This window comes from Bradyrhizobium sp. LLZ17, assembly GCF_041200145.1.
In the GTDB taxonomy this organism is placed as follows: Bacteria; Pseudomonadota; Alphaproteobacteria; order Rhizobiales; family Xanthobacteraceae; genus Bradyrhizobium.
The window spans coordinates 6,077,942-6,306,685 of record NZ_CP165734.1; the positions used below are offsets into that span (position 1 = coordinate 6,077,942).

184 protein-coding genes, 1 tRNA gene and 30 pseudogenes (1 of these 215 running past the window's edge) are annotated in these 228,744 nt (G+C 62.4%); 105 read left to right on the forward strand and 110 right to left on the reverse strand.

The window, feature by feature from the left end:
• From AB8Z38_RS29220 to AB8Z38_RS29230, 3 genes and pseudogenes are all read left to right on the forward strand, one after another.
• Positions 1–2,756, forward strand: the 3' portion of a protein-coding gene (locus tag AB8Z38_RS29220; protein ID WP_369721123.1) for a type I restriction endonuclease subunit R. Its footprint begins 460 nt before the window's first position; the window shows 2,756 of its 3,216 coding nt (coding positions 461–3,216); the start codon falls outside the window, past its left edge; its stop codon occupies positions 2,754–2,756.
• Complete coding sequence (locus AB8Z38_RS29225; RefSeq protein WP_369721124.1) at positions 2,756–3,472, forward strand: M48 family metallopeptidase; 717 nt, start codon at positions 2,756–2,758, stop codon at positions 3,470–3,472. Before AB8Z38_RS29220 ends, AB8Z38_RS29225 begins: the two co-directional genes overlap by 1 nt.
• 108 nt (positions 3,473–3,580) lie before the next feature.
• Positions 3,581–3,796 (forward strand): annotated as a pseudogene (locus AB8Z38_RS29230) (NYN domain-containing protein); the annotation flags it as partial.
• Positions 3,797–4,043: 247 nt separating this feature from the next.
• On the opposite strand, the gene AB8Z38_RS29235 reads toward AB8Z38_RS29230, so the two are convergent.
• Complete coding sequence (locus AB8Z38_RS29235) at positions 4,044–4,205, reverse strand: hypothetical protein (RefSeq protein ID WP_369721125.1); 162 nt, start codon at positions 4,203–4,205, stop codon at positions 4,044–4,046.
• 556 nt (positions 4,206–4,761) lie between these two features.
• On the opposite strand from AB8Z38_RS29235, the gene AB8Z38_RS29240 reads away from it, so the two are divergent.
• A complete protein-coding gene (locus AB8Z38_RS29240; RefSeq protein ID WP_369721126.1) occupies positions 4,762–5,010 on the forward strand; it encodes a hypothetical protein in 249 nt (82 codons plus the stop codon).
• Between the two features lie 195 nt (positions 5,011–5,205).
• On the opposite strand, the gene AB8Z38_RS29245 is transcribed toward AB8Z38_RS29240, so the two are convergent.
• Complete coding sequence (locus tag AB8Z38_RS29245; protein WP_369721127.1) at positions 5,206–5,535, reverse strand: hypothetical protein; 330 nt, start codon at positions 5,533–5,535, stop codon at positions 5,206–5,208.
• A 587-nt stretch (positions 5,536–6,122) separates the two neighbouring features.
• Between AB8Z38_RS29245 and AB8Z38_RS29250 the strand changes: the two genes are divergently transcribed.
• The 3 genes from AB8Z38_RS29250 (at position 6,123) to AB8Z38_RS29260 (ending at position 8,948) form a co-directional block, all read left to right on the forward strand.
• Complete coding sequence (locus tag AB8Z38_RS29250) at positions 6,123–6,284, forward strand: hypothetical protein (RefSeq protein WP_369721128.1); 162 nt, start codon at positions 6,123–6,125, stop codon at positions 6,282–6,284.
• Positions 6,285–6,862: 578 nt separating this feature from the next.
• The gene (locus AB8Z38_RS29255) at positions 6,863–7,822 is read left to right on the forward strand and encodes an ABC transporter substrate-binding protein (protein WP_369721130.1); all 960 of its coding nucleotides are present in this window, start codon (positions 6,863–6,865) and stop codon (positions 7,820–7,822) included.
• 148 nt (positions 7,823–7,970) lie between these two features.
• Positions 7,971–8,948, forward strand: a complete 978-nt coding sequence (locus AB8Z38_RS29260) for an ABC transporter substrate-binding protein (protein ID WP_369721131.1) — start codon at positions 7,971–7,973, stop codon at positions 8,946–8,948.
• 119 nt (positions 8,949–9,067) lie between these two features.
• On the opposite strand, the gene AB8Z38_RS29265 is transcribed toward AB8Z38_RS29260, so the two are convergent.
• On the reverse strand, positions 9,068–9,712 hold the full coding sequence (locus tag AB8Z38_RS29265; RefSeq protein WP_369721132.1) for a hypothetical protein: 645 nt from the start codon (positions 9,710–9,712) through the stop codon (positions 9,068–9,070).
• A 296-nt stretch (positions 9,713–10,008) separates the two neighbouring features.
• On the opposite strand from AB8Z38_RS29265, the gene AB8Z38_RS29270 reads away from it, so the two are divergent.
• Together AB8Z38_RS29270 and ltrA (AB8Z38_RS29275) are read left to right on the forward strand one after the other, a co-directional pair.
• On the forward strand, positions 10,009–11,766 hold the full coding sequence (locus AB8Z38_RS29270; RefSeq protein WP_369721133.1) for an adenylate/guanylate cyclase domain-containing protein: 1,758 nt from the start codon (positions 10,009–10,011) through the stop codon (positions 11,764–11,766).
• Between the two features lie 605 nt (positions 11,767–12,371).
• On the forward strand, positions 12,372–13,739 hold the full coding sequence (gene ltrA, locus AB8Z38_RS29275) for a group II intron reverse transcriptase/maturase (protein ID WP_369721134.1): 1,368 nt from the start codon (positions 12,372–12,374) through the stop codon (positions 13,737–13,739).
• Between the two features lie 146 nt (positions 13,740–13,885).
• Here ltrA (AB8Z38_RS29275) and AB8Z38_RS29280 read toward each other — a convergent pair whose 3' ends face one another.
• Positions 13,886–14,086 carry a DUF6494 family protein gene (locus AB8Z38_RS29280; protein WP_007595394.1) on the reverse strand — a complete coding sequence of 67 codons (201 nt, stop codon included), beginning with the start codon at positions 14,084–14,086 and terminating at the stop codon, positions 13,886–13,888.
• Positions 14,087–14,380: 294 nt separating this feature from the next.
• Between AB8Z38_RS29280 and AB8Z38_RS29285 the strand changes: the two genes are divergently transcribed.
• The 3 genes from AB8Z38_RS29285 (at position 14,381) to AB8Z38_RS29295 (ending at position 16,551) form a co-directional block, all read left to right on the forward strand.
• A complete protein-coding gene (locus AB8Z38_RS29285; protein WP_369721135.1) occupies positions 14,381–14,926 on the forward strand; it encodes an ABC transporter substrate binding protein in 546 nt (181 codons plus the stop codon).
• A gap of 1 nt (position 14,927) precedes the next feature.
• A complete protein-coding gene (locus tag AB8Z38_RS29290) occupies positions 14,928–15,362 on the forward strand; it encodes an ABC transporter substrate binding protein (RefSeq protein WP_369721136.1) in 435 nt (144 codons plus the stop codon).
• A gap of 208 nt (positions 15,363–15,570) precedes the next feature.
• Positions 15,571–16,551 carry an ABC transporter substrate-binding protein gene (locus AB8Z38_RS29295; RefSeq protein WP_369721137.1) on the forward strand — a complete coding sequence of 327 codons (981 nt, stop codon included), beginning with the start codon at positions 15,571–15,573 and terminating at the stop codon, positions 16,549–16,551.
• A 198-nt stretch (positions 16,552–16,749) separates the two neighbouring features.
• On the opposite strand, the gene AB8Z38_RS29300 is transcribed toward AB8Z38_RS29295, so the two are convergent.
• The 3 genes from AB8Z38_RS29300 to AB8Z38_RS29310 all read right to left on the reverse strand — a co-directional run bounded on the left by AB8Z38_RS29300 (position 16,750) and on the right by AB8Z38_RS29310 (position 18,711).
• On the reverse strand, positions 16,750–17,526 hold the full coding sequence (locus AB8Z38_RS29300; RefSeq protein ID WP_369721139.1) for a Crp/Fnr family transcriptional regulator: 777 nt from the start codon (positions 17,524–17,526) through the stop codon (positions 16,750–16,752).
• A 219-nt stretch (positions 17,527–17,745) separates the two neighbouring features.
• The gene (locus tag AB8Z38_RS29305) at positions 17,746–18,417 is read right to left on the reverse strand and encodes an adenylate/guanylate cyclase domain-containing protein (RefSeq protein ID WP_369721140.1); all 672 of its coding nucleotides are present in this window, start codon (positions 18,415–18,417) and stop codon (positions 17,746–17,748) included.
• Positions 18,418–18,501: 84 nt separating this feature from the next.
• Positions 18,502–18,711 (reverse strand): hypothetical protein, encoded by a 210-nt coding sequence (locus AB8Z38_RS29310; protein WP_369721141.1) that lies wholly within the window; start codon positions 18,709–18,711, stop codon positions 18,502–18,504.
• 272 nt (positions 18,712–18,983) lie between these two features.
• Here AB8Z38_RS29310 and AB8Z38_RS29315 point away from each other — a divergent pair, with 272 nt between their 5' ends.
• Entirely contained in the window at positions 18,984–19,427 is a 444-nt protein-coding gene (locus tag AB8Z38_RS29315) for a CBS domain-containing protein (RefSeq protein WP_369721142.1), read from the forward strand.
• Positions 19,428–19,652: 225 nt separating this feature from the next.
• On the opposite strand, the gene AB8Z38_RS29320 is transcribed toward AB8Z38_RS29315, so the two are convergent.
• Both AB8Z38_RS29320 and AB8Z38_RS29325 read right to left on the reverse strand, forming a co-directional pair.
• Positions 19,653–19,835, reverse strand: a complete 183-nt coding sequence (locus AB8Z38_RS29320; protein ID WP_369721143.1) for a hypothetical protein — start codon at positions 19,833–19,835, stop codon at positions 19,653–19,655.
• Positions 19,836–19,910: 75 nt separating this feature from the next.
• A complete protein-coding gene (locus AB8Z38_RS29325; RefSeq protein WP_369721144.1) occupies positions 19,911–20,150 on the reverse strand; it encodes a hypothetical protein in 240 nt (79 codons plus the stop codon).
• Between the two features lie 359 nt (positions 20,151–20,509).
• Here AB8Z38_RS29325 and AB8Z38_RS29330 point away from each other — a divergent pair, with 359 nt between their 5' ends.
• Positions 20,510–20,983, forward strand: a complete 474-nt coding sequence (locus tag AB8Z38_RS29330; protein WP_369726637.1) for a zinc-binding dehydrogenase — start codon at positions 20,510–20,512, stop codon at positions 20,981–20,983.
• A 4-nt stretch (positions 20,984–20,987) separates the two neighbouring features.
• Positions 20,988–21,206, forward strand: coding sequence for a hypothetical protein (locus AB8Z38_RS29335; RefSeq protein ID WP_369721145.1), 219 nt, complete (start codon positions 20,988–20,990; stop codon positions 21,204–21,206).
• A 260-nt stretch (positions 21,207–21,466) separates the two neighbouring features.
• On the opposite strand, the pseudogene AB8Z38_RS29340 reads toward AB8Z38_RS29335, so the two are convergent.
• Together AB8Z38_RS29340 and AB8Z38_RS29345 are read right to left on the reverse strand one after the other, a co-directional pair.
• Positions 21,467–22,753: pseudogene (locus AB8Z38_RS29340) on the reverse strand (FAD-dependent monooxygenase).
• A complete protein-coding gene (locus AB8Z38_RS29345; RefSeq protein WP_369721146.1) occupies positions 22,750–23,916 on the reverse strand; it encodes an ABC transporter substrate-binding protein in 1,167 nt (388 codons plus the stop codon). The pseudogene AB8Z38_RS29340 and the gene AB8Z38_RS29345 overlap by 4 nt, the downstream one beginning before the upstream one ends.
• Positions 23,917–24,057: 141 nt before the next feature.
• Here AB8Z38_RS29345 and AB8Z38_RS29350 point away from each other — a divergent pair, with 141 nt between their 5' ends.
• Positions 24,058–24,996 (forward strand): LysR family transcriptional regulator, encoded by a 939-nt coding sequence (locus tag AB8Z38_RS29350; protein ID WP_369721147.1) that lies wholly within the window; start codon positions 24,058–24,060, stop codon positions 24,994–24,996.
• Positions 24,997–26,041: 1,045 nt separating this feature from the next.
• Here AB8Z38_RS29350 and fetB read toward each other — a convergent pair.
• The 3 genes and pseudogenes from fetB to AB8Z38_RS29365 all read right to left on the reverse strand — a co-directional run bounded on the left by fetB (position 26,042) and on the right by AB8Z38_RS29365 (position 28,476).
• A pseudogene (gene fetB / locus AB8Z38_RS29355) lies at positions 26,042–26,846 on the reverse strand (iron export ABC transporter permease subunit FetB).
• Positions 26,843–27,438 (reverse strand): annotated as a pseudogene (locus tag AB8Z38_RS29360) (ATP-binding cassette domain-containing protein). Before AB8Z38_RS29360 ends, fetB begins: the two co-directional pseudogenes overlap by 4 nt.
• Positions 27,439–27,441: 3 nt before the next feature.
• A complete protein-coding gene (locus AB8Z38_RS29365; protein ID WP_369721148.1) occupies positions 27,442–28,476 on the reverse strand; it encodes a Cj0069 family protein in 1,035 nt (344 codons plus the stop codon).
• A gap of 480 nt (positions 28,477–28,956) precedes the next feature.
• Here AB8Z38_RS29365 and AB8Z38_RS29370 point away from each other — a divergent pair.
• The 3 genes and pseudogenes from AB8Z38_RS29370 to AB8Z38_RS29380 form a co-directional block, all read left to right on the forward strand.
• Positions 28,957–29,067: pseudogene (locus AB8Z38_RS29370) on the forward strand (sulfurtransferase); the annotation flags it as partial.
• 50 nt (positions 29,068–29,117) lie between these two features.
• Positions 29,118–29,351, forward strand: a complete 234-nt coding sequence (locus tag AB8Z38_RS29375; protein ID WP_369721149.1) for a PepSY domain-containing protein — start codon at positions 29,118–29,120, stop codon at positions 29,349–29,351.
• Positions 29,352–29,365: 14 nt separating this feature from the next.
• A complete protein-coding gene (locus AB8Z38_RS29380) occupies positions 29,366–30,268 on the forward strand; it encodes a DUF1259 domain-containing protein (protein WP_369721150.1) in 903 nt (300 codons plus the stop codon).
• A gap of 51 nt (positions 30,269–30,319) precedes the next feature.
• Here the strand turns inward: AB8Z38_RS29380 and AB8Z38_RS29385 are convergent, their stop codons facing one another.
• On the reverse strand, positions 30,320–30,616 hold the full coding sequence (locus AB8Z38_RS29385; protein WP_369721152.1) for a hypothetical protein: 297 nt from the start codon (positions 30,614–30,616) through the stop codon (positions 30,320–30,322).
• A 39-nt stretch (positions 30,617–30,655) separates the two neighbouring features.
• Here AB8Z38_RS29385 and AB8Z38_RS29390 point away from each other — a divergent pair, with 39 nt between their 5' ends.
• From AB8Z38_RS29390 to AB8Z38_RS29415, 6 genes are all read left to right on the forward strand, one after another.
• Positions 30,656–30,904 carry a hypothetical protein gene (locus AB8Z38_RS29390; protein WP_369721154.1) on the forward strand — a complete coding sequence of 83 codons (249 nt, stop codon included), beginning with the start codon at positions 30,656–30,658 and terminating at the stop codon, positions 30,902–30,904.
• Between the two features lie 15 nt (positions 30,905–30,919).
• Positions 30,920–32,098: a chromate efflux transporter gene (chrA, locus tag AB8Z38_RS29395; protein ID WP_369721155.1), complete on the forward strand. Its 1,179-nt coding sequence runs from the start codon at positions 30,920–30,922 to the stop codon at positions 32,096–32,098.
• A 51-nt stretch (positions 32,099–32,149) separates the two neighbouring features.
• Entirely contained in the window at positions 32,150–32,695 is a 546-nt protein-coding gene (locus AB8Z38_RS29400) for a hypothetical protein (RefSeq protein WP_369721156.1), read from the forward strand.
• A 49-nt stretch (positions 32,696–32,744) separates the two neighbouring features.
• Complete coding sequence (locus AB8Z38_RS29405) at positions 32,745–33,749, forward strand: YncE family protein (protein WP_369726638.1); 1,005 nt, start codon at positions 32,745–32,747, stop codon at positions 33,747–33,749.
• Between the two features lie 38 nt (positions 33,750–33,787).
• Positions 33,788–34,537: a hypothetical protein gene (locus AB8Z38_RS29410; protein ID WP_369721157.1), complete on the forward strand. Its 750-nt coding sequence runs from the start codon at positions 33,788–33,790 to the stop codon at positions 34,535–34,537.
• Positions 34,538–34,636: 99 nt separating this feature from the next.
• Positions 34,637–35,224, forward strand: coding sequence for a ubiquinol-cytochrome c reductase iron-sulfur subunit (locus tag AB8Z38_RS29415; RefSeq protein WP_369721159.1), 588 nt, complete (start codon positions 34,637–34,639; stop codon positions 35,222–35,224).
• 146 nt (positions 35,225–35,370) lie between these two features.
• On the opposite strand, the gene AB8Z38_RS29420 is transcribed toward AB8Z38_RS29415, so the two are convergent.
• The 9 genes from AB8Z38_RS29420 to AB8Z38_RS29460 form a co-directional block, all read right to left on the reverse strand.
• A complete protein-coding gene (locus tag AB8Z38_RS29420) occupies positions 35,371–36,408 on the reverse strand; it encodes a thermonuclease family protein (RefSeq protein WP_369721160.1) in 1,038 nt (345 codons plus the stop codon).
• An 81-nt stretch (positions 36,409–36,489) separates the two neighbouring features.
• Entirely contained in the window at positions 36,490–38,301 is a 1,812-nt protein-coding gene (locus tag AB8Z38_RS29425) for a GMC family oxidoreductase (RefSeq protein WP_369721161.1), read from the reverse strand.
• 141 nt (positions 38,302–38,442) lie between these two features.
• Positions 38,443–39,123 carry a hypothetical protein gene (locus AB8Z38_RS29430; RefSeq protein ID WP_369721162.1) on the reverse strand — a complete coding sequence of 227 codons (681 nt, stop codon included), beginning with the start codon at positions 39,121–39,123 and terminating at the stop codon, positions 38,443–38,445.
• A 1,677-nt stretch (positions 39,124–40,800) separates the two neighbouring features.
• On the reverse strand, positions 40,801–43,554 hold the full coding sequence (locus AB8Z38_RS29435) for a WD40 repeat domain-containing protein (protein ID WP_369721163.1): 2,754 nt from the start codon (positions 43,552–43,554) through the stop codon (positions 40,801–40,803).
• A gap of 357 nt (positions 43,555–43,911) precedes the next feature.
• Positions 43,912–44,361 carry a hypothetical protein gene (locus AB8Z38_RS29440; RefSeq protein ID WP_369721164.1) on the reverse strand — a complete coding sequence of 150 codons (450 nt, stop codon included), beginning with the start codon at positions 44,359–44,361 and terminating at the stop codon, positions 43,912–43,914.
• Positions 44,362–44,882: 521 nt separating this feature from the next.
• A complete protein-coding gene (locus AB8Z38_RS29445) occupies positions 44,883–45,086 on the reverse strand; it encodes a hypothetical protein (protein ID WP_369721165.1) in 204 nt (67 codons plus the stop codon).
• Between the two features lie 1,407 nt (positions 45,087–46,493).
• Positions 46,494–49,205, reverse strand: a complete 2,712-nt coding sequence (locus tag AB8Z38_RS29450; protein ID WP_369721166.1) for a PriCT-2 domain-containing protein — start codon at positions 49,203–49,205, stop codon at positions 46,494–46,496.
• Positions 49,206–49,423: 218 nt separating this feature from the next.
• Positions 49,424–49,642 carry a helix-turn-helix domain-containing protein gene (locus AB8Z38_RS29455; RefSeq protein ID WP_369721167.1) on the reverse strand — a complete coding sequence of 73 codons (219 nt, stop codon included), beginning with the start codon at positions 49,640–49,642 and terminating at the stop codon, positions 49,424–49,426.
• Between the two features lie 305 nt (positions 49,643–49,947).
• Complete coding sequence (locus AB8Z38_RS29460) at positions 49,948–51,300, reverse strand: tyrosine-type recombinase/integrase (RefSeq protein WP_369721168.1); 1,353 nt, start codon at positions 51,298–51,300, stop codon at positions 49,948–49,950.
• A gap of 122 nt (positions 51,301–51,422) precedes the next feature.
• On the opposite strand from AB8Z38_RS29460, the gene AB8Z38_RS29465 reads away from it, so the two are divergent.
• Positions 51,423–51,491: transfer RNA gene (locus tag AB8Z38_RS29465), tRNA-Glu, on the forward strand.
• 27 nt (positions 51,492–51,518) lie between these two features.
• On the opposite strand, the gene AB8Z38_RS29470 is transcribed toward AB8Z38_RS29465, so the two are convergent.
• Positions 51,519–52,106, reverse strand: a complete 588-nt coding sequence (locus AB8Z38_RS29470) for a YecA family protein (protein WP_369721169.1) — start codon at positions 52,104–52,106, stop codon at positions 51,519–51,521.
• 293 nt (positions 52,107–52,399) lie between these two features.
• Here AB8Z38_RS29470 and AB8Z38_RS29475 point away from each other — a divergent pair, with 293 nt between their 5' ends.
• On the forward strand, positions 52,400–53,890 hold the full coding sequence (locus AB8Z38_RS29475) for an amidohydrolase family protein (protein WP_369721170.1): 1,491 nt from the start codon (positions 52,400–52,402) through the stop codon (positions 53,888–53,890).
• Between the two features lie 3 nt (positions 53,891–53,893).
• Positions 53,894–54,823 (forward strand): GTP-binding protein, encoded by a 930-nt coding sequence (locus AB8Z38_RS29480; protein ID WP_369721171.1) that lies wholly within the window; start codon positions 53,894–53,896, stop codon positions 54,821–54,823.
• A gap of 48 nt (positions 54,824–54,871) precedes the next feature.
• Here AB8Z38_RS29480 and AB8Z38_RS29485 read toward each other — a convergent pair whose 3' ends face one another.
• Together AB8Z38_RS29485 and AB8Z38_RS29490 are read right to left on the reverse strand one after the other, a co-directional pair.
• Positions 54,872–55,267: a GFA family protein gene (locus AB8Z38_RS29485; RefSeq protein WP_369721172.1), complete on the reverse strand. Its 396-nt coding sequence runs from the start codon at positions 55,265–55,267 to the stop codon at positions 54,872–54,874.
• A 1-nt stretch (position 55,268) separates the two neighbouring features.
• On the reverse strand, positions 55,269–55,640 hold the full coding sequence (locus AB8Z38_RS29490; RefSeq protein WP_369721173.1) for a hypothetical protein: 372 nt from the start codon (positions 55,638–55,640) through the stop codon (positions 55,269–55,271).
• A 262-nt stretch (positions 55,641–55,902) separates the two neighbouring features.
• Here AB8Z38_RS29490 and AB8Z38_RS29495 point away from each other — a divergent pair, with 262 nt between their 5' ends.
• From AB8Z38_RS29495 to AB8Z38_RS29505, 3 genes and pseudogenes are all read left to right on the forward strand, one after another.
• A complete protein-coding gene (locus tag AB8Z38_RS29495; protein WP_369721174.1) occupies positions 55,903–57,585 on the forward strand; it encodes a methyl-accepting chemotaxis protein in 1,683 nt (560 codons plus the stop codon).
• A 192-nt stretch (positions 57,586–57,777) separates the two neighbouring features.
• Positions 57,778–61,084 (forward strand): annotated as a pseudogene (locus tag AB8Z38_RS29500) (carboxyl transferase domain-containing protein).
• A 204-nt stretch (positions 61,085–61,288) separates the two neighbouring features.
• Positions 61,289–63,142 (forward strand): sigma-54-dependent Fis family transcriptional regulator, encoded by a 1,854-nt coding sequence (locus AB8Z38_RS29505; RefSeq protein ID WP_369721175.1) that lies wholly within the window; start codon positions 61,289–61,291, stop codon positions 63,140–63,142.
• 207 nt (positions 63,143–63,349) lie between these two features.
• Here the strand turns inward: AB8Z38_RS29505 and AB8Z38_RS29510 are convergent, their stop codons facing one another.
• Both AB8Z38_RS29510 and AB8Z38_RS29515 read right to left on the reverse strand, forming a co-directional pair.
• Positions 63,350–63,904, reverse strand: a complete 555-nt coding sequence (locus AB8Z38_RS29510; RefSeq protein ID WP_369721176.1) for a flavin reductase family protein — start codon at positions 63,902–63,904, stop codon at positions 63,350–63,352.
• Between the two features lie 57 nt (positions 63,905–63,961).
• Entirely contained in the window at positions 63,962–65,059 is a 1,098-nt protein-coding gene (locus tag AB8Z38_RS29515; RefSeq protein WP_369721177.1) for an LLM class flavin-dependent oxidoreductase, read from the reverse strand.
• A gap of 215 nt (positions 65,060–65,274) precedes the next feature.
• Between AB8Z38_RS29515 and AB8Z38_RS29520 the strand changes: the two genes are divergently transcribed.
• Together AB8Z38_RS29520 and AB8Z38_RS29525 are read left to right on the forward strand one after the other, a co-directional pair.
• The gene (locus AB8Z38_RS29520; protein ID WP_369721179.1) at positions 65,275–66,189 is read left to right on the forward strand and encodes a 2-dehydro-3-deoxygalactonokinase; all 915 of its coding nucleotides are present in this window, start codon (positions 65,275–65,277) and stop codon (positions 66,187–66,189) included.
• A 13-nt stretch (positions 66,190–66,202) separates the two neighbouring features.
• A pseudogene (locus AB8Z38_RS29525) lies at positions 66,203–66,834 on the forward strand (2-dehydro-3-deoxy-6-phosphogalactonate aldolase).
• A gap of 146 nt (positions 66,835–66,980) precedes the next feature.
• On the opposite strand, the pseudogene AB8Z38_RS29530 reads toward AB8Z38_RS29525, so the two are convergent.
• Together AB8Z38_RS29530 and AB8Z38_RS29535 are read right to left on the reverse strand one after the other, a co-directional pair.
• A pseudogene (locus tag AB8Z38_RS29530) lies at positions 66,981–67,345 on the reverse strand (hypothetical protein).
• A 66-nt stretch (positions 67,346–67,411) separates the two neighbouring features.
• Entirely contained in the window at positions 67,412–68,323 is a 912-nt protein-coding gene (locus AB8Z38_RS29535; protein WP_369721180.1) for a PaaI family thioesterase, read from the reverse strand.
• Positions 68,324–68,468: 145 nt separating this feature from the next.
• Between AB8Z38_RS29535 and AB8Z38_RS29540 the strand changes: the two genes are divergently transcribed.
• Positions 68,469–68,786 carry a hypothetical protein gene (locus tag AB8Z38_RS29540; RefSeq protein WP_369721181.1) on the forward strand — a complete coding sequence of 106 codons (318 nt, stop codon included), beginning with the start codon at positions 68,469–68,471 and terminating at the stop codon, positions 68,784–68,786.
• A 39-nt stretch (positions 68,787–68,825) separates the two neighbouring features.
• Here the strand turns inward: AB8Z38_RS29540 and AB8Z38_RS29545 are convergent, their stop codons facing one another.
• Positions 68,826–70,301: an amidase gene (locus tag AB8Z38_RS29545; protein ID WP_369721182.1), complete on the reverse strand. Its 1,476-nt coding sequence runs from the start codon at positions 70,299–70,301 to the stop codon at positions 68,826–68,828.
• A 107-nt stretch (positions 70,302–70,408) separates the two neighbouring features.
• Complete coding sequence (locus tag AB8Z38_RS29550) at positions 70,409–71,521, reverse strand: ring-opening amidohydrolase (RefSeq protein WP_369721183.1); 1,113 nt, start codon at positions 71,519–71,521, stop codon at positions 70,409–70,411.
• 425 nt (positions 71,522–71,946) lie between these two features.
• Between AB8Z38_RS29550 and AB8Z38_RS29555 the strand changes: the two genes are divergently transcribed.
• The 4 genes from AB8Z38_RS29555 (at position 71,947) to AB8Z38_RS29570 (ending at position 76,926) form a co-directional block, all read left to right on the forward strand.
• On the forward strand, positions 71,947–74,283 hold the full coding sequence (locus AB8Z38_RS29555) for a Tex family protein (RefSeq protein ID WP_369721184.1): 2,337 nt from the start codon (positions 71,947–71,949) through the stop codon (positions 74,281–74,283).
• 325 nt (positions 74,284–74,608) lie between these two features.
• Positions 74,609–75,076 (forward strand): hypothetical protein, encoded by a 468-nt coding sequence (locus AB8Z38_RS29560; protein WP_369721185.1) that lies wholly within the window; start codon positions 74,609–74,611, stop codon positions 75,074–75,076.
• A gap of 97 nt (positions 75,077–75,173) precedes the next feature.
• Positions 75,174–75,866, forward strand: a complete 693-nt coding sequence (locus AB8Z38_RS29565) for a response regulator transcription factor (protein ID WP_369721186.1) — start codon at positions 75,174–75,176, stop codon at positions 75,864–75,866.
• Positions 75,853–76,926 carry a sensor histidine kinase gene (locus tag AB8Z38_RS29570; protein ID WP_369721187.1) on the forward strand — a complete coding sequence of 358 codons (1,074 nt, stop codon included), beginning with the start codon at positions 75,853–75,855 and terminating at the stop codon, positions 76,924–76,926. Before AB8Z38_RS29565 ends, AB8Z38_RS29570 begins: the two co-directional genes overlap by 14 nt.
• Here AB8Z38_RS29570 and AB8Z38_RS29575 read toward each other — a convergent pair.
• Together AB8Z38_RS29575 and AB8Z38_RS29580 are read right to left on the reverse strand one after the other, a co-directional pair.
• Positions 76,923–77,294 carry a response regulator transcription factor gene (locus tag AB8Z38_RS29575; protein ID WP_369721188.1) on the reverse strand — a complete coding sequence of 124 codons (372 nt, stop codon included), beginning with the start codon at positions 77,292–77,294 and terminating at the stop codon, positions 76,923–76,925. The genes AB8Z38_RS29570 and AB8Z38_RS29575 overlap by 4 nt on opposite strands.
• A complete protein-coding gene (locus AB8Z38_RS29580) occupies positions 77,291–78,157 on the reverse strand; it encodes a S1C family serine protease (protein WP_369721189.1) in 867 nt (288 codons plus the stop codon). Before AB8Z38_RS29580 ends, AB8Z38_RS29575 begins: the two co-directional genes overlap by 4 nt.
• Positions 78,158–78,345: 188 nt before the next feature.
• On the opposite strand from AB8Z38_RS29580, the gene AB8Z38_RS29585 reads away from it, so the two are divergent.
• Positions 78,346–79,311 (forward strand): VOC family protein, encoded by a 966-nt coding sequence (locus tag AB8Z38_RS29585; RefSeq protein ID WP_369721190.1) that lies wholly within the window; start codon positions 78,346–78,348, stop codon positions 79,309–79,311.
• A gap of 9 nt (positions 79,312–79,320) precedes the next feature.
• Here the strand turns inward: AB8Z38_RS29585 and AB8Z38_RS29590 are convergent, their stop codons facing one another.
• Together AB8Z38_RS29590 and AB8Z38_RS29595 are read right to left on the reverse strand one after the other, a co-directional pair.
• Positions 79,321–79,593, reverse strand: coding sequence for a hypothetical protein (locus tag AB8Z38_RS29590; protein ID WP_369721191.1), 273 nt, complete (start codon positions 79,591–79,593; stop codon positions 79,321–79,323).
• A 10-nt stretch (positions 79,594–79,603) separates the two neighbouring features.
• Entirely contained in the window at positions 79,604–79,930 is a 327-nt protein-coding gene (locus AB8Z38_RS29595; RefSeq protein WP_369721192.1) for a YbjQ family protein, read from the reverse strand.
• Positions 79,931–80,088: 158 nt separating this feature from the next.
• Here AB8Z38_RS29595 and AB8Z38_RS29600 point away from each other — a divergent pair, with 158 nt between their 5' ends.
• The 3 genes and pseudogenes from AB8Z38_RS29600 to AB8Z38_RS29610 all read left to right on the forward strand — a co-directional run bounded on the left by AB8Z38_RS29600 (position 80,089) and on the right by AB8Z38_RS29610 (position 83,505).
• Positions 80,089–80,967 (forward strand): dihydrodipicolinate synthase family protein, encoded by an 879-nt coding sequence (locus AB8Z38_RS29600; RefSeq protein WP_369721193.1) that lies wholly within the window; start codon positions 80,089–80,091, stop codon positions 80,965–80,967.
• A gap of 216 nt (positions 80,968–81,183) precedes the next feature.
• Positions 81,184–82,503, forward strand: a complete 1,320-nt coding sequence (locus tag AB8Z38_RS29605; protein ID WP_369721194.1) for a xanthine dehydrogenase family protein molybdopterin-binding subunit — start codon at positions 81,184–81,186, stop codon at positions 82,501–82,503.
• Positions 82,485–83,505 (forward strand): annotated as a pseudogene (locus AB8Z38_RS29610) (xanthine dehydrogenase family protein molybdopterin-binding subunit). The gene AB8Z38_RS29605 and the pseudogene AB8Z38_RS29610 overlap by 19 nt, the downstream one beginning before the upstream one ends.
• Positions 83,506–83,689: 184 nt before the next feature.
• On the opposite strand, the pseudogene AB8Z38_RS29615 reads toward AB8Z38_RS29610, so the two are convergent.
• The 3 genes and pseudogenes from AB8Z38_RS29615 to AB8Z38_RS29625 form a co-directional block, all read right to left on the reverse strand.
• Positions 83,690–84,885 (reverse strand): annotated as a pseudogene (locus tag AB8Z38_RS29615) (acyl-CoA dehydrogenase family protein).
• Between the two features lie 12 nt (positions 84,886–84,897).
• On the reverse strand, positions 84,898–86,046 hold the full coding sequence (locus AB8Z38_RS29620; RefSeq protein WP_369721195.1) for an acyl-CoA dehydrogenase family protein: 1,149 nt from the start codon (positions 86,044–86,046) through the stop codon (positions 84,898–84,900).
• Between the two features lie 5 nt (positions 86,047–86,051).
• A pseudogene (locus AB8Z38_RS29625) lies at positions 86,052–86,907 on the reverse strand (enoyl-CoA hydratase).
• 166 nt (positions 86,908–87,073) lie between these two features.
• Here AB8Z38_RS29625 and AB8Z38_RS29630 point away from each other — a divergent pair.
• The 3 genes and pseudogenes from AB8Z38_RS29630 (at position 87,074) to AB8Z38_RS29640 (ending at position 89,277) form a co-directional block, all read left to right on the forward strand.
• A complete protein-coding gene (locus AB8Z38_RS29630) occupies positions 87,074–87,682 on the forward strand; it encodes a LemA family protein (protein ID WP_369721196.1) in 609 nt (202 codons plus the stop codon).
• 204 nt (positions 87,683–87,886) lie between these two features.
• Positions 87,887–88,774: a YgcG family protein gene (locus AB8Z38_RS29635; RefSeq protein ID WP_369721197.1), complete on the forward strand. Its 888-nt coding sequence runs from the start codon at positions 87,887–87,889 to the stop codon at positions 88,772–88,774.
• Between the two features lie 3 nt (positions 88,775–88,777).
• Positions 88,778–89,277: pseudogene (locus tag AB8Z38_RS29640) on the forward strand (TPM domain-containing protein).
• A 76-nt stretch (positions 89,278–89,353) separates the two neighbouring features.
• Here AB8Z38_RS29640 and AB8Z38_RS29645 read toward each other — a convergent pair.
• Positions 89,354–90,166: an MBL fold metallo-hydrolase gene (locus tag AB8Z38_RS29645; protein ID WP_369721198.1), complete on the reverse strand. Its 813-nt coding sequence runs from the start codon at positions 90,164–90,166 to the stop codon at positions 89,354–89,356.
• Positions 90,163–90,534 carry a Crp/Fnr family transcriptional regulator gene (locus AB8Z38_RS29650; protein ID WP_369721199.1) on the reverse strand — a complete coding sequence of 124 codons (372 nt, stop codon included), beginning with the start codon at positions 90,532–90,534 and terminating at the stop codon, positions 90,163–90,165. Before AB8Z38_RS29650 ends, AB8Z38_RS29645 begins: the two co-directional genes overlap by 4 nt.
• A gap of 281 nt (positions 90,535–90,815) precedes the next feature.
• On the opposite strand from AB8Z38_RS29650, the gene AB8Z38_RS29655 reads away from it, so the two are divergent.
• The 3 genes from AB8Z38_RS29655 (at position 90,816) to AB8Z38_RS29665 (ending at position 93,583) form a co-directional block, all read left to right on the forward strand.
• A complete protein-coding gene (locus AB8Z38_RS29655; protein WP_369726639.1) occupies positions 90,816–91,751 on the forward strand; it encodes a hypothetical protein in 936 nt (311 codons plus the stop codon).
• A 94-nt stretch (positions 91,752–91,845) separates the two neighbouring features.
• Complete coding sequence (locus tag AB8Z38_RS29660; protein ID WP_369721201.1) at positions 91,846–93,390, forward strand: hypothetical protein; 1,545 nt, start codon at positions 91,846–91,848, stop codon at positions 93,388–93,390.
• Positions 93,391–93,418: 28 nt separating this feature from the next.
• Entirely contained in the window at positions 93,419–93,583 is a 165-nt protein-coding gene (locus AB8Z38_RS29665) for a hypothetical protein (RefSeq protein ID WP_369721202.1), read from the forward strand.
• Positions 93,584–93,591: 8 nt separating this feature from the next.
• On the opposite strand, the gene AB8Z38_RS29670 is transcribed toward AB8Z38_RS29665, so the two are convergent.
• From AB8Z38_RS29670 to putA, 3 genes are all read right to left on the reverse strand, one after another.
• Positions 93,592–94,239, reverse strand: coding sequence for a glutathione S-transferase family protein (locus tag AB8Z38_RS29670; protein ID WP_369721203.1), 648 nt, complete (start codon positions 94,237–94,239; stop codon positions 93,592–93,594).
• Between the two features lie 193 nt (positions 94,240–94,432).
• On the reverse strand, positions 94,433–95,638 hold the full coding sequence (locus tag AB8Z38_RS29675; protein ID WP_369721204.1) for a CaiB/BaiF CoA transferase family protein: 1,206 nt from the start codon (positions 95,636–95,638) through the stop codon (positions 94,433–94,435).
• Between the two features lie 149 nt (positions 95,639–95,787).
• Positions 95,788–98,787, reverse strand: a complete 3,000-nt coding sequence (putA, locus tag AB8Z38_RS29680; RefSeq protein WP_369721205.1) for a bifunctional proline dehydrogenase/L-glutamate gamma-semialdehyde dehydrogenase PutA — start codon at positions 98,785–98,787, stop codon at positions 95,788–95,790.
• Positions 98,788–98,901: 114 nt separating this feature from the next.
• Between putA and AB8Z38_RS29685 the strand changes: the two genes are divergently transcribed.
• Entirely contained in the window at positions 98,902–99,363 is a 462-nt protein-coding gene (locus AB8Z38_RS29685; RefSeq protein WP_369726640.1) for an Lrp/AsnC ligand binding domain-containing protein, read from the forward strand.
• A 168-nt stretch (positions 99,364–99,531) separates the two neighbouring features.
• On the opposite strand, the gene AB8Z38_RS29690 is transcribed toward AB8Z38_RS29685, so the two are convergent.
• From AB8Z38_RS29690 to AB8Z38_RS29710, 5 genes are all read right to left on the reverse strand, one after another.
• A complete protein-coding gene (locus AB8Z38_RS29690; RefSeq protein ID WP_008134691.1) occupies positions 99,532–99,732 on the reverse strand; it encodes a cold-shock protein in 201 nt (66 codons plus the stop codon).
• A 197-nt stretch (positions 99,733–99,929) separates the two neighbouring features.
• Positions 99,930–100,250 (reverse strand): cytochrome c, encoded by a 321-nt coding sequence (locus AB8Z38_RS29695; protein WP_369721206.1) that lies wholly within the window; start codon positions 100,248–100,250, stop codon positions 99,930–99,932.
• An 11-nt stretch (positions 100,251–100,261) separates the two neighbouring features.
• Entirely contained in the window at positions 100,262–101,461 is a 1,200-nt protein-coding gene (locus AB8Z38_RS29700; RefSeq protein ID WP_369721208.1) for a molybdopterin-dependent oxidoreductase, read from the reverse strand.
• 323 nt (positions 101,462–101,784) lie between these two features.
• Positions 101,785–103,521, reverse strand: a complete 1,737-nt coding sequence (locus AB8Z38_RS29705) for an adenylate/guanylate cyclase domain-containing protein (RefSeq protein WP_369721209.1) — start codon at positions 103,519–103,521, stop codon at positions 101,785–101,787.
• A gap of 95 nt (positions 103,522–103,616) precedes the next feature.
• Positions 103,617–103,817, reverse strand: coding sequence for a hypothetical protein (locus tag AB8Z38_RS29710; RefSeq protein WP_369726803.1), 201 nt, complete (start codon positions 103,815–103,817; stop codon positions 103,617–103,619).
• Between AB8Z38_RS29710 and AB8Z38_RS29715 the strand changes: the two are divergent.
• Positions 103,741–105,340: pseudogene (locus AB8Z38_RS29715) on the forward strand (glycosyltransferase family 39 protein). The gene AB8Z38_RS29710 and the pseudogene AB8Z38_RS29715 overlap by 77 nt on opposite strands.
• 136 nt (positions 105,341–105,476) lie before the next feature.
• On the opposite strand, the gene AB8Z38_RS29720 reads toward AB8Z38_RS29715, so the two are convergent.
• Both AB8Z38_RS29720 and AB8Z38_RS29725 read right to left on the reverse strand, forming a co-directional pair.
• Positions 105,477–106,505, reverse strand: a complete 1,029-nt coding sequence (locus AB8Z38_RS29720) for a YcjF family protein (RefSeq protein WP_369721210.1) — start codon at positions 106,503–106,505, stop codon at positions 105,477–105,479.
• Positions 106,502–107,967, reverse strand: a pseudogene (locus AB8Z38_RS29725) (YcjX family protein). Before AB8Z38_RS29725 ends, AB8Z38_RS29720 begins: the two are co-directional and overlap by 4 nt.
• A gap of 199 nt (positions 107,968–108,166) precedes the next feature.
• Here AB8Z38_RS29725 and AB8Z38_RS29730 point away from each other — a divergent pair.
• Together AB8Z38_RS29730 and AB8Z38_RS29735 are read left to right on the forward strand one after the other, a co-directional pair.
• Positions 108,167–108,862 carry a hemolysin III family protein gene (locus AB8Z38_RS29730; RefSeq protein ID WP_369721211.1) on the forward strand — a complete coding sequence of 232 codons (696 nt, stop codon included), beginning with the start codon at positions 108,167–108,169 and terminating at the stop codon, positions 108,860–108,862.
• Between the two features lie 60 nt (positions 108,863–108,922).
• Positions 108,923–109,717 (forward strand): SDR family oxidoreductase, encoded by a 795-nt coding sequence (locus AB8Z38_RS29735; protein WP_369721212.1) that lies wholly within the window; start codon positions 108,923–108,925, stop codon positions 109,715–109,717.
• A 169-nt stretch (positions 109,718–109,886) separates the two neighbouring features.
• On the opposite strand, the gene mdlC is transcribed toward AB8Z38_RS29735, so the two are convergent.
• From mdlC to AB8Z38_RS29755, 4 genes are all read right to left on the reverse strand, one after another.
• A complete protein-coding gene (gene mdlC, locus AB8Z38_RS29740; RefSeq protein ID WP_369721213.1) occupies positions 109,887–111,509 on the reverse strand; it encodes a benzoylformate decarboxylase in 1,623 nt (540 codons plus the stop codon).
• Positions 111,510–111,625: 116 nt separating this feature from the next.
• Complete coding sequence (locus tag AB8Z38_RS29745; RefSeq protein WP_369721214.1) at positions 111,626–112,477, reverse strand: MaoC family dehydratase N-terminal domain-containing protein; 852 nt, start codon at positions 112,475–112,477, stop codon at positions 111,626–111,628.
• A gap of 14 nt (positions 112,478–112,491) precedes the next feature.
• A complete protein-coding gene (locus AB8Z38_RS29750) occupies positions 112,492–113,595 on the reverse strand; it encodes a CaiB/BaiF CoA transferase family protein (protein ID WP_369721215.1) in 1,104 nt (367 codons plus the stop codon).
• Entirely contained in the window at positions 113,568–114,776 is a 1,209-nt protein-coding gene (locus AB8Z38_RS29755; RefSeq protein WP_369721216.1) for an acyl-CoA dehydrogenase family protein, read from the reverse strand. The genes AB8Z38_RS29750 and AB8Z38_RS29755 overlap by 28 nt, the downstream gene beginning before the upstream one ends.
• 125 nt (positions 114,777–114,901) lie before the next feature.
• Between AB8Z38_RS29755 and AB8Z38_RS29760 the strand changes: the two genes are divergently transcribed.
• Entirely contained in the window at positions 114,902–115,822 is a 921-nt protein-coding gene (locus AB8Z38_RS29760) for a LysR substrate-binding domain-containing protein (protein WP_369721217.1), read from the forward strand.
• A 257-nt stretch (positions 115,823–116,079) separates the two neighbouring features.
• Here AB8Z38_RS29760 and AB8Z38_RS29765 read toward each other — a convergent pair whose 3' ends face one another.
• On the reverse strand, positions 116,080–117,354 hold the full coding sequence (locus AB8Z38_RS29765) for a cytochrome P450 (RefSeq protein ID WP_369721218.1): 1,275 nt from the start codon (positions 117,352–117,354) through the stop codon (positions 116,080–116,082).
• Positions 117,355–117,533: 179 nt separating this feature from the next.
• Positions 117,534–118,799 carry a cytochrome P450 gene (locus AB8Z38_RS29770; RefSeq protein ID WP_369721219.1) on the reverse strand — a complete coding sequence of 422 codons (1,266 nt, stop codon included), beginning with the start codon at positions 118,797–118,799 and terminating at the stop codon, positions 117,534–117,536.
• A gap of 367 nt (positions 118,800–119,166) precedes the next feature.
• On the opposite strand from AB8Z38_RS29770, the gene AB8Z38_RS29775 reads away from it, so the two are divergent.
• The 3 genes from AB8Z38_RS29775 to AB8Z38_RS29785 all read left to right on the forward strand — a co-directional run bounded on the left by AB8Z38_RS29775 (position 119,167) and on the right by AB8Z38_RS29785 (position 122,039).
• Positions 119,167–120,312 carry a YjgN family protein gene (locus tag AB8Z38_RS29775; RefSeq protein WP_369721220.1) on the forward strand — a complete coding sequence of 382 codons (1,146 nt, stop codon included), beginning with the start codon at positions 119,167–119,169 and terminating at the stop codon, positions 120,310–120,312.
• Positions 120,313–120,315: 3 nt separating this feature from the next.
• A complete protein-coding gene (locus AB8Z38_RS29780) occupies positions 120,316–121,425 on the forward strand; it encodes a M48 family metallopeptidase (protein WP_369721221.1) in 1,110 nt (369 codons plus the stop codon).
• Between the two features lie 122 nt (positions 121,426–121,547).
• Positions 121,548–122,039, forward strand: a complete 492-nt coding sequence (locus AB8Z38_RS29785) for a DUF305 domain-containing protein (RefSeq protein WP_369721222.1) — start codon at positions 121,548–121,550, stop codon at positions 122,037–122,039.
• A 75-nt stretch (positions 122,040–122,114) separates the two neighbouring features.
• Here the strand turns inward: AB8Z38_RS29785 and upp are convergent, their stop codons facing one another.
• The 3 genes from upp to AB8Z38_RS29800 form a co-directional block, all read right to left on the reverse strand.
• Complete coding sequence (gene upp / locus AB8Z38_RS29790) at positions 122,115–122,744, reverse strand: uracil phosphoribosyltransferase (RefSeq protein ID WP_369721223.1); 630 nt, start codon at positions 122,742–122,744, stop codon at positions 122,115–122,117.
• Between the two features lie 163 nt (positions 122,745–122,907).
• Entirely contained in the window at positions 122,908–124,146 is a 1,239-nt protein-coding gene (locus tag AB8Z38_RS29795; protein ID WP_369721224.1) for a URC4/urg3 family protein, read from the reverse strand.
• A gap of 7 nt (positions 124,147–124,153) precedes the next feature.
• The gene (locus AB8Z38_RS29800) at positions 124,154–125,410 is read right to left on the reverse strand and encodes a GTP cyclohydrolase II (protein ID WP_369721225.1); all 1,257 of its coding nucleotides are present in this window, start codon (positions 125,408–125,410) and stop codon (positions 124,154–124,156) included.
• A gap of 338 nt (positions 125,411–125,748) precedes the next feature.
• Between AB8Z38_RS29800 and AB8Z38_RS29805 the strand changes: the two are divergent.
• Positions 125,749–126,877: pseudogene (locus tag AB8Z38_RS29805) on the forward strand (pyridoxal-phosphate dependent enzyme).
• 189 nt (positions 126,878–127,066) lie between these two features.
• On the opposite strand, the gene AB8Z38_RS29810 reads toward AB8Z38_RS29805, so the two are convergent.
• Positions 127,067–127,879, reverse strand: coding sequence for a DUF2927 domain-containing protein (locus AB8Z38_RS29810; RefSeq protein WP_369721226.1), 813 nt, complete (start codon positions 127,877–127,879; stop codon positions 127,067–127,069).
• Between the two features lie 145 nt (positions 127,880–128,024).
• Positions 128,025–128,600, reverse strand: coding sequence for a L,D-transpeptidase (locus tag AB8Z38_RS29815; RefSeq protein WP_369721227.1), 576 nt, complete (start codon positions 128,598–128,600; stop codon positions 128,025–128,027).
• Between the two features lie 257 nt (positions 128,601–128,857).
• Between AB8Z38_RS29815 and AB8Z38_RS29820 the strand changes: the two genes are divergently transcribed.
• Together AB8Z38_RS29820 and AB8Z38_RS29825 are read left to right on the forward strand one after the other, a co-directional pair.
• The gene (locus AB8Z38_RS29820; protein WP_369721228.1) at positions 128,858–130,405 is read left to right on the forward strand and encodes an acetolactate synthase large subunit; all 1,548 of its coding nucleotides are present in this window, start codon (positions 128,858–128,860) and stop codon (positions 130,403–130,405) included.
• A 127-nt stretch (positions 130,406–130,532) separates the two neighbouring features.
• The gene (locus AB8Z38_RS29825) at positions 130,533–131,051 is read left to right on the forward strand and encodes a hypothetical protein (RefSeq protein WP_369721229.1); all 519 of its coding nucleotides are present in this window, start codon (positions 130,533–130,535) and stop codon (positions 131,049–131,051) included.
• 68 nt (positions 131,052–131,119) lie between these two features.
• Here AB8Z38_RS29825 and AB8Z38_RS29830 read toward each other — a convergent pair whose 3' ends face one another.
• Positions 131,120–132,658, reverse strand: a complete 1,539-nt coding sequence (locus tag AB8Z38_RS29830) for a heme peroxidase family protein (RefSeq protein WP_369721230.1) — start codon at positions 132,656–132,658, stop codon at positions 131,120–131,122.
• 580 nt (positions 132,659–133,238) lie between these two features.
• Here AB8Z38_RS29830 and AB8Z38_RS29835 point away from each other — a divergent pair.
• The 3 genes from AB8Z38_RS29835 (at position 133,239) to greA (ending at position 134,815) form a co-directional block, all read left to right on the forward strand.
• Complete coding sequence (locus tag AB8Z38_RS29835; protein ID WP_369721231.1) at positions 133,239–133,601, forward strand: hypothetical protein; 363 nt, start codon at positions 133,239–133,241, stop codon at positions 133,599–133,601.
• 152 nt (positions 133,602–133,753) lie between these two features.
• Positions 133,754–134,269: a hypothetical protein gene (locus AB8Z38_RS29840; RefSeq protein ID WP_369721232.1), complete on the forward strand. Its 516-nt coding sequence runs from the start codon at positions 133,754–133,756 to the stop codon at positions 134,267–134,269.
• 63 nt (positions 134,270–134,332) lie between these two features.
• The gene (greA, locus tag AB8Z38_RS29845; RefSeq protein WP_369721233.1) at positions 134,333–134,815 is read left to right on the forward strand and encodes a transcription elongation factor GreA; all 483 of its coding nucleotides are present in this window, start codon (positions 134,333–134,335) and stop codon (positions 134,813–134,815) included.
• 8 nt (positions 134,816–134,823) lie between these two features.
• Here the strand turns inward: greA and AB8Z38_RS29850 are convergent, their stop codons facing one another.
• Positions 134,824–135,270 carry a hypothetical protein gene (locus AB8Z38_RS29850; RefSeq protein WP_369721234.1) on the reverse strand — a complete coding sequence of 149 codons (447 nt, stop codon included), beginning with the start codon at positions 135,268–135,270 and terminating at the stop codon, positions 134,824–134,826.
• 303 nt (positions 135,271–135,573) lie between these two features.
• On the opposite strand from AB8Z38_RS29850, the gene AB8Z38_RS29855 reads away from it, so the two are divergent.
• The 6 genes from AB8Z38_RS29855 (at position 135,574) to AB8Z38_RS29880 (ending at position 140,126) form a co-directional block, all read left to right on the forward strand.
• Positions 135,574–135,915, forward strand: a complete 342-nt coding sequence (locus AB8Z38_RS29855; RefSeq protein WP_369721235.1) for a hypothetical protein — start codon at positions 135,574–135,576, stop codon at positions 135,913–135,915.
• A complete protein-coding gene (locus tag AB8Z38_RS29860) occupies positions 135,896–136,648 on the forward strand; it encodes a C45 family autoproteolytic acyltransferase/hydolase (RefSeq protein WP_369721236.1) in 753 nt (250 codons plus the stop codon). Before AB8Z38_RS29855 ends, AB8Z38_RS29860 begins: the two co-directional genes overlap by 20 nt.
• Positions 136,649–137,209: 561 nt before the next feature.
• A complete protein-coding gene (locus AB8Z38_RS29865; RefSeq protein WP_369721237.1) occupies positions 137,210–138,163 on the forward strand; it encodes an alpha/beta fold hydrolase in 954 nt (317 codons plus the stop codon).
• Positions 138,118–138,429, forward strand: coding sequence for an adenylate/guanylate cyclase domain-containing protein (locus tag AB8Z38_RS29870; RefSeq protein ID WP_369721238.1), 312 nt, complete (start codon positions 138,118–138,120; stop codon positions 138,427–138,429). Before AB8Z38_RS29865 ends, AB8Z38_RS29870 begins: the two co-directional genes overlap by 46 nt.
• Positions 138,430–138,507: 78 nt before the next feature.
• Complete coding sequence (gene dapD, locus AB8Z38_RS29875) at positions 138,508–139,479, forward strand: 2,3,4,5-tetrahydropyridine-2,6-dicarboxylate N-succinyltransferase (protein ID WP_369721239.1); 972 nt, start codon at positions 138,508–138,510, stop codon at positions 139,477–139,479.
• Between the two features lie 284 nt (positions 139,480–139,763).
• Positions 139,764–140,126, forward strand: a complete 363-nt coding sequence (locus AB8Z38_RS29880) for an ester cyclase (RefSeq protein WP_369721240.1) — start codon at positions 139,764–139,766, stop codon at positions 140,124–140,126.
• Positions 140,127–140,717: 591 nt separating this feature from the next.
• Here the strand turns inward: AB8Z38_RS29880 and AB8Z38_RS29885 are convergent.
• Positions 140,718–141,929, reverse strand: a complete 1,212-nt coding sequence (locus AB8Z38_RS29885) for a hypothetical protein (RefSeq protein ID WP_369721242.1) — start codon at positions 141,927–141,929, stop codon at positions 140,718–140,720.
• A 270-nt stretch (positions 141,930–142,199) separates the two neighbouring features.
• Between AB8Z38_RS29885 and AB8Z38_RS29890 the strand changes: the two genes are divergently transcribed.
• Positions 142,200–143,114, forward strand: coding sequence for a hypothetical protein (locus tag AB8Z38_RS29890; protein WP_369721244.1), 915 nt, complete (start codon positions 142,200–142,202; stop codon positions 143,112–143,114).
• Here AB8Z38_RS29890 and AB8Z38_RS29895 read toward each other — a convergent pair.
• Both AB8Z38_RS29895 and AB8Z38_RS29900 read right to left on the reverse strand, forming a co-directional pair.
• Complete coding sequence (locus AB8Z38_RS29895) at positions 143,058–143,720, reverse strand: leucine-rich repeat domain-containing protein (protein ID WP_369721245.1); 663 nt, start codon at positions 143,718–143,720, stop codon at positions 143,058–143,060. The genes AB8Z38_RS29890 and AB8Z38_RS29895 overlap by 57 nt on opposite strands.
• Before the next feature lie 197 nt (positions 143,721–143,917).
• Positions 143,918–144,076: a DoxX family protein gene (locus AB8Z38_RS29900; protein ID WP_369721246.1), complete on the reverse strand. Its 159-nt coding sequence runs from the start codon at positions 144,074–144,076 to the stop codon at positions 143,918–143,920.
• Positions 144,077–144,772: 696 nt separating this feature from the next.
• On the opposite strand from AB8Z38_RS29900, the gene AB8Z38_RS29905 reads away from it, so the two are divergent.
• From AB8Z38_RS29905 to AB8Z38_RS29915, 3 genes and pseudogenes are all read left to right on the forward strand, one after another.
• On the forward strand, positions 144,773–146,104 hold the full coding sequence (locus AB8Z38_RS29905) for a tyrosine-type recombinase/integrase (protein ID WP_369721247.1): 1,332 nt from the start codon (positions 144,773–144,775) through the stop codon (positions 146,102–146,104).
• A 998-nt stretch (positions 146,105–147,102) separates the two neighbouring features.
• Positions 147,103–147,763 (forward strand): annotated as a pseudogene (locus AB8Z38_RS29910) (phytochelatin synthase family protein).
• 455 nt (positions 147,764–148,218) lie between these two features.
• The gene (locus AB8Z38_RS29915) at positions 148,219–148,743 is read left to right on the forward strand and encodes a hypothetical protein (RefSeq protein WP_156949101.1); all 525 of its coding nucleotides are present in this window, start codon (positions 148,219–148,221) and stop codon (positions 148,741–148,743) included.
• Positions 148,744–149,433: 690 nt separating this feature from the next.
• Here AB8Z38_RS29915 and AB8Z38_RS29920 read toward each other — a convergent pair.
• The gene (locus tag AB8Z38_RS29920) at positions 149,434–150,198 is read right to left on the reverse strand and encodes a response regulator (RefSeq protein ID WP_051448454.1); all 765 of its coding nucleotides are present in this window, start codon (positions 150,196–150,198) and stop codon (positions 149,434–149,436) included.
• Between the two features lie 65 nt (positions 150,199–150,263).
• On the opposite strand from AB8Z38_RS29920, the gene AB8Z38_RS29925 reads away from it, so the two are divergent.
• From AB8Z38_RS29925 to AB8Z38_RS29955, 7 genes are all read left to right on the forward strand, one after another.
• The gene (locus AB8Z38_RS29925) at positions 150,264–151,196 is read left to right on the forward strand and encodes a cytochrome-c peroxidase (RefSeq protein WP_245286328.1); all 933 of its coding nucleotides are present in this window, start codon (positions 150,264–150,266) and stop codon (positions 151,194–151,196) included.
• Positions 151,193–153,658 (forward strand): two-component system VirA-like sensor kinase, encoded by a 2,466-nt coding sequence (locus AB8Z38_RS29930; protein WP_369721248.1) that lies wholly within the window; start codon positions 151,193–151,195, stop codon positions 153,656–153,658. The genes AB8Z38_RS29925 and AB8Z38_RS29930 overlap by 4 nt, the downstream gene beginning before the upstream one ends.
• A 258-nt stretch (positions 153,659–153,916) precedes the next feature.
• Positions 153,917–156,817 carry a beta strand repeat-containing protein gene (locus tag AB8Z38_RS29935; RefSeq protein WP_369721249.1) on the forward strand — a complete coding sequence of 967 codons (2,901 nt, stop codon included), beginning with the start codon at positions 153,917–153,919 and terminating at the stop codon, positions 156,815–156,817.
• Positions 156,818–156,846: 29 nt separating this feature from the next.
• The gene (locus AB8Z38_RS29940; protein ID WP_027520186.1) at positions 156,847–158,988 is read left to right on the forward strand and encodes a type I secretion system permease/ATPase; all 2,142 of its coding nucleotides are present in this window, start codon (positions 156,847–156,849) and stop codon (positions 158,986–158,988) included.
• A complete protein-coding gene (locus tag AB8Z38_RS29945) occupies positions 158,975–160,426 on the forward strand; it encodes an HlyD family type I secretion periplasmic adaptor subunit (protein WP_369726641.1) in 1,452 nt (483 codons plus the stop codon). Before AB8Z38_RS29940 ends, AB8Z38_RS29945 begins: the two co-directional genes overlap by 14 nt.
• Before the next feature lie 65 nt (positions 160,427–160,491).
• Positions 160,492–161,019 carry a DUF3455 domain-containing protein gene (locus AB8Z38_RS29950; RefSeq protein WP_035969062.1) on the forward strand — a complete coding sequence of 176 codons (528 nt, stop codon included), beginning with the start codon at positions 160,492–160,494 and terminating at the stop codon, positions 161,017–161,019.
• Between the two features lie 645 nt (positions 161,020–161,664).
• The gene (locus tag AB8Z38_RS29955) at positions 161,665–161,838 is read left to right on the forward strand and encodes a hypothetical protein (RefSeq protein WP_198034903.1); all 174 of its coding nucleotides are present in this window, start codon (positions 161,665–161,667) and stop codon (positions 161,836–161,838) included.
• A gap of 562 nt (positions 161,839–162,400) precedes the next feature.
• Here AB8Z38_RS29955 and AB8Z38_RS29960 read toward each other — a convergent pair.
• The 5 genes and pseudogenes from AB8Z38_RS29960 to AB8Z38_RS29980 all read right to left on the reverse strand — a co-directional run.
• The gene (locus tag AB8Z38_RS29960; RefSeq protein ID WP_369721251.1) at positions 162,401–162,850 is read right to left on the reverse strand and encodes a GcrA family cell cycle regulator; all 450 of its coding nucleotides are present in this window, start codon (positions 162,848–162,850) and stop codon (positions 162,401–162,403) included.
• Complete coding sequence (locus AB8Z38_RS29965) at positions 162,768–162,938, reverse strand: hypothetical protein (RefSeq protein WP_198034902.1); 171 nt, start codon at positions 162,936–162,938, stop codon at positions 162,768–162,770. The genes AB8Z38_RS29960 and AB8Z38_RS29965 overlap by 83 nt, the downstream gene beginning before the upstream one ends.
• Before the next feature lie 87 nt (positions 162,939–163,025).
• A complete protein-coding gene (locus AB8Z38_RS29970; RefSeq protein ID WP_027520182.1) occupies positions 163,026–163,337 on the reverse strand; it encodes a hypothetical protein in 312 nt (103 codons plus the stop codon).
• Between the two features lie 31 nt (positions 163,338–163,368).
• Positions 163,369–163,758: a dodecin family protein gene (locus tag AB8Z38_RS29975; protein WP_369721252.1), complete on the reverse strand. Its 390-nt coding sequence runs from the start codon at positions 163,756–163,758 to the stop codon at positions 163,369–163,371.
• A gap of 624 nt (positions 163,759–164,382) precedes the next feature.
• Positions 164,383–164,835, reverse strand: a pseudogene (locus tag AB8Z38_RS29980) (IS110 family transposase); the annotation flags it as partial.
• 698 nt (positions 164,836–165,533) lie between these two features.
• On the opposite strand from AB8Z38_RS29980, the pseudogene AB8Z38_RS29985 reads away from it, so the two are divergent.
• Together AB8Z38_RS29985 and AB8Z38_RS29990 are read left to right on the forward strand one after the other, a co-directional pair.
• Positions 165,534–165,882, forward strand: a pseudogene (locus AB8Z38_RS29985) (transposase); the annotation flags it as partial.
• Positions 165,883–165,979: 97 nt separating this feature from the next.
• The gene (locus AB8Z38_RS29990; RefSeq protein ID WP_051448451.1) at positions 165,980–166,204 is read left to right on the forward strand and encodes a hypothetical protein; all 225 of its coding nucleotides are present in this window, start codon (positions 165,980–165,982) and stop codon (positions 166,202–166,204) included.
• 155 nt (positions 166,205–166,359) lie between these two features.
• On the opposite strand, the gene AB8Z38_RS29995 is transcribed toward AB8Z38_RS29990, so the two are convergent.
• The 3 genes from AB8Z38_RS29995 to AB8Z38_RS30005 all read right to left on the reverse strand — a co-directional run bounded on the left by AB8Z38_RS29995 (position 166,360) and on the right by AB8Z38_RS30005 (position 169,682).
• Entirely contained in the window at positions 166,360–167,508 is a 1,149-nt protein-coding gene (locus tag AB8Z38_RS29995) for a PAS domain-containing sensor histidine kinase (protein WP_027520180.1), read from the reverse strand.
• Positions 167,509–168,297 (reverse strand): alpha/beta fold hydrolase, encoded by a 789-nt coding sequence (locus tag AB8Z38_RS30000; protein ID WP_027520179.1) that lies wholly within the window; start codon positions 168,295–168,297, stop codon positions 167,509–167,511. It lies immediately after the preceding gene.
• 755 nt (positions 168,298–169,052) lie between these two features.
• Complete coding sequence (locus AB8Z38_RS30005; RefSeq protein ID WP_369721253.1) at positions 169,053–169,682, reverse strand: NYN domain-containing protein; 630 nt, start codon at positions 169,680–169,682, stop codon at positions 169,053–169,055.
• A gap of 231 nt (positions 169,683–169,913) precedes the next feature.
• On the opposite strand from AB8Z38_RS30005, the gene AB8Z38_RS30010 reads away from it, so the two are divergent.
• Positions 169,914–170,153: a hypothetical protein gene (locus AB8Z38_RS30010; protein WP_369721254.1), complete on the forward strand. Its 240-nt coding sequence runs from the start codon at positions 169,914–169,916 to the stop codon at positions 170,151–170,153.
• Between the two features lie 924 nt (positions 170,154–171,077).
• On the opposite strand, the pseudogene AB8Z38_RS30015 reads toward AB8Z38_RS30010, so the two are convergent.
• Positions 171,078–171,218: pseudogene (locus AB8Z38_RS30015) on the reverse strand (transposase domain-containing protein); the annotation flags it as partial.
• A gap of 31 nt (positions 171,219–171,249) precedes the next feature.
• Between AB8Z38_RS30015 and AB8Z38_RS30020 the strand changes: the two are divergent.
• Positions 171,250–171,519: a hypothetical protein gene (locus tag AB8Z38_RS30020; RefSeq protein ID WP_369721256.1), complete on the forward strand. Its 270-nt coding sequence runs from the start codon at positions 171,250–171,252 to the stop codon at positions 171,517–171,519.
• A gap of 155 nt (positions 171,520–171,674) precedes the next feature.
• Complete coding sequence (locus tag AB8Z38_RS30025) at positions 171,675–171,908, forward strand: hypothetical protein (protein WP_369721257.1); 234 nt, start codon at positions 171,675–171,677, stop codon at positions 171,906–171,908.
• Between the two features lie 2,224 nt (positions 171,909–174,132).
• Here AB8Z38_RS30025 and AB8Z38_RS30030 read toward each other — a convergent pair.
• The gene (locus tag AB8Z38_RS30030; protein WP_369721258.1) at positions 174,133–175,332 is read right to left on the reverse strand and encodes an IS256 family transposase; all 1,200 of its coding nucleotides are present in this window, start codon (positions 175,330–175,332) and stop codon (positions 174,133–174,135) included.
• A gap of 647 nt (positions 175,333–175,979) precedes the next feature.
• Between AB8Z38_RS30030 and ltrA (AB8Z38_RS30035) the strand changes: the two genes are divergently transcribed.
• The gene (gene ltrA / locus AB8Z38_RS30035; protein WP_369721259.1) at positions 175,980–177,131 is read left to right on the forward strand and encodes a group II intron reverse transcriptase/maturase; all 1,152 of its coding nucleotides are present in this window, start codon (positions 175,980–175,982) and stop codon (positions 177,129–177,131) included.
• A gap of 289 nt (positions 177,132–177,420) precedes the next feature.
• Complete coding sequence (locus AB8Z38_RS30040; RefSeq protein ID WP_369721260.1) at positions 177,421–178,422, forward strand: hypothetical protein; 1,002 nt, start codon at positions 177,421–177,423, stop codon at positions 178,420–178,422.
• Positions 178,423–178,831: 409 nt separating this feature from the next.
• On the opposite strand, the gene AB8Z38_RS30045 is transcribed toward AB8Z38_RS30040, so the two are convergent.
• The 4 genes and pseudogenes from AB8Z38_RS30045 to AB8Z38_RS30060 all read right to left on the reverse strand — a co-directional run bounded on the left by AB8Z38_RS30045 (position 178,832) and on the right by AB8Z38_RS30060 (position 181,027).
• Positions 178,832–179,605, reverse strand: coding sequence for an adenylate/guanylate cyclase domain-containing protein (locus tag AB8Z38_RS30045; protein WP_369721262.1), 774 nt, complete (start codon positions 179,603–179,605; stop codon positions 178,832–178,834).
• Entirely contained in the window at positions 179,602–179,754 is a 153-nt protein-coding gene (locus tag AB8Z38_RS30050) for a hypothetical protein (RefSeq protein ID WP_369721263.1), read from the reverse strand. Before AB8Z38_RS30050 ends, AB8Z38_RS30045 begins: the two co-directional genes overlap by 4 nt.
• A gap of 372 nt (positions 179,755–180,126) precedes the next feature.
• Positions 180,127–180,309, reverse strand: coding sequence for a hypothetical protein (locus tag AB8Z38_RS30055; protein WP_369721264.1), 183 nt, complete (start codon positions 180,307–180,309; stop codon positions 180,127–180,129).
• 127 nt (positions 180,310–180,436) lie between these two features.
• Positions 180,437–181,027 (reverse strand): annotated as a pseudogene (locus tag AB8Z38_RS30060) (DNA ligase).
• A 1,186-nt stretch (positions 181,028–182,213) separates the two neighbouring features.
• Here AB8Z38_RS30060 and AB8Z38_RS30065 point away from each other — a divergent pair.
• The gene (locus AB8Z38_RS30065; protein WP_369721265.1) at positions 182,214–182,387 is read left to right on the forward strand and encodes a hypothetical protein; all 174 of its coding nucleotides are present in this window, start codon (positions 182,214–182,216) and stop codon (positions 182,385–182,387) included.
• Positions 182,388–182,448: 61 nt separating this feature from the next.
• Here the strand turns inward: AB8Z38_RS30065 and AB8Z38_RS30070 are convergent.
• The 11 genes and pseudogenes from AB8Z38_RS30070 to AB8Z38_RS30120 all read right to left on the reverse strand — a co-directional run bounded on the left by AB8Z38_RS30070 (position 182,449) and on the right by AB8Z38_RS30120 (position 194,869).
• A pseudogene (locus AB8Z38_RS30070) lies at positions 182,449–182,810 on the reverse strand (hypothetical protein).
• A gap of 447 nt (positions 182,811–183,257) precedes the next feature.
• Entirely contained in the window at positions 183,258–183,428 is a 171-nt protein-coding gene (locus AB8Z38_RS30075; RefSeq protein ID WP_369721266.1) for a hypothetical protein, read from the reverse strand.
• Positions 183,429–184,492: 1,064 nt separating this feature from the next.
• Entirely contained in the window at positions 184,493–184,789 is a 297-nt protein-coding gene (locus AB8Z38_RS30080; RefSeq protein WP_369721267.1) for a hypothetical protein, read from the reverse strand.
• A 281-nt stretch (positions 184,790–185,070) separates the two neighbouring features.
• Positions 185,071–185,238, reverse strand: a pseudogene (locus AB8Z38_RS30085) (IS481 family transposase); the annotation flags it as partial.
• Between the two features lie 588 nt (positions 185,239–185,826).
• Complete coding sequence (locus AB8Z38_RS30090; protein ID WP_369721268.1) at positions 185,827–185,991, reverse strand: hypothetical protein; 165 nt, start codon at positions 185,989–185,991, stop codon at positions 185,827–185,829.
• Between the two features lie 59 nt (positions 185,992–186,050).
• On the reverse strand, positions 186,051–186,209 hold the full coding sequence (locus AB8Z38_RS30095; protein ID WP_369721269.1) for a hypothetical protein: 159 nt from the start codon (positions 186,207–186,209) through the stop codon (positions 186,051–186,053).
• A 106-nt stretch (positions 186,210–186,315) separates the two neighbouring features.
• Positions 186,316–186,504 (reverse strand): hypothetical protein, encoded by a 189-nt coding sequence (locus AB8Z38_RS30100; protein WP_369721270.1) that lies wholly within the window; start codon positions 186,502–186,504, stop codon positions 186,316–186,318.
• A 2,793-nt stretch (positions 186,505–189,297) separates the two neighbouring features.
• A pseudogene (locus tag AB8Z38_RS30105) lies at positions 189,298–190,205 on the reverse strand (IS3 family transposase); the annotation flags it as partial.
• A gap of 590 nt (positions 190,206–190,795) precedes the next feature.
• Positions 190,796–191,011 (reverse strand): hypothetical protein, encoded by a 216-nt coding sequence (locus AB8Z38_RS30110; protein WP_369721271.1) that lies wholly within the window; start codon positions 191,009–191,011, stop codon positions 190,796–190,798.
• Positions 191,012–191,318: 307 nt separating this feature from the next.
• The gene (locus AB8Z38_RS30115) at positions 191,319–192,041 is read right to left on the reverse strand and encodes a Crp/Fnr family transcriptional regulator (RefSeq protein WP_369721272.1); all 723 of its coding nucleotides are present in this window, start codon (positions 192,039–192,041) and stop codon (positions 191,319–191,321) included.
• Between the two features lie 446 nt (positions 192,042–192,487).
• A complete protein-coding gene (locus AB8Z38_RS30120) occupies positions 192,488–194,869 on the reverse strand; it encodes a VCBS domain-containing protein (RefSeq protein ID WP_369721273.1) in 2,382 nt (793 codons plus the stop codon).
• A 291-nt stretch (positions 194,870–195,160) separates the two neighbouring features.
• Here AB8Z38_RS30120 and AB8Z38_RS30125 point away from each other — a divergent pair, with 291 nt between their 5' ends.
• Both AB8Z38_RS30125 and AB8Z38_RS30130 read left to right on the forward strand, forming a co-directional pair.
• Entirely contained in the window at positions 195,161–195,781 is a 621-nt protein-coding gene (locus AB8Z38_RS30125; protein WP_369721274.1) for a FecR domain-containing protein, read from the forward strand.
• Positions 195,775–196,602, forward strand: a complete 828-nt coding sequence (locus AB8Z38_RS30130; RefSeq protein WP_369721275.1) for a tetratricopeptide repeat protein — start codon at positions 195,775–195,777, stop codon at positions 196,600–196,602. Before AB8Z38_RS30125 ends, AB8Z38_RS30130 begins: the two co-directional genes overlap by 7 nt.
• 127 nt (positions 196,603–196,729) lie before the next feature.
• On the opposite strand, the gene AB8Z38_RS30135 is transcribed toward AB8Z38_RS30130, so the two are convergent.
• Positions 196,730–197,029, reverse strand: a complete 300-nt coding sequence (locus tag AB8Z38_RS30135) for a PRC-barrel domain-containing protein (RefSeq protein WP_369726642.1) — start codon at positions 197,027–197,029, stop codon at positions 196,730–196,732.
• A 335-nt stretch (positions 197,030–197,364) separates the two neighbouring features.
• Here AB8Z38_RS30135 and AB8Z38_RS30140 point away from each other — a divergent pair, with 335 nt between their 5' ends.
• Together AB8Z38_RS30140 and AB8Z38_RS30145 are read left to right on the forward strand one after the other, a co-directional pair.
• Positions 197,365–197,844: a cupin domain-containing protein gene (locus AB8Z38_RS30140; RefSeq protein ID WP_369721276.1), complete on the forward strand. Its 480-nt coding sequence runs from the start codon at positions 197,365–197,367 to the stop codon at positions 197,842–197,844.
• Positions 197,845–198,159: 315 nt separating this feature from the next.
• A pseudogene (locus AB8Z38_RS30145) lies at positions 198,160–198,944 on the forward strand (outer membrane protein).
• A 1,300-nt stretch (positions 198,945–200,244) separates the two neighbouring features.
• On the opposite strand, the gene AB8Z38_RS30150 reads toward AB8Z38_RS30145, so the two are convergent.
• Positions 200,245–200,574, reverse strand: a complete 330-nt coding sequence (locus AB8Z38_RS30150; protein WP_369721278.1) for a hypothetical protein — start codon at positions 200,572–200,574, stop codon at positions 200,245–200,247.
• A gap of 136 nt (positions 200,575–200,710) precedes the next feature.
• Between AB8Z38_RS30150 and AB8Z38_RS30155 the strand changes: the two genes are divergently transcribed.
• Positions 200,711–201,706, forward strand: coding sequence for a reverse transcriptase domain-containing protein (locus AB8Z38_RS30155; RefSeq protein ID WP_369721279.1), 996 nt, complete (start codon positions 200,711–200,713; stop codon positions 201,704–201,706).
• 611 nt (positions 201,707–202,317) lie between these two features.
• Here AB8Z38_RS30155 and AB8Z38_RS30160 read toward each other — a convergent pair.
• From AB8Z38_RS30160 to ligD (AB8Z38_RS30170), 3 genes are read right to left on the reverse strand one after another with little or no spacing between them, the layout of a single operon-like run.
• Entirely contained in the window at positions 202,318–202,776 is a 459-nt protein-coding gene (locus AB8Z38_RS30160) for a type II toxin-antitoxin system VapC family toxin (protein WP_369721280.1), read from the reverse strand.
• 5 nt (positions 202,777–202,781) lie between these two features.
• Positions 202,782–203,279 carry a hypothetical protein gene (locus tag AB8Z38_RS30165; protein WP_369721281.1) on the reverse strand — a complete coding sequence of 166 codons (498 nt, stop codon included), beginning with the start codon at positions 203,277–203,279 and terminating at the stop codon, positions 202,782–202,784.
• Positions 203,280–203,284: 5 nt separating this feature from the next.
• Complete coding sequence (ligD, locus tag AB8Z38_RS30170; RefSeq protein WP_369721282.1) at positions 203,285–205,102, reverse strand: DNA ligase D; 1,818 nt, start codon at positions 205,100–205,102, stop codon at positions 203,285–203,287.
• Positions 205,103–205,341: 239 nt separating this feature from the next.
• On the opposite strand from ligD (AB8Z38_RS30170), the gene AB8Z38_RS30175 reads away from it, so the two are divergent.
• From AB8Z38_RS30175 to AB8Z38_RS30185, 3 genes are all read left to right on the forward strand, one after another.
• Positions 205,342–206,391: a glycosyltransferase family 4 protein gene (locus AB8Z38_RS30175; RefSeq protein ID WP_369721283.1), complete on the forward strand. Its 1,050-nt coding sequence runs from the start codon at positions 205,342–205,344 to the stop codon at positions 206,389–206,391.
• A gap of 116 nt (positions 206,392–206,507) precedes the next feature.
• Positions 206,508–206,693: a DUF3606 domain-containing protein gene (locus tag AB8Z38_RS30180; protein ID WP_369721284.1), complete on the forward strand. Its 186-nt coding sequence runs from the start codon at positions 206,508–206,510 to the stop codon at positions 206,691–206,693.
• A 33-nt stretch (positions 206,694–206,726) separates the two neighbouring features.
• Positions 206,727–207,125, forward strand: a complete 399-nt coding sequence (locus tag AB8Z38_RS30185) for a low affinity iron permease family protein (RefSeq protein ID WP_369721285.1) — start codon at positions 206,727–206,729, stop codon at positions 207,123–207,125.
• Positions 207,126–207,256: 131 nt separating this feature from the next.
• Here the strand turns inward: AB8Z38_RS30185 and AB8Z38_RS30190 are convergent, their stop codons facing one another.
• On the reverse strand, positions 207,257–208,882 hold the full coding sequence (locus AB8Z38_RS30190; protein WP_369721286.1) for an alpha-amylase family protein: 1,626 nt from the start codon (positions 208,880–208,882) through the stop codon (positions 207,257–207,259).
• Between the two features lie 583 nt (positions 208,883–209,465).
• Between AB8Z38_RS30190 and AB8Z38_RS30195 the strand changes: the two genes are divergently transcribed.
• From AB8Z38_RS30195 to AB8Z38_RS30215, 5 genes and pseudogenes are all read left to right on the forward strand, one after another.
• On the forward strand, positions 209,466–209,630 hold the full coding sequence (locus AB8Z38_RS30195) for a hypothetical protein (RefSeq protein ID WP_369721287.1): 165 nt from the start codon (positions 209,466–209,468) through the stop codon (positions 209,628–209,630).
• Between the two features lie 88 nt (positions 209,631–209,718).
• Positions 209,719–210,174, forward strand: coding sequence for a hypothetical protein (locus AB8Z38_RS30200; protein WP_369721288.1), 456 nt, complete (start codon positions 209,719–209,721; stop codon positions 210,172–210,174).
• A gap of 289 nt (positions 210,175–210,463) precedes the next feature.
• Entirely contained in the window at positions 210,464–211,975 is a 1,512-nt protein-coding gene (locus tag AB8Z38_RS30205; protein WP_369721289.1) for a glucan biosynthesis protein G, read from the forward strand.
• Positions 211,963–213,832: pseudogene (mdoH, locus tag AB8Z38_RS30210) on the forward strand (glucans biosynthesis glucosyltransferase MdoH); the annotation flags it as partial. The gene AB8Z38_RS30205 and the pseudogene mdoH, both read left to right, overlap by 13 nt.
• 110 nt (positions 213,833–213,942) lie before the next feature.
• Entirely contained in the window at positions 213,943–214,086 is a 144-nt protein-coding gene (locus AB8Z38_RS30215; protein ID WP_369721290.1) for a hypothetical protein, read from the forward strand.
• Between the two features lie 652 nt (positions 214,087–214,738).
• On the opposite strand, the gene AB8Z38_RS30220 is transcribed toward AB8Z38_RS30215, so the two are convergent.
• A complete protein-coding gene (locus tag AB8Z38_RS30220) occupies positions 214,739–215,842 on the reverse strand; it encodes a DNA topoisomerase IB (protein ID WP_369726643.1) in 1,104 nt (367 codons plus the stop codon).
• A gap of 262 nt (positions 215,843–216,104) precedes the next feature.
• Here AB8Z38_RS30220 and AB8Z38_RS30225 point away from each other — a divergent pair.
• Positions 216,105–216,925, forward strand: a pseudogene (locus AB8Z38_RS30225) (ribonuclease HII).
• Positions 216,926–216,956: 31 nt separating this feature from the next.
• On the opposite strand, the gene ligD (AB8Z38_RS30230) reads toward AB8Z38_RS30225, so the two are convergent.
• The 6 genes and pseudogenes from ligD (AB8Z38_RS30230) to AB8Z38_RS30255 form a co-directional block, all read right to left on the reverse strand.
• On the reverse strand, positions 216,957–217,904 hold the full coding sequence (gene ligD, locus AB8Z38_RS30230; protein WP_369721291.1) for a non-homologous end-joining DNA ligase: 948 nt from the start codon (positions 217,902–217,904) through the stop codon (positions 216,957–216,959).
• A 273-nt stretch (positions 217,905–218,177) separates the two neighbouring features.
• Positions 218,178–218,741, reverse strand: coding sequence for an MOSC domain-containing protein (locus AB8Z38_RS30235; RefSeq protein WP_369721293.1), 564 nt, complete (start codon positions 218,739–218,741; stop codon positions 218,178–218,180).
• Positions 218,741–220,429, reverse strand: a pseudogene (locus AB8Z38_RS30240) (helix-hairpin-helix domain-containing protein). The gene AB8Z38_RS30235 and the pseudogene AB8Z38_RS30240 overlap by 1 nt, the downstream one beginning before the upstream one ends.
• Before the next feature lie 361 nt (positions 220,430–220,790).
• Positions 220,791–221,718 (reverse strand): annotated as a pseudogene (ligD, locus tag AB8Z38_RS30245) (non-homologous end-joining DNA ligase).
• 195 nt (positions 221,719–221,913) lie between these two features.
• Positions 221,914–222,405 (reverse strand): annotated as a pseudogene (locus AB8Z38_RS30250) (3'-5' exonuclease); the annotation flags it as partial.
• Positions 222,406–222,416: 11 nt separating this feature from the next.
• Positions 222,417–222,971, reverse strand: coding sequence for a hypothetical protein (locus tag AB8Z38_RS30255; RefSeq protein WP_369721294.1), 555 nt, complete (start codon positions 222,969–222,971; stop codon positions 222,417–222,419).
• A gap of 40 nt (positions 222,972–223,011) precedes the next feature.
• On the opposite strand from AB8Z38_RS30255, the gene AB8Z38_RS30260 reads away from it, so the two are divergent.
• Positions 223,012–223,431, forward strand: coding sequence for a CopG family transcriptional regulator (locus AB8Z38_RS30260; protein WP_369721295.1), 420 nt, complete (start codon positions 223,012–223,014; stop codon positions 223,429–223,431).
• Between the two features lie 4 nt (positions 223,432–223,435).
• Positions 223,436–224,625 (forward strand): annotated as a pseudogene (locus AB8Z38_RS30265) (PHB depolymerase family esterase).
• Positions 224,626–224,692: 67 nt separating this feature from the next.
• On the opposite strand, the gene AB8Z38_RS30270 reads toward AB8Z38_RS30265, so the two are convergent.
• Complete coding sequence (locus AB8Z38_RS30270; protein ID WP_369721296.1) at positions 224,693–224,905, reverse strand: hypothetical protein; 213 nt, start codon at positions 224,903–224,905, stop codon at positions 224,693–224,695.
• Positions 224,906–225,475: 570 nt separating this feature from the next.
• On the opposite strand from AB8Z38_RS30270, the gene AB8Z38_RS30275 reads away from it, so the two are divergent.
• Positions 225,476–225,724, forward strand: coding sequence for a hypothetical protein (locus AB8Z38_RS30275; protein ID WP_369721297.1), 249 nt, complete (start codon positions 225,476–225,478; stop codon positions 225,722–225,724).
• 80 nt (positions 225,725–225,804) lie between these two features.
• Here AB8Z38_RS30275 and AB8Z38_RS30280 read toward each other — a convergent pair whose 3' ends face one another.
• Positions 225,805–226,434, reverse strand: coding sequence for an NYN domain-containing protein (locus AB8Z38_RS30280; protein WP_369721298.1), 630 nt, complete (start codon positions 226,432–226,434; stop codon positions 225,805–225,807).
• Positions 226,435–226,964: 530 nt separating this feature from the next.
• On the reverse strand, positions 226,965–227,324 hold the full coding sequence (locus AB8Z38_RS30285; protein ID WP_027520175.1) for a response regulator transcription factor: 360 nt from the start codon (positions 227,322–227,324) through the stop codon (positions 226,965–226,967).
• Between the two features lie 692 nt (positions 227,325–228,016).
• On the opposite strand from AB8Z38_RS30285, the gene AB8Z38_RS30290 reads away from it, so the two are divergent.
• Positions 228,017–228,322, forward strand: coding sequence for a hypothetical protein (locus AB8Z38_RS30290; RefSeq protein WP_027520174.1), 306 nt, complete (start codon positions 228,017–228,019; stop codon positions 228,320–228,322).
• Positions 228,323–228,744: the final 422 nt, after the last annotated feature.

A 228,744-nucleotide genomic window follows, 5' to 3' on the forward strand; every position in this document is an offset into this window, starting at 1 on the left:
AACTCAAACGCAGCTCGGTGGAGGTGGCAGACGGCGTGCGCCAACTCGTCACCAACCAGGAGGAGATTTTCAACAAGGGCTTCTTCAGTGCGGTGCAGCTGGTCTTTGCGGGAAGCGACTCCCAAGGCCTGCGCTATGGGACCACCGACACGCCGGAGCAGTTCTTCGTCCAATGGAAGGCGCAAGACGGCGGCGCGAGCCTTGAGCCTGCTATCGGCATCGGCGAGGCGCCGCAGACAGGTTTCGTGTACAATGCGGAGCGACTTTTGCAGGCGGTGTCGGGCGCGCAAGGGCATCGGCCGCTATCCGGGTCACTCGCAGGTCAAGTGCCGCAACCGGGTGCGTTGCTCGACCGGCCTCTTGCGGAGATGTGCGAGAAGACCCGGCTGCTCGACCTGATCCGCAACTTCATCATCTTTGACGCCGGCCGCAAGAAGGTGCCGCGCCCGCATCAGTTTGTCGGCGTGAAAGCGGCGCAGGAGCGGGTCGCTAAACACGAAGGGGGCGTCATCTGGCACACCCAGGGCAGTGGCAAGAGCATTTTGATGGTGCTGATTGCCAAATGGCTGCTGGAGCACGATCCCGAGGCTCGCATTCTGATCATTACCGATCGCGATGAGCTGGACAAGCAGATCGAGGGCGTGATGCGTAACGCCAATGTCATCGGCGCGGACTCACCATCGCCCCGCATCACGTCGCGAAGGGAATTTGCGGAAAAGCTTGCGGCGCCGACGCCCCGGTTGCTGTGCGCGCTGCTGCATAAATTCCAGCCGGACCTCAATGCGTCCCCGCCGCCGACCCACGGGCGATTTTACGTCTTCGTTGATGAGTGTCACCGTACCCAAGGCGGCGACATGAACAAGCAGATGAAGCGTTGGCTGGAAAATGCTGTTTTCATCGGCTTCACCGGAACGCCGCTGCTGCGCAAGGACAAGCAGACCACGCGCGACGTCTTCGGCACCTACATTCATACCTATAAATTCCAGGAGGCCGTCGCCGACAAGGTGGTGCTCGACCTCAAATATGAAGCCCGCGATGTGCCGCAGCGGCTCACCTCTCGAAAGGCAATCGACGATTGGTTCGAGCAAAAAACGAGAGCCCTGAATAATTTCCAGCGAGCTGTCCTGCGGAAACGCTGGGCGACCATGGAAGAGCTGATGAGCGCGGGCGAACGCAAGCAGCGCATCATCGCGAGCATTATCCACGATTTTGGCGTAAAGCCACGGCTCGACAACGACCGCGGCACCGCAATCCTGGTGGCGGCTTCGATCTATGACGCCTGCCATTACTACCGGCTGTTCCAGAATACATCGTTCGGCCAATATTGCGGCATCATCACGTCTTTTGAGCCGAACCACAACGCGATTTCCCGCGAGCCCAGGGATAGCGATGAGCGGTACAAGTTTGACACCTATACCAGGCACGTCCTCAATGGGGGCCAGGCTACCAGAGCATATGAGGACGAGACCAAGCGGCGCTTCATCGAGGAGCCCGCCAACTGCAAGCTGCTGATCGTGGTCAGCAAGCTTCTGACGGGATTCGATGCGCCGAGCTGCACCTACATCTACCTCGATAATGAGCTGCACGACCACAATCTGTTCCAGGCGATCTGCCGCACTAACCGGCTCGACGGCGACGACAAGGACTACGGCTACATCGTTGACTTCAAGGAGCTGTTCCAGGACGTTCAGAACTCCATCGCCGTCTATAGCTCGGATGAGCTCGACATCGACGCCGACGGCAAAGACGGCAATGTGATCGTCAAGGATTGGCTGGTAGAGGGCCGGGCGCAGCTCGATGCAGCGCGCGAAGCGCTGCGCTATCTGTGCGAACCGGTCGCGCGACCGCGCGAGGTCGAACAATATCTGCATTATTTCTGCGGTGACGCCAGCAATGCGAATGCGCTCGCCGAGACCGAGCCGCTTCGCATTTCCTTCTACAAGGCTGCCGCAGCCTTTCTTCGCGCCTATTCGGAGATCGCTCAAAATCTCGCGGAAGCCGGCTATTCGACCGCGGAGATCACCGCGCTGGAGCAGGAGACGGAGTTTTACAATGACATTCGTGCGGCCATAAAAAGACACTCCGGCGAGGAACTGGACATCAAGCCTTTCGAGGCGGACATGCGCCACCTCATCAATACCTACATTCAGGCTGATCCGTCGGCTGACCTAGGCAATCTGAACTCGCTGTCGCTCACCGAGTTGATCATCGAGACCGGCATTCATGATGCCATCGCGCGCAAGTTGAACGAGAAAGGTAAGCTGTCCAAGAACGCCATTGCGGAGGGCATCATCAACAATGTCCGTAAGACGATCATCCGCGATCAGCTCACCGATCCCAAATTTTACGCGGAGATGTCGAAACTGCTCTATGATCTCATCAGCCAGAGCCGGACCGATGCAGCGGCCTATGAAGCGTTCTTAAAAAAAGCCGAAGAGCTGGTGCGCCGTCTAGCGAGGAAGGGGCCGTCCGGGAGCGTTCCGGCTATCCTTCATGGCAAGCCCGAGGCGATAGTGCTCTTCAACAATCTGGCCAGCCTTTCGGCGACGACGTTCCAATGCCCGTCCGACGATGACGGCAGGGCGAAGCTGGCGCTGGAGATCGACCTCGCCATGCGCGAGCGTGCGCCGGCGGGGTGGAAAGGCGATGACATCAGGGAGAAGCAGGTGCTGAACGCGCTTTACCCGATCATGACGCGCGATCGCCTGGCGACGCAGAACATTTTCGAGATCATCAAGAACCAACCTGGCTACTGATGACGGAAACGATCGAACTCGGCGATATCTCCATCGCGGTGACACGGAAGGGCATCAAGAATGTCCATCTGTCGGTGCATCCGCCCCATGGCCGCGTGACGCTGGTCGCCCCGACAGCCACACGCCTGGAGGTGGCGCGCGCCTACGCGATCTCCAAGCTCGGCTGGATTCGCGAGCAGCGGCAGAAATTGACGAACCAGGCGCGAGAGACGCCGCGAAAGTATGTCAACCGGGAGAGCCACTTCCTATGGGGGCGGCGCCATCTCCTGACGATCGTGCAAGGGGACTGCAAACCGTTCGTCGCGCTCGACCACAGGCGGATGACCCTGACGGTGCGCCCCGGGAGCGACGCTGCCAAACGCGCCGAGGTCATTCACGAGTGGCACAAGGCAATGCTCCATGAGGAAGTGCCGCCGCTCATCGAGAAATGGGAGCGAAAGCTCAAAGTGGATGTTCGATGCTACTTCCTTCAGCGGATGAAGACCAAGTGGGGCAGCTGCAATCACCGCGCAGGTCACATTCGGCTTAACACCGAGCTGATTAAGAAGCCAAAAGATCTTCTGGAATATGTGATCGTCCATGAACTGGTTCATCTTATCGAGCCCGCTCACAGCGATCGTTTCATAGCTATCCTTGAGAAACACTATCCGACTTGGCGCGAAGCCCGAGCTGAACTCAACGAGCTGCCGCTAACCGCAGAGGTCTGGAATGAATGAGGTGTACAGCATTGCGCGATAGCCGACGGACAATTGGCAATATTCGATTGCGAATGCCCGGGCACCGGCGCCGCCTTGTACTTCGTTTCTTTTCCTAACAACGTCGGCCGCGGCGTGCGGGTCACGGTGATCTCCACGATCGCCAGCCAGCCGCCGATGATCGCCGACGAGTTGCGCCGCCAGGCCGACGTCTTCACCGATCTGGTCGAGCTGCAGTCCAAGCTTGGCCGCGATCCGTCCGAGCGCCCCGCCCCGCGCGACCGTGAAGCGCGTGGACACACACCGAAATTACTGCAAGAGCCAAAGGGAAACGACCCTCTCTAGTGACTAACCGGATCGTGGCCTTAAACGAGTGAGGTCGCGAGATGACAGGACCGACGTTGCAGACGCGCGCTGGCACGCCGCACCGCAGCTGACCTGGCCGCCGGCGACGGACCTAGGGAAGAACGTCGCGGCGCATTCCTCCAGGAGTGAAAGTGGTCAGATGCGGCAGTCGAGCCCGCTCCCTCCAACCCAAATGAAAGGCCAGATGGCAGCTGCGGTCGAGCAAGCCTCGATACCGAAGAGGATGCTATCCCCTACCGCGCCCGATACGCTCCTCTATCTCACTGGCCAGCTGGCGGTACTCCTCGGCTAGGCGCAACCACCGCTCCCGCTGGTCTTGGTCAGTGGCCGCCTGCGCCTTCTCGCGGCACTCGGCCGCCTGTCGGCGAATATGCTTGAGATCGCTCATGGCGATCTCATAGCGTGCGGGATGGGTAAGCGGACCCTGGGAAATTTCCCAGGGTGGGCGCCTAAGCAGCCTGGCGCACACGCGGCCCGGCCGCCGACCACGCCCGGGTCAGGACCCGGGATGATTAGCGAGCGCTTCGCTTCAGCAGGTCCGGCTGCCGGAGATGAGAATGATGGGAATCCACTTCGGGTGGTCCATCGTGGCTTCCCGCGGGCCTGCCTCGTTCCTACGGGTTATTGCCGGCGAGCCCTCCGCGAAACACGAGGGGACCAAACTGATCCGCATTCTTGACCCGGGACAGTCGGCGGGAGGCGGTCACCGTGGTCTTGGTTGATGCTCGCGTCCATCCGGGGCCCCAAATCGACGGTCCCGCTATAAGCTGCATTCCATTCCCCGTACATCTGGATGCGTCGCTCGCTTGCAGGCGCGATGAGGAACGGCGGCTTACTGCAGCGGCCTAAGCCGACGGCAGGATCTGTGCATACGTCCCGAATTTGGATGACACCCCGAGGCGAGCTACGTCATCAAGCATGGGCTTGAGGTTTTGATTCCCGCAATGAAACTCGTCACCGAACGTCCTTTTTCCGATCCGGAAGCCGCCGCCCGCCAGCTCGTTCAGCTGGCTTCGGGCATCGAGGCGGTCCAGGACGGCAGAATCCACATCGAAAAGATCAACTATCCCTTCCTCTACACGCTCGAGGCAAGCGGCGCAGAGTTCAGCGCGGGCATCAGGTGCGCCGTCGAGAAGGGCTGGTTCGAGCTGCATGAGAGCGGCACATACGTTCGTCGAGCGAGAATCTATTGACGCGCTAAGGAACCCGCCGCGCACATTCTGCTTGAATCCGCGCTGGCCTCGCCGACCGAGCTGGCGGAGCGGCCCCGGCCTACCCAAAGCCCCCTGAAGCCGGGGCCGTCTCTCAGCCACAACTTTCGCCCCAGGTGCAAGCTGGGTCAAACGGAGCTGAGAGCCATTGACCCAGGCGTAGCACCGCGACCAAAATCAAAAAAGGATACTGGCCATTGTCGTTTGATTTTCTGAGGTATTTCCATGGTGAAAACTAGTTGTTTGATTGTACGAGCCTACGGCAGAAAACTGGACCAGCTTCGTGGTGAAGCCTCCCGCATTGCAAAGGGGAGCAAGATTGATTGGTGGATTGAGCGAGCTGACAAGGGCACGCGCTTTTGCTTTGAGGATGCCGAAGCGAAAAAGAGCTTTGCCGCGATCTGCGAAAGTTTCGCCGTCCCGTGCCTCGACGCCTAGGAAATAATGGCCGCGCGAACGTAGCTGAACTACCGTGCCAACATTCTTGAGCGCGTCGTCACGAACCATTCCCAGGCGCGTGCGAACCAATGGAGGCTGAGCAGCTTGGGCTTTACGATCAGGAATAGCCGGTGAACGAAAGCCAAACTCAACGCATAGGCCAGCATGATCATCATCGTACCGGTCACCCAGTGCCCCTCTCCGACGAGAGCCACGGCCAGCAGTTTGGCAGGCTCCACCGTGCACACAGGCAGGGCTAAGACGGCGAGCGACTGGTAAGGTCCGAGCCTCTCGATCCTTCGCCTGATCCGGCTGCCCCTCACGCTCGTGACTCCGTCTCCCGGGGACAAAACCGCAATCCCGATGGAGGAACTCGCCTCAATCAACAAAGGTCCCGCCGATAACGGGTTTCTATGCGCTGGCGTTCACCAGCGAGCGGCCGGTTGCGGCAGTCCTGTGATGCTGGAAGTTCAAGGCCGAGACTAATCCCGATATCGGCAGAACTCGTCGCCGTTTTCATACTCGATGCGGGTCTTAACGCGAGGATAAGGCCGCATTTCTGCATGATACCGTCCTTCACCGCGGCCCGGCGAACCGTATCCAGAACCGCGGTCCATATCATCATCGTCGCGACGCCAGCTTCGGCCCGAGGTTCGATGGTCCTCATCTTGATCCATCATACGGCCCATCTGCCGATGCATCTGACGCATCCGATCCATATCCATGCGATCATCGCCGCGACCTTGCCGGGTGGTCCAATCACGATTGATGCGGGTGTCCTCAGCGCTCTGACGGTCGCGATCGCGTGCCTGTTCTGATTGTTGCGGTGTACGGTCTGGCTGAACAGGGGTCTTTTGCGCTTGGACTTGGTCCGGCTGTTGCGGCGCTACCTCAGGCCGAGCTTGGGGAGAAGCTTGGTTAGCATCAGGCACTGTTTGCTGAGCAGAGGCAGTAACGGGCATAAAACTAGAGACTACAAGCAGGATGGCAGCCATATCTGATCGACGCATGATCTCACCTCGCGAGTTTGCTGTCTAACCTCGTGAGGCGGTTTTCGTTCTTATGAAGCCGCGGCGTTCTGAAACGTCAGGGATGATGACGCTCACGTCACGGGTCCTCCTCAGCATTCGGGCCAGGCGCACCGTCCGGTGTCGCTGGTAAACCGATCCGAAAGTGTACTTGCTTCGACTGCCGCCTTCGCCCATCTCGGCCCTCCCGACGGGCGCGCTGATGTCCGCTTCCAGGCTCAACCGCAAGTAAGCAGCCGGAATTACGAAAGGGCGCTTGTGACCCAATTGCGGACCAAGCCCCCTTGCGGAATCCGACACAGTCAGCTCAAAATTGGTTTTCCCTCGTGCTGCGTGAATTCCGACCAATCGAATTTTGGAGCCCTTCAATGTTGCGGCGCAATTTCATCAGGGCCATCGGGTACACCACGGTCGCGTGGCCGTGGATCGTAATGGCGCAACCAGCGACGAAGGTCTGGCGCATTGGCTATTTGGCTTCCGGCCCGTTAGACGGAGGGCTGGTTACCTTCAAGCAACAAATGGCTGATCAGGGCTATGTTGAAGGCAAGAGCTTCGTAATTGACGCCCGAGAGGCTCTAGGTCGGTTCGATCTTTTGCCGGGTTTCGCGAAGGAGATAGTAAGCGGCAGTCCGGATGTAATAGTCGCAGAAGCCACGCCCGCTATTGCAGCGGTACAGCATGAGACTTCGTCAATTCCCATTGTTATGTCGCCTTCAACTGATCCCATTGGCTCGGGTTTCGTTAAGAGTTTTGCCCATCCGGGAGGAAACATAACGGGCGTCGCCAACATGTTCGGCGATCTGACTGCGAAATCGTTGGAGATACTTCACCTCGTCGTCCCGAATGCAAAAACAGTCGCCGTGTTGATGTCCTCAAACCCGACCCACGCGGCGTTATTTGAAGTGGCGCGCAAGGGAGCCGAGAGAATTGGCCTTACCGCACTGCCATACGTCGCGCCAACTCCGGCAGATTTAGAACGAGTGTTCCTTGAGATAAAGAAGTCAAATTGCGAGGCTCTCTACGTCTTGGCGGACCCATACAGGCCGATAATTGCTGAATTGGCTGCATCCGCACAGCTTCCTTCGATCTACCAATATAGCCTGTTCGTTGATCTTGGAGGGCTTATGAGTTACGGCCCGGACGTCTTTAACCTTTTCAGGCGGGCTGCCGTGTATGTCGATAAGATTGTCAAGGGAGCAAAGCCCGCCGATCTCCCAGTTGAGCAGCCCACTAAGTTCGATTTCGTTCTGAACATGAAAAGTGCGAAGGCGCTTGGACTGTCGATACCTGAATCAGTGGTTGTATTGGCCGACAAGGTCATCGAATAAGGAAAATGACTTCCGCAAGTGGCCCGTTGCTGACCTTCGCCCGCAGAGCCGCAATGTCTGGAGCTACACTAGACAGGAACATCTGTACAAATTGCCAAAATTGCAGAGAATGGCGACCTCCGCTTGAACCGCAAACCCATGCAATTCAATGTTACGACGCAACTTCATTTCGCTTGCCGCTAGTGCCACGATAGGGTGGCCGATATTTGCGAACGCGCAACAGCAGGCCAAGAAGGTGTGGCGTATCGCCTACCTTTATCCGGGTTCGCTCGCCAACCCGCCTGACAAGGCAGTGTTCGATGTGTTCCGCGCGGAGATGCGGACACTGGGCTACGTAGAAGGTAAGGACCTTACAATCGACGATAGAAGCGCCGAGGGTAAGCTGGACAGGCTACCAGCTTTGGCGAGCGAACTCGTTGCGCTTCGACCAGACGTCTTTGTTGCCATCCTGACCCCCGCCATTGTCGCTGCGCAGAAGGCAACATCGCTTATCCCCATCATAATGGCACCGAGCATCAACCCGATCGGCCTCGGCTTCGTCAAAAGCCTTGCGAAGCCCGGCGGCAATATCACGGGCATATCGAGCATGACCGATGATTTGATGGGAAAGACCGCCGAACTCTTCCGCGCGATTGTGCCGACCGCAAGCCGGATTGGCGTGCTCATGTCGAACAACCCATCGCATGCTTGGCAATTTGAACTGGCCGAACGCGCCTTGAGCAACCAGGCCCTGACAGCCGTTCGAACGATGGCGCCAGCGCCAGAGGATCTAGAGCCAGCGTTTGAGACCATGAAGAAGCAGGGCTGCGCCGCATTTCTCGTGCTCGGCGATGCTACTCGGCCCTCAATTGTGACTTTTGCGGCCCAATTCCGGCTACCGGCGATGTACCATTCCGCTGTCTATGGCCCCCTGGGCGGTCTGATGAGTTACACGGCCAAGCTCGACGCTATGTATCGCACCGCCGCGCAATATTGCGACAAGATCATGAGAGGTGCCGATCCGGCCGACCTTCCGGTTGAGCAACCGGTTATGTTTGAGCTGGTGCTCAACTTAAAAACGGCCGGGGCTTTGGGCTTGAGCCTTCCGGACAGTGTTTTGGTTCGCGCCGACAGAGTGATCGAATGAGGCGCACCCAAATCGGTGCTTTTCCCAAAATTCTTTGAGTCGGTTTCGGCGGTACATCCGTAGCTGACCTCATCTCCAGCCGCCGGTCTCGGCGCATGGGTAATCCACGTCGATACGGGCTATTCGAGCCCGAAAGAAAAGCTGTCAGCCAATGCCGCAGGGGGAACGGGCGGGCAATGCCCTTCTGACCTTATTGCATCGTCAAGTGAACGTTCGAAGATATTGGGGCCCCAAACGATGAAGCGGATGCCACCCGGACGCTTGGGGTACAACGGGCCGAGCTGTCGGTCGTAGCGCGGACCAGCGAGGCTCCCAATGATCCATGCGTTGCGCGGCCAAGGCATGAACATCCAGAGCCTGTTGACGTCCAGCGCATAATTAAACGAGACGGTCAAACTCGTGCTCGCGGCCTTGACGTAAGGATCGGATTTTCCACGATCAACATCGGTGCCGCCCGTATTTCGGTATTCCGCGCCAATGGCCCGAAGTGTGGCATGCATGATCGCAAGCCGCGAATAGATGTTTGCTTCGCCAGTGCTCAAGTCATCGAACAAACGATCAAGCCTTAGGGCAAGAGCCTTGTCGTCCAGCATCGGAAACGGCAGCAGGGATTTGGCCCGTCCCAGATACGCGCGATAGTCGGCGTTCGACACCGGGCCAAACGTGCAATTATCTTGCTCGGCATGCCGGTCTAACAGCGGCGCATAATTGGCAATAATGGCCGAGATGACCACGATTAGGGCGATTGTCTGCTTACGCTTCATCCCACGCCTTTCTCTCACGGAACTGAATACTAGCGCTTTACACGTAAAGATTGCATGTTTCCTAGCAGTCCAGATCCACGCTTGCGGGTGATCGAAGGGCCGCCCTTCTGCTGTCGGCCCATCGCTTCCGTTGGCGCGGTGCAACTTTCTGTCGCTTGATGGGAGTAAAGCGGAAGTTTGCCGCTCAGCGCCAGAGCGACGCTTTTGACCCGAACCGGTCGTTGGCGCCGCGATAGACACCTCGGCCGCTGAGCCATAAAGTCGTATCGGTCGGTGCTTTCCCGAGGGCGATCTGAATGGCCGAAGAGCGCCTCCAAAGGAGGCTCGCAGCAATCCTCTCAGCCGATGTGGTCGGCTACTCGCGCCTCATGGGCATTGATGAGGCGGGTACTCTCTCGCGTCTGAATGCCTTGAGGCGTGAACTGATCGACCCGGCGATCGCTGCCCATTCAGGCCGGATCGTCAAGCTCATGGGCGACGGCGCGCTGGTGGAATTCGCGAGCGCCGTGGATGCCGTCACCTGCGCCATCGAAATCCAAAGGCAGCTTCGGGAGCACGACGCCCGTGGCACCAAAGCCGCGCCGATCCAATTCCGCATCGGCATCAACGTCGGCGACATCATCATCGAAGGCGACGATATCCTTGGCGACAGCGTCAACATAGCGGCGCGGATCGAAGGCGTCGCCGAGCCTGGGGGAATCTCGCTGTCGGAGGATGCTTGGCGGCAGGTGCAGGGCAAAGTGGCGGCCCACTTTGTGGATGGCGGCGAGCACAATCTGAAAAACATTGCACGGCCCGTTCGCGTCTATCGCGCGAAACTTGATGAAGACCGCGCTGCTGAGCCCGCCGCCGCACCGTTGCCATCAACCGACCCGCCGTCGATCGCCGTCTTACCATTCCAAAATATGAGTGGAGACCTCGAGCAGGATCATTTCTGCGACGGCTTGGTCGAGGACATCATTACGACTTTGTCGAAGCTTCCGGGATTAAGGGTGATCGCGCGCAATTCCAGCTTCGTCTACAAGGGGCGTTCAGTCGATGTGCGCGAGGCGGCGAAGCAACTTGGCGTGCGATATATCCTAGAGGGCAGCGTTCGCAAGAGCGGCAATCGCGTCCGGATCACTGCGCAGCTAATAGATGCAAAAGACGGGACGCATCTCTGGGCGGAACGGTACGACCGCGCTATCGACGATATTTTTGCCATCCAGGACGAAATCACACTTGTCCTGGCAACCGAGATGCAAGTCAAACTCACGGAGGGCGAACAGGCGCGGCTGCATTACACAACGACCAAAAACGTCGAGGCTTGGACATATTGGGTGCAGGGGTTGTCTCACTACCGCGGGCCAGCGACCAAAGAGAATATGGGCCCTGCGCGGCTTTATTGGGAAAAGGCGCTTGCGCTTGACCCGACCTCGGCCGCGCTCAACGCAATGCTGGGCTTCATGCACTGCTTGGACGCCCGCTTCAGCTGGTGGGATGACCGCGAAACAGCCCTCGGCAAGGCGCGCACCTATACAGACAAGGCGCTCGAACTTGAGCCTAGCAATGCCGACGCTTACAGGACATCAAGCGTCCTGTTACTCGCGCAGGGGCGCTATGAAGAAGCCGTGGTCAGTGCCAAGAGATCAGTACAATTGGCGCCTGGCTCTGCGGACGTGGGGGAACTTGCCAGTTTCGTTCTCGCATCATCAGGATATCCGGAAGAGGCGCTAATACTGATCGAAAGGGCGATGGCCCTTAATCCAAACCATCCAGCCTTTTATTTCGGCATTCTCGGGAACGCTTATCGCCTGTCGGGTCGAATTGAGGAAGCGATTGCCGCTTTTAATGCCTATGACGCCCGACACCCCGGTTTTGGCCTTGCCGATCTCGTAATCGTCTATCAGGAGAACGGTCAAGCGGACGAAGCGAAGCAGATGGCCCAGCGTTTGTTGGCCGTCCGTCGGAACTTTACGATCACTTCATGGCTGAAAACCCAGTTTCGGCGCGATACGGCTCGGCTCGATGCTGATACTGCTGCCCTCCGCGTCGCTGGACTTCCCATGGGCTGAGCACGCTCTCACTTCCGAAATTGGCCCCAAGGCGAAGATCGCCATCGTGTCCGGCACGTCGGCAGTTGAGGCCAGACCGGAGATCGGGAAGACCCGAGCAAATCGACGCGAATGACCGTGCGCCCCGAGGGCGCGAACTACAGTGAGGGAGGGTCTCACCCGGATAATTGTCGATTGGTCCGGAAGCTGGCAGGCGGCTCGGTCAGGTAACTGATCGGGTCGGAGCCCTGCGACAAAGGCGGCCTTGGGCTGCTGAGCGATCCGATGGGCCGTAACAAAGTGAAGCCCGAGCAGGCCTCGAAAGTTCTAATGCGGATGCCGACCCTCCGGTCATTTGGGGAAGGCCGCACGTGTGGGGAAGCAATCGACACGCGCACCCACGCGATCCGCCGGGGTAGTGGGTACGGCACGTCGGTAGGGTGGTTCGTAGTTACAGGGGGAGACCCGTCGCGGACGAGGGTAGCGGCCTCAGCATCGCATCAGGCGGTGGTCATGGCGGGAGTCGGACGGGGCAGTAGGAGCGTTGATGCCGGGTAATGCCGGCGGAGCAAAGGGCCCCGACTTCTGGTGTGCTTTTGAAGATGGTGAGGTGAAGGTGATTGGTGATGAGCCTGACAACGCCTGATAAGATCCGGAGCCTTCAGAGAAAGCTCTACTGCAAAGCGAAGGCGGAGCCCACCTTCCGCTTCTATCTGCTCTACGACAAGATCTGTCGCGAGGACATCCTGGTCCACGCCTATCGGCTCGCCCGAGTTAATGCGGGTGCACCGGGTGTGGATGGGATCACGTTTGCTCAGATCGAGGAGCAGGGCCTGGAAGCATGGTTGGCGGGCTTGCGCGAGGAACTGGTCTCGAAAACATACCGACCTGATCCGGTGCGGCGGGTGATGATCCCCAAAGCGAATGGTGGCGAGCGTCCGCTCGGCATTCCGACCATTCGTGATCGTGTGATTCAGACTGCTGCCAAGATGGTGATCGAGCCGTTCTTCGAGGCTGACTTCGAGGACAATGCCTACGGCTACCGACCCGCTCGCGGGGCGGTGGACGCGGTCAAGGAAGTGCACCGGCATTTATGCCGGGGCTATGCTGACGTAGTTGATGCCGATTTGTCCAAGTACTTCGATACGATACCGCATTCCGAGCTGATAAAGTCAGTAGCCCGGCGTGTGGTGGATCGAAACGTCCTGCGCCTCATCAAGATGTGGCTGAGGGCGCCGATCGAGGAACGGGACGCCGACGGGACCCGGCGCATGAGTGGTGGCAAGCGAAACACGCGCGGCACGCCGCAAGGCGGCGTCGCAAGTCCACTGCTGGCCAACATCTACATGAATCGGTTCCTGAAGCATTGGCGTTTGACTGAAAGCGGCGACACGTTCCGTGCTCACGTCGTCTCCTATGCCGACGACTTCGTTATCCTCAGCCGCGGCCGCGCGGCGGAGGCATTGGCGTGGACGAAGGTGGTGATGACCAAGCTCGGGTTGACGATCAACGAGGCGAAAACTTCGTTGAGAAACGCCCGAGAGGAACGCTTCGACTTCCTCGGCTACTCGTTCGGCGCGCATCGGTTTGAGGCGAACGGGAATTGGTATCTGGGTGCGAGCCCGTCCAAGAAGAGTGTGCAACGGCTCAAGACAAAGATCAGCGATCTACTGGTGCCGAGCAATATCGATCCATGGCCGGAAGTATGTGACAAGCTGAACAGGTCTCTGCGAGGCTGGTCCAACTACTTTGGCTACGGTTCGCGGAGCAAGGCATACCGTAGCGTCGATCAATACGTCTCTGAACGCTGCGCAGGTTCCTCGCGCGAAGACACAAAGTGCAAGGGCGCGGCAATCGCCGATTCACGTTCGATGTCATTCATCGAGAACTCGGCGTTCTGTGCCTTCAACGCCTGCCCAAAGCGGTCCCGTCGCGTGCATTGCGGTGAAGCCGGTCGGAAAGCCGGATGCCGGAAATCGGCACGTCCGGTTTGATGAGCGGGGATGGGAAACGGGGCGTTGGCCATAGGCCCCAAGCTACCGCGCCCATCCTCGACTCTACCAAAGCAGTCGTTGACGGAAATCAACAGGATTGAATGCTCCACCAAGAGGGCGGCAATGCCGGGGCAGCCGGGAGATCGTCAGAGTGCGATTGTTTCCTCGACTACATGTTTCAGCGCCGTCCCCTCAGCGGACAGGGTCATTCGCAGTTTGAGCTTGCCACCTTTCACGGCCCCGCTACGCACTAGGTTCTCAATTTCACGCTGCGATGTAACTCCGACATGCTTCAGAAATTTACGGATAGCCATATTGAAGCGGTCTTCATCGAACTCGGCGGTCATGGGCTGTTCTCCCTGGTCGGTCAGGCGATGTCTAACACGAGGCGAGTAAAGACCCAACATCGAGGCCCAACTCGCGTCACCGCCGACTTCCTCCTCAACCCGATTGCCTACAACGTCGGCCCGGAGGCGAAGACGACACCCGAGGCTGCAAGGTCGGCCGCTTGAGGTGGACCGGACACGGCTGGCGCTGTCCCCGACCGCCGCTTGTGACCCAGCACGGACATGACCTAGCTCGTGCCAGCCAATCGAGTGTGCTAATTTGTTACGGCGCTAACCCTGACATGCGAGGGAAGCATGCGAGGTCGCGAATTCATGGCGCTCTTGAGCGGAGCGGTGGCCGCACGGCCAAGAGCAGTTCGAGCGCAGCAGTTCTTGCCATTGATCGGCGTCCTCAGCAGCGGCCCAGCCAAATTGCGTGATGATCAATCGGACGGTCTTCGGCGTGGGCTGAAGGAGGCGGGCTTCGTGGAAGGCGAGAACCTAAACATCCTATACCGCGGGGCGGATGACCAATACGACCGCTTGTCGGCATTGGCCTCCGAGCTAGTCAGCAGATCAGTTGCAGTCATCGCGACCGCCGGTGGTCCAGTGGCGGCGCTCGCGGCCAAGTCGGCGACCAACACGATCCCGATTGTTTTCGCAGCTGTCTCCGACCCGGTAAAAAGCGGCTTGGTGGCAAGTCTCAATCGCCCCGGAGGCAATGTCACCGGCAAGGCCGGGTTGACTATCGAACTCGATGCCAAGCGGCTTGAACTGCTGAGCGAGCTGACCTCGACCCCGCGGCTCATCGGCGCGCTGGTAAATACCAATCGACCCGGGGGTCGAAGCCGAAGAGCATGATTTGCTTGCGGCGGCAAAGAAATTAGGCCGCGCACTAGTGGTTCTTCGTACAGATAACGGGCCTTCGATCGAGGCGGCCTTCGCCACGTTGGCAAAACGTGACATTGCCGGGGTTCTGGTGGGTGCGGATGCGCTCTTCAATGATCATCGTCAGCAGGTCGTCTCGCTCGCAGCGCGCTACGCCATGGCAGGCGTCTATCCGTGGCGCGAGTATGTAGGCGCAGGAGGACTCGTAAGTTATGGGGCAAACCTGTCGGAAGGATACCGCTTATCGGGAGTGTACGTCGGTCGCATTCTAAAGGGAGAAAAGCCAGCCGATTTGCCAGTGGTTCAACCTGAGAAATTTGAACTCGCGATCAACCTTAGAACGGCCAAGACGCTCGGTCTCGCTATCCCGCCAGCAATCATCGCTCGCGCCGACGAGGTAATCGAATAGCGGCAGCTCTTGCTGCGGTGCACGAGTCCGATATTGGCCCATCCGCGAAGCGGCAAGCGAGCCTGAGCTCGTCCCGTCACCCGACTAAACTGGTAGTGAGCGGCGGGGTGTCAGAGCGACGCTTTTGACCCAACTCAGACATCACACCACTTGGACCTGAGCTTAAAATTTCTTACGCTCCGGTTGGCAGCATCGGGCGGGATTAGAAATGCGACGACGAGACTTCATCGCGCTTACAGGGAAAGCGGCTGCGGCTTGGCCGTTGGGGGCGCTTGCCCAGACCGCAAAGGTTTATCGCGTAGGGACGCTCACTGCGGGCCCTCCGATCTCTCCTAAGGCGGATCGTGGTGCGGTTCTCTTCGACGGGCTGGCGAAACGTGGCTATGTGCTTGGACAGAATCTGATCCACGAAGCGCGTGGTGCGTCGGGCAAGCTTGAGCGGGTGCCGCAGTTAATGCAGGAGCTGAAGGCGGCGGGAGCGGACGTTGTGGTCACCATCAGCTACCCAGCCGCTGCCGCCGCCAAGGCATCGGGCGTCCCAACTGTGCTGGCGTCCGGCTCCGGCGATCCGGTCAAGACCGGACTGGTCGAAAGTCTCGCGCGGCCGGGCGGCAACGTGACCGGAATAGCCGATGACGCATCGATACTATCCACCAAACGGCTCTCGTTGCTGGCAGCCCTGTTGCCAAAGCTTCGCCGGGTAGCGATGCTCTGGAACAAGGACGATCTCGGAATGTCGATGCGTTATGAGACTTCCGCAAGCGCCGCGAAGGGGGTTGGAATTACTGTTCAGCCGCTTGGCGTGCGGGAACCCGACGATTTCAATGAAGCCTTCGCGGCGATGACGCGCGATCCGCCTGACGCTATCCTGATGGTTTCTGATTCGCTTACCTTGCTTAACCGAAAGCGCGTGATCGACTATGCCGCCGAGCATCGTCTGCCCGCAATCTATGAGGCGGACACAATCGTTCGCGACGGGGGTTTGATGTCATATGGAGCCGACACACGCAGATCCTTCGAGCGTGCCGCGGCGATGGTCGATCTTATCCTCAAGGGAGCGAAGCCAGCCGCCCTCCCGGTTGAGCAGCCGACACGCTACCAATTCGTTATCAACTTGAAGACCGCAAAATCGATAGGACTTGAAATTCCAGCGCCGCTAACGGCGCTCGCAGACGAAGTGATTGAATAGGCGGCCTGTTCTATGGTGCATGAGTCCGGAAATGGCCCATCAGCGAAGTAGCGGCGCATCTCGTTTAGGTCCGCTGGCGGACCAGATTTGCTCACGTTGAGTTCTTCGCACGTTGACCCAACTCGGAGATTTAGGTGGTCAGCCGTGAGCGGCCGTGATCAGCGCGACGTTGTTCTGTTCGCCCCTGAGGTCGTGTCATTACATTCGACCGCAACTGCTCCCTGAGGTTCCAACGTCCACACTGCAAATTGGTGAACGGGCTGTCTCCAGCGCACGAAGATAGTCGCGGTCGAACTCAGCCACGTCTTCAAGCGCGGTGCGGTTGCGGAGTTGCACCACATGATTCTGCCACTCAATCAGCCCTTGCTCTCTAAGCTCCTGAAGCGTCCTGTTGACATGGACAACTGACAGCCCGCATGCATCGGCAACGTTCTGTTGTGTCAAGGGGAGATGAAAGCTGCTGCCATGGTCGAGGGCGCCGACGAGCTCCAATCGACCGGCAATTTCGCAAAGGAGATGCGCAATTCTTCCTAAGGCTTGGCGCGATCCAAGATTTTCAACCCATTCGCGATACACGGCAGCATGGATCAGCGTCTCGCGCCAAAACGCCTGCGTGATCGCAGGTGAGACACTCATAATTTCTCTGAGATGAGCGTGAGGCACGCAAGCGACTGTCGAGTTGCCAACGCTGCAAAGCTCATGGTCCATAACCGGCAAGTGTAGCGTATGCAAATCTGGCATATCACCGGCGATATAGAACGAAGAGATCTGGTTGCGGTCCGAGATTATCCTCTGACGCGCGAGAAATCCACTCATCACGACGACCGAGCTTTTAGGGCGGTCTCCTTGGCGCACGACAAGCTCGCCATTGCTCAACGTCTTGAGCTTGTACGGCATGCGCGCGAGCTTGGCTTGATCTTGCTCGAATAGACCGGCCACCGCCTGCAAGCGCGCGATCAGCTTACGATGGGGCATGATGGGCTCCCTATCCGTGATAGGCGGGAGCACTATGGGTCTCTCAGGCACCGAACGCCTACGGACGCAGCTTTGACCGGTGATGTCGTATTAACGCACGAGCGTTCGCAGAGTTCAACCGGTGATTTGTGCCAGCTTGCAATTCCGCTTGCGGCCCGACACAGGCGAGCCGAGCCGGTCGATTGATGTCTGTTGACAGGGGCAGACCGGAAGCCGGGTTTAGGGACCGTCGGGGTAGCTTTTGACCGGGTCGGATGCCAGACCTTCCAATGTCCCGGCATCGTACAGTTCGATGGGCGCCCCGAGCCCCTTTAAGCTGTATCTGGTTCCCTCGCTTTGGACGATGCCCTTTGGACACCGATCGCGAACAGATTTCGTGACCAGTATCTGTCCTCCACGGGCAGCAGATTGCGCGCGAGCGGCGGTATTTACCACCGTGCCGATCGCGGTAAGGTCCCGATGCGAGTGACCGAACTCACCAAAGCTGACATCGCCGCTGCTGATGCCGATGCCAATGCTCAGGCTTCCTTCATCTAAGCCGAGTCCACCCACGAGGTCCGCGTGCCGGCCGCGCCAGCGTTGCTGCATCTGTCGGGCGGCTTGGACCGCCTGCGCTGCATGACCTTCTTGTCTGATTGGAAAATTGAAGACCGCCATGATGGCATCACCAATCGTCTTGTTCAGCAAACCGTCATGCTGCCAGATTGCTTCGGCGCATTCATCGTAGAAAGCATCAAGGGTTGTAGAGATCTCGCGCGATGTCACTGACTGAGACGCTGCCGTATACCCGCGCAGGTCCGCGAAGAGCACGGTTGCATCGATCGTGACGTTGCGGGCTTTCATGATTCGCGTAAAGGCGAGTTCGCAAAAGGTGCAGGTGTTGGGATTCATCCGGCTTGGTCGGAGGCCGAGAACGCGAAAGGGGATCGCTAAGGGGCCACGTAAAACCACTGGGAGGTGCAGATTTTGCCAGCATCATTTGCAGATGGTCGAGTGTTGCCGCAGGTCCATCGCATTCTTCTCATCGGCCGCCCATTTTTTCATTCTAGCAGACGGCCACGAAGATGCCGAATCCGGCATGTCGGAAATCCCGTCATTGACGAGAGAAACCAGAAATCGCCAGCTGCTGCGGTTCAATGGGCCTGCGAGCGTTGTGCGAGGCTGCTTGCGCAGCAGATCAGCCAAGGATGTGGGCGCTGTTTCTTGGTCATGCAGCATTCCGGCGAGATGTCTCGGAAGGCAGACCGGAAGTGGTTCAGTCTGGCAGGGGCTTTGGGTCTTGACCCATAACAGCCCTTGAACGGGTGCACGTGCTTAGACCGCTGGAACCTTGTGGTACCCTGCTCCACCCATTCAAGGTCTTTGCGGCATCGCGGTGCTGACGAGGCAAGTCATTTCGACTATCCTTCAATGCGGGCCATCAAATGGGCAGGACAAAGACCCACGAGGGCAGTTCAATGAGCACGGTAAAAAGCGCGCTGGCGCAGAAGAGCGGCACCCTAATCCATGTACGTTCCAGCGACATGGTCATCGAAGCCTTGCGCAAGATGCGGGACAACCGGGTCCGGTCGGTGTTGGTCATCGACGACGACGTGCTGGTCGGTATCGTGACCCAGGGTGACTGCGCGATCAAAGTGCTGCTGCCCGGGCTCGATGCGAAGCAGACGCCGGTGGACCAAGCGATGACGGGCAAGCCGGTCACGGTCAACCCGGACGACCGGCTGAAAGACTGCATGGCAATGATGGCTGAGCGCCGTTTTCGCCATCTGCCAGTGCTGCATGCAGGCAAGGTCGTAGGCGTGATCTCGATTGGAGACGTCGTAAAAAACATCATCCGGGATTTGGAGCACAACGTGGGCGACCTGATGGGCTACATCATGACTGACAGCCCGGGAGGCTGACAGACGAACCGCGGTGACGGCGCCCCCGTCACCAATGTTGCGGCGGGTCCAGTTGCGACTATGTCAGGCGGGCGAAAGGTGAAAGCGCCGACCTAGGGCGCGTTGACCGGCGGCATAGACGACGTCGGGCGCGCACGAAAGCTGCTTCATGCTGACCTCGTGCGGCCACCATAAGCGAAAACGCTACGAGGAGAATGAGAAGCCCTCGCATCGTGCGCCGTCAAATCAAGGCATAGCCACCATCAGGACAAGGGCCGCCTCGCCGTTTCCCGGACCGCCTGACGTAAGATAGAGCGCGGCAAGCGCGATCACTCCCAAGAGAGCACCATAACCAGCAATGATCCATCCGTCATAGTCTCGTCTCGCCTGCACCGAGGACGCGGTGTGAGAATAGCCAATGGTTGCCATAATTGGATCCTCCGAGTTTGGCGCTCGATAGGCGCGTTGAGATGGGGACGAATGGCCCCTCACTTGTGACAGATGTTAGTGGTTCGATCGAAGATCGGTGCCCAAGGTGGCATGTTGTTCCATGCCGACTGACGTGGTCGTGCTCTGGTAGACACCAATCGCGGTCGCGCCAGCCAGGAACAAGCAGGCGTAGAAGGCCAGCACGCGCTTCGCCCAACGCTTGCGAGTAATCCTGTCTTCGGGATCGCTCGTAGTAAATTCGTTCAGGGAAAAGGCATTGGTAACGTGAGCGGAATCCTCAGCAAAATAATCCATAGGAAACCTCCCTTGAAATTACTCCGATCAGCTCAAATTCCGGAATTTTCAACAAATGTGTCAGTCTAGCTTCCTGATAATCGGAAGGCAGGGGCTCTGCTTCGGGCGAATTCCGCAACTGCCTTAGCCCCGGCGCCGGACGCAAAATGTGAAACTGTTCACTGTGGGTCCCGCAAATCTTGCAAAGGTTCATCGGATCGCGCACTCAATAAAGGTCAACATGGCTGCATTTCTCGCGTGAGGCGGGCAGCCTCGCGCTCGCGTTGAACCGGGCGAAACTGTCCTGGTGACGGGCGCGGCCGGCGGTGTGGGGCTTGCCTGCATCGTAATGGCCCCCATGCTCGGTGCCCGCGTCATTGGTGCTGTCGGTAGCGCCGCCAAGACAGCGATCGTCCGCGAGTACGGAGCCGAAGCAGTCAATCAACTATTCCAGCGAGGACGTGCGCGACCGGGTCAAGGAGCTTACCGGAGGCGAAGGAATTGACGTCTGCGTCGACAATGTGGGTGGCGGGCTGTTTGGCACTCTGGCTCAACTTATGCGTTGGAATGGAAAGCTATTGCCGGTCGGCTTGGCCGGTGGAGAGGTGCCGTCTCTCCCCATGAATCTTCCTCTGCTGAAGAACTATTCCATCCTTGACGTCTTCACCGGCGCCTGGGCCGACCGCTTTCCGGATAAGAGTTCACGCGCCGCAGACAAGATCTTGCAATGGGTCAGTGAAGGAAAGCTGCGTCCCCACGTTGATCGCGTGTTGCCCTTGGAGCGGGCGGCCGAGGCGATGAGTGCGATCGAAAATCGATCGGTCGCAGGTCGAATTGTACTTAAGGTGAGGTGATCCCATGGCGAGTTCATCGGAGCCGATCAAGCCGATCGAGGACGTGCGCGATATTTCCGCCATCACCTACGGCTTCATGGCGTCGAAGGCGCTCTTTGCTGCAATCGATTTCGATCTGTTCACGCTTCGAGGGCGGGATCGAGCAGGTGCCGGCCCTGGCGAGGGCGACCCCGGATTTCCGAGAACCGGCTTGTCACGCTGCTTGCATCCCTCAAGTCGTTAGGCCTGATCGCTGATCGCGGAGGTCGATTGATCAATGCGCCGGCCACGTCCAAATTCCTGGTGGTTGGAGCGACGGGGACTTCCGGGACTACGTTCGGCTGGTCCACGGAGCGCTTGGCTACGAGACTGATTTCGAGGACACTGGAACAGGAGGCGTACTCAGGCGTCAATCGGCTTGCAAATTTTGCAGGCCGAATGACACTCAGGCCCCATTCGATGAATCGAAGGTCGCTATTTGGATCCAAAACGGACATCTCCGCATCAAATAGCAGACGTCGGAATGTTTCTTGCCGAGGAGACGAGATACGACGGCCGATGATTGACTGTTTGGACATCCAGGCCCGCGGCCGCGGAGAAGGACTTCACGATAACGTCAAGTTCATGTTGAGAGATCACGTCTTCAACGCGTGCAAAGCCGTTCGGTGCTCGCTCTTCTACGAGCTGCATTGCGGCCTCAGGTCCGAGATTCCGATTTCGCAAGATGATGTCATTCATCGTCGGCCGACGCTCTGCGTCGTAGCGTTTCAGAGCTGCGATGTAATCGTCAGTCTCGATCAGGGCGCGCGCGAGGGCCCGAGCATCTAGGATCGCCTGCGAGCCCGCCTGCCCACCGGCCGGCTGCATTGGATGTGCCGCGTCGCCAAGGAGCGTGACGCAGCCGAACGACCAAGCTGGAACTGGGTCGCGATCGACGAGTGGAAATTCGTAGATGCTAGACGATCGTTCGATAAGCGTCGGCAGGTCGAGCCAAGGAAATCGCCACCGCTCGAATGCCGAAAGCACCTTTTTCTTTTCGACGCATCGATTCCAGTTTTCCGGCAATTGCGCCTGATCTGGCACCGTCATTTGACAGATCCAGTTGGTCAGCAATTTTCCTCCCGCTACCCTGCCGATCGGATAGACGATAATTCGCTGATCGAAATGCCCGGCGATAACCATAGTTTGTCCGTCGAGGAACGGTTCGGCCTCGACCGCAGCACGCCACAGGATTTGATGCGCGAAGCGAGGCTCTCCTTCTTGAGGATAAAGCTGGCTCCGCACGGCGGAATGGATGCCGTCGGCGCCAACGAGGATATCCGCCTCTTCAATTAGGTCCGAACCAGAGTCCCCGTCGCTGAAACGAGCCTGCACACTCCCGCAGCGTTGCTCGAAGGTCCTAAGTTTTGCTCCCGTGCGAACATTTCCGTCACCGATCCGCTCGCGCGCCGCCCGAAGCAACATAAGTTGCAACTCTCCGCGATGAATGGAGATTTGCGGCCAGCGGTATCCCGCCGCCAGCCCCCCTCGGCTCACTATAGATCAATTGCCCCAACTTGTTGCAAAGGTTCAGGCGCTGCGTGGTGATCCCGGTCTGTGCAAGCGAACTGCCGAATCAAGCTCAGTCAGCTCGCGCACCGCCGTTGGCTGCAGATTGATGCCGACGCCGAGCGCCAAGGGATCACGCACGGTTTCGTAGATGCGGACGCGTATTCCAGCCTGATGCAGGCTGAGCGCAAGGCTCAGCCCGCCGATGCCGCCTCCGGCGATGATGACCTGCATAGGTCTCATTTTGCTGCTACGCGTGGATCCCTGACGTTGTTGAAGGTCTCGAACTCGGCATTGCGGAGTTCGCCATTCACCTTCTCGACCCTGCGGATGTAGATGTTATGCATGACCTCGCCGCTCTTGCCGTCGATCGAGATGGGACCGCGCGGGCTTTCCCATGTCATACCCTTCATCGCGGCAACCAGGGCCGTGCCGTCGGTCGAACCAGCCGTCTTATCCAGAGCGGCATAGATCAGGTGCATCCCATCGTAGCCGGAGACCACCATGAAGTTCGCGCGCACCCTCGCTTCCTTCTGATAAGCTTCCGTGAACGCCTTGTTCAAGGCGGAAGGGTGGGCCGCGGAATAGAAATGCGCGGTGACCGTACCCAACACGGCGTCGCCCATGTTTTGCAGTGTTTCGTCGTCGGTGAGGTCGCCGGGGCCGATCAAGGCGATGCCGGCCTTGTCGAGGCCACGCTCCACGAACTGCCTGGCGAAAACAGCGGCCTGGGTCGAGGGAATGAACACGAACAGCGCCTGCGGGGAGGCGTCCTTGACACGCTGCAGGAACGGCGCGAAGTCGGGGCTGCGGAGCGGTACGCGGATTGCCTCGGCGATCTGGCCGCCGGCCGCCTTGTAGTTGTTGGTGAAGGCTTCCTCTGCCTCGAGCCCGGGCGCGAATTCAGTAACCAGCGTCACCGCCTTGCCGAGCCCTTTCTTCGCCGCCCAGTCTGCGAGGATGGCCGAGGATTGCGCCAGCGTGCAGCTTGTGCGTACGAAGAAGCGCGACTTCTCGACCACTGCCGTGGTGCTTGAAATCATAATCACCGTGGGCTTCTGCGCTTCAGTGAGCAGCGGTGCGCTGGGCATTAGATCGGCGGTGAGGCCGCCCCCGATCACGTCGACCTTGTCGTTAACGACGAGTTCTTGAATCAGGCGCTTGCCGGTTTCGCCAGACGAGGCGTCGTCCCTGACGATGAGCTCGACCCGCTTTCCGGCTACTGTCTCGCCGTGCTGCTTGATGTAGAGGCGCGCGCCCGCGAGCACCTGTTGCCCTGCCGCAGCCAGGGGTCCGGTCATCGGCATGACCATCCCGATCTTCACGGTGCCCTGCGCGCCGGCGCTGCCGACGGCGGCGATTGAGGCTGCGAGCACGGCAGCCGAAAGAATGAAGTTCCTTGGCATGGCTGGCCTCCATCATCAGGATCGGCGCGCCTCCGGTCGGGATTTGTCGCCGACTGCGGGTTGAAATATTGGCATTCCAAGCTGTAGTCTGAAAGTTCGATTTTGCGACATCCTTGTAGCCCGTAGACTAAGGGGACCAAAATGGATTGGTCGGATCGGATCGGCCGCCGCATCAAGCTGCGTGACCTTCACGTGGTGCTTGCGGTAGCGGAATCGGGCAGCATGGCGAAAGCATCACAGAAGCTCGCGATCTCCCATCCCGTCGTGTCCAAGACCATCTCCGATCTCGAGCATACCCTCGGGGTGAAGTTGTTCGATCGCTCCTCGCAGGGGGTGGAAGTAACCAGCTACGGGGCGGCTCTGCTCAAATGCGGCGTTAACGTCTTCGACGAGATGCGGCAGGGACTGAAGCAGATCGAATTCCTCAGCGATCCGACGTCGGGCGAACTAGTGGTGGGTTGTCCCGAAATCATGAACGCCGGCATCATGCCTGCGATTTCCGAACGCCTCCTGCAACAGCACCCGCGCGTGCAGTTGCGGGTGATCCATGCCGACGTAGCGCTGTCCGAATTCAACTCGCTTCGTGAGCGCAAGGTCGAACTTCTGGTCGGGCGACTGCCCGATCCTTTTGTCGAGGATGACCTGACTTTCGAGCCTCTGGTGCAGGAGCCGTTTGTCGCAGTCGCAGGCGCGAATAGCCAGTGGGCACGACGGCGCCGCGTCGAACTTGCCGATTTGATGGACGAGTCCTGGGTGCTTCCTCCGCAAGACAGCACGCCCGGCGGGATTATCTCGGGAATCTTTGCTGCCAGCGGATTGAAATCGCCGCGACCCGGGATCGCGACCCTGTCGATTCAACTGACCACTACACTTATCGCGACAGGTAAATTTGTTGGCATTCTGCCAAACTCGATTGCCAAGTTCAGTTCCCGACGCGTGGGTTTGACAATTTTGCCTTCAAGAATTCCTACTACGCACTATGCGATCGCGATTCTCACTGTGAAAAGCCGGACTCCAGGTCCGTTGGCGCAATTGTTCATTGAACATGCGAGAGCTGTAGCAAAATCGTTGACGGCGTGATCTGAGTGTCCACTCTGTTCAACGGGTGTCCACGCGTCTTGAATTCGCCGATGTCCGCTTCGCATCAGTCTCGGCCGTATTATCGAGGTCCCTTGTGGCCCGGTTGAGACCCACCGCTCTGGTGATCGTCCGCTTCTCGGAGAAGACTGAAGCGCGGGTCACACGTCCGAAGCTGCCGTTTGTTGGTAGTGCGGATCTCGTGATCCAAGGACAAATTCGGCTTGCCATCGCGGAGCTCACCGACATGGATGAAGTGCAGCAAGTTCCACACGCTGGCCTCGTGCCATGTCTTTCCGGGTGACCGCGCCGCAAACACAAGCAAACGCGATTGTATTCCTAAGATGATCGCGTCAATTTCTGTACGTTCAGGTGGCACCCTGCGCGGGGAACTGGCGACGTTTGCATACTTCAGTCCGACATCGACTTGAACGATAGCGGATATGACGCCGCCGTCTTTGATCTTCGCTCATCCGTCAGCCTGCCTCGCGCAGTCTTCGCCTGCATCTCGACCTCAGCGGCAGGTAACACAGCAAAAATCGCGTGACCTATGACGCTGGGGACAGCAACCACAGGTGAATCACCACAATGAAACCGTCGCCGGGACCTGGATACAGAACTGTGGTGGGATCAAGCTGAGCCTGAGCGCGAAGATAGATGGGCAGAGCGATAGCCTGCTAATGAACGCCGCGGTATGGACTATCAATCTTCGTCGAGGCAGGCGCAACGAAAGTGCAGCCGCCGATGCAGCTATCAACACAGGCGCGAGCGGCGCAAATACGAAAAGCGCATTATAGGCTTTCATCCAGGTCACAGAGCCGTTTCCATCCGGCGGCTCCGATCCTCATTGAGCGCGCGGGGTCGGTGCAAGCAGGTGAGTGCGAGAAGGTCGCCTGCGGATAGGCCAGGGTATCTCGACGGTACTAGAGAAGCTGAAATCCGACGATGGCCGAGTCAGTACCTTAGCTGGCCGATGGTCCACGTGGCCCGTTCGGCCGTCGATCTCGATTGAGATTCGAGGCACACTGGAGGGTCCCCTCCCAAGCTGTCAAACCGACTTCTCGCCGGAAAAGCGGTCGAGACGTAGCCGGTGCCGATGATCGGTCAGCAGGCGTGCGCCGCCGAGCACGGCGGCGAGGGTTCGAGCCCGGTCCCGCCTGCGATCAGGAACATGATCAGAAGTTGATATTTTACTGCATCGACCGGCTCGACGCCCGCGAGAATCTGGCCTGTCATCATCCCCGGCAGCGAAACGAGTCCGATCGCCGCCATGCTGTTCATGATCGGCATGAAACCGCTTCTCAAGGGTCCCGTATGATCGGCAGCAGAGCTTCGTGTCGGGTGCCGCCGAGCGCAAGACAAGCTTCGACGGCGGCTCGTTCGCGCACCAAGCTGTTTGTCAACACGTCCAGGCCCAAGCCTATTCCGGTCATGGTGTTGCCCAGGATCATGCCCAGCAAAGGCAGCGCATAGCGCGGATGATACCACGGATCCGGCCGTAGCTCCGTCAGGAGCGCGAACATCGTGACGGTACCGGCGGCGAGCAGCGTGCATGCCGCGCCCAGGCCGTACTTCCAAATGCCCGCGAGGCGCCGCTTCTGCCGCGCAACGATTTCCCGAGATGCAAAGAGGACCATGATGACGGCTGCAAGAGCTGTCCAAAGCGGCGACACCGCAGCGAACAGGAACGTCAGCACGTATCCGACGAGGACGAGCTGGACCACCATGCGTACGGTCGCGATGGCCAGTTGTTTCTCAAGCTTGAGGCGGAGAACAAGCGAGAGAATGCCGTCCATGACCACAAGGAGCGCAGGTAGGGCAAGATCACCGTACGAAAGCTGGATGTAGGTCATGGCCGCCTTTCCTCGATGCCACCATTGGGGCCCATCAGGAATATCCTCGAGCCGACACGGCCCGCTTGAGCGTTGTCGTGGGTACTCCAGATGACACTCGTTCCATTCGCAATGCGCTCGGCGATCAGGGATTCGACGGCGGCGGCGGATGCCGGGTCGAGCGCCGAGGTTGGTTCGTCCAGCAGCAGCACGCGCGACCGCAGCATGAGCGCCCGCACAAGCCCCAATCGCTGTCTCTCGCCCGTGGAAAGTCTCTGGATCGGCCAAGGTCCGCAGTCGGTCGGAAGCCCCAGGCGATCGACGAGCGGCAGGGCATCATCCCAGTTTGTGAAGTGCTCTTGCACCGTGTCGGACCACCAGCCGGGCTCGGCGGCGAGATAGGTCACTTGCTTTCGCCAGGCGGGGGCCGGCATCGCCCTCTCAACGTTCCGTCAAGCTTGACCGTTCCTTCGCTGGGGTCGAGGTCCGCGATGGAGCGAAGCAGCAAGGTCTTCCCGACGCCGGACGGCCCCTGCAGGGCGACGCATTCGCCGTCCTGCAAGTCGAATGAGACGCAGAGGTGCAAGCGCTTGAGCGCGCTGACCGTGAGCATGCGTCAAAGCTTGAGCTGCAGCCGATCGGCGACCCGTCGGGCGATCTCGGCCGGCGCCTCGGCTGGGTACGGATGCACAGAGCTGACGTTGATCTCGCCGAGCACGTAGCTATCGCTCCCGTCCGCCTGGACGGGCCCCAGCATGAAGTCGGCGTCCCAGATCGCGGGTAGGTCGCCTCGCGCGATATCCAGCAACGAGGTCAACTGCGGCGTCCACTGCTCTTCCATCAGGCGGCGCAGCCGCCGGAAGCGCGGGTCTGCGTTGGAGGAGTAGAGCCGCGGTCCGGCCTCGGCGCGCGCGGCCGGCGAGTCGACCAGGGCCTTGACCTTGTGGTGGCCGAAGCCGGCGCAGCGGTCGCCTGCCATATAGCAACGCACAACGCCCTCGCTCACACGAGGCTGGAACGCATGGTCGATTACGCTGCCGTTCTCGAAATACTCCGCACAACGACGGAGAAAATCATCCAGCGTCAGTTCCTCGGCGGTGTCCTTGGTCGCGTCCAGCACCCTGATGATTGGGGAAGTAGGCAACCTTTCGACCTTCCAGACGCCCTGGCCACCGTTACCGCGGTTGCGCTTGATCACGCGTGGACCGGCGGCGAGTCGCGTCGGCAACTCCGCTCGCATGGCTGCGGCGGTCCGATAGAGCGCCGTGTCGCTTCCCCAGCCCATTGAGCGGGTGCGATAGAGTACCTCCTTAGTGCCCATCTTGAGGATCACATCGGGATGGGCGCTCACCCACACGCCTTTCGCCGCGACGTCGCGCAGCATGGCGTCCAGACTGACGCGGCTTCGACCATCTTGAATCGGGTTGACCCAGACGAGCACGCCATCCGCTGCGAGCAGTTGTTCGCGGGCAGCGTCCGCAAAACTCTCGTCATAGATCACGGGGTGCCCTTCGATGCCGACGGCGGCAAGTGCTTCGAAGACGTCGACGAAGCGGCCGTTTTTCGAGGTGGCATCTCGGCGTGCGACGGCATCTCCTCGCGAGAGGATGGCGACGGTACGTCGGGGAGAGCGGTAATTTTCGGTGTCCATGCGCAAGCTCCACGTTTTGCGTGCTGCGCAGAGCTTGGACCGAAGTCTCGCCGGGAGTCTGCTTGATCCCGCTCAGACAGTCTACGAGAGGTCGCTTGGCCCCATCAAGTGGCCATTCTTCTCTCTGGAGGCGGAGTCAGACCGAGCGTTGTGATCGGGTTCGTTCCATTCGATCGCCGAAAAATCTTCGTGACCGAGGCCCGATATCTTGGAATCCATCGGTGCGCGCGGGTTGACAGCCCCGCCATCTGGGCTTTTATTCGCGCCACGGGGATGTGCGATCTCCCCGCGAGGCGTCATGCCCAAGAATCGCGTCCTGATCACCAAGGGCGCAGTATGTCAGCATCGTACACCTTTATTTCACCCAACAAACTGTCTCCATCGGTAGGCACTGCGCCCGCGCCGACGCTCATCGATGGGCACACCGACGAGAACTTTTCGGCCGACCCGCACCGATTCCTGGCGGCGTTCGGCGCTCGCGACGACCTCGAACAGTTGAACGCCGATTGCCCGCTGTACCACGCGTTCTACCGATGGTGCCGCGACGGGACCGAGGAGACGCACAACTGGCCGACCAAGAAGGTCAGGTGAGGCCGGAAGCAGGAAGGACTTCTGGGGCAGGGACAACCAGGAGATCAGACATGCGAACATCGACGATCTATCGGGCAACGCTCTTCGTGGCGCTTGCGGCAGGGCTCTCGCCCGCCCACGCCCTGACTCAGGACGAACTGGTCGCCAAGATCCAGGCAGCTGGTTACTCGCAGGTGAGAGACGTCAAGTCCACGGCCGAAGGCACTACCGTCAAGGCGGTGAAGGACGGCAAGCCGGTGACGCTCGTCGTCGATAGCAGCGGCCAGATCAAAGAACGAAACTGAGGTGGAGGAGTACGATGAAACGCACAGTCTGGCCCCTGATCGTGATCGGCCTCGCTCTCGGCTACCCGTCCTTCGTCGACATGGCACGCGCGCAAGCGATCGATTGGCAAAAGGTCGACGAGACCCTCGGCAGGAAGGCAGCGGTCTCCGAGGATGTCCATCGCTACGGGTTCCCGCGTAGCGACCTATCGGTGACCTTGGACGGCGTGACGATCAAGCCGTCGCTGGCACTGGGCGGCTGGGTAGCGTTCAAGCCCGGACACGGCGGCGCGATGATCATGGGGGACCTTGTGCTGCTCGAGACCGAGATCAATCCTGTGATGGCGAAGATGATCGCGAACGGCCTCGAGATCACCGCCGTGCACAACCATCTGCTGCGGGCGAGTCCGGCGACGTTCTACATGCACGTGGCCGGCCACGGCGACGCCGTCAAGCTGGCCTCGGCGATCCACGATGCGTTGGCCGAGAGCAAGACGCCGTTGACCGTCGGGGCGCCGGCGAGCCCGTCGCCGGCCGTCGATCTCGACACGGCCAAGCTCGACCAGATCATCGGCGTGAAGGGCCAGGCCAACGGCGGCGTCTATCAGTTCAACGTGAAGCGGCGCGACCCGATCACGCAAGAGGGCATGCCACTGACCCCCGTGGGTCCCATGGGTGTGGCGATCGGCATCAATTTCCAGCCCACCGGCGGCGGAAAGGCTGCTATCACGGGCGATTTCGTCCTGACCAGCGACGAGGTCAATCCCGTCATCGTAGCTTTGCGGGCGCACGGCATAGAGGTGACCGCCCTGCACAGTCATATGCTGGACGAGCAGCCGCGGCTGTTCTTCATGCATTTCTGGGCGAATGACGACGCCGTCAAGCTGGCGGAGGGCTTGCGCGCGGCGCTCGACAAGACCGCCAGGACCAAGAGTTAGCAAAACTTGACTACTCCGCGCGCCGGACAGGCTGGCGCGGGATGAGGCGTTTCAAAAGACGAAGATCGAATGCGAAATGTGGTCCTTACGTTGTCGGTACTGACGGGCCTCGTTGCGCTGAGCGCTGCGGCGCAGGCTCAAACGTCCTGCAAGATATGCGCGGAGCAGCAAAAGGCGTGCATGAAGAACTGCGCCGGGCCGGCCTGCAACACCGAGTACCAGATGTGCCTCAAAGCTTGCAAAAAATGAGAGGCTGAGTTGGGTAGTTTGCGTTTCATCGCGATCCTTGCCGGCATCGGGAGCCTCGTTGCTCTCGATGCCGGATTCGTTGACGCTGAAGGCGTCCACAAGCTGTCCGGGGCGCAAGTCCGGGCGAAGTTCGCGCGGATGCAGCTTACCGACGAGGTGCACTACCGTCTGGCCTACGAACGCGACGGCACGCTGCGCAGCTTTACGTTAGGGGTGAAGAAGCGCGGCAAGTGGGTCGTCGATAAGGACCAGCTTTGCCTCTACCTCCAGGAGCCGGACGACGGCTGCTTTGAGGTTGCACGGTCAGGCAAGACCTTCACCCTGACGCCCGCCGGACTGGGATCGCCCCTGGACGGCATACTTCAGCCCATTTCCGATCCGCAATAAGAGGGGACGTTTGACATGACAACGACCGCAGTACCGGAGCGTGGCCGCATGGGCGAACTCGCGCTCTATTTCCTGCGGCTCGGTTTTCTCGGTTTTGGCGGCCCTGTTGCGCTGGTCGGCCAGATGGAGCGCGAACTGGTCAACGACAAGAAGTGGCTGACCAAGGAGCAGATGCGAGAGTCCATCGCGATCTGTCAGTCGCTTCCCGGACCTCTCGCGATCCAGGTCGGCGTCTACATCGCCTGGCTGCGCTGCGGGTTTTGGGGCGCGTGGGTAGGCGGCTGGTGCTTCATCCTGCCCAACTTCGTCATCGTCGCGTCTCTCGGCGCGCTCTATGTCTATCTCGGTGATCTTCAGCCGGTGACCGCAATCTTCTACGGCGTAAGCCCAGCCGTGATCGCGCTCATTCTGCATTCCTGCTATCGGTTGGCAAAGCTCGGCATGGAAGACTGGCTGCAATGGGTGATCGCAGCGGTTTGCTTTTTGGTGACGATCATCCTGCAGGCCGAGGTCGCGCTGCTGTTCATCGGCGCCGGCATCGTTGGCATTCTCTACTATGGTCGTCTGTTCAAGCGAACGCCCGCAGTGTTGCCTATGGTGGTGGCGGTGGCGCCGGCGGCCCCGATGGCTCCGGTCGCGACAGGCTCGACGCTCGGCAAGCTCATGCTGTTCTTCCTGAAGGCGGGTTCGTTGACCTTCGGCAGTGGGCTCGTCATTGTGCCGTTCCTTGAACAGGGGCTGGTGCAGCAATATGGCTGGCTCGACGAACGTCAATTCCTGATCGCTGTCGCCATCGGCATGATCAGCCCCGGACCGGTCGTGATCACGGCGACTTTCGTCGGCTATCTCGTTGCGGGATTTTGGGGCTCGCTGGTATCCACCATCGGCATCTTCTTGCCGTCGTTCATGCTGGTTCTGATCGTTGCGCCGATCCTGGCGCGGCATCGAGGCAACGCCAATGTCCAGGGTTTTGTGAAGGGCGCCTACGCTGCAGCGATCGGCACCATCCTGGGGGCTTGTGTGCTGCTCGGAAAGATCGCGATCGGCGACTGGTTGACCGTCTTGATCGGCGTGGTCTCACTCGCCGTGCTCTTCCGCTGGAAGGTGAGTAATCCGATGCTGATTGCTGCAACGGCCGTCGTTGGATTGATTGCCTATCCGCTGCTGCAGCCCGCGTGGGTGATGGTGAAGTGATCGCTTAATTTAGGGCAGGGGGCATCTCGGTCAAATGTAAGGAGGTATCCCATGACAAGACGAAAAATGTTACTTACGTCCGTGTCCGGTCTCCTGGTTGTCCTGACGACGCCTTTAGCCGGCCAGCGGCTGGCTCTTGCGATTGGTCCGGATCAAGAACAGGCTGAATTGGCGAATGCATTGAGCGGCGCGAAGGTAAGCTTGCAGCAGGGTTTTACGGCCAGTGAACGGGAAGGTCAGCCGATTTCTGGAAAATTTGAAGTCGAAGAAGGCAAGCTCCAGCTTTCCGTCTATACCGCTAAGGAAGGCAAGTTCTTCGAGGTGATTGTCGATCACATGACTGGAACTATTGCCAAGGTTGAGCCAATAACCGAAGGCGACGACCTCATCCACGCCAAGTCGCAAAAAGCCGCAATGGATAGGGCAAAGTTCAAGCTGGCGGACGCAGCAACCAAAGCGAAGGGACAGGCAAAGGGCGAGGCAACCGAGGTACTCGTCGTAAGTGCGGTCGCGGAGCTTAAGGATGACCGTCCGGAGGCCACGATTGTCCTCCTCCAAGGAAAGAGATTCTCGACCGCTTCAGAACGGCTCGACTAGCGGTCTGCGCCCCTAGGGGACATGCAACTTCGGGAACGGCAGATTGAACATGTGCCGAACGTATTTCGCTATTTTGGTGGCGCTTCTTGCGGGGATTGCTCTCGCGAGGGGCCCGACCGCATCAGGTGCCGAAACCCCACCACTCGTACTGGAACGCAAGATATCGCTCGACGACGTGCGCGGCCGGATCGACCATATGGCGGTCGATCTGGGCCGGCGTCGTCTGTTCGTGGCTGCGCTGGGCAATGACAGCCTGGCCGTCGTTGACCTCACAGCCAAACGGCTGGATCGGCTCATCGGCCGCCTTCCGAGGCCGCAGGGTGTAGGTTACGACCAGGCTACAGATACGCTTTACGTCGCAAACGCCGGCGACGGTTCTGTGAGACTCTTCAACGACGGCGATCTGTCCCCTATTGGACAGATCGAGCTGGGAAGCGACGCAGATAACGTTCGTATTGATTCGAAGGCAGGGCAGGCGTTCGTCGGACATGGCGACGGCGCCCTGGCGATCATTGATCTCTCAACGCACAGCAAGATCGCAGACGTCCCATTGAAGGCGCATCCCGAGAGCTTTCAGCTCGACGAAAATTCGACCCGGATCTTCGTCAACTTGCCAGATGCCGGCACCATTGATGTCGTGGATCGCATCACACGCCAGAGGATCTCCTCTTGGCCGACCAACGGCAGGGGCGCGAACTTCGCAATGGCGATTGATCGGGGCCATGGGCGGCTTCTTGCGGCATTCCGGCATCCGGCCGAACTCGGGGTCGTCTCCTTGACGGACGGAGCACTGGTATCGACGATATCGACCTGCGGGGACGTCGACGACTTATTCGTCGATCCTAAGCGGGATCGTGTCTACGTCAGCTGCGGTGAGGGGTTTGTTGATGTGCTTGCGGCCGCCGGCGACAGCTACGAACGAATTGACAGGATCACGACCGCTCCGGGAGCCAGAACATCGCTCTTCGTGACTGAGCTCGATCGATTGTTGCTCGCCGTTCCGGCGAGGGGAGAGAACAGCGCAGCAATCTGGGTGTTTCGTCCGTCGCCCTGAGATCGATTTATGACCATGCTTGCTGGGAGGTTACCTCTATGCGGTATGTTACGGCCTTATCGATCGTCATCGCCGCGGCCGCGTGGGCCGGACCAGCCTTCGCCTATCGTCCGTTCGACGGAACCGACGCAGCTGTGGCCGCGCCGGGCGAACTCGAGGTCGAATTGCAGCCGGGTGGCGTCCAGCATGAGCAGAGGACACGTACCCTCATTGCTCCATGGACGGTGCTGAATATCGGCTTGGGTGAAGGTTGGGAGGCGGTGTTCGAGGGGCGCGGCGAAACGCCTTTGTCTCCATTTGGCCCCACCGAGCTGATCGATGCCGGCGCATTCCTCAAGCACGTCGTTGTGCCCGGCAGTCTTCAGGACAAGACCGGACCGAGCGTGGCGACTGAATTTGGTGTGCTCTTGCCCGATAGCACCGGCACTAGCGGCACGGGCGCAAGTTGGGCCGGAATCGCATCGCAGCGCTGGGATTGGGGTACAGTTCATTTTAACGTGGAAACGCTGCTGACGCGCGAACATCGGGCCGACGTCTTTGTCGGAACCATACTGGAGGGACCTGCGAGCTGGAAAGTGCGGCCGGTCGCAGAGGTGTTCTACGAGAAGGAGTTTGGTCTCGAGGAGACTGTTTCGGGGCTTGTAGGACTGATTTGGCAGGTCAACGACAAGCTCTCTTTCGATGTCGCCTACCGCCACGCGCTGACCAATGGCCATTCCATCGACGAAATTCGAGGCGGATTGACCTTTGCTGTCCCCCTTCGCTTCGAGGGAGCCCACAAACCGTGATTGTGCCGGTGGGGCGGATGATAACAACCGGCGGCTGGCGCCCCCATTTTGACGGACTCGCGGCTTCAATATCTATCGTCTAGCAATGCGGAGATTGAGATGATGCATTGTCCTGATCACAACCGACGTTCGCTTCTCCTGACGGCTCTGGCGACTGGCGTGTGCCTCGCAGCCAAATCGGCCGCTGCCGAGGATCAGCCCGGCAGCGATGAGCGACCACAGAAGGGAGATGTGCTTGTCACCTCTGAAGGCGAGCACGAAGGAGAGATCATCAAGCCCGATGACCTGAAACTCGGAGGCCCGCCACTTCGCGCCTGGCCAAAGGATCCGAAAACGTCGGTTATCCGAAACGGCTCGCGACTGAACGAAATCCTGGTCCTGAAACTCGAGCCGGACGAGCTTGACGAGGTAACCCGAACTCGCGCGGCTGACGGTATCGTCGCCTATTCGGCGATTTGCGCCCATGCCGCGTGTCCAGTTTCAGAGTGGGTCAAAGCGGAGCAGGGCGGCGAGTATGTCCTCAAGTGCCCTTGCCACAATTCAGAGTATGATCCCCGCCACGCGGCAGAGGTCGTGTTTGGGCCTGCCCCTAGACGATTGGCCGCGCTGCCGGTGGCGATTGCCGACGGCGCGCTGGTGGTCGCCGGATCATTCGCAGGGAAAGTTGCCGGCCAATCGGGAGGGTGACCTGCCGCCCAGGGTTGCCGCTTCACGCGCGCGGAAGAACTTTTGCCCCGAGAGCGCGATCAAGCGTCCATGCCTCCACGGATTGTGAGAGGCCATGATGGGGCTGTCATGCCGGATCTCCAAAATAGGCGGAGAGGCTCTCGAGGTCAGAAATGGCTGACGGGTTTGTTGTCCGGCCCGAGCAACGTGGAAGGAGCCTCCTTGAAAACCAGACCATCTGGCTGAAACTTTATCGTTTTCCCACCCACCACAAAGTTCGCAAAATTGTGCGGAGTGGCGGAATGAACACCATTGGTCAGGAAGTCAGCAATTTCGAAACAGATGTCGGGCTTTCCACCTGATCCCGCCACCAGAAATGCTTGAAAATTCTGCGGCGTCACCTTGGCTTTCTTTCGCGGTGAGAAGTTCGTGTACCGTCGAAACAGCTTTGGAAAGATCGCAGATCCCTTGTCTGTGGCTAACACGCTCGTATCGCCGACCCGCGGTTCACGCAGATTGAAATCGAACGGTCCAATCACTTTAGACAGGAATTTCCAGACCAAGGTTTTGTTCGCGCGCGCAGCCTTGGCGAGCGCAAGCAGCGCATTGATCTCATCATTGGTCATGCTCGAGTAGAACGTGGGATATGCCCAACCATGTTCGACGAGCCAATGATTTAGGTTGAGCAGCTTACCGTTGACCGTGAGCTCAATATCGCCAACCAGCCGACCATAGGTGTCGAATACCTCGTTCGGGGTGTCAACCTGCGTGATGACGCGACAATCGAGCGTGGTCTTTCCGGTTGAGCCGAGGAAGTCGTGCAGTGCCTTGGTCGAAGTAGCTCCGAGCAACTGTCGATAGGAGTGCACGAGATCGTGATACGCTTTCAGCTGCGCTGCCGGGTGCCCGCTCTTTTCCGCCGTCGAAAGCGGCGAGGGCTGATAGTGAAGTTCGGTTGCATCGATGCCCTGAAGGCGAATGGTGACTTTTCCATTTTTTATGGGCGCCGTGTTTGTCCTGCCTTTGACTTTTGCGCCCTCGAAGACGTGCGTGGGATGAAACGGCGAGGAGCTATCCTTACGAAACTTGATTGCGTTCGGTCCGACGTTCAGCACAACTTTCGTGGTATCCGCGTCGGATCGGCCATCCGGCCAGAACTGTTTCAGGTCGATTGAACCGTCCACTTCCAGTAAACCTGCCGGCATTGATAGCTCCCTGCCAAAATAGAAGAAAAAAAGTCTGGCCTGTCCCGGCGAAATGTGCCGGAAACGACTTCGTCGAACTCATCAGCTTCTCAACTGTTCTTTGATGGTTTGCGCGGCGCGCAAGGCCAGCGCAGCAACCGTCGAGGTAGGATTGGCCGTCGAGCTCGTCGGAAATACGCTGCTGCCGAGCACGAACAGGTTCGGATGGTCATGCGCACGACAATATTTGTCGACCACGGAGGTTGTTGGATCACTACCCATCAAGGTCGTGCCCATGATGTGGCCTGAGCCGCCGTAGATTGTGGTGTCGGGCGGATCGGCTTGCATGACGCGATCGGTCGCGCCCAATCGGTCGAAGATGAACTTGTGAACATCGATTACGGTCTTGAACGAGTTGCGAAGGTACTCGTCGTCATCAAGATTGTAGCTGATCATTGGTTTGGCGATGCCGAGCCCGTCTGCATTGCTTGAAAGCGTCACGCGGTTCGTCTCACGCGGAAGCTGCTCGCAGGCGCTGTTCAGGGTAATCTGACGAGTGGCATGATCGCTGATCTTCTTCCGCAGCTCGGTTCCGAACAGACCAAAGTTCTCGACGAAATCCAGGATGGTCCCGTTCGTATTCTGGTTGCCGCTCGGGTCTTTCGGCGGAATGAAGTTGCCGCGGGGAGAGCCCGTCTTGGTGCTGGACCATCCGTCGTTCTTGATCGAGGTCTTGAAGCCGGCGTACCGGGCCCGGAAATCGCCATCGCGGAATGCGGCAATATCGGAGGTGGTCTGCGGTCCCCGGAAGGGAAACAGCGGCTGGGGCGCCAAAGCAAATGACTGCTTGATGGGATGATCCATCAGGTAGCGGCCAACCTTGTCGCTGGAGTTGGCCGCTCCCGATGACAGCAAAATCCGCGGATTCTCGATCCCGTTGGCCGCAAGCACCACAATGCGTCCCGAGGCTCGGTCCTCCGTGCCATCGGGCCGCTTGTACCAGACCCGCGAAACCCACTTCTTCTCGGCGTCGACGTCCAGCTTTGTGACGACGGCTTGCGTTCGCAGAACGGCGCCCGTCGAAACCGCTTTTTCGACATGGACGATGGCTTCATACCGCGCCTTGATGGGGCACAACGGCACGCAGGAGGTATGCCCGTCGCATTCGGGGCGCCCCGCAAACGGCCTGGAGTTGATCGCGTGCGGCACGGTATTGACCTTGAGCCGCAGGCCATGATCGGGGACTTTCTCGCCGTTGATGACCCTTGCGAGCTCATTGTCGAGGAAGCTCGGCACCAGCGCGGGCATCGGGAACGGTTCGCTGCGATAAGCGCCCCATTTGCGCTCGTAGTAGTCCTCGTTCTCCTCGTCACTGCCGGCGACGCCCATCTCGTATTCGGCCTTGACGTACCAGGGCTCGAGTTCGCGGTAGGTGATCGGCCAGTCAAACCCCACGCTATAAAGCGTCTTCATCCTGAAATCGTTCGGCAGCATCCGGATGTAGATGCCTTGCCAGTGCCAGGTGGAGCCGCCGACGATGCGCTCGTAGAAGCTCTTGAAGAAGCGCTTTTTGCTGATCGAGTCGGCGCTGTAGTCGTAATAGTTCTTGCCGCCGTCCTCGATTGGGCTCGGCTGGAGAAAACGATATTTGCCGGGATCTGTTTTCGGATTGACGTTCGGATCAGTCGGCAGGACATCATCGCCACAGAAAGGAGAGTCCGGCGCCTTCGAGGGCGAGTTGGTATAGTTATGTACCATCGCCCAGCGGCCGAGCGAGTCGGGCGGAACGCCGCCCGCTTCCAAGATCAAGACCCGGAAACCCTCTTTCGCAACCTGATGCGCAACCATGGCGCCTGCCACGCCGGAGCCGATGACAACGAGGTCAAACTCCGCATATTCGAGAATCGGTCTCATGATCGTCTCTCCGAGCAGCCATTGATCAGTGATCGGGAGCTCTGTGGTTCAAGGGATCAGAACCGGGCTCTCTTCTTGCTTTTGGAGTCGACCTCGCTTCGGTAATCTCTTCGTCAAATGCGTGATTGGCAGCCGAGGTCGTCAAGCGATCTGCGGTTTGCTGGCCCAATAGCGTCGGGGTCCGCCGGGCGTCATGGGCGCATGGGCATGGATCACCTGCCAGATCATGCCGCGGCTATATTGCTCGGGCGTGCCATAGACCCAGATTTTCTTGCGGGTATCCGCCGGATCATCCTGCAAAGGCGGCTTCGCGCCGGGGGTGATGTCCAGGGGAATGTAAAATGCCGAAATGTACCAGAGATAAATCAACTGCTTGGCACCGGCTCTCACCCCCGCATCCGAGGACATCCAGATCGACTGCTTGATCTCGCTCTCTCCCGGATTGGCTCCCGGTATCGCCCGGTACGCGCGTATGAGCAGATCCAGGTTTTTCGAGAGCTGCGGATGCGTCGCAAAGCGCTCCATGTATTGGTTCGCCATGTGTCGATCGAGTTCGACAAGGCCAGTCAGTGACTTGGATGCGCCGAGGAAACTTTCGAGATAAGCAAGGTCAAGATCATAGCCGTCCGGCTTCGATAGTGCGTCGTAGTGAACGCTGCAGAGCGGATCACCTTCTTCCCACAGCTCCATAACGGCTTTGGCCGATCCCGGCCAAAGGACGGCCGCAGTTGCGCCCACGATCGCAAAATGTTCGAGAAAGCGCCTTCGGCCGAAATCGATCTTGGACGAGGATTTCGAGTGCTGGGAATTGGCTGTGCTCATTGCCGTCTCCCTTAAACCATCGTTCATTGTCACCGCCGGTGCGGCCGAACGAAAAAAATGCCAGCTTAACCCTGCACCCGGAAGGAAAAGTTGGCAAGTGAAAACCAGATAAAATTCAATCTGCAATTGAACGAATATTTCGTTCTTTCGATTGCAGGCTCCTGCCTGACTGTGCAAGCGAAGGAGATCACGTCTTGTGCGCGTTTCCTATGACCCATTTCACAGAACAGTGCCGGCTGAGAAAAGCGGTTCGCGTGCATTCAGCAAAGTGCAAAAGCCCCGGTTATTATCAGCAGTATTGCCAAGCAGTTCTTCCGGAGGATTTGCGACCGTCGCATTGCGACAAGATGGGAATTGCAACGTGGCAGTGGCCGTATGTCGACTAGCGGCTCGAGCCGACGCCGCTCATACGCGATTCTTTATCGGGCGCGGAGTCACGCGGCTACAATAAATAAGGCGGGCGCCGATTAGTTTAGATGGCGAATAGTGTCGGGTTGCGAAGCCTGGCTGCGACAAGCAGCTCGGATGTGGAGAAATGCGGACGTTGCAAGTGGCGACGTCAGGAATGCTTATCTGGCGGAAGCCCTAGCCTCAGCTCAACAGATATCCATCCTTTGCCCAAACATTTTGGACATTTGGCTGGATAGGTGCGAGTGCCCGGTGTGTTTGGTTGCTTCGTCGGCGGTGAGCCAGCTCCCTTGCATTCGTCACACCGAACTTCCTTGACTTTCCGCCCTTTCATCTCAATTCGCTTGTCTCTCGAAGATGTGTGCGGAAGAGAATTATCGATGCGTCTCGACCAGCTAGGTGTGTCAAGCCGCGGTTCTGGGCTCAGAGCGAATTTCTAACCTGATTATAATTGACCTTTCATAGCTCAGGCTAGAACGCGACCTCGGAAGCGGCAGCCCCCCGGGCGCAAAGCAGATAATCTCTCGGCGTGTTTGACGCTTAAGGCTAAGCTGATACCACAGTACAAGACTTTCGATCCGCTCGCCCATAGCTCCGCCGGAAGCAGCCGGCTCCTTTTGTTGATACGTGTCAACCTGTCACCTGGAGAGTTTCCGGCGTGCCCTTGGACCGTTGGGGCAGCCTGGGGAAGGCCCATCATGAGAACGAATTTCCGGCTGTGCACACGGATGCGGCGTGGCTTGACAGCCCCTTCACATACGGCGCGCATTGCTCTCGCCAGCGGATAACATTCGAACTTTGGAGCTCTTTCATGCGGTCACACTGATTCATTTCCCGCCAATTCCCGTGCGTGGGAGTTAGGCAGCTACCGCTGTGCCTCTGAGCTTGCAGGGAAGGGCAACACCTCTTCATTCCCGCGAACTAATAACCGACTCCGCAGCCTGTTCCATGAAGAAGCACGCTCAGACCGAGTTTGGTCCGTCCTCTTGAGCCATTCTTGATAAGCGGGTTTATCGTACGGCCAAAGCGGCCTCCATTTTGAGCTATCCGTTTCGCTTTCGCGCCCCACCCCCGTAATGCACCAGCGCGGCGGAACAGGCGGTAGAAGATATCTTGTTCTCTCGGATGACGTGAGACAACGTGGTAAGGCGGCCTTGGCGGACTGTACGAGCGAAGCAGAGCTGGGAACGAGATCAAAAAATCTTACAATTGAACCGCCGCTTGCTACCGCTAGCCGATGACTGTCGGGCGAGATAGCCGACGCCGCTATTACATGGGCTTGCCAGGCTCCGATAGGAGTCTTCCGCCGTTCTCGCTGCGAACGACCAGCCCCTCTTCATCGACCCCGACAGTGAGTCTCGGCGTTTCCGGGTGCGAAAAATCCGCGGCGCGCAAAGAGCCGTACTGACCTAGATTGTCGTTGATAGTGACGTTCCGAGTCGCTTCTGTTTTCCAGTCCCAGACAACTTTGTCTCCGTTTGGTAGCTCGACGAGAAGTCTGTTCCCATCGGAGCTGTACGCGATTCCCATATAGTTAGAGGATGGGAACTTCCCCAAATATGGGTCGATACCGAGAGACGCTAGCTGCTTTCCCGTCCGAGTATCCCACACCGAGACACTGCCGCTAGAGCCGGGTTGGATCGAATTTCGAATTGGGAATAGCGGTGACTTAGCAGTTGCAACGGTGGCACCATTCGGACCGAACTGGATCTGGGAGATGTCAGTTTCGCCACCATCTTTTTGCGCATCAATTGAGAATTCAGACGGCAGGATTCTGTAGTTCCAAACTCGAATGGTGCCGTCGAGATGCACCGTATAGAGAAACTCGTCATCGATGTCGGAACTGATCGCGTCGGAATTGCCGACGAAGATCGACGAGACTTCAGTACCTGTGATGGCGTCTATAGCCACCCACTTTGAGGCGCCTACGATGAGCAGCCATTTGAGTTTTTGATCGAATTTCAATTCGGAAGCCGCAAACGAACTGATGGCTCTGCCGGACCAGTCGAAAAGTGTAGCTCTCCCTTGTCCATCCAGAGCGGCGATGCGTTCACTGCCCGAGCTTAAGACGACAGTTCTCAATTTATTTGGCCCGGTATTATCTAAAAGCAGACCCGAGAAGTCTTCGAGAGTTGCGAGAGGCGGAATTGGAGCCTTTATGTCGCACAAATCGTATTCTCCCTCGTCATCGTGAGTCCACTTGCTCACTGCTTCGTGCAGAATGACAGCTCTGGATCCCTCTTTGCTCACGGCGAAAATTGTGTTTGTCGGCCGACTAGCAGCGACCAATGATGCTTGCTTTCCCGTTCTTGCGTCCAAGAGAGCGACGCTGGATGTGACACGATCTTCGTTTGCCCTTTCAAAGTCGTTTGCTGGCTTATGGGATATCTCACTCAAAATTTGGGTCCCATTGTCGACGAAGCGCGCATCGTTGAACGCCCCTTGAATGCTGAGCCGTTTAGCGCCGTTCTCGACGTTCCATATCGATAGCCCATCGTTCTCAAGCCCAACGATGGAGTGCGATTGAGGGTCGAAGGCTGGGATATGAAATCCACGCGTCTGTCCTTCTAATCTAACCAGATGGTCGCCACTCACCGCATCCCAGATGTCGCCGTCGTTCGTCTCAGATACGGTCGCGAGGCGGCTCCCACTGTTATTCAGGCTATATCCGTCTCGTCGGATACCAGCGACTGTTTTGATCGCCTGACCGGTTTCGGTGTCCCATACTCTCATGACGTTTTCGTGCGAGAACGTAATCAGCCGGGCTGTCTCTTTGCCGACCACAAAGCTGTCTGCATCACCAGGACCGGTCGAAAGCAGCCGATGCGGCTCAGGAAAGTCAATTCGCCAAACAGCAGCAGAATTGTCAGCGAACTTGACGAGGATACGTCTGTTCCCCAAGCCAATGAGTTCGTTGGCAGCAGTGGGGCCGTGCAGCAGAAATAATTCTCTGAAGGATGCGTACGCGTCATACAGCTGCCTTTCGGCAACGGGAATCAAAGGGCGCTGCCTGCCGATCGACGCATCCGGCAGCCCCTCCATTGCAATCAGGGCGGCCGTCGTGGGGTCGTGGTGACCCACTTGTTTGGCAAGGTCAGCAAGGATGCGTGATTCGGCTGCGTAAGCGAGGTCCCGCTGACGTTCGGCTTCAAGGCGCTGGCGCTCCGCATTCAGGTAGAGTCCAGATATCCAGAGCGTAAACGCAATAAGCGGGATTAAATAGAAAGACAGTTTGATCGGCTCGCTATTGTTTGCCAGCGTCGTAATCAAGCCCTCGATCGCCGACGTATCTCGATAGTCAAACTCCGGGATTCCATCGTCTGACAGCAGCAGGGGCAGCCAATGTTCCCGCATATAAGTGTCGGAAGCGATGCCCTTACCATCCTGGAAATAGCCGCTATGACCGAAGACCGAATATCGATTTCGAAAAACGTCGCCGGTAAGTCCGCTAAAGCCGGTACGTCCAGCCATGCCCGTGAACAGGATAAAGAATTGGCTCAGCAGTAAGATGTTATCTCGTGTTCCACAGTCGTTCACGACACGCCCGACGCGATTACCAATTAGGTCTCGCCAAGGAAATCCGGCCCGCAAGACACTTCCAGATAGTATGACGGTGTGGATCGATAATTTTACCGATGGCGGAAGTCCGGCGACTGCCCACGCGATGATATGAGTACCGAAACTGTGGCCGACAAGATCAATGCGCGTCCATTCTGATCGGCCGGCCATGCTGATGAGGTCGGCACGAAATTTCCGTACCACAAGCGATCTAAAAAATGGAATGATGAACGCGACGACGGAAAAGTAGCCGTACTTATAATTTGCAAATACGACATTGCCGGTCGAGCGTCGAACCAGGGCCTCAAGTCGCTCCTGCCAATGTCCGAACGTGCGAATGCCGTGTACGGTTATCACCAATCGACCGCTTTGCTGGCGCGAGCTCGGCATTCGACGCAAATCTCTGCAACCAAAACGATATCTTGACGGGATAATATAGCAGAAGCTCGGGGCCGGGAAAGTCAAGGAATTCCGAAGCTCCGTCACCTTTTTGTTGATCCGGGGCAGTCCCCGCGCAAGTTCGTGCCATCTGAATGGCCTCTCGACAATCGCGTGTCACGACAGGAGTTGAGCCAAATACGAACACGAGTGCTTCGCGACTAAAGGGCTTTGCGACGGGAGAGCGACAAGGGATCCACAGCTTCGTGCTTGAGCTGCCTGATGTCGTAGATCAAGCCGTCTAGCGGGACCGGCAATCTGGATTTCTGCGGCCGAACGCAGATAGAAGTCAGGACACTTTCCGTGTCGTCATGCGGGATGAAATCGTATAATTGCGCTGTGGCAGTGCGGGCCAAGCTCACCACTCCTTGCACCTTGTCACCTTCACACCAGCGGGACGATATTCTTATCGAGCCACGGGATCCAAATTACCGGTAGTTTCAAACCTGAACTTGGATAGCAGTGGTCCGCTAACTTTCTGGCGTCTTCGGCGGTCTTGGCACAAATTGGTGCGCGCCCAAAAGCCACAGCCAAAACCTCCAGGTAGATTTTTGAGCAACCTGTTTGCCTTCGCAGAACATACCAATAGCGGCCGACCTGTATAACCGTGAAAGAGTACTTCTTATCTTCGGTTCGGCGGCCGAAGCCATCGATCGTCATATGCCAGCGATTTGACGACGACGGAGAACCGTAAGCTGCTGCGATCGGATCTTCGGCGGCAAGCAGAACGCGATTTGCATGCCTAAACCAACCGTTGGGTACCTCTGCTTCCTTGCGCCCGCAAAACCTCGATAGTTTCTTGGCTTCGCTCGCTTTAGCACTTTCGATATCCATGGTATTCTCCTCTCTAATGCGGCGCCGACACGAGGGCAGCAGTGGCGGCTCGACACCTGCTCATCAGTAACTTGGGATGGCGCAAGAGCAGGGCAATGGCTCGTGTGATACGAATTGCAGACTATAGTTACTGCGGCAATCTGGCGTTTGGGTTGTACTCTCGTGCCGATCAATTCTCGTTTCCCTAGTCGCTCGGTGAGTGCGCATGTAGCCGTCGCGAGCTTGCTCCTTGTGGCCAACGCGCGTGAAGCCGCTCGCGCACCGGCGCCCAGCCAAGCTCAGCCGGCAAAGTCCCGGGGTGCCGACAGGCGCGGATAGTACGATCGCGCTGCTACTTCTACGCCGCTGTGTTCCGGGGCGAAGGCGCGTTTGTCCCGCACGCGCTGCAGCCGGAGGTGCCACGCGTCGCTGGGCGATTGCAATACTTCGTATCCTTCTGGGGCCACTTCCGACTCGCCGTTGAACGCTCTGCGGTTAACTGTGCGTCGCAGCCGCCTCAATGGCGGCTGCGACCATAGCATTTACCACTTGTGTGGTCCGCCAACGTGATCGAACGTCGCGGCAGTATGGGCGATGGCGAGAATATCAAGAGCGTTGTTCATCTCTTCTCCGTCCTCGCCTTTCTCCCAAAGCATGACTACACGTTCGAGTGCCATGTCCCGCTTCTGAGAGAGAGCTTCAATATAGTCGAGCTTGGTCCGTCGAATTTTCTTTGACTTTGTCATTGTAGGTTCCCGAGCCGCGAGTGAAATGGTTAGCAAGCGGCGGCTCGGCGCTTGCTATGCTTGGATCAAGAGATCTAGTGGAAAGTCGGCGGCGCAGTGCCCCAGCGCGCGGGGGACAAATACTGTAGCGCTAGTCTAACAGCGACCGGCGGTAACAACGGCGCATGCCTCTGATTGGTTTGCCGCCTTTTCATTCTTCGAGAATGAGCGTTGGAAACTCGTAGGTCGTTCCAGCTGAGCTTTGTACCTTCGCGGTTGGCGCGCTGCATGGCGAAGGCAAGGAGAACGATTGGGCATCTGGGGCTCACCTCAACCCAATGAACATTGAAACCCTGATGGTTGACTTCAAACCAATAAGCCAGGTGCAACGCTTCGTTCAGATCACTGGTGACGAGCGGCGTTGCTCCAAATCTATGGGCGAGTGTCTCACTTTCCGCGTCCGAGTGCATGGAGATCCCAGGGGGCCATCTTGAGATGATCCATCCCCGGCGGTCGTTTGTAGGGCGAACCCGTAGTCGCGTTTTGCCGACCGACAGCTGATACACATCCTGCCGGATTTTTTGCCATCCGTGAGGTATCGCTCGTGTCTTCTTGTAACCTGTTACGCCAAGAAGCACGGGACTGGCTAGGATAACGCCCCGCGCTAGAGGAAGCAGCCAATATGGCAGCTCAATATCTTCTCTGCTGATAGCTTCGCTGAAGTAAGGGGAGAGCTGGCGTGAAAAGCTGTCCCAATCTTTCCGCGGTGCGTCAGGATGGCCAGGGTACGATGTGCCAATATGGATTGATGGTGCGAGCATAGCGTTACCTTTCCACCTTGTTAGCTGTTGGAAACGATCGGATAGGGCGTGCCCACCCCCGGGTGACCGTGTCGCGGAACCCCCAGGCATCAGACGGCGCGACTGGATCGGGATGAACTTCAGGTCCCGCATGATCGCGGCGAGCCGGCGTGCGTTGCCGGTGCTGGGGCGCGCGCCCACGAGATTGAGGAGTGCGGCGGAGCTCATGGCGTCGACGTCATCGACAGCCTCGGCAATGATCTTCCGCCAAGGGTCGGCAGGGCGAGCATCGAGCTTCCCACTCGCCCTAGCGATTTTTTCAAGAAAGGACATGCGTGTCTCCCGGTGATAGGGGGGCCTCATGGCCGTCAATCTGTGACGCTTCCGGAGGCTAATGCACTCGGCCGCCGGCACTACCACGTAGCGATGGACGGCAACCGGTTGCTGATCAACCGGATGAAGCCGGCCTGATATCGCCTCGGCAATGACAAGGTGGCGGCGTTTGCCGCGCGTATCGTTGCCGCGCGTACCGTTGCAGCGCGCCGGCAAGTCCGGGAAGATCGGGAAGATCCTGCCTCCTAGATACTGATCAATATGCAACAACATCTTTTGATGTTTGATCCTCATGTTAAGGCTTAAAACTTCCCGATCTTCCCGGACTTCCCGGAGCGACCGCCACTACGTCAGGCAGGATGGTGATCAGGTTGGAGTTTGTTGCCGGGTCGTGCTCGACTTCCAGGATGAAGCCGCCGTTGTGAGCCCCCTTAAGGCGGCGGGCGCAATAGCCGAACAGCTTTGGATTGACGCCCTTGCTCCCGAGTGCGTCATCGAGTGCATCATGCAGCGCCTGCTCCGACGCTGTTAGCTGGATGGACGCCGTTGAGCGGCGGGCGTCTTCCACCTTCTTATGAACCGCGGTTGCCTCGGCAGCCTTGAACGGCGTTGCGCCAAAATGCTGGTGCAGAGCAGCAAGCAGCGCTGCGTCCGCCTGCCGCCGCGGGTCCTCCGCCTTGTTCTGACGGAACACCACGCTCACGTCATAGTTGGTGAGCCAGTAGACGAGATCGCGGACCCTGGTTGCCCATTCGTCGAACGACCCTACCGCCGGCAAGCCCTGCGACGGCATGCCCTCGAGGCGAAACGCCCGCATGATGGTGAACGCTGCACCCAAGAGAGCGATGCGGTGCCGCTGGATGAACTTCACCGGATCGAACTTGTAGCGGTCCTGTTCTGGGTCTGCTGACCTGGGCAAGATGTCGAGCGGTATCGCCCTGCGCGCCATGTCACCAGTGATGATTGGGTTGTTGCCGGTCAGGGTGATGAACGAGCGATTTCGCAGCTTGACAAAGTCCGAGTACCCAAGCGGGCGAATGCCCGCCCTTCCTTCGGTAATCACGCTTTCCAATAGGTCGCCTTTAATTTGCATCCCGTTGGCGTTGTCGATCATCAGGGCGGCCGGCGCCTGTAGCAGAATGGCTGTGAGGCGCTTCTCGAACTCCTCGCCGCTGCCGCCCCAGGTGACAACAACGGGCGCGGTGTCAAAGCCCAACAGGACGAGCGCGCGCGCGAGCTTTCCCTTGCCCGTCGCGGGCATCGAGCTGCGCACGACGAACATTGGCGCCACCGGCAGGAAAGGTCTCTCCAGTACTGTAAAGATGGCGGCAAGCAGGAGTGCTTTGCCTTCAGCCGCGTCATCGAACCGATATTGGGAGAAGGCCAGCAACAACGCGTCTGCCGCTCTTTTGACCTGATCCCTCGTCGGCGCCGGCGAAATCGCGAGACTAGGAACTCTGTCGTGGAATAACCCGGTCACGGGGTCGTAGCCCTGGAGCGAATGAACGTCGCCGTTTTCGTCGATGCGTGGCACGCGCACGATGCCACGCAATGGTCGCGCGCCATACCGACCGCGCATTTGCGCCAGGTAGTCACCGACGAAGCCCCGCGGAGGATGGGTGTGCGTTAGCAGACCTTCGCCCCTGCCGCCCGTACGCTGCTTCCAGATAAGCCGTTCAGCCCGCTCATTGATATCTGCTGATGTCGCGAGCGTCGTGGCGGGTAAGTCGCCGTCCCATTGCGTGCCGGATGGCAGTGCGTCCCGTTCTGGCTTTCGTAGGATCACCAGCGGGCCCGTCGGATCACCCAAGGTGAAGGTGTTGGGATCGTTCGCCACCACGGCATCAAGGCGGTTACGACACTCCCCCTCATTCCCCGGTACGTACACCGCGATTTTGGTGTCGCAGGCATCTGCGACCTGCTTCCAGGGTGCAAAGTCGGCTCCGGATTCAGTGGCGAGATGCAGCAGCGTCCCGATCGTTACGCCATCCTGCCGGGGTTCGGCACTCCGGCAACCATCAAAGAACTGTCGTAGGCTGTCCTCGGAGTCTGCGCCTTTTGCGGTCGACGCCACCTCCACAAAGATATCTTTGGCGTCTTCCACGCCGCTGCGGGCAAGAGCGAGAGCCACTTTCAAGTAGGTATCGTAGCTGCCGCCGTTGGCCGTCAGCTCGAATAGCTTGGAGTTCCTGGCGATGTGGCGAGCCGCATGGCGCACGACTTCGCTTTGCTTGTCGGCAGCGAGTTCTGCGAACCACCGGCCCGCCTTGCCCTCCGCCTCGCCCGCCGGGACCAAGGAGTGGGATGGTGCTGTTGCTGTCCCCGATGCAGCGTTGGGAAGAACAGCGAGCGCCGTCGCGAAGTCGTACATCCGTCCTAGGTGGATCAGCTTTACCTCTCTCGGGGGCTCGTATTTATGGTTCAGCGTACCCGGGACACGAAGAAGGCGGGCAGGATCGGTCGTGAGGCCGGCATCGCATTTCACACCCTCGCGAAGCAGAAGGCCCTTGAGACCTTCGGCGTAGGGACGCCAGTCCTGCGGGGAAAGCGGCGTGGTGCTGACCCAGTAGAGGTGCATTCCGGATCCGGAGTGCACCACAGCGCTCGGCATCGGAAGCCCGACCGCAGCACGGAAGACGCCGACGGCGGCCCACGCCTCCGCCACCGTCTCGTAATGGGTCCATGGCTTGCCGGGGTTTTTGGCGTCCCAGTCAGCGGGCTTCGCCTTGACGTCGACGTCAATCCAGATGGCTTTCAACCACGTCGCATTACTCGCCAGCCTTTTAGCTTTGTTCTTTCCCTTGGGGCTGACCGCGCACTCGGACTGCTGGGAGGTACAGAACCAGCTGTCGAAGAACTTCCTGGTCCCGTGCACCCACGCGGCCATGCCCAGCAGTTCGTCGGCCGTCTTGTACGGCCAGCCGACGACGAAGTCCTTGCCTCCGTTCTTCGCCGGGTCGGTGTTCTTAACATGGCAGTGGAGGTTGATCCAGCCGGCGTTGTTCACTCCAGGCCAGACGACAACTTGCTCGAGGAACTGCTTGTTCCTGGCAGCTGTCGACGATCGCTCATCGCCTGCTGGCGCTTGGCTCGCCCCAACGAAAGCTCCGGAACCACTTCCCGCTGTCGTTTGCGTAGCGCTCAGCGCAGCAGTGGGTATCGAGCTGGATTCTAGGCTGGCTGTTACCGTGGCGGTAACTCCGCCGTCTCCACCACTGCAGTTGCTCATATCGCGCCGTTGCTATCGAGGCGACGGACCAGGGCCTTCGGTTCGAGTGGCGGAAACGAGTGAACCCACTGCCGCAGATCTTCATCGAGAATCAGCGTGCGTCTTCCACGTTTCACTGCGCGGAGTGCCCCCGAACGGATTGCTTCGTAGACGACAGTCCGTCCCACTTTTGCACGCGTACATGTCTCGGGGATGGTGTGTACAATAGGATCCATGTTGATCTCGCTTCCTTGTGTGACCGGGAAACTCCCGGCGGATACGCGAGGTCAGACTGGGACGAGGGTCTTGGGCATTCCTAAAGAAAAAGTCACAACTACGTGAGTGGATCCAGTTTTTTTGTGAGCGCGGACGATTTGAATTCCTTCTGCAGAAGGCTGTCGCGGTGACTTGATGACCGAGCTCGCGGTACTCCCGAAGTGTAGCTGCTCAGGCGTACCTTCGCATGCGGCGCCTTAGCACCGAGGCGGGGCGTATGCTGGTAAAGACCGAAGAGAGCTCAACAGGAGCGATCTGCGATCAATTATGCACTTATCTGAATAACGTTCTCATCACCTTGCGGCACAAGAGGAACAACAGATCGCGCGACCAGTTCTTCCAAACCGTCGGTAATCCAGCGAGCATAATGCTTTTCGATCATCTGAACGGATGTGTCATGAAGCGCCGCGACAAGCCGAATCGGAAGGCCTTGGCGGATGCAGCGGACGATGCTGGAGTGTCGGAGCGCATAAGGAATGACTTGCGACATTCCAGCCTGGCCGCGGATGTCATCCCAGGGGCGCGTTAGTTCGCTCGCCGTTTGCCACGGCCCTCGGTCTGCTCGTATCCACCGGATGCTCCCTGGCACTTGCGTGTGCCGCCAGCGCATCAGCAAAAACTCGTCTCCGGCGCGGCCACTGACGGCAGGGACAATCGCATCGAGCACGTCCTTTCCGACAGGAACGGGGACGCTACCAGACTTGCCCTTGCCCTTGCGCGACGCCGGAATCAGAAGGCGGCCCGCCGTTCGCTGATAGTCCCCGACACGCATGCGCGCGACTTGCGAAAATCGAGCCCCCGTGGCCGCAAGCACAACGACGAGCCTGAACAGGTCTCCTTCCCACCCGTCTGACGCATCAATATTCCGTGCAGCCCGGAGTAGCGCGCTAACTTGTGGATCCGAGAGGATCTGATTTTCACGGGCAAGTGGGATATTCTCGTCGTCATCGGCCGGCTCGGCCTTCAGTCCATATTTGATTATCGAGGGTAACGCCGGATCAAGGCGCTTCCGGTTCGCGGTAAACGCACGATTGAGTGCCGCCTTGAGATCGTTGATAAGGCGCTGCTTCGCCGTTTCTTTCAACGTTTCTGGCAAGCCGGCGCGCCACGCGAGCAAGTCCGCCTCCTTCAGCAAATGTATGGCTACGTCTGCCAATGGTGCCGCCGGGACGACGCCCTGTTTTCCGCGCGCTGGCTGACCCAGGAGATACCGACCAAGCCGCCGCGCGGCGTCCGAGCGAATTTGGCGACCAGCTCGCTTGCTGTGCCGGGCGTCACGTTCGGCAACGTAGCGTTCCGCTGCAAGCCCAACAGTAACAGCCGGCCCATCGGCCACGGCCTTCGCCTCCAAGCGCGCGGCTACGACCTCTCTTCGCGCCGTCTTGACCGCGGCATTGAAGTCCAGCGTTCCTTCTTTGATGGCATCATCGGCCGTTCCGATCGGCTTCTGTCGGTAGCCAAAGCCATTTCGCCAGCGCACCAACCATACGCCGCCGCGCCTGCCTTTCCGATAACCGAGATGAACATCAGGATCGAGGCTTCGCCAGTGCACGCCGGCGGATAGCTTTGCGCGTGCATTCGCGGTGGTGATTGGTGCTTCTCTGAGGGTCTTTGCCATTAGCTGCTGTGTCCTAAATCGTCGAATATCCGTCAAATAAATGTTGGCGCACAAGGACGATCGTGCACGAATGCAGGCCCGTCAAGTAACTGTTTTTGTTGAACTTGTGCGAACGTCCACGGACTGTGGCGGACCCAAGATCACGCCCTCTCAAGGCTGAAACAGGGGTTCGATTCCCCTAGGGAGCGCCAATTTCGACAACGTGTCGCCCGCGCGGCTCAGCCGGACTGAAGCCACTGTTCGGCGGTCAGAGCTTCCAGTTGGGCGAAATAAGCCACATTCGAATCCTCGTTGGACCTCGTCTTGGGGTTCGCGTCGCCCGCACTGAAGTTCGTCATGAGGTCGTGCATGTGTCCGATGAGCACGGAACCGACCGCATGAATGGCTTCATGACGGTCAAGGCCCTCCGCCATCAGTCGCTCCACCGTGCTTCGCACCGGCAACACGGCATCGGCAATCTGGGTCTCGACGACGGCGTGAAAGCCAGCGTGCAGTTCCGCCCGTGGAACGTGAATCCCGGCGCGGCGATGGTAATCCGCCACGGCATCGATACGGTCCTGCTCGTCCAGCGCAAGCCACTGATCCGGGTCCGGCTCCACGAAGGGATCGTACTCCAGGATATCTCCTTCCTCCAGGATATCCCCTTCGGTTTCCTCGAACGCTGAGGGGACAAGATCCTCGGCAACGGCTTGGAGCCGTCCGGCCGACGGCTCGTCCAGCCTTTGCGAGTCAAGGCAGCACTTCTTGAATTTCTTGCCGCTGCCGCAAGGGCAGGGATCGTTTCGTCCGACCTTGTGCGAATTCACGATCGGGACCTCCAGCGAACCGAGTCAAAAGCAACTTTGCGGCCACGACACGACGTACGAATGCTCACCGCCGCCGCTCACTGAGAGCCAATTCTTGCCACATCCAACCGAAGCTGCAACTGGCCATTGCACCGTGGCTGGCTGCCCGGTCCGGACCTCTCGCGCAAGCATGCTGCATCGGCATCCGCGGAGGTGGTCGTTATTGCCAGAATCTGCCTCTATGCGACCGAACCCGCCTCCGAAGCTGCTGCCGGCCTTCGGAGGTGTTGGCATCAGCTTTTCGGAGTGACGACATGGGCGGTTTGGTGATCTCTGGCGGCCGGGTGGTGGATCCCGCGAGCGGAATGGACGCCATTGGCGATGTCGCGGTCGTGGACGGCAAGATTGCCGCCGTCGGCTCCTCGCTCGGCGGCGCCGAGCGGGTGATCGACGCCACCGGGCTCGTGGTCGCGCCCGGCTTCATCGATCTGCATGCACATGGCCAATCGCTCCCGGCCGACCGCATGCAGGCGTTCGACGGGGTGACGACGACGCTCGATCTCGAGGCCGGCGTGCTGCCGGTCGCCTCCTGGTATGAGCGCCAGGCGAGGCGCGGCCGCGTGCTGAACTATGGCGCCGCTACCAACTGGGCGTTTGCGCGCATCGGCGCGATGACCGGATCCAATGCGGAAAGCTCGCTCGAGGCGTTCGGCAACGCCATGCGCGATCGCCGCTGGATGGACAACGTGGCGAGCGATGCGGAAGTCGCCGGCATTCTCGAACGCCTCGCGCGCGGCCTGAACGAGGGCGGCATCGGCATCGGCATCCTCAACGCCTATGCGCCGGGCGCCGGCGTGCAGGAGCTGACGGCGATCTGCCAGCTCGCCGCGGCGAAGGACGTGCCGACCTTCACCCACGTTGCCTACATGTCGCGCGTCGATCCCGAGAGCGCGGCGGAGGCCTATATCCGCCTCATCGGTTATGCCGGCGCCACTGGCGCCCACATGCACATCTGCCATTTCAACTCGTCGAGCAAGACCGACGTCGAGCGCTGCCGTGTGCTGATCGCGAAGGCGCAGGCGCAAGGCTTGCCCATTACGGTCGAGGCCTATCCCTACGGCACCGGCTCGACCGTGCTGGCGGCTGCCTTCTTCAGCGATCCGGAGTTCGTCGAGCGCAACGGCACCGGTTACGATTCCGTGCAGCGCGTCACCGACGGCCATCGCTTTAGCGATCGCGAGGAGCTCCTGAAGGCGCAGGCCGAAGAGCCGTCCTCGCTGGTGCTGTGGCACATCCTCGACACCGAGAACAATGCGTATCACCGCGACCTCCTCGACATGTCCGTGCTCTATCCAGGCGGCGCGATTGCGTCCGACGCAATGCCATGGACGACGTCGGACGGCAAGACCTACACCGGCGATTCCTGGCCGTTGCCGGACGATGCCACCTCGCATCCGCGCTCGGCCGGCTGCTTCACAAAATTCATCCGCGAATGGATCCGCGAGCGCAAAGCCGTGTCGCTGCTGGAAGGCATTCGCAAATGCGCGCTGATCCCGGCGGAGATCCTGTCGCAAAGCACACCCGCGATGCGCGCCAAAGGCAGGCTCGCGCAAGGCGCCGACGCCGACATCGTCGTGTTCGATTACGAGAAGCTCAGCGATCGCGCCACGTTCACCGCGATGAACCGTCCGTCGGAAGGCGTGCGGCATCTGGTGGTGAGCGGCGAGCCCTTGATCAGCGACGGCGTGCTGGACGCCGCGGCGCGGCCCGGAAAGCCGGTGCGCCGGCCCGTTGTCGAGAGCTGAACCATGCCAGTCCCCATTCTCCTGGTGACGGGCTTTTTGGGGGCGGGCAAGACCACGGTCGTGAACCATCTGCTGGCGCATGCCGAGGGACGGCGGATTGCCGCCGTGGTCAATGATTTCGGCGCGATCAACATCGATGCCGAGCTGATCGCCGGTGCGAGCGACGGCGTGGTGAGCCTCAGCAACGGCTGCATTTGCTGCTCGCTCGAAGGCGATCTCTTGCGCACGCTCTCGACGCTGCTGCGGCGTGATCCGAAGCCGGAGTACATCGTCATTGAGACCAGCGGCGTCGCCGATCCCGCGGATATCGTCCGCAATCTGATGGACCCGGTGATCCTGCGCGAGGCGCCGCTGGAGACGGTGCTCTGCGTGATCGACGCGGCAACGCCGCCGCCCTCTCTGGATGACGCGCTGATGCGCTCGCAGTTGCGCGTCGCCGATATCGTGGCGCTGAGCAAGCTGGACCTGGCGGACGAGGGCGCGGGTGCCCGGATGCGCGATTCCATCCGCGCACTGCGCGTCCCTGCCGTGGTCATCGACGCGAAACACGGCGCGATTCCTTCCGCGCTGCTGTTTACCGCCAACGTCGATCGCGTCCCCTTGCCGCGCGAGCCGGGACCGAAACGGCCGGCAGAGGAGCGCTTCGAGACGCTGAGCTGGACGTCGGAGCGGCCCATTTCGCTGCCGCGCTTGCAGCAGGCCATCGGCCGGCTGGCGCCAAAACTGGCGCGCGCCAAGGGCCTGTTCGAGGCCGTCGAGCAGCCCGGGCGCCTGACGGTGTTTCAATTCGCCGGCGGCCGCGCCACGCTGGCGCCGGGCGAAGCGCCGGCAGCCGGCGTGCCACGCGCGCGGATCGTCTTCATCGCCGAGCTCGGGGTGCTCTCGAAGGCCGAACTCGATGCGATCATGGCGGCCTGCGTTGCGGATGGGTAGCGCAGTTCGCGCCAAACGCCGACGTGCCCGCTCAAATCGCGCGAGGCTTCAATCCTCCGCCGGCAATCCGTCTCCGTGCACATACCACGCCGCACGAGACGTCCAGTGCACGTGCCGGTCCGGTGCCGCGGTCAGCGGCTCGTCGAACGCTCCGGCATGGATGATCGCCTCGCGCCCGCTACGGGTCAGGTGGGGCATCGGGCTGCCGCAGATCTTGCAGAACGCGGTCGCAAAGCTTCGCGCATTGGGCAAGTCGAAGCGCACGACGGATGCTTCGCCGCGGTGCCAGCGCAGTGCCTCTGCCTTCACGATCACTTCGCAGGAATGGGCCGTCCCGGTCGCCTTGCGGCACCGCGAGCAATGGCAGTTGAGGAAGCGGTCAAACGGACCCACGATCTCGAATGCAACCTCGCCGCACAGGCAGCTTCCCCGGAATGCAGCCATCTCACTCCCCCTCCGGGTCGGCCGGCTTCTCGGCGGTCTCTTCCGCATGGACCGGCGGAGTGCCGTGCGCGCTGTGCAGCCGGATCATCGTGTCGATCACGTCGACCTCGATCTTGAGCATGTCCAGATCGCGCGTCATCTCGCGCACCTCCTGGCCCTTGCGCGCCAGCTCCTCGGAGACGTCGACTGCCATCTTGCGCTCGGTGACGATGCCGGGCGTGTTGACGAACAGTTTTGCGCGCATCCATTCGAGGCGCGCCCGCTGGGTATCGCGTTCGAACTTCTTCTCCGCGTAGCGGCGTCGCACCTCCGCATAGGCGCTGACCAGCGCCGTTTCCGGCAGGTTCCACAATTGCTCGACCGACATGGTCATGCCGTTCAGGTCCCGGGTTCGGCTCGGCGGAGGTTTACTCGGTAGCCCATCAGACCCTTGCAGCGGTCAATTCTCAAGGGGGGCGGACACGGAATAATGCCAGGCCACGGCGTCACATTTGCGCACGGCGTCGGGTCAATCTTGGAAGGCTCGCCTCGTCGCGCAATTCGGTCGATGTTTTCGGGAACCCGAATGCTTAAGCCTTTGCTAAGGCGTTCGGGATAATCTGGCATATCTGCATTGCCAATTCATGCGAGCACCGATGATTTTTTCCCGCATCAGTTTCAAGCTGGTCCTGATCGTTGCGATCAGCCTCCTCGGCATGATCGCGCTGGCGCCGATCGCGCTTTCGACGCTGCGTACGCAGATGGTCGCCGATCGCCAGGCCAAGACGCAGCATATGGTCGACGTCGGCTACGGCATTCTCGCCCATTACCAGAAGCTGGAAAGCGAAGGAAAGCTCACGCGCGAGCAGGCCCAGGCCGCCGCGATGGCCGAGATCAAGAGCCTGCGCTACGACAAGGTCGAGTATTTCTGGATCAACGACATGGCCGCGAAGATGATCATGCATCCGATCAAGCCCGAGCTTGACGGCAAGGATCTCTCCGACATGAAGGACCCCACCGGCAACCGCCTGTTCGCCGGGTTCGTCGACGTCGTCAACAAGCAGGGCGCGGGCTTCTACAGCTATCTGTGGCCGAAGCCTGGCTTCGAGCAGCCGGTAGCCAAGATCTCATACGTGAAGGGCTTTGCCCCCTGGGGTTGGCTGATCGGCACCGGCATCTATCTCGACGACGTCGATGCCGTGTTCCGCCAGGATGCGATGACCTTCGCGCTGGTGTGCCTTGGGGTGTTCGTGCTCGTGCTCGGCTGCTCCTTCGTGATCGGCCGCAGCGTCACCCGGCCGCTCGCCAACATCACCGCGCTGACCGAGCGTCTCGCCGCCGGCGACAGCGCGTTCGACGTGCCCTATACAGATCGCCGTGGCGAGATCGGCGGGCTCGCCAAGGCGCTTGCCGTGTTCAAGGACAACGCGTCGGCGGTGCGCCAGATGCATACCGAGCAGGACGCGCTGAAACGCAAGGCCGACGAGGAGAAGCGCAAGACGATGGCCGATCTCGCCGGCCGATTCGAGGCGAGCGTCCAGGCCGTGGTTCGCGACGTCTTCAACGAGGCGCGCGAGATGCAACAGGCGGCGCAAGGCATGTCGGAGACCGCGAACAAGGCGACCGACCGCGCAAGCTTTGTCGCCACCGCGTGCCAGCAGGCGTCCAGCAACGTGCAGACCGTAGCCTCGGCCGCCGGCGAGTTGTCATCCTCGATCTCCGAGATCAGTCAGCGCGTTGCGCAGGCCGCAGCCGTGGCCGACAAGGCGGCCGCCGACGGTCAGCGCACCAACGACACCGTGCAGGGCCTGGCTGCGGCCGCGCACAAGATCGGCGAGGTCATCGACCTCATCAACCAGATCGCCTCCCAGACCAACCTGCTCGCGCTCAACGCCACCATCGAGGCGGCGCGTGCGGGCGAAGCCGGTCGGGGATTTGCGGTGGTCGCGAGCGAAGTGAAGTCGCTGGCGAGCCAGACCGCCAAGGCGACCGAAGAGATCGGTGCGCAGATTTCGGCGATCCAGACCGAGACCAACCAGGTCGTCGGCAACATCGAGAGCATCCGCAGCACCATCATGGAGGTCAACGAGATCTCCTCGTCGATCGCAGCTGCGGTCGAGGAGCAGGGCGCCGCCACGCAGGCCATCGCTCATAGCGTGCAGGAGGCGGCCTCCGGCACCGACCAGGTCTCGCAGAATATCTCGGGGGTCACCGATGCGACGGCCGAAACCGGCCGGGCCGCGGGCGTGGTGCTGCAATCGAGCGGCCGGCTGACGCACAAGCTGCAATCGCTGCAGGACGAGGTCAGCACCTTCGTTGCGGGGGTACGGGCGGCCTAGTACCCGCCGCGCGGGCTGCCGTACGGCGGATTATCCGGCTGATCGAACCGCCATTGGCCGACTGATATTCCGGCCCGCGGGAGCGGTCGTTGCGACCGCTTCCTCTCCCTTGACGATCGCGGCTAAAGTGAAGAAGCAGGATCATCGAACCTGCCGCCCCGCGCCTGGCTACGGGGCCACGGAGAGCGCTGCATGTCATTCAAGAAGCTGCTGATCGCCAACCGCGGCGAGATCGCCATCCGCATCGCGCGCGCGGCGGCCGATGCCGGGATTGCAACGGTTGCGATCCATCCGGCCGATGACGCGCTTTCGCTGCACGTGCGCGCTGCCGATGAGGCCGTCGAAATCCCCGGCCGCGGCGCCCGCGCCTATCTCGACATCGACGCCGTGGTGAAGGCGGCGAAAGGCGCCGGCTGCGACGCCGTTCATCCCGGCTATGGCTTCCTCAGCGAGAACGCCGCGTTCGCGAAGGCCTGCGCCGACGCCGGCATCGCCTTCGTCGGGCCGAAGATCGCGGCACTTGAACTGTTCGGCGACAAGGTCGCGGCGCGCCAGCTCGCCAAACGTTGCGGCGTGCCCATCATTGCCGGAACCAGCGGCCCCTCGTCGCTGGAGGAGATCACGGCGTTCTTCACTTCGCTCGGCAGCAACGCTGCCATCATGATCAAGGCGATGGCCGGCGGTGGCGGCCGCGGCATGCGCGTGGTGGAAAACGCCACCGATCTCGCGGAGGCTTATGCGCGCTGCCAGTCCGAGGCCAAGGCGGCGTTCGGCTTCGACGGCGTTTATGCCGAACGGCTGATCCGGCAAGCGCGCCATATCGAGGTGCAGATCATCGGCGACCGGCACGGCGCGATCTCTCATCTCTGGGAACGCGAATGCACCATCCAGCGCCGCCACCAGAAGCTGATCGAGGTGGCGCCGAGCCCTTCGCTGGGCGATGCGTTGCGCGGGCGGATCATCGAGGCGGCGAAACAGCTCGCGGCGGCGGCCTCTTACGACAATCTCGGCACGTTCGAGTTCCTGGTCGACGGCGGCGCCGACGACAGCTTCGCCTTCATCGAGGCCAATCCGCGGCTCCAGGTCGAGCATACCGTGACGGAAGAGGTGCTCGGGCTCGACCTCGTGCGCGCCCAGCTCGCGGTCGCCGCAGGCAGCTCGCTGGCCGCGCTCGGTCTGGCGCAAAGCGCAATTCCGAAGCCGCGCGGCTATGCCATGCAGCTTCGCGTCAACATGGAAACGCTGGACGAGACCGGCACGACCCATCCGACCGGCGGAGTGGTGGCCGTGTTCGAGCCGCCGTCAGGGCCCGGTATCCGCGTCGATAGTTTCGGCTATGCCGGATACAAGACCAGCGCCGCGTTCGATTCTGCTGCTCGCCAAGGTCATCGTGCATACGCCGGGTGAAGCCTGGCACGACGTCGTCGCCAAGGCCTCGCGCGCGTTGCGCGAATTCCGGATCGATGGCGTCCTCACCAACATCGACTTTCTCCAGGCGGTGCTCGCCCATCCCGATTTCAGGACCAATCGCATTGCGACCGACTTCATCGACCGCAATATCGTCAAGCTCGTGGAGGCGGCGGATGGGGCGGCCAAGCCGCTCTACTTCGCCCCCACCGAGCGAAGCGGGAGCGCTGCCGCCGAGGCGCACATCGCGCAGCAGGTGCCCGAGGGTGCCGTGATGGTCGCAGCGCCCCTGCAGGGCACCATCGTCACCATTCAGGTGAAGGAGGGCGAGATCGTGCGCCCTGGCCAGCAGCTCGCCGTGATCGAGTCCATGAAGATGGAACATCTGGTCATGGCCGAGCAGGGCGGCCGCGTCACGAAGCTTCTCGCGGGCGACGGTGCCACGCTGATGCATGGCGAGCCGATACTTTATCTGGAGCCGCTGGACGTCGCCGCCGACGCGTCGGCGGCGGAAGCCGATGTCGACCTCGATCACATCCGTCCCGACCTCGCCGAGCTGATCGCGCGCCGGGCCAACACGCTCGATGCGAACCGGCCGGCGTCGGTCGAGCGGCGCCGCAACACCAACCAGCGCACTGCGCGCGAGAATGTCGCGCAGCTCGTCGATGCCGGCTCGTTCATGGAATATGGCAGCCTCGCGATCGCGGCGCAGCGCCGCCGGCGCAAGCTCGACGACCTCATCAAGAACACGCCGGCGGACGGCCTCGTCATGGGCGTTGCCACGGTGAATGCCGACAAGTTCGGTGCCGAGGGTGGGCGTTGCATCGTGGTGGCTTACGACTACACCGTGCTCGCGGGCACGCAGGGCCACATGAACCACAAGAAGATCGACCGCATGCTGACGCTTGCGGAAGACTGGCGCGTGCCGCTGGTGTTTTACGCCGAAGGCGGCGGCGGTCGTCCCGGCGATACCGACCGGCTCGGCATGACCGGTCTGGACGGCCCGTCCTTCGTGCAGTTCGCAAGGCTCTCCGGTCTCGTGCCCGTGATCGGTGTCGTCTCCGGCTATTGCTTCGCCGGCAATGCCGCGATGCTTGGCTGTTGCGATGTCATCATCGCCACCAGGAACGCGTCGATCGGCATGGGCGGCCCTGCCATGATCGAGGGCGGCGGACTCGGGGTCTATCATCCGGCCGAGGTCGGTCCGGTCTCGTTCCAGTCCCCGAATGGGGTGATCGACATCCTAGTCGAGGACGAGGTGGAGGCGACGCGGGTAGCGCAGAAATATTTGTCCTATTTCCAGGGTGCGGTGTCGGAGTGGCAGGCTGCCGACCAGCGCCTGCTGCGCCGTGCCATCCCTGAGAACCGCCTGCGCGTCTACGACATCCGCAGCCTGATCCATCTGGTCGCGGACACGGATTCCGTGCTGGAGCTACGCCGCGACTACGGCGTCGGCATGATCACCGCGCTGATCCGCATTGAGGGCAAGCCGTTCGGGCTGATCGCCAACAATCCGCGTCACCTCGGCGGCGCCATCGATGCCGATGCCGGCGACAAGGCCGCGCGCTTTCTCCAGCTCTGCGACGCCTTCGATATCCCGATCGTCTCGCTCTGTGACACACCCGGCTTCATGGTGGGGCCGGAAGCAGAAAAAACCGCAATCGTGCGCCATGTCTCGCGGATGTTCGTGACGGGCGCGAGCCTCACGGTGCCGCTGTTCGGCATCGTGCTGCGCAAGGGCTATGGGCTGGGCGCGCAGTCGATGATCGGCGGCGGCTTCCACGCCTCGTTCTTCACCGCCGCCTGGCCGACCGGCGAGTTCGGCGGCATGGGGCTCGAAGGCTATGTTCGCCTTGGCTTCCGCAAGGAGATGGAGGCGATCGCCGATCCCGTCGAACGCGAGACCTACTACCGCAACAAGGTCGCCGAGCTCTACGCCAACGGCAAGGCGGTCTCGATCGCGTCCGTGTTCGAGATCGACAACGTCATCGATCCCGCCGAGACGCGGCGCTGGATCATGGCGGGCTTGAGGTCCGTGCCAAAGCCGCCCGCCCGTGCAGGGAAGAAGCGTCCGTGCATCGATACGTGGTGAGGGCGGTGCAGCAATGTGTGGAGGACGTCATTTCGGGGCGATGCGAAGCATCGAACCCGGAATCTGGAGATTCTCAGGTGCGCAACTGCGCACCGTAGCTCGCGCTGACGCGCGCCTCGGAATGACGGTGAACCCGGTTCCCGATTGACATCCCCGCCTGTGGTGCCAGACTTTGCACAATAATACAGGGTGGAGACGTCCGCGATGGCCAGCCTTTCGGCCTCGAACCATGTCGCCCGTGTCTTGTCCGTCGCCAATCATGTGGCCGACGTCGATGCCTCTTCGCGCATTGCCAATTCCTGGCGGCGCTGTCTGATCAGCCACAAGCTTGACCCTGCCCGTCAGGGGCCGCCACAGACGCTGACCGAGGCCGAGATCCGCCACGTCGCGGAGCCGCTGGAGCAGACGATCCGTCTCCTCACACCCGAGCTCGACGATCTCGCCCGCGTGCTGCGTGACGCCGGCTATTGTGTCAACCTGGCGGACGCGAACGCGACCATGCTGTTCAGCCGTCTGCCCGGCGAAGCCGACGCCAAGATGTTCATGGACTGGAAGATCTACACCGGCTCGAACTTCGCTGAAACGTTCGAGGGGACCAACGGGCTCGGCACCGCGCTTGCCGAGCAGAAGCCGATCCTGGTTCATCGCGACGAGCATTTTCGTGCGCAATGGCACATGTTCTCCTGCGCTGTGACGCCGCTGTTCGACGAGGCCGGCCGCCTCGCCGGCGCCGTCAACATCACGTCCTGCCGTGATGATCTCAGCCGCACCGCGCATCAGCTTGCGCTGGCCGTGACCATGCAAGCGGCGCGGCGGATGGAGGACGTGATCTTTCGCGACCGTTTCCGTAATGCCTGGATCGCGTCCGTGCCGGGGGACGGCGGCAGCGGTCTGCTCGCCTATGACGAGGATCGCCGCATCGTCGGCGCCTGCCGTTCCGCACGTGCCCTGCTGGGTCTCACCGATGGTATGATCGCGTCCGGCATCGATCTGTCGCGCTACATCAAGTTCGATCATCCCGCGCGCAATGCGGACGACATCATCGAGCTGCGCCGGGCCGATGGCAGTCCATTGGGGCGCGGGCATGTCGCGCCGCCGCGGCGGGCACGGCCGCCCATGCAGCGTCATGACGTCCCTGTGGACCGCTTCAATGCGCTTTCTCGGCTCGCCGGCCGCGATCCCGGCCTGGTCAAGAGCGTGAAACGACTGAAAAGCATTGGCGATCACAATCTGCCGGTGCTGCTGCATGGCGAGACCGGCGTCGGCAAGGACGTGTTCGCGCGCGCCATTCACGCTGCGAGCCATCGTGCCCGCAACCACTACGTCGCGCTGAACTGCGCGGCGATGCCGGAAAGCCTGATCGATGCCGAACTGTTCGGCTATGAGGCCGGCGCCTTCACCGGCGCGCGGCGCGACGGCTCGAAGGGCCTGATCGTGCAGGCCGACGGCGGCACGCTATTCCTGGACGAGATCGGCGACATGCCGATTGCGTTGCAGACGCGGTTGCTGCGCGTGCTGGAGAATCGCGAGGTCTGGCCGCTCGGCGCGCTGAAACCGGTGCCCGTCGACATCCGCCTGATCAGCGCCACCCACCGCGATCTCGGCCGCATGGCGGAACAGGGCGCCTTCCGCCCCGACCTCTACTTTCGTCTGCGTGGCATGGAGGTGCGATTGCCGGCGCTGCGCGAGCGCGCGGACAGAGACGATATCATCCGCCAGATCGCGCGCGAGGAGGCGCCGGATTGCCGCCTCTCGGATGAGGCCTGGTCGTTGCTCGCGGCCTATCCGTTTCCCGGCAACATGCGCCAGCTCCGCCACGTGCTGCGGCTCGCCGGCTGCACGGCGGAGGATGGTCTGATCACCGACGCCGATCTCGATCTGCCGCCGTTTGGCGGCCGTGCGGCAGAGTCGGATTTGGCGGCAGCTGAGCGCACGACGATCGTCGAGGCGTTGCGCAAGCACGATGGCCGCGTGAGCGAAGCGGCGCGCGCGCTGAAGCTCAGTCGTGCGACGCTCTATCGCAAAATCAAGCAGCTGAAGATCGAGACGGCGCAGTAGCGACAGACAATTTGCAAAGCGGTGCGCTTTCTTCCCTCTCCTTGTGGGAGAGGGTGGCTCGCCGCGAAGCGGTGAGACGGGTGAGGGGTTCTCTCGCCGCGCGATTCTGTTGCTGTTGAATTCGCTGAAGCAGACCCCTCATCCGGCGCTTCGCGCCACCTTCTCCCACAAGGGGAGAAGGAAGGGCGCACCGAACTTGTTGCGCTCTTACGAAAAATCGCTCCAGCTCAGATGGCGCGAGTCGAGATCGCCGACGGTCACGGTGCCGCGGATTTCCTGAGGGACGTGAAAGCTGCTGCGCAGGTAGACCAGCGGCGCGACCCCGTCCGAATGCGACACGCCGCGCACCTCGCCGACGAAGATCGAATGCGTCTTGGTCTCGAACTCCTGCGTCAGCACGCAGTCGAATACGGCCACCGCATCGCTCAACACCGGCGCGCCGGTTACGCCGCGCGTCCATTGCCCGAACCCAAAGCGGTCGTCGCCATTGACGCCCTTCTGGCCGCTGAAGGTGAGCGCGAGCAGCGCATGATCCTCGTGCAGGAAGTTGATTGCGAAGGCGCCTTCCTCGCGGATCCGCGCGTGCGCGCTGGCGTTGCGGTTGACGCAGACGATCAGTGACGGCGGATTGTCCGACAGCGAGCAGGCCGATGTTACCGTCAGTCCGGTGCGCTTGCCGTGCTCGGCGCCCACCGTGACCAGGGCGACCGCGCCGGCGCATTGGCGCATTGCCTGCTTGAAATCCTTCGCATCGACGCTCACGCCGAAATCTCCGAAACGAGTGCGGGTGCGGCACGATCGCGCCGCACCCGCCTCCGGTCAAGCCGCCTTGCGCGCGGAGCCGAGATGCTTCAGGCGCGGCATCACCTCGTTCTTGAGCAGCGACAGCGAGTGGTGCCAGGCTTCCGCCTTGTGCTTGTAGTCGAAGCCGAAAACCAGCAGCACGCCGAAGCCGCCGACCTCGTCGTAGATCTTCTCGATCTTCTCGGCGACGGTCGCGGGCGAGCCGACAATCCAGTTCCGCTTGGCGCAATATTCGACGGTGACGTCGCTATCGGGCACGTCGGGTGCGTGCTTCAGATAGTCCTTGAAGCCGAAATGGCCGAGCAACGGCAGGAAATATTCGCTCATCATCCGGCCCATCATGTCGCCGGTCGAGAGCTTCCATGCTTCTTCGTCGGTATCGGCGACGAACACCTCGCGCACAAGCCGCCAGTCCTGGCGGTTCGGCTTGCGTCCGGTCTTGGCGGCGCCGATCTCGACCGAATCCCAATGGCTGCCGACATAGGCCGGGTTGAGGTTGAGGCTCATCGGGATGAAGCCGCGTTCGCCCGCAAGCTTTAGCGTGTCGGAGTTCTTGGACAGCCCGGCGACGCCGATCGGCGGATGTGGCGCCTGCAGCGGCTTGATGTGCGGCTTGAGGAAGTCGAACATCGTATCCGGCTTGGTCACGGTCCAGTACTTGCCCTTGTAGGTGAAGGGCGCGGGATCGGACCAAAGCTTCAGGATGATCTCAAGCGCCTCGCGCGTCATGTCGCGGTTCTGCCCGCTCATGCCGTCGACGTTGAACATCGCCCAGTCGCTCGGCAGGCCCGAGGCCGCGACGCCGAAATTGAGCCGGCCCTCGGAGAGGTGATCGAGCATCGCGACGCGGTTGGCGAGTTCGGCCGGGTGGTGATAGGGCAGCAGGAACCCGCCCGGTCCGATGCGGATGTTCTTGGTCTGCATCAGCGCCTGTGCGATCAGGAGGTCCGGCGTGGGATTGGGTTCCCAAGGCGCGGTGTGGTGCTCGCCGACCCAGGCCTCCTGATAGCCGAGCTCGTCGAGCCAGCGCATCACTTGCAGGTCCCAATCCTGTCCTTCCTTCAGGCCGCACTCCGGCGGGTGCGAAGGCATCGTGAAATAGCCGATCTCCATGGTTTCCTCATCTGATGTTGACGCGTCTTGCTGCGCGGTTCACGGACGTGAGCGGAGAGATTTGAGCAAGCGGTGTGCCAGTGCGGCGGCAGCCCGCGACCGGCGAAAAAACGCTGGTTTGTGGCGGCAATAGCCGATATCCGGGGTCGATTTGCGAGGCCTCGTCTCATTATCGCGAGACGCTGTCTTGCCGATGAGACGAGGACAGTTTCGAGATGACCGAACCCGCCTATGTCGCGGTGGACTGGGGCACCAGCAGTTTTCGCCTGTGGCTGGTTGATCGCACCGGCCGTGTACTGGCCGAGCGACGCAGTGATGAGGGCATGCTGGCGGCGGCCAAGGCCGGCTTTGCCGGCGTGCTGCAATCGCATCTTACTGCCGTCGAAGCGCCGGATCATCTGCCCGTACTCGTCTGCGGCATGGCCGGCGCCCGCACCGGCTGGGTCGAAGCCGGCTATGTCGATACGCCGGCGCCGCTCTCCGCCGTCCTCAAGCAGGCCGCGCGCGTGCCGGGTCAGACGCGCGATATCCGCATCCTGCCGGGTATTGCACAACGCGACGCGAACGCGCCGGACGTGATGCGCGGCGAGGAGACCCAATTGGTCGGCACGCTCGGTCTCGGTGCCGCAGGCGAGGCGCTGGTCTGCATGCCCGGGACCCATTCGAAATGGGTCCATGTGCAGGACGGCACGGTCGCGCATTTTTCCACCTTCATGACCGGCGAGCTCTTCAGTGTGGTCTCGCGCGAGACGATTCTGTCGCTGGCAGTGGCCGGGGCCGATGATGCCGAAGATGTCGCGAGCTTCAAGACGGCGGTGATCGCTGCATTCAACGCGCCTGCCTTCACAGCCAATCTCCTGTTCGGCGCGCGATCGCGCCAGCTTCTGTTCGGCGGCACGCCGGCCGCAGCGCGCGAGACGCTGTCGGGCACGTTGATCGGCGTCGAGCTGGCGGCCGGGCTCTCCGGCACCGTACCGAAATCCGGCATGACCTTGATTGCATCGGGGCGGCTCGCGATGCTGTACCGGCACGCTTTCGAGGCGCTGTCGGTCGCTGTGACGTCGGTCGATGCGGATGAAGCGGTCCGCCGTGGCCTGTCCATGGCGGCTGCGTCGATCTGGACCAAGTAGAAGGAGCCTCGAGATGAGCATTCCCTTTCCGCCGATGAAGCGTCCGTTGGTGGCGATCCTGCGCGGTGTGAAACCGGAGGAGACCGAGGCCATCGTCGGCGTGCTGATCGAGGCCGGCATGACCGCAATCGAGATCCCGCTGAACTCGCCCGATCCGTTCCGCTCCATCGCGGCAGCCGTGAAACAGGCGCCGGCCGGCGTGCTGATTGGGGCCGGCACGGTGCTGACCACTGCGGATGTCGATCGTCTCAACGACGTCGGCGGCAAGCTGATGGTGTCGCCGAATGTCGACACCGGCGTGCTGGCGCGCGCGCATCAGCACGGCATGGTCACGATGCCCGGCGTGTTCTCGCCGACCGAAGCGCTGCTTGCGGCGCGCTCCGGCGCGTCGAGCCTGAAATTCTTTCCGGCGAGCGTGCTTGGTGCGTCCGGCATTTCCGCGATCCGCGCCGTGTTGCCGGCCGGCGTCGTGATCGCAGCCGTCGGTGGCGTGTCCGACCAGAATTTTGCCGAGTACATCAAGGGCGGCGTGACGGCGTTCGGGCTCGGCTCCAGCCTCTACAAGCCCGGCATGACGGCGGGGATGTCGCCACCCGTGCCAAGGCAACAATCGCGGCCTATGATCGGGCGATTGCGCAGGACTGAGCCGCAATAAACAAGCCGTGATGCGAACGGCCGCGGTGACGAGGTGCTCGATCTCGCGAAGACCAATCTGCTATCGCGCTGATTTCGGCTGAGGCGGTTCGGTTCACCTCTCCCGAAGGGAGAGGTAAACACCGGCTGCGCTTCCCTCAGCCCCGCTTCACCGAGGGCACTGGCAGCCGCTCGTGCCGGCGTCGGAAGCGCTGCCAGTGCAGCACGATGCCGATCAGCATGGCGGGCACGAAGCCGAGCGCGATCAGGAAATGCGGCAGTTGCTTCGGCGAGATGAGGGCAATGCCGATGTCCGAGATCAGCCAAGGGCTGCGAACATCACCGCGAAATCCGTGCGCGGGCAGCGCAGATAGTAGAACACGGCGGTGATGATGATGGCGGGACCGATCGCGATGGCGATCAGGACGGCCGTCAGCTCCTTCGGCGTGACGGCATCAAGCACCATCGACGCCAACAGCCACAGCGCGGCGAACATGGCGACGATGTCGATCGGATGCCGCAACCCAATACCTCTCGCGGGAACGCGCTATCGTTGGGTCCTATGCCCAGGCCGTCAAGTAAAATACGCCTATTCCTCGTGGTTTCCAGGCGTCGGGCGCAGCATGAAATGACCGAAGGCGGAGGCGATCGGCTTGTCCGGATCGTCTTGCCAGGCCCGCGCCTCGAAGGCGACGATGCGCCGGCCCTGTTTCACGATCGAGACATTGGCAAAGCTGTCGAGGGCGCGGCCGGAGCGCAGGTAATTGACGGTCAGCCCGATCGGCTTCGGCAACGCCGCGATCCCGAGCTCGCGCCTCACGCCGAGGATCGCCGTGGTCTCGAGGAAGGCTCCGGTCATGCCGCCATGGATCGCGGGCAGGATCGGATTGCCGATGATCACCGGCGAGAATGGCATGGTCAGCGTGCCGTCGTCGTTGACGCGAATGCCGAGGCAGCGCGCGAACGGGCTGTTGGCGAACGGGCCGTCCGGATCCTCCGGCGCCTCCAGCGTCGGGAAGCTGCGCGAATCCATCCCGCGGTCCGCGAGCATGTTGGTGCGGTTGGCGCCGACCATGAAGCAGCCGGTGGCAGTTGCGACCGGATCGTCCTCGGACTCCTGATACGCCGTGGAGCGCACGAAGGCGATCGAGCGGGTGGTGCGGTAGCAAACCGAATGCGCCTTGATGTCGAGACCGGGCGTCGCCGGCTTCTGATAGTCGATGCGCAGGTCGAGCGTGGCGATCGCGCGGGTGCCGTCCAGTGCGAGCTGCACCGCCATGCCGCAACTCTCGTCCAGCATCGCGGTGACGACGCCGCCATGCAGCACGCCGGTCTCGGTGTCGCCGACGAAGACGGGGCGGTAGGGCAGGCTCGACCAGGCTTCGCCCGGCGCGAACCGATCGAGCCGAAGGCCGCTGAACTGGCCGTAATCGGAACGGCGGCCCTTGACGGCCTCGGCGAGTTCCTCGAACGGAATCGCAGTGGTCTGTGACGTTGACATGGTGATGTTCTAGACCAGTGATCGCTGCTGCGCAAAACCCCGCCTGCTTTGCGTACGGCGCGGCTACCCGGGCCGGTTTGGCCTCGACAGCGCGCTCCGAAGCAACGATGGTGGGCGTTCGTCCACTGCCCGCGAGGAGTATCCCATGGTCGACCCCGAAACGCCCGTCACTACCGAGGGGCCTGTCACCATTTCGAGCTCGAGCTCCGAGCGGGCTCCGATCATCTATTTCGACGGCGCCTCCTGTTTCGGCCACCACAACGGCGCGATCCAGATCGAGCTCGCCGCCAATCTGCTGATGCCGGTCGGCGCCGCCGTCAGGGTCGACGTGGTCCAGACCGCGCATCTGCGCTGCAGCGTGGCCGCGGCGCTCGCCTTGCGCGAAGCGCTCGACAAGGCGCTCGCGATGTATCAGCAGGGCCGGCAGCAGCCGACGGAAGAGATTCCGGCGGTGAAAAACTAAACTTGTCAGCACGCGATCGCATCTCGATGCGATCGCCGCTCACGCGTGTGCGACATGCACCTTCGGCTTCTTGCCGCCGTTCCACTTGCCGTCGAGCGCGCGCTCGATCTGGGCGGCGAGTTGCAGAAGCAGGCCGTCATTGGCCTGCTTCGCAAGCGCCTGAATGCCGAGCGGCAGGCCATGCTCGTTGCTCGCCATCGGCATCGAGATCGCCGGCATGCCGCAGAGATTGGCGAGCGGCGTGAAGGCGAAGTTGCGCCAGAGATTGCCGAACCAGTCGAGCACGTCCGGATTGTCTGAGATGGTGAGATATTCCTTGGTGCCGACCTTCGGCGTCGGCAGCGCGGTGATCGGCGTGAGGATGACGTCCCATTGCTCGAAGAAGCCGCCGAAGGCGCGCGAGGTCGTGTTGAACACGCCTTGCATCTTCGCCCGCTCGGCGAAGCTCGTATGTCGGCCGGCCTCCCAGATCCGGATGTTGACCGGCTCGACCAGCTCCTCGGGCGGCCGCTCCAGCCCGCGCGCGGCGAGCATGTTAGAGATCACCACGGCAAAATTGCTGATGTAACAGGTGGTCTGCGCCGCGAAGGCGGCGCGGAAGTCGAGCTCGGGCAGCGCATAGTCGACGTGATGGCCGAGTCCTTCGAGGAAGCGGCCGGTCTTCTCGAGCTCGGCGGCGATGTGCGGGGTTGCGGTGTAATCGCCCCATGTGTGCGACAGCGCGATGCGAAGCTTGCCCGGATCGCGCTTGATCATTTCGGAATAAGGCTGCGCGGTGGTCCAGAACGGCATGAACTCGCCGGGCGCGGGCCCGCGGGCGTGGTCGACGAACGCGGCGGTGTCGCGCACCGAGCGTGACTGGCAGCCCTGGATCGAGACCAGACCCGTGAGGTCGGACATGTGCGGAGCAAGTGAGAACACGCCGCGCGAGACCTTGAGGCCGATATTGCCGTTGACGCCGGCAGGAATGCGGATCGAGCCGCCGCCGTCGGTCGCATGCGCGATCGGAACCACGCCAGCCGCGACCATCGCGGCGCTGCCCGCCGAGGAGCCGCAGGTGGTATAATCGGTGTTCCACGGATTGCGCGTGACATAGACGGCCGGATTGTCAGCGGAGCTGCACACGCCGAACTCCGGCGTGGTGGTGCGGCCGATCAGGTTCAGTCCGGCCTGGCGTAACTTTCCGGTCAGGAAGGTATCGGCGGCGGCGCGATTGCCGCGCATCAAGAGCGAGCCCATCTCCTGGAGCCGCCCCTTCATGGTCGGGCCAAGGTCCTTCATCAGGAAGGGCAGGCCCGCGAACGGGCCGCCGAGATTGGCGCCGTCCTTGGCCGGATCGGCAATCACGTCCTCGAACAGCTCGACCACGCCCGACAGGGTTGGGTTGACCTTGGCGACGCCGGCGGCGGCCTGGCGCGCCAAATCCTTCGCAGTCAGCTCGCCCTTGCGGACGCGCGCCGCCAGTCCGACGCCGTCGTGCTGTGCCCATTCATTCCAGCTCATCGGCAAAGTCATGAAACCCAGATCCTCTTGATGTGGCTACCTTCCTTTCGCAAGGCACCGCCTGAATCAACTGAGCCGGCGCGAGGGGCAGGGTTGCGCCGGGCGGAGAGGTCACCGCCTCAATTCGAGAGCCTGGCGATCGCTGCAACCGGCCCGCCGCCAGCGGGCCCCTGGTGCTCGGCGCCGCCGGAGACGTAGACCGCGCCCGTGCCGGCGAGGCCGGCGATCAATCCGCCGACGGCCGCACGGGCGTGGCGTGTCGAGCTGATATCGGTATCCTCCAGCATGGTGTGGCGAAAGCCGCGCACGCTGCCGTTCGGCGAGGCTTCGGCCTTGGCAAAGATATTGACGAGTTCGCGGCCCGCTTTTGCCTGCGGCGCGATGCCGAGACCGACGCTCTTCAACGCCGACATCACCGCTGAGGAGTCGATGGCGTCGCTCATCACGGCGTGTCCGATCTCGAATTTGCTCGCGGACGATGCTGAATTGCCGAGCACGATGACAACATTATGCATCAGCTCGATCCCGGACGAGGTCGAGGCGACGTTCGAGAACAGATCGTAGCGCCGCAGCACATCTTCGTCGTGGATACCGGGTGCGACCTCGCCGAGCGCCACCGCCACCCCGAGCGCGGAGGCGCCGCGCGAATAAGCCATCGAGCTGTAAGAGCTTGTCGTCACCGTCTTGTTGCCGCGCGCCGCTGCGGCCTCGACGCGATCGCTGGTGAGCAGCGGGCACTTGATCTGCACGAAATGGACGTCGGCGGGATCGGCGATGCCGGCATCCTCCATGGCCGCGTTGACCGCGTTGGCCGTCTCTGCGATCTGCGCGAAGCGTCCGAGCTCTTCGGGCAAGAAATCCCTTGTATGCGCCATGCCGATGCTCAGGCGCTTGCCCGGGATGTCTGCCGGCCGTGCCTCGGCTTCTTCGCGCGTGAACACCGTGATATGCGGGCTGAGCACGCCCTCGGTGCCGCCGGACATCACAAAGGCGATGCGCTGCTCGACCTCGTCCGCCGACAGGCCAAGCCCTGGCGCCAGTGCTGTGCACAGCGCCGCGACCGCGTACTCACGGGTAAAATCATTGACACCGCCATTGCCCTCGGTCTTGCCGAGGATGGCCAGGATGGACGCCGGGTCAATCGCGCCGGAGCCGATCATGGCCATCAGCCCGGAGACGTCGCCGGGACCCTTGGTAGCGATCCTGATGACGCCAACCGATGTGGTACGCATAGTGGTCCTCGTGTGGATTCAGGAGTCCGGCGAACAAAACAGCCGCTGAACTGGAGCGGCTGTCAAGCCAGAAGCCTCACTCGTCACCGTCACCCTGAGGCGCGAGCAGGTCGGTGCGCAGCACCGAGCAGCGAGCCTCGAAGGGCGACGGCCCGGCTGCACCCGGCCGTTCATCCTTCGAGGCTCACCATGGTGCGCGTTGCACCCCATGGTTCGCACCTCCGGATGACGGGGCTGCCATCTTGGTCGAGGCAAGTGGAAGCGCCCACACCCCCACGATTGTGGCGAGATCGCATCGTTTTGACAAAAAAACCTCTGTCGACGGTTGCGCGCCGCACCTTGATGAATCAACCTCGGTTGGTCCATAAGCGGCGTCCCGCGGCCGGTTTCGGTTCGCGTTGCGTGCTTGGACAGAGGGATCTCGCGTGGCGAATATCAACCAGAAAATTGCGCAGGAGCTCGGGGTTCGAGCGGAGCAGGTCGAGGCGACGGTGACGCTGCTCGACGGCGGCGCCACGGTTCCCTTCATCGCCCGCTATCGTAAGGAAGCAACCGGTGCGCTCGACGACGCGCAATTGCGCACGCTGGAGGAGCGTCTGGTCTACCTGCGCGAGCTCGAAGATCGCCGCAGGGCGATCCTCGAGTCGGTCCGCGAGCAGGGCAAGCTCGATGCCGCGCTCGAGGCCAGCATCCTCGCCGCCGACAGCAAGGCGCGCCTCGAAGACATCTATCTGCCGTTCAAGCCGAAGCGCCGCACCAAAGCCGAGATCGCCAAGGAAGCCGGCCTCGAGCCGCTCGCCAACCAGCTGATGGCAGAGCCCACCAACGATCCGAAGGTGGTGGCGGCGACCTTCGTCAACGCCGAGAAGGGCGTCGCGGACGCCGCGGCTGCGCTCGACGGCGCTCGCGCCATCCTGGTCGAGCGTTTTGACGAGGACGCCGACCTGATCGGCGCATTGCGCGAAGAGGTGTGGACCAATGCGCGCATGGTCTCCAAGGTGCGCGAGGGCAAGAAGACCGAGGGCGAAAAGTTCGCCGACTATTTTGAATTCTCGGAGCCGCTGACGAAACTGCCGTCGCACCGCATCCTCGCGATGTTCCGCGGCGAAAAGGAAGAGATCCTCGACCTCCAGATCCAGGCCGAGGCCGAAGCGCCGCCGGCCGGCGTGCCGGGCGCCTATGAGCTGAAGATCATGAAGCGGTTCGGCATTGCCGACCTCAAGCGGCCAGGCGATCGCTGGCTGATCGACACCGTGCGCTGGGCCTGGCGCACCAAGATCCAGGTGCATCTCAACATCGACCTGCGCATGCGGCTGTGGAACGCGGCGGAGACCGAGGCCGTGCGCGTGTTCGCCTCCAACTTGCGCGACCTCCTGCTGGCCGCGCCCGCCGGCACCCGCGTCACCATGGGCCTCGACCCCGGCTTCCGCACCGGCGTGAAGGTCGCCGTGATCGATGCCACCGGCAAGGTTGTCGACACCGCCGTGATCTATCCGCACGAGCCGCAGCGGCAGTGGAACGAGTCGCTTGCGATTCTCGGCAAGCTCGCGCTGAAGCATCGCGTCGAGCTGATTGCGATCGGCAACGGCACCGCCTCGCGCGAGACCGACAAGCTGGCAGCCGATCTCGTCAAGGGCCTGGCTGAGCTGAAGATGACCAAGATCGTGGTGTCGGAAGCCGGCGCGTCGGTCTATTCGGCCTCCGCCTTCGCGTCGCAGGAATTGCCCGATCTGGACGTCACCCTCCGCGGTGCGGTTTCGATCGCGCGTCGGCTCCAGGATCCGCTCGCCGAACTCGTCAAGATCGAGCCCAAGGCGATTGGCGTCGGCCAGTATCAGCACGACCTCGGTCAGGCCAAGCTCGCCAAGTCGCTCGATGCCGTGGTCGAGGATTGCGTCAACGCGGTCGGTGTCGACGTCAATACGGCGTCTGCGCCGCTGCTCGCCCGGGTGTCGGGCGTCGGCTCCGGCCTCGCGCAAAGCATCGTGCAGCATCGCGACGCCAACGGCCCGTTCAAGTCGCGCAAGGCGCTCAAGGAGGTGCCGCGACTGGGGCCGAAGGCGTTCGAGCAGTGCGCGGGCTTCCTGCGCATCCTCGGCGGCGAAGACCCGCTCGACGCCTCCGGCGTGCATCCGGAATCCTATCCGGTGGTGCGCCGTATCCTTAGCGCGACCAAGAGCGACATCAAGGCTCTGATCGGCAGCACCGAAATCGTGCGTACGCTGAAGCCCAAGGATTTCGTCGACGAGACGTTTGGTCTGCCGACCGTCACCGATATCCTGCGCGAACTCGAAAAGCCGGGCCGCGATCCGCGTCCGGCGTTCAAGGCCGCGGTGTTCATGGAGGGCGTCGAGGAGATCAAGCATCTCAAGAAGGGCATGATCCTCGAGGGCACCGTGACCAACGTCGCGGCGTTCGGCGCCTTCGTCGATATCGGCGTGCACCAGGATGGGCTCGTGCACATTTCGGCGATGTCCAGGACCTACATCAAGGATCCGCGCGAGGTGGTGAAGCCGGGCGATATCGTCAAGGTCAAGGTGCTCGACTTCGAGGTCGCGCGCAAGCGCATCTCGTTGACGCTGCGGCTTGACGATGAGGTCGGGGACAAAAAGGATGCACCCGGCATGCAGCGCGACAATTCGCGCAACACCACCCGCATGACCTCGTCGGCGCCGCGCAAGCCGGAATCCTCCGGCGGCGGTGGTGCACTCGCCGAGGCGTTGCGCAAGGCTGCCGAGAAGAACAACGGCAAGCGCGCGTGAACTCTTAACCTCTCCCCGCTCCTTGCGGGGAGAGGTCGGAATTCGCGCGCAGCGCGGATTCCGGGTCAGGGGCCGGGCAAGCTTTTGGCCGGGTCAATCGTCCATCCGACTCCCGCGTGTCGTAGTTCCAACCCAAATCGTGTTCGTGGAAACAGCCCCTCAGCCCACCCTCTCCCCGTAAGAACGGGGCGAGGGTGTGAGAGAGCTCGGATACCCTAACTTCCGCGTCAGAATCTGGCGCATTTGTAAGTTGAAGGTGAGCGCGCATTTTCCTCATCTGATCCTCTGGAGCGGCGAGACCTCGCTGCGACAAGGAGGACTTCAGATGAACAACAGGCTTCTCACAGGCATCGTCGCGGCGGCCATGGCTGCCGCGCTGGCGGTCGCGTCGCCCGTGCTCGCCCGAGGTGGAGGTGGAGGCGGCGGCGGTCACGGCGGCTTCGGTGGTGGTGGCCATTTCAGTGGCGGCGGCATGCACGGCGGCGGCTTCGGCGGCGGCATGCATGTCGGCGGCATGGGCGGCGGCGCGCACTTCGCTCATTTCGGCGGACCGGCTTTCGGTGGCGCCCGCTTCGCACATGCGGCGATCGGGCCGCGCTTCGCCGGCTCCGGCTGGCACGGCAGGCCTTTCATCGGCCGCCATGCGTTCTTCTTCCGTCATCACGGTTTCCACCGCTTTGCCGTCTTCGGCGCCCCCTTTGTCTACGCCGGCTACAACGACAGCTGCTGGCGCAGGAGCTGGACGCCCTATGGCTGGCAATGGGTCAATGTGTGCGGGGATAGTTGGTACTAGCATCGCCGGACCGCACCATTGTCGCGCTCGCCACCGGGCGGTTCCGCTCAGCCCCGGAACGGGATAGTCTGGTGGCGATCGTCGTGCGGAGTTTGCCATGACCGGAGATCACCGCCGTATCCTGGTCGTTGAGGATGATCCGGAAACCGCAGGCCAGCTCGTCGAGGAGCTGACGATTTCGGGCTATGATGTCGATCTCGCCGCGACCGGCCGCGAGGCCCTGAGCCACGGCGCCGCGCGCGACTACGCCGTGATCACCATTGACCGAATGCTGCCCGATATCGACGGCATCACCGTGATGCGGCAATTGCGCGACGACGGTATCGCGGCTCCCTTCCTGATCATCTCCGCGCTGGGCGAGGTCGACGATCGCGTGCGCGGCTTGCGCGCCGGCGGCGATGACTACCTCGTCAAGCCGTTCTCCTTCGTCGAACTTCTTGCGCGTCTCGAGGCCCTCGGCCGCCGCAGTGAGACCATCGCCAAGGACACGCTTTTGCGGGTCGGCGATCTCGCTATCGACCTGATCGCACGCAATGCCAGCCGCCGCGGCCGTAAAATTCCGCTGCTGCCGCGCGAGTTTCAGTTGCTCGAATATCTCGTCCGCAACGAGGGCCGCGTCGTCTCCCGCGCGATGTTGCTCCAGCATGTCTGGGATCTGCATTTCGATCCCTCCACCAACATCATCGACGTTTATGTCGGGCGCGTCCGTCGCAAGGTCGACGATGCCCAGGCCTATCCGCTGATCCACACCATCCGCGGTATCGGATATTGCATCCGTGCTCCTGGCTAAGACGCTTCTTTCGTCGACCTTCCGGCTGGCGCTGATCGCGATCGCCGCGTTCGGGCTGATCGTCGCGGCGATCATGGCCTATGTCTATCTCGGCACGCTCGCTTATGTGAGGAGCCGTGTCGGCGATGCCGGCGATCACGACGGTTTCACCGCCATGATCGAGCTTGCGATGATCGCGGTTGCCGTGCTGCTTGTGGTGCTGGCCGGCCTCGCGGCCGTGCTGGTGACGCGGCGCACCGTGGGACGGATCGAAGAGATCAATGCCGCCAGCCGCGCGATCATGCTTGCCGGCCTCGACCAGCGCATCCCCTTGCGCGGCAGCCACGACGAATGGGATCGCGTCGCCGAAAACCTCAACGAGATGCTCGATCGCATCGAGACGCTGATGGGTGAGGTCAAGCAGGTCAGCGATAGCGTCGCCCACGATTTGCGTACGCCGCTGACCCGCATGCGCGGCCGGCTGGAAAAAGCCTATCACGCTCCGCGCGATGGCGAGGCCGATGCGGCGCTGATCGGCGACGCCATCGCCGATCTCGACGCCGTGCTCGGCATGTTCGCCTCGATCACGCGGATCTCGGAGATCGAGACTCGCGCGCGCAAGAGCGCCTTTCGCGCGCTCGACCTTGCAGAGATCGCAGGTGAGGTCGTCGAGCTCTACGACGCCGCCGCCGAGCAGGTTGCCGCCCGTCTCAGCCTCGGCGGCGACCACGCGGTGGCGATCACCGGCGATCGCGACCTGCTGTTCGATGCCATTGCCAACCTGGTCGACAACGCGATCAAGCACGGCCGTGCGGGCGGACAGGTGACCGTCACCTGCCGCAGCGCCGGCGACGGCGCGATGATCGCAATCGCCGACGATGGTCCGGGCATTGCCACTGAGGAGCGGGATCACGTGTTCAAGCGCTTCTACCGGCTCGAACAGAGCCGCTACACCCCGGGCAACGGCCTGGGCCTCAGTCTGGTCGCGGCGGTTGCTCGCCTCCATGGCGCCGAGATCGCGCTGCATGACAATGCGCCGGGCCTGACGGTCCAGCTGAGCTTCCCGCCCTGCCTGGCCTAGAGCTCGATCACGCCGCGGCGCGCGGCATGCGCCACCGCATCGGTGCGGCCGGTGGCATCCAACTTGTCGAGCAGTGACCCGACATGGAATTTCACGGTATGCACCGAGATGTTGAGCTGACGCGCGATCATCTTGTTGGATGAACCTTCCGCCATCAGGGCCAGTACGTCGAGCTCGCGCTGCGTCAGTGCGATGTCTTCGGGCATGCTGCGGGGGTCGCGGGCGACCACCGTCGCGGCGGCTTGTTCGCCGGGCGCGGCGAGGCGAAGCCCGGCGACATTGCCGAGCAGCGTGGCCAGCCGATCGGCGAGGGCGGGATCGTCGATCTGCAGCGACAGCACGATCTCGGGCGTGTTGCCCTCGCTCACGCCTCCGGCCTCTCACCGACCGTGACCTTGAAGCTGGCCGGCTCGCCGCCGCGGCGCACCGCGACGTCGACCACCGAACCGACGCTCGCGGGTCCCAGCGTGCGCGACAGCGCGCGCACGCCGGAGAGCTTCTGGTCGTTGACCGCCACGATGACATCGCCCTGGCGGATGCCGGCCGCAGCGGATGGGCCGGTCTTGTCGACATTCATCACCATCGCGCCGACGCCGTCGTCGAGCCGCACCGGCTGGAGCCCGAGGCCGAGATATCCGCGAGCAATGTGGCCGCGCGTCTCGAGCTGGGGCGCGACGCGCTCGATTGTGGCTGTCGGAATGACGAGCACGCGCCTTGGGCCGAGCACGGCCATGCCGAAGGCCTCGCCCAAGGCATCGAGTGCAAGGCCGCCCTCCTGGCCGGGACGCAGGCGAACGTCGAGCTCGATCCGCGCATCGATGTCGCCGCCGCGCAGGCTGCGCCAACTTTTGCCGGACAGCGATACCATCCCGAGCGCCGCGCTCGGCGCGTCGCGATGGGTGGCGACGACGACCGACAACGTGCCGAGGGCAGGGACCGTTGTCGAGAGCTTGACCGGGGCGATGCTGGTATCGGCGCGCAGCAGCGCGATGTCGGTGGTGTGGTCGCGGCCGACGATCGTGGCCGCAGCCATGCTGCCGTCGGCAAGGACGATCTGGACTTCGCCCTCGTCGGCCAGCGCCTCGTCGGCGGTGACGATCAGGCCGGGCTTCCAGACGAAGCCGGTTGAGCGGGAGCGATGCGAGTGCACGGAGACAACGGACGGCGCTACGCGCGCCACGACGTCCGCGAGCGCGGACGATAGCGAAGACAGAGGGGTGGGGGCGGTCATGGCAAGCTCCTGTAAATTGCCCTCAATCTGGGATGTCGCGGTCGATTGCGAAACTGGCCGGGTGGCCAGGACACCGCCCCGTAAGACCACGGCCGACGAACATGTGATTGGGAGCTGCTCACGGGAACGTGTAGCAATCGCCAGATTGCGCCGCACGGCCTCCACCAATTTTCAGCGAGTCCTGACCGATGACCATCGACCTCACCCGCCGTACCCTGCTTCAACTCGCCGGCGCCACCTCGTTGGCGATGGCCGCCGCGGCCGCGGCCCGGGCCGAAGGCATCGCGCAGGGCGGCGGCCCGACCTATGCCAGCCGCACGCCGATGCGAGTCGGCATGGTGACGCTCCGGGTCAAGAATCTCGACAGGGTGGCGGACTACTACCGCGACGTGATCGGGCTCGGCGTGATGGAGCGTTCAGCGACCGCCGCCACGCTCGGCACCGACGGGATCGCGCTGTTGGTGCTGGAAGCGCGTGCCAACGCCGCCATCGAGCCGCGCAATACCGCCGGGCTCTACCACACCGCGTTCCTGATGCCGACGCGCAAAGATCTCGCGCGCTGGCTGGTGCATGCGGCCTCGCATCGCGTGTCGCTGTCGGGTTTTGCCGATCACCTCGTCAGCGAATCCGTCTATCTCGACGATCCCGAAGGCAACGGCATCGAGGTCTATGCCGACCGCGATCCGTCGCAATGGCAGTGGAGCGAGGGCAGCGTGAAGATGGCGGCCGATGAGCTCAACATTCCCGACCTGCTGTCGCTGACCAATACGCGCGTCCCCGACTACGCCAAGGCGCCGGACGGCCTGCGCGTCGGCCACATGCATCTGCGTGTCGGCGATCTCGCCCAGGCCGAAGGCTTTTACCATGGCACGGTCGGCCTCGATCCGACGCGTAAACGCAACGGCGCCGCCTTCTTGTCGTCCGGCCGCTATCACCATCACCTCGGCATGAATGTCTGGCAGAGCGAAGGTGCCGGCCAGCGCGACGATTCCATGACCGGGCTCGCCTGGTTCTCGCTGGTGACGGAGAAGCAGGATCTGCTCGCTGCCCAGCAAGAGCGTCTGCGCAAGGGCGGGGCAAAGGTCACGGCGCTCTCGAACGGCGTCGAGGCCGTCGATCCCTGGGGCACGCGCGTGCGTCTGCTCAAGGTGTAAGCGAGCAGCTCAGAGCTCGCGATAGTCCCGCTCGCCGGACTCGGGCCGCATGAACACGGCGACGTGTTTGTTGGTCTCGGGGTCGATGAAGCGTTCGCCGGTGTCGACCCAGCCGGGCCCGATCGGCTGCTTCGAGGCCGGCTTATAGCGGGTGTCGTAGATCAGGCTCGCGATCAGGCCGATCCCGACGAATGTCAGCGGCACTCCGAACGGCAGGAAATGGCCGACAATGAGCAGCACGATTGCGATCAGGAGCGCCGCGATGCCGATCGTCAGGGACATGCTCCCATCCCTAGTGTGCCGCCGGCTCGATCACGACGGCCGTTCCGTAAGCAACGATCTCGCTCATGTTCTGGCCGATCTCGGCGGAATCGAACCGCATCATCACGATCGCATTGGCGCCCATCGCGGTAGCGTTCTCGACCAGGCGATCGATGGCGTGGCGGCGCGCGTCCTCCAGGAGCCGTGTATATTCCGGAATCTCGCCCCCGACGATCGAACGCAGGCCGGCGACGATATTGCCGCCAAGCCCGCGGCTGCGAACGACGATGCCAAAACACTGGCCCAGCGTCCGGACCACGCGGTGGTTCGCGATGTTCTCGGTGGTGACGATCAACATGTGGCTTCCCGATGGTTTGCCTCGATCCCACGTTAGTCCGCCGACGTGACACGTCGGTTCATCTCGAGGCTTGCTTGCCGGCCAATGGGGGCCATGTTAGCACCGGATAAGTGGCGTGGGCCGAGTTGCCCCCCCAAATATCCGGATTATTCCCCGACATGCTCGAATTTCACGGCGTCTTCCCCTATCTCGTTTCGCCAGTCGATGCCGACGGCGCGGTGCGGACGGGCGTGCTCGGCAGACTTTGCGATGATCTGATCAGTGCTGGCGTTCACGGGCTGACGCCGCTCGGCTCGACCGGCGAGTTCGCCTATCTCAATGCCGCGCAGCGCACCTCGGTCGTGCAGACCACGATCGAGGCCGCAAACGGTCGCGTGCCGGTCGTGGCCGGCGTCGTCTCGACCTCGACGGCGGACGCGGTGGCGCAGGCGCAGGCCTATCAGAAGGTCGGCGCCGAGGGCATTCTGGCAATTCTCGATGCTTATTTCCCGCTCGCCGATGCCCAGGTTGAATCCTACTTCCGCAGCATTGCGGACGCCGTCGACATTCCCGTCGTCATCTACACCAATCCGCAATTCCAGCGCTCCGACCTGACCCTCGACGTGATCGCGCGGCTCGCCGAGCATCCGCGCATCGGCTACATCAAGGATGCCTCGACCAATACCGGCCGGCTGCTCTCGATCATGAACCGCTGCGGCGATAGCTTGCGCGTGTTCTCGGCCTCCGCCCATATCCCGGCCGCGGTGATGCTGATCGGCGGTGTCGGCTGGATGGCGGGACCGGCCTGCATCATTCCGCGCCAGAGCGTCGCGCTCTACGACCTCTGCAAGGCCGCTCGCTGGAACGAGGCCATGGCGCTCCAGCGCAGGCTGTGGCGCATCAACGAGACCTTCGCCCGCTTCAATCTCGCGGCCTGCATCAAGGCCGGGCTTGCGCTCCAGGGCTACGACGTCGGCGATCCCGTCCCGCCGCAGGCAGCGCTTAACGCCGACCAGCGCAAGATCGTGGAAGCGGCTTTAGCCGAGCTCTCTCCGTAGTCGTCATGGCCGGGCATAGCCGTCCGAAGGACGGCGTCGCTTTCACTTGCCTACGCCCGGCATCCACGCGCCTTCACACGAAAAGAACGTGGATGCACGGGACGAGCCCGGGCATGACGAAATCGTGGACATCCCGCCCAAAACCGCGGCTGGTCTCGCCTGCCTCGATCCGCTAAAAGGCAGCCCGATTTGAAAAGACCCTGAGGACCCCACGGAATGAACATTCTTCCCGGCAATTTGCGTTTCGGAGCGGGACAGCCCGTCAAGCGTTTGGAAGATCAGCGGCTGCTCACCGGGAAGGGGCAGTTCATCGACGACAAGCCGGAGGACGGCGCGCTGTGGTTGCACGTGCTGCGCTCGCCGCATGCGCACGCGAACATCGTCTCGATCGATATCAGTGCAGCGGCCGGGATGCCCGGCGTCACCGCCGTCTACACCGGCGCCGATCTGATCAAGGACGACGTCGGCACCCTCCCGACGCTGAGCATCTTCAAGCGCCCGGACGGCAAGCCGATGACGGTGCCGCCGCGGCGGCTGCTCGCCCATGAGGTGGTGCGCTACACCGGCGAGGCGGTGGCGGCAGTGGTGGCTGCGTCACGTGCAGAGGCCCAGAGTGCGGCCGAAGCGATCGTCGTCGAATACGACGTGCAGCCCGCGGTCGTCGACCCCGTCGAGGCTGTGAAGTCCGGTGCGCCCGTGGTGTGGCCCGAGGCGCCCGACAACATCGTCGGCGCCATGAGCTATGGCGATGCCGCCAAGGTGGATGCTGCGTTTGCCAACGCCGCGCACACCGTCGAGCTCGATCTGGTCAGCCAGCGCCTGGTACCCTCGGCCATGGAGCCGCGCTCGACCATTGCCGAGATCGACAAAACGTCCGGCCGCCTGCTCCTGCATGTGCAGTCGCAGACGCCGGCCTCGACCCGCGACTTGCTGGCGGAATCCGTGCTGAAGCGTCCCAAGGACAGCGTCCGCGTGCTGGTCGGCGACATCGGCGGCGGCTTTGGCCAGAAGACCAGTCTCTATCCCGAAGACGGCATCGTCGCCTACGCCGCGACCAAGCTGAACCGGAAGATCCGCTGGCGCGGCGACCGCACCGATGAATTCGTCGGTGGCACCCACGGCCGCGATCTCACCTCGACCGCCTCCTTCGCGCTCGACGACAAGGGCAAGGTGCTCGCCTATCGCGTCAAGTCGATCGGCTGCACCGGCGCTTATTCATCAGGTACGGGCAATATCATCCCGCTGGTGCTCGGGCCGTTCGTGCAAACCGGCGTCTACGACCTGCCGCTGGTGCATTTCGAGGTGAAGTCGGTGATGACCCACACCGCGCCGGTCGGCGCCTATCGCGGCGCGGGCCGCCCGGAAGCGGTGTTCATCGTCGAGCGCCTGTTCGACGCCGCCGCGCGAAAGATCGGCATGGATCCGCGCGCGATCCGCAAGGCGAACTACATCAAACCGGCGCAGCTGCCCTATACCAACGCAGCGGGCCAGGTTTACGACCCGGTGCCTTCGCGCACATGCTCGATCGCGCCGTGAAGCTTGCAGACTGGGACGGCTTCGTCGCGCGCAAGAAAGCGGCGAAGAAGAAGGGCCTGCTCTACGGCCGCGGGCTGACCTCCTATATCGAATGGACCGGTGGTCGCGCCCACACCGAAAAAGTCAGCCTGCACGCGACCTCGGAAGGGCGCGTTATCCTGCATTCCGGCACCATGGCGATGGGGCAGGGGCTGCAGACCACCTATACCCAGATGATCTCCGACACGCTCGGCATCCCCATGGACAAGATCGATGTCGTGCAAGGCGACACGGATCTCGCCATGGGCTTCGGCAGCGTCGGCTCGCGCTCGCTGTTCGTCGGCGGCACCGCGGTTGCGGTCTCCTCCAACGATTTGATCCAGAAGGCGCGCGAGAAGGCGGCGAACGTGCTCGAGACCTCGATCGAGGACATCGAATACCAGGGCGGCATGCTCACCGTGGTCGGCACCGACCGGCGCATCAGCCTGTTCGATCTCGCCGAGAGGAGAGCGGCGCGAGGCTCAGCGTCGATTCGAAGGCGAGGTCGACGGGCCGAGCTGGCCGAACGGCACGCATATCTGCGAGGTCCAAATCGATCCCGAGACCGGCGTCTCCAAGGTCGTGCGCTACACCACGGTCGACGACGTCGGCGTCGCCGTGAACCCGATGCTGGTGACGGGCCAGATCCACGGCGGCGTCGTGCAGGGCATTGGTCAGGCGCTGTATGAAGGCGTGTCGTACGATGCCGACGGTCAGCTGCTCACCGCGAGCTACCAGGATTACTGCATCCCGCGCGCCGACGACGTGCCCCCGCTCGTGGTGACGCTGGACGAGACCGCACCCTGCCGCACCAATCCGCTCGGCGCCAAGGGCTGCGGCGAATCCGGCGCGATCGGCGGCCCGCCCTGCGTCACCAACGGCGTGATGGACGCACTCGCCGAGCTCGGCATCACCCAGCTCAACACGCCCCTGACGCCGCAGAAGATCTGGAAGGCGATCCGGGAGGCGAAGGCGGCGGGTTAGCGCCATTGTTGTGCTGGCTGTCGTCACAAATCCAACTCGTCGTCCCGGCGAAGGCCGGGAGCCATAGCCACCGAGTCTAATTCGGCGAAGATTTGCAGTTACCAGCTTCGCGCTACAATTTCGTCACGGCGTATGGGTCCCGGCCTTCGCCGGGACGACACCGAGGGTGAGGAAAAAGTTCGCGCTAAATCCCCAACATCATCTTCGCGATGATATCGCGCTGGATCTCCGACGTTCCGCCGAAGATCGTGTAGGCGCGGCCGTTGAGATATTCCGGCATCACCGTCAGCATCTCCTCCGGGATCGCCGGCTCGTGATTGAGCTTGTAGAGCGGACGCATCGGCTCGACCGCGAGGGCGTCGTGGCCGATCACATCGGCGCCCAGCCGGGTCACGGCCTGCCGGATCTCGCTGTTGCGCAGCTTCAGGATCGACGAGACCGCGCCGGGATTTTGCCCGGTCTGTAGCGCCGAGAGCACGCGCAGCTCGGTCATCTCCAGCGCGTCGATGTCGATCTCCACCTCGGAGATGCGCGTGGCGATGTCAGGGCTATCGATGGCGCGTCCGGTCAGATCGGACTCGGCCAGCTCCGAGATCGCCTTCAGCCCTTCGCGCAGCTTCGCCGATGCGATGCCGGAGCCGCGCTCGAATTCGAGCAGATATTTACCGTAGGTCCAGCCCTTGCCTTCCTCGCCGACACGGTTTGCGACCGGCACCCGCACGTCGTCGAAAAACACCTGGTTGACCTCGTGGTCGCCGCCGATCGTCAGGATCGGGCGCGTGGTGATGCCCGGCGTCTTCATGTCGATCAGGACAAAGCTGATGCCGTCCTGCTGCCGCGGCCGTCGCTGGTGCGCACCAGCGCGAACATGCGGTTGGCGTGATGCGCATGCGTGGTCCAGATCTTGGTGCCGTTGATGATGTAGTCGTCACCGTCGCGTATCGCGCGCGTCTTCAGCGAGGACAGGTCGGAGCCGGAGCCCGGCTCGGAATAGCCCTGGCACCAATAGTCCTCGCCGGAGAGAATCCGCGGCAGGTAGAAATTCTTCTGCTCGGGGCTGCCGAAGCCGATGATGACGGGCCCCACCATCTTCACCCCCATCACGTTGACGTTGGGCACGCCGGCGCGGGCGGATTCGGTCTCGAAGATCCAGCGCTGCGCCGGCGTCCAGTCCGGGCCGCCGTGTTCGACCGGCCAGCCTGGCGCGCCCCAGCCTTGCTTGTGCAGCACGCGCTGCCAGGCCATGCCGATATCGGGGTCGGAGAACACCGACGGCGTCAGCGCGGTGGCGCGCTTCATCTCCCCGGTGAGATTCTTGGTGATGAAGCCGCGCACCTCGTCCTGGAAGGCGCGCTCTTCCGCATTGAAGGCCAGGTCCATGATGTGCTCCCTTCAGGCTGAAACGGCGGCGCGGCCAAGCTCGGCGTGACGGCGATAGTGATGCGCGCTACCGCCGAACAGCGTGTCGAAGGCGACGAGCCGCTTGAAATAGGCGCCGACCTCGAGCTCCTCGGTCACGCCCATGCCGCCGTGGAGCTGGATCGACTGCTCGCCGACGAAGCGCGCACACGTGCCGATCTTCGCCTTTGCGCCCGACGCAGCGCGGGCACGTTCGATCGGTTCGGCGTCGACCTTCAGCGCCGCGCGCAGCGCCATCGAACGGGCCTCGTCGACCTGCATCGCCATGTCGGCGAGGCGATGACGGATCACCTGATTGGCCGAAAGTGGCCGGCCGAACTGCTTGCGGATCTTGGTGTACTCCAGCGTCGTGTCGACAAGCGTCTGCATGATGCCGACCGCCTCCGCGCCGAGCGCGGCCATGGCGCGGTCGACGGCCCATTCGATCGCGGGCAGGGCGTCGCTGCCGTCGCCCAGCAAGGCGTCTTCCGGAAGCTGCACGCCGGATAAATCGACGTTGCAGGCGCGCCCGCCTCCCAACCGCGGATATTCGGAGATCGCGAGCCCCTGCGCTGTCGCCGGCACCAGAAAGAGACCGATCCGCCCCGATGGTCCCTGATGATCATGCAGATGCGCGGAGACGATGATCTCGTCGGCGGCATGGCCGTCGAGCACCGCGATCTTGCTGCCGGCAAGACGCCAGCCTTGCGCCGTCTTGGTAGCTACCGTTGCGACCTTGGCCAGATCGAACCGGGCCGCGCGCTCGGAATGTGCCAACGCAAGCTTCAATGATCCATCCGCGATCTTGGGCAGGCTTGCCTGTTTCTGCGCGGTGCTGCCGCATTTGTCGATCAGCGCAGCGCCCAACACGACCGTCGCGATATACGGCTCCGACACCAGTCCGCGGCCGAACGCTTCCATCAAGATGCCGACCTCGATCGCGCCGCCACCGAGCCCGCCAAACTCTTCCGCGACCGGCAGCGCCAGCCAGCCGAGCTCGGCGAACTGCTTCCAGACCGCCGGGCTGAAGCCAAGCGGATCGTTCGCCATCTTGCGGCGGTGATCGGCGTCGTAGCTTTCGGCCACGAAGCGTTCGACGCTCTCGCGCAGCAAGCGCTGCTCGTCGCTGAGATTGAGATCCATCGTATTTACTCCGCGGCTGCCGGCGGCTTGCGCACGGAGGGATGCAGGCCGGATGGATCGACCACCATGCCGAATTCCTGGAGGTTATGTGCGTGACAAAGCTGATGCAATGCAAAGGCCTGGTCGATTGCGGCGGGCTGGCCCATCACATCGACTGAGCGGTTCACGGCTTCCTTGGTCAGCTTCAGTGCGAAGGAAGGTTTTGATGCGATCCGGCGCGCCAGCTCAAGCACGCGCGATGACAGCTCCGCGCGCGGCACGACCTGGTTGACCATGCCGAGCTGGTGCGCTTCCTGCGCGCTCCAGCTGTCGGCGGTGAACAGAAACTCCTTGGCCTTGCGCGGGCCGAGCTCCCACGGATGCACGAACCATTCGACGCCGCAGACGCCCATCGTCACCACCGGGTCGCAGAACTGCGCGTCGTCGCTGGCGACGATGAGATCGCAGGCCCAGGCCAGCATCAGGCCGCCGGCGATGCATTTGCCATGCACTTCGGCGATCGTCGGCTTGGCCAGGTTGCGCCAGCGCCGCGTGATCTGGAGATAGATTTCCTGCTCGCGCGCGAAGCGCCCATGCGCGTTGGCTTCCGCGAAACCGCCCCAATTTCCAATCGGCGGAAAAATCGACGCCCGCGGCATTCTTGCCGCCCGGCCGCAGGTCGTGGCCGGAGGAGAAATGCGGACCGTTGCCGGCGAGGATGATGACCTTGACCGCATCGTCCTGCACCGCCGCGTCGAACGCAGCGTTGAGATCGTAGGTCATTTGCAGGTTCTGCGCATTGCGCGCATCGGGCCGGTTCATCACGACCCGGGCAATCGCCGGCTCCGGCCTCTCCACGAGGACGGTCTCGAACGAGGTCATGGCGCTTCCCTCTCGCATTTCCGTTTAGCCCAAGTTGACTATGTCGGCCGGTGATAGGCAAGAGGCTTGCGTCGATCGGCTGCTTTTCGCGGCATCGGCACAAGATGTCTGGCACGGCGCGCGCCCAATCTGGTAGTTTGCGCCCGATTCCACCGGGAGAAATTTAATGCGCAAATTCCTGACTGTGCTGGCGGCACTCGCCTCGCTCAGCCTGACCAATTGCGGCTACAACGCGATCCAGAGCGAGGACGAGCAGATCAAGGCCAACTGGTCCGAGGTGGTGAACCAGTATCAGCGCCGCGCCGATCTCGTGCCCAACCTGGTCAACTCGGTGAAGGGCTTTGCGCAGCAGGAGAAGCACGTGCTGCTTGGGGTCACCAATGCGCGCGCCAAGGTCGGCAGCATCCAGGCGACGCCCGAAGTGCTGAACGATCCCGCCGCATTCCAGAAGTTTCAGGCTGCCCAGGGCGAACTTTCCAGCGCGCTGTCGCGCCTTCTTGTGGTCACGGAAAACTATCCGCAGCTCAAATCCGATGCGCTGTTCAAGGATCTGATGTCGCAGCTCGAAGGCACCGAGAACCGCATCACTGTTGCCCGCAACCGCTACATCAAGGCGGTGCAGGACTACAACGTCACCATCCGCTCGTTTCCGAGCAATCTCACAGCAATGATGTTCGGCTACAAGGAGAAGCCGAACTTCTCGGTCGACAACGAGAAGGAAATCTCGAGCGCGCCGAAGGTCGATTTCAACCCGGCGCCAGCTCCGTCGAAGTAAGTGCGCGGCATTTTGCGAATGCGCCAGGCTCCGCCCACCGCTGTCATTCCCCGCGAAAGCGGGGAATCCAGTACGCCGCGGCTTCTCCGGATCCCTTTGGCGTCTCTGGAATACTGGATCGCCCGGTCCGGGCTCCGCCAAGGCTCCGCCGGGCCACGGGTGTGCTCGGCCGCCGAAGCTTTAGCGAAGGCGGCAAGCCGGGCGATGACAGCTACGTTGTGGCGGGCAATAGTCGTGTTCGCGCTCGTCCTTGGCTGGTCGTTCCCCGTCTTGGCCGACGTCGCGGTGCCGCCGCTCACCGGCCGCGTCGTCGACCAGACCGGCACGCTGTCGAGCGACGACATCACCGCGCTGTCGCAAAAGCTCGGTGATTTCGAGACGCGCAAGGGCAGCCAGGTCGCCGTGCTGATCGTGCCGACGACCGCCCCGGAGACGATCGAGCAGTTCTCGATCCGCGTTGCCGAGGCCTGGAAGATCGGCCGCAAGAAAATCGACGATGGCGCGATCCTGGTCGTCGCCAAGAACGACCATCACCTGCGCATCGAGGTCGGCTACGGCCTCGAAGGCGCGCTCACCGATATCAATTCGCGGCGGATCATCGACGAGGTCATCACGCCGAAATTCAGGGAGGGCGATTTCGCCGGCGGCATCTCGGCCGGGGTCGACCGGATGCTGCGCGTCATCGACGGCGAGCCGCTGCCGGCGCCGTCGCGAAGCGTGAAGTTCGGCAGCTGGAACGACGTCGAGCCGCTGTTCTATTTCGTGCTGTTCGGCCCGCTGGTCGTAGGCGGGATACTGCGGTACATCTTCGGACGGCTGCTCGGATCGGTCATTGCCGGCACGATCGTCGGGCTGCTGGCTTGGTTCGTGCTCGAATCCGCCGTCATCGGCGTGGGCGTCGGGGTGCTTGGTGCCGTCCTGACCTTCATTGCCGATCTGTTTGGGGCGGGGGCGGGCACCGGATCTTCACGCCGCGGCACGTGGTCGAGCGGCTCTTCATCGAACGGCTGGAGCAGCGGATCGTCGTCGAGCGGCGGCTTCAGCGGCGGTGGCGGCAGCTTTGGTGGCGGCGGCGCCTCGGGGAGCTGGTAGGTCATGAGCATTGCGCGCATTGCCAGACATCTGGTGCAGCATCATTGGCGGGCGAATCAGCTTTTTCCGCCAAAGGTGCTCGACCGCATCGAGCAGGCGATCAAGCAGGGCGAAACCACGCATTCCGGCCAGGTCCGCTTCGTCGTCGAAGGTGCGCTCGATGGCCGCCCGTTGTTCCGCAACCAGCAAGCGCGCGAGCGTGCGCTCGACCTGTTCTCGCAGTTGCGGATCTGGGATACCGCGCACAACAACGGGGTGCTGATCTATCTCCTGCTCGCCGACCGTGACGTCGAGATCATTGCCGACCGCGGCATCGACGCGAAGTTGTTGGCGCCGCCGGCTGGGAAAAGATCTGCCGCGCGATGGAGGCCGCGTTCAGGTCGCGCCAGTTCGAGCGCGGCGTTATCGACGGCATCGCGGCGGTGTGGCGTGAGTTGGCCAAGCACTTCCCGCCGGGCGGGGCGCATCGCAACGAGCTGCCGGACAAGCCGGTGGTGATGTAAGCCGAGCTGCGATGTGGAGAGAGCGGGTCCCACCCGCTCCGTCATTGCGAGGAGGGTTGGCGGAAGCGCTTGCCCGCTAATCATCCAGCTTGTTCAGATCCCGCACCGACTGCATGATCGGCTCGAAATTCGAACGCGCGTCGAGCGCGTCGAACAGTTGCGCGGTGTCCGCCAGCAGACCGTGCGACCGCGCGATCGCGATGCGCACGTCCTCCTGCGGCGTATCCGACAGCCGCCCGTGTCCCGACAACAAGATCTTCGTGTCCAGTCCCTTGATGCGCTCCAGCGACTGGATGTAGTCGGAGATGCTGCCGGACCCGAACACGCCGCCCATCACGCCGCCGGGCATCAGCGTGTCGGCGGCAAACAACAGGCCCTTGTCCTGCTCGAACAACGTGATGCAGGCCGAGGTGTGGCCCGGGGTATACATCACGTTGAGGCGGAAATTACCGAGGTCGATCAGATTGCCTTCCTCGAGCCAGATGTCGATGTTAACAGGCACGTTCGGCTCGTTGAACATCTTGCGCAGCATCGAGAAATCGTCGCGCAGCATGATCTTGTTGGCGGCGAGCCGATGGGCGGCGACAAAGGTGCGGCGCTCGTTGAAATGCCAGGCGGCGCCAATATGGTCGAGATGCTCGTGGCTCAGCACCACCATGTCGATCTTCTCCGGCGGACAGCCGACGAAGTTCAGGCACTCGACCATCGCCGGATAGTTCGACGACAGCCCGACATCGATCAGGATGGTGCGCGCCGAGCCGCGCACCAGATAGGCGTTGGCGGCGCGGTTGGAGAAGCGGATCTGGAAGACGTCGTCCGCCGCCTGGATCAGCGAGCAGGTGTCGTTCTTCATCAGGATCGGGAATGAACCGGGCTTTCGATCACTCATGATTGCGCGTTCCGGTAGGTCACCGCGTTGGAAGCACGCAGCCGCTTCGAGAGCGCGTCCATCACCATCAGCGCGAAGGCCGGCTGCTGGCTGACCAGATAGACGAAGCGGGCGTGATTGATCCTCATCACCTTGGTGTTCGGCACTGCCGCGATCGCGGTCGCCGAGCGCGCGGAGCCGTCGATCACCGCCATCTCACCGAAGAATTCGCCCTTGCCGAGCTTGATGATGCTGGTCTTGCTCGCGCCGCTGAGTTTGACGATCTCGACCTCGCCGTCGAGCACGACGAACAACTCGCGGCCCGTCGAGCCCTCCTCGAAAATGACGTCATCGATACCGAACTCGTTGATGCACTTCTCGATCGTCATTGCGCCTCCCCCAATAGCCTTCTGGCCGGCGGGACCGCTATGTTAGCCGGGTAATACTGGGCGGCAAACAGCCCTTCGGCCAAGTCCGCGGCCTACCGCAGGGCAGCATGGGCTGACGAATTGTTGCGCGCCGCCACGCCGGTTCCACTTTCCCGACCCAATTCGGCCCCGGACGAGTTCCTAAAATTTCGGTAAGCGGGTCCGAAGGTAAGGAATTCGCAAGCAATGAAAGTTACCAAAAGGTCAATCCAGACTGGAGTATTTGAGCCGTGAGCGAACCCATGCCCGAACAGGCCGGCCAGGCGACTGGCGCTGTCGAAGCCGCCGCTGCGCCGCAGGCCGTCGAGGCCCCTTCGATTGCCCCCGACCACGAGACGCCGCCCAAACCTGACGCCGCCGACGTCGAGGCGCCCCGGATCGAGGTGCCGAAATTGAACGCCAAGCCCGAGCCGAAGCCCGGCAAGCTGATCGTGATGGCGCCCGCGGAGCGGTCCTGGGAGCACGAGGAATTTACCCCGCATGTGACGGGGGACGAGACGCGGGAGACCGGCAAGCGCCGCTTGTCGGCGATGGCCGCGGTCGTTGCGATCGCCGCCTGCGTCGGCGCTATTAGCGGCGCGCTCGCGACCGCCGGAATGATGCACTTCGCCGGCCCGGCGCCAACTCAGGTCGCCGACACCAGCGCGCTGGGCGCCTCGGTGTCCCGGATCGATGCCGACGTAGTCGCGCTCAAGGCGAGCGTCGAGCATAGCTCGAAGACGGGGCTGAGCCAGTTCAACCGGACCAACGACCGCCTCGACAAGCTCGAGAAGGCCCAGGCCGAGCCGATGGCCAAGATCGCCAAGCTGTCCGAAACCGTCGACAAGCTCCGCGCCACGCCGGCCGCAGCCCCCGCGCAGGCCGCGGCCGCAACGCCTGCGAAGGAAACCACGGGCACGATCGCACCGGCCCAGGTCGCGACGGTCGCTGCCGCGCCGGCGCCCGAGCCGGCCGCGCCCAAAACCGAGGTCAAGGCCGAGGTCGGGCGCCTGCCGACAATCGACGGTTGGAGGCTCCGCGACGTCGCCAATGGCGGCGCGCTGATCGAGGGCCGGGGCGGCCTCTACGAGGTTTATGCCGGCGATCCCATCCCCGGGGTCGGCCGCGTCGATGCGATCCGCCGCCAGGACGGCCGCTGGGTGGTCGTCACCAGCAAGGGCCTGATCGTCGCGCGCTAAGCGCCTCGTCATCCGAGTTTCGAAGAGGCGCTTCACCGTGATGTGAAGCGCCTTTTTGCTTGAATAGGCGGACCGGCGCGGTGTTAGTGCAGGCATGAGCCGCGCGTTGCGAATTCTCGTTGCTGTGGTCGTCTTGTTCAGCGGCGCCGTGTCGTCAACGGCTGCGGAGAACGTGCCGCTCGCCCGCGGCACTGCGATCACCGATCCCGATCTTCTGCGCCAGCTTGATCAGAACGATGCGCTGACGATCTCGCGGCTGTTGCGGCCGGAGCGGAACGCGAATTTTCCGCTGACGACGGATCAGATGTTCTCGTCGCTGTCGCAGCTCAAGCCAATTCTCCCGGCCATCAATGCGGAGTTCGATCGCTATGTCGCGCAGTCCAAGATGGTCTCGCCCGGCGAGACCATCGGCGTCGGCGAGGGCTTCGACGTCCAGCTGTTCGATCGAGCCGTTCTGAACTCCCCCGACACGCGCTTCGTGCTCGCCGGCATCGTCAACCGCATGGACCGCGCCTATGTGTCGGACGAATCCTGCGGCGAGATCCGCTTGATCTATCGCCTGGCGCGCTTCGACACCAAACCGGACGGCAGCAAGGCGGCGACGCGTCTGCCCATGACGCTGAATCTGGTGATGAAGGCACGGGATGTCAGCCATTCACTCGGCAAGGCCGTCAGTTGCGCAGACATCGCGCGTCGCTGGCTCGACAATGGCGACTGGGAGGGGCTGATAGGCAGCCACTTCCAACCCTACGATGCCATGCTCGATCGCATCGAGACCAACATCCAGATCTCCATCGCGCCGAAATCGGCGCGGCACGATTTCCGCTCCGACTATCTGCTCAAGGTGTTCAAGTACGACGCCGCCACGAAGCAGTTCGAGGAAGCAACGCTGGAGAACCAGATCGACCGCGACCGCATTCTTGCCGATGACGCGCTCCGGCGGGATTTCAAGATGTGGCTGCTCACGCCGGAGAACTTGCGCGACTTCGATCGCGGCACGGTGCTGATCCCGGAGAAGTATCTCGCCAGGGCTGCAATCGCACCGACGCCCGCGGGCTTCGATGCATCGGACTTGCAGCCGGAGTTCGGCATGATGCAAGGGGAGGGCAAAGGGGAAGGCAAAGGCGAGCCCGTCTTCACCGACGACGACGTGGTCGGCGCCCTGAAGCAGGCGGCCTCGCGCGGCATCGATATGCAGAACATCCGTTCGGTCGCCGGCTTTCAGCGCCGCCTCAACGACGTCACCTGCTCGGGCTGTCACCAGACCCGCGGCATCGGCGGCTTCCATTTCCCGGGCGTGGATTGGCTGGTCGACAAGCCTTCCAATTCCAGCATCGTCCCGGCCTCGCCGCATTTCTTCGGCGACCAGCTTCGCCGCCGCGACATCCTGACCGCGTTTGCCGCGGGCAAACACCCTGATTTCTCACGCGGATTTGCCAGTCGGCCGCAAACCCGCGGCAGCCCGGAGCTGGCGGGTACCGAGTACCAGGACGGCTGGGGCGCACATTGTTATTTGCCAGATCAGGGATCGGGAACACCCGACAGGAGTTTTACGTCATGGACCTGTGCTAAAGGTCTCACCTGTCAGGCTGCTTCGGCCTCGAGCCGCATCGGCATGTGCTTCATCAAGACGCGTTAGCGCGGCGATAGCCGATTTCGGATGACCCATGACGGACACGAGCGACGCCAACAAGGAGCGCAATCGCGAGATCGCGCGGAATGAAGAGGCCAAACAGGTCACCGGCAGCATCCGTGTCAGCATCTGGGCGGTCGCGGTGGTCGTGATCATCGGCGGGATATTGTTTACGCTCGGCTGGCTGGCGCTGCGTTAGCAAAGGCGTCACTTCGCGTAATGCGTCAGCCGCTTTCCGGGCAGGAGATCATACGCGGACTTCCAGCCGGGCAGCGCGGCGATGCGGCCGAGCCAGGCGTGAATGGCGGGATGGCTGCGCGCGAACTCGTAGCCGTGCTCGTCGCTCGGATAATGGAGATAAGCCATCATCGAGATGTCGGCGACCGACGGCTTCGCCCCGATCGCGAAATCGTTGCGGGCGAGATGCCCTTCCAGGATGCCGAGGAAATCGTCGATCCGGTAGCGGAAATGCTTCAGCACTTGCGGATCACTGTTCGGGATGAACGTCCGCATGAAGCGGTAGGTCGCCATGTAGCCGGTGAGCTTGTGGTTGTCCCAGAACAGCCAGCGCAGCAGCTCGAACTTCTCCTCCGCCGTGTCGCCGCCAAAGCGGCCGTACTGGTCCGCGAGCTTGAGCAGGATCGGCGCGGTCTGCGTCATCTTCACGCCGTCGACCTCGAGCACCGGGATCTCGCCCATCTCGTTCACCGTTCTGCGCCACTCCGGCGTACGGGTGATGCCGCCGCCGAAGTCGGTCCAGACCGGCTCGAAGCTCTCGCCGCAGAGCGTCAGCATCAGGGCGAGCTTGTAGCTGTTGCCGGATTCGGGGAAGTAGTGGAGGCGATAGCTGGGCATGGCACCTCACGGATGACAGTTGTCGTAGCAAGCTATTCCCTCACCGTCGTCCCGGCGAAGGCCGGGACCCATAGCCACCGAATGTGGTTTGGCGAGGACTCGGAATCGTCGGCTGTGCGCGACAACTCTCACTCTGGGATATGGGTCCCGGCCTTGGCCGGGACGACATAGTAGAAGCAGCGAGCCGTCAGGCCTAACCCACCGCCCCTGTTGACCGCAGCTGCTCGATCGCAGCCTCGTCGTATCCCGCGCCACGCAAAATCTCGTCACTGTGCTCGCCGACGCCGGGAGGTTTGCGCGGCTGCACTTTCTTGGTGCCGTCGATCCAGATCGGGCTGGAGATGGTCATCATGGTGTCGTTCTCGAACGGCACCAGCACTTCGTTGTCGAGCATCTGCTTGTCGTTCGGAATGTCGTCCAGGATGCCGACCACGCCGAACACCAGGCCGTTGCCGTCGAGGATTTTCCGCCATTCGGCGAGATCCCTGGTCGCGAATGTTTCATCAAAGATCTTGATCAGCTCGATTGATCGGGCATGCCGGTCCGGCTTGGTGGCGAAGCGCGGGTCGTTGATCAGCTCGGCGCGGTCCATGCACCGCGCGAGTGTCGGCCACTGCCGCTCCTCGTTGAGCAGCGACAGGATGATCCAGCGGCCGTCCTTGCACTGATAGTGATTGGTCACCGCGTTGAGTGCGCGTTCGCGCGGTCGCCGCTCGCTAAACTTGGCGCCGCAGAGCTTTGCCTGCGCCAGCACGCTCGCCGCCCACACGCCGTTGGCCATCAGGTTCGAGGCGACATGCGAGCCCTTGCCGGTCCTCTCGCGCTGATACAGCGCGGTGACGATCGCGCTGTAGAGCGCCATGGCGCAAGGGTGGTCGCCCATGCCGGCAACCGAGCGGGCCGGCGTCGTGTCGGTATCGGCGCGGACGAGGTCCATCAGGCCGGAGCGCGCCCAGTAGGCGTTGCTGTCGAAGCCGGGCTTGTTGGCCTCCTCGCCCTTCTCGCCATAGCCGGTGAAGGAGGCGTAGATCAGCCGCTCGTTGAGATGGGCGAGGTGGTCATAGGTGATGCCGAGCTTGCTGCGCACCGGCGGCGGCATGTTGGTGATGAAGACATCGGCCTGTTCCACCAGCTTGTAGAGCACGGCCTGCGCCTCCGGCTTGGAGAGGTCGAGCGCGAGGCTCTTCTTGTTACGGGCCTCCAGCAGCCAGGCGAAATTGTGCTCGCCGGTCGGGTAGCCCGGCAGGTTCGGCAGATTGCGATAGGGGTCGCCGGCGCCGGGCGGCTCGATCTTGATGACGTCGGCGCCGAAATCCGACAGCACGGTGGCAGCCGCAGGCGCTGCGATGAAGCTCGCGCAATCGAGAACCTTGAGCCCTGCAAAAATGCCTTGTTCCATCGCGGCGCCGCTCCCTCACTCTTGTTGTTTCCCGCTGTCCGGAATTCATAATCCATGACAGCTCAACCATTTGACCGATGTTGTGGCGGGATGCAACGCCGCTCGGCCGTCGCTTTCCAGGGCCCGCGGCGCGTTGATCAAGGCTTTCGCTAATCTTCGCCTGCGAGCAGGGCGGCGTTGCCGCCGGCAGCCGCGGTGTTGACGGTCACAGTCTGCTCGGTGGCAAAGCGCGCGAGGTAGTGCGGGCCGCCGGCTTTCGGGCCGGTTCCGGACAGGCCGTTGCCGCCGAATGGCTGCACGCCGACCACCGCGCCAATCATGTTGCGGTTGACGTAGATGTTGCCGACCTGGACCCGGTTGATGATTGCCTCGACCGTGTCGTCGATGCGGGAATGGATTCCGAGCGTCAGCCCATAGCCGCTCCGCTTGATCGCTTGCAGCACACGTTCGAGGTCCTCAGCCCGGTAGCGCACGACATGCAGGATGGGGCCAAACACCTCCTCGGTGAGCTGGCCGGCCTCCTTGAGCTCGAAGATATGCGGCGCGACGAAGCAGCCCTCCGGCACGGAGCCGGCAAAATGCAGCCGCGCCTCCGTCTTCATCCGCGCGATATGCGCATCGAGGCGCTGCTTGGCCTCGAGATCGATCACCGGTCCGACATGAGTTGCGACGTCGCAGGGATCGCCGATCGTCAATTCCCGCGCCGCGCCTGCGATCATCTCGATCATGCGATCGGCGACATCGTCCTGCACGAACAGCAGCCGCAGCGCCGAGCAGCGCTGGCCGGCGGAACGGAACGCCGATGTCACGACGTCGTCGGCGACCTGCTCGGGCAGGGCAGTGGCATCCGCGATCATGGCATTGATGCCGCCGGTCTCGGCGATCAGCGGCACGATCGGCCCATCCTTGGCGGCGAGCGTCCGGTTGATCGCGCGCGCGACGTCGGTCGAGCCGGTGAAGACCACGCCGGCGATATCAGGATGCGCGGTGAGTAGAGCACCGATGCGGCCGTCGCCCGTGACCAGATGCAGCGCGCTTGCGGCAATGCCGGCCTCGTGCAGCAGGGCTACGGCCTCGCGCGCGATGCGCGGGGTCTGCTCGGCGGGTTTTGCCACCACGCTGTTGCCGGCCATCAGAGCCGCCGTGACCTGTCCGAGGAAGATCGCCAGCGGAAAATTCCAGGGCGAGATCGCCACGAAGACGCCGCGGCCGCGCAGGGTGAGCACGTTGCTCTCGCCGGTTGGGCCTGGCATCGCGGCCTCGCTGCCGAACAGCTTTCGGCCCTGCGCGGCATAGTAGCGGCAGAAATCGGCGGCCTCGCGCAGTTCGGAGATCGCATCGTCGAGCGTCTTGCCGCCCTCGCGCTGCAACAGCGCGATGAAATGGGCCCTGCGGCTCTCCAACAGATGTGCAGCCTGCTCCAGCGCGGCGGCCCGGCTCGCCGCCGGTGTGCGGCTCCAGGCGGCAAAGCCCGCGCGCGCTGTGCGTACTGCCGCATTGGCCTGGTCCGGTGTTGGGTCGGCAAGCGGCCTCAAATCGGGCGTCTCGCTCTTGATATCGGCCAGCAGCCGGTCGAGCGCGGCACGCTCGCCGAATTCGACGCCACGCGAGTTCCGCCGCTCCGGCGCGTAGAGGTCGCCCGGCAGCGGAATTCGTGCGTGATGGGCCTGATCCGGCCGGACGACGAGATCGGCCGGACGCTTCAGCAGCGCCTGCACCGGCACGCGATAATCGGCAGCCTGCGCCACGAAGGACGAGTTCGCGCCGTTCTCCAGCAGGCGCCGCACCAGATAGGCGAGCAGGTCGCGATGGCTGCCGACCGGTGCATAGGTGCGGTAGGCAATATCGGGGTGATCCTTGGCAAGCTGCTCATAGAGCGCTTCGCCCATGCCATGCAGGCGCTGGAATTCGAAGCCTGCGTTCGCGCCAGCGAGCTCCAGCACGGTCGCGACCGTCAGCGCGTTGTGGGTGGCGAATTGCGGGAAGATGCGCGGCCGTAGCCCGAGCAGTTTCGACGCGCAGGCGACGTAATTCAGGTCCGTCATTGCCTTGCGCGTGAACACGGGATAGCCGTCGAGCCCGCGTTCTTGCGCGCGCTTGATCTCTGTGTCCCAATAGGCGCCCTTGACCAGCCGCACCATCAGCTTGCGGTCGTGTGCGCGGGCCAGCGCATCGACATGGTCGATCACGGCACTGGCGCGCTTCTGATAGGCTTGGATCGCGAGCCCAAATCCGTCCCAGCCCTTGAGCGAGGCATCGGCGAGCGTTGCGGCGATGACGTCGAGCGACAGCTCCAGCCGGTCGGCCTCCTCGGCATCGACGGTGAAGTTCAGGTCATGGGCCTTGGCGCGCTGCGCCAGGTCGAGCAGCTGCGGCACCAGCTCGGCCATGACACGGGCGCGGCTGATCGCCTCGAAGCGCGGATGCAGCGCCGAAAGCTTGACGGAGATGCCGGGCCGGTCGGGCAGGGCATGGGAGCCGGCCGCCTTGCCGATCGTCTCAATCGCACTGGCATAGGCGTCGAAATAACGCCGGGCGTCGGCAGCCGTGCGCGCGCCTTCGCCGAGCATGTCGAACGAATAACGCGTCTTTTGGCCGGAGCGCGGCTTACCCCGCTCCAGCGCCTGTTCGATCGTCTCGCCAAGCACGAAATGATTGCCCATCAGCCGCATCGCCTGCCGCGTGGCGGTGCGCACCGCCGGCGCGCCAAGACGCTTCACCAGCCGGCCGATCGTGCCGTCGGGCGTCTCGCCGGGCTGGATCACCCGCGCCGACAGGCCCAGTGCCCACGCCGAGGCGTTGACCAGGAAGGCGGTGGACTTGGTCTCGTGGTGGATGAAGTCGCCTTCGCCGAGCTTGTCCTCGATGAACTGGTCGGCAGTGCGCGCATCCGGCACGCGGAGCAGCGCTTCGGCCAGCACCATCAATGCCAGCCCTTCCTTGGTGGAGAGCGCGAACTCGCGCAGCATGTCCTCGACGCCGCCGAGCCGGTCGTCGCGCTTGCGGATCGCCTCGATCAGTCGGGTCGCGGTGCGGTCGATCCGCGCTTGCTGCGGCGGACTGAGATGCGACGCCGGCAAGAGCCGCGCGGCGATCTCGGCATCGTCAGGCGCATAGGGAGCGGTGAAGAGAGGCGGGGTGTCCGGCATTGGCGTGTCCTGTGGCTGAATCCAGGGTAGTGCCCGCGTCGCCGCAGTTCGATAGACAAATTAGCAGATTTGCCTTAGAAAATGAAGGTGACTTGCAGGTAGGCCGTGGAAGTTATGGAACTGGACCGGATCGACCGCACAATTCTCTCGGTTCTGCAACAGGATGGGCGAATCGCCAATGTCGAGCTCGCCGAGCGCATCGGGCTCTCGCCGACGTCGATTGGCGAGCGGCTGAAGCGATTGCAGCGCGAGGGCTTTATCGAGGGCTATGGTGCCAGGCTTAATCCGCACCGGCTCGGCCTTGGGCTTCTGGTCTTCGTCGAGGTGTTGCTCGACAAGACGACGCCGGACAATTTCGAGCGCTTTGCACGCGCGGTCAAACTCGCGCCCGAAGTGCTGGAGTGCCACATGGTTGCCGGCGGCTTCGATTATCTGGTGAAGGCACGGCTGGCCGACATGGCCGCATATCGGCGCTTCCTCGGCGAGACATTGCTATCGATGCCGGGCGTGCGCGAGACGCGCACCTATGCGGTGATGGAGGAGGTCAAGCGCGACGCACCGTTGCCGGTGGGCTGACGATTTGCGGTCGCGATTGTCATTGCTCTAGGCTTGATCGGCGATCTCTACGGACAAATAGCTTGCCGCGCGCATCGCAACGCTTGTCGTCGAATGCACTGATCGTCTTCTGAAATTTTCTTGGCCCCGCTCCCGGATCTATCCGGGAGGCGGCAAAGGCTCGCGGGCTTATACCTTGAGGTTCTCTGCGGAGGTCTTGCCCCGGTTTGCGATCTCTTCGTATTCCACCGTCTGCCCCTCGTTGAGCGAGGACAGGCCGGCTTTCTGCACTGCCGAGATATGCACGAACACATCCTTGCCGCCCGACGCAGGCTGGATAAATCCATAACCCTTCGTCGGGTTGAACCACTTGACCGTACCTTTAGCCATCACGCCTTCTCCGCGGGTCTTCCTCCGAGATCTCGAACCGCCAGTCCCCGCCAACCGGCCGGTTCGGTCCTAACAGGATACGCGGAATGTGGCGGGCTTGGTAGATCAAACACCATCCGCATTCCGCGGAAAATCGCTCAACTTCGCGGCGTTTTTACCGGTTTTGCCCGTTTCCCGGTCAATCGGTCCGCGCGCGATCAATAGGTCGCGGCCAGATAGTCGACGATCTTGCCGACGTCGCTCTCTTGGATCGGCGCGCCATACACCTTGATCATCTTGGTCACTTCGGCCTGCCAGAAGCCTTTCTTGTCTTTCATCGGCGGCTGCGTGTTGACGTAGTCCGCCGAGTGGCAGGCGCTGCAATTGCCCTGCACGACCTCGAGATTGGGGCCCGGCTTGAACGCGGCGACCTCGTCCGGGACCTGGTAATTGACGGGTGCCGCGATCGTGGCGGGGCTGGTCGCAACCCAGGCAAGGCCGGCGGCCAATGCGATGGCGAGGAGAACGGTGCGCTGCATGATCATTCTCCTCAGGCCACGTTGACGCGGACGGTCTCGACGACGTTGCGCAAATAACCCGCCGGGTTCCAGCGCGGTTGATCCGGCTGCGTCTCGCCGGAATTGCTGGTCGCACGCACCTTGAGCTCGTGGCTGCCTGCCGCGAGCTTCACCGGCAGCTTCCATTCCCGGAACGAGTAGTTGCCAAGATCCTTGCCGAGCCTGGCGTTGGTCCAGCTCTTGCCGCCATCGGTGGAGACCGAAACCTCCTTGATGCCTTTGCCGCCGTCGAATGCAATGCCGCGCAAGGTCGTGCCGCCCGCCTTCAGCTTCGCACCATCAGGGACGCTGGTGATGAAGGAGCGGATGGTGAAGCGGTTGATCGGGATCGTTGCCTTCGGAGCGGTGCCGGGCTCGATCGAATTGTTCGGCGTGTCCGGAATGCGGTAGGCCGATTTCATCCAGAATCCGTCATAGACATTGTCGATGACGGTGATCTCGTTGAGGTGCTTGACCCAGTAGGTGCCGTAATAGCCGGGCACGATCAGGCGCAGCGGGAAGCCGTTGAGGAACGGCAGATCCTCTCCGTTCATGCCGTAGGCCAGCATCACCTCGCCGTCGGTGGCGTGATCGAGGTCAAGCGCCTTGACGAAATCCGGCGTCTTGTCGCTGACCGGGCCGTCCATGCCGCCGAAGGTGACCTGCCTGGCGCCGGCTTGCACGCCCGCCATCGCCAGCACGGTCTTCAGCGGCACGCCGCGCCAGCGCGCATTGCCCATCGCGCCGTTGGCGAGCTGGCCGCCGGCGACGCGCGGCTCTGAAAAGCCTCGGCTGTTGCCGGAGCACTGGTTGACGGCGACGATCTCGGTCGCCTTCATCTTGCGGATGTCCTTCAGCGACAGCTTCAGCGGCTTGTCGACCTTGCCCTTGATCTCGAGCGTGAACTTGTCGGGATCGAGATTGTAGGGCAGGTCTGAGAGGTGATAGCGGACGAAGAACGCGTTGTTCGGCGTGATCGGGCCGTCATTGAACACCGCAAAGGGCGTTTCGAGCTGCGGTGGCCGGCCGGTCAGGCCGATCATCGGCCGCTTCTGCGGATATTTCACCAGCGGCCGCTCGCCATTGGCGAAAGGCAGCGTGACGGTGTCGAGTGCCAGCGCCTTGGTTGAGCTCAGTGTCGCCGCAAGAGTGGCAAGCCCCGCTCCTTTGAGCAGGTCGCGTCGATCGAACATAGTCTCCTCCCGGAGCTTTTCGTTGAGTCGCGGTCATCACTGCGATCCCGAGCCATCTGCCGCATCGAAGCGAGTGAAGTCAATTCGTGCTTTCGCAGCAGGCCCATGCCGCTGCGTTGCAGCAACGCGGTGTTACGCTGCGTCGACTTTCTTTGTCTGGATCACTCGCGCCGCGGACTCGCTGCACCTCTCCCGCTTGCGGGAGAGGTCGCGCCGAAAGCGCGGGTGAGGGTTCTCTCCTCTGGGGGATTGTGCCGCTGTGGAGACACCCTCTCCCCAACCCTCTCCCGCAAGCGGGCGAGGGGGCGCACCTTTCGCGTCGCTCACGCTGCGACGCGCTCACCGCCATCTACGAGATGCGCCAGTTGCCGCGTGTCCGCCACCACATGCACGACCATCGGCTCATCGCGGCCGCGGATCGCGACCTCCTGCTGCGGCAGCGCATCGTCGCGAAGGCCGGCGGTGCGGCAGACCTCCTCCGAGACGATCGCCTCGCAGGCGAGCGTCTTGGTCATGTCCTGGAGGCGCGCGGCGACATTGACGGCATCGCCAAGTGCGGTGAAGACGATGTGGTCGCGATAGCCGATGTCGCCGATGATGACCTCGCCGCCATGCACGCCGATGCCGAAGCGGATCGGCTGACGCAAATCATGGCTGAGGAGTTCGTTCAGCTCGTCGACATGCGTCGCAATGCTCGCGACCGCCTTCAGGGCCTGCCGGCAGGCGGTCTGCGGATCGCTCGTGAGGCCAAACAGCGCGAGCATGCCGTCGCCGACGAACTGGTTCGGCTGGCCGCCATGCTCGATCACAGCTTGCGAGACTGCGCCAAGGAAACGGTTGACGATGAAGACGGTGTCGAACGGCAGCCGCTTCTCGGCGAGCTGGGTCGAGCCGCGCATGTCCACGAACAGGCTGACGAGATAGCGTTCCTGGCCGATCCGCGCCGGCGCCGACGCATGTGCATTGGCCGACAGCATCTGTGGCATGAAGAGCTGGAAGAACGACAGGTCGGAGCTCGGCCGCAACTGGCAGGCCAGCCTGATCGAGGGATCGGCGGTACCGACCCGGGCGAGCACGAAGGCTTCGCGCTGCGATGGCTCGGGCAAGCTGCCATGGTCGCCGATGATGCGGATGCGGCAGGTCGAGCAGCGAGCCCGACCGCCGCAGACGCTGGCATGCGGCACGTTGTGGCGCAGGCTTGCCTCCAGAACGGTGAGACCCTTGGGCACGCGCACGGTCTTGCCGTTGCCGTAGGACAGGGCGATCATACCGCCGCGCCGCTCGCGCCAGCCGCGCACGCCGCGCCCGAGCAGCACCAGCCCGAGCAGGCCGATGTAACTCATGGTGAGACCACCAGTGATGCGATCGAGCGTATCGCCTTCCGCGACCGTGCCGACCTCGCGCTGCGTGAAATTATGCGTGCGCCACTCGCCGTCGTCGCTATCGGCCGCGACACTGCGGCCGCCCTGGTAGATGCCGAGCAGCGCCAAGGTCGGGACCAGCACGGCGGCAGCCAGCAGGAACGGCGCCGCGCGCGTGAAAAACGCTTTCAGGCGGAGCCAGAAATAGATGCCGATACAGCCGTGCACCCAGGCGATGATGAGCAGGATCGTCATCGTCCAGATCCGGCCGGGCGCGGCGACAAAGAACAGATAGAGCTCCTGCGGATAGAGCTTCTCGTGGCCATACAGCGTCTGGCCAAGCCGCACGCCGATTACATGGGCCATCACCAGTGCCGGGATGCTCAGACCCAGCACCAGCTGCAGCGGCTCGATCGTCCGCCAGCGGAACTGCCGGCGCTGATACAGCGCATAGACGCCGAGCCCCATATGGGTGAGCGCGGCGCCGTAGAACACGATCACCACCGGCGGGAACTGCCAGAACGCCATGTGGTAATAGACCCCAACCTGCATGGCATCGACCGAGATGTTGCCGAGCGCATGGTTGAGGAAATGGCTGATCACATAGGCAAACAGGATGACGCCGCACACCAGCCGCACCTGCCGCGCGCTGGTGCCGCGTGCGAGTTCGGACAATCGTGAAAGGGCGAGGGCGGCCATGATTCGGTTGTACCAGTTCATCAAGGAGAACAGCCAGCGCAGAGTTAAATTCCGCGGATGAATGGGTTGCGGGATCACATGCCTGAGAAGGCGCCTCACACTCCGCCGTCCTCCCGGACAAGCGCCGCATAGCGGCGCGCAGATCCGGGCACCACCCCCACATTGCCCCCTCCCAAGTCGGGGAAAAGCGCGGCCGTGACGATCGCTCCCGACATCACCATGAAGCCTGGCGGCGCCGCGCGCCGGCCGCTCGTTATGGCTGCGCTGGTCGTCGCCGCAATGATGGCGCTGCGCATCGTCTACGCCTCCGCGATCGAGCTGCGCACCGACGAAGCCTACTACTGGACCTGGTCGAAGGAGGCGGCGCTGAGCTTCCTCGATCACCCCCCCGATGATCGCCTGGTTCATCCGCTTTGGCACCGCGATCTTCGGCGACACCACGCTAGGCGTGCGCTTTGGCGGCATCGTCGCGATGCTGGTGACGCAAATTCTGCTCGCCGACATCGTCCGCCGTCTCACCCGCGACGCGCGCGCGGTCGCGCTTGCGGTGCTGATGCCGGAGGCCGCGCTTTATTACGGGCTGCTGATGGCCAAGGTCGCGCCCGACGTGGCCATGATCCCGTTTGCGATGGCGATGATGTGGTCGCTGGTGCGGCTGGCGCAGAGCGGCGACGGCCGCTGGTGGCTGGCGGCGGGGCTGTTCGCCGGACTGTCGCTGCTGTCGAAATTCACCGCGATCATGTTCGCGCCGGCGGTTGCGGTTTTTCTCCTGGTGCCGGATTGGCGCTGGCGCTGGCTGCGCAGCCCCTATCCCTACCTCGCCTTGCTGGTCGCGATCGCAATATTCTCGCCGGTCCTGATCTGGAATGCGCAGCACGATTGGGCTTCGTTCCGTTTCCAGGGCGTGCGGGCCACGACCAATTACGGCATCTCGCTTCGGACCATCGGCGATTATATCGGCCTGCAGTTCGGCCTCGTCGGCTTCGTCATGCTGCCGGTGGTGCTATCGGGGCTCGCAATGATGGCGTGGCGCGGCTATCGCACCCGCGAGCCGGTCGCGATACTTTTGTCGACCGCGGTGCTGGTGCCGTTTCTCTATTTCCTCTCGAAATCGCTGACGCTGAGGGTAGGCGACACCTGGCCGATGTTCATGTGGCCGATCGGCTTTGCCGCTGCTGCGATTAATCTTGCCATGCTGTCGCGCGAAAACTGGCCGGGCCGGATGATCCGGTGGAGCATGTTTTGGGTCAATACGGCGGTGGTCTCGGGCATCGCTTTCGTCGTCGTCGTGTTCCTCTACTATGTCGCCGCGCCCTGGAATTTTCTCGGCAAGATGGATCCGATCGGCGCCGAGGCCGGCTACGACCAAGTCGCTGCGCGTGCGCAAGCCGCGCTGGATGAAACTGGCGCGACCTGGATCGCGACCACGGACTATCGCACCTACGCGATGATGCGCTGGATGTTCAGGGGCCGCGTGCCCGTCATCGAGATCAACGAGCGCGGCCGCTTTCAGGATTTCCGCGATCCCGGCATGGACCGCATCAAGGGACGCGCCGGCATCTATGTCGGCCGTGAGCCCGACAACCGCTCATGGCTATGGGAGAACATCCCCGCCAAGCGCCAGCCGCTCGGCCAGGTCGAGCGCCGCTGGCGCGGCGTCCTGACGGACACCTATGTGCTGGACAAGCTCACCGGCTGGACCCCCGAGCTGTCACCACCAACGGACTCGCCGCTGTTCCACTGGCGCGTGCTGGCGGGAGAATTCAGCGCGAGGGGCGTGCTTACCCTCCCCTGGAGGGGGAGGGTCGATCGCGCGTAGCGCGAGCGGGGTGGGGTGATCTCTCCACTCGGGCAGCGTTGAGATGGAGAGACTGTCACCCCACCCCGTCTCGCATCGCTGACGCGCTGCGAGCCGACCCCTCCCCCTCCAGGGGAGGGTAAGGCAGAGCGAGCGACTACGCCTCGTCTTCTTTCTTCCGCAACAAATCCGTCGCGAGATCGGAGAGCTTCGGCTGCGGCAGCGCTGCGAACGGCAGCGGTCTTGTAACGTCGATCGCAGCCAATCCAAGCCGTGCCGTCAACAGGCCGTTGAGCATGCCTTCGCCGAGCCGCTGCGACAGCTTCGCAGCAATGCCGTGGCCGAGCATCTGCTGCACCAAACTGTCGCTCGCGGCCATGCCGCCGGTGATGGCGAGATGGGCGATGACGTGGCGGAGCAGGCGGATCATGCCGAGCGCGCCGGGGCGGCCACCATAAAGCCGGGCAAGCTGGCGGATCAATTTCAGCGAGGCCACCAACACAAACATCACGTCGATTAGCGCGCGCGGTGAAACCGCGGTCACGATCGAAACGCGCTGTGCGGCAACCGACACCAGCCGCCGCGCTTCGGTATCGAGCGGTGTCATCAATTCGCGTTCGGCCAGCCGGATCATGTCGGCGCCGTCGATGATCTCGCCGGCGTGACTCTCCAGCGCGGCGCGGGCGCGCGCGAGCTGCGGATTCTGGTGCGCGATCTTGACCAGGTCCTGCACGATGGCGCGGCTCTCCTTGCGATCGTCGCTGGCCAGCACGGCGGCGGCGCGCTGATGCAGCTTTTCGATCGTCGCCAATCTTGCGAGGCCGACCGCCTCGCGGCCGATGACGACGGCGAGCGCAAGCGCGGTGACGAATGCAAGGGCGAGGCCGACAAAGCCCAGGCTCTCGCTGCGTGCAAACAGGTCCTCGATCAGACGCACGACGCCGAGCCCGACGCCGAGCAACGTCAGGCCGGCGACGCCGGACCAGAACAGCGCGCCCCAGCGAAAGCCGCGCCGCACCGGGAGCGCGGCCTCGATCGGCACCGGCAGCAAAGACGGATCGGATTCCGGCGTGATCTGGATCGTGCCCCGGCCGAGCCTTGCGGTTTCGTCGGCCTCGGTGACGACGACACCGGGATCGTCCAACCGGAACGTCGCCGGCCGCCGCGGCGGGGATCGGTCGTTCATGACAGCTTGTCTCCGATCAGGAACTGCAGGGCACGGTCGAGGCGGATGTGTGGCAGCGTCGGCTCGTTGCCTTCGCGCTCGAGTCTCGGCGGGCGGAAACGGAGGAAACGGAAATCGCTTTCTCGGCTGCCGCCGTCGACAGCCCGCGAAAGACTGCCGTGCCGTTGAACAGCGCCTCGGGATCGGCGGGCAGGTCGCCCGGGAAGGTCGCGACCTCCGTGTTGCCGTCGAAGAACTCGCCGCCCGTGCTCTCGCCGGCGGCTGGCGTTCCCAGCAGCGAGGGCAATTTGTCGCGGCCATGCGCGACCTGCGCCTCGCGCGTTGCGCGCAGCGCCGCGAGCGCCACCACGTCGATCTCCGCGCCGGTATCTTCCGCCCTCACAACGGCCCGCGAGACCGCGCGGCGCAGCACGGCCTCGAGCCGGTCATGGCTGGAATGATGCAAATGGTCCGCCTTGGTCGCGGCGAACAGGATGCGGTCGATGCGCGGCCGGAACAGGCTGGAGAGAAACGTGCTGCGGCCGATGCGGAAGCAATCGAGAATGCCGGCAAGGGCTGCTTCGAGATCGTGCAGCGCCTCCGGTCCGGAGTTGAACGCGGCGAGCGCATCCGCCAGCACGATCTGGCGATCGAGCCGGGCAAAATGGTCGCGGAAGAACGGACGCACCACGACATCCTTGTAGGCCTCGTAGCGGCGCACCATCATCGCCCATAGCGATCCCTCCGGCGCCTGCCCGTCGATCGGCACATCGAGCGGCGCAAAGGTCAGTGCCGGCGTGTCGGCGAGATTGCCCGGCATCAGGAAGCGGCCCGGCGGCAGCAGGCTCATCGCAAACCGCTCGTCGCGGCAGGCGCGAAGATAACCCGTGAACAGCTTTGCCGCAGCCAGTGTCGCTTGCTCGTCCTCGCGCGCGTGGGGCTTGAGCGTTGCAAGATGGCTGAGCCACTCGGCGGCAAGATGCGCGCGCGGCGCCGCCCGCGACAGCGCCAGGCTCTCCGCCGACCATTGCTCAAAAGTTTTTTGCAGCAGCGGCAGGTCGAGCAGCCACTCGCCGGGATAGTCGACGATGTCGAGCGTCAGGGTACGGTCGGCGCCGTTATGGCGCTGGTAGTCGATGACGAGGCGCAGCTCGCTGATGTCGACGGTCGAGTTCGGCCACAGGCGCTCCTCGATCAGCGCGCGCAGATGGCTCTCATAAGCGAAGCGCGGCACCGCGTCGTCCGGTTGCGGCGCCAGCTGCGCGCGCGCGATCCGGCCCGATGCATAGGCCTCGAACACCGGAAACCGGCCGCCGCGCGTCAGGCCATGGATCAATGCGGTGATGAATACGGTCTTGCCGGCACGCGACAGGCCGGTGACGCCGAGCCGCACTGTCGGGTTGAAGAAGTGCTCGCCATAGTCGATCAGCGCCCGGGCCGACAGGCGCGCCTCTTCGACCATATCCTGGAAACTGAATGCCATATGAATATGAGGGACTCGAACGTGAGAGAACTTGGGCGGGCGGGGCCAAATAGGCAGAACGGACTAGTCACAAAAGTGGCAACTGCCTGACGAAAATCAAGCTTCATACTTCCACCGTCTTCCTGGGTGAAGCAGCCTTTGAACGCCGCGTTAACTGCCAAAGACCAATATCGGACACCTATCGCCGCCCCGGATCGCCATGTCTGTCTTTACGTTGAAACAGCTCGCCTCGTCCTCTGTCCATGCCGCGGCCGACGCGTTCCGGTGGAACTACGATCGCGCCGAGATCATCGCGGACGGTATCGTGCATGGTATCGGTGTGTTGTCCGGTATCATCGCCGCGACCGTTCTGGTGGTGCTCGCGGCGGTCTATGCCGAGGCGATCGACGTCGTCGGCGTCTCGATCTACGTCGCCGGTCTGCTGTCGATGCTGGTGTTGTCGGCGACCTATAATCTGTGGCCGGTGTCGCCGGTCAAATGGCTGCTGCGGCGGTTCGATCATTCGGCGATCTATCTCCTGATCGCCGCGACCTATACGCCGTTCATCCTCGAGCTGAAGGACAGCGTGTTTGCGCTGGCTCTGCTCGTCTGCGTCTGGTGTGTGGCCATCGTCGGTATCGTGCTGAAGCTGCGTTATCCCGGCCGGTTCGACCGTGTCGCCGTCGGTATTTATCTGGCCATGGGCTGGAGCGGCATGATGCTTTATGATTCCGTGGTCAAGGCATTGCCAGCAATGGCGCTCGGCTTCGTGCTTGCGGGCGGGGCGCTCTACAGCCTCGGCGTGATCTTCCATGCCTGGCGGCGGCTGCGCTTCCAGAATGCAATCTGGCACGGCTTTGTCTTGGCCGGCGCGGCGTGCCATTATACCGCGGTGCTCGACCTCGTGTTGAGCTGAGCAAGCGCAAGGCCCGCGAAGCGGTCTAAGCAAAGCCAAAAGAAAAAGGGGAGACGTCGCATGCAGGTGACCGGCAAAATCGTGGTCGTCACGGGCGGCGCCAACGGCATCGGCAAGGCGATGTGCGAGGCTTTTCACAACGCCGGCGCGGCCAAGGTCGTCGTTGCCGACATGGAGGCCGCCGGCGCAAGGGCGGTCGCTGCCATGGTCGATGGCGCGGCCTTCAAATGCGACGTCGCGCAGGAAAAGGACATCTCCCACATCATCGAGGAGACCGAGCGCCAGTTCGGGCCGATCGATCTGTTCTGCTCCAATGCCGGCATCGGCGGCGGCTTCGATCCGATGTCGGTGAACGCCGGTGGCGCCTCGGACGAGCCCTGGCAACGGAGCTGGGCGATCCACGTCATGGCCCATGTCTATGCGGCGCGGCATCTCATTCCGCGCATGAAGGCGCGCGGCGGCGGTTACTTCCTCAACACCATCTCGGCCGCGGGCCTGTTGTCGCAGGTCGGCAGCCCGGCTTATTCGACCACAAAGCACGCCGCGGTCGGCTTCGCCGAAAATCTCGCGATCTCGCACAAGGCGCATAACATCCGCGTCTCGATCCTGTGCCCGCAGGGCGTCGACACCAACATGCTGCGCTCGATCCCGAAGGGCCCGCAATCCGGCGACGGTGACCTCACGCCGGAGCAGGTCGCCCAGGATGTCCTCGCCGGTCTCGAGCAGGAGACCTTCCTGATCCTGCCGCACCCGCAAGTGCTCGGCTACATGCGCAAGAAGACCGAGAACTACGACCGCTGGATCGGCGGCATGGCCAAGATCCAGGCCAGGATGCGGGACGATCTGGGGGAATAGGCGGGGCCACAATTTCGGTGTCGTCCTGGCGAAGGCCAGGACCCATACCGCGAGGTCTACCGATCTTGCCGCGGTAGAGGTACCGAACGACGAATCTTCGCCAATCTACTTCCCGGGGTAATGGGTCCTGGCTTTCGCCAGGACGACGATGTGGATACGGCACGCACCCCTAATGCTTCTGCCCGTACAGCACCGGCACCGCTGAATCCACCACCACCTCGACCAGGCTCGTCCCCTCGAACGCCATCACGCGCTGTAACGCTGCGCCCAGCTCCGCCGCCTTGCTCACCCGCACCGCATCGCAGCCCATGCCTTCGGCAAGCCGGACAAAATCGATGCCCGGCAATTCCAGCCCGGGCACGTTGCGCACCTGCATGACCTGGCTGAACGAACGCATGGCGCCGTAGCCAGAATTGTTGATGACGACGATGGTGAGCGGCAGCTTCCGCTGCGCGGCGGTCCACAGCGCCTGGATCGAATACATCGCCGATCCGTCGCCGATCAGGCACACCGTGCGCTGTTTGGGTTTGCCGAGAGCCATGCCGACGGCGGCGGGCAGGCTGTAGCCGAGGCCGCCGCTCGCCATGGTGTAAAAACTGTCCTGGCCGCGCATCGGCATGAATTTTTGCATCGCCGGCCGGTGCGAGGGGATTTCCTCGACGAGCGAGGCGCCATCGGGCATCGCCTGCGCCAGCGAATGCAGCAGGAATTCGACCGGCAGTGGATCGGCAGCCTGTGGCGCAGGCGGCAAGGTACGGCCTTTTGGCGCCGCCCGTTTGCTCTCCGGCAACAGCTCGAGCAGCGCGCCCAGCGCCGGCTTCATCGTCGCGATGATGCTGGTGCCGACCGGCGTCACCGCCGCCGCATCCGCATCGTCGGTGATCTGGAAGATCGTCGCGCCGCCGTCGAAGATCGCGGCGTGGCCCTCGACATGGAAGGTGAAGACCGGCGCGCCGATCACGACGATCACATCGTGCTCGCGCAGCGCATCGGACAGCTGCGCGGGCGAGGCATGCAGGAATCCCGCGAACTGCGGATGACGCTCGGGGAACGAGCAGCGCGCCGAGAACGGGCTGACCCAGACGCTCGCCTTGGTCTTCTCGGCAACGCGCACCATCAGATCGACCGCGCCGGCCCGGTCGACGCCGGGACCGACGACGAGGGCAGGGTGCTTGCTCGACGTCAGCGCCGCAACCAGCGCCTTCATCGCGTCCGGCTCGGGCCCGATCTCGCGACTGACCTTGCGCGCTTCGAGCGGCACTGTGGCATGCGCCCAGTCGTCGATCGGGATCGAGACGAAGGTCGGCCCGCAGGGTGGCTGCATCGCGGTGTAATAGGCCCGCGCGATCGCCGCCGGCACGTCCTCGGGCCGCGCCGGCTCGACGCTGTACTTCACGTAAGGCCGCGGGAATTCCGACGCGCGCTCGGCATAGAGGAACGCCTGCAAGGGCAGGATCGAACGGGCCTGCTGGCCCGCGGTGATCACCAGCGGCGTCTGGTTGCGATGCGCGGTGTAGATGTTGCCGAGCGCGTTGCCGACGCCGGCCGCCGAATGCAGATTGACGAAGCCGGCATTGCGCGTCGCCTGCGCGTAGCCGTCAGCCATCCCGACCGCGGAGGCTTCCTGGAGCGCCAGCACGTAGTCGATGTCGTCGGGCCAGTCGCTCAGAAACGGCAGCTCGGTCGAGCCGGGATTGCCGAAGACGCGTCTGATTCCGAACGAGCGCAGCAGGTCGAGTGTCGCCTGCTTGACAGTAACGGATTTGCTCGTGGCTTTGCCGTTCTTGGACATGGTTTCCGTCCCCGAATGCTTATTGTCATGGCGTCGTTCCGGGGCGATGCGAAGCATCGAACCCGGAATCTCGAGATTCCGGATTCATCGCTGCGCGATGCCCCGGAACGACAAACTCACCACACCGCCGTTCCCTTCATCGTCGCTTGCCCCTCCGCATTGGCGGTCCACAGCTCCATCCCCGTCTCGGTCTCATTGGCGTTGATGGAAAACTCCGTGCCTTCGAACAGCGGCTGGAGGCCGCGATAGGTGAACTTCTTCGGCGCTGTGCCGCCGCGGAGTTTCGCCGCCAGCTCGACGATGAACGCCGCCTGCAACGGCCCGTGGAAGATCAGGCCGGGATAGCCCTCGACCTTGGTGACGTAGTCGCGGTCGTAATGGATGCGGTGGCCGTTGAAAGTCAGCGCGGAGTATCGAAACAGCAGCACGGGATCGGAGACATGGTTCTCCCGATGCTGCGCCTGCGGCGGTGGAGGCGGGGCTTTTGCCGCCGCTGGTGCGGTGGTCGTCATCTCGCGATAGACGATGTCCTGCCGCTCGCGGATGGCGATGCCGCGCGGCGAGGAGATGCTGTGCTCGACCGAGACGAAGCACAGCGTGCCGGTCGAGCCGGTCTTCACCGTCACGTCGGCAATGCGCGAGGTCCGCGTCGATTCATCGCCGACGCGCAGCGGCTGCAAAAACTCGATCTCGCCGCCCGCCCACATCCGGCGCGGCAGCGGCACCGGCGGCAGGAAGCCGCCACGCGTGGGATGTCCGTCGGGACCGAGCATCGACATCGGAAACACCGGCTGCGCCAGGCACCAATGCACCGTGAACGGCGCCGCGTCGCCAGTCTTCGGCTCGCCCGGGTCTTGAAAAAGTGTCGCGCGCAGACCCTTAACCAGCTGCGCCGTAACGATGTCGGTGGCCTCCGTGCTGCGGCCGGTCCATTGCCGCAGATGATTGATGTCGAGCTGCTCGGTCATGACGCCTCGCTCTGTTATGTCTTGGACTTTGGCTTTTCGCCGATGCCGGGCACGGCGCGGTAAGCGCGGGTCTCGCCGACGATGATCGGCGCCGGCGCCGGATAGCTGACAGGCCCGTTCGGCGTGTCGACCTCGATGCGGCGCAGATGCGGATGGTTGCTGAGGTCGGCCATGGTGTTGACCTCGGCGAAGGCGATGTCGGCATCGGACAGGCGCTTGAGCAACTCGTCGCGGGTCATCCTGGCGAAGGCATCTGCGACCGTCTTGTCAGTGAAATCGCGGTTGCGGACGCGCTCGACCATGTTGGCGACGCGGGCATCCGCAGGCAAGTTCGGCTGGTCCAGCACTTCGGCGCAGAGCGTCTTCCACTCGCGCTCGCTCTGGATCGAAATCAAAATGTCCTTGCCGTCCCTCGAGGTGAACACGCCATAGGGTGCAATCGAGGGATGGCGCAGGCCCATGCGCTTCGGCGGATTGCCGGCCTCCGAATTGAGCAGCGGCACGGTGCACCAATCCGCCATGACGTCGAACATGGAGATGCGGATGTCCGCGCCCTTGCCGGTGCGCCCGCGCGCGATCAGCGCCTCCAGGATCGCCGCATGCGCGGTGGCGCCGGTGGCGACGTCGACGATGGACATGCCGACGCGCGAGGCACCGTCGGGATTGCCGGTGATCGAGGCCAGCCCGCTCTCGGCCTGGATCAGCAGATCATAAGCCTTGCGGTGCGCATAAGGGCCCTCGTCGCCATAGCCGGTGATGGTGCACGAGATCAGTTTTGGGTAGTCCTTGAGCAATCGCTCGCGCGAAAAGCCGAGCTTGTCCATCGAGCCCGGCTTGAGGTTCTGCACCAGCACGTCGGCGCTCGCGATCAGCTTTTCGAGCTCGGCGCGTCCTTCGCTGGTGGCGAGATCGACCACGGCCGATTGCTTGCCGCGGTTGAGCCAGACGAAATAGCTGCTCTGGCCCTTGGCCGCGGCGTCATAGCCACGGGCGAAATCGCCCTCCGGCCGCTCGATCTTGATGACTTCCGCGCCAGCGTCGGCCAGCCGCGACGAACAGAACGGCGCCGCCACCGCCTGCTCGACCGCGATCACCCTGATCCCGTCAAGTGCTCCCATGATGGCGGCCTCAGTACGCGGGAGGGCATGCCGAGCACATGCTCGGCGATAAAGGACAGCACCAGGTTGGTCGAGATCGGCGCCACCTGGTAGAGCCGCGTCTCGCGGAATTTGCGTTCGACGTCGTATACCTCGGCAAAGCCGAAGCCGCCATGGGTCTGGACGCAGGCATTCGCCGCTTCCCAGGACGCATCCGCCGCCAGCATCTTGGCCATGTTGGCCTCGGCGCCGCAGTCGAGCCCGGCCTCGTATTTGCGCGTCGCCTCCTTCACCATCAACTCCGCCGCGCGCATCGCTGCGTAGGCCTTGGCGATCGGAAACTGGATGCCCTGGTTCTGGCCGATCGGCCGGCCGAACACCGCGCGCTCCTTGGCGTAGTTCGTGGCCTTCTCGATGAACCATTTGGCGTCGCCGACGCATTCGGCTGCGATCAGAATCCGCTCGGCATTCATGCCGGAGAGGATGTAGCGAAAACCCTTGCCTTCCTCGCCGATCAGGTTTTCGGCGGGCACCTTCATGTCGGTAAAGAACACTTCGGTGGTGGCGTGGTTCATCATGGTGCGGATCGGGCGGATCTCAAGCCCCTTGTTCTTGGCCTCGCGCATGTCGACGATGAACACCGAAAGGCCGTCGGTGCGCTTCTTGACCTCGTCCTTCGGCGTGGTCCGTGCCAGCAGCAGCATCAGGTCGGAGTGCTCGGCGCGGCTGGTCCAGATCTTCTGGCCGTTGACGATATAGCCGGCGTTGCCGTCCTTGCGTGCGAAGGTCTTCAGCGAGGTCGTATCGGTGCCGCTGGTCGGCTCGGTGACGCCGAAGGCTTGCAGGCGCAATTCGCCGCTGGCGACCTTGGGCAGATATTTTGCCTTTTGCTCGTCGCTGCCGTGCCGGAGCACCGTGCCCATCGTGTACATCTGGGCATGGCAGCCGCCGCCGTTGCAGCCGGCACGCTGGATCTCCTCGAGGATTGCGGCCGCCGCCGAGAGCTTGAGGCCCGCGCCGCCATATTCCTCGGGAATCAGCACCGAGAGATAGCCGGCCTCTGTCAGCGCGTCGACGAACGCCTTGGGATAGGCCATCTCGCGGTCGAGCTTGCGCCAATATTCGCCGGGAAACTGCGCGCACAGCTTTGCGACGGCTTCGCGGATGTCGGCGTGATCTTCGCTGTGGTGGTCGTCACTCATGGCGTTTTCCGTTGGGTTCGGCGGTTAAGATAACGCCGGCCGATCCTGCGGCGTTGTGAAAACAACGCCAGCCCCCTATGCTCATTTGCTATAGCGTATGGAGTAGCCTTCCAGGATTGGCAAGCATGGACTTCCGGCAGCTCAGGACCTTCAGTTGCGTGGCGGAGCTCGGCAGCCTCTCCAAGGCGTCGGACACGCTGCGCGTGGCGCAGCCGGCGCTGAGCCGGCAGATCAAGCTGCTGGAACATGAGCTGCGCGTCGAGCTGTTCACGCGCAACGGCCGCGGCATGGTGCTGACCGAGGCCGGCCGCCTGTTGCTGGCGCGGACTTCCGGCATCGTGCGCCAGATCGACCAGATCCGCGATGACATCCAGTCGGCCAAGGGGCCGCCGTCGGGACAGGTCGTGCTCGGCTTGGTTCCGACCGTGAGCTGCGTGCTGTCGGCGCGCTTTGCGCGGCGCTGCGTCGAAACATTTCCCGGCATTTCGCTGCGCATCGTCGAGAGCTACAGCGGCCACCTGGTCGAATGGCTGCATCGCGGCGAGATGGATCTCGCCATCCTCTACGGCCGTTCGGCCGACCTGCATCTCAACGTGGAGAGCCTCGGCCGCGATAACATCGTCGCGGTCGGCCCGCGCGGCTGCGGGCTTGCGCGCAAGAAGAGCGTCGATATCGGCTGGCTGTTGCGGCAGCGGCTGGTGCTGCCCAGTCATTCGCACGGCCTTCGCGCGCTGATCGAGCATGCGGCCGCGCAGCGCAAGATCAAGCTCGACGTCCAGCTCGAGGCGGATTCGTTTCGCGTGCTCACGAGCCTGGTCGAGGAAGGTCTCGGCTTCGCGCTGTTGCCGCCTTCGTCGGTCCACGGCGAGGTCGCGGACGGGCGGCTGGAAACCGCACCCGTGTCAAAGCCGATGACGCGCGAGCTCATTTTCGCCTCTCCCATCGACCGCCCGGCCTCGACCGCCTCGCTCGCCATCACCGCACTCCTGCGCGACGAAGTCGCCGCCTGCCGCAAGGACGGCGTGTGGGACATCAAATTGAGTTAGTTGCGCCGGTGCGGTTTAGGACAGTACGCCGTGTGCGACCCATCGCACGTTGTGCGAGCTGTCATGCCGGAATTTTATAGCTGGGGTGGAGTCGTCCGCTCTTAATCCACCCTCGGTGTCATTGCCCGCGAAGGCGGGCAATCCAGTATTCCAGAGCCCGCAGTGCTTGAACCGAGAAGCCGCGGCGTACTGGATGCCCCGCTTTCGCGGAGCATGACAGCTGAGGTTGAGGATGCACCTGTCGAATAGCGCGCGCTCTACCCCGGAATCCTCACCGGCAGTGACTCATACCCCTTGATGAAGCTTGAATAGATCCGCTTCGGCTCGCCGACCACTTCGATGCGGTCGAAGCGCTTGAGCATCTCTTCCCAGACGATTCTCAGCTGGAGCTCGGCGAGCCGCATGCCGACGCAGCGATGGATGCCGAAGCCGAAGGAGAGATGCGTGCGCGGCCGCGGCCGGTCGATGATGAACTCGTTCGGGCGGTCGATCATCTCTTCGTCGCGGTTGCCGGAGACGTACCACATCACCACGCGGTCGCCCTTCTTGATGTGCTTGCCGCCGATCTCGGTATCCTGCAGCGCGGTGCGCCGCATGTGGGCGAGCGGCGTCTGCCAGCGGATCACCTCCGGCACCATGGTGTCGATCAGCGCTGGATTGGCGCGCAGCTTGTCGTATTGCTCGGGGTTCTCGTTCAGCGCCAGCACCGAGCCGGTCATGGTGTTGCGCGTGGTGTCGTTGCCGCCGACGATGAGCAGGATGATGTTGCCCATGAGGTTGTCGGGGTCCATGAAGCGCGTGGCGTCGCTATGGGCCATCAGCGACAGAAGATCGTTGCGCGGCGCGGAATTGACGCGCTCGTTCCACAGCTTCGACATGTAGGCGTAGCACTCGTCCATCTCGCGTCGGCGCGCTTCCGCGGATTCAACGATGCCGCTCTTGGGCAGCGCGGTCGCGACATCCGACCAGCGCGTCAACTTGCGCCGCTCTTCCCAGGGGAAGTCGAACAGCGTCGCCAGCATCTGCGTCGTCAGCTCGATCGAGACGCGCTCGACGAAGTTGAAGGTCTCGTTGCGCGGCAGATTGTCGAGCACGGTTTGCGAGCGCTGGCGGATCAGCTTGGCGAGCTCGTCCAGATGCGTCGGCGTGAACATCGGCGACACCGTCTTGCGCTGCGACGAATGCCTGGGCTGGTCCATCGCGATGAAGCTCGGCCAGTCATAGCCCTCCGGCACGTCGCGGATCCCGATGCCGCCGAGCGTCGAGTCGGAGGAGAAGACGCCGTGATTGGTGTCGACATGCATGATGTCGTTGTATTTCACCACCGACCAGTAGGGCTCGATCGGCGCGTTGGTGCAGTAATGCACCGGCTCTTCCTTGCGCAGCCGCTCGAACCACGGCCACAGCGTGTCGTCCTGGAACAGCCTGGGCGCGCCGGGATGGAATTGCGCCAGCGGCGTCGCGTAAGCCTCCTCGCGCGCCTTGCGCATGCGTTCGGCCTTGTCGGCTTTGACCGGAGTCTGGATATTCATGTTGGTAGCTCCAGTTGGTTTTCTAACCTCTCCCGCTTGCGGGAGAGGTCGGTGCGCAGCGCCGGGTGAGGACTTTTTCCTCTTGGGGGGCTATCGATTGGGGAGGCACCCTCTCCCCAACCCCCGCAAGCGGGGGAGGGGGCGCAGCTTCCCCGTGGATTTCATTCGGGCTCATCGCCCTAAGCCGCAATCTTCACCGGCAGCGTTTCCAAACCCTTTACGAAGCTGGAATAGACCCGCTTCGGTTCGCCGACCACGTCAATATGGTCGAAACGCTTGAGAATCTCTTCCCAGATAATCTTGAGCTGGAGTTCGGCAAGCCGCAGGCCGACGCAGCGGTGGATGCCGAAGCCGAAGGAGAGATGCGTCCGCGGGCGGGCGCGGTCAATGATGAAATCGTAGGGCTTCTCGATCGCCTCCGCGTCGCGGTTGCCCGAGACGTACCACATCACGACCTTGTCACCCTTCTTGATCTGCTTGCCGCGGAACTCGAAATTGGCGAGCGCGGTGCGGCGCATATGCGCCAGCGGCGTCTGCCAACGGATCACCTCCGGCACGAAACTATCGAGCAGCGCGGGGTTTTCGCGCAGCTTGCGATATTGCTCCGGATGCTGGCTCAGTGCGAGAAGCGAGCCGGACATGGTGTTGCGGGTGGTGTCGTTGCCGCCGACGATCAACAAAATGAGATTGCCGAGGAAGTTTTTCGCATCCATGTGGCGCGTCGCGTCGCTGTGCGCCATCATCGAGAGCAGCTCGCTCTTCGGCGGCTGCTCGGCGCGTTCCTTCCAGAGGCGCGCGAAGTAAGCCGCGCATTCCCCGAGTTCGGCCATCCGTTCCTCTTCGGTGGCGACGAGGCCGTCGGGGCCGGGAATGGTTGTCGCGACATCGGACCAGCGCGTCAGCTTGCGGCGGTCCTCCCAGGGGAAGTCAAACAGCACCGCAAGCATCTGCGTGGTGAGCTCGATCGAGACCTGATCGACCCAGTCGAACTCCTGGCCCACGGGCAGCTTGTCGAGGCATTCGGCCGAGCGGGTGCGGATGCTGAGCGCGAGATTGTCCAGATGCGTCGGCGTGAACATCGGCGCCACGGTCTTGCGCTGCGCCGCGTGGCGCGGCGGATCCATCGAGATGAAGCTCTCGCGGCGCAGGTCCGGATCGATGTCGCGGATGGTGATGCCGCCGAGCGCGGAGGCCGAGGAGAACACCGAATGGTTGGTCTCGATCTCCATGATGTCGTTGTAGCGCGTCACCGACCAGTACGGCCCGAACATCGGATCCTTGCAATAATGCACGGGATCTTCACGGCGCAGGCGATCGAAATAGGGCCAGAACGTATCGGTCCTGAACAACTCCGGATCGCCTGGATCGAATTGCTCCAGCGGCAATGACGAGGCGCGCTCGCGCAATGCCTCGAGCTTCGCCGTGCTCTCGATGGTCCCATGCATGACCGCTCTCCCTGACCTGAACCGCGTGATGTTCTTGAATTCTGCTCTGCGGTATTTGACTTGCAATTACAGCCCGTTGTCTGCGTCGGGGCAAGGGCGAGTTTTGCCACACGGCATGGTGCTGTAGCCCGGATGGAGCGAAGCGTAATCCGGGATTCGGGCCGCCACTGCCGCTGTCCCGGATTGCGCTGCGCTCCGTCCGGGCTACGGGACATTCGCGAACGTGATCTCGCGCACGCCCTCGCCCGCGGAAACGCGCCAAAAAACGATCGAAACCGAGGCCAAATCGAACCCACCCATCTTGGGGATCGACCAACCTCTGATCTATAGTTTGAGCGGATCATGTCCGCATCCGGAGGTTGCTGCCGTGAACGATTTGCAATGGGCTCCCGTTGGCCCGCCCCAACCGATCCCGCCGCCGCTGCCGTCCGCGCGCATCGACTTCAGCGGCGACCGCAGCGCGTTTCGCAGGCTGGTCACCAAAGGCGCGGCGCTCGAGCTCGTCACTTTCGGCTTCTACCGGTTCTGGCTCGTCACCGACATTCGCAGGCATCTCTGGTCGAACACCTCGATCGATGGCGACGCCGCGGAATATACCGGCCGGGCTAAGGAGTTGTTGATCGGATTCCTGTTCGCGCTCGCCATTCTCGTGCCGATCTACCTGGCCTATTTCCTGGTCGGCATCGAGTTCGAGCGCTGGCAGGGCTTTGCCTCGACGCCGCTGTTCATCAGCTTCTATGCCTTCGGCCAGTTCGCGATTTTTCGCGCGCGGCGCTACCGCCTGACGCGCACGGTCTGGCGCGGCGTGCGCTTCTGGATGGACGGGTCGGGCTGGGCCTATTCGTTCCGCGCCATGCTGTGGGGCTTGCTGGTGTTCCTGACGCTGGGCCTGGCGCTGCCATGGCGCGAGGCGTCGCTGGAGCGCTACAAAATGCGGCACACGCATTTCGGCGATCTCCAAGGCGATTTCGAAGGCGACGGCTGGACGTTCTTCAAACGGGGTTGGTGGCTGTGGCTGCTCACCCCCATCGCGATCGTCATCTTCCCGCTCGCCCCGTTTGTGTACGCCGAGTTCAAGGCGCGCGAATGGCGCTGGTGGCTCGATGGCATTCGCATCGGCGGCGTGAGCGTGTCCTCGGAGTTGCCGCACAACGCATTCTACGGCCTGTACTGGAAAGTGATCGGCTGGTGGATGCTGCTGAGCGCCCTGTTCGGACTTTACATCGCCGGTGCCCTCGGGCTGGTCACTGCGGCCGGACCGGCGCTTGCCGGACCCGACGAGATCGTACGAAGCATTCCGCTTATGGTGGTGATGGTGATCGGCTATCTTGCCGCGGTGCTGGCGATGAACGTCGTCATGCGCATGTATCTCCAGCACGACATCTGGGCGAAGGTGCTCGAAACGCTTCAAATGCACGACATCGGCACGGCGGCGGACGTGCAGGGTCGTGGCGAGCTTGCCAGCGCGCTAGGCGAAGGCTTTGCGGATGGTCTCGATGTTGCGGGGTTCTAATCTGTGAGCGATGTGTCTGCGGAAGACGTGGCGCAGTCCGCCAAGCCGACGATCTTTTTCGACGGCGTGTCGAGCCGCAAGCGGCAGGTGAAGCTGATGCTGGGTGATGCGCTCGAGATTGTCGAGGAGGGCGCGCCGATGGTTCGCTGGGCCTACGGCGATATCCGCCGCGCCGACAGTCCGGCCGGCGTCCTGCGTCTCGCCTGCAACGGCGCGCCGCCACTTGCGCGGCTCGAGATCCGCGACATTGCGCTGGCCTCCGAGGTGGTCGCCCGCTGCGCCCGTCTCGATGAGCACCAGACCACAGGTCGCGGTGTCGCAAAAATCGTGGGCTGGTCGGTGGCGGCGGCCGTTTCCATCGTCTGCGTCGTGCTGTTTGGCGTGCCGCTGGCCGCGGACCGTCTCGCGCCGCTGGTGCCGAAACCGATCGAGCGGCGCATCGGCGATGCGTCCGAGGTCCAGGTGAAGACCATCTTCGGCCGCTCAACTTGCAGCGACCCGGCCGGTCAGGCGGCCTTCTCCAAGCTGGTCAACCGCCTGCGCGACGCCGCCGGCCTTGACGACGATTCCATGACCGCGGGCGTGCTGCCGACCTCGGTGCCGAACGCGTTCGCGCTGCCGGGCGGCAAGGTCTTCGTGCTGAAAGGTCTGCTCGACAAGGCCGAAAATCCCGACGAGATCGCCGGGATTCTCGCCCACGAGCTCGGCCATCTCAAGCATCACGACAACATGCGCGGCCTGATCTACAACGGCGGCACCTCGTTCCTGATCGGCCTGTTGTTCGGCGACGTCACCGGCTCGTCCGCCGTGATCTTCGCCTCGCGCAGCGTGGTCGAAGCCTCCTATTCGCGCGAGGCCGAAACCAACGCCGATACGTTCGCCATCGACATCATGCATGCGCTCGGCCGCTCGCCGAAGCCCGCGGCCGAACTGATGTTCCGCATCACCGGCAAGGAAGGCGGCGGCCTCACCTCAATCCTGGCAAGCCATCCGCTCACCGAGGACCGCCTCGCCCGCATGACCAGGGAAGATCGACCCGCAAGCGGTCCGCCGCTGCTGCCGGATGCGGAATGGCGATCGCTGAAGGAGATTTGCGGCAGCGGAAAGATCTGATCCGCTCGCGGCCAATGCCGCGGGCCGTAGATGCAGAGGCAGTCCAGCGTCCCAAGTTCGCGGAAGAGGAACAATCGCTCCGGACGGGCATATCCTCTCCGACAATGATGAGGATGTTCCATATGACTTACACCCGCTTCGCCGCAATGATCGCGGTTTCCACCGTGATCATGTTCGGGCTGATGTACCTCAACACGTTTGCTCTGGACCACGTCTGGTACAGCCAGACCCGGACCTGGATGGCGCTTCTGATGGGAGCCGTCATGGCTGTCGTGATGCTGGGTTTCATGTGGGGCATGTACAGGAACCCGGCGGCGAAGATCGGGATTGTCGCCGTCAGCACCGCCGTGTTCGCAATCTCGCTCTGGCTCGTTCGCAGTCAGCAGACCGTTACCGACGTGGCCTATATGGAAGCCATGATTCCACATCACTCGATCGCGGTGCTGACGAGTGAACGCGCGCACATCCGCGATCCCCGCGTTCGCAAGCTGGCTGACGGCATCATCGAGGCGCAGGTGCGGGAGATCGGCGAGATGAAACGTCTGATCTCCGACCTGAAGGAGAAGCCGGCGCCGGCAGATGCAAAGGATCTGCCGGCGAGACCGCCGACCTGACGGGAGCGCGGGCATCGCCTCGCCAGCGCAACCGGAGTGGAGCGAGCCTGTGGGGACGCTCGGCGAACCAGGTGCCTACCGCGTGCCGTAAGCGCGGTCGCCGGCATCGCCGAGGCCCGGGAGAATAAAGCCGTTCTCGTCGAGGCCCTCATCGACTGCGGCCGTCCAGATCGGCACGTCCGGATGTAGCCCGCGCAGCCGTTCAAGTCCCTCTGGTGCTGCGATCAGGCAGGCGAGGCGAATATCCTTGGCGCCGCGCTCCTTCAGCCGGTCGATCGCGGCCACGGCCGTATTCGCCGTGGCCACCACCGGCGTCACGACGATCGCGAGCCGCTCGCCGAGATCGGAGGGCGATTTGAAGAAGTATTCGACCGCGGCAAAACTGTGCGGCTCGCGGTAGAGGCCGATATGCGCGACGCGCGCGGTCGGCACCAGGTCCATCATGCCGTCGACGAAGGTGGTGCCGGCACGCAGCATCGGCACGAACACCAGCTTCTTGCCGGCGATCTTGGCCGAATGCATCCGCGCCAGTGGCGTGTCGACGACGACATCCGTGAGCGGCAGGTCGCGCGTCACCTCGTAGCACAACAGCATGCCGATCTCCTTGATCAGCTCGCGGAATGACTTCGTCGAGATCGATTTGTCCCGCACCAGCGTCAGCTTGTGCTGGACCAGCGGATGATCGACGACCGTGACGCCTTCCATGGGATGCTCTTGCTTTTTCCCTTCTCCCCTCGTGGGAGAAGGTGGCGCGAAGCGCCGGATGAGGGGTCGTCTCCGCGAATTCCAATGAGAGATGTGCCCGCGGAAGCAACCCTCACCCGGCTTCGCTTTCGCGAAGCCACCCTCTCCCACAGGGGGAGAGGGTTTAGAAAACCGTGCCGTCGCTGATCACCTTGAGCGGCGGCGAACCATCGGGACGGCGCGAAAAGGCGATGGCGCGGCCGGCGGCCCAGGTGCCGCCTTCCAGAATGCTGGCGAGCGGCAGGGACTCCGGCGTGCGGCCGAGCTTGGCACGAACTAGCGCGGCAAGCCGGTCCAGCAATGCCACGGTCAGCGCGCGCCATTCGACGACGAGCAGCGAGTCCACCGCGTGCGCGCGGTCGGCATCAGCGGCATCGCGCAGGCGCAGCACCTCGTGATCGACGAACAGGCCGCCATTGCGGTATTCGGCAAGCCCGGTCAGGCCGTCGATGTCGGTCACTTCCAGGCCCGCGCGCTGCAGCGGTTCGATCAGCGAGTAGCTCAGCCATTGCGACAGCTTGTGCAAGGGCACGAGGCCCGCGGTGGCGTCATCCGCTTTAATCGCCGGATGACGCCAGCAATCGCCGAGCGGAATGCCCGCGAGTTCAAGTCGCGACGGCCAGATGGGTCCGAGCTGGTTCAGCACCGCGGATAGGATGGCGGGCGCGGCGACGGCGCCGTCCACCGCCTGCGCTGCGATGTGATCGAACAGGCCGCCCGGCCGTGGGGTGTCGTGCAAGCCGAAAACGTCCGGGCGCTCTCCCACCAGCCGGCCCAAACGGCGCAGCAGATCCGTGCGTCCGTCGAGGCCCAGCAGCGGATTGGCATCGGTGACTTGAAAAGCGGATGTGAGCGCGGCGAGCGGCAGCTTTGCGAGCACGTTCGCATCGACCCTGAAGGGCGCGCGTGCATCGCCGGAAAACAGGCCGCTCGCGAACATGTCGAGGCTGGCAATCGCAAGCCCCTCGGATCGGCCAACGCCGTCTCCCGTCACCGCGTCCCGGTAGCGCCAGGTCGCGCCCGCCCCGGCATCGAGCAACACGCTGGTGATGGCGAGGTCGAACTCTGCGCGCGCCCGCGCCGCGCGGTCGGGCCAGGATGCCGCATCCGCAAGCCGCGCCCAGCGGTCGGTGCCGCCAAACACGAAATGCCGCCAGCGCGCATGGAAGGGAATATCGAGTGTCGAATAGGCCTTGCGCGTCACCGCGACCACTGCGTCCGCCACGCCGTCCATGCGACCCAGATCGATCGTGAAATGCGTCAGCCCGCCGGCAAGGCCGATCTTAAGCATCTCGCCGGCACGCGCGCGAACCGCTCCTGCGCTGAGCAGCGAGCGGGCCTCTCGTTCCAAAGAATCCGACATCAATCGATCAATACTTTTCCAGCGAACGCCCGACCACGCCGTTGACGTCCTTCTCCGGCGCAACGTCGGTCGAGTAATAGCCGGCGGCTTTCTTCGCTGCGATCTCGACATAGGCGTCGGCCGGAATGAGCTCGGGCGGAATCGGCACGCGCTCGACGATGTCGATGCCTTGCGAGGTCAGCGCGTCGTGCTTCATGTCGCTCATCGACAGGAAGCGGTCGATGCGCTTCAAGCCCAGCCAGTGGATGGTGTCAGGCATCAATTGCTGGAAGCGCGCATCCTGCACGCCGGCGACGCATTCGGTGCGCTCGAAATAGGCCGCGGCCGCGTCGCCGTCCTCCTGGCGCTTGCGCGCGTTGTAGACCAGGAATTTCGTGACCTCGCCGAGCGCGCGGCCTTCCTTGCGGTTGTAGATGACGAGCCCGAGCCCGCCCTCCTGCGCACCGCGCGCGGATTCCTCGATGCCGTGGATGAGATAGGGCCGGCAGGTGCAGATGTCGGAGCCGAACACGTCGGAGCCGTTGCACTCGTCATGCACGCGGCAGGTGATTTTGGTGCGATGGTCGGGCAGCTTGGTGACGTCGCCGAACATGTAAACGGTGGTGCCGCCGATCGGCGGCAGAAACACCTTCATGTCCGGCCGCGTCACCAGTTCGGGGAACATGCCGGCGGTCTGCTCGAACAGCGTACGGCGCAGCTCGGTCTCGTTGGTGCCGAAGCGCTCCGCGAGGCCGGGCAGATACCAGACCGGATCGATCGCGATCTTGACCACGGACACGCTGCCATTGGCGTGCACGACATCGCCGTCGGCACGCAATCGCTTGGCGGCCAGCGCCTCGCGGATCTCGGGCAGGTCGAGCCGCGCCCGCGTCACCGCGATGCTTGGGCGGATATCGATGCCCTCGGCGATGTCCTTGCCGAAATTCTCCGCGACGAGATGGCCCCAGGGATCGAGCGCGACGATTTTGGCGGGATCGCGCCATTGCTCGAACGGACCGATGGTCGCGGCCGGAAACGTGTTGGTGAGGTCAGGGCGCCGGATCGGATCGAGCGCGCCGGCGGAAACGGCGAGCGCGCGGTACATCGCGTAGGAGCCGCCATGGCTGCCGATCACGTTGCGGTCCTGCGCGCGTGACACCGTACCGATGATCGGCCCGCGGCTGCGTGCGTCGGCTGCGCCCCAGTGAATCGGAAAAGCGGCCTTCCGGCCCGGCTCCGGATGGGAGGTGAGACGGATGTGGTCGGTACGGTTCGCGCGGCTCATGGCCAAACTCCCAAAAAGCCAACGGCCCGCCGCTCGGACGGGCCTGGCTCAGTCGCGCTGCCGGCGCGGACACCGGCGGCGCAATCCAACATATTGTAGCGGCGAGGGACGACAGACAAGTTAATCGTGCGGTGCGGCTCGGCAGGAGCTAGCGCCGAACGCCGCGCCTCGCGCGAGCGATGTTGCCGCTCTACCCGTGCGCTAGGCCTAAGGGCTTGAGGTATTTCTATTTTTCGTGTTTTCAAGGGCCTGAGCGTGGTTTGCCCGGCCGACGTCGAATCCTGGACAAAACCTGTCATCAGACCAAACGTAGAGATCGCCCAGCCTTGGAGACCGCCATGCCTTCCGTCGCCTATATCGACCCCCGCAACGGACAGCTCTATCCGCTCGACCAGCCGCGCTGGTGCTCGGACCAGCGCACGCCGCTGCTGGTGACGCCGGGGGCAGGGATCTCGCGCGAGGACATCGACGGCCGCACGCGATCGCTCTGGCGCTACCGGGCGGCGCTGCCGGTCGCGATCGCAAAGCCGATCACGCTCGGCGAAGGCTGTACGCCGCTGGTCGCGCAGGACTGGGGCGAGCTGCGGCCGCTGTTCAAGCTCGAATGGTTCAACCCGACCGGCAGCTTCAAGGACAGGGGCTCTGCGGTGATGCTGTCGTTCCTGCGGCAGATCGGCGTCGACGCCATTCTGGAGGACTCGTCCGGCAACGGCGGTTCGTCGATGGCAGGACTTGGCGCCGCCGGCGGCATGCGCGTGAAGATTCTGGCGCCCGCCTCGACGTCGCCGGCCAAGATCGCGCAGGTGCGCGCCTATGGCGCCACGGTGCAGCTGGTCGAGGGACCGCGCGAGGAGTCGGAGGCGGAAGCGATCCGGCAGTCGAGCCAGACTTTTTTACGCCAGCCACAACTGGCAACCGTTTTTCCTCGAAGGCACCAAGTCGCTCGCCTACGAGATCTGGGAAGATCTTGGTTTTCGCGCGCCCGACAACGTCATCGTTCCCGTCGGCGCCGGCAGCAGCCTGTTGGGGTGTGCCTTCGGCTTCCGCGAGTTGCTGAAAGCCGGCCAGATTGCAAGACTGCCGCGGCTGTTTGCGGCGCAGCCTCTGAACTGCTCGCCGATCGACGCAAGCTTCAAGGCCGGCGTCGATACGCCGGTGCCGCGCGAGGTGCAGAAGACCATCGCCGAGGGCACCGCCATCAAAAATCCCCTGCGGCTGCGCGAGATCATCGCAGCATTGCGCGAAAGCGGCGGTGGCACGGTTGCGCTCACCGAGGACGAGATCGTCGCCGCGCTACGCCGCCTCGCACGGCAGGGCCTGTTCGCCGAGCCGACCAGCGCCAGCGCAGCCGCGGCGCTGGACCAGCTCTCGGCGGCCGGGGCGATCAAGCCGACCGAGACCACGGTCGCGGTCCTCACCGGCACCGGCCTGAAAGCCGCGACCACGGTCGCCGATCTCGTGCAGTAGGAGTGGCATTCCGGCTAGTAGTGGCCCTTCCCTTCTCCCCTTGTGGGAGAAGGTGGCGCGAAGCGCCGGATGAGGGTGTCTCTCCGCGGACTCGATCGCAAAAGGGTCAATCGCGGAGACATACCCCTCACCCGTCTCGCCGCTGCCGCGGCGATCCACCCTCTCCCACAGGGGGAGAGGGGAAGCGCCTCATTCCTTCAAGTCATTCACCTGCTTCACCCAGGTGCGCACATCCGCGAGTACTTCGGGCAGCAACGCCCTGACCTCCGGCACCGTCATTCCCGCCTTGACGCGGGGGTCGTAGAGCAAATTGAGGATGTACTGATCGTAGACATCGAAAAAGCCCATCGAGACGTTGTCGTTGAACATGGTCCAGGGCACGCTCGAGGTGTCGTTGATCGGGCCGAGCGATTGCAACAGCTCCTCATAGGCGCAGTCGAGGAAGGTGAAGTCGCCATTGTCGACGGTGAGGATGACGTCGGAATGCTCGATCTCGAAACTGTCGTTCTTGCGGAAGCCGGACAAGCATTGCGGATCGAGCGAGGTGCGGATCTCGCGGGCCCTCTCCGCGCCGTAGAAGCTCGCGATGGTGCGGTAGAGATCGCGGTCGCGCACCAGCTTCACCCGCACGTTCGCCGCCTCGCTGGTATCGGTCATGGCGATGTCGAGATGCTGCACGCGCGTGCCGATGTCGGCCACGACCCTGGCGAGCTGCGCCTTGCGGTCGGCGCGGTCGGTCTCGGCAAACACGCGCACGGGTCCGTCGAATTTGCGGATGCGGTCGACGCGGCCGGCGAGGTGGTATTCGGCGCCGAATGCGGTCTTCAGAAAGCCGTCGACGATCTCGGCGTCGGTAAAGCTCTTCTTCTCGGCACGCTGCCGCGAGGCGATCGCGGGCAGTTCGCCCGCGGCCATCGCAGCGGTCTCAGGCACGAGCATGAGCACTGCGAGCGCCAGCAGGGCGATGCGAAGGACAGGCGCGGGCGGATCCAATGCACTCATTGTCGCGCGACGCTGCCGCATTCGCGAGACCCGCACAAGCCCGCAGATTCATGTGCGCGCGGGTTCCGGCGGTCCGTCGCGCTTCTCTCAACCTCTCCCGCAAGCGGGAGAGGGAGCGCACCTTGGGCGCGGAGGCAATCGCGCTCTAATTGTTGAGCACGACCACCGTGGTGCCGACCGAGACACGGCCATAGAGGTCGGTGACGTCGTCGTTGGTCATGCGGAAGCAGCCCGAGGAGACCGCTTGGCCGATCGTCTCCGGCTCGTTGGAGCCGTGGATGCGGTAGAGCGTCGAGCCCAGATACATCGCGCGCGCGCCGAGCGGATTCTCGATGCCGCCCTTCATGTGGCGCGGCAGGTCCGGCCGGCGCGCGATCATCTGCGACGGCGGCGTCCACTCCGGCCACTCCTTCTTCGCGGTGATCCTGTGCACGCCGCCCCAGCGGAACCCGTCGCGGCCGACGCCGATGCCGTAGCGCAACGCCTGGCCGCCTCCCAGCACCAGATAGAGCCGGCGCTCGGCGGTGTTCACCACGACCGTGCCCGGCGCGTAATTGGTCGGATACATCACGGTCGAGCGCGGGATCGAGCTCGCGCCACCGCCGAGAAATCCGCCGGAACTGGTCCCCGTGAAGTCTACCATCCCCGCCGCGGACACGCCGCTCGCGCCCGTCACCAAAAGCGCCATTGCGGCGACCGACGCGGCCAAAAACCGGAACATTGTCTACCTCCCGGGAAAATCGATTCAATACAACTCTCAGAGGCCATATTCGCTGGGATTTCGCAAGCCCCGGCCCGGCGAGCGTCGCAACGTGATGGCGTCGCCGTTAGCGAATCCGTAAACCGTGACCGTCAAATTGAACGGTGAGGTCCGCAGCCGCGGGGCCGGGCAGGGCAGCAATGCCGCCGAATGCTTTGACGAAGACGGCGAACAATGTTTGATCGGCCGTGGATCTCATGGCTGCGGGAGTTGTCACGATGAACGGTGCGGAAAGCCTGGTGCGGACGATGGTCAAGGGCGGGGTGGACGTCTGCTTCACCAACCCTGGTACCTCCGAGATGCATTTCGTCGCTGCGCTGGACCGCGTGCCAGGCATGCGCTGCGTGCTCGGCTTGTTCGAAGGCGTGGTGACCGGGGCGGCCGACGGCTATTTCCGCATGAAGGGCGCGCCGGCCTCGACGCTGCTGCATCTCGGCCCCGGCCTCGCCAACGGCCTTGCCAATCTGCACAACGCCAAGAAGGCGAATTCCGGCATCGTCAACATCGTCGGCCAGCACGCGGTCTACCACATCGCCTACAACGCGCCGCTGACCTCCGACATCGAGGGCCTGGCCCGGCCGATGTCGTCCTGGGTCCGCACCTCGCCCGATTCCAGATCGGTCGCCGCCGACGGTGCCGCGGCGATCGCCGCCGCCAAAAGCGCCCCGCCGCAGATCGCGACCCTGATCCTGCCGGCCGATACCGCCTGGAACGAGGCCGACGGCGTCGCCGAGGTGCCGGCCGAGCAGCAGCGCGCCAGCTATTCGCCGCAGGCGGTCGAGCAGGCCGCAAAAATTCTCCACGGCGACGGCGAGGGCACGCTGCTGCTGATGACCGGCAGCGCGCTGAGCGAAAAGGGCCTGGCGCTGGCCGAGCGCATTGCCGCCAGGACCGGCTGCACCGTGATGGGCCCGACCTTCCGCCCCAGGATGGCGCGCGGCCGCGGCCGTTTCTCGATCGACCGCATCCACTACGTCATCGAGAACGCGCTGCCGATGCTGGCCAAATTCCGTCACATCGTGCTGGTCGAGTCCGACGATCCCGTGGCGTTCTTCGCCTATCCGAACAAGCCGAGCATGCTCAAGCCCGCGGGCTGCGACGTGCACCGCATGACCTCCTGGGGCGAGAATTCGGTCGCCGCACTCGAAGCGCTCGCGGGCGCGGTGAAGGCGAGCGCCAAGGACGTCAAGCCGCAAGCCTCGGCTGAACTGGTCAAGCCGACCGGCGCGCTCACCCACGCCTCGATCGCGCAGGCGATTGCGTACGCGATCCCCGAGAACGCGATCATGATCGACGAGTCGCTCACCACCGGCCGCGCCTTCTTCCCGCCGACCGCGGCCGCCGCCCCGCATGACTGGCTCCAGAACATGGGCGGCTCGATCGGCTTCTCGACGCCGCTCTCGATCGGCGCCGCGATCGCCTGCCCGGACCGCAAGGTGATCTGCATGGTCGGTGACGGCAGCGCGATGTACACCATCCAGTCGCTGTGGACCCAGGCGCGGGAAAATCTGAACATCGTCACCATCGTGTTCGCCAACCGCATCTACCAGATCCTGCGCGGCGAGTTCGACAATGTCGGCGCCGGCGAGCCCGGCCAGCGCGCCAACGACATGCTCAGGCTTGACCGGCCGACGATGGATTTCGTGGCGCTGGCGAAGGGCATGGGCGTGCCCGGCCGCGCCGTGACCAATGCCGACGAGTTCAACAAGGCGCTGGCCGAAGCCGTCGCCGAACCCGGTCCGCGGCTGATCGAAGTCCAGATGTAAGGGCACCTGCAAAACGGAGTGATGCGTAGCCCGGATGGAGCGCAGCGTAATCCGGGACGTCGTGGATTTTGCGAGAACCCGGATTGCGCTACGCTCCATCCGGGCTACGATTGGGCCCGGGGGCAACATGCAGACCGAGCTGAACAAGGTGATTGCGGCGCTCCGGGAGTTTTACGCGCAGGAATCGTTCCTGTTCGAGAAAGACGTCGGCGAGCGCGCGATCACGCACCGCTTCGCGGTCTATCTGGAGCGGCAGTTTTCCGGCTGGGCGGTCGATTGCAATTACGACCGGCTCGGAGAGCGCACGCTGCACCTACCGCACGGCACGATCATCTCGACCGACGACCATCTGGGCAAGTCGATCTATCCCGACGTCGTCGTGCATCAGCGCGAGATCCCGAACAATCTGCTCACCATCGAGATCCGCAAGGCCAGCAATCACACGCCGCTGGAGCACGACCAGCAGAAGCTGAAGGCGATGACCGACGCCCATGTCTGGTTCGCCTATTGGATCGGCGTGTTGCTGGTGCTGGACAAGCACAATGCGACGACGTCCGAGGTCTATGTCGGCGGCCTCGTCGAACCCCAGCTCTCGCGCTGGTTCGCAGCCCGGCTGGAAGAGATCGGACCGGGCGCACCGCATTGAGACGTTGCGCCAACCAAAAAGCCGCCCGCGTCATGCGGGCGGCCTCTGCGTCCTCGTTCGTGGCAAGCTCAATGCAGGGGAGCACCCTGGCCCAGTGCGTAGGCCACGAAATCCCTGAGCGCGAAGTTGGGTCCCGTTACCGGCGCCCAATTCGGATCGAGCGACAGCACGGACGAATTGTCGCCGAACATCATGCCGAGGAAGACTTCGGCGACGATGCGTCCGCCCACCGGGCCGAGCTGCGGTGTATTGAGCGTCACCGGTGTGCCGGTGACAGGGATCGTCACCGCGGTCTGGAATTGCCGCGCCTCGGCCAGGATGTAGGTCCAGAGCGGGCAATTGCCCGCGAAGGCGCCGTTCGCGATCGACGCGATCGGGGTCTGCGGGTCGCCCGCTTCGGGATGGTCGACGGCCCGGCCGATGACGATCTGCTCGTCCGTCAGCGGTGTCACATGCATCGCCCTTGCGACCGCCTGCCCTGAAGGCAGGCCAAGCCGCCAGCTGCGTTCGAGATTGCGCAGCGCCAGCGACGCCGGATTCGAGGCGACCTCCGGCGGCAGCCTGCGCAGCGGATCGACCAGCGACGTATCGATGCGATAGGCGAACTGAAGCCGCCGCTTGTTGTCCGTACTGGTGCCGTCGCCGTCGACGCCATAGGCGCGCGTGTCGATGTCGATGAAGCGCCCCCAGTCGATGGCGCGTCCCGGACCCATGGCACGGAAGCCGGTCAGCGCGTTGTTGTCGGGATTGTTGGGATCGGGGAAGATCTGCAGCAGCATGTTGTCGGCGTCGTTGAGGCGATAGCCGGGGCGGATCATCGAATGTCCGAGCCGATAGGCTGCAACGGAAAACTCCACCGGCATGAACGGAAACGTCTTCCAGTGGTAGTAGGCGAGCTTGCTGCGATCGTACCGCCCGCCCGTCTTGAGATCGTTCAGCACGCTGGCATGGACGATGCGCGGCAGGAAGTCGTTCAGCACGACATACTGATAGTGGAAGCGGACCCGCTGTTGCACGTCCTGGAACGACAGGCTGTCATTGTCGTCGATCATGCGGTTGTGGAAGCGCAGCATCAGCCCCTGCAGCTGCGAGACGATGCTGTTCTCGTCGTTGCGCGGATCGCCGATCAGCGCGCGGCCCTTGAAGCGCGGCAGGTCGTTGGCGTTGGAGACGCCGGCGCCGGTCAAGGTCTCGCCGAGCAGGAACTTGCCGCTGTTGTCGTACATATAGGGCTGGTCGCCCGGACCGCGTCCGTAGACATTGTCCAGGTCGAATGAGGGAGTACGGAAATCGACGAGCCCGTCCGGATCCTGCTGCTTGGTCAGCGAGCTCACGGGATCGAAGGTGATGTCGTGATCGACGAACTGGCCGAAATAGGTGTAGAGCGCGGGAATCCCGCTCTCCTCCGAATCGGGGCTGTCCTTGGGTCCGTCGAAATCGCCGACCATGTTGTCGGCGAGCGCCGCGAGATTTCCGATGTTGTCGGCGTCGTTGGCGCCGAATTTCGCCGGCGTCAGATTGCGGAACATGCGGCCGAAGCGGCCTTGCGATAACGAGGAGCGGGTGGCGTTCAGACCGCGGGGCGTAATGGCGTGACGAGTGCTCATAAAGTACCTCCATGAAAAGTGACGACGGCAAGCAACTAAAGCTAAAGTTGTTCGTCATGAAATATGCATGTGAGGCTAGATCGCGGAATCCGGCGCCGCAATGCGCGGCTTCACACATCGCGCGGCATCGATGCGGTTCCCTGAGCGAGCGCGGCGTTCAAGCTGCGGATGTGTTTCGTGAATTCTTCCCGTATCGATGCCGAATAACATTCTCGTCATTTGAAACCAGCGACGCGAAGCAAGGTCAGCGTCGCCGACCTAACCGGCGAAGCGGTTGTGGTGATGAACAACGTATTCGCGTTAAACGTGTGGCCGCGTGCCTGCGGGCTCAGGCGATGAAACTCTAACATCTCGCCGCAAAACGCGACCTCTTCCTAAGGGCCCGCCGCAGGCGGGCGTCTCGAAGGATGGCCGCAAGCGAGCGTCCCGCCGCCTTTGCGATCGACACAGGCCGTCGCGCACTCTGTGACCTCGCCCACAGTTTACGGACCGGCCCCTCCCTATGGTCGGCGCACTTGCACGCGCCGATCCGGCGGGACTACGCTTCCCCCATTGGGGATCAGGCATTTTGGAGGTTCTGATGCACAAATCATATTGGCTGGCTGCGGCCGCAGCACTGGCACTCGTCATGCAAACATCGCTCGCGTTGGCGCAGGCCGCTCCGGCCGCAGCCGCGCCGGCAGCCGCGACCACCGCGCCACCTGCGGCGACCACTGCGCCGGCCGCGACCACCACCCCGGCGGCGACGACAACGCCGAGCGCCACCACTGACGCGTCGCAGTCGGCCGGCTCGAAGAAAACCGCCGAGAAGAAACCGGCAAAAAAGAAGATGACGCGGCAGCAGGAGATCGATCATTCGGTCGACAGCGGCACCGTGCCGGCGCGCTATCGCAGCTCGGTGCCGAAGGAGTATCAGCAATATATTCCGTTCGAGAAGCGATGACGGATGGTGCGGCGGCGCGAGGCGATCAGCCGCCGCGCCGCCGCTGCCATCGACGATGGCCTTGCAAGGCGTTGCCAGGCCGGTCTGACATCCCCGGTGGCGCTCTGCGAGAGCGATGCTAGAGTAGGCCGACAGCCCGGGGGTAAGGAGTCATGAGTGAGGACGTGAAGGATGCTGGCCTTGTCGCCATGATCAGCAGCATCCTGGGTGGCCACAAGCGTGCGGCAGACAATATTGCGCCACCGCCGCTCACCGAGGGGCCTCCGACGGCGCCGAGCAACGGGTTTGAATGGGGCGAGCCGCCCACCCGCGATCCTGCATCGGCCAGGCCCGAGAACGAGCCCAACAGCGAGATCGAGTCGGAGAACGCCGACGCCGCACAGGCCATCGCGAAGCCGGTCGAGCCGCCCGCGAAGATCGCCACGACGCCGGACGGCAAGCGACTGCTGCCTGCGGAGGCGATCGCCGATCTCGTGCTCGGCGAGCTGCGCAAGCTGGAGAATTTTCCGGCGCCCGGCGCCTCCGTCACCGTCTACGGCTATCGGCACTGGAACGCTATGATCACCTTCGCGCCGTTCTCGACCAATTTCCAGAACGCGACCCGGTTCCGCCAGGCCCTGCCGGATATCGTGTTCAGGCTGCGCCGTTTCGTCGAACTTGAGATATGATCCGGCACATAGCCGCAGGCGCGAACGCGCCCTTAGCCAAAACAGTTCGACGGGAATTTCGACTTGAGCGTCGCCTTTACCAAGGAAGAAAGCGCCGAAACCGCGTCGGAGACGCTGTTGCCGGATCGCCCGATCTCGCCGCATCCCAACCTGGTGACGGCGGCAGGCCTGCAGGCGTTGCAGACACAGCTCACTGAGGCGCGCCAAGCCTATGAAGCCGCGCAAGCCATCGAGGACGTCAACGAAAAGCGCCGGCAATCGGCGGTGCCGTTGCGCGACGCCCGCTATCTCGGCGAACGGCTGCGCACCGCGCAGCTCGTACCCGATCCAACCTCGACCGACATCGTCGCCTTCGGCAGCACGGTGACCTTCAGCCGCCCTGACGGCCGCGTCCAAACCTATCGCATCGTCGGCGAGGACGAAGCCGATCCAAAGGCCGGATCGATCTCGTTCGTGTCGCCGGTCGCGAGGTCGCTGATCGGGAAGGCGGTCGGCGATGTCGTGGGGGCGGGCAGCCAGCAGATCGAGATTCTGGCGATTGCGTAGGGATGCGATCAGGGAGAAATCCCGTTGCGGCTTGGGGTTACGCCTGGAGCCGTCCCGGCCAGTTGGACCGTTGCGCGACGCACGATGATCCGCTCGCCTTCTTCAAGATACTTGAGCTCGTCGTTGTACTCGCTGTGGACGAGCCAGATGTCTACCGTCCGCCCCTTCACCTCCCGCTCGCAAACGAGGACGCGACCCTCCTTCAAGCCAGTGAGTAGATCGAGGTAGTCGAGTTCGATGTAGTTACCGCAAGCATCGGCGAACATAAGATCATCGTGCGTATGCCAGGGCACGCCAAGAAAACCGATCAGGCAGTCTTCCTCGCGTTCGGCGTTCTCAACGCACAGAATTGCGTCACGGCCAAGATCGACCTCTATACGATGATTGTTATCTAGCCGCACTGCCAGGCCGATTTCTCGGCATAGCTGGTTAACAAGATCGAGGTCGTAACGCATGGCAGCGCACCAATCACCGATTATAGAGCTTCATCATTGGAGCCGCTATCCTGGCAGTTCTGGCGCGCGATGTCATCTTGTGGCCCGAAGGCGGAGATTGCCGTTGTGTCCAGCACGTCGGCGGTCGAGGCCAGACCGGACATCGGGTAGACGCGAGCAAATCGACGCGAATGAGCCCTAGCCGGCATTCGCGATGCGTGGTGAAACTTGTGTCACGCTCGCAGGCCGACTTGCGACCGGCCGGGCCTAGGCTATAGAGGCAGTGGTCCACCCGTTCGAATTTCGACTTGCCCAGGCATCACCATGGCCTCCGCTGCCAAGATGCTCACCGTCAGCTTTGTGCAATGTCGCGGCACCCCTTATGAGGTCGGCCGCGCCCAGGCCGATGCCTTTGCCGCCACACGCAATGGCAAGGCGTTTCTCCGCAAGAAGGTGAGATTGCCCTGGTGGTTCAACATTCGGACGGAGGAGCGGGCGTTCAGGGCTTATGGTCCGGCTCTGTTGGAAGAGATCGCCGGGATCGCAGATGGGCTCCACATCCCAATGGAGCAAGCGGTCGTTTGTTTCGGCAATGATGGCTTGCGGATGCCGACGGGCGGCTGTTCGGCCGTTCATGAGCGGTGGCGTGTATGGCCGCAACTATGACTTCTGGCCGCGAGGCTACGAGGCACGCTTCGCACTGGTGCAGGCACGCGGGAGCTACGCCAGCATCGGCGGCAGCCACCAATTGACCGGGCGGCTGGACGGCATGAACGAGCACGGGCTCGCCATCGGACTGCATCTTGTGAAGGTCCGCCCACGATCGCCCGGCCTCACCAGCACGTTGCTGGTCAGGCGGGTCCTCGACAGCTGCGCGACCACCGCGGAGGCCGTCGACTTTCTGCGTCGCACGCCTCACGCCATGCAGTACAACTATTCGCTGCTGGATGCCGGCGGTGTGGCTGCGGTGGTCGAGGCTGGAGCCGGTGCAGTTGCCGTGCGCGCGGGCGACTGGCTTGCTTGCACCAATCATTTCCAGTCCCCACAATTGAGGCGCCTGAACCGCCGCGTCGCGCACTCGATTGGCCGGCTGCCACCGCTGGAAGGCTGGGCGGCGCGAGAGCTGAGTGCCGCACAGATGTTCATGGCGCTCAACTTCTCCGTCTCGCCGGCGTTCCACAACTACGGCAACGCCCAAACACTGCACACCATCGTCGCCGAGCCGGCGAAGCGGCGGATCTTGATCGGCATTGGCGGCGATGCCGCCGCTCTCGAAGAGGACATGCTGGACGTTGATTTCAACCTGTGGGTCGCCGGCGGCGACTTGCCGACAAAGCAGCTCAAGGGACAACTAAATATCGGTTTGCAGCGGTTCCGGCGGACCAAAGCGAGGCTGTAGCGGAGCTGGTTTGCTCAAGCTCGTGCTGACCTGCCGGCTGGACACGCGTTCGTATAGTGCGATGACCGTGCAGGCGTGATGCGACCAATGATCGAATATCGTTCTGACGCTTCGGCGCAGGGCTATCGCATTTCCGAGCAATCTCCGTGTGGCCGATCCTTCGAGACGCCCGCTTTGGCGGGCTCCTCAGGATGAGGGTGGAGTGCGCGGTGGCAGTTTCAGCGGGCGCCGATGCCGCTTAGCCTCATCCTGAGGAGATCGCCACCGGGTCCGCGCAAAGCGCGGCCCGATGACAGGCTCCGCGGTCGTCTCGAAGGACGAGACGCCCGCTTTGGCGGGCTCGAAGGACGAGGCGCGCGCTGCAGCTATATGCGATAGCCCTGCGTTTCGGCGGGAGAAAGGGGCTTGAATGATTCAGGCCCATTCAGCAAGATGGCGATAAGTCCAGCAGGATAGGCCAAATGAAGGACCTCGATCTTCCGGAGACGCATTACGCGCTGAGTGGAGAGGTCAATATCGCCTACCAGTCGATGGGCAACGGCCCCCATTGATCTCGTGTTCGTGCCCGGCTTCATGTCGCATATCGAGTTCATGCATGAACTGCCTGGATATACGTCGTTCCTGCGTCGCCTCTCGAAGTTCGCGCGCGTCATCACCTTCGACAAGCGCGGACAGGGATTGTCCGACAGGGTATCGGACGCGCCGTCTCTTGAACAACGGATGGATGACGTCCGTGCCGTGATGGATGCGGTCGGTTCGAACCGCGCGGCTCTCTTCGGTAATTCCGAGGGCGGCGCGATGAGCGCTCTATTTGCCGCGACCTATCCGGATCGCGTGTCCAGGCTTCTGCTTTTCGGCGGCTATGCGAACCGAAGGGACATGTCAGCCGATCTGGAGGACAGGCTGCAGCAACGCGTGAAGTTCTGGGGCACGGGTGCCCTGATGCGGATTGTGGCCCCTAGCTCGGCAAATTCGCCGGATGCGATCGCGCAATTTGCGAAGTTCGAGCGGCTTTCGGCGAGTCCCGGCGCGGTCAAATCCTTCATGAGGCTGAATAGCCAGATTGACATCAGGTCAATTCTCCCGACCGTGAGAGTGCCAACGCTCGTTTTTCATCGTACCGATGACAAGCAAGTTCCCATTGCGCTCGGTCGCGAGCTGGCGTCGTTGATGCCGGAAGCGAAATTTATCGAGTATCCCGGCCAAGATCATGCCGTGGCCGCCGGTGACGTCGAAGCCTTGCTCGGAGATATAGAAGAGTTTGTGACGGGTCATCGCAACAATTTGCCGGACGAGTCCGAGCGCATTCTGGCAACGGTTCTATTTTCCGACATCGTCGATTCCACACGCACCGTTGCCGAGAAGGGCGATGCAGCCTGGCGGAAAGTGCTCGACAGTCACGACCAGCTCTCGCTCGAACTTGTGCAAAGACACCGTGGGAAATTGATCAAGTCCACGGCGATGGGTTTTTGGCGATCTTCGATGGACCAGGCCGCGCGGTGCGCTGTGCTTTGACGATGAGCGCGGCCTCAAATCAAATGGGACTGCGCGTTCGCGCCGGCCTTCATACGGGGGAGATCGAAGTCAGAGGCCGTGATATCGGAGGTATCGCCGTTCATGCCGCCTCAAGGGTCATGGCGCAGTCGCCGCCAGATGAGGTGCTCGTGTCCAAGGTGGTGACCGACCTCACCGCCGGCGCCGGCCTGCAATTTTCAGAGCGTGGATCACACGAACTCAAGGGCCTGCCGGGTCGATGGGACCTGTTCGCGGCAAGCGTTTAAGGCTGCGCTGTTCGCGGCAGGGGCGATGTCCGTCTGTGGCCTCTTAGCCGAAGGTCGTCTGCAGGCGCATCACGGCAGATGGCGATCGAGCAGGGCGGTGCGACAGGCGAGGGATTTGCGACCATTTCTAGTGACGGCCGCGTCCTGGATTGCTGGTTTCTTCAGCTGCGCTTGGCTGCGGAGGCCAATGGGCCAGCGACGGCTCGGTTGACCGAGCTGGAGATCAAGCGAGCGTTGGGCGAGCCGGCGGCCGGATATGCGCGGCACGACGATGTTCGCAACGTCGACATCGTTCCGATCCGAACCGAAATTGCGTCGCTCGCATCCGCGCCCGTTGACGTGCACGACGCCTACCTTCGGCTCCACCTGCTTAGCCATCGGCTTGTCGAACCCAATCGCCTGAACCTCGAAGGGATTTTCGGTGTGCTGCCCAACGTTGCCTGGACCACTCTTGGTCCGTGCGAATGCTCTCGGGTGCCGGAAGCGCGAATGGAGGCACGAAAGCGCGGCCTCGTATTCGAGGTGACCGGCGTGGATAAATTCCCGCGCATGACCGACTATGTGACGCTCGCGGACGTGAGAATTGCGGATGCGGATCGCGTGAGGCTGGGAGCCTACTTGGCGCCAGGCACAACCGTCATGCATGAAGGCTTTTGCAATTTCAATGCAGGCACGCTCGGTCATTGCATGGTCGAAGGCCGGATAAGTGCCGGTGTGGTTGTCGGGAGTGGCAGCGACGTTGGCGGCGGAGCGTCGATCATGGGGACGCTGTCGGGAGGAGGGAAAGAGACGATTAAAGTTGGCGAGCGCTGCCTGATCGGAGCCAACGCCGGCATTGGCATCTCTCTGGGTGATGATTGTGTGGTCGAAGCCGGCTGCTACGTCACAGCAGGCGCCCGCATTCTTTTGGAAGATGGTCGCGTGGTGAAAGCGAGAGAACTCTCGGGCCAAACGGGGCTGTTATTTCGACGCAACTCCCAGAGCGGTGCGCTTGAAGCAAGCAGGCGCAAACCAAATTGGGACGGCCTCAACTCGCAACTTCACGGCTAGAGGGCTGGAAGGGGTCTGGGGCAGGAGTGACGCGCCTTACGTCGACCAGAAGTAGCGATATTTCCAATCGGGCCATCAGCGAAGGAAGGGCAGCCTCTCGCAAGGTCTGCTCACCAAGTGCAGCGACATGTCCGCAGCCGAGGGAGCTCGGAAATCACGAACTGGGCCGATTAACGCGATTGACCCATAGCGAAGAAGGGGCCGGTGTAGAGACGCATGGGACGAATGTCATTTCAGAGACTTAGAGATTATCATTTGGTCGGCAGGCAAAGACGGAGAATGTAGTGTCGCAGCAAAAGGAATTGTTGCGCGAGATTGCGCGGGCGATCAATGAGAACGAGCCCTTTCGCGTGGAGGAATGGTTCACGGAGGATTTCAGACTCATTGAGCCGACAAAGCCGAACTGGCCTCTCGGGCGCGAGGGCGCCAGTAAGCTGCTTGCACTCTTCAGGACCCTCACCCCTCCGCTGAAATTCGTTGCACTCGATATGGTCGAGGAGGCGGATCGGGTTGCTGTTCGTTGGCAGCTTTTTGCAACCCATCAAGGCGAACCGCTCCGGCTCGCATCTATGGCGATGTATCGGTTCGATTGCGGTAAAATCGCCGAGGACTGGGGCATTCCCATTCCAGGCGAGTGGGCTAACTAATCGAAGCTCGTCGGCGCTTCCGCTGATGGCCTGTTTGGACACGCCGGGGCGGTCTGACCACGCCCGTTCATAGGCGTAGAAGGAAGAGAACGGCGCGCGGCAAAAGTGACGCGATTGACCCAAAGCGGAACCGGCACGGGCGTTCTAAGTCCATGGGATCTTATGGCTCTGCCATGGGAGAGATGTTTGGCATATCTATTTTGCCCGGCGTGCGGTCGCTGGAAGAGACGCGACAAATGCCCCGATTGCGGCACCGTTACGCGTTCCATGTGGAAGGCTATTTTCGTAGACCTCCTTGTCCAGTTCGCCATTTGCGCGCTGGGGATTTTTACATGTTGGTTATTGTGGTTTCGGTAGTCCGGGCCGCCTCAGTAGGTGGCATCGTTTATTCTTACAAGCGCCGACTTCCGCTATTGTGAATCTCGGACCTCCCGACCGGCGCCGGTGATGTCCGCTCCCGGTGCTCGACCGGAAGTAGGCAGCCGCGATGCCGAAAAGGCGCTTTTTGACCCAATTCGGACTTTCGAAATCGAAAAAGCACTTGGCTTCGATGGAACTGTAGGGCTGAGACGGCCGCCACTGCGGCCTTGACTACGGAAGTCTTTTTGTCGCCGTAAAGGGATTGAACCCCCGTTCTGCAAGGGCAGCCCACGAAGCCGCGCCAAGATGTGGCAATCGGAAATAGAGTCGTGGCTTGGCCGGATCGGTATCCAGCATGAACCCCGTCGGTAGCCCTCGGACACTCGTGGCATAGAACCCGCCATCCGGCGATCTCTGGGATTCGATGACAGCGAGCAACGATTTTGCCTCCCCAGTCCTGCCGAGCAATTCCAGCAAGAGAGCCATTTGGCCCGTCCCTTCGGTCCACACACCATCGCGGTCTTCACCGTAAGAAAAGCCCTTGTCGACACTCATTCGCTGTTCGGCGGTGGTCATTGCCGATGCAAATTTCTTGGCCGCTCCGGGGAGCGCCGTTAAGGGCCAGATTTGAGCATCCAGGGCCAAAATCGGATTGCGCGTGACGCCGTCCTCAGTGGTGCCTGCTGCGAAACAGGCGCACGCCGGATCCCACATCGTATCTACGAAGTGCTCGGCAGCTGTTGCCATGTCACGCCAGCGCGAATCGCCGGTGCGGGTTGCAAGAAGGCCAAACGCGGCGGCGAGGTCAGTATTGTGCTCAGTCGATTTCCATGTCCGTACGTCGGGCGTCGGTTCGTGCCCAAAAGTACCGCCTGTGAAACCGCCAGTACCGCGCGTGTCGGCCCATTGCGCGACCCAGGTGCCAAGCCGTGCCGCACCATCGCGGAACCCGGAGCTGGCGCTCGCATCGTCAATCGACAGCAAAGCCAACATGGCCCATGCAACGTTGCCATTGTCGCTGCCCACCTGATATCGATCTTCCAACCACTTGTTCTGAGCATTGTCCCACCAACCCAGAAGTTTGGCGGAGCCACTCGCCACCACACCCGCGGCGTAAGCGTTCCGGAGCCGTCCATCATGCCAGGTCCGGTCGTTATCGATGGCCCAGAGAATCGCCGCGCCGATCCGACGTGCTTTGTCTCGCTCGCCGCAACCGCCTAACGCGATGGCGGCCACCGCATTGTCATACAGGTATGCGGCGCCATGGAGAGGCCCCGATTCCACGGTCGGATAGCTGGGCAAGAACAACGGCCCCGGCGGTGCCTTATCGATCAGACCAGCGAGGTACCCGCATGCAGACGCTTCTGGTGCGGCTAAAGCCCGTGGTGGAGTGGCGCCCATCACGATGATGAAAGTCGTTACCATCCATACGAAGCTTTCCATTCGGGCCACTTGCTGTTCTCCGGGGTGGACGATGATCCTATATCCCCATCGGCGATGTCTGGAAGTGGCCCGAAGGCGAGGAGCGCCTCAGCCGGCGTGATGTGCGCTGTCGTAAACAGGACGCCGAGCTAACCTGCCCGACCGCAGCTTCTGACCTAAGCGGCTGTTGATTAGGCGATCAGCCTTCGGACGCCGACGATCAATACAATTTGAACCAAGCTTCTAAACAACTCGAAAGGGTGGCTCGCCTAAAGGTTGTGGGGCGAGACCATGCGCGTTGATGACGAGGGTTACCGCTTGCAGTATTTGAAAGTCCAAGGGAATTCGCGCGGCGTATCCCTCGCAAGGAAGGCGCAACGGAGGGCACCCGCCATTGATAGGTTTGCCCTTTGGGTATCAACGAGCCGAACGGTTGACGGACTTTGGGTCGGAAGCACGGAAAGTAAACCACAACCCGGTTTGCGCCGCGTTGAAGCCGCGCTCGGACTGATCAAAGACCATGATCCCCTTAATTACGCCCGCACTATCAACAATCTCGAACGAATATGGGTGCGCTTAATCCCAAATGCTCTCGCGCACTACGACCCCTTGCTGAGTGCTTGCGTAATCGACGAGCGTTTAGTTCTCCCAGAAACAACGGCGCTCGAACGGATCGCATCCACAATAGTTCATGAATCGACTCACGCAAGGTTAGAACGGTGGGGCATCAACTACGATGATGAACGTGTGCGCTCGCGGATCGAGGCAATTTGTCTTCGGCGAGAGCTAAAATTTGTTGGTAAGCTCGCCCACTGCGAGCAGTTGCAGGAGCAGATTTCACGCACACTGGAGTGGTGCGTTGGCGATGATGACTATTTTTCAAACCCGCGCTTCCAACAGCGTCATGACCAGGGGGACGATGAAACTGCGAGCGGCCATTTGCGTGTTACGTCAATTGGCCTCCCGTTCCACTGGTCGGCCCTCGCGGCGAAGCGTAGATTCGTGATCTCATTTGATCTCTCCTTCTGGCCCCACGCCGACGGTCGCTTGACGCCGTGCTATGTCGGCTCTCAGTGGCAGACCGGAAGCCAACGCCAGCCTGCGTGTGCGGCTCCTCGTGAATCGCAGCTGACGTTGCCAATGCAAGCGCTACAGGTAAATCGCGCAACCTCGTTGTTCGAGCTCAGCGAACCAGCTCGGGCGTGAAATCGTCGTCACCCAGCGCAGATCAAGCTTTTCGAGACGTGGAAGCTTGAGCAGCGTTTCCGGCAAGGCGGCGACAGGGTTCCCTCTCAAATCGATCTGTCGCAGCTCCAGCATTGCACCAATCTCTTCCGGCAAACCGGTCAAGCTGTTGTTCCTGAGATGCAGCTCACGCAGACGCCTCAGCTTGGAAATGCTCGCAGGCAGAGTGGTCAGGCGATTGTCGGTCACGCGAAGTTCGAGAAGTCCCGACATCTCGGTAACGGCGTCGGGCAGCCTCTCGAATCCGTTTTCGCTGATGTTGAGGTAGCGCAACCGGGTAAGTCGCCCCAAAGACGGGGGAAGCTCTTGCAGCGCATTCTCGTGCAAGTACAGGAAGTCGCTCAGGCTGACGAGTTCACCTAGCGCAGCCGGAATGTGCCGCAACTGGTTGTGGCCCAGGTCCAGCGTTCTCAGGGCGCGTAGCTCGCCGACCCTGTCCGAGAGCTCCGCCAGGCCATTGTCGGCCAGCACGAGCGATTGCAGGTTCGTCAGATCCCAGACATGATCCGGCACGGCGCCGAGCGCCTGTTTCCACAAGGATAAGTGCAAGTCCGACAGGTTGCTCACAGTCAGATCATGCCCCGACTTCACGCGGAGACCAAGGCCGCTTCTGCCCAAAGCGGACAAGTACCTGCTTGCCGCGCATCAGAGACACAATGCTCCAGGCCCGGTTTGAGTTCGGCGCTCTCAGGCCGATGTGGCGTGACGTCGCCCGAGTTCCGTTGCCACCGATCGACCCCAGCCGTGGGAGGACATCGATCGGATCAAAATTCCTTGCCGATCAACCGGTCGACCGAGTAACGATCGCCACCTCGGAAGACGATTGCGATGCACAGGAGGCACCACAGCAAGGCAAATTCATAACCTCTGACTGTCCAGAAGTAGCCGAACTGCGATTGGAAGAAGGCGATGATGATCATCATGTGGATGCTGATGATCAAGGCCGCGAGCACAACGTCGTTGCGCCTCTGCGGCGATACTCGCCTTCATCCCTTCCATGCTCTTTGGCTTGCCCGGATAGGTCAGCGATGCGAAGACGTCTGTCGTCTTGGCTGGCGGGAATAGCGGCTTGTGGGAAGCCATGAGATGTCTTTGCCAAAACCCCAATCGTCGCGCATGATGCCATCCTGCCCCTGTTTTGCCCGACGAGTCAAACCTGATTTCGGAAAATGCGTAGCCCGTTGGTCCGACTGATGCCGGCTACTGTGCATGGGGTTGTTTTCGACATTTTTGATTGAGCCGGTCCAGAACCCGGCGGGGCGTCGACAATTGCCCCGCGACCGGGTCGTTCAGAAACTGGATCATTCAGGAGGATGGATGGTGGGCGCACAAGGGATCGAACCTTGGACCTCTCCCGTGTGAACCACAATCGGTAGACCCCAGCTAACCAAATCCAGCCATAGTTGAGATGTAAAAAGCTCGTTAATTGACGTTGGTTACGGCCCTGTGTGGCCATAGGAGGCCATAGGTGGCCTTACTACATTTTTTGTATGCCCCCGTTGTGCCCGCCGAGGATTTTCCCTTCGGGCACAAAAACGGGGGAGGTCTGAGGTCCGGTTCTGTTCGAGGGGTGACCGCCGTTGTTGCGGGGCACACCGGGGCAGAGAGAGGGAGGAATGATGACGGAGCCAGCCAACCAGCTGACACTCACCGATGCGGTGATCCGCAATGCAGTGCTGCCGCCGGGCAAGGCGCAGCATTATCTCCATGACGACAAGCTGCCCGGCCTCGCTTTGCGGATGCGCGCCACCGGTGGCCGGACCTGGGTCTACCTCTTCACCAAACCCGGGGTGAGGGGGACCCAGCGCAAGACTCTCGGCGCTTGGCCCAAATATAATGAGAAGGCCGCGCGCAAGGCCGCCACCATCGCCGCAGGCGAGGTCGTCAAGGGCTTGGACCCGAATGACGCGAAGCGCGCGGCGAGGCGGCAACAGGCAGCCGAGAAGCAGAGCACCACGCTCGCAACCCTCATTACTGAAGCTGGTCCCTACCAGACGTCCTTGACCGAACGTCAAGTGGTCAACTGGAAGCCAGCAATGTCGGCGTTGCGGCGCGGGCTCAAGGATCACGCCGAGAGCGGCGTGGGGGACCTGACACGACGGCAGATCATGGCTGCGGTCGACAAGATTGCCAAGACCGGTAAGCGCGGCGCAGCCAAGGACTTGCGCAAGCACGTGCATACCTTCCTCGAATGGTGCGTCGGCGAAGGTTATGTCGAGCACAACGTGCTCGCCGGCTATCGCGCGCCCAAGGAAACCCGGGCGCAAAGGGTCGGACGCCGAACGAAGGGTCGCGCGCTGAGTGATGAGGAAATCATCAAGGTCTGGGATGCAACCGGCAAGCTCGGGGCTTTCGGTCTCCTGGCACGGATGTGCCTGCTCGGTGGCCCGCGGCGCAGTGAGCCTACGATGATCGAATGGCGAAAGCATATCATGGATGACCGTATTACTTTCGATGCAGCGTGGACCAAGATGGGGCTACACCACGATGTGCCGCGCACTCACCTGGTTGACGAGATGCTCACGGCCGCGAAGCATTTCCAGCGGGCAACCTCCGACTATGTCTTCCCGTCGCCAAAGACGGGCGGCCAGATGTCCGGCTTTACCAAGATGGTCAACCGCCTGGTCAAGGAAGCGAGCGTCGCCAAGTTCACCATGCATGACTTGAGGCGCAGCTTGCGCACCATCATGTCACGCTGTGGCTACGACAACGAAATCCAGCGGCTGTGTGTTGGGCAAAAGCCAAGCGGAATCGATCAGGTCTACAATCATGACGAACAGTGGATCATCCGCAAGATGGCGTTCGAAGCGGCTCACGACTACATTGCCGAGTTGGTCGGTGCGAAACGGGTCGGCAAAATCGTGCGTCTGCAGCGGACGAATCCGCTTGACCCGATCAAGGCCGAGCTCCTCGGGCGTCTCCGTGAGCATTTTGCGGCTGAGGCGCCTTAGTAGCTCCATTGCACTTGGCCAGACAGTCAACAGTGCATCAACACGATAGAGCGGCTGCCATCGATATATCGCCATTTCAGCGGATGGTTCGGATTGCGCCGCCACTGCTCCCGTGCTGTTGTCGGCAGGCAATGACTCGCGATCGCACGTCAGCGGCGTACGTTTCAACAATCTGCTAGTCGACGCTGTTGGTCCGTTTTGACAACCGAGCGGTGAGCCAGCTGCCACTATCACCAGACGGACAAAAGCTCCGATCTGAGATGGTCGGGCCTTTCGATCGGACCCGCGCCGGGCGTGCAAGATCTTCAAGCGGACTCTGTCGCGCGTTCGACTGATAATTATAGGTTCGGATGCTCGATCGAGGGGAGCGGCTTCGAACAGCCCGAAGCTTGCGCGTCCATAACCGGCACAATCCGCACCAGCCGGAAACCTGCGCGGTGTAACAGCGACCGATACTCGGCATTGCTCAAGCCTTTTGCTGCGGTATGGTGGCAAGCTTTTCAAAAGATGCAGCAGTGCTGTCCTTTTGACCCCCAAATCCATGGTGATACTGTTGTAAGGGCGGTCTGTCCGGGAGGACACAATGCGATGGTTTGACCGGCTGTTTGGAAGGGGGTCGGCGCCTGCTACCAGACTCTTTGCGAGATTTGGGCGGAAATCGCGGGCAGATCCTGATCTTCTGAAGATTGCCAAAGACCGAAAAGGGCATATTTCGCGAAGAGCCGTGAGAGATGAATATAACCGGCTGCTTTTGGAGAAGTACGCGCACGACAGGTCCTGATTTTAATCTCGTCCGGTGGTCCCACTGCGTGCCAGCGAAGCTCTTCGTCTCGGCGGCTTCTTTCTCGCCTCGCTTATTGGCCCTCAACGGGACAGGCTGACTGCCGTCATCGAGAGCCGTTGCCCTCCAAGGGACGCTTACGTGAAATCTCCCGCCCTCGAGTTAGCTTGAAAATAAAGTGCAGGCCAATGTCGTCATTGTCAGTCAGGTATGACCCATGAAGCGATGGCGCTACGTCAGTATCGGCAGCATGGTTATCGCCATGGGTCTGGTTTTTGCCGGGGCCGTGGTGGTCGGTCAATCGCACGGCCGTCAGACGCCATAGCGACATCGGTAACGCGTACTCCGGAGCTTATGGAGCGTGCGTGGCACCTGCCCGTGTCAGCTACATCTCAAAGACACGTTAACTGCAGTCAAATGGCTCTCGCTGCGGACCTGCAGCTGTTGCGAATGCGTACCGGTCGCTTGGCGAGGCGGCAAGGACGGAGGGCCAGGTGATGGCCGGTACATGGAGCTGATGGACAGGCGTATGCATCATGGGTCTCACGCTCGATGAGCTGGCCAAAGTCGCCCGGGGCCAACACGAGCCGAAAAGTCAGGGTCCTACGCGATCTCAGTGAGAACCAGTTTCTAGAGCATCTCCGTCGGTCCAATGATCCGGGCCACGCTACATCGTCAATTTCGATCGTACTCGAATTTTTCGTTCAGGTGGCGGACATCATTCCCCAATTGGGGGCTATTTCGAAGCCGAGGACGTCGTCTTCGTGCTCGATGTCAGCTTCAACTTTCAGCCATGGCTGATCGAGCGGAAGCGGCTGTTCGACGCTGTAAATACGTTCGACGGCGATAAGAAGCGCGGCCTGCTGTTGGTAGAGTGATGCCACACTGCATCTCGCCTGTGGGCCCATACCTGACCTTGTCGCCAAACTTTGCGACCGCCGCTTTTGAACCTGGCTGTGTGAAAAGCCACGAGTCGGCTACGATTCCTCCGTTTCCTGATGGGGGGATACGGATGGGACGCTTTGTTGAAGGCGCGGACAGATCCCAGCCGACGCTCCGCCCGTCGGGAGGGCCGAGATGGGCGAAGGCGGCAGTCGAAGCAAGTACACTTTCGGATCGGTTTACCAGCGACACCGGACGGTGCGCCTGGCCCGAATGGCCCTCGGTTTGGTCCATGTAAGTTGAAGGATCTTGAATCCGTTGTGCTGAGGAGGACCCGTGACGTGAGCGTCATCATCCCTGACGTTTCAGAAAGCCGCGGCTTCATAAGAACGAAAACCGCCTCACGAGGTTAGAGAGCAAACTGCGAGGTGAGATCATGCGTCGATCAGATATGGCTGCCATCCTGCTTGTAGTCTCTAGTTTCATGCCCGTTGCTGCCTCTGCTCAGCAAACAGCGCCTGATGCTAACCAAACTTCTCCCCAAGCTCGGCCGGAAGTAGCGCCGCAACAGCCGGACAAAGTCCAAGCGCAAAAGACCCCCGTTCAACCAGACCGTACACCGCAACAGTCAGAACAGGCACGGGATCGCGACCGCCAGAGCGCTGAGGACACCCGCATCAATCGAGATTGGACCACCCGGCAAAGTCGCGGCGATGACCGCATGGATATGGATCGCATGCGTCAGATGCATCGGCAGATGGGCCGTATGATGGACCAAGACGAGGACCACCGAACGATCGGCCAAAACTGGCGTCGCGAGGATGATGATATTGACCGCGGTTCTGGATACGCTTCGCCGGGCCGCGGCGAGGGACGGTATGAAGGCCGGTATCATGGAGAAATGCGGCCTTATCCTCGCGTCAAAACCTGCATCGAGTATGAAAACGGCGACGAGTTCTGCCGATATCGGGATTAACCGATGCGTTGGGCTTCCAGCATCACACGACTGCGGCACCGGCGGCTCGCTGGTGAACGCCAGCGCAGAGAAACCCGTGATCGGCGGGACCTTTGTTGATTGAGGCGAGTTCCTCCATCGGGGTTGCGGTTTTGTCCCCGGGAGACGGAGTAACGAGCGTGAGGGGCAGCCGGATCAGGCGAAGGATCGAGAAGCTTGGACCTTACCAGTCACTCGCCGTCTTAGCCGTACCTGTGTGCACGGTGGAGCCCGCCAAACTGTTGGGCGTGGCTCTCGTCGGAGAGGACCACTGGGTGACTGGTACGGTAATGATCGTGCTGGCCTATGCGTTGAGCTTGGCTTTTGTTCACCGGCTATTCCTGATCGTAAAGCCCAAGCTGCTCAGCCTCCATTGGTTCGCACGCGCCTGGGAATGGTTCGTGACGCGCTCAAGAATGTTGGCACCGTAATTCAGCTCATCAGCACGGTTTCCCCCACGCGCACGTCCTTGTTCAGCAGGAGCGCGCGTCGCCGAGCCGCGCCCGCGACTGATCGCCAAGAACACATCAAGGTCAGGGATATCTCCGAGTGATGCACTTCGGGCCAGCAGACGGCACGGCCATTGCCTCGAGAAATCGAAGTCGCACCGCGCTAGGGCTAATGGCTGGGCCGTGAATGCGCAGCTCCGCCACATTTCGCCGTCTGTCCCGATTAAATGCGGTCCACTGGGACGGCGAACACATATCCGACGCCGCGCTCGGTCTGTATCACACGCGGGGCACTAGGATCACGTTCGAGCTTGCGCCGCAATCGAAGAATCTGCACGTCAATGCTGCGATCGAAGACATCTTCGTGAACGCGGGTCGCCTGCAGCAGTTGCTCGCGGCTAAGCGGACGTTGTGGCGCTTCGAGAAATGCAAGCAGCATCGCATACTCCCCCTTCGTCAAAGCGACGGGGGTGCCGGCCGGGTCAGTCAACTGTCGGATCCTGCGGTCGAGCTGCCAGCCGGAAAATCGAAAGCGTCCCCGCTCGGGGGCACGAGCCGGAGCGGCTCTTCCGGCATCGAACCGTCGCAGTATCGCGCGGACACGCGCAAGCAACTCGCGCAGGTTGAATGGTTTCGTCAGGTAGTCGTCGGCACCGAGCTCCAATCCGACCACGCGGTCGATGTCATCGCGGCGGTGACCGGTTATGATGATGACCGGTACGTCGGAGCCAAGCCGGACCTCTCGCAACAGGTCGAGACCGTCCTCGAGCCCGAGCCGAAGATCGAGGATCACCAGGTTAACCTCGGTATCGCCGAGCCGGTCGACCATCTCCTGGCGATTGGACGCCAGCAGGGTACGGATGTTGTTCTCTCCGAAATAGTTTAGGATCATGCGCTGTAAGGCAGGGTCGTCCTCTACGACGAGAACGCACACCTGACGCTCAACGTTTCCGCGAAGGCCTGCGTCCGTCGACGATGAACCGCCCATCACGCTCAACCCTTCCGCCGATCCTCCGAGCGCTAGCGACCTCGATCCGCTGGCGCGGAATTTCATTGCTCTATCTCTGCCTCATTACCGCGGGACTGGCCGCCGCTCAATCGCCAAACCCTCCGGTGGGCGCCGTCCAGGAGCCGATCACGCCAATTCCCCTTGCCCATGGCCAGGAGCTACAGCGGGTGTTGCTCGGAGAGAAGTTGTTCAGCGACAAACGGCTATCTCGCAGTAGCACACAAAGTTGTTCGTCATGCCACGACATAGGAACCAACGGCGCCAGTGCCAACATCAGCGACACTCGAGAGGGGCAAACATCGGCCCTCAACACGCCCACGGTCTTCAACGCGGGCTTAAATTTTCGTCTGAACTGGGAGGGAAACATGCGCTCGCTTGAGGAAGGGGCCGAGCACATCCTGCGCAATCCCGCGATCATGGGGTCGAGCCCGGACGAAGTCGCCGCCAGGATGCGCGACGACCCGGAAATCGCAAGACAATTCCGCGATGTCTACGGCAAGGAGCCCGACGCTGCCGCCGTAGTGGATGCGCTCGTCTCGTACGAGCGATCCCTCACCACGCCGAACAGTCGCTTCGACCGGTGGCTCACTGGAGAAACCGATGCGATTAGCGCAGAGGAATTGTCTGGCTATCAATTATTCAAATCGCTGGGCTGTGTCACTTGCCATCAAGGTGTCAACGTCGGCGGCAACCTGTTTCAGAGACATGGCGTGTTTCACCCGCTGGGCTCGCCAGCTCCCGAACTGCTCCGCGTGCCGAGCCTGCGAAACGTTGCGGCCACGGCGCCCTATTTCCACGATGGCAGCGCGCCGACGTTGCCCGAGGCGGTGAAGGCGATGGGCGTGGCCCAGCTAGACCGCATCCTGACAGACCAGCAAACCTCGGCCATCGTGGCGTTCCTTAAGACATTGACCGGCACCTATCGAAATGAAGAGCTGCGGCCGGCCGCGCCCGGTACCGGCAACGTGCGGCCATGAGGAATTTGCCAGGCGTATTTGGAGTTTCGCTGCTGCTAACCCTGCTGACCTGGCTGTTGCTGCGTGGGATCGATTCAAACGCGCCGGCCTACGCGGCGATCTTGCGGGTGTTCGACGATTATGCGCTTGCCGAAGCCTCGCTCCACCGAGACGTTCTGCAGGCGCGGACCGGGCTGCTGCGCGACTACGACAGTCTCGTCATCGCGGCACGGGACATGGAAGAGGCGGTCAGTCGGCTTCGCGCCCACGCCCAAATCGAGCGTCTCGATACCGGCCCGGTTGACCTTCTCGGAGCCGCGGTTATCCGCCAGGAAGAATTGATGGAGCGATTCAAGACCAGCAACGCATTGCTGCAGAACTCGCTATCCTATATTGGTCTGCTGAGCACAAGTCCGGCATTCCGCGTGCACGACGAGCATCTCGCCGCAGCGGCCGCCGAACTGGGGGCCGCGATCCTTTACCTCGCGCGCGACACGTCGGCCGACGCTCTCAAGGCGCTCCAACAACGGATTAACGGGTTTGCGGCACAGGCCCCCGCCGACGGGCCAGACGCGGAAGTCGCTCGTGCGATGCTGGCGCATACGCGGCTGCTGTATGGCCTCTTGCCCGAGATCGACGCGACGCTGAAGGCTTTTATCGCGGTGCCCGGCGGACACTACCTGCAGGCGGTCCGCATTGTATTCTCCAGTCACCGTTCAGCTGTCGAAGCCTCCGAGCAGCGCTTCAGGCTTCTGTTGTATTTGGTATCCTTGCTGCTGGTGGTCGTCCTGGTATTCGTCGGGGTTCGGCTTCGTGCCCGCGCCCTTGCGTTGCGCCGACGCGCCGCGTTCGAACACGTGATCGCCGAGAATTCGACGCGTCTGATCAACTGCTCGCCGGCCGAGACCGGGACGCGATTGAAGCAGGTGCTTTGTGAGTTTAGCCGTGTCGTCAATGCGGATCGCGCCTATGTGGTTCTGGACGAGAAGCCGGTCCGGATACACGCATGGTCAAGGGATGGAGTAACGTTTCCGCCCGGCTGGCCTCGACAGGCACTCTCAGTCGCCGAGCAGCTTGGCGCAGGTGAAAGTGTGACCATTGCGGACGCGAGCGCGTTGCCGGTTGGTGCGGCCAGGGACGCGCTGACGGAGGCCGGCGTGCGTGCCTGGGCTTGTTTGCCCTTGGTCCGACCGGGGCGGGTACGCGGGATCATGGGTTTTGATCGCTTCCGGCCGATAAGAAACAATATTTCTCCTGTCCCGATCACGCAGCTTGCTGGTGATGCCGTGGCCAACGCGCTCGAGCGCGAATTTCTGGAACGCGAGCAGGGCAAGCTCACGACGCGGCTCGAGCGGGCCCGTCGCATGCAGGTAATCGGATCACTGGCCAGCGGGATTGCGCATAACTTCAACAACATCATCGGCGCCATCCTCGGCTATTCGGAGATGGCGGAGCCGCAACTCATCCGCGGTACCAAACCGGCCCAGCATATCGATGAGATCCGCCGGGCCGCCGAGCGCGGTCGCGATCTCGTTGACAATATTCTGACGTTCGGCCGTCGGGCCGACGGGCGTGCCCGACCGCTGGAGGTGCGCACCTTGTTCGAGGAGGCTGCCTCATTGCTGCGGGCATCGCTGCCACCGGATATTGAACTGGTCTTCGAAGAAGTCGCTGCTGACGTCGCAGTATCAGGCGAGCCTGCACAGCTGCAGCAATTAATCCTCAATCTTTGCAGCAATGCCGCGCAAGCGATGGATGACAACGGGTGCATTCGGGTGGCCGCGAAGAGCGAACACGTGGCCGCTCTCGTTACTATGAATGACGGCGAACTCTCACCCGGCCACTACGTTTGCATTTCCGTAACTGATGATGGAGGCGGAATCGACGAACGCGTCGCGCGACGAATGTTCGAGCCGTTCTTCACCACGCGTGTCGCAGGAACCGGTCTCGGTCTCGCAACGGTTCGCGAAATCGTTCGTGATCATGATGGAGCCATCAACGTTCAGAGTGAACTGGGTTGCGGAAGTCGATTTGAGATTTGGCTGCCTGCCGTGGCGGCAGACACAATCGCGGCGGATAGTGGGTCGGCGCTGCAGCTAGGATCCGGCGAAACCGTGTTGATCGTCGAAAGCGAGCGAGATCGCCTGCTCCGCGATGAAGAAAAACTGGCGGCGTTGGGCTACGAGCCGGTCGGGTTTGAGCTCGCGGCGGATGCCCTTGCGGCATGCCGTTTCGAACCCCATCGGTTCGACATCATCCTGGTCAGCCAGGGTTTGCAGCCTGAAGCCGCCCTGAATCTGGCGCTGGCCCTGCATGAAGCATCGCCGCTACAGCCGGTACTGCTAGCGACCGCGGTCGACGCCGGCATCGACGTGCTGGCGCATTCTGGAATCTCCGAGGTGCTGCGGTGGCCCCTCGACCATACGGAGCTAGCCTCGGCATTGGCGCGCTGCTTGCGAACGCCCGCCAGGTTACAGCCGTAACACAATTATCCTTTCCTGAAATACTTCCGTAGCGCTGGGGCGCCACTACTGGTCGCCCTGCAACCGCGCATGCGCGCCTCAAATCACGGAGGTGACAACGGCTACCAGATCGAGTCCTTCGCCAGGCCTGTTGGCGACCTGCGGCCTCGATGTGAGCGCCGGAATCTCCTGAACATAACTTTCAGCACGAAATCCCAGCAGATCCATCATCCCCAACGCGCATTTGCACAACAATCGACTCTGAAAAGGACGACCACGATGGCCATCACAGCTTCTTTTTCCTCTCGCACTGGCACGCTGTCGGTGTTTGGCGACGCGATCGACGACAGCATCGTCGCCAGCCGCGACCCAGCAGGCAAGATTCTTATCAACGGCGGCGCGGTTACCGTCCTTGGCGGCACGCCGTCGGTTTCCACCACCACGCTGATTCAACTGTTCGGCCAAGGCGGCAATGACACGATTGCAGTCGACGAAACCAACGGTGCAATGCCCGCCGTTCAGCTGTTCGGCGGGGATGGCAACGACACCCTGATCGGAGGCTCCGGGAACGACCTGCTGTTCGGCCAGCCCGGCAATGACACGCTGCTCGGCAAAGGCGGCGACGATCTGCTGTTCGGTGGCGACGGCAACGACACGCTGATCGGTGGCGCTGGCAACGACCAGATGTTTGGACAGGCCGGCAACGATCGCATGATCTGGAACCCGGGCGACGGCACCGACCTGATGGAGGGCGGCGACGGCAACGATACCGCCGAAGTCAATGGCGGCAATGGGGCCGAGATCTTCACGCTCACCGCCAACGGCAGCCGCGTACGTTTCGACCGCATCAGCCCGGCGCCGTTTTCGCTCGACATCGGCACCACCGAGAATTTCGTGCTCAACATGAACGGCGGCGATGACGTCTTCACCGCCGGAAACGGTCTCGCCAACCTGATCAGCCTCACCGTCGACGGCGGCGCCGGCAACGACACCATCACCGGCGGCGACGGCAACGACACGCTGCTCGGCGGCGATGGCAATGACGTCATCACCGGCGGCCGCGGCAACGACGTTGCACGCCTCGGCAGCGGCGATGACACTTTCGTCTGGAATCCAGGCGACGGCAGCGACACTGTCGAAGGCCAGGACGGCACCGATACGCTCCAATTTAACGGCGCCAACATCAGTGAGAGCATGAACATCACGGCCAATCACGGCCGGGTCAAGCTCACCCGCGACGTCGGCAACGTCACCATGGATCTGAACGGCATGGAGCATATCAACGTCGCGGCTCGCGGCGGAGCCGACAACCTCACGGTCGGCGACCTCACCGGTACCGGTGTTACCCAGGTCAATATCGACCTTGCGGGAGTGCCCGGCAGCGGCGTAGGCGACGGCGCGGCCGACACCGTGACCGTCAACGGCACCGCCGCCAATGACAGCATTCAAGTAACTGGAACGGGAGGCTCGGTCACGGTGGCCGGTTTGCCGGCGACGGTCACCCTTACAGGCGCGGAGGGCGCAAACGACCGGCTCACCATCAACGGCGGTGCTGGCAACGACGTCATCAGCGCAGCCGGTCTCGCCGCCGGAAGTGTGCAGCTCGTGATCGATGGCGGGGCCGGCAATGACACCATCTCCGGCAGCGCCGGGGCCGACCGTCTGATCGGCGGCGACGGCAATGATACCGTGATCGGCGGCCGTGGCGACGACTTCGCCGATCTCGGCAACGGCAATGACACCTTCATCTGGAATCCGGGTGACGGTAGCGACATTGTCGAAGGCGGGGCCGGCACCGATACGCTGGTCTTTAACGGTGCCAACATCAACGAGAACATCGACATCTCCGCCAATGGCTCGCGGGTGAGGATGTTCCGTGACGTGGGCAACGTCACCATGGACCTCGGCGGCGTGGAGCATATCCAGCTCGCTACCCTCGGTGGGACCGACACCGTCAATGTCGGCGACCTCACGGGAACCGACACCAAGCAAGTCGCAATCGACTTGTCAGGCATGCTGGGCAGCGGTCAAGGTGACGGCCTTGCCGACACCGTAAACGTCAATGGCACCGCTGGTGACGACAAAATCACTATCGCCAGCAGCGGTTCATCGGTTGTCGTCAACGGGTTGGCTGCGCAGGTGACGATCAACGGCACCGACGTCAGCCTCGATCAACTCGTCGTCAATGGAGGTGCCGGAAACGACATCATCAACGCTTCCGGGCTCCATGCCGGGCAGGTCAACCTCACCATCAATGGCGGTGACGGCAACGACATCATCACCGGCAGCGCCGGCAACGACACCATCACCGGCGGCCGCGGGAATGACATGGCCTCGATGGGAACGGGCGACGACACCTTCGTCTGGAATCCCGGAGACGGCAGCGACGCGGTCGACGGCGGCGCGGGCAACGATACGCTCGTGTTCAACGGCTCAATTGCCAACGAGAGCATGGAGATCTCGGCCAATGGCAGAGGGGCGACGCTCACCCGCGACGTCGGTCAGGTCACGATGAATCTCACCAACATCGAGACCATCGATGTCAACGCCCTGGGCGGCGCGGACACCATCACGGTGGACGACTTGTCCAAGACCAGTGTCAACCACGTCGCCATCAACCTGGAATCGACGCCAGGCAGTGGTGTCGGCGACGGCCAGGTCGACACGGTCGTTATCAACGCGACCAACGCCAGTGACGTGATCAACATCAGCGATAACAACGGTGTGGTCACGGTGACGGGTCTTGCCAATGACGTGACGATCACCGGTTTCGAGGCAACCGATCGTCTCGTCATCAATGGCCTCGGCGGCGATGATGTCATCATTGGGTCCACGCTCTCGGCAAACGTGCAGCTCATCGCCAATGGCGGCGACGGTGCCGACGTCCTGCTTGGTGGTGCCGGCAACGACACCCTTAGCGGCGGAGCTGAAGATGACATTCTGATCGGCGGAGGCGGTCAGGATATCCTCGACGGTGGGTCTGGCAACAACATCCAGATCCAGGCGCCGGTGAGCCGAGCCGCCGCCGTTGCGACAAGCTCGCCGGCCGCGGGTGCCGCCTTGCTTGGTCAGTTCATGGCGTCGAGCCTGGTCTCGGCGGGAGAAGGTCACGATGCGGTCCCGATCGCCGATCCCTCGGCGACCCAGCAGTCGCAGCTCGCACTGCCGCACGCTGCCTGAGCTGAAACCACTTCGCCCTGGAGAGCACCATGAAAATCGAAACCAACGGCCCGAGACCGACCGATCCAGGTCTCGAGGCGCTTGTGACGCTGCTGCATCTCCAGGGCGTTGCGGCCGATGCCGGACAGATCGCGCATCGGCTCGGAACGGACAAGATCGGCGCACCGGAGATGCTCCGATGCGCCAGGGATCTCGGCCTTAAGGCACGCGCCTACCGAACCGATTGGTCACGGCTGGGTGGCACGCCCTTGCCCGCCATCGCATCGCTCCGCGATGGCGGATTCCTGCTCCTCGCCAAGGCAGGCGAGGAAAGGGTGCTGGTGCAGTCGCCGCTGGCGCCCCGGCCTGTGTTGATGACGCGGGACGAACTCGTATCGGTCTGGGATGGTGGTCTGATCCTGATGGCCCGGCGCGCCGGATTATCGGATATCACCCGGCGGTTCGACATCACCTGGTTCCTCGCCGCGATTCAGAAATATCGACGTCTCTTGGGCGAAGTCTTGGTCGCCTCGTTCTTCCTGCAGCTGCTCGGCCTGGTCTCGCCACTGTTCTTCCAGGTGGTCATTGACAAGGTGCTGGTGCATCGTTCTCTAAGCACCCTCGACGTTCTCGTGCTCGGGCTGGTGACGATCTCGGTCTTCGAAACCGTACTGGGAATCCTGCGCACCTATCTATTCGCGCACACCACGAACCGCATCGACGTCGAACTCGGCGCGCGGCTGTTTCACCATTTGCTGGCTTTGCCGATGGCCTATTTCCAGGCGCGGCGGGTCGGCGATTCCGTGGCGCGGGTCCGTGAATTGGAAAACATCCGCAACTTCCTCACCAGCTCGGCGCTGACGCTGGTTATCGACCTGCTTTTCACTTTTGTCTTTCTCGGGGTGATGTTCTTCTACTCGCCGTTGTTGAGCTGGATCGTGCTTGGGTCGTTCCCGTTCTATATCGCGATCTCAGCCGCGGCGACGCCACTGTTCAGGCGACGGCTGGATGAGAAATTCCGCCGCGGCGCCGAGAACCAGGCGTTCCTGGTCGAGAGCGTCACCGGAATCGAGACGGTGAAAGCGATGGCGGTCGAACCGCAGATGCAGCGCCGCTGGGAAGAGCAACTCGCCGGCTACGTGGCCGCGAGCTTCCGGGTCTTGAGCCTCGGCAATAGCGCGAGCCAGACCGTGCAGCTGGTCAACAAGATCGTGATGGCGAGCCTGCTGTATTTCGGCGCCAGGCTCGTGATTGACGGCAGCCTTTCGGTCGGCGAACTCGTCGCTTTCAACATCCTGGCCGGTCGGGTGAGTGCGCCGGTGCTGCGTCTCGCACAGATATGGCAGGATTTTCACCAGGCGCGCCTGTCGATCGCCCGGCTTGGCGACATCCTCAACACCACCGCCGAGCCGAGCTATTCGGCCGGTCGCGCTCGGCTGCCGGCGATCCGCGGCGATATCAAGTTCGACCATGTCTCGTTCCGCTATCGCATCGATGGGCAGGAAGTTCTGCACGACGTCTGTTTCGACGTGCCGGCAGGCCAGACCATTGGCATCGTCGGCCCTTCGGGATCGGGCAAGAGCACGTTCGCGAAACTGGTCCAGCGGCTGTACGTTCCGGAGCGAGGCCGTGTGCTGGTTGACGGCATGGATCTGGCGATGGCCGATGCCGCCTGGCTGCGCCGCCAGATCGGCGTCGTGCTGCAGGAGAACGTGCTGTTCAACCGCTCGGTCCGTGACAACATCGCGCTCGCGGAGCCGGCGATGCCGATGGAGCGCGTGGTCGCCGCGGCGCGGCTCGCGGGCGCGCATGAGTTCATCCTCGAGCTCGCCGACGGCTACGATACCGTGGTCGGCGAGCGCGGCTCGACGCTATCCGGCGGCCAGCGCCAGCGCATCGCCATTGCGCGCGCGCTGGTCACCAATCCACGGATCCTGATCTTCGACGAGGCGACCAGCGCTCTGGACTACGAGAGCGAGCGCATCATCCAGCACAACATGAAGGCCATTGCCAACGGGCGGACGGTGCTCGTGATTGCGCACCGGCTTTCAACGGTCCGGACGGCGGATCGCATCGTCACGCTAGACCGAGGCCGACTGGTCGAGGACGGCAGCCACGACACTTTGATCAAAACCGGCGGCCGGTATGCATCGCTGCATCGCTTGCAAGGGGGCTTCCATGAAGTCAACTGAATCACTGTTGCCCGCCGCGCCCACGCCACGCGTGGTCCCGTTCCGGTCTCCGCGACACCGGCGCGGCGAACAACTGGCATTTCTGCCGGCTGCACTTGAAATTGTGGAAACGCCGCCGTCGCCGATCGGACGCGCCATCGCGACCGCCATCATTGTGCTGTTCTGCACAGCGCTGCTGTGGGCCTGGTGGGGCACCATTGATATTGTCGCGGCGGCAACGGGAAAAATCCTCCCCAGCGGTCGTACCAAAATCGTGCAGCCGTTCGAGACCGGCGTGGTGCGTTCGATCCGGGTCCAGGATGGGCAAGCGGTCAAGGCCGGCGACGTCCTGATCGAGCTCGATCCGACGGCCAATGAAGCCGAGCGCGACCACTTGCACAACGATCTGCTTGCCGAGCGGCTCAACATCGCACGATTGCGCGCGGCGCTTTCCGACGGCGATAATCCCATGGGTGAATTTGTGCCGCCGAACGGCGCAGAGCCCGAGCTGATCGGCACCCAACGCCAGCTTTTGCTGAACCAGGTGACCGAACATCGAGCCAAACTCGCAGCACTTTTCCGTCAACAGGCGCAGAAGGAAGCTGAGCAGGCGACCACGGTAGCAACGATCCACAAGCTCGAGACGATCATTCCCGTGATCCAGTCGCGCGTCGAGATTCGGAAGACGTTGGTCGAGAAAGAGCTGGGCTCGAAGCTGAGTTATTTCGAGGTGGTACAGCTGCTGGTCGAGCAACAAGAGGAGTTCAATGTGCAGAAGAGCCATCTGCATGAGACCGAAGCCGCCGTTGCCGCCATTCGCGAGACGCGCGGTCAGGCCGTGGCCGAATATCGGCATACCCTGTCCGACGAACTCGCCAAGGCCGAGCAGAAGGCCAGCGGGCTCGCCCAGGATCTGATCAAGGCGGAGCAGAGAACCAGGCTGCAGCTGTTGACCGCCCCGGTGGACGGCGTCGTGCAACAACTCGCGGTTCACACGGTCGGGGGCGTGGTGACGGCAGCGCAGCCCCTGGTGGTGGTGGTGCCGAGCGACAGCCGGCTGGAGATCGAGGCCATGGTGTCAAACAGCGACATCGGCTTCGTTCGAGCCGGACAACAAGCCGAGATCAAGGTCGATACCTTCAATTTCACCCGCTATGGCCTGTTGCATGGCCAGGTCATTTCGGTGTCGCAGGACGCCGTAATTCGTGACCGCCAGGACCGCACCGGTGAACGGCCGCTCGCGGCTACCAGCGAATCCAGTGAGCCGAAAGGTCAGGAGTTGAACTACAGCGCGCGCATCTCGCTCGACCGCACCCGAATGCAGATCGACGACAGGATGGTCAACTTGTCGCCCGGCATGGCGGTGACGGTCGAGATCAAGACCGGATCGCGGAGCGTCCTGAGCTATCTTCTGTCGCCGTTGCGCCGCTATCGCCAGGAGATGCTGCGCGAACGCTGAATGCCGGCTGCGTTAAGGATGAGGTCGAGACATAACCATGTTTGGATCTAAACTGGAGAGAATCGATGATTGGTGTCTTAAAACTGACGGTCGCCGTGGTCTGCCTCGTCGGTGCCTGGCTGGTCGCCAAGGTGTCGGCGGAGAGTACTGGATCGATCGTCGCGCGCGCCGGCGCAGTGATCGCAACATTTCATGCCGAGGGCGCCCAGATCTACCAGTGCCGGCCGGAGTCCGAAAAATATCCGTCGGAGCCTCGCGCGCTCAGCTGGCAATTTCGCGAGCCGGTTGCCACGCTCATCGCCGACGGGAAGTCGATCGGCTTGCACTCTGCCGGTCCGAGTTGGGATCACATCGACGGCAGCGGCGTGAAGGCCAGAGTGGTCTCCGCCGCGCCCGGCGAGACTGCAAACGACATTGCCTGGCTGAGGCTTGACACCATTGAACATCGCGGCAGCGGCGTACTGTCCGAAGCCGCGACGGTCGAGCGCATCAACACCAAAGGTGGCATGACGCAAGGACCTTGTGAAACTGCAGGCGCTTATCTCAGCGTTCCCTATTCCGCTGACTACGTTTTCTTGCGCAACAACAGCTGACCGGGGGTACCAGACAACAGCGGGGCGGGGCTACAGGAACTGTGCAGAGGCCATTTCGGTTTGCAAGCTGGGACTCGAATTTCCGCGCTTGCACCGGAAATCCGTGCAGCGACGATTCCGACCTTCTCAGGCGTGCCCGCCGGACTTACCGCGCTGTGCCTCGGTGCCGCGATGGCGATCCTGATAATTTCGTTAAGCCAACGCTCGGAGCCGCGGGCCCTTCCAGCATCAGTGCCACGTCGCAGGCAGGCCGCGGCTTGCTGAACAGAAGGCACTGCCAGTCGGTTCGCGCTGGCCCGCCTAACCGCACATACGAAGGCCGCAGCGGGAGGTTAAATCGCTGCGGCCCGCGCAGGTCAAAAAAAGCCGGGTTAAATAGACAAGTGAAATATGGACCAGCCCCGGGATCTAAAAACCTACTCCGTCATGTGTCCGGTGCAACATAAAATCGTTGTTTCCATTAACGGAACCGGGTTGCTGTTGCAAAATGGATGACAGCGCACTTGACATGGACGGGATGCACGCCCGATCGCCGAGAAGCTCCGTCGCAACCGCCTCAGTCGGCGTGCTCTTAGGTCTGTCGATCTATGTTAGTTCGCGGGCGGCTCCAGCGTGACAGGGTGTTCCCAACGGGGAACGAGCACGATGGACTACCGCGCTTACAGCCAGGACGGACATATCAGTGGAGTCCAAGAGCTCGACTGCGCTGACGACGATGAAGCCAAGGCGAAAGCCACCCAGATGCTCGACCGCCACGATTTGGAATTGTGGCAGCGAGATCGGCGCGTCGCTGTTTTGAAGCGCCATACAAGGCAGTAAGCCTGCCTCGGTTGACAGCCACCAGGGTTTTCGTTTTGTGCTTACCTTGAGGTAGATCAAGGTATCTAACAGGGCCCGGAACACATTGCGAACGCAAACTTTCCGCCTGCGGAACACAAGGTTAAGGCCGCCTCAGTTGGGCCGCCTGTTTCTGTGCGGCGGTTTACGGAATTCAGTAGCGCCGATAGTATCGATGGGCATAGGGCCGACGAACGACGACTACGCCGCGGCGATAGGCAGGACGATAGACCGGGCGGGTTCGGACGCATCCGTGCCGACCGCACACCAGGGCTACTGTCTCAACGCTCGCGATGTTTGATTGTCCAAGCGGAGCAACGGGCATCGCCGATGCCGTTGCAATTGAGAATGCGGTCCCACCGAGAACGGTCAGTGCGGCAAGTGTAAGTTTCATCCATCCTACTCCAGCGGAGCCCATCCCCGCTAACCAGCCTTAGACGTTCGTCCCTGAACCTCGGATGACCAACCGCCCCAGCCTTGCGGGCGCGGGTACCGGTGGATGGTGGTCCGCTTTTTTGACCCAGCAGACGTTCGTGGTGAGCTCTTAACCAGTGTTTCTGACCGCCTCTGCCAGCATGGAGTAGAGCTGCTGCTTGCTGAATTCCTTGGGCTGCTGCCTCTCCGCTGTGTTTCGCGACACCTTCCGTGCGACTGAACGGGCGCAGGCTGCCGACGACGTCGGCCTCAGCTTCAGGGGCGGCCTTATCTTGGGCGTTGCCGTGGGCGGCTTGTGGCCACGCTTCAGCCCCAGACGGGTCAACATGCCGCAAACAGCGTTACGACTGCACCCGAGATGACGCGCTATCTGCGCGGCGCTCTGTCCTGCGGACCAGCGCCTGTTGAGGAGCGCTATGTTTTTCGCATCCCAGCCCATGCGAGATATTATAGCGTGGACTGCCGAACACGCTAGGCTAGTCTTCATCCGGCTCGCGCACGACCGGCGGTTCGTCAGCGTCATCTTCCTCTTCGTCGTCTTCGTCCTCGTCGTCTTCATCGGGATCTCTTGGTGGCATCGCGGTGCCGACGAACGTTGTCGAGTAGGTCGCTGGGATGGAAAATGCTTCGGAGGTGTGTTGCTTCATGTTGCTGCTCCGCAAACGCAACGGGGGACATCAAGTCGACGACATGAGCAAGGCGGTGGCATCCACCACGCAAATGACAGCGTTCAGCTACTTTATCCCCGAGGACTCATTCGGCTCTATGTTCACCAAAACCTTGCCCGTGGTGATTTCGGGAACTCCAAGGTCGAGGTCATGTAGACTTGCTTGAACAAACGCCAGTATCTTGGCGTTCGCTGCATTGGCGCTTTCTCGGTCGTCAAACATCATCACGGCGATGCCAACACCGTCACCCGCATCCAGCACATGGTAAGATCTGAATCCGTGCGATTGCCTTAGGATCTGGCCGACACCGCTCTTGGCGCGGCGAGCGGCGTCCGCCACCGAACGAACCTTGGTATACTTGCGAATGACCATGTACATGAGGCCACCACGAGCCACACGCCCCAACGCATCAAAGCATATCGCTCCCAGTCGGACTATGTCCAACTTCCGAGATGGGCCACAGTGTCCGGTTGGGCGGACCGGGCACCGCGCGCCTTCTCCAATCGGTCCTCCTCGCCCTGCACGTGGCGGCGAGGTGCTGAGGCTCAGGAGCCCTCGAACTTGAACGATACGTTGAGCTTGGCGCGATAGGCTTCCACTTTCCTTTGTCATCCAGCTGCATATCGAGCTTGACGACCTCTGCAATGCGAAGATCTCGGAGAGATTTTGCAGCTTGTTCGACCGCATTCGCGGCCGCCTTCTCCCATGAGGCGCCGCTTGTACCGACCAGTTCAATGACTTTGTAGACGCTATCAGGCATGTTGTTATTCTGTCCGGTATGACGCAGGAAATCTAGCATGAGGGTCTCGACGCGGATACGTCTCGGGGGATGCTACCCGGAGCCGCGAAGGGACAAAACTGCACTTGGCCGGAGGGCAGCTTTTGGCCGCAGCTAACCTGCCGAGCAGCGCCATCATGTCCGCTCATGGCGTGCAGACGGAAACGGGTCCGATTGGCTGTCACTTTTCTGTTTGACCCAATGTATGGTCCGGCCGTGCGTAGCAAGAAGATTTCGTCGGATTGGCGGTGAGCGGTCTTGCATCAATCTATATCCGGCCTCTGATTGGAGCGTGTCGTGCTCCGGGGCCATCATGGCTATCAGCGCGTGCGCGTGCGTTCTCATTAACGGACAGGCCTCGATCGAGCTATTCGGGTCACCAGTGTTCGCATGCGCCGGGAAGACCGAATCTCCATCTCGTCTCATCCTCTCGCAGACCTCGGCTGGAAACTGTTGATGGGTTACGTCATCGCCTGCTCCTCATATCGCGCAGTTCCTTTGTTCGAGCCAAGGGCCGTTCCTTCGTCCCGGCCCGCAGAGCGTCGATCGCGTCGCGCGCAGGGGCGGTCAAGGCCGGCGCTTGGCTTGCGGCTGGCTCCGGCGTGGCCAGGCTGCGCCTTGACCGCGCCGAGCACGGCGCGAGGATCAAGCGGGTTGGACGCCTGCATCGTCGGTCCTCGTCAGTTCGAAGGCGCGTCCTTTAGCCAGCACCGCCCAGGCGATGCGGGCAAGCTTGTTGGCGAGCGCGATCGCCAGCACGTTGTGGTGCAACCGCCTCTTGGCGGCTTCGATCCAGGATTTGAGCCCGTAACGTTCCCAGTTCTTTATCCTGACCAGCACAACCCATGCCGCCTGTACGAACAGAACGCGCGGGTAGCGATTGCCGCGCCTCGAGATTTTGCCGAGGATCGTGCGATCTCCCGTCGAGATCTGCTTGGGCACCAGTCCAAGCCAGGCGCCGAAGTCGCGGCCTTTGGAGAAGACGTCTCCAGTGCCGATAGCCGCCACCATGGCACTCGAAATGATCGGCCCGATGCCAGGCACCGTCATCAGGCGCGAACAGGCCTGATCTTGACGGGCCAGTGCCTCGATCTCGCCGGGGCGGGGCAGGAGCACGGCCGGACCATCCCATTAGGGGGCTGGCAACCTGCTATAATCTTTCGCCTTTTTCTGTCACGCCTTTCGCGCTGTCCGCACGAACTCCTGGATTTTATGTGCTAAGGTAAGCAATTCTCACGCGATGAGACGTCAGATGAGGCGACGGCAATTTCTAACTCTTCTCGTGGGCGCAGCAGCCGCTCGGCCGATTAGAAGCAACGCACAACAGCCTGCAAAGCGACCCGTGATTGGTTTTGTGTTGGCAGGAACACAATCCTCCCATGGTGCATGGGTAGCCGCATTCACCCAGCGCTTGTCAGACTTGGGTGGATAGATGGACGGAACGTCACGATCGAGTATAGGTGGGCAGCGGGCGACGTTCAGCGAACTACGGAATATGCGGCTGAACTCGCGCGACGGAAAGTCGACCTGATCGTCACGTCGGCGTACGGCGTCGTGGCCTCCAAAGAAGCAACGTCACCATTCCTATACGCGCTGCCACCAAGCTTTCGCGCTCCTGGCGCTCCTACTAATTGCCTCGGCTCCCGGTGCTGGATAGCGGAGCCCGTGGCGAAAGCCAAAACTTCAAAAACTGATCAACGCGCTGGCTAACGTCGGCTCTTGGCCCAGGCCGTGTGAAAGCGTTCTGTTTCCGGTGATTCGCGCGATAGGATTCCCCGCACTTGCGGGGAGGTCCGATGAAGCGCTTTGTTGAAGGGGTGGATAGCGGGCAGAGCATGCTGTTTCCGGCATCGCTCGATGACTATGTGACCGTGGATAATCCAGTGCGAGCGGTCGACGTGTTCGTCGAGAGTCTCGATCTCGGCAAGCTCGGGTTCATCGGCGTCCAGCCATTCGACACGGGCCGACCCAGCTATCACCCCCGGTACGATGCTCAAGCTTTACATCTACGGCTATCTCAATCGAGTTCCGTCGAGCCGGCGCTTGGAGCGGGAATGCCAGCGCAATATCGAGATGATTTGGTTGACCGGTCAGCTGACGCCGGATTTCAAGACGATCGCTGACTTCCGCAAGGACAATGGCAAATTGGGGCGCTCCTTCTTCGGGCGCGGTTTAGGTTTCCCCTTTCGAGCAGGCCTGCTGCTTAACCGTGTGGTCGTAGACGCGCCCCTGGAGTCGGTACATTAGCAGGTTCAGCGCAGGCTGCGTGATGGCCGGCGCCATCCACGAATGCGAGGAGCACGGCTGGGCGAAGGACCGCGCCGATCCGCACGCGCGCGAACGGGCCTTCGATATCGCCAGGCGCGATCCGCCCGAGAGTTCGTCCCCGGCGCAGGCCGCCGCCGAGATCCACGGCGTCCTTGGCTCCATCGGCGATACCTGCCCGGAGTGTCTGTCTGATTGCTGAGCATCGCCTGTCTGCGCCGGACGCCCCCAAAGCGCCGAAGTCACCGTCCTCGCTAAGCAGGGGCCAATCAGCTGCAGAGGGCCTGGTACTCCGGGCTATTCGCGCCGCCTAGGCGGGCTGGCCCAGTCTTCTCGCGGTGCGACCGCTCCTGACGGCTAGGGGCGCAGCGCCCCCTCCCATTGGAGCGGCATGCGGAACGTGAACCTGGTCTCCGCTTCGGACGAAGTAACCTCGATCGAGCCACTATGGGCCCTGGCAATCTCGGCTGCGATGTAGAGGCCAAGTCCGAGCCCTTGCGAGGGCCCGTGCGCCTCTCCCCGATAGAACGGCTGAAACAGGCGCTTGCGCGCCTCTTCCGGAATGGCCACCCCGCTGTTAGCCACCGAGAGCTCGAAGTGTCCTCCGCCGGCACTTGAATCGACACGCACAGGCCGGTCCGGTGCCCCGTGACTGATTGCATTGCCGAGCAAGTTAGAGAGCAACTGGGCGATGCGGGCCGGATCGCAGTAGAACGGTGTCTCGACCTCGAAATGAGTCTCGATGCTGCGATCCGGATGGGCCGCGGCCAGTTCCGCCACGACGTGGTCGAGCACGGGCTCGATGGCGGTGATGGCCTTCGACAGCGAAATTCCTCCCCCGAGGCGGCCCCGAGCCAGGTCCATGACGCTTTCGATCATTTTGGCCATGCGGCCCACGCTGCTCTGCATCATGGCCTCGAGCCGGAGCGCGTCCTCCGGCGTCTCGGCCTTGAGCATCAGACGTGCGCCGGCCGCGATCGATGCGAGCGGATTACGCAGGTCATGGCCGAGGACGGCGATGAACTGCTCGCGCAGTTCGGCATTTTCACGCTCCTGTCGCAGGCGCTCTTCCAGAGCCGTCTTGAGCTCCTCGCTTTCCTTTCGGGCGTCGATCAGCCCGCGCTCAAACCGGCGCCGGTCGGCAGCCCGCATGATCGTAAGACGCGTGAACAGGAGCGCATCGGCATCGGTCCGCCGCTCACGGGCGTTGGCGATCGCCGGCAACCGTGCACCACTCTTGGTAAGGAGATCGAGCGCGAACTCGTCGAAGAAGCCCTGCATGCGCAACAACGGAGCCACGTGCGTCTCCAGGAATATGCGCCCCGCCATGTTCAGGAGATCGCTCAGCCGCATCCCGGGCAGGTCATCTGGCGCGTAGCCCGTCCAGTCCGCAAGAGTCCGATTGGCACGATCGATGCGGCCATCCGGACGAACGGAGAGGTACCCGCAGGGCGCGTTTTCGTAGAGGTCTTCGAAATCGGTATCGGCAGGATGATTGTTATTCACTCAGACGAAATCTCGGATTGCGGCGACGACCTCTTTGGGGGCGCTCAGGTTCGGGCAGTGGCCGGTCGCCTTCAGAACGACCAGTTCGCTATTCGGGATGTTGCGTTGGACGTATGCACCGACCTGCTGCCCAGCGATGATGTCTTCGCTGCACTGGAGAATCAGCGTGCGCGCTTTGACCTTGGACAGGTCTGCGCGGTTGTCGGAGAGGAAGGTGACCCGGGCGAATTCCTTGGCGATGGCGGGGTCAGTACGGCAGAAGCTGTTGGTTAGTTCCGCGCCAAGCTCAGGCCGGTCGGGGTTGCCCATGATGGCAGGAGCCATCTGCGCCGACCATCCCATGTGGTTCTCCTCCAGAAACGAAAGAAGCTCTTCGATCTGCTGCGCGCTGAAGCCACCGACATAGTCGCCATCGTCGATGTAGCGCGCCGAAGGCCCCACCAGCACCAAGCTTTCGAAGAGTGTCGGATCGTTGACCGCGGCAAGCACTCCGATCATCGCACTGACGGAATGCCCCACGAATACGGCATCCTTCAGGCGCAGCGAGCGGCCGATCTCGACGACGTCATCGGCGTAGCCGGACAGCGTCGAATACTTTCGATGGTCGTAAGCGGTGAGGTCCGAACGGCCGGCTCCGACGTGGTCGAATAGCACCGTGGTGAAATCCGACTCGAACGGCGGCGCCACGAAGCGCCACATGTTCTGGTCGCACCCGAAGCCGTGGGCGAACATCATGGCCCGCTCACCGCGGCCGCGGACCTGCACGTTATTTCGGAATTCGACGGACACCTAGACCACCCTTTCGCGTGGGGCGTGGATTATTATTTTGAGGCAGCTTAGGGCCAAAGTGGCCGCAGCGCATTCGTTTTTCTAGGATGGGAACGAACGCAGGCGGGTGAGGAGACCTGACGTGGCCTCCACCGATTGCACGGGCCCAAAGGGTTTGGCCAACATGACGCTTTGCGGCACGCCCTTGACGGACCACCGATGCGCGCTATCTCCGGACACGTAAAGGATCAAGCAAGTTGGATCGTTCTCACGCGCGACACGAGCGAGCTCCATCCTGGCGCGGCCAAGCCCCAGCCCCCAAGAATCGGGGCCACCTCATTTCGGTCGGCTTTAGTCGCCCTGCGGATTTTTGGTCGCCATAACTTGCGTGAATCTCAGGTTGGGAAATTCTAGGCGTCATGGCTGCATCGCTGGGGGAGATCTCCGATCTTCGATGCCGAAACCACCGCGCTGCTGCCCGCAGTTCTCGAGGAGGTCTGCCAGAACGTTTGCCGCCGTGAGACCACCGCTCGCACGCACGTCGCCTCGAAAATCCTCAAAGCCGCGACCCGTGGCGAGACCGCGATGTCGAACCTGAAGCAGGTCGGTCGCAGGGCCCTGGGCGAGGCGCCGACGATGTGGCCATCGCGGCCGAACAGCAGGCGGAGCCAGGAGAGCGGCGCGACGCATCCATGATCGAAGCTCGGCCGACTGGGTAAAGGGCCTCCCAAGGGGCGTCCTGCGATTTCGCACGCCCGGTAGGTGAGCTCCAGGACCTACGGAATGAGTTCATCGGGTTCCGCGCGCGGCGCGGCGGTCGTACTGCGCCGCAGCGGCGTACCACGGACGTCGCCGCGCTCGCGGGCTGGCGGGCGCTCGGACAGGTCCCGGCCTATCTTGGCTTGCAGCTCCACCAGGTCGGTGAAGACGTCCGCCTGGCGGCGCAGCTCGTCGGCGACCATCGGCGGCCGGCTGGCCATGGTCGAGACCACCGTGACCCGGACGCCACGACGCTGGACGGCCTCGACCAAGGAGCGGAAATCGCCGTCGCCGGAAAACAGGACCATCTCGTCGAGCTTGCCGGCGAGCTCCATGGCATCGACCGCGAGTTCGATGTTCATGTTGCCCTTGACCTTGCGCCGTCCAGAGGGATCGACGAATTCCTTGGTGGGCTTCGTCACGACGGTGTAGCCGTTGTAATCGAGCCAATCCAGCAGCGGCCGGATCGAGGAGAATTCCTCATCCTCCACGATGGCCGAGTAGTACAAGGCGCGAAGCAGGGTACCCCGGCTCTGGAATTCGTTCAGAAGGCGCCGGTAGTCGACGTCGAAGCCGAGCGTCCTGGAGGTGGCGTGAAGATTGGCGCCGTCGATGAAAAGGCCGATCCTACTGGGCGAAGGCGACATGTTGACGGCCTGAATGATCCGATCGGAAGCATCGCTCCCGTCCGGCGAATGGTTTGCTCAAGCGATGGGAGTTGGGGTACGGGACGGCCTTGGCCCGCCGCTCACTCGCATTCCGTGCAACCGAGCAGGAATCCGAGCTCCGGATACGAAGCTATCTCCAATGCCTAGAGCTATCAAAGCGTTTTTCATTAACACTGAACCTCGGCCGCCAAGCAAAGACAAACGAGAGTCATGCCGCATCAGCTGCCGCTTTTTGAGATTCACCTGAGCCAACGCCGCCGCACGTTTCAATGGTGTCTCTGCACGACTGAGGGCCGTCCGCTCATGCAGGGGGCGGAGGCCAGTCGGGTGGCCGCCAAGTACCAGGCCGATCGCGCGCTGTTTCTGATGCTGCTCGCTTCCGCCTACCGGCCGCAGCTGCCGGGAGAAGGTCGTTTTGAGTCGTTCGGTCGAACGAGACCGGAGGCATGATGGAAGTACGACAGAGAACGCATTGGCGTTGGACTGATCTCCCCAAACGGCTCTCCTGAACGGAGTGTTGCGTAAGAACTGCTGGCTCCGCTCTAATAGAACTCGACTGCCTTCGACTGCGGCCCCCGCGCGCGCGAGAAGGCGCGGTAAGTCGCTCAGTTCTCCGTGTCTGCTTCTGTCAATGATCTCGTCAGCGCCGATCATCATCCACTGACTGTATGCCGCACAGGACCAATTTCTAGTTGAGATTGGAGACGAGGCAGTACCGTTGCGAGCGACTGAGCCGGGTGACCCTAGAAGGCTGGCCTCCGAACTCCCCGCACCTTATGATGCAGCCCTGAGTGCAAGCGAGGTGCAGCCATGACCACAGTGGAAGCCCTGAAGCATATCCAGCGCCCCAGGCAGGCGGCGCATTTTCATTTCCAAGAATTTGAAACCTGGGTGGGCCGCTGTTTCAGGACAGCGGCCCTTAACTTTGGAACGTTCCTGTTATTGCCACGTTTTCCCGGTGCCCCCCGAGGGGCTTCTACCGGCCCCAGCTCCGCAATCCCCATTGCCCCCCAAGAGCTGGGGCCTTTTTTCGCTGGGATTGAATTCAAGATCAGATCGGAAACACTAGCCGCCTGCGCGCGGTATACGGGCGATCCTACGTTGTCCCTTCCAGACCTCGACCGGACAGTTCCCTACTAGCTCTTGAGCACACCGTACGGCTTCCTCGTCTGTCTCGCAGTTGAAGTCCTGATACCGAATCACGCTGCCGTGGATGTTCACTATGTACGCGCTGTAGATCATTCGGGGAGCAGGCGGATACGCTTAGCTCGACGCAGAGCCGCGATGTCTAAGGCACGCTCGCAAGCGGCCTTGAACGTACGCATCCGGTGACGGCCCGTCGTCAGGTCGCTTTGTGCGGATAGCCGATTGCGCTCAGGCGGCGTGAGCGACCTCTAAGGGCCAGTTCCAAGGCAGGAGTTCGTGGACGCGCCTGGCGGGCTGATCCGGCAGGCGCCAGCACGTCGGCGAGCCAAGCCTGTGATCGATGTCGTTGAGCTTTGCGGTCGCGATGATCCGACAACGTCTCCCGTCGGGAGGCGAAGCCGTGAGGGCGCGCTATTTCGCCTACCTGCTACCGCTTTGCGTGGTCTTGTTTGCGTGCGGACCGATGGCATCGCGCAGTTCGGCCCATGCGGTCACGTTCGATACGGCAGAACGGCTGGCCGATTTTCATTTTGGCGCCTCGGGCAACGGCGATCCGCCAAAATGGTCGATCATTGATAACGACGCCGGTCGAGCATTGGCGCGGACTGGGCCCGAGCCAAGCGATAACCGCCTTAGCGTTCGCATTTTACCGGCCCTTGTCCGGACATGACGTCCACGTGTCGACGCGCTTCCTGACCAACGGCGAGAACGACCAGGCGGCCGGACTGGTCGTTCGGTTCAGATCGCCTGAAGAACACTATACTGTACGCCGACGCAATCGAGAACAGCGTCGCCCTGTACCGCATGGCCGGCGGAGGGCGAGAGATGATCGGAAGCATGGATATCGGCGTGTCAGGCGAGTCGCGGCACACAGTTGGTATCTCGGCGAATGGGGACCGCTTCACGGTAGTTTTCGACGGCAAGGAGCTTGTTGTCGCAACCGACAGAAGGTTTCCGGGCCCACGTGGGAAGGTCGGCCTGTGCACGCAGACCGACAGCATGCCCCTGTTCGAAACCTTCGAAGTCTCAATCAACCTCGACCGCAAATATCGAGAGTGACAGCCGATCGCTCATGTTTTCCTTCTGCTCGCGATTCATGGCCCCTTTCGGTGCCACTGCGAGAGATAATCTTCTCTGCGCAAGATATTGTAGGCCGCACGTGTTGGACGTTAACAATTGATTTAGTGCCAAGCATGATCATTGGGAGGCCACGAGGCCATTGATCATGCAACTGCACCAGGTGAATTCCTCAGAAGAGATCAAGCCGGTAGGAGATGTCGGCGCTAGCAATGTCCGAAGCGCCCCCGTGATGTTGGGCCCAGAAGAATTTTCAAATGCATATAGAGATGAGGTTCTGGCGCTGTTGAAGCCAGCCCGCCATCGAGAGCGCTCGACGTGGATGGTCGCAGGCGCACTGGTTGTGGGCTTTGGATTGGGATGGGCTGGGAGCTTTGGTTGGCACAGTCCCGCGAGCATCTCGGCGTTCATTGTGACGGATACGCCTTCGCCTCGAAGTGCCGAGGCGAGATCTGGCCCTAAGAGCGAAGCCGCCCGAAAGACGTTATCCACATTGGCTCCGCGGATACCATCAGGCGTAAGTCAGCTATCCGGGGGCGGAGGCACTAGTGCCGCCAAGCCTCTCGCCGCGTCGTCGGGCGCGGCTGTCGACACGCTAAGCACACCCTTTCCGGCGATCCAAGGAGATCCAACTCCAACCGGTTCGATAGCACGGATCGCACCGGCACCAGAGACGAGACCAACTACGATTGAGGGGTGGACCGTTCTCGATGTTCGAGGCGCAACGGCGGTGCTCGGAGGACCCGATGGGGTTCGGATGGCAACACGCGGCGATACGGTGCCCGGCATTGGCCGGGTCGATTCTATCGTGCGCTGGGGCAACCGTTGGATAGTTGCAACCGACAGCGGGTTGATTGCGACGCCTTAAAGCCCGCTGCATTCGCACTGCTGATGTGGTCTCGGCTTCCAAAAGTCATGGCTCGCGTTTACGCTAAAAGCACCGGACCGACAAAACTCCTTCTTGCGGGTCACAGGTTCGCGCCGAGGGTTTCTCTTAACGTGCAGCCCGAACGAGTCGGGGGCTTAGCCACGCGCTTCTGCGATATGAAAGGAGAGCGGCAACAGAAGGCGTGTCGCGCACCAACGAACGGCATGCGAAAGCCTAATCGCATTTTGCAGTATCGTGGCCAGCTCGGAAGCGTGAATGCCTCACCTGACAAGCAGGATTCCGACTGTTTGTACTGCCAGGCATTCGCGGCCAACAAGCCGACTCAGCGCGCGTTGCGCATATAGGGGCTTTGCTCGCTGATCTTCCGGAGAGCGGATCATCATATAGGCTCGAGGCTTGCGGATGCCCCTTGCTTGGCAAACGCATCGAAGTCGGCGCGCTGCTCCCGAGTGGCGAGCACGGGGAAGAGCGCACCACCTCAGCGACGGCGATCAACACCGACCAGCCGCGCTTCATGTGCGCCTCCGTCAGATGAGATCGATACCGTGCTGGCGGTCCATTTGCGATAGCCTTACGCTAACGCGTTAGCCGGATCGGGTTCCTCCACCCCGTGCTGCGCCGCAAGCGCCTGTCTTCGGCTGCGCCGTGGACTCCGGCCCAGCTCCTGCGATTCACGTTTTAAGTTTACTATTTGAAACGAAGCGACGAGCACGGCCGTTTTACGGTGCGTAAAAATAAGACAAACGAGGAGGAAGACAATGAATACCACGCCTGTAAGATTTTTATTGCAGCACGCGCCGCAGCCGGTCTTTTAGCGGTCTCCGCCGAGAGCGCCTCGGCCGCGATCGCTTGTAGAGGGGACTTTTGCTGGCATATTCATTCCCCGTATCCATATCCGCCGCCCCCGACCATTGTCATCCATCCTGATTATTGAAGGCCACCGACTGCGACAATCGTCATTCACGAGCGCTGGCGTCCGGTCGAGCGCTTCACCCGACAGTACATCGTTCGGGACTATGACGGCTTCGATGATCCAGAATGGTAGTCAGGTCGCGTATGAAAATGCGGCGGCCTCAGCATGTAAAACGCTGGGGCCGTTTTAATGATGAGTGGCGCCGCACTACCACGTCGAATCCAAGCTCCCGACCATCCCCGCCCGCGGTCGGCAGCGAACCTTCCGCAAAACGTCCGCGACCTCCGACCCAAGCCTAGATCGTTTGCCGGCGATCGACCTAACGGATCGAAACGCCGATCGTGCCCCGTGGCGTGGTGTAGCTGGCGGTGGATCACCGCGTTCGCCGGCGAGAGCCGGGCTGGTCAGCTGGCGATAGCCGTGAGGCTGACGCTCGGATCATCGCTCAACGGCGCGATGGTTTCCAGTGTCATGTAACGGGCACGCTGGACCGCCCATTCATCGTTCTGTTCGAGCAGGATCGCGCCGATGAGGCGGACGATGGCATCCTCGTTGGGGAAGATGCCGACCACCTCGGTGCGCCGCTTGATCTCGCCGTTGAGGCGTTCGATCAGGTTGGTGGAGTGCAGCTTGGTCCGATGCTGCGGCGGGAAGGTCATGTAGGCCAGCACGTCGGTCTCGGCCTCGTCGAGGAAGCCGGCCAGCTTCGGCAGCTTTGGCCGGAGCTGGTCGGCGACCTTGCGCCACTGGGTTCGCGCGGCCTCGGCATCGTCCTGTGCGAATGCTGTGGCAATGAAGGCGGAGACGACACGCCGTCCGCTCTTGCCGGCATGCGCCAACGCGTTGCGCATGAAGTGGACGCGGCAGCGCTGCCAGCTGGCATTGAGCACCTTGGCAACAGTGGCCTTGATGCCTTCGTGGGCGTCGGAGACGACCAGCTTGACGCCACGCAGGCCGCGGCGGGCGAGCTTGCGCAGGAACGCGGTCCAGAACGTCTCGGCCTCGGACGGGCCGATGTCCATGCCCAGCACCTCGCGCCGACCGTCGCTGTTGACGCCGACCGCGACAATCACCGCGACCGAGACGATGCGGCCCTGCTGGCGCACCTTCACGTAAGTGGCGTCGATCCACAGATACGGCCAGTCGCCTTCAATCGGGCGGGCGAGAAAGGCCTTCACCTTGTCGTCGATCTCGGCGCAGAGCCGGCTGACCTGGCTCTTGGAGATGCCGGTCATGCCCATGGCCTGCACCAGATCGTCCACCGAACGGGTCGAGACGCCCTGCACATAGGCTTCCTGAACCACGGCGGTGAGCGCCTTCTCGGCCATGCGGCGCGGCTCGAGGAAGCCCGGGAAGTAGGAGCCCTTGCGCAGCTTGGGAATGCGCAGCTCGACCGCACCGGCGCGGGTCTCCCAGGTCCGGTCGCGGTAGCCGTTGCGCTGGGCCAGACGCTCGGGGTTCTTCTCGCCATAGGCCGCCCCGGTCTGGCCTTCCACTTCCAGCTCCATCAGCCTTTGGGCCGCAAAGCCGATCATCTCGCGCAAGAGATCGGCGTCAGGGGTCTTCTCCACGAGCGTGCGCAGGTTCATCATGTCGGCGGTCATCGGTGGTTCCTCTGGTTGCGTTGGCGTATCGCAACCCGATCCTACCGGAGAACTGCCGGTGACCACCGCAAAGCCGCCCGCCCGCTACGGCGCTATTGGGGGGCGCGCGTCCGGGCGGCTTTGCTCTACCGAGCTACACCACTACCGGGGAGTACGTCATGCCAAGCTGATGAATGCTTGTGGGTGCAAGTCCCATCCGGCCAAAGCCGAAGCAGGCAGGCCGGGACCGAGTCTTGCGGGCGTCGCGGCAACGCGGGGTTCGAAGTGTAGACAGGAGCCATGCGGGGTGCGGGAATGAGCCTCGAAAGGTGGATGTTCGCGGAGGCCGAGTGTGTTCCCTAAACACGAAGGCAGCATGAGCATCGTCGTTATGCGAGACGATGCCGCTCCGTCGGGGTCGATGGCCGGATCACGCATGGAAGGTAATCATCGGAACATGAGAGGCCCGACCGGGTCCGTTGGATTGGTCTCCAACGGGGGGCAGCGGCAAGGCAGTGCCAGAGCCGCGGTCCGAGCTGAGGTCGGGGTCGGACTGGTCCATAGTACCTGTGAAGTCGTCGAAGGAAACGAGACGCATGGAGGGAAGGGGTCAGCCCGAGGGGAGCCCGCGCGAGAAGGCCAGGGTCCGGACACAGAGCCGGGTTGCCTTGCCGCCGAACCTCGAACGGGTGAACACGGCAGCCAAGCAGGCTGCTCAAACCCGGTTCACGGCCTTGCTGCACCACGTCAACGAGGACGCTCTGCGTCGGGCGTTTCGACGACAAAAGCGGCAGGCCAGCGCGGGGGTCGACGGGATAACGGTGGCGAAGTACGAAGAGAGGCTCACGGATAACCTCCGGGAGCTCTGCGGACGCGTCCACACGGGTCGCTACCGGCCACAGCCGGTGCGACGAGTCTACATCCCCAAAGCCGATGGCGGTAAGCGGCCTCTCGGTGTGCCGGCGCTAGAGGACAAGATTGTCCAAAGCGCGGTAGCCGAGGTGCTGAGCTCCGTCTACGAGGTCGACTTCCTCGGGTTCTCCTACGGCTTCCGGCCGGGGCGGAATCCTCATATGGCGCTTGACGCCTTGCACACGGCGATCATGAGCCAGCGCGTCAACTGGGTGCTCGATGCCGACATACGCAACTTCTTCGACTCGGTCGACCACGAGTGGCTGCTGCGGATGGTGGCGCACAGGATCGCCGATCCTCGCATATTGCGGCTCATAGAGCTGTGGCTGCGGGCCGGCATTCTTGAGAGCGGCGAGAAGCAAGAAACGGACAGGGGTACCCCGCAGGGGGCGGGCATCAGTCCGCTCCTCGCCAACATCTTTCTGCACTACATCCTCGATCTCTGGGTCCACCAATGGCGCCGTCGCCGCGCACGCGGTCGCGTTGTGGCCGTTCGCTATGCGGACGACTTCGTCATGGGCTTCGAGAGCAAGGTGGATGCGCAGGAGATGCTCTTGGCCCTCAAGGCGCGGCTGGCCAGCTTTGGCCTGATGCTTCATGAGGGCAAGACGCGGTTGATCGAGTTCGGTCGATTTGCGGCCCTCTCGCGTCAGCGGCGCGGCGAGCGGCGACCCGAGACCTTCGCCTTCCTCGGCTTCACCCACTACTGCGGGCGGACCCGGGACGGCCGGTTTATCGTGAAGCACAAGACGGAAGGGGAAACGCCTGACGCGCAAGCTGACGGCGTTGCGCCAGGAGGCCTGGCGGCTCATGCACGAGTCACTGGCCACCCAGCACGAGTGGTTCGCCGCAGTGCTGCGTGGACACTACGGCTACTACGGCAGGCCGCACAATTATCCAGCGCTTAACGGCTTCTACCGCGAAGTGCGTCGGATCTGGCTGCACTGTCTGAGACGGCGCAGTCAGAAAAGTCGGCGCATGGGCTGGTCGGAGTTCGAGGCCCTGACGGCACGCTTCCGTCTGCCCGTTCCACGCATCACTCGCACTTGGGCGCAGGCGCGGATATGACGCGGGTTACCCTCGGGAAGAGCCGGGTGCGGGAAAGCCGCCTGCCCGGATCTGTGAGGGCGAAAGCCAAATGGCTGAGCTACTCGACCACGACCGAAACGCCCGAGCCTAGCCTCTCGGCGAGGAGCGATGTCCGGCGACAACGTGGTGGCTCCAGTTGAGCGCGCTGCTGCATTTCGCAACGCCCGGCTGCTGGACTGGGTTCTCAATTCGGACGCGGATCTAGTTCAGGAGCGCGTTGCCAGATTTGAGCCGCATGGCGGCCCATGTCGCCGCCAAGGGTCGTGCCGGGCGGGAGGCGCAACACCGGGAGTTGTTGATGTCCGGTTATTTGCGATTTTGGTTCGCCGGTTTGGTCCTTGTTGGGGGGTCTTTCGGCGACACCTGCATTTCCCAACACTTTTGCCGACTTCTTCAATAATGCTCCCCGCGAGCCCGCTGCAACCTCTTCGGCAAACACGGAATGCCTGCAGCAGCCCAGCAACTCGACCACGCTCGGGCTTGAAGGCGGTCTACGAGCAGCTCGACGACAAGGAGAAGGCGGCGTTCCGGGCTGCCTACAATGCCTCGTACCATCCATGCCGAGAGATCCTTGAAGAGATCTACGACGACGTGGCCTCTGGTAACGAGGTGCGCAGCGTCATACAGGCAACCCGCCGCCACGGTATCTATCCGATGGGCAAGATCGACTCCACCGAGATGTGGGCCGTCGGCGATAAGGTGCGCGCCGATAGCGAGCGCAACTATGCGCCGGTTAATCCGGAGACCGCTGGTGTCTATCTCGCCTGCATGATGGCGCAGGTCGATGTGTTGAAGGATCACGGCCACCCGTACTCAGAGATCGCCAATGAATCGATCATCGAGGCGGTCGACTCGCTCAATCCGTATATGAGTTACAAGGGCGTGTCGTACATGGTCGACAATTGCTCGACGACGGCGCGGCTTGGTGCCCGCAAATGGGCGTCGCGTTTTGATTACATTCTGAAACAACAGGCCTTCCCCGCAATGGGCAGGGCCTCGGTGGGCGACGGCACGCCGTTCGACAAGTTCATCGCGAGCGACATCCACGAGGTGCTTGCGGTCTGCGCCGAACTCCGCCCTTCGGTCGACATCTCAGTAGTGCCGCACTGAGATGCTCGACCCGACCTTGCGCGCCACGACGTTGGGCCGTGAGCTGCGTCGACTGATGACCGACGCGCGGTTTTCCGGCGGTTCAGTCGCCTCGTCATTGGCCACGTCGGGCCTGAAGCGGGCCTCAAGGGACCGATCGCGTTGATAGAGGATGGTGTCGAGATCGTTGCCGACCTCGACACCAACGAATTCGAGTTCACTGCGCTGAGTCGATCACGCGATCGTCAAGCGGCACGAGACGGCGTAGGAAAAGGTGGTTGTGGCCAATTGCGGCGTGCAAGCTTGTAGAAGCATAGCTCCGCAATCGCGGAAGTATGGCTTTGAGACCGGAGGTCTGCGCTCACACTTCGGTTGCTAATACCGGACCGACGATTTCAGCCAGACCGAGATCTGGCCTGCGCGACCTGACCTAGCGAGCGGGTAATCGCGAGGCGCTTTCCAGGAAGTCCCCTCCTGAACGGTCGTTGCTAGCTACAAAGGCGACGAAGTAGTGGACAAGATATTGAAGGGCGCCACCGCTCGGCGTCGAAATACCGCCGATCGAGCAACCGACAAAGCTCAAGACAGTCGTCAACCTGAAGGCCGCCGCAAAGGCGCACGAAAACCGCGCTGCGGCGGAAGCCTCACTAGCGGACTGCCCCTGCAACACTTCAGATAGGGTGCGGCTCGAGCCTCGCCGGCTTGACATGCACAGCACCGCCCCTTGTCGCTGTGGGGCCGCCGCCAGCAGTGTTGCTGCGCGCCAGGATCTCGAGGCAGCGCGCCGCGCTGGCGAGATGCTGCACATCAACGTGGCGGCGTCCGGAATTGCCTCAATGTCCTTGGCGGTGAGCCCGGACACGCCGACCGCACGCGAGATATTCTTTACGGCCTGCTCGCCCAGATCGGCGAAAGCCATCGACAGCTTGTCGCGGATCTGGTCGTTCGCCGCCCTGGATATGCATACGCCGCCCGGCTCGCAGAGCGTTTCCAAGCGTGCCGCGATGTTGACGCCGTCGCCGAAGATATCGTCCCCATCGATGATGATGTCGCCGACGTTGATCCAGATCCGGAACACGATCTGCCGTTCCACAGGGATGCCAGCGTTGCGCCCGACCATGCTGCGTTGGATCCTGACCGCGCAGGCGACCGCATCCACGACACTCGCGAATTCCACCAGCATCCCATCGCCGGTGGTTTTCACGATGCGGCCGTGGTGCTCGGAAATGCCGCAGTCGACCAGTTCGCGGCGGTGTGATTGAGGGAATTGAGAGTCCCAATCTCGTCAGCGCCCATCAGCCGGCTGTAGCCGACCACATCCGCCGCTAAAATTGCTGCAAGCCGGCGCTGCATGGCTCGCCCTCTCATGCCATACCAGTCTGCCCGCAATCAGCCGCCGCGACAAGGCCGCAGGGGTTCGGTCGAAGTCCGCTTAGGGGCCACAAGGAGCGCAAAGCCGCCGGCCAAAGTGAGAGGACTGCAGCCCCGGCCCTGATGGTCGTCTGCCCGCCGGCCGACGCAGTAAATTGCCATCCTGCTCTGACGACTTCCTGCCCGGGGTCCATTCTCATGTTCACGCGCGGGAGTGATTCGGATGCTGCAAGCAATCCTCAATTCTGCTGGTCCTCGGTGATGGGGCGGTTCTCGTGATCGGCTTATGGGGCCTCTACCGCCGAGCACAGCGGATCGCTGAGAAGTTCTGACGCATCACCGTGGGACTGGACTCTATTTTGGTTTTTCGGGAAGGCTCGGTGGAGGCATCCCATACTGCGCGGCACGTTTTGCGGCCAGCTTGCGGTAGGAGTCTGCTTGCTTCAGCAGATCAGCCTTGAACTTGGCGTCCGTTTCCCCTTCGGCGAGCGCTTCCAATTGCAGCGCACGCTCGATGTACTCGGTCAGCAACTTCACCGGAGGACCCCATTAATCTCCTTGCCGGAAGTTCAACTATACCCGCGTAGTTCTCCGGTCCAGAACATAGTTTGAAGGACTCGTTAGTGTGCGGGCCGCGCTGTAGTTCGCTGGCGAATAGGTCACATCATAGCTCTCTCGACATTGCTGGATGCGTCCGGTTCTTCACTTTGACCCAATGTTTTTGCCGTCCGCCGCGGTAGGGGCGATCGCGGTGTTTCGACACCAAGCCCTCTAGGCCCATGCGGCAGGCCGCACGGTATAGATCGGGGCCGATATCGCCCCGCTCGAATGGCGCCGTGGTGATCCCGTCCGGCCGCCGCGATAAGAGGCGCTGTAGAATTGTCATTCGCAGATGCAGCGGCAGGTCGCGAAGGTCGTCGCCGCCCATCGCCAACACATCGAAGGCGTAAAGCTGGACCTCGCGATCGTGCTTGCGCGAGTGCAGCGCGTTGAAGTCGGATACCCCATCGACCCCCAAAAGCACGGCCTCTCAGTCGATCACAAAATGCTTCTGCCGATTCTTCAGCGCGGCCTCGGCAATCCATGGATAGCGCTTGGTCCAATCGGTGCCGTTGCGCGACAGCAGCCGCGCGCGCTCGTTCTCCCGGATGACTAGCATCCGATAGCCGTCATGCTTCACCTCGTGGATCCAGTCCGGTCCCGACGGGACCTGCTTGGCGGCGGTCGCCAGGCAGAGCTCGTACGCCATACGCATGGGCAAAAGATGGGAATTTGGAATAACTATACGAGTCTTAGGAACTGGGACGATACACGTGATTGACCTACGCTCCGGCTCTCAAGGATCCCCACCGCCCCAGCCGCCGCCAGTAGCTGGGGCCGTTTCCATTGCCGGCGCGAAGCTTCTCGCTCCGAATAGCGGCTAAGAAGATCCCCGGCTTTTCAGGCGCGGCGTACAGAGTCGGCGCAAGTTCGTTCCTTGCCTGGAACTGAACTTACCTTTTGTGCGTTTCGGATCCTAACGGCTGAGGAAAGCACCATGACGGAGCACCGCAAGTCGAAGCAAACCCGCTCTCTTGAGGAACGACTGGCAGATCTGGCGGCAAAAATTCAAAGAGCAGGCCAGCGGATTACCGGCAGGCCCAGAACGCGAGGCCCTTCTTAGGAAGGCCCGGCTAGCCAATACTGGCGCTCACATGACTGATTGGCTGAAGTCAACGGGATTGCAGCCGCCGAGGTAGCTGCAAAGGGCAGCGTGTTTTCGTTTCGTACCGACCCTTGAGATAGATCAAGGTATTTAATCGGCCTCGGAACACATTGCGAACGCGAATGTGTACGCTGCGGAACACAAGGTTAAGGCCGCCTCAGTTGGGCGGCCTCTTTCTGTGCGGCGGTTTACGCGGGCGGAGCTTTTCCCCTGAACGAAGCTCCTGAATCAGTAGCGCCGATAGTATCGATGGGCATAGGGCCGACGAACGACGACTACGCCGCGGCGATAGGCAGGACGATAGACCGGGCGAGTTCGGACGCATCCGTGCCGACCGCACACCAGGGCTACTGTTTCAACGTTCGCGATGTTCACTTGTCCCAGCGGAGCAACCGGCATTGCCGACGCCGTTGCAATTGAGAATACTGTCCCACCGAGAACGGTTAGTGCGGCAAGTGTAAGTTTGAATTTCATCCATCCTACTCCAGCGGAGCCCATCCCCGGAACCGACGTTAGCCGTTCCTTCCTGAACCTTGGATGACCAAGCGGCGTCGCGCTCAACGAGCGCACTCGGCACGTGCGCAAGCTACTGCGCGTCGTGGCTTAGACGCTGCGCCCCGGCCTGGCGGGGCGGACGCAGGGCACCGTGGGAGATTTGATTGCGGCAGGACAGCTGGCTTGAACCTGGGCACCATAGGCGCATACTCCGCCGGTGCTCGAGCAGCGACCAACTTTCATGGCTCGGAAAAATCCCGGACTTGGCTGGGGTGTCGATATTCTGTGGCCCGATGGCGAAACGGAAGCAATCAAGGGCTTTATTACGGAAGCCGACGCGGTCAAGTGGATTGCTGAGCATGAGCACTCCAAGCCGTGGCAAAATACAAACCAAAAACCCTCCCTTGCGTCTTAGAAAGCCGCCTCGATCGACTGACGGCACACTGCCTGTGCGACTGGGGGTCGTGGGCGGACTCTCAGGGCCGGGTGCGCAAGGGCAGGGCGAGCTGTCGCCTGGTGTCGCCCGCGTCTTGGCGGTGATAAAGGCATCGAGCGCCGCCGAGATGTCGACGGCCTCTTCGTCGGCGCGTTGTGCCACCGCGGTCGCGACCTCGGCGGTCGCTTCCCTCGCCCAGCCCTCGATGGCGTTGAAGGCGACGATCCGCACCGGGTAGGCATATTGTCCGGAGATCAGGTCGCGGATCACGGTCTCGAGGTCGGTGTCCTGCTCGTCCGTCTCGCGCCAGGCACAGCCGGCGCGGGCGCCGAAGTCTTCCAGGACCAGATAGATATTCCGGTCGAGGCGATCGCGCGGCACCATTGAAGGCGACGGACGCATACGCAACAACTCCGACTGACGCCTTCTTAATCGATCGTCACCGTTGTCGTTCCGCCTTGGCGCTGCGGTGCCGATAGGGTGCGGCGCAACCTTTTCTACTTTTTCCCGATTAGATTAACAAATGCAAATGCAGGTTGCATGGCGAATGGGGTTCGCTGCGCGCTCCACGTGCAGATCGGGGTGTTGATCGTGAATGACCATGTGCCGTCGCAGAGCAGATTTATTATTCGCGCAGGTGGAAAAGGTTGGATGGTCTACGACCGGGAGCGCAAGGGCCCGGCATTGATCGGAGCTGACTTCGACTTGGCGGCGAATTTGACGAGAGAGCAGGCTGAGCGAGTGCATCGCACATTGACCGGCCCGAACAGTACCAATTCTCCCTCAGGGTGATGCTGCCTCCACCGGTCTATTGGTCTAGCAGCTCGTCCCGCCCTCGCGCCGCGCGATCTACCGCGCCTCTTCCAGGGCCTGCGCGCGGGTCAGGATTTCGGGGTGTAGCCGGCGGCTCGGCACGTCGTCCCAGTAGACGAAAATGCTCGCCCGGCCGTCGCTGAAATAAACCTCGAAACTGCCGGTGTCGGGCACGGCCTCGTGCTTACGGATCCTGATGGCGGTCATGCGACCGATGTAGTCAGGAGTCCTTGCGGCGCCAATGTGTGAGCTGAGACAGCAAGCGTGAGAAGGCCCCAGCGGCAGGTTCCTAGCAGGGGGCGCGCGCGCTGGGGCCAGAAGCCTGCCGGAAATTGGCGGTGGCAGGCTCGGCCGTATCATCCACCAGAATCGAAAGCCGCGCATTGATTTAAGTGAATTTGTCCAGTCTAGGAGGAGGTACCTCTTAAACCAATCGGGTTGCAGCCAAGTGGGCTCTTCACACGCCTCGCGAAAACCGGATTCGGCAAACTGGCAAGTAAAGCTTGTTCGAGGTGACGGGCCACCAAATCGTGCGGAGTCTCGGCTGACAAGCTTCATCCCCCGGACTGCGCGCCGTCTGTCGATAATCTCCAATTATCGAAAGCCAGAGGATATCCACTCCGCCACATCGCGGTGCAGTGATGCGAGTTTTTACGCCTTTCGTTGAAAGCTACGGTCAAGAACCACGGTCGATAGGATTTTCGCGCGCAAGCGCCAACCACGATTGCAAGCGTCAAGCAGCCCACATAGCAGGCACGGTGCTTGCCTAGGAGGACCCGGCAGTCCATGGGGCTCTTTTTCTCCCAATGGCGATGTGGACATGGCGTCCAAACGTGGAGGGCCGAGGCTTCAATTGTGCGATCTGAAATGCGCCGGCGATCTCACGCACGTTGGAGTCTTCTTGTGGTAAGGCAAGACAGAAAGCGTCGACCAGCCGGCGCCGCCAGAGCTGTGCTAACGTGGAGCTTCCCCTCAAGCAGCGCCGCCTTCTCCGCCAATTTCCGTGCTGAGTTGAGCAGTTCGGCCAATAGGTTGTTGGTGCGCTCCCATCCTCTCTCAAACTCGGCACGATGCCTGCGCGCGAGGGCCTCCTTCCCATAAGTTCGACCTGCAAAGTCTCGAGTTTTTGCTTGAGGGCGGGGACCACCTGGTGACTTGGTTTGCTATGAGTGGCGCGGCGCCGGTTGAGATGGCGGAAGAGTTCACGGCGATCTCGCGGCCGCTCTCTGAAAGTGAAAAGGCCGCCAACTCTTGACGGCCGCCGGCATGCCCTAGGTCTCGAGATCGACGTATTGACGGAGCTTGAACACGATGTCCGGCAGAGCCTGACGTAGCCGTGCAGCGTTCTGGAATGTCGTCGAGAACGGCGCGAATCTGATCATGGCGTTCCAATTGCCGTATCCGTAAATGGTGATCGAAACTCCGGATCTCGGAAAGCCATCCAGTTTGCGGAGCTCACTGGGGACGAGATCGGCGATCGCCACAGCGGGCAATCGCGCTCGTCTTTCGTCGGGACCGCCGACCGATATGCGGGCGGTCGGCTTCGTTGCCGGCGCTACCGCAGCCATGGACTCATCCTGGAGCTTTGGCGGTATCTCCGGGGCGAGGGGCGCGATTGCGGGCGGGCTTGTCGGCGCTTTCGGCGCGGGCTCAGCGAGCGGATGCGGCTCACGGAAGCTTGCGGCTCCGTACGCTTGCCGCCCAGAATGCCGCTGATCAGCGCCACAAAGCCTGCGTCTTTTGCCTCATCGCTCATCGCTTGCGCCTATTGCTCCCAGCCTAACACCTCTTGCGCGAGACGCCACCGGCGCGCCACGCGAGAATGGGATGGAGTTCGGTTCTGAAGCGCCTAGCTGTGGAGCCTCAAGAGGTTGTCCCTGGTCAAACCAAGTCGGTTGATCGGGGTTTGTGAGTCTATACCACCATGGGCACGGTGGCAGTTGTATTTATGCAGCCAGATCGGCAGCTCTTGAGCGCGCCGATCTGATGTTGGGTAGGCTTTGGCGTAAGCCCATTCACATCACTCGGCAGGTCATACCAGTGCAGCTGCCGCTGCGTTGCTAGGCGGCCCAGTTCAGCGCAGCGAACCGCGCCGGCGCGAACCCGCCGGCTCAGCTTGCCCTTGCCCTCGCGCTGAGGCCGCCGCGAATTGCAAGTGCGTGAGTGTTGGTCACCCGCAGTAGCGAGAGGCTACGGGATGCGATCTACCGCCGGCGCGCACCCAACAACGACCATGACGCCAGCGATGGGCTCCCACAGCAGCTCCCGTGGCGGGCCCCTACTGCCGCGCCGCGGCGCCCTCCGACGGCACCTCGCCTCGCTGAACTCTGGGCCATAACGTCCGTGATGGGCATCGCAAGGCCGAGCATGAGCAGGACAGAAAAACCGGAACCGCGAAGCATGTGACAGCTCGCTTCGCTGACTTACGCATTCTGAATCTTTAGCGGATTGCCTTAGACGATGGAAGCGCCGGGCCCAGCAGTCCTGAGGCACAGCAAATGCCCTCAGGCGATTGGAGGTGGACAGGCCAGCCCGCTGGGCCCGGTCAGTCCTTGATCCGATTCTCTCGGACGTCCTTTAGGATCGCCTCGTACGTCGCGATTACCTACTTGTTGCGATCGATAGCCTCCTGAGTGACGTCTCGCCGGGCGCCGCTTCCTTCGCGCTCACCGAGCTTCATTCTCCCGGATTCGAGTGGCTCCAGGTCGCGTCTCAGTTGATCGAGCTGGTTTTCGACGGCTTTCGCGTATTCGCGCCAGTCCACTGCCACCCCTGGTCCTCCCGATTGTTGCGAGCAACTGACGCAACCGACGGGCGAGCGCAAGGACTTCAGTTGTTCGGCCTCGCGCGCCAGCCGTAATCCCGATGCGGAATGGTGGCAGTGATATCGACGTCTCTGCTGTTCGACTGGCGCCACGCTGCAACGCCCATGCACAAGGTCAGGGTCAGGCTGAGGGCAAGCAGAAGTATCGAGACGAAATGGCTCACGGGTGCATCCGCGCAGGATGAAACTGGAAGCGAGAGCACATGGAGCGCCGATTCGGAAAATGCAGGGCAACTGACCTAGTGCCGGTTTTCCCCACTTAGCGCAGGATCAGGACAAGGCACCGCGGCCTGCCGCGGTAATGGTGTATTCGACTTCGCCCGAGCCTAGGGGGTCGGCCTCGACGAGCCCCAGCTCGACCAAGCGGGCGATGAGCTCATGGTCAAACAATGGTGGGCTGGTCCAGGATTCCGAAGCCAGGCGGTTCAGGAAGTCGCGTTCGATCGCCGTCAGGTCCATGATCGGGGCCAGCTAAATGCTGCTGCAAGCGCTCCAGACGCCGACTGCAACGGGGACGAAGGCGACACAAAGCCAAAAAGCGGGCGCCCTGGAGTAGAGGCCGGCAACGAGGATGCAGGCGCCGAAGCCGACAATTCCAATTGAAATCGCGTACGCGACTGCTGTTTCCATCTGATCGATCCACAACACAAGGGACCGATTGCGCCCGTAAGACTCGCCACGAACCGAAACGTTCCTGGGCGGCCCAAACTGCTCGCTCAACTTCGCTTCTATTTCGAGTTTGGTCTCATATGGACTCGCTGGCGGATTGTCTTCGCAAAGGGCCGCAGCGCTACCACGATGAAGCTGCCGAGAAGCATCAACCAAGCGGCCAGAGCGGCACACCACAATAGGTCTTCAAGTATCTTGGGCATCGCAGTACCCCGAGAAATGGCTGTCTGGAAATGTGGACAGTCTTGCCCAGCGGAGCGGAGGTTACAAGGCGCTGGAAGTAGCAGCCGAGCGACGGCGCGACCTTGCCGACAGGTATGTGCTTCTGACGGAATTAGCCTTCAGGCTTCGCCTTCAGCGCGATCTCGATGCGGCGGACTGCTTGGGCACCTGTACCGAGCACCGCGACCATTGTGGCCAAGTACAACCAGCTTTCGCCCGAGGACCAAGCGATCGTGACGGCCAAGATCAACCACATACTGGCGGAGCGTGACCAATGAAGCGCAGGCGCAAGATCCATCGAAAGCGCGACCGGCAATGGTTGATGACGCATCGGCGGCGGCTGAGGCGATGACAACACGGGCGCGCCGGTTCACGCTGGCGGGCTTTCGTGCCATCCTACAGGGGCGGCCGGCCCTCGGTCGGCTGCTTCGGCCAACTTCCGCTGACCGCAAGGTTGGCGGGTTTTCTTTTGGACCCGATGTGCCTGTAGTCATCCGAAGATGTAAGCGCCAGCCGATGGGACTACAGTCCTCACTTTTGGCGGACAATGCCGCGGGGCGATCAGGCAGGGAGTGCTGCACCAACCCTCATCTGCATAGGATGTCGGCGGCAATTGGATTATCTCGCGATGCTGCCGCAGATTTCAAATCTGCCCGCCGTCCACGTCTACAGGCCGCCCTCAGCGGCGCCCCTTGCGCCTCCGCGACGCAGGGGCCGTTTTTACCGGAACGATCCGAAAAATGCATTGTTGGCAATCAACGGGGCGCTCCAGACTGTTGGGAGATAATGCCCGTGCTCTCTCCAGATCAGGTCCTACGACATTGCCCTAACTGTCATGCTTGGCCGATGCCCGCCAACTTCATCCGCCCCGTCTGGCCAAGCCAGTCGCCCCAAATTGAGTTTCGGTGCGCAAGGTGTGGCCATGAAGAGACCGCCCAGGCCGAAAGCACAGGCGAGATGAAACCCGTTAAGAAGCCGCGGCGGAGATGGTCCCCTGAGATTTTTCGGTGACACAGTCAATTCTGCAAAGAACAATGCCGCCGCGTAGGCAACCAAATCACGTCGGTTCACGCTGGCAAAGCATGTGGGGCGCACATGAGAACGGCCCCGATCGCGAAAGGGAGCAAAAGCATCGGGGCCGCCCTTTGCCGGCGGACTTGAGGAGGCCACGCCGGCGCCAGAGTGAAGCACCGCTGAATACAGCGGGCAACCGGACAGCGCTTGTGACGGGCTTGAGAGTCGCTGAGTAGCGTCGCGTGATTAGGCTAGGTGGATAGCGCTCTTGCACCAAATCGCATGTGTGGCCCGGGCACAGTCATGACGGAGTCGTCTGAGGTTCAGTAGCGTACTCGTTGCGTCCTAATCGGAACTGAGGAACACGAACAGTAGTCTGACCGAGCTGAAGCACGAGAGCATTCTGTGCGTCGCAGGTCCTCTACCACTCGTTCGAAGACCTCGCCGGCCCCCAGGTCCATTTACCGGGCACGTAATCAGAAGGAGGGTCCGCAGAGTTTGCCGCCTCGGCCACATTGGAAGTGGGCGGATGAGGATGGACCCTACGGGCCTGATCTGGTGCCACCTTCGCGCGGTCTTCGTTCCATTTGCGGCTCTGAGCGAAATCGGCTGACATGCTGGGACCTCCGCTGACCGCGCAGAGGTAGCAACTCCAATCGGCAAATGCTGTAACCGAGGCGCTACATCCGTGACCAATCGCGCCATTTTGCCTATTTGTTTCAGGCTTGTACCACAACGTGAATTGCCGCCCCGAGACCCACAGGAATACTCGTCCCGCTATGGTGGCAGGCTTTTTGGTTACTGGCGGAATTGCCGTTTTGGCTTTAGCCGTCACATTCGCGTCGGTGTTGTATATCGACGCTCGGGCTGAGCGGCGGAGAGATTAGGGCAACCACCGCCGTCGCTGCGGAACGTGCGCGAACTCCTGCGCTTCTGGGTGTGGAATTCTCAATTGAGGACGAGGCGGCGAATGAGGTGCCCGCCGGTTCACCCCGCCGGGCCTGTTCTCGTCATTGCCTGACGAGCTTGGACCGCATGCCGGCCAGGATCCTGTAAGCAACGCGCCGCCAGATCAGGTTCATCAGGACTAGCATGTTGGACTCCCCGCCATTCGAACGCAGCTAGAACTCGAACAGTTCTGTTTCGCGGTGATTTCGCCGAGGATGGGAAATGATTTCGTCGGACCAGAAGCTTGGCCGCCGGTTCACGCTGGCAAAACAGTGGTTCATGAGGTGCTCCTGATCGAATGAGGAGCGCGCCAATGGCGGAAGAATTCCAAACATCGTGTGAGCTTTCGAAGATTGCCAAGCTCAACGCCGATTTCAGGCGAAACTACGGAACTCTGCTCAGGCGCTGGAACTGTTCGCTGACGTATTGGCTGCCACGATCGGAGTGATGCATCAGGGCATCCGGCTTGCCACGCCGCCAGACGGCCATCAGAAGGGCGTCCGCAACCAGTTGGGCCGTCATGCTGGCGCTCATCGACCAGCCGACCACCCGTCGCGAGAACAGGTCGATCACTGCCGACACATAGAGCCAGCCTTCCGCGGTCCAGATGTAGGTAAAGTCGGCGATCCACTTCTGGTTTGGCCGCTCGGCCACGAACTGACGATCCAGAAGGTTCGCCGGCACGTGCGTGACCTGGCGATCGCCGTCGTCCTTCGGGAGGCGCCGGCGCCTTGGTCGCGCCCGCAAGGCCTGCAGGCGCATCAGCCGCTCGATCCGGTGCAGGCCGCATTCGACGCCGTCTGCCAAAAGGTCTCTCCAGACGCGCCGTGCGCCGTAGGTCCGGTCGCTGGCAAGGAAGCTTGCCTTGACCTGCTGGCCTACCGTCTCGTCGCTTCGGGATCTGGCGCTGGGCGATCGGTTCAGCCAGGCATGGAAGCCCGACCGGGATACGCCCATTGCTTCGCATAGCCATGCCACCGGCCAGATGTTCCGGTGCTTCGCGATGAAGACGAACTTCATGTCGCTTCCTTCGCGAAGTAGGCCGCGGCCTTTTTTAGGATGTCCCGCTCCGCCTTCAGCTTTGTGACCTCGCGCCGCAGCCGCTCGATCTCCAATTGCTCAGGCTTCATTTGGCCGTGGCCAGGGAAGGCCTGCACAGGGTCGGAGCCGAACTCCTTCACCCATTTGCGCAGCACGTTCTCATGGACGCCAAGGTCGCGGCCCGCTTGCGCCACCGACACCCCTCGTTCCCTGACTAGCTTGACCGCCTCGACTTTGAACTCTCGACTGAACTTCCGTCTCTGCATGACCTACCTCCGGCTTGATAAAACACCCAATCTTGGTGTCCATCAAACCGGCAGCAGCTCAGAAACGCATCCCACCACATATAACAAACACAGTTTAGAGTACCTGCGTCGGCCTCGCCCAGGTGAGACAAACGTGGAGTGCAACGCGGCTCAAATAATTGAGCAAATATAGAGTGGCGATAGACCTCACGCAGCGGACCCGATGCTTAACCGGCACATCAGTTGAACAAAGCCATTTGTTATCGCCGCTTGCGCTTGTATTTACCAGGTAAGTCAAGCCTTGTGCAATTTGGTTATCGGCAAACCCCTGCAAGGCAGGCTCTGGTTCTTCAAACAGTCGAGTGAGGTAAGATACGGCCTTCATCGGCCGAGGGTCCCACCAATCATGGTCAGGATCGAAGTACCAAGGCGCTTGTTGCACGCGAACCTCGCGTCCGAATGAGTGCTCCAGCCAATCATCAAACGTGAGGTCTTGCAGGTGCATTACAAATGCCGCCGTCAGCACCAATATGCGCGGAATCCGCCAAACGAGATCCCGGCCACGACGCAGCCGATCACCGCGTGCCCGCCGACTGATGCGGTTCGCTCGCTCAGTAAATGCATTGCCGTACCCAGTAGCCACCGCTCACCCGTATCCACTGGCATGGGCTTGGAGGAGGCTCTTTGATGATCGGCCAGCCGTGGATGTCGATATTCGTCGGCGCGGTGATGCCGCGCCAAAACACCGCATTCGCTTCGGAGGGACGGAAGACGAGGGCCGCCGCAAGACAGGCAACGGCAACGCAGACCAAAAACAATCGATGCATTGGTTCTATCCGCCGAGATAAGTGGCTCCCGATGTTACCCCGGCTCCGCGACTAAGCCAAGAGACGGCCGCCATATCTCAAGCTCGCTAAAATTGCTTGACCAGGCTTTCTCGTCCTACCCCTCTTTGTCCCTTGAGATATGCGGAGGGACTCTCAAAATGTCTGCTTATCAAGGTAGAAGTCGTTGGCACGCACGCAGAATGACGCGATTGATCCGAAGCGGACATTAGGTAGGAGATCCCGCTCCAGGCATTGAGCCGCGCCCAAACGACTAGCATCGTCCGTTTCATTTACTGCGTCGGCACGATCAAACCCGAGATGAGGCTGCATTCATAGAGAAGATCTCTTCGACTCCGACGCGCATGGTATCGCGGCATTCGCACGCCACCGTTGCGAGCCGCGATTGGTCGATCTCGATTTCGCCTCGCCGTACAGATCTGATCGCTCCGGAAGCGCGAAGGTTGCGCATCAGGAGCGTCACCGTCGTTCGTCGCACACCCAGTATTTGCGAAAGCGCCTCCTGGGTGAGCGGGAGGACGTCGTCGTCGATGCGGTCGCGAAGATGGAGCAGCCAGCGTGCCATGCGGGCTTGAACCGGATGCAGCGCATTGCAGGCTCCGCCGACTTGAAACTGTATCAGCATCGCCTTGAAGTGAATCTGGACAGCGTGACGGATCGCGAGACTCCGGCTGAATGCGCTGTGGAATCGCGATGCCGGGATTCGCGAGGCGGCGCCCGCGGCTCGAACGATGGCAGTAACGGCCGCAGGGGACGGCCCCAGCACGGAAAGAGTGCCTACTGCTCCCTCGCGGCCTATTACGGCGCTGGCGACTGTCTGCCCGTTCGCCATATCGATCATCACCGAAATGGCGCCACTATGAGGGAAGAAGACGTGCTCGGTCTGGTCACCCGCCCGCGAGACGACCGCATCCCGATCGAGCGCGACCATCTCTAGCTCTGGTGCCAGCAGATCGAGGTCCGCCGCCGGCAGTGCTGCCAGAAGTCGGTTACCAATTCCGCTGGGAAGCATCACTGTAGCCGGCCGCGAAACATCCGCTGCATGGCATTTCGAGCGGTACAGGGCGGCAGCTTCAAACTTTGTTTAAATCCGCCTACGCTACGCGCTCCGAAATTCAGTTCAGCTGCGGAAGCTCTCCATCGCAAAAATAAAACTCCAAACCCGACCGCGAGGCAAATTTCTGTCTCGCAGGATCGTTGAGAGGTTTAGATTCAGGGGCTACGCGGCACAATTGCAAAATGCGTATAGGTAACACCATAGGGGGGTCCAATTTCTGGGGCGCGGCAAATGCCGCGGCGACTCTCGGAAGGAGACGATGCGCGGCATATGCGGACCAAGCAGTCGTTCGGTCCGAAAGGCAGATTTTCTCACGTTGAGTTTTCTGCGTTTTGACCGGAACTGACATCGGGAATTCTGCAAGTGCTGCTCCTGTCGCCTTCCGAGGATGACCTTGGAGGTTACAATGACTCATTCATCGTGGTTGGGACGGACGTGAAGTAGCGCCCATTCATGCCTCTCGACGGCCGTGCAGCTGATGGCGGTGCGGGTCTGTAAATGCGATGGGCGCAGCCATAGGAGCGCCTCCGGAAAAGACCAATCCGCCCAGACGCGACCAACACGTCGGCGGCTTTTAAAGGATCAGATCGTGTTGCAAGGGTAGCTTTCCTTCGTGGCCAGCAGCCTGCTGCTCGCCGAAACGCCAACCCCTCCGATGTTGCATCGTGGGACCATCCGGCCGCGGCGGAATCGTGCTCCGGATCGAGCGCAGCGACGGGGACCGAGGAAGCGTCCGCCGGGGCAGCCAGGCTTGCATGCTGCTGTTCCGCACCTGCCTCGAAATGGAACGCGGACTCGGCCCCGTAGTGCAAGCCATGGTCGTCAGCGCCCTGGATGACGACGGTCACGACCTGGGGGGTGCCGTCGATCGTGGTCATGGTGAAGGTGTCGGTCAGCGCGTCACAAGACCTCAAGGCCTGGACCGCGGGGTTGTCGGGATCGAGCACATATGTCCACGTGCCGCAGGTGGTCATCGTGAAACTGCCGTAGCCGTGGTCGCTCGCCTGCGGGCATGTCGTGGCCGTGAAGGTGTCGTCGGGATTGTCGACGTCCCTGTCGGACAAGGTGCCGCTGGCGCGTGGCGGCGGCTCGCAGGAGTTGCTTGGCTCGGTCACGCGTCCGCAAATATCGCCGCAGACGACCGCGGCGTCGTTGGCACCCTCGATGGTGACGGTTACCGTCTGTGCCGTGCCGTCAGCGGCCCTCACGGTGAAATCGTCAGTGAGCGACTGACCTGCGTTCAGCGCCTGCACCGCGCAATTGCCGTTGTCGAGCGCGAAGCTCCAGTGCCCGTCCGCGGTCATGGTGAAGCTGCCGTAACCGTGGTCGCTCGGCTCTGGACATGTGACGGGAACGAACGCGTTCGACGGGCCGTCGACGTCGGTCGCGGTCAGAAGGCCGCCCGCGGTTGGGACGCCCTGCGCGGAATTGTGGACCCCGCCCGCTTCGACCACGCGACCATGCGTGTCCCCGGAGATGACGGCCGGATCGTCGGCGCCTTGGATGGTCATCGTGACGACCTGCGGCGTGCCGCCGATCGTGGTCACGGTGAAGGTGTCGGTCAGGGTCTGGTGCGCTGTAAGCGCCAGCACCGCGGCGCTGGCGGAATCAAGCGCGTAGGTCCAGTGCCCATCGGACGTCATCGTAAAGCTGCCATAGCCTTTGTCGCTGGCCTGCGGAGAACTCACCGCCGTAAACGTGTTGGCCGGATCGTCGACATCGGTGTCGGCGAGCTTGCCGGTCGCGGTTGGGACGTCGTGCGCCATGGCCGCCGCCGCGATTGCGGCGGCAGTCATGGCGATCGCGGCGACGGATCCGCCGGTCTCACCGCTTATCGCCGCCGCGTCGTCGGTGCCGGCGATGTCGATCGTGAAGGTCTGGCTCGCCGAGGCGAAGCCGTCGGACGCCGTGATTATGAAGCTGTCGGCGTTCGGCGCCTTCAGCGCGTTGATGGCGTCGTTGTTCGGTACGTAGGCGTAGGAGCCGGTCGCACTGTTCAAGTACAGGATTCCGAACGAGCCGGCCTTCTCGACATCATAACTTGCGCCCGCGTCGGTGAAGGGGCCGACCGCGCCGCCCGCGATGCCAAAGGTCGGCGTCGTGCCGGAGCCGAAGCTCGTGGCCGAGAAGCTGCCGCTGCTCGCCGAGAACTTATCGAACGCGACTGTGTCGATCTCGACCGGGCCCGACCCGAGCGTTAGTGTCGGTGGCGAATGGATCAAGGGCCCATCCGGCACGATGCTGGCCGGCACCACCAGCCCGGGAAGGGCATGTTGGGGACTGGGCCCGTCCGGCGCCTGGAAATCGATCGGCTGCGGCGCCTCATCAACCGCTTCGCCCGGAGGCGTGCCGGATCCGGCCGGCCCATGGTCCTTCGAGTAGTTGGCAAGCACGTCCTGCTGCTGGCGCTGCAGGTCCTCCATCCGTGACGCGTTGTTGCCGATCTGCGCGAAGCTGACGGACGATCCGGTGTTGCTCAGGACGACCGTCTGCCCTGGATCGTCGACGATGATGTGTCGCGGCACCGCCTCCTTCGTGACGAGTTCGAAGGTGCCATGCTCGAACCCTTTGTAGGTGATGGAGGCGTCGTCGAACACGGCGAGATCGGGATCAGCCGCCGACGCTTCTTTCACCGCCGACAGGATCAACGCGACGAAGGACAGCCCTCCGGCCCATCCGAGTCCCGCGACGACGGTCGACTCCACAGCGCGGCGGCCGCTGACGGACGGCGGAGTGCGTCGGTCCGGCACCGGCCAAAGACCGTTGAAGATTGCGAGCGACATCCTGAACGCCTCGCATACTGCCGGTTCCGCCGAAGAGATCGATCTAGCATGAGTCAACCCGTCGAGGTTTCCGGATCGACCCCCAAAGTAGGTTTTGTTCCCGAGGCCCCTGCACCGCAACGTCGACTCAGTACGCGCAAATGCGCTCTTTTGTTAGCGCGGAGCGGTCAGGACCGCCGTCCGCCTTGACTAAAAAGGGGTAGTCACATTTTGCGATATGGTGCGCCGGGCGCGGCTCTGGCAACATTGGCGCCGGGGTGGATCGGGCTCTCAACTGACGGGAGCGGCCGCATGCGCGGACAAAGGACGATTGCAGGACTTCTGGGCCTTTTGCTCGTGGCGGTGGCGTGTCCGCTTGCGCCGGTTCGGGCGCAGGACGTCAAGCCGATCGGCAAGGTGGTGACCGTCGCTGGCAAGGCAACGATCGAGCATATCGATGCCGCGGTTGTGCAGGCGAGACTGTCCGACGATGGGGCCAGCGCGAAGGTCGGCGACCCAATCTATCGAGGCGACGTCGTCAGGACCGGCGCCGACGGCCGCCTCGGCATCAATTTCGCCGACGGCAGCTCCTTCAGCCTGTCGAGCAACGCCAGCATGGAAATGAACGAGTTCGTCTACGATCGGGACGGCAAGGACAATTCAACCTTGATCAGCCTGACCAGAGGAACCTTCACCTTCGTCGCCGGCAGCGTCGCCAAGACCGGAAGCATGAAGGTGGACACGCCGGTGGCGACGTTGGGGATCCGGGGCACCACGCCCCACATCGAGATCTCGGACGACGGCACGGTCAAGTTCGCCACCCTGATCGAGGAGGGCAAGGACGCCGTCATGAAGCGGAAGGCCGGTCCGGCTGTTGCGCCTCCCCGGCAGCGGAGGGCCGACCGCGCGCTCGGCGTCTGCCGGGGATGCTGAAGGTCTTCGGGACGGCGCCGGTGATGATCCTGTTACTGGTCGCCCCCGCGTCGGCGCAGAAGCCGGAAGGTCAATTCCGGAACGTCGAGCTCTGCAACGCCACCTCATCGCCCGACCGCAGGATCGAGGCCTGTTCAGCCTTCATCGTAGGCGGCCGTGGTGGGCCGCAGGCCATGGCCATCGCCCACAACAACCGCGGCATCGCCTACGCGGCGAAGGCCGACTACGACCGCGCCATCGCCGACTTCGACGCGGCCATCGACATTGATCCGAGCTTTGCCAAGCCCGTCAACAACCGCGGCGCGGCGAGACTGAGGACAGGGGACTACGACGCCGCGATGGAGGATTTCGACCGGGCCATCGCGCTCCAGCCGGCCTACCCCGGCGCCTTCGTTAACCGCGCCGAGGTCTGGCTGAAGAAGGGCGATCTCGTACGCGCCGAAAGCGACTACGCCGCGGCGACTCGTCTGAACGCCGACATCGAAGGGGCCTGGAGCGGCCTTTGCTGGATCCGGGCGAGCACGGGCGACCCGCAAGGCGCGGTGGAAGCCTGCGACAGGGCGATCGGGTCGGGCGCGCATACGGCCGCGACCTACGATTCCCGCGCGCTCGCCCACCTGAAGGCCGGTCGGACCGACGCGGCCATCGCCGACTACGACGCCGCACTGCGCATCGACCCCGGGTTTGCCGCAGCGCTATATGGCCGTGGCCGGGCGAAGATCCGCAGAGGCGAGACGGCCTCGGGAGAAGCCGATGTCGCGGCCGCGAAAGTTATCCGGAGCGACATCGGCGAGGAATTCGCGCGCTACGGCGTACGGTAGTCCGTCCTCAACGCGTGCTCGTCGGAGAATGCCCTCGCCGCCGGATGTTGGGGTCCCCCCACCAAGAGAAAGAAGAGGACCGGCTTTCGACGGTCCTCCGGGAACTTACATGACATGTGCTCCCGTATTACTTGTTCACCTTGCTCTCACTTTGATCCGACCAATTCCAGCTACTTTCGTCGCTGTACTTAGGCGCGGCCTTTAATCTGTCCTCCGTAACGTTAGTGACGTAGCCGCCGAGACTCTCATCGTATGTGAGCGATTGCCACGGCAACGGATAGTCGTCGTCACCTATTCCTAGGAAACCGCCGAAGCTCAAAACGGCGTATTTCACTTGGCCGCTTCTTTTGTCGATCATCGCGCGTTCGACGCTACCGATCTCTTTCCTATGCAGACCGCGAATTTCCCGGACGCCGCAGGCTCTGATGGATTGCGGATTATCGTCTCGTCCACCCTCGTAAGCCTATGCGGGTCCTGCGTGAGAAGACCCCAGCGGCAGGTTCCTAGCAGGGAGGCGCGCGCTGGGGCCAAAGGCCTGCCAGTACGCTACGCGGCAGGCTTGCTTGATGGTCCACCCAAGCGCGACGACCCGGCATTAACGTAAGTGAATCTAGGCTGCATACGAAGAGGTACCACTTTCGAAAACTGCCCCCGGTGGCTCTGCGACAAGTTGGCTCTTCACATCGCCCGCGGAAAACCGGATTTTGCGAGGGCCGGGAAAACTCGGCAGACTGCAAAACAAGTTCAGTCGAGGTGAGACCGATGCCGCTCGCAGCTTTCGACACGACGCATTGCGATGTTGATCTGGAGCCCTCACCGATCGAACCATCGTGGATCATTGAAGGAAATCCGGAAGCTCGCTCGCGCGTTTTGTCGACGAGCGGATGCAAGACTGCTTGGACCCTGATCTGGTCGTGCACCGAGGGCCGGTTCAACTGGCACTATGAGTTTGACGAAACAATCATGATCCTGGAAGGATCGATCGTGCTCGAAGGCGACGGTATGCCGCCGAAACGCTACGGCGTCGGTGACGTCGTCTTCTTCCGCAACGGTACTCGCGCCACATGGTGTGTCGATGGTTATGTGAAGAAGATCGCCTTCTGCCGCCTGACAAATGCGCCGGGGCTCGGTTATGCCATCCGCGCACTCAACAAGCTCAGGTCTGTGATCAGGCGGAACAGCCCGGCCTTGGTCCCCGCGCTCGGCTGTTTTAACCTGCTGGGCCAAGTTGAATTTGATTGAGCAACGAGCCTCAAAAGAGGCAACCCCTTTTCACGTTGTGTCCAATATCGCTGTCCGGAGAGGTTTGCTTGGCAGCATCAGCCCCTACTACGCGCCCTCCTTCGGGCCGAGTGACGCCGCCGCGGTGGTCATCTGCACGCTAGAGGGCATTTAGTTCCGGCATAACTGGCTAAGCCTATTTCAACAATTCCCCCCGTCTTAGCTAGCGAGTGTTGCAGGTCAGCTACAGCAACGTACACGCGCTCGAATTAGCATCGCTTGCAGGTGGGCAACGCACCGATTCAATTTAACTCGTTTTTGTGGGGAGACACTCGCATGCAGAAGCTTTTAGCAGCCGCGACCGCAACGTTAGCTCTGGCGCTGTCGGTTCCCGCGAGCGCCGCGGATCTGGCGGCTCGTCCTTACACGAAGGCGCCGGCGCCTATGGTCGCCGCGATTTATGACTGGAGCGGCTTTTACATCGGCATCAACGGCGGTGGCGGCTCGAGCCACAAATGCTGGGACTTCGTGACGCCGGTGACCGGCGTTCTGGTCGGCGAAGGCTGTCACAACGCCACGGGCGGCACGGTTGGCGGCCAGATCGGCTATCGCTGGCAATCGGCCAGTTGGGTGTTCGGCGTCGAAGGTCAGGGCAACTGGGCCGACTTCCGGGGCGATAACGTGAGCACGCTCTTCCCGGGCACCGCCCTGGTCACGGGTGATCGCAACCGATCTCGCATTGATGCCTTTGGCCTCATCACGGGTCAGGTTGGTTACGCCTGGAACAACGTGCTGTTCTACGTGAAGGGCGGTGGCGCTGTGGTCGGGGACAAGTATGACGTCTTTGCCGCGGCAGGCACGCCCGGCGCGGGCACGCTACTGGCTTCGGCACGTGGGAGACTCGCTGGGGCGGGACCGTTGGTGCCGGCCTGGAATTCGGCTTCGCGCCGAACTGGTCGGTGGGCGTTGAGTACGACCACATCTTCCTCGGCGATCGCACGATCGGCTTCACCACGCCCGCGGGCGTGGCGTTCGGGAGCGACCGCATTCGCCAAGATGTCGACATGGGCCTCGTCCGCCTGAACTACAAGTTCGGTGGTCCTTTGATTGCAAAGTACTGAGTGAGCCTCGATTGAGTAAGGAAGGGCCGGCTTATAGCCGGCCCTTTTGGTTTGTGGGAGGTTCTCGGTGTGCTCACACTTTTTGGCTTAAACCATTTCAATGGGAGCCCGATTGCGTAGGCGCGGGCCTTGAGACCGTGAACTGACCGATTCAGCGCAATCGCGATCAGTTCGGGGCAAATGTTTGCCTCTGCCATCTTCCGAAAGGGATCATCCTCCGCTGGTGTCCACCGATTGCCGTGGGTAGAGCTCATCACACCAGCTTTTTGCGTATTGCTCATTTCGCCTTCAGCCCGATCTGGACCACCATTTCCCGCATTGCGAGCCGAACTGCGACCATCGAGCCAATCCGGTCTCGTGCTTCAAGGAAACCAGATCCGGAGGCGATCTTCCAGCTCCCGGCGTTTCGTTTCCGGATCAGCATACTTAATCGAGACGATGCGAGATACCATCGCGCCAGCAATCATGATCAGTGTGGCCGACACTCCGCCCAAGAAACGCCGCCAACGCCATTGCAAGACTGGCGCACCAAGTTGCTGTGGATAGGACGACGGCGCCCCTCATTGGTTCGCCTTCAGCCCCGAGCTCGAATAGATGGCGGATCGCTTGCGATCGCGATGGGACTTGGTGCGTGGCCGTCCATGCTCCGATTTCGGCGATCAGTGTTCCCACAAAGGGATCCTTGCCCGTCGCGACCCGTTGAGCAAGAGCCCGGGCTTCGTTTCGCGTATAGGCCTGAGGCAATTGGGAAGGTAACCTTCGGCCTCAGGTCTGTTGTCGCCTGAGGCCGCCTTTTTTGAAGGCCTACGTTGAATTCGCAGCGGTCCATTTCGAATAGGAACGTTTCTGCTGCCGGTGTTTTGGTGGCCATCACCGTCCGAGACCCTTGGCCGTTGCCGGTGACAGAGAGAAGCGAATGCGCTCCCGCGGCTTAGGCGAGCGTGGGATCAGTTGGAGCAGCCAATCTGCCCAAACTGCCACATGGAAATGAAGTGGACGCGGTCGGCGTTGGTTGGCTCAGAGACTATCGCGCATTTATTTCACTGCCCGAATTGCCACCGGACCAGCGAGACGACCTCCTCCATCAAGCCAACTGTCGTTCCACCTGAGAAGCTATCGAAGCCACTCAATCAAAAGGCGGCCTGACGCCGCCTCGACGGGTTGATTAGACGCGACCATGCAAGACCCTCTGGACCGGAAGACGCGGTCGTGGTCGAGTAGCTCAGCCATTTGGCTTTCGCCCTCACAGATCCGGGCGGGCGGCTTTCCCGCACCCGGCTCTTCCCGAGGGTAACCCGCGTCATATCCGAGCCGGCGCCCAAGTGCGAGTGATGCGTGGAACGGGCAGACGGAAGCGTGCCGTCAGGGCCTCGAACTCCGACCAGCCCAGGCGCCGACTTTTCTGACTGCGCCGTCTCAGACAGTGCAGCCAGCTCCGACGCACTTCGCGGTAGAAGCCGTTGAGCGCTGGATAATTGTGCGGCCTGCCATAGTAGCCGTAGTATCCACGCAGCACTGCGGCCAACCACTCGTGCTGGGTGGCCAACGACTCGTGCATGAGCCGCCAGGCTTCCTGGCGCAACGCCGTCAGCTTGCGCGTCAGGCGTTTCCCTTCCGTCTTGTGCTTCACGATAAACCGGCCGTCCCGGGTCCGCCCGAATAGTGGGTGAAGCCGAGGAAGGCGAAGGTCTCGGGTCGCCGCTCGCCGCGCCGCTGACGCGAGAGGGCCGCAAACCGACCGAACTCGATCAACCGCGTCTTGCCTCATGAAGCATCAGGCCAAAGCTGGCCAGCCGCGCCTTGAGCGCCAAGAGCATCTCCTGCGCATCCGCCTTGCTCTCGAACGCCCGAAGCAGAGAGTCCTCGTCGACGTGGTGCAGCAAGGCTGTGAACCGGGTTTGGGCAGCCTGCTTGGCCGCCCGGGGCGGAATCCTCATATGGCGCTTGATGCCTTGCACACGGCGATCATGAGCCAGCGCGTCAACTGGGTGCTCGATGCCGACATACGCAGCTTCTTCGACTCGGTCGACCACGAGTGGCTGTTGCGGATGGTGGCGCACAGGATCGCCGATCCTCGCATATTGCGGCTGATAGAGCTGTGGCTGCGGGCCGGCGTTCTTGAGAGCGGCGAGAAGCAAGAAACGGACAGGGGTACCCCGCAGGGGGCGGGCATCAGTCCGCTCCTCGCCAACATCTTTCTGCACTACATCCTCGATCTCTGGACCCATCAATGGCGCCGTCGCTGCGCACGCGGTCGCGTTGTGGTCGTGCGCTATGCGGACGACTTCGTCATGGGCTTCGAGAGCAAGGCGGATGCGCAGGAGATGCTCTTGGCACTCAAGGCGCGGCTGGCCAGCTTTGGCCTGATGCTTCATGAGGGCAAGACGCGGTTGATCGAGTTCGGTCGGTTTGCGGCCCTCTCGCGTCAGCGGCGCGGCGAGCGGCGACCCGAGACCTTCGCCTTCCTCGGCTTCACCCACTACTGCGGGCGGACCCGGGACGGCCGGTTTATCGTGAAGCACAAGACGGAAGGGAAACGCCTGACGCGCAAGCTGACGGCGTTGCGCCAGGAAGCCTGGCGGCTCATGCACGAGTCGTTGGCCACCCAGCACGAGTGGTTCGCCGCAGTGCTGCGTGGACACTACGGCTACTATGGCAGGCCGCAAAATTATTCAGCGCTCAACGGCTTCTACCGCGAAGTGCGTCGGAGCTGGCTGCACTGTCTGAGACGGCGCAGTCAGAAAAGTCGGCGCATGGGCTGATCGGAGTTCGAGGCCCTGACGGCACGCTTCCGTCTGCCCGTTCCACGCATCACTCGCACTTGGGCGCAGGCTCGGATATGACGCGGGTTACCCTCGGGAAGAGCCGGGTGCGGGAAAGCCGCCCCCGGATCTGTGAGGGCGAAAGCCAAATGGCTGAGCTACTCGACCACGATCGTCGTCACTCTGCGTTCTCCGCTCCTTAAGACACTCGATGCGCCGCCGAGATGGAAAGGGCCGCAGGATCTTTCACGGTCCTGCGGCCTCTATTTTTCCGGGAAAATTGAGTGCTTACGGAATGATCACTGCCAGCCCCGGGTAGCGCGATGATTCCAGAACTGGGTTTGCGGGTTGAGTCTCAAAACATCTGTTCCAAGGAGGAACATGGAAGACGTTGCGCTCGGGCAACAGCTTCCCGTGGTGCGGGCCGAGGGCCGCCGGCCTCGATCTTCGACAGCCGAAGGCAGACCCACTTGGCTTGCGCCCGACGCTTCGTGCTTGAACTTGCCTCCACAACGAACGCGAATGCGCGCTCCTCCCCGGCGCCGTGGCCGAGGATGTAGGGGCAGACCGTCTGGCGCGCGCCGTCATGGCTCACATGAACGGGCCGGCGTTCAAAGGAGCGCTTGTTTGAGCGCAAGGAAGGTTTGGCCGTGGCCTTCGCTCAGGATCTGGAACGGTCTCTTGCGACCGCGGCCGGGTTGGTAAGCTGCGAAGTCGGGGTTGAAGGAAGCTGCTTGGGTGATCCCGATGCGCTCCATCAGCGCAAAACTCGTCCGGTCGATGAAGGAAAAGCTCTCCTCCGGGAAATTCCTCTTGATCTCCCAAGCCGCTTCTAGATCGGCGGCAATGACGGGTTCGATCCGAACGCCGGCATCCCGCAGCCGTTCCCAGAAGATTTCCGCAAGCTCACCGTCAAACCGCGCCTTGAGGAGTTGCCACGTCTCGACCAGCACCAGGTCGGTCGTAAGGTGCCGGTCGATGCTCCGAAGGATCGACTTGGCGCGCTCATTCTGAGCATCCCGCTTGGCGGCCGCGGCAAACCATACCGTCGTGTCGACCAAGGCGCTCATGCGCGTCACTCCTGAACCGGATGCTCCCAAATCTTGCCCATTGGATCGTTATCCTCAAGCCATTTTTCCGCGGCTTTGATCGACGCAAAGAGCTTGGCCCAATCGGGGTCTCCGATCGCCCTCGACGCTGGATCGCGCGAGCAGAGCCAAACCGATCCTCGGGCCCGACCGCCTTCCACTTCGTACTCCCAGGCGACGCCTTCAGGGTCGTTTTCCTTGAACCACCTCTCGGCGACGTCGGCAGATGCAAACACCTTCACCCAGCCGGGATCCTCCATCGTGCGCGGTGCGCCGGCTTCGTCGTAGTCGAGGTACAGCCATACGGTTCTGCCCTCGCGGCGGGCTTCATCATGGCTACGGACCACCTCGTTCACCCTCTGCCGGTCGGACCGGTCTGTTTCTGGCAGCGACATCACGGCGGCGTAGAGTTCGGCAGGAATGCTGCGCCTGTCGCCGGGAGCTTTGTGGCGCCATTCCACCCATTGATCGAATGCATCCGACATCTGGCTCACCTCCTCGGCTTAACGCGGAATGGACTCTCGATGGTGAAGGCGTCCGGCGCGATCCCGCTTTCGATGCGCTTCCAGGTCACGGGCGCTGCGATCGGAAATCCCTCGCGTGCCCGCGGCGAATAGGTGCCGATCGCGGTGGTGCCGCGGCCATTGCGCAGATAATCGAGGAAGATGCGATCGCGACGCTTTGCCTGCGCAGAAAGGAGGTAGCGGTCTGGATGGCGTCCTGCGAGGGCGGAGACCAGCTGCTGCGCGACGCGATGCGCCTTGTCGTGCAGCACCGGCTGGTCCAGTGGCGCCATCAGATGAATTCCCTTGCCGCCGGTGAGCTTGGGCCAAGTCTCGAAACCCTCGCGCTGCATCACGGTGCGCAGATCGAGCGCGGTCTCGACGACCGCATCCCAGTCGACGCCCTCTCCGGGATCGAGATCAATCACGATGCGGTCGGCATGTTCGAAGTCCTCGACGGTTGCATTCCACGGGTGCAACTCGACGGCGCCGATCTCGACCAGACCGAGGAAACCATCCAGGCTGTCGACCCACAGGCGCGTTCCCTGGCCGCCCTCGCGCTTCTGAATACGGAGCTGGTGCACGGCGGCCGGAATGTCCTTCGGCAGCGGCCCCTTGTGATAGAAGGTCGTGCCGTGCACGTGGCGCACCAGTTTGAGGGGGCGATGGCCGAGGTGCGGGAGGGCTTTCTTCCATACCCGGGCCCAATAGCCGGCGAGCTCCTCCTTCGATGGCACGACCGCATCTGGCAGTAGCTGGAGGATGTTCTCTCGGGGCACGCCCAGCTTCCGCCGCCCGGCGACGGACGGCACCAGCCGCGGCGCCTTGACCTTGCGCACCGCCAGATCATCGCGAAAGCCCTTGAACACGGCTTCCCGGAGCAGGCCATCGTCGGTCAGCGCGCCATATTGGACTTCGATCTCAAGGGTCGGCTCGACCCAGGTCGCCTTCGGCTTTTTGACAGCCACATCCAGCGGAGAAGTTTTACGGATCAACGGATTCAGCCGCTCGCGCAATTCGCGCGCCGTCGTCTCGGTGTAACCGGTGCGGACCTTGCCGGCATAGAGCAGGTTGCCGTTCTCGCGCCGCCCGACGTAGAGCGAGGCCACCTTGCGCGGGTGCGCGCCGAGCTTCTCCACGAACGCGACGATCGGAAAGGTCTCGCTCTTCTTGCACTTGAGCTTGATCCAGCTCTCCTGCCGCCCCGAGCGGTACGTTTCGCCCAGCCGTTTGGCGACGATACCTTCGAGGCCCATCTTGCAGCCGTTTTCGAGAATCTGCTTCCCGTTCGCCTCAATCCCTTCGACATAGATGAAGGTTTCAGGTGCGCCCTTCAGAAGCCGCTGCAGCAAACGCTTGCGTTCCTCATAGACAACGCGGCGCAGGTCGTAGCCATCGAGGTAGAGGAGATCGAACGCGTGGTAGCGCACACGCTCGCTTTGCTTCGGACCGAGCTCTCGCCTCAGCTGCTGGAAGTCAGGCAGCCCGCCACTGCCGTAAACCACGGCCTCGCCATCGATGATGGCGCTGCTTGTTTTGAGCTTGCCCGCGTTCGCGGCGATGGACGAAAACTGTTCGGTCCAGTCCAGGCCCGTGCGCGAATAGACCTTGGCGTCGCCGTCGTGCAAATGCAGTTGCGCGCGGTATCCATCGGCCTTGATTTCGTAGACCCAGTCCTCGTCCGGCGGGGGCCTGTTCCGGAGCGTTGGGTCGCAGGGCTCGATGAAACCGGGAATCGGAGCTTCGCGGGCGCCGTGAAGGCGCGATACTCCCGAACGAGACTGACGCAACGCCACGGCACACATGCCGATTCAACACCGGCCGGAGCATTCGTTCCGTCCGGAGCCGCAATCAAGTGCGGAGGCGGAACAGGAACGAACCTCCATCGCGGCCGTTGGTCGCGATTGTTCTGCGAGGCAGCAATGACAGCGGTTTTCGCCCGAGACCAGCAAGTGCACAGGCGTGCCGAAGCGTCGGCAGAATGGCCGTTGGTCGCGGTTGGCGCCACCTCGCGCAGCCCCGAAGGCTGACGGCGGCACGGCCGATGCGGATCGCCCAAATCGCGCCGCTGGCGGAGAGCGTCCCTCCGAAGCTCTACGGCGGGACCGAACGCGTCGTCGCCTGGCTGGTGGACGAGCTTGTCGCACTCGGACATGAGGTGACGCTGTTCGCCAGCGGCGATTCCCAAACCCGCGCTCGGCTGCACCCGGTCTGGCCCCGCGCGCTGCGCCTCGGCCGTCCGCATCCGGACCCTAACGCGGTTTGCGCGATGCTGTTGGAGGCCGTCGCCGCTCATGCTCAAGAGTTCGACGTCATCCACGCTCACGTCGATTGGGCCCACTTGCCCGTGCTGGCGCGATCCGGAACGCCGTTCCTGACGACGCTGCATGGCCGGCTCGATATCCCCGCCATCGGCGAGGCGGTCCGGCAGTTTCAAGCTGCATGCTTCGTCTCGATCTCCCATAGCCAGCGGGCTCCGCTCGCAACAGCGAACTGGTGCGGTACGGTTTATCACGGCTTGCCGGCCGGTCTGTTTCGCCCCTCCTATGAACCCGGATCCTATCTCGCTTTCCTCGGGCGCCTCACGCCCGACAAGGGGCCGGACGACGCCATCCGTATCGCACGCGCGGCCGGGATGCGGCTGCGGGTCGCGGCCAAGGTGCCGAGAGGAGAGAGAGGATACTTCAGGAAGCACCTCCAGCCGGAGATCGACCGCGCAAATGTCGATCTCGTCGGCGAGGTGGACGAGCGTGGCAAGCAGCCGTTTCTGGCCGAAGCCGCGGCTCTGCTGTTTCCGATCAAATGGCCTGAGCCGTTCGGTCTCGTCATGATCGAAGCGATGGCCTGCGGCACGCCCGTGATCGCCTATCGGGCAGGGTCGGTGCCGGAGGTCGTCGAGGACGGGGTCACCGGCTTCATCGTGGACACCGAGGAGGAGGCGATCCGGGCCCTGAACAATCTGCACAGAATTGACCGACGTAAGGTTCGGGCCCGCTTCGAGGAGCGTTTCACGGCGGAGCGGATGGCCCGTGAGTACGAACGTCATTACCGCAAACTGCTCCAGGCCAGTGCAGAGGCCAGCTGCTGGCCCTGATCGACACTGCCGACGAGAGCGCCGCCCGCCGCCGAGCTCATGCGTCGCACCGTTCATATAGACCGCCGGAACTGCGACGTTTCTTCCCGCGTTGGCAAACCAGGAGGACTCTACGGATGGCAAAAGCGAAGAAGCAGACGAGGCGGGGCCGCAACCAGGATCGCGCCCGGGTCGCCGGCGGACAGGACTACGAAGTCCGATACGAAGCCGGCAAGACCGGGCGGTCCAAGGCGGCAGTGAAGAAGGCCGTGAAGAAGGTCGGCACCAGCCGCAAGAAGGTCGAGCGGCGGCTGGGGCGTTGAGTCGCCGGCCTAGGAAGCCGGAAAGATGCACAAATGCGGCAGACGCAGCACGATCCCGAGCGACATCCGCGGTTCTTCGCCTCCGCTGCCAATAAAGCTTCGCAGGCGGCTGGACGCGCATCCACCTTTGTCCTGGCTTGCGCCGCCATCGTCATCTGGGCCGCAACCGGACCTCTCTTCCGGTTTTCCGACACTTGGCAGCTCGTCATCAACACCGGCACGACTATCGTGACCTTTTTGATGGTCTTCCTGATCCAGAACTCGCAAAACCGGGACAGCGCGGCCATACAAGTGAAGTTGGACGAACTCATCCGGACCGGTACCGTCCAGAATTCTTTCGTTGGAATTGAGCATCTCTCGGCCGACGAACTGGAGGAGTTGCGGGCGCGATGCGAGGAGCGGGCTAAGGTTGTCGCGGCCGCGAGAAGGTGAGAGCAGAGTAACCCGCGCCGGCTTCGTCCAACCCGGTCACACGCGAGAATCGCTCGGCCCCGGGTGATCGCGGGCGTTAGGATCCGCATCTTTATTAACGGGTGAACGACGCATGCGCCGATGGGATCGTATTAGCTGGGGTCGATCCGGAACCATCGATAGCCATAGCCGTCGAGTTGGATCTCGCCGGCTGCAGCGCTTTTCGAAGCGTAGACTCGATTTCCGAAAAGATCGATCAGCTTGTGGCCGGTCGGAAGCTCGTTGAGTACCGTCGTGCATTCGTCGGGCCCTAGGTTGTGCAGGACAAGCACGGCCTTGTCCTCAAGCGCATAACGCTGCACCAGAACGGATGAGGGGTCTGCTTGCGGCAGGGTGTTCTCGCCCCAGCCAATTTCCGGGCAAGTTTTCCGCATCTCAACGAGCCGACGCAGCCAGTTGAAAACTGACTTCGGATCGCGCTGCTGCGCGGCGGCATTCACCTGCTTCGAACTGAATTCGCCATCGCTGATCACCGAGTGCAGCAGACGCTCGTTCGGTGCCGTCGAAAATCCGCCGTTGGGATCGTCTGTCCATTGCATGCACGTTCGGACCGGCCATCGTTCGGGCAGAGCGAGATCGTCCCCCATCCCCAATTCGTCGCCGTAGTAGATGACGGGCGTGCCCGGGAGGCTGAACAGAAGGCTGAATGCCAGTTCGATCCGCCGCCGATCATTGCCCAGCATGCCGGCCAGGCGGCGGCGAATCCCGCGTCCGTACAGCTGCATCTTCGGTTCTGGTGCAAAGGCCGCATAAACCCGATCGCGCTGCTCGGGCGGCAGCCGGCCCAGATCCAACTCGTCATGGTTGCGCAGGAACTGGGCCCACTGGGCCGATTGCGGCAGTTTCGGAAGCGTGGTCAGGCATTGCCGCAGCGGCTCGGCTTGCTCTTGCGCAAGCGACAGAAACAAATGCTGGTTGACCAGGAAGGCGAACAGCATGTGGATGCGCGAGCCGTCGCCGAAATAGCGGTTGAGCTCGGAGGCGCGCACGTTGGCTTCGGCCAGCAGCACCGCGTCGCCCTTGCGCCACGACAGGAAGTCGCGCATTTCGCCGAAGAATTCGTAGTGGCGTTTCGGGGATCGGTTCGGACGGACCTCCTCGACGACGAAAGGCGCCGCGTCGATTCGGAATCCGGATACGCCGAGCTCCAGCCAGAAGCCGAGGATCTTGAAGATTTCGTCGCGAACGGCGGGGCAGGTGATGTCGAGGTCGGGCTGATATTGGTAGAAACGGTGATAGTACCAAGCTCGCGCGCGCAGGTCGTAGGTCCAGACACTGGATTGGAAGCCCGGGAAAACAACCCCGTCTGCGCTGTTCTCTGGTTCCGTGTTCGCCCACACATAGTACTTCCGATAGGGCGAGGCAGGGTCGGTTCGCGCCTGCTGAAACCACGAGTGCTGCTCCGACGTGTGGTTGATCGGCATGTCGACGATCAGGCGCAATCCCCGCAACCTTGCCTGGTGGCTGAACTCGACGAAGTCGCCGAGCGTCCCAAGTGCCGGCGCTACGTTGTAGTAGTCGGTGACGTCGTAGCCGTGATCGAGTCCCGGACTGGGATAGAACGGAAGCAGCCAGAGGCAAGTGACTCCGAGCTGGGCGATGTGATCCAATCGCTCGATCAGCCCCGCGAAGTCGCCGATGCCGTCGCCGTTGCCGTCCTTGTACGTGGCGACGTTCAGGCTGTAGATCACGGCGTTCTTGTACCAGAGATCGAGCAATCTTCCCGTCCACAGCTGCGCCCGACAGGCTATGCAAAGGCGTCAGCGCAGTGCGCTGACGCCTTGGAACCACAACTGCTTAGCTTGCCACTTGTTCCCGGGCGGCGACCGTGCGCGCCGCGTCCGCCCCAACTGGCGCTTGTCGAGACCGAGATCAGCCGTTGCGGCTGGTCCGGTGCTGTGTGAGTTCGCTTTCAGAGTAGCGTCATGACCGCCACGACGACGACCAGGCCAGCCACGGTCACGCACCGGCATGACACCTCAAGGACTCGCATAAAGCGCTCCAGTTTGAAACGTCCTGCCCGCCCCGGAGGCTATATCGGGAACCCCGGTGCTGGAACCGAAACTTTTTCATGCCTTCATGAATTCAGCACAGGGGCTCTCGAACGCGAGGCAATAGCCAATGGCCCTTATGCCCGTAGGCGACGTGGTTCTCACCGTCGCTCTCCTGACCGTCGCCTTCCTGGGCGAGGTCGCGGTTTTCATCCTCCTCGGAATGTTTTGAGCCCGGACTGTGCCGCTGGCGCGAGCCTCGGCAGCGCACCACCTCCTTTGCAGGCTGCAGAAAACCGGAGGAGGTCGGATGTCGACTGTGGCAAAGCTACTCGCGCAGAAGCAACAGCTCATGGAGCAACTCGAGAACGATCCTGGTCCGAACGAGCGCGAAGAGATCGAGCAGATCCTCGCCAAGATCGAGACGGCGCTGAGCTTGCTCGATCCCGGCGATCCTGTGGCTGAAAGCGAGTAGCTCGAGTGCTTTCGTTGTGCCCGGGGCTTCTTGGAACGTAGTTGACCTTCGCCGCTTTTCCACGGTGATTGCTGCCAGAGGGAATGCGATGAAATCGACGGTCGTTCTCGCGTTGGCACTCGTCGCCTCGACGGCGACCGCCTCGGCGCAACCGGTGAGATGGACCAGGTACACCATTCCGCAGACCGGCACCGCGGTGGATTTCCCCTCATCGATCTTCACGGAAGAAGCCGGTCGACCCGACGGGTACGGGCAGCGATTCCGAACCGCCGACGGGCGCGCCGACCTCACCATCCAGGCCGCACCCAACGTCGCGAACGATTCACCCGCCGCGTTTCTGGCGAAGAAGCATCCGCCTTCCCGCATCCAGTACAAGCGGGTGACGCCGCGCTTCTTCGCGGTTTCCAGCTACAAGGTTTTCTACGACCGCTGCAACTTCTCGGGGCGGCTGGTCCATTGCGTGCTGATCAACTATCCCGCCGAAGAAGAGCACGCCTGGGACGACGTCGTCACCCGCATGAGCCTGTCGCTCAAGGGCAAGTAGGTCGCCACCGGGTTCTCCGAATGACGAGCTCCGCAGGTGCGCGCTCAGAGCGCGCTGAGATCGTCCGGCACGTCGCCGAATTTTCCTGCCTGCTTCCGTGCCGGTTTCGCGATGCCAAGCGCACCGCCTCTCGTCTCCCGCGTGGCTTGCCTGCCCGGTTCTCGATCGCGCGTACAGGCCGAGTCGGTCGGAGGCGTTGCGACGCCCTTGCCGTTAATAGACGGCGATGGAACTCGCGGGCCCCGCCGTCGTTGCTTGGCCGCGGCAACAGTAGCGAGTGGGAGAGCGCGTGAACCGACGCCAGCTTGTTCGAGGGTCGGCGGTGTTGCCGGCGTTACTGCTCCCTTCGCGCACCGGTTTCGCCGCCGCTGTCCCGCCGGAAGGCGCGTTCAGCCCTTCCTCCGTGAGGGACCTCGCCCGCATGTTGGCGGGCAAACCCTACGAAGCGCCGGACGAGAAGCTGCCGGGTGGCTTGAAGGATCTCGACTACGATCAGTACCGCTCGATCCGCTTCCTGCCCGAACGTGCCCTTTGGCGCGGCAAGAATCTTCCTTTCGAAGCGCAGTTCTTCCATCGCGGCTTCTTCTACAAGAACCGGGTGAATATCTTCGAGGTCGCGGACGGAAAGGCCACCGAGATCAAATACCGCAAGGAGGACTTTTCCTTCGGCGAGAAGGTCCCGGCGTTCGACGAGGCCGACCTCGGCTTTGCCGGCTTCCGTATCCACGCGCCGATCAACCGTGCGGACTATTACGACGAGGTCTGCGTCTTCCTCGGCGCGAGCTACTTCCGAGCCGTCGCCAAAGGGCAGACGTACGGGCTTTCCGCCCGGGGACTTTCGATCGATACCGGAGAACCCCAGGGCGAGGAATTTCCCGTCTTCAAGGCCTTCTGGCTCGAGCGGCCGGCGCCGGGTGCGACGTCGTTGGTGATCCATGCTCTCCTTGACAGCAAAAGCTGCGCGGCGAGCTACCGATTCACCGTGCGGCCCGGGGACACGACGGTCTTCGACGTCGAAATGTCGGTCTACCCGCGCGTCGAAATGCAGCGGGCCGGGCTCGCGCCCATGACCAGCATGTTCTTCTTCGGTCCGAACGACCGCAACGACGTCGACGATTTCCGGCCGTCCGTCCACGATTCCGACGGCCTTGCGATCTTCAATGGAAAGGGCGAAAGCCTCTGGCGGCCGCTCAGCAACCCCCGCGACCTCCAGATCAGTACCTTCCAGGACCTCAATCCGCGCGGGTTCGGCTTGATGCAGCGGGAGAGAAACTTCTTCGCCTACCAGGACATCGAATCCAGTTTCGAGAGACGGCCCAGTCTTTGGATGGAGCCGATCGGGGACTGGGGCGAGGGCGGGGTGATGCTGTTCGAGATCCCGACCAAGGAGGAGATCCACGACAATATCGCCGCATTCTGGCGGCCCAAAAGCCCGCTGCAGGCCAAGGGCGAACACAACTACACCTATCGGCTGCACTGGGGACCGGACAGCCCGAAAGCGCATTCGCTCGCCCGCTTCACGCGCACAAGCATCGGGGCCAGGGGCGAGGACGCCCGCCTCTTCGTCCTCGATCTCGTCGGCGAGAACCTGAAAGGCATCGACCCTGCGGGCGTCAAAGGCGTCGTGACGGCAGAGAAGTCCGAGGTGAAGAACATCGTCACGCAGCCCAATCCCTACACCGGTGGTTGGCGGCTGAGCTTCCAATGTCAGGTCAAGGGCGAGCCGATCGAACTGCGCGCGTTTCTGGCCGAAAGCGACAAGCCCTTGTCGGAAGTCTGGATCTATCGATGGGCGCCTTGAACCCGTCACCTAGTTCGATCGTCGGCGATATCGCGACTCAACGCCTGCTGCCGCGCGAGACCCCGCTCCCCATGGCGCCGGGCGATCTCGGGAAGAACCGCGTACCGGACCGTGTTCCTGCACCTGTCGCCACCACGATGGCTTGGCGCCGAGGCCTCATCCTCCTCGCGTCGGCCGCGCTCACAGGGGCCGGCGGGTACGAGATGTATCGCGTGCTGCAGGTCGGCGGCGTCACCGTTCTCGAAGCCATGGTGCTGGCGCTATTCCTCATCCTGCTCGCCTGGGTGGCCTTTTCCTTTGCCTCCGCGGTGGCAGGCTTCTTCGTGCTGCTGGCGCACGATCCCGACCAAGACGCCTTCGCGCCAGGTGTGGAACTGCCTGTCATCGCAGCCCGCACGGCCATGCTGCTACCCACCTACAACGAAGACCCGCACCGATTGACGGCCCGGCTTCGGGCGATCATCGAATCCTTGGAGGCGACCTCGCACGGAGAGCTGTTCGACTGGTACGTTCTGAGCGACAGCACCGATCCGGACATCTGGGTCGCCGAAGAAAAGGCGCTAGTGGCGTTGCGACAGTGCGTCGGAACAACGCGGCTGTATTATCGCCACCGGGCCGACAACAGGGCGCGCAAGGCCGGCAACATCTCCGAGTGGATCACCCGGTTCGGCGCCGTCTACGATTTCATGATCGTGCTCGATGCCGACAGTCTCATGAGCGGGGATACCATTGTCCGGTTGGTCCATGCCATGGAGACGAACCCCACCGCTGGGCTGGTCCAAACGCTTCCCATGATCGTCAACGCGCGAAGCCTGTTCAGCCGCGTCCAGCAATTCGCCGGCCGCCTGTACGGTCCGCTGATCGCCGCGGGCGTGGCCTGGTGGCACGGCTCGGAAGGCAACTACTGGGGACACAACGCGATCATCCGGGTGAGGGCGTTCGCCGAAGCGGCCGCGCTGCCGCAGCTGCGCGGGCGCAAGCCTTTTTGGCGGGCACATCTTGAGTCACGATTTCGTCGAGGCTGCGCTGATGCGGCGGGCTGGGTGGGGCATCTACATGCTGCCGATGCTCGGGGGCAGCTACGAAGAGGTGCCGCCCTCGCTGCTCGATTTCGCGGCGCGCGACCGACGCTGGTGTCAGGGCAATCTTCAGCATCTGGCCGTGGTCCCTACGCGGGGTCTCCACTGGTTGTCGCGCCTGCATTTCATGGTGGGTATCGGGGCCTATCTGACGGCGCCGCTATGGCTGCTATTCCTGCTGCTGGGAATGCTGACCTCGCTGCAGGCCCGCTTCGTGCGTCCGGAATATTTCCCCAAGGGCTTCTCCTTGTTTCCGACCTGGCCGGCCCAGGATCCCGTGCTCGCCATCTGGGTTTTCGTCGCCACCATGGGCCTGTTGCTGTTGCCGAAGCTGCTCAGCTTGGTCCTCGTCTGGATGCGGCGATCGGCGCGCAGGCAATTCGGCGGCGCGTTGCGTACCGCGGCCGGGGTTCTGGCCGAGGTTGTCGTGTCCGCACTGATGGCGCCTGTGATGATGATCTTCCAGTCGATCGCAGTCCTCGAGATCTTGGCCGGCCGCGATGCGGGCTGGCAGACGCAAAGGCGCGACGACGGCACGGTGGAGCGCCGCGAGCTTTATCGTAAGTACGGCGTCCCGACCTTCTGCGGGGTCGCCATGGCCGCGAGCGCCTTCGCCGTTTCGCTGCCCCTTCTGCTCTGGATGTCGCCGGTCATCATTGGGCTGCTGTTCGCCGTTCCCATAGGCGCACTCACCGCCAGCCCCACGTCCGGCCAATTGTTTGCCACGCCGGAAGATCGAGAGCCGCCTCCGGTCCTGCGTCGGGCGAACGAATTGAGCGCGTCCGCGGACACAGGGGGCAAACCGGCCTTGCTGGAGTTGCGCGAAGACGCCGCGCTCTTGGCCTTCCACCTCGCGCAGCTGCCCCTCCCCGCGCCGCGCGCCCCGACATGATCGATCCGAACCTGGCGGTCGGCCGCGCCAAGATCGATGCGAGCGACACTTTCGAGCAAGCCTTAGCTCATTTTTCGCCCCGGGAGGTTTTCTCGATCTTGCACGACGGTTCGGTGCTGTCGGCGCTGATGCAGAAGTGAATGAATACTGCTGGCTGCTTCAGAAGAGCGAGACCGCGCGGAGCGGCGCCCCATAATTCAGCCACTGCAGCGACGACAAACAAAAAATGAGCGTGGAAGCCGCCCGAGCGTTCGCTTCACGGCGTTTCCAAGCCAGACGGCCGAAGGCCCCAGCTCTGGGGGGCTAGGGGGCTTTGAGCTGGGGCCAGTTCGGGGTCGCCCCTTGGGGCAGGGGCATCGGGAAAACTTGGTACTCCCGCAGTCGTTCCTCTGAGCGCAACGAAGTTTTTGGACCCGGCCGCCCGGCGAGCAGAGGTCGCGGCCGCGCGTCATCGGGTGGGTAGCTTGCCCAGTGGCGGCCTTTTTGAGGGCATTCCGCTCTCGGAAGAGATCATCGACTTTGGCTCGCATCCGGCCTAGCAGCAATTCGGCCGAAGCGGTCGCGATGCCGGCCCGCTGCAGCATCCGGATCTCGCGCTCCTGCGCGCGGAGCTGGCCGCGCATGCGTGCGATCTTGTGAATGCTGATCGAAAAATAACCCCCATCGGCGTCTTGGGGACCCCCTTCAAGTCATTGATTGCATTGAACCTGATCCATTGGACCCCCGCGCTGATAAGCGTCGAGACCCCGCGCCGAAACACAGACGCAGGCGTCCAGGGACTGGTACGCGAGGCTAGGCGGGGGTTTTCAGAGAATCGAGACGCTTGCGGAGAAATGCCAGCACCACGATCTCGTGGGAAGTGAGCTTGGCGTACTGGCGCTTGAACTTCTGCGCGATCCTGGCCTCAATCATTTTCACGAGGTCACCCGACACGTACGCGTTCAGGACTTCCGGGTGCACGTAGCACTTGCGGCAGATGGCCGGTGTGTTGCCAAGCTGTTTCGAGACGCGTTCGATCGCGGCGACGACGTTGCGCTTCGCCTCGGCCTGGCTGTCGTAGTTCTCGAATTCGGCAAGCGCCAACACTGCCAGAACGGTTCCCGCCCAAGTCCGAAAATCCTTGGCGCTGAAGTCCTCGCCCGTGATGTCCTTGATGTAGGCGTTGACGTCGCCGGAATCGACGGTGCGGGGCTGTCCGTCGTCGTCCAGGTACTTGAAGAGTTCGTGTCCCGGAATCTCCGCGCAGCGCTTCACGATCGCGGCTATCCGCTTGTCCTCGACGCGAAGCTTCCAATGTTTGCCCGACTTGCCCGTGAAGTCGAAACGAAGGACCCCGCGCCCGACCTCGACGTGCTTGCGGCGCATCGTGGTGAGCCCGTAGGACTTGTTTTTCTCGGCATACTCGGCATTGCCGACCCGGATCAATGTCTTCTCCAGAAGACTGACGATCGTGGCCAGCACCTTCTCGCGGGGCAGTCCGTCCCGCTTCATGTCGGCGGCGACCCGCTCCCGCAAGCCGGGCAGCGCGGCAGCGAACAGGATGATATGCTCATACTTGTTCTGGTCTCGGAGCTCGCGCCACTTCGGATGGTAGCGATACTGCTTGCGACCCCGCGCATCGAGCCCGGTTGCCTGGATGTGGCCGTTCGACGACGGGCAGATCCACACGGACTCGTATGCCGGAGGGATGCCGATTGATTTGATGCGTCGGATGACGGCGGCATCGATGATGCGCTTGCCGTCCTTGTCATAGTAGCTGAAAGTGGTTCCCGTCCTCTTGCGCGTGTACCCCGGAGCGGAGTCGCTGACGTACCGGAGGCCTTCTTCCGCGATGGTGGCCGCGACCTCGGTAGTGCGGTCCAGAACCTCTTCTTCGTTGCTGGTTTGTCGGAGCATCGGCCGGTCCCTTCGGAAGCACCCTGGGACCGAGGCTCCACTCTTTCTAAAGGGATGAAGACACCGGTTGGTTCCGCTCGGAGGTCGGTGGACGCGAGGTGAAATGGGGAGGCCGCGCAGAATATCGGGACCTCTGATGAGAGCCGGGCCGGTTCCTTTCGACAAGGCGCTGCGCAGTCGATAAGGGCGGGATGGTTTAACTTCAGACAATCGCCACAAAGTTTGCCGACACGCTCCAAAGTCAGTCTTCACGAAGGCCGCTATGCCCAAGTATTCACTAGACGTACTGCGTCAGCGCTATGTCGTCGAGAAAAGACCACTTGAGGCCAACATCGAGCAGATCTTGCGGGCCGACGCCCGCGCGGGAGCCCGTGCCATCCTCGCCTCAATCGATAAACGGCGCTCCGAAAATAGGTCCGAAGGGCAGCGCCTCCGTAAGATGCTCCGCTTCGAGACCCTCTCTGGGAGAGCGGCCAACATGCCGTGGCAGGCGTGGACGAGGCCGGAATGAGCCCTCTCGCAGGGCCAGTCTCCGCTGGCGCCGTGATCCTGAAGCCCGGCACGCGGATAATCGGAATCGACGACTCGAAGAAACTCGACGCCACCGCTCGCGAAGAACTCGCGAAGGAAATCAAGCAAAAGGCAGAGAGTTGGTGTGTGGCATTCGTCGAGGTCGAGGAGATCGACGAAATCAACATCTATTGGGCAGGCATCCAGGCTATGCAGCGTGCGGTCCGGGGCCTAGGGTTGACGCCGCAGCACTTGCTGATCGATGCGAAGCGGTTGAAGGAAATCGACATCCCTCAGCAGTCTATCATTAAAGGTGACGCCAAGTCCGCCAGCATTGCGGCCGCCTCCATCCTCGCGAAAGTCGAGCGCGACACCCGAATGCGGAGACTCGACGAGCGTCACCCCGGCTACGGATTCGCGGATCACAAGGGCTACCCGGTGCCGGCTCATTATGAGGCGCTCGCCAGGCTTGGTGCATGCGCAGCCCACCGGAGGTCGTTCGGACCTGTACGCAAGGCTCTCGGGTTGCCGCTCCTGCCGCCGTGGCCTTCGGCGTCCGAGCGCGCCACCTGAACTCCAGATCGAACGCTTCGTCTCGGCGGCATTATTTTCGCGACCACTTCTTTTCGCGAACGACGTCCTTGGCGTTTTTGTCGGACCTCAGGCCGAGGTAGACTGGCTGGCGCAGCTCGCCCTTGCTGGTCCACTCCGCGAATTTCACTTCCGCGACCAGCAAAGGACGCACCCAGGTCGTAACCCGCTCATCCTTCACCTTGCCAGGGAATGGCGACTTGGCTGTCTTGAGCCTCACGAGCTTCCTGTGAAGCTCTTCGAGAACTTGGTGGCTGAACCCGGTGCCGACGTGGCCGATGTACCGCCACGCATCGTCTTCGCGTACCGCCAGCACGAGGGCACCGAAGAAGGGCCGGGTTCGCCTCGGCGCCGTGGAACCGGCGATCACTACCTCCTGCCGCTGCGCGGTTTTCACCTTCAGCCAATCGGCGGTCCGGCGTCCGGATGCGTACGGGCTATCGGCGCGCTTGGCCATGATGCCTTCGAGATGTCTCAGCTCGGCTTCTGCAAAGAACTTTGTGCCGCTACCTTTGCGGTGGTTGCTGTACGCGATCAGCTTGTGGCGCGGCAGGATGGCCTTGAGCCGCTTCTTGCGCTCGAGAAGGGGCAGCACACGCAGGTCCTCGCCGTCCGCGAACATGAGGTCGAACGCGCAGTACAAAAGCTTGGCCTCGTGGCGCAAGGCGTTTTGAAGCAACTGGAAATGGGATACACCGTCCTTCCCGATCGCAACGAGTTCGCCATCGATCACGGCGTCCGCCTTCACTCCCTCAAGTGCTTTAGCGACCTCGAGATAGGAGTGGCTGATGATCTTCCCGTTGCGGCTGTAGAGCACCACGCGACCGCCTCGGATTTCCGAGACCATGCGGAAACCATCGAATTTGTCCTCGAAGACCCAATCGGGATCATCGAACGGCGCATCCGTGAGCGTGGCCAACATGGGCTGCAGGCGATAAGGCAGGGTCGATTTGCGGGCCATGGCTGAACGACGGGGTGACGGAGGGTAGGAACGAGGAGGATGCATCGTCAGTTCCGTCCGGCAAACTGAAGGCTTCGGCGGCCCCGCGCTTGCGTCGATAACCTCCCAGTCGGGGCGGTCATCGTGGGTGCTCGATGCCTAGCACGATCATCGGCGGCTCAACGGCCGCCACACCTGCTGAAGATCCACGCGCCGATCAAGGAGCATATCGATCTGCTGGTGAAGTCCTAGGCCGCGGTCGGATATCGGCCGCCGACTTGCGTACGGGCCTCTCTACAGACCCGGCAAGGCACGAAAAGAAGATGACGGGAGCCGAACCAGCGCGCTATCACCAGCCGCGACCGCTCCGCCGGCCCTGACCACGCCCAGCACCCCACATCTGAATGGAGGGCCCGTTTCCGCCCACGAGAGCACCTGCCGTTTTAAGCCGGCCCGGAAGCGGTCGATGAGGACACAGGGCGTCCGGAGGCCGGTCAGCTCCACGATCGCCGCGGGTCCAAGTTCGACGAGCGTCCCGAGCGGCATCCGCTCGAGGTCCAGGCCGGCGGCAGTGATGTTCTCGCCCAGATCCCCGGCTCCGACCTCGAAGCCAATTTCAAGGAGGGACGAGAAGAGCTCGGATGGGATCAGGTGAACCTGCCGGAGATTCGGTAGGCGCGGCTTGCGGCGGGCGAGATAGCGGTGCTGGACGAATGCGCCGGCGTGGGCGTCGCCTTCGACGCCACGGCCTTCCACCAGCACGATCCGATCTTGGGGCGGTTTCCTGAAGTGGTGACCGCGATCGGCGGCGACCGCGACCACGGCGCCTTGCATCGCGAGCGCGTGCGCCGGCGGCATCAGGCGGCCCGGGCGAACGAGCGACGCTTCTGGCGGAGGTAGCGCGTGATCTCCGGCAGCGTCATCGCGTTCAGGACCCGCTCCGGTGGCACGCCGCCCTTCCGGGCCATCTCGACACCCCAGTGCATGTGATCGAGCTCGGCGATCGAGTGCGCGTCCGGATTGATGCTCAGCATGCAGCCGAACTCAAGGGCGGCCTGGTGCCAGCGCCAGTCCAGGTCGAGGCGCCACGGGTGGGCGTTGATCTCGACGACGACGTCATGCTTGGCGCAGGCGCGCAGCACCTTCTCGACGTCGATTTCGTAGCCCGGCCGCCGCTGCAACTGCCGCCCGGTCATGTGGCCGATGACGGTGGTGTGAGGATCGGAGATGGCCCGAAGCAGGCGCTGCGTCTGTGCCTTGCGGTCGAGTTTGAAGCGGCCGTGGATGCTCGCGACCACGAAGTCGAAGCGCTGCAGCACGTCGTCCGCATAGTCCAGCGAGCCGTCGGCCAGAATGTCGGACTCGATGCCTTTCAGGATCCGGAAATCCTTGCCGAAGCGCTTGTTCAGCCGGTCTGCCTCTCGGTGCTGCTGGGCTATCTCTTCCACCGAGAGACCGCCGGCGTAGTGCGCCGACTTGGAATGGTCGGCGACCCCGAAATATTCGAAACCGCGCTGGAGCGTGGCCTTGGCCATCGCCTCCAGGGTCTCGGTGCCGTCGGAGGCATCCGTGTGGCAGTGAAGGACTCCGCGGAGGTCGTTGTCGGTGACGAGCTTCGGCAGCTTGCCCTTCAAAGCCAGCTTGATTTCGTCGCGGCCTTCCCGGAGCTCCGGATCGATGAAGGGCAGACCGAGCGCGCGATAGATCTCGGTCTCGTCGCCGGCGATCAGGGTGCGGCCCTTGTGCAAGCCGTCGGCCTCCAACCGCATCTCTTTCTCGACGGCTAACGTCCGGAGCTGCTCGATGTGAGCGGCCGAGCCGGTCGCGAAGAGAGAAGAGAAGAGTGGCGCCGAAGTGGCTGCGATCGGATAAGCGGATCTGCAGCCCGTCCGCCGCTGAGGCCTTCGACGTCTTGTCCGCCTTGGCAGTCTCGGCAACGATCGTGAGCTCGCCCACCAATTCGCAGCCACGGCGGAAGTCGCCTGCGATCGTCACGCGCTTGAGCTCTGGACGGGCCCTGCGAAGCGAATCCTTGGCGTGCGCGAGCAGGGCGGCCGCACGATGCAGATGGAGGCGACCTTCTCCGCTTTTCGCGATGGCCAGGTTCTGCAGAATCTTGGTCTGCAGCGCCGCGCCGAGGCCTTTGGCCTTCTTGATGCGCTCGTCCTTGGCGGCGGCCTCCAACTCCGCGAGCGAAGTGATGCCGAGATCCTTGTAGAGCCGCAGCACCTTCTCGGGGCGGAGGCCGGGAACGGCGAGCATCTCGAGCACGCCCTCGGGTATCTCCTTCCGGAGCTTCTCGAGGCTGGGATGAGAGCCCGTCTTGTGAAGCTTGACGATAATGTCGGCGATCGCCTCGCCGACGCCGGGGATTTCCGTGAGCCGGTCTTCGGCGATGAGCACGTCCAGAGGGACGGCAAGGGCCGCCAGGCTGTCTGGGCGCGCGCATAGGCTTTGGCCCTGTAGGGATTGCCGCCACGCAAGGCAGTGCGCTGCGCGTATTCTCGCAGGAGACTTGCCACAGTGCGAGCATCGAGGGCAGGCACTCAACGAGCCTTCCGTTCCGCGCCCGGCCTCACTGGAGCGAATGCTCCTTGAGCGGGTGCGCCGTCATCGCGCCGGCGATCGAGAGATGCCTCAAGTTTCTGCCCTGCCCTGAAGTCCTCAAGGTGCTGCGTGTTCGGGCTATAAGCGGCCTCCTTCTTGAGGAGATTGTAAATTCGCGCCGCAACCAGCTGCATGTGCTTCATCCTGCCGCGCGGCATCGATCGGGCTTTGCAAAGAGCCCGGACGGCGTAGGCGCGGAAGTAGTCAAACGCGTCAGACATGGTGTTTATAAACGCTGGCCGGCGGCTATGGTTCGGTCACTACCTCGCCCCGCATCGCGGGAATGATCGACGTGCCTGGTCAAAGATCCTCGCGTAGCCCCTTGAAAAATGGGTGCCGCACCTTTCCCTCCGCCGACTTGGCCCGGTACTCGATCTCGGCGAGCAGCTTCGGCTCGACCCAGATGCCTTTGTGGGCGATCCGCTTCGAATACGGCTGCGTCTTCCGGATGAGCGGCTTCAGCCGCTTCTGCAGGTCGGCGGCGGCAGTCTTGTCAAAACCGTGGTCGACCTTGCCTGCGTAGACGAGATCGTCGCCCTTTCGCCGACCGAGGTAGATGCCGTCCCATTTGCCTTCATCGAGCGCGAAGCCCGCGATCGTCAGCTTCTCCCGCTGCGCACAGGTCTTCTTCACCCAGTTGTTGCCCGGCCGCTGACGTACACGCTGGCGCGGACCTTGGAGACCACGCCCTCCAGCCCAAGCTTGCAGGCGTGCGCGAACATCTCTTGGCCCTCGATCTCGAAGCTCTCGCTGAACTGGACATCGGTGCCGGCGATGACCTTCTTGAGCTCCGCCTTCCGCTGGTGGAGCGGAAGCTTCCGCAGGTCACGGCCGTTCAGGTATAGCAGGTCGAAGGCCACCAGCACGATGCGCCTCGAACTCCCCCTTAGCTCGTTCTGCAGCACCGAGAAGTCGGTGGTGCCGTCGGCGGCGGGCACGACGATCTCGCCGTCGACGACCGCGGAGCTTGCCTTGATGTGCCAGGCGTCGTCGGCGATCTTCTTGAAGCGGTGGGTCCAGTCATGGCCGCGCCGGGTGAAGACCTTGACCGCCTCATTGTGGAGATGGACCTGCACGCGGTAGCCGTCGAACTTGATTTCGTGAATCCATCGTGACCCGGACGGCACCTTCTCGATCGAGGATGCCAGGGTAGGGCCGGTTCGACGAAATCCGGAAACGAGGCCTTCTCCCCAGGGCCGGCGGCCGGCTTCTTACGCTGAAACGCCACGAACGAACTCGACGCAACACCTGATTCAAAGTGGCACAGGCGGAATCGTTCCGGAACCGGCGAATCCTTCGCGGCGTTGCACTGTCTCAAAACACCTCGAGGAGAAAAGCGATGGCTGCAGCGAAGAAGGCGACCAAGAAGACCGCGAGAGGACGCAAGCGAAGGAGCGCTTGCGGTCGAGCTTTGTGACCCAGATCGCCAATCGACCTCCGTCGCGGAGCATGCCCACGCCTTTCGCTCGAAGACCGGCCAGTAGCGTTCGGAAAACTTCCGATCGAACCCGCTATTGTGGGCGATGATCAAAAGCACGGAATCGTCGACGAAGGCGTCGACGGCGGCATCGTCGATTTTTTGGCCGGCCACCATTTCGTCGGTGATCCCGGTGAGCGCCGTTATCTCGGGCGGGATCGGCCCTGATGGCTCGTTGAAGGCTGAGAAAGTGTCCCTGACGCCGGCGATCCTACCGTCCGACGTGTAGTCGAATTTGACCATCCCGAGTTCGATGATCTCGTCCCTCGCGTGATCGAGGCCGGTCGTCTCGGTATCCAGCAGGATGCCGGTCCGGGTCTCCTGTCCTGGGGCCGGCATGGACGTCGGCCGGGGCACGAGACGCCGAAGCACCCGGTAGTCCGTCGACTGGCTCAAGGCCTCGGCCATCGCGGCCAGTTCCGATGCGCTTTGAAACATCTCTTCTCGAGTCAGCCTACCCAGTAGCTCGGTTTAGTTGCACAATAGCGGTGGCGCCGGCCACGAGGAATCTGAAAACCGTGCCATTCACGGTGGTTTCGGCTCATGTTGATCCGATTCAGCCGGTTTGCGGGCGTGCTGCTGGACGTGCAGACGCTAGATGCCGGTGCGGGCAAATGGCGGGCCACCTCGCCAACGACGGCATGTCCGCCACGAACCGCCTCGGATAGCTTCGCTCTGTCCTTGGCGATGCGGGGCCTGCGATGGCTACCGACCCGAAATTGTAAGCGGCCAGCAAGACCAGGCGGAGGCGCAAGCCGCGCGAGGAAATCGTTGACTAGATCTACGGCAGCATCGGCATCCCATGGGATGCGCTCACGCCGATCCTGCAGCTGCTGATCGCCGTTCGGTTCAAGTTCGTCCTGATGCGCGGCGCCAGATTTAGGCACCGGACGAAGCTGAACAGCCTTGGGCTCGAGACCAAGCTCACCGAGGTTCACGTGCCGGTCGGCTGATGTGGCCTGGCCGCCTTGAAGTCCTCCTTCAAAGGTCCATATGCCATCCATCCGCCATCCCTGTGGATGGCGGAAATGTGATGGAACCCTCATGGCTGACAACGTCCACGAGCTCCGGCCGAAAATCCCGGACACCGAAAAAATCACCATCAATCTCGGCTTCGTCGACCTGGGTCAGGTCGATCTGATGGTGCAGGAGGGGTTCTATTCGAACAGGACCGACTTCATCCGGACGGCGATCCGCAATCAGCTCGAACGGCATGCGGACGTCGTCAAGAATTCGACGGCCCGGAAGAGCCTGGATCTCGGGCTGCGAAACTATACCCGCCAGGATCTCGAGGCGGCGCGCCGCGCCGGCGAGATGCTGCACATCAACGTTCTCGGTCTGGCGACCATCGACCAGGACGTCACGCCCGAGCTGGCCCGCGCCGCCATCGCCTCGGTCTCGGTGCTGGGCGCCCTCCATGCCACTCCCGCGGTCAAGGCCGCTCTCGCCGACAGAACGAGGTGAAACGATGCTGAATCCAGAGATGGTTCGCGAAGCGACCCGCCTCACGCGTGCCGGCCAACTGGTCGAGGCCACCGCACTCCTGCAGCGCATGCTGCGCGGCGATCGCAGCCCCCCAGCGACAAAGGGTGGCGCTGTGCATGTCAAGCCGGCGAGGCTCGATCCGCCGACACTCGACCTGAAGGCCGACGTGGTCGAGGACAGGGAGAGCGGCCCGTCCACTCAGACTACGTCTGTCCGGCGGCGCAACGCTCCTCGCCATTCGGCGGCATGAAGGATCTTTCCGGATTCAGCCTGCCAGGTCCGGTCGGACGCGCTCCACCGTCCAAGGGGGATATCGCACCGGACGGCACAAGGTTTGTCGCCGATACCTTCAGCAACGCGGCGGGAAGCCGGACCTACAAGCTGTTCATCCCGAGCCGCGCTGATGGAGCACCGCGGCCCCTTGTCGTCATGCTTCACGGCTGCACCCAGTCACCGGACGATTTCGCCGCCGGCACCCGGATGAATTTTTTGGCGGAAGAGCAGAACTGCTTCGTCGTCTATCCGGAGCAGCCACGCGGAGCCAACCAGGCGAAATGCTGGAACTGGTTTCGCACGGGCGACCAGCAGCGGGATGGCGGCGAGCCTTCGCTGATCGCGGGCATCACTCGCAAGATCATGCGGGAGTACGCTATCGATCCCAAGCGGGTCTACGTCGCAGGCCTGTCGGCCGGCGGGGCCGCCGCAGCCATCATGGGTGCGACATACCCCGAGCTGTATGCCGCCGTCGGCGTCCACTCGGGCCTGGCCTGCGGAGCTGCCAGCGATCTTCCCTCTGCCTTGACGGCGATGAAGCAGGGCAGTGCGCCGAGAGCTATCGCGGAGGCTTGCTCTCCGGTGCCCACCATCGTCTTTCATGGCGACGGCGACACCACCGTGCATCCCGTCAACGGTGAACGGGTTCTCGCTCGGCCCGGCGAAGCCGAGGGCCAGAAAGCCAAGGTGGTTCGCGGGCGAGTGCCCGACGGGCACGCGTATACCCGCACCATGCTCGCCAATGGAGGCGGCCTGGCGATGTCCGAGCACTGGAGTGTCCACGGCGCCGGCCATGCCTGGTCGGGCGGCAGTCCTGCCGGGTCCTACACGGATCCGCGCGGGCCGGACGCGACGAGGGAGATGTTGCGTTTCTTCATGCAGCATCCCTTGAGCGGTTAACACCTACCATCGCGATCGGATTTCCAGGAAGAAATTCAAAGATCGTGGCAGACGTACCGCTCGGACGTCAGACCTCGCCCGCTCCGGAGAAGATCGACGCGGGTGGCGTGGCGCGCGGCGTCGGCAGCGGACGCTCGGTCGCTCCGGAGCGCGAGGTCGGACTGCCCTGCGCATCGTACCGCTTGGCGAGATCCAACAACCGACGTCGGGTGAACGGGTCGACCTTCTCGGCGATGGCCCGGACCCGCTGCGCGAGACCTTGATAGAATTCCTGCTCCATGAAGCAGCCTCACAACATCACTGCCGGAAGTTGAATACCCTGCACTCGTGGAGTCAAGAAGCGCCCGTTGCCGCATGCAATTTTCCGCGACCGACTTGAGGTCGCAACGGGGGCGGACGTAGACTGCCGGTGCGGGGGAAATCAAATGGCAGAGCTCTATCCGGTACGGAAGGCGTGCCCGGCTTGCGGCAGGCCGGTGAAGGCTGTGCCCGACGAAGCTGAGGCAGGGCGGCTGTGGTACGTCTGCACCAATTGCGATGATGACCCGCTGCACGACCCGACTGCGCGGAAGTGGGCGGAGAGCCCGTTGCCTCCGTCGGAGCAGTAGGTCGTTCGCTCGGACGTCGCGTCCGCCCACAGGAACGAGGTCGGCGGAATCCAGTTGGTTCGTCAGGCCTGGCGTAAATGCCTGGCCGGCGTGGCCCCGCCCCAAGCCCCCCAAAAGACCCCGGTGGGGCTACGCTATTGGACCTGTCGTCCGTTCGCGGAATTTTTCGTCATTCCTAACTTGCGTGAATTCCAGCTCCGCCGTCTCCATGCATGATGGCCGCATTGCTGGGGGACATCCCGATGCTCGATGCCGAAACCACCGCGCTGCTGCGCGCAGTTCTCGACGAAGTCTGCGAGAACGTATCTCGTCATGAGACCACCGCTCGCACGCACGTCGCCTCGAAAATCCTCGAAGCCGCGACCCGTGGCGAGACCGCGATGTCGAACCTGAAGCAGGTTGGTCGCAGGGCCCTGGGCGAGGCGCCGACGATGTGGCCATCGCGGCCGAACAGCAGGCGGAGCCAGGAGAGCGGCGCGAAGAGTTCATGATCGAAGCTCGGTCGAGTGCGGAAAGGGGCGCCGAAGAAGCGCCCCGCCATTTCGCGCGCAGCGCTGGTGAACTCCATGACCTACGGAATGAGTTCGTCGGGCTCGGCGCGCGGCGGCGCCGCGGTGGTGCGCCGCAGCGGCGTACCACGGACGTCGCCGCGCTCGCGGGCTGGCGGGCGCTCGGACAGGTCCCGGCCTATCTTGGCTTGCAGCTCCACCAGGTCGGTGAAGACGTCCGCCTGGCGGCGCAGCTCGTCGGCGACCATCGGCGGCCGGCTGGCCATGGTCGAGACCACCGTGACCCGGACGCCACGACGCTGGACGGCCTCGACCAAGGAGCGGAAATCGCCGTCGCCGGAAAATAGGACCATCTCGTCGAGCTTGCCGGCGAGCTCCATGGCATCGACCGCGAGTTCGATGTTCATGTTGCCCTTGACCTTGCGCCGTCCAGAGGGATCGACGAATTCCTTGGTGGGCTTCGTCACGACGGTGTAGCCGTTGTAATCGAGCCAATCCAGCAGCGGCCGGATCGAGGAGAATTCCTCATCCTCCACGATGGCCGAGTAGTACAAGGCGCGAAGCAGGGTACCCCGGCTCTGGAATTCGTTCAGAAGGCGCCGGTAGTCGACGTCGAAGCCGAGCGTCCTGGAGGTGGCGTGAAGATTGGCGCCGTCGATGAAAAGGCCGATCCTACTGGGCGAAGGCGACATGTTGACGGCCTGAATGATCCGATCGGAAGCATCGCTCCCGTCCGGCGAATGGTTTGCTCAAGCGATGGGAGTTGGGGTACGGGACGGCCTTGGCCCGCCGCTCACTCGCATTCCGTGCAACCGAGCAGGAATCCGAGCTCCGGATACGAAGCTATCTCCAATGCCTAGAGCTATCAAAGCCTTTTTCATTAACACTGAACCTCGGCCGCCAAGCAAAGACAAACGAGAGTCATGCCGCATCAGCTCCCGCTTTTTGAGATTCACCTGAGCCAACGCCGCCGCACGTTTCAATGGTGTCTCTGCACGACTGAGGGCCGTCCGGTCATGCAGGGGGCGGAGGGCAGTCGGGTGGCGGCCAAGTACCAAGCAGATCGCGCGCTGTTTCTGATGCTGCTCGCTTCCGCCTACCGGCCGCAGCTGCCGGGAGCCGCCCGTTTCGAGTCGTCTGGTCGCGCGAATCCAGACGCATGATCGAAGGCACAACAGACAACGCATTAGCGTTGGACTGATCTCCCCAGACGGCTCTCCCCTCAACTCGGCGAAGCTCGCCTGGCCATGGTATTCACGGCTCTGACGATCTCCGCGGGATCATAGGGCTTTTGCAGGAACAGACTGCCGGACACGGGGCGCGGCGCGACGGGCGAGAAGCCACTCGTGTAGATCACCGGGAGGTCGGGATCCTGCTCGCGGCAACGCTCGGCGATCTGCCAGCCGTCGACGCGCCCTGGCATCCTGACGTCGGTGACGAGCACGTCGGCGACCCGCTTCCCGCACCATTCCAGCGCGTCTTCGCCATTGGCCGCGTGGATGACCTCGTAGCCCTCCTCCCGCAGAGCCTCCACGACGAATTCGCGTATGAGGAGGTCGTCCTCGACGACGAGTATTCGCAACTGAATCCTCCTCGAAACCTCACATCTGATGCCATTCTGCGAACTACCGAAGCTTTGGACCGTTCCCGCATCCCCGATCCGGTCGGCCGATCGAGCGGGTCTTTTGAATCAAGGATGGGCGAGGGGGCGTCTGGGAAGCGGGGTGCGTGCGTACGCGGTAATCAGCGAGCATCGGCCATCCGGTCCGGAACGGCCCTCCTCCAGGCGACTTGATCTCCGGATACAAGCAACTCGGAGAAGGGTCATGAAGACGATCTTGGCAATAGGCTGCCTGTCCGTACTCGCCTTGGCCTCGCCTCGTCCTCCCTCCAGGACGTAGCTCGACTCGATGCCCGGATGCGTATGACGTGCAACGGGCACCCCCGCCTCTGTGGTCACATCCATGATGATCGTCGCATAACCCGGGACATGTCCATCAACCTGCGACAAAATCTTGCGCGTAACCCCGCCTGATGCAGGCAGTTGTGCCCCTGCGCGAACGCCTCGGTTGCTATGAAATCCGTAATTCCACAAATGGCACATGACGCAACACCTGCAAAACCTCGGCGAGCTAAACTAAAGATCTTGAGCAGCTCGGCAACGACCGGCGCATGATCCGCCGGACCTCGCTGTAGGGCAACGAAGTTGCCGGCCGACCTCGACGATGCCAACGCTTTCCTGCGCGAGTTTCAGCGGAACCTTGGAGATCATCTATGAGCAAGTGGGTCGACGAGAACTACATCAACCGACTGTCGCCCGACCAGCTCCGTCGCGAGCTGCAGGACGCGCTCGATTTCCAGTACGAGCTTCTCGACGCGATGAAGAACCAAGTCGAGCTGCCCTCGCCGTACGTGCTGAAGTGCCTCGACCACGGCGCCAGCTGGCCCGAGGACAAGGCCATCGGCAACATGCTCCAGCCCAAACACGGTCTCGACGTCGTGCCACCCGTCTCGGAATGCGAGAGCGCCGCCGGCCTGTGGTGGCGGATCCTCCAGGGGCTCAAGGCCGAGCGGCCGTAGGAGCTGCCATGAACGCGGTGACCAAGCGGGACGCCTGCTCCGCCAGATCATCGCCGTCTGCGAGATCCAGCTCGGCAGCCGCGTGACCGTGGCACCGACGGCGAAGTACTCCAGCGAATGGGAGGGGCGAATACGTCGTGGTCCACATGGTCTTGGACTTCCAGGACACCCGGCCGCCGATGTTTATGGCCGGTGACGAGATCAAGCACCGCTACGGCTACACGGACGGCCTCGCTCGACGACCTGATCCTGGTGCGGCCATGAGCGTCCACCATCAGCGGCAGTCTGCTACCGCCGCGGGCCGCAGCTGTGGCGCCGAGGAACCTTTCAGCCCGCCCTTAGTTGCCCGCCATGCAAGTGGTCTGGCTCGGCATCATCATCGCGGGCCTACTTCTCCTGGTCGCGGCGGTCTCGGCGGCGAT

What these genes read in the sequence shown, in the direction of transcription:
- AB8Z38_RS29225 (WP_369721124.1), top strand. Translation starts at nt 2,756, where the DNA reads ATGACGGAAACGATCGAACTCGGCGATATCTCCATCGCGGTGACACGG.
- AB8Z38_RS29235 (WP_369721125.1), bottom strand. Translation starts at nt 4,205, where the DNA reads ATGAGCGATCTCAAGCATATTCGCCGACAGGCGGCCGAGTGCCGCGAG.
- AB8Z38_RS29240 (WP_369721126.1), top strand. Translation starts at nt 4,762, where the DNA reads ATGAAACTCGTCACCGAACGTCCTTTTTCCGATCCGGAAGCCGCCGCC.
- AB8Z38_RS29245 (WP_369721127.1), bottom strand. Translation starts at nt 5,535, where the DNA reads ATGGTTCGTGACGACGCGCTCAAGAATGTTGGCACGGTAGTTCAGCTA.
- AB8Z38_RS29250 (WP_369721128.1), top strand. Translation starts at nt 6,123, where the DNA reads ATGGTCCTCATCTTGATCCATCATACGGCCCATCTGCCGATGCATCTG.
- AB8Z38_RS29255 (WP_369721130.1), top strand. Translation starts at nt 6,863, where the DNA reads ATGTTGCGGCGCAATTTCATCAGGGCCATCGGGTACACCACGGTCGCG.
- AB8Z38_RS29260 (WP_369721131.1), top strand. Translation starts at nt 7,971, where the DNA reads ATGTTACGACGCAACTTCATTTCGCTTGCCGCTAGTGCCACGATAGGG.
- AB8Z38_RS29265 (WP_369721132.1), bottom strand. Translation starts at nt 9,712, where the DNA reads ATGAAGCGTAAGCAGACAATCGCCCTAATCGTGGTCATCTCGGCCATT.
- AB8Z38_RS29270 (WP_369721133.1), top strand. Translation starts at nt 10,009, where the DNA reads ATGGCCGAAGAGCGCCTCCAAAGGAGGCTCGCAGCAATCCTCTCAGCC.
- ltrA (WP_369721134.1), top strand. Translation starts at nt 12,372, where the DNA reads ATGAGCCTGACAACGCCTGATAAGATCCGGAGCCTTCAGAGAAAGCTC.
- AB8Z38_RS29280 (WP_007595394.1), bottom strand. Translation starts at nt 14,086, where the DNA reads ATGACCGCCGAGTTCGATGAAGACCGCTTCAATATGGCTATCCGTAAA.
- AB8Z38_RS29285 (WP_369721135.1), top strand. Translation starts at nt 14,381, where the DNA reads ATGCGAGGTCGCGAATTCATGGCGCTCTTGAGCGGAGCGGTGGCCGCA.
- AB8Z38_RS29295 (WP_369721137.1), top strand. Translation starts at nt 15,571, where the DNA reads ATGCGACGACGAGACTTCATCGCGCTTACAGGGAAAGCGGCTGCGGCT.
- AB8Z38_RS29300 (WP_369721139.1), bottom strand. Translation starts at nt 17,526, where the DNA reads ATGCCCCATCGTAAGCTGATCGCGCGCTTGCAGGCGGTGGCCGGTCTA.
- AB8Z38_RS29305 (WP_369721140.1), bottom strand. Translation starts at nt 18,417, where the DNA reads ATGAATCCCAACACCTGCACCTTTTGCGAACTCGCCTTTACGCGAATC.
- AB8Z38_RS29315 (WP_369721142.1), top strand. Translation starts at nt 18,984, where the DNA reads ATGAGCACGGTAAAAAGCGCGCTGGCGCAGAAGAGCGGCACCCTAATC.
- AB8Z38_RS29320 (WP_369721143.1), bottom strand. Translation starts at nt 19,835, where the DNA reads ATGGCAACCATTGGCTATTCTCACACCGCGTCCTCGGTGCAGGCGAGA.
- AB8Z38_RS29325 (WP_369721144.1), bottom strand. Translation starts at nt 20,150, where the DNA reads ATGGATTATTTTGCTGAGGATTCCGCTCACGTTACCAATGCCTTTTCC.
- AB8Z38_RS29335 (WP_369721145.1), top strand. Translation starts at nt 20,988, where the DNA reads ATGGCGAGTTCATCGGAGCCGATCAAGCCGATCGAGGACGTGCGCGAT.
- AB8Z38_RS29345 (WP_369721146.1), bottom strand. Translation starts at nt 23,916, where the DNA reads ATGCCAAGGAACTTCATTCTTTCGGCTGCCGTGCTCGCAGCCTCAATC.
- AB8Z38_RS29350 (WP_369721147.1), top strand. Translation starts at nt 24,058, where the DNA reads ATGGATTGGTCGGATCGGATCGGCCGCCGCATCAAGCTGCGTGACCTT.
- AB8Z38_RS29365 (WP_369721148.1), bottom strand. Translation starts at nt 28,476, where the DNA reads ATGGACACCGAAAATTACCGCTCTCCCCGACGTACCGTCGCCATCCTC.
- AB8Z38_RS29375 (WP_369721149.1), top strand. Translation starts at nt 29,118, where the DNA reads ATGCGAACATCGACGATCTATCGGGCAACGCTCTTCGTGGCGCTTGCG.
- AB8Z38_RS29380 (WP_369721150.1), top strand. Translation starts at nt 29,366, where the DNA reads ATGAAACGCACAGTCTGGCCCCTGATCGTGATCGGCCTCGCTCTCGGC.
- AB8Z38_RS29390 (WP_369721154.1), top strand. Translation starts at nt 30,656, where the DNA reads ATGCAGCTTACCGACGAGGTGCACTACCGTCTGGCCTACGAACGCGAC.
- chrA (WP_369721155.1), top strand. Translation starts at nt 30,920, where the DNA reads ATGACAACGACCGCAGTACCGGAGCGTGGCCGCATGGGCGAACTCGCG.
- AB8Z38_RS29400 (WP_369721156.1), top strand. Translation starts at nt 32,150, where the DNA reads ATGACAAGACGAAAAATGTTACTTACGTCCGTGTCCGGTCTCCTGGTT.
- AB8Z38_RS29405 (WP_369726638.1), top strand. Translation starts at nt 32,745, where the DNA reads ATGTGCCGAACGTATTTCGCTATTTTGGTGGCGCTTCTTGCGGGGATT.
- AB8Z38_RS29410 (WP_369721157.1), top strand. Translation starts at nt 33,788, where the DNA reads ATGCGGTATGTTACGGCCTTATCGATCGTCATCGCCGCGGCCGCGTGG.
- AB8Z38_RS29415 (WP_369721159.1), top strand. Translation starts at nt 34,637, where the DNA reads ATGATGCATTGTCCTGATCACAACCGACGTTCGCTTCTCCTGACGGCT.
- AB8Z38_RS29420 (WP_369721160.1), bottom strand. Translation starts at nt 36,408, where the DNA reads ATGCCGGCAGGTTTACTGGAAGTGGACGGTTCAATCGACCTGAAACAG.
- AB8Z38_RS29425 (WP_369721161.1), bottom strand. Translation starts at nt 38,301, where the DNA reads ATGAGACCGATTCTCGAATATGCGGAGTTTGACCTCGTTGTCATCGGC.
- AB8Z38_RS29430 (WP_369721162.1), bottom strand. Translation starts at nt 39,123, where the DNA reads ATGAGCACAGCCAATTCCCAGCACTCGAAATCCTCGTCCAAGATCGAT.
- AB8Z38_RS29440 (WP_369721164.1), bottom strand. Translation starts at nt 44,361, where the DNA reads ATGGATATCGAAAGTGCTAAAGCGAGCGAAGCCAAGAAACTATCGAGG.
- AB8Z38_RS29445 (WP_369721165.1), bottom strand. Translation starts at nt 45,086, where the DNA reads ATGACAAAGTCAAAGAAAATTCGACGGACCAAGCTCGACTATATTGAA.
- AB8Z38_RS29455 (WP_369721167.1), bottom strand. Translation starts at nt 49,642, where the DNA reads ATGGATCCTATTGTACACACCATCCCCGAGACATGTACGCGTGCAAAA.
- AB8Z38_RS29460 (WP_369721168.1), bottom strand. Translation starts at nt 51,300, where the DNA reads ATGGCAAAGACCCTCAGAGAAGCACCAATCACCACCGCGAATGCACGC.
- AB8Z38_RS29475 (WP_369721170.1), top strand. Translation starts at nt 52,400, where the DNA reads ATGGGCGGTTTGGTGATCTCTGGCGGCCGGGTGGTGGATCCCGCGAGC.
- AB8Z38_RS29480 (WP_369721171.1), top strand. Translation starts at nt 53,894, where the DNA reads ATGCCAGTCCCCATTCTCCTGGTGACGGGCTTTTTGGGGGCGGGCAAG.
- AB8Z38_RS29485 (WP_369721172.1), bottom strand. Translation starts at nt 55,267, where the DNA reads ATGGCTGCATTCCGGGGAAGCTGCCTGTGCGGCGAGGTTGCATTCGAG.
- AB8Z38_RS29490 (WP_369721173.1), bottom strand. Translation starts at nt 55,640, where the DNA reads ATGACCATGTCGGTCGAGCAATTGTGGAACCTGCCGGAAACGGCGCTG.
- AB8Z38_RS29495 (WP_369721174.1), top strand. Translation starts at nt 55,903, where the DNA reads ATGATTTTTTCCCGCATCAGTTTCAAGCTGGTCCTGATCGTTGCGATC.
- AB8Z38_RS29505 (WP_369721175.1), top strand. Translation starts at nt 61,289, where the DNA reads ATGGCCAGCCTTTCGGCCTCGAACCATGTCGCCCGTGTCTTGTCCGTC.
- AB8Z38_RS29515 (WP_369721177.1), bottom strand. Translation starts at nt 65,059, where the DNA reads ATGGAGATCGGCTATTTCACGATGCCTTCGCACCCGCCGGAGTGCGGC.
- AB8Z38_RS29520 (WP_369721179.1), top strand. Translation starts at nt 65,275, where the DNA reads ATGACCGAACCCGCCTATGTCGCGGTGGACTGGGGCACCAGCAGTTTT.
- AB8Z38_RS29535 (WP_369721180.1), bottom strand. Translation starts at nt 68,323, where the DNA reads ATGTCAACGTCACAGACCACTGCGATTCCGTTCGAGGAACTCGCCGAG.
- AB8Z38_RS29540 (WP_369721181.1), top strand. Translation starts at nt 68,469, where the DNA reads ATGGTCGACCCCGAAACGCCCGTCACTACCGAGGGGCCTGTCACCATT.
- AB8Z38_RS29545 (WP_369721182.1), bottom strand. Translation starts at nt 70,301, where the DNA reads ATGACTTTGCCGATGAGCTGGAATGAATGGGCACAGCACGACGGCGTC.
- AB8Z38_RS29550 (WP_369721183.1), bottom strand. Translation starts at nt 71,521, where the DNA reads ATGCGTACCACATCGGTTGGCGTCATCAGGATCGCTACCAAGGGTCCC.
- AB8Z38_RS29560 (WP_369721185.1), top strand. Translation starts at nt 74,609, where the DNA reads ATGAACAACAGGCTTCTCACAGGCATCGTCGCGGCGGCCATGGCTGCC.
- AB8Z38_RS29565 (WP_369721186.1), top strand. Translation starts at nt 75,174, where the DNA reads ATGACCGGAGATCACCGCCGTATCCTGGTCGTTGAGGATGATCCGGAA.
- AB8Z38_RS29580 (WP_369721189.1), bottom strand. Translation starts at nt 78,157, where the DNA reads ATGACCGCCCCCACCCCTCTGTCTTCGCTATCGTCCGCGCTCGCGGAC.
- AB8Z38_RS29585 (WP_369721190.1), top strand. Translation starts at nt 78,346, where the DNA reads ATGACCATCGACCTCACCCGCCGTACCCTGCTTCAACTCGCCGGCGCC.
- AB8Z38_RS29590 (WP_369721191.1), bottom strand. Translation starts at nt 79,593, where the DNA reads ATGTCCCTGACGATCGGCATCGCGGCGCTCCTGATCGCAATCGTGCTG.
- AB8Z38_RS29595 (WP_369721192.1), bottom strand. Translation starts at nt 79,930, where the DNA reads ATGTTGATCGTCACCACCGAGAACATCGCGAACCACCGCGTGGTCCGG.
- AB8Z38_RS29600 (WP_369721193.1), top strand. Translation starts at nt 80,089, where the DNA reads ATGCTCGAATTTCACGGCGTCTTCCCCTATCTCGTTTCGCCAGTCGAT.
- AB8Z38_RS29605 (WP_369721194.1), top strand. Translation starts at nt 81,184, where the DNA reads ATGAACATTCTTCCCGGCAATTTGCGTTTCGGAGCGGGACAGCCCGTC.
- AB8Z38_RS29620 (WP_369721195.1), bottom strand. Translation starts at nt 86,046, where the DNA reads ATGGATCTCAATCTCAGCGACGAGCAGCGCTTGCTGCGCGAGAGCGTC.
- AB8Z38_RS29630 (WP_369721196.1), top strand. Translation starts at nt 87,074, where the DNA reads ATGCGCAAATTCCTGACTGTGCTGGCGGCACTCGCCTCGCTCAGCCTG.
- AB8Z38_RS29635 (WP_369721197.1), top strand. Translation starts at nt 87,887, where the DNA reads ATGACAGCTACGTTGTGGCGGGCAATAGTCGTGTTCGCGCTCGTCCTT.
- AB8Z38_RS29645 (WP_369721198.1), bottom strand. Translation starts at nt 90,166, where the DNA reads ATGAGTGATCGAAAGCCCGGTTCATTCCCGATCCTGATGAAGAACGAC.
- AB8Z38_RS29650 (WP_369721199.1), bottom strand. Translation starts at nt 90,534, where the DNA reads ATGACGATCGAGAAGTGCATCAACGAGTTCGGTATCGATGACGTCATT.
- AB8Z38_RS29655 (WP_369726639.1), top strand. Translation starts at nt 90,816, where the DNA reads ATGCCCGAACAGGCCGGCCAGGCGACTGGCGCTGTCGAAGCCGCCGCT.
- AB8Z38_RS29660 (WP_369721201.1), top strand. Translation starts at nt 91,846, where the DNA reads ATGAGCCGCGCGTTGCGAATTCTCGTTGCTGTGGTCGTCTTGTTCAGC.
- AB8Z38_RS29665 (WP_369721202.1), top strand. Translation starts at nt 93,419, where the DNA reads ATGACGGACACGAGCGACGCCAACAAGGAGCGCAATCGCGAGATCGCG.
- AB8Z38_RS29670 (WP_369721203.1), bottom strand. Translation starts at nt 94,239, where the DNA reads ATGCCCAGCTATCGCCTCCACTACTTCCCCGAATCCGGCAACAGCTAC.
- AB8Z38_RS29675 (WP_369721204.1), bottom strand. Translation starts at nt 95,638, where the DNA reads ATGGAACAAGGCATTTTTGCAGGGCTCAAGGTTCTCGATTGCGCGAGC.
- putA (WP_369721205.1), bottom strand. Translation starts at nt 98,787, where the DNA reads ATGCCGGACACCCCGCCTCTCTTCACCGCTCCCTATGCGCCTGACGAT.
- AB8Z38_RS29685 (WP_369726640.1), top strand. Translation starts at nt 98,902, where the DNA reads ATGGAACTGGACCGGATCGACCGCACAATTCTCTCGGTTCTGCAACAG.
- AB8Z38_RS29690 (WP_008134691.1), bottom strand. Translation starts at nt 99,732, where the DNA reads ATGGCTAAAGGTACGGTCAAGTGGTTCAACCCGACGAAGGGTTATGGA.
- AB8Z38_RS29695 (WP_369721206.1), bottom strand. Translation starts at nt 100,250, where the DNA reads ATGCAGCGCACCGTTCTCCTCGCCATCGCATTGGCCGCCGGCCTTGCC.
- AB8Z38_RS29700 (WP_369721208.1), bottom strand. Translation starts at nt 101,461, where the DNA reads ATGTTCGATCGACGCGACCTGCTCAAAGGAGCGGGGCTTGCCACTCTT.
- AB8Z38_RS29705 (WP_369721209.1), bottom strand. Translation starts at nt 103,521, where the DNA reads ATGGCCGCCCTCGCCCTTTCACGATTGTCCGAACTCGCACGCGGCACC.
- AB8Z38_RS29710 (WP_369726803.1), bottom strand. Translation starts at nt 103,817, where the DNA reads ATGCGCAGCGCCATCATTGCGGCGACGACCAGCGCAGCCATAACGAGC.
- AB8Z38_RS29720 (WP_369721210.1), bottom strand. Translation starts at nt 106,505, where the DNA reads ATGAACGACCGATCCCCGCCGCGGCGGCCGGCGACGTTCCGGTTGGAC.
- AB8Z38_RS29730 (WP_369721211.1), top strand. Translation starts at nt 108,167, where the DNA reads ATGTCTGTCTTTACGTTGAAACAGCTCGCCTCGTCCTCTGTCCATGCC.
- AB8Z38_RS29735 (WP_369721212.1), top strand. Translation starts at nt 108,923, where the DNA reads ATGCAGGTGACCGGCAAAATCGTGGTCGTCACGGGCGGCGCCAACGGC.
- mdlC (WP_369721213.1), bottom strand. Translation starts at nt 111,509, where the DNA reads ATGTCCAAGAACGGCAAAGCCACGAGCAAATCCGTTACTGTCAAGCAG.
- AB8Z38_RS29745 (WP_369721214.1), bottom strand. Translation starts at nt 112,477, where the DNA reads ATGACCGAGCAGCTCGACATCAATCATCTGCGGCAATGGACCGGCCGC.
- AB8Z38_RS29750 (WP_369721215.1), bottom strand. Translation starts at nt 113,595, where the DNA reads ATGGGAGCACTTGACGGGATCAGGGTGATCGCGGTCGAGCAGGCGGTG.
- AB8Z38_RS29755 (WP_369721216.1), bottom strand. Translation starts at nt 114,776, where the DNA reads ATGAGTGACGACCACCACAGCGAAGATCACGCCGACATCCGCGAAGCC.
- AB8Z38_RS29760 (WP_369721217.1), top strand. Translation starts at nt 114,902, where the DNA reads ATGGACTTCCGGCAGCTCAGGACCTTCAGTTGCGTGGCGGAGCTCGGC.
- AB8Z38_RS29765 (WP_369721218.1), bottom strand. Translation starts at nt 117,354, where the DNA reads ATGAATATCCAGACTCCGGTCAAAGCCGACAAGGCCGAACGCATGCGC.
- AB8Z38_RS29770 (WP_369721219.1), bottom strand. Translation starts at nt 118,799, where the DNA reads ATGCATGGGACCATCGAGAGCACGGCGAAGCTCGAGGCATTGCGCGAG.
- AB8Z38_RS29785 (WP_369721222.1), top strand. Translation starts at nt 121,548, where the DNA reads ATGACTTACACCCGCTTCGCCGCAATGATCGCGGTTTCCACCGTGATC.
- upp (WP_369721223.1), bottom strand. Translation starts at nt 122,744, where the DNA reads ATGGAAGGCGTCACGGTCGTCGATCATCCGCTGGTCCAGCACAAGCTG.
- AB8Z38_RS29795 (WP_369721224.1), bottom strand. Translation starts at nt 124,146, where the DNA reads ATGTCGGATTCTTTGGAACGAGAGGCCCGCTCGCTGCTCAGCGCAGGA.
- AB8Z38_RS29800 (WP_369721225.1), bottom strand. Translation starts at nt 125,410, where the DNA reads ATGAGCCGCGCGAACCGTACCGACCACATCCGTCTCACCTCCCATCCG.
- AB8Z38_RS29810 (WP_369721226.1), bottom strand. Translation starts at nt 127,879, where the DNA reads ATGAGTGCATTGGATCCGCCCGCGCCTGTCCTTCGCATCGCCCTGCTG.
- AB8Z38_RS29815 (WP_369721227.1), bottom strand. Translation starts at nt 128,600, where the DNA reads ATGTTCCGGTTTTTGGCCGCGTCGGTCGCCGCAATGGCGCTTTTGGTG.
- AB8Z38_RS29820 (WP_369721228.1), top strand. Translation starts at nt 128,858, where the DNA reads ATGAACGGTGCGGAAAGCCTGGTGCGGACGATGGTCAAGGGCGGGGTG.
- AB8Z38_RS29825 (WP_369721229.1), top strand. Translation starts at nt 130,533, where the DNA reads ATGCAGACCGAGCTGAACAAGGTGATTGCGGCGCTCCGGGAGTTTTAC.
- AB8Z38_RS29830 (WP_369721230.1), bottom strand. Translation starts at nt 132,658, where the DNA reads ATGAGCACTCGTCACGCCATTACGCCCCGCGGTCTGAACGCCACCCGC.
- AB8Z38_RS29835 (WP_369721231.1), top strand. Translation starts at nt 133,239, where the DNA reads ATGCACAAATCATATTGGCTGGCTGCGGCCGCAGCACTGGCACTCGTC.
- AB8Z38_RS29840 (WP_369721232.1), top strand. Translation starts at nt 133,754, where the DNA reads ATGAGTGAGGACGTGAAGGATGCTGGCCTTGTCGCCATGATCAGCAGC.
- AB8Z38_RS29850 (WP_369721234.1), bottom strand. Translation starts at nt 135,270, where the DNA reads ATGCGTTACGACCTCGATCTTGTTAACCAGCTATGCCGAGAAATCGGC.
- AB8Z38_RS29855 (WP_369721235.1), top strand. Translation starts at nt 135,574, where the DNA reads ATGGCCTCCGCTGCCAAGATGCTCACCGTCAGCTTTGTGCAATGTCGC.
- dapD (WP_369721239.1), top strand. Translation starts at nt 138,508, where the DNA reads ATGGCGATCGAGCAGGGCGGTGCGACAGGCGAGGGATTTGCGACCATT.
- AB8Z38_RS29885 (WP_369721242.1), bottom strand. Translation starts at nt 141,929, where the DNA reads ATGGAAAGCTTCGTATGGATGGTAACGACTTTCATCATCGTGATGGGC.
- AB8Z38_RS29890 (WP_369721244.1), top strand. Translation starts at nt 142,200, where the DNA reads ATGCGCGTTGATGACGAGGGTTACCGCTTGCAGTATTTGAAAGTCCAA.
- AB8Z38_RS29900 (WP_369721246.1), bottom strand. Translation starts at nt 144,076, where the DNA reads ATGATGATCATCATCGCCTTCTTCCAATCGCAGTTCGGCTACTTCTGG.
- AB8Z38_RS29905 (WP_369721247.1), top strand. Translation starts at nt 144,773, where the DNA reads ATGACGGAGCCAGCCAACCAGCTGACACTCACCGATGCGGTGATCCGC.
- AB8Z38_RS29915 (WP_156949101.1), top strand. Translation starts at nt 148,219, where the DNA reads ATGGCTGCCATCCTGCTTGTAGTCTCTAGTTTCATGCCCGTTGCTGCC.
- AB8Z38_RS29920 (WP_051448454.1), bottom strand. Translation starts at nt 150,198, where the DNA reads ATGGGCGGTTCATCGTCGACGGACGCAGGCCTTCGCGGAAACGTTGAG.
- AB8Z38_RS29930 (WP_369721248.1), top strand. Translation starts at nt 151,193, where the DNA reads ATGAGGAATTTGCCAGGCGTATTTGGAGTTTCGCTGCTGCTAACCCTG.
- AB8Z38_RS29935 (WP_369721249.1), top strand. Translation starts at nt 153,917, where the DNA reads ATGGCCATCACAGCTTCTTTTTCCTCTCGCACTGGCACGCTGTCGGTG.
- AB8Z38_RS29940 (WP_027520186.1), top strand. Translation starts at nt 156,847, where the DNA reads ATGAAAATCGAAACCAACGGCCCGAGACCGACCGATCCAGGTCTCGAG.
- AB8Z38_RS29945 (WP_369726641.1), top strand. Translation starts at nt 158,975, where the DNA reads ATGAAGTCAACTGAATCACTGTTGCCCGCCGCGCCCACGCCACGCGTG.
- AB8Z38_RS29950 (WP_035969062.1), top strand. Translation starts at nt 160,492, where the DNA reads ATGATTGGTGTCTTAAAACTGACGGTCGCCGTGGTCTGCCTCGTCGGT.
- AB8Z38_RS29955 (WP_198034903.1), top strand. Translation starts at nt 161,665, where the DNA reads ATGGACTACCGCGCTTACAGCCAGGACGGACATATCAGTGGAGTCCAA.
- AB8Z38_RS29960 (WP_369721251.1), bottom strand. Translation starts at nt 162,850, where the DNA reads ATGAAGACGACGAGGACGAAGACGACGAAGAGGAAGATGACGCTGACG.
- AB8Z38_RS29965 (WP_198034902.1), bottom strand. Translation starts at nt 162,938, where the DNA reads ATGAAGCAACACACCTCCGAAGCATTTTCCATCCCAGCGACCTACTCG.
- AB8Z38_RS29970 (WP_027520182.1), bottom strand. Translation starts at nt 163,337, where the DNA reads ATGTACATGGTCATTCGCAAGTATACCAAGGTTCGTTCGGTGGCGGAC.
- AB8Z38_RS29975 (WP_369721252.1), bottom strand. Translation starts at nt 163,758, where the DNA reads ATGCTAGATTTCCTGCGTCATACCGGACAGAATAACAACATGCCTGAT.
- AB8Z38_RS30005 (WP_369721253.1), bottom strand. Translation starts at nt 169,682, where the DNA reads ATGTCGCCTTCGCCCAGTAGGATCGGCCTTTTCATCGACGGCGCCAAT.
- AB8Z38_RS30010 (WP_369721254.1), top strand. Translation starts at nt 169,914, where the DNA reads ATGCCGCATCAGCTGCCGCTTTTTGAGATTCACCTGAGCCAACGCCGC.
- AB8Z38_RS30025 (WP_369721257.1), top strand. Translation starts at nt 171,675, where the DNA reads ATGATCGGAAGCATGGATATCGGCGTGTCAGGCGAGTCGCGGCACACA.
- AB8Z38_RS30030 (WP_369721258.1), bottom strand. Translation starts at nt 175,332, where the DNA reads ATGACCGCCGACATGATGAACCTGCGCACGCTCGTGGAGAAGACCCCT.
- AB8Z38_RS30040 (WP_369721260.1), top strand. Translation starts at nt 177,421, where the DNA reads ATGTCCGGCGACAACGTGGTGGCTCCAGTTGAGCGCGCTGCTGCATTT.
- AB8Z38_RS30050 (WP_369721263.1), bottom strand. Translation starts at nt 179,754, where the DNA reads ATGCAGCGCCGGCTTGCAGCAATTTTAGCGGCGGATGTGGTCGGCTAC.
- AB8Z38_RS30065 (WP_369721265.1), top strand. Translation starts at nt 182,214, where the DNA reads ATGGCTCGGAAAAATCCCGGACTTGGCTGGGGTGTCGATATTCTGTGG.
- AB8Z38_RS30075 (WP_369721266.1), bottom strand. Translation starts at nt 183,428, where the DNA reads ATGACCGCCATCAGGATCCGTAAGCACGAGGCCGTGCCCGACACCGGC.
- AB8Z38_RS30080 (WP_369721267.1), bottom strand. Translation starts at nt 184,789, where the DNA reads ATGGCTGCGGTAGCGCCGGCAACGAAGCCGACCGCCCGCATATCGGTC.
- AB8Z38_RS30100 (WP_369721270.1), bottom strand. Translation starts at nt 186,504, where the DNA reads ATGGACCTGACGGCGATCGAACGCGACTTCCTGAACCGCCTGGCTTCG.
- AB8Z38_RS30110 (WP_369721271.1), bottom strand. Translation starts at nt 191,011, where the DNA reads ATGCATCGATTGTTTTTGGTCTGCGTTGCCGTTGCCTGTCTTGCGGCG.
- AB8Z38_RS30115 (WP_369721272.1), bottom strand. Translation starts at nt 192,041, where the DNA reads ATGCTTCCCAGCGGAATTGGTAACCGACTTCTGGCAGCACTGCCGGCG.
- AB8Z38_RS30120 (WP_369721273.1), bottom strand. Translation starts at nt 194,869, where the DNA reads ATGTCGCTCGCAATCTTCAACGGTCTTTGGCCGGTGCCGGACCGACGC.
- AB8Z38_RS30125 (WP_369721274.1), top strand. Translation starts at nt 195,161, where the DNA reads ATGCGCGGACAAAGGACGATTGCAGGACTTCTGGGCCTTTTGCTCGTG.
- AB8Z38_RS30130 (WP_369721275.1), top strand. Translation starts at nt 195,775, where the DNA reads ATGCTGAAGGTCTTCGGGACGGCGCCGGTGATGATCCTGTTACTGGTC.
- AB8Z38_RS30140 (WP_369721276.1), top strand. Translation starts at nt 197,365, where the DNA reads ATGCCGCTCGCAGCTTTCGACACGACGCATTGCGATGTTGATCTGGAG.
- AB8Z38_RS30155 (WP_369721279.1), top strand. Translation starts at nt 200,711, where the DNA reads ATGAAGCATCAGGCCAAAGCTGGCCAGCCGCGCCTTGAGCGCCAAGAG.
- AB8Z38_RS30160 (WP_369721280.1), bottom strand. Translation starts at nt 202,776, where the DNA reads ATGAGCGCCTTGGTCGACACGACGGTATGGTTTGCCGCGGCCGCCAAG.
- AB8Z38_RS30165 (WP_369721281.1), bottom strand. Translation starts at nt 203,279, where the DNA reads ATGTCGGATGCATTCGATCAATGGGTGGAATGGCGCCACAAAGCTCCC.
- ligD (WP_369721282.1), bottom strand. Translation starts at nt 205,102, where the DNA reads ATGTGTGCCGTGGCGTTGCGTCAGTCTCGTTCGGGAGTATCGCGCCTT.
- AB8Z38_RS30175 (WP_369721283.1), top strand. Translation starts at nt 205,342, where the DNA reads ATGCGGATCGCCCAAATCGCGCCGCTGGCGGAGAGCGTCCCTCCGAAG.
- AB8Z38_RS30180 (WP_369721284.1), top strand. Translation starts at nt 206,508, where the DNA reads ATGGCAAAAGCGAAGAAGCAGACGAGGCGGGGCCGCAACCAGGATCGC.
- AB8Z38_RS30185 (WP_369721285.1), top strand. Translation starts at nt 206,727, where the DNA reads ATGCGGCAGACGCAGCACGATCCCGAGCGACATCCGCGGTTCTTCGCC.
- AB8Z38_RS30195 (WP_369721287.1), top strand. Translation starts at nt 209,466, where the DNA reads ATGTCGACTGTGGCAAAGCTACTCGCGCAGAAGCAACAGCTCATGGAG.
- AB8Z38_RS30200 (WP_369721288.1), top strand. Translation starts at nt 209,719, where the DNA reads ATGAAATCGACGGTCGTTCTCGCGTTGGCACTCGTCGCCTCGACGGCG.
- AB8Z38_RS30215 (WP_369721290.1), top strand. Translation starts at nt 213,943, where the DNA reads ATGATCGATCCGAACCTGGCGGTCGGCCGCGCCAAGATCGATGCGAGC.
- AB8Z38_RS30220 (WP_369726643.1), bottom strand. Translation starts at nt 215,842, where the DNA reads ATGCTCCGACAAACCAGCAACGAAGAAGAGGTTCTGGACCGCACTACC.
- ligD (WP_369721291.1), bottom strand. Translation starts at nt 217,904, where the DNA reads ATGGCCCGCAAATCGACCCTGCCTTATCGCCTGCAGCCCATGTTGGCC.
- AB8Z38_RS30235 (WP_369721293.1), bottom strand. Translation starts at nt 218,741, where the DNA reads ATGCCGCCGGCGCACGCGCTCGCGATGCAAGGCGCCGTGGTCGCGGTC.
- AB8Z38_RS30255 (WP_369721294.1), bottom strand. Translation starts at nt 222,971, where the DNA reads ATGGATGGCATATGGACCTTTGAAGGAGGACTTCAAGGCGGCCAGGCC.
- AB8Z38_RS30260 (WP_369721295.1), top strand. Translation starts at nt 223,012, where the DNA reads ATGGCTGACAACGTCCACGAGCTCCGGCCGAAAATCCCGGACACCGAA.
- AB8Z38_RS30270 (WP_369721296.1), bottom strand. Translation starts at nt 224,905, where the DNA reads ATGGAGCAGGAATTCTATCAAGGTCTCGCGCAGCGGGTCCGGGCCATC.
- AB8Z38_RS30275 (WP_369721297.1), top strand. Translation starts at nt 225,476, where the DNA reads ATGCTCGATGCCGAAACCACCGCGCTGCTGCGCGCAGTTCTCGACGAA.
- AB8Z38_RS30280 (WP_369721298.1), bottom strand. Translation starts at nt 226,434, where the DNA reads ATGTCGCCTTCGCCCAGTAGGATCGGCCTTTTCATCGACGGCGCCAAT.
- AB8Z38_RS30290 (WP_027520174.1), top strand. Translation starts at nt 228,017, where the DNA reads ATGAGCAAGTGGGTCGACGAGAACTACATCAACCGACTGTCGCCCGAC.